This is a genomic window from Nocardia sp. NPDC058176 (genome assembly GCF_042883805.1).
GTDB lineage: Bacteria > Actinomycetota > Actinomycetes > Mycobacteriales > Mycobacteriaceae > Nocardia.
Map to the genome: position 1 here is coordinate 283140 of NZ_JBHVVA010000005.1, position 176320 is coordinate 459459.

General features: G+C 68.9%; 164 protein-coding genes, 4 tRNA genes and 1 riboswitch (1 of these 169 running past the window's edge). Of the genes, 91 read left to right on the forward strand and 77 right to left on the reverse strand.

Features of this window, described 5'->3' with window-relative positions:
- The 4 genes from ettA to ACFVVM_RS25675 form a co-directional block, all read right to left on the reverse strand.
- Nucleotides 1-28 carry the beginning of an energy-dependent translational throttle protein EttA gene (ettA, locus tag ACFVVM_RS25660; RefSeq protein WP_387623045.1) on the reverse strand. It extends 1649 nt beyond the left edge of the window, so the window shows 28 of its 1677 coding nt (coding positions 1-28); the start codon lies at nt 26-28; the stop codon falls past the left edge of the window.
- Between the two features lie 69 nt (nt 29-97).
- Nucleotides 98-664: a single-stranded DNA-binding protein gene (locus ACFVVM_RS25665; protein WP_387623048.1), complete on the reverse strand. Its 567-nt coding sequence runs from the start codon at nt 662-664 to the stop codon at nt 98-100.
- 121 nt (nt 665-785) lie between these two features.
- Nucleotides 786-1766: a serine/threonine dehydratase gene (locus ACFVVM_RS25670; RefSeq protein WP_387623051.1), complete on the reverse strand. Its 981-nt coding sequence runs from the start codon at nt 1764-1766 to the stop codon at nt 786-788.
- The gene (locus tag ACFVVM_RS25675) at nt 1763-3829 is read right to left on the reverse strand and encodes a cytochrome c oxidase assembly protein (RefSeq protein ID WP_387623054.1); all 2067 of its coding nucleotides are present in this window, start codon (nt 3827-3829) and stop codon (nt 1763-1765) included. The genes ACFVVM_RS25670 and ACFVVM_RS25675 overlap by 4 nt, the downstream gene beginning before the upstream one ends.
- 135 nt (nt 3830-3964) lie before the next feature.
- Here ACFVVM_RS25675 and ACFVVM_RS25680 point away from each other — a divergent pair.
- A tRNA-Arg gene (locus tag ACFVVM_RS25680) sits at nt 3965-4038 on the forward strand.
- Nucleotides 4039-4149: 111 nt separating this feature from the next.
- On the opposite strand, the gene ACFVVM_RS25685 is transcribed toward ACFVVM_RS25680, so the two are convergent.
- Nucleotides 4150-4869 (reverse strand): TetR/AcrR family transcriptional regulator C-terminal domain-containing protein, encoded by a 720-nt coding sequence (locus ACFVVM_RS25685; protein WP_387623057.1) that lies wholly within the window; start codon nt 4867-4869, stop codon nt 4150-4152.
- Nucleotides 4870-4911: 42 nt separating this feature from the next.
- On the opposite strand from ACFVVM_RS25685, the gene ACFVVM_RS25690 reads away from it, so the two are divergent.
- Complete coding sequence (locus ACFVVM_RS25690; protein ID WP_387623060.1) at nt 4912-6102, forward strand: serine hydrolase domain-containing protein; 1191 nt, start codon at nt 4912-4914, stop codon at nt 6100-6102.
- A gap of 76 nt (nt 6103-6178) precedes the next feature.
- Here ACFVVM_RS25690 and ACFVVM_RS25695 read toward each other — a convergent pair whose 3' ends face one another.
- Nucleotides 6179-6604, reverse strand: coding sequence for a Rid family hydrolase (locus ACFVVM_RS25695; RefSeq protein ID WP_387623063.1), 426 nt, complete (start codon nt 6602-6604; stop codon nt 6179-6181).
- Between the two features lie 100 nt (nt 6605-6704).
- Here ACFVVM_RS25695 and ACFVVM_RS25700 point away from each other — a divergent pair, with 100 nt between their 5' ends.
- The 4 genes from ACFVVM_RS25700 to ACFVVM_RS25715 all read left to right on the forward strand — a co-directional run bounded on the left by ACFVVM_RS25700 (nt 6705) and on the right by ACFVVM_RS25715 (nt 9518).
- Nucleotides 6705-7193, forward strand: coding sequence for a MarR family winged helix-turn-helix transcriptional regulator (locus tag ACFVVM_RS25700; RefSeq protein WP_387623066.1), 489 nt, complete (start codon nt 6705-6707; stop codon nt 7191-7193).
- Between the two features lie 33 nt (nt 7194-7226).
- Nucleotides 7227-7796, forward strand: coding sequence for a TetR/AcrR family transcriptional regulator (locus ACFVVM_RS25705; RefSeq protein ID WP_387623069.1), 570 nt, complete (start codon nt 7227-7229; stop codon nt 7794-7796).
- Nucleotides 7797-7868: 72 nt separating this feature from the next.
- Nucleotides 7869-8891: a medium chain dehydrogenase/reductase family protein gene (locus ACFVVM_RS25710; RefSeq protein WP_387623072.1), complete on the forward strand. Its 1023-nt coding sequence runs from the start codon at nt 7869-7871 to the stop codon at nt 8889-8891.
- A 27-nt stretch (nt 8892-8918) separates the two neighbouring features.
- On the forward strand, nt 8919-9518 hold the full coding sequence (locus ACFVVM_RS25715; protein WP_387623074.1) for an ABC transporter permease: 600 nt from the start codon (nt 8919-8921) through the stop codon (nt 9516-9518).
- Nucleotides 9519-9573: 55 nt separating this feature from the next.
- On the opposite strand, the gene ACFVVM_RS25720 is transcribed toward ACFVVM_RS25715, so the two are convergent.
- Nucleotides 9574-10131 (reverse strand): hypothetical protein, encoded by a 558-nt coding sequence (locus ACFVVM_RS25720; RefSeq protein ID WP_387623077.1) that lies wholly within the window; start codon nt 10129-10131, stop codon nt 9574-9576.
- A gap of 124 nt (nt 10132-10255) precedes the next feature.
- Nucleotides 10256-10576, reverse strand: coding sequence for a cupin domain-containing protein (locus ACFVVM_RS25725; RefSeq protein ID WP_387623080.1), 321 nt, complete (start codon nt 10574-10576; stop codon nt 10256-10258).
- A gap of 63 nt (nt 10577-10639) precedes the next feature.
- Between ACFVVM_RS25725 and ACFVVM_RS25730 the strand changes: the two genes are divergently transcribed.
- Nucleotides 10640-12049 (forward strand): PLP-dependent aminotransferase family protein, encoded by a 1410-nt coding sequence (locus ACFVVM_RS25730; RefSeq protein WP_387623083.1) that lies wholly within the window; start codon nt 10640-10642, stop codon nt 12047-12049.
- 36 nt (nt 12050-12085) lie between these two features.
- On the opposite strand, the gene ACFVVM_RS25735 is transcribed toward ACFVVM_RS25730, so the two are convergent.
- The gene (locus ACFVVM_RS25735) at nt 12086-13327 is read right to left on the reverse strand and encodes an enterochelin esterase domain-containing protein (protein ID WP_387623085.1); all 1242 of its coding nucleotides are present in this window, start codon (nt 13325-13327) and stop codon (nt 12086-12088) included.
- A gap of 343 nt (nt 13328-13670) precedes the next feature.
- Between ACFVVM_RS25735 and ACFVVM_RS25740 the strand changes: the two genes are divergently transcribed.
- From ACFVVM_RS25740 to ACFVVM_RS25750, 3 genes are read left to right on the forward strand one after another with little or no spacing between them, the layout of a single operon-like run.
- On the forward strand, nt 13671-14459 hold the full coding sequence (locus ACFVVM_RS25740; protein WP_387623088.1) for an ABC transporter permease: 789 nt from the start codon (nt 13671-13673) through the stop codon (nt 14457-14459).
- Nucleotides 14452-15285 (forward strand): ABC transporter permease, encoded by an 834-nt coding sequence (locus tag ACFVVM_RS25745; protein WP_387623091.1) that lies wholly within the window; start codon nt 14452-14454, stop codon nt 15283-15285. The genes ACFVVM_RS25740 and ACFVVM_RS25745 overlap by 8 nt, the downstream gene beginning before the upstream one ends.
- A gap of 2 nt (nt 15286-15287) precedes the next feature.
- On the forward strand, nt 15288-16280 hold the full coding sequence (locus ACFVVM_RS25750) for an ATP-binding cassette domain-containing protein (RefSeq protein WP_387623094.1): 993 nt from the start codon (nt 15288-15290) through the stop codon (nt 16278-16280).
- Between the two features lie 6 nt (nt 16281-16286).
- Here ACFVVM_RS25750 and ACFVVM_RS25755 read toward each other — a convergent pair whose 3' ends face one another.
- Nucleotides 16287-16607 carry a hypothetical protein gene (locus tag ACFVVM_RS25755; protein WP_387623097.1) on the reverse strand — a complete coding sequence of 107 codons (321 nt, stop codon included), beginning with the start codon at nt 16605-16607 and terminating at the stop codon, nt 16287-16289.
- A gap of 332 nt (nt 16608-16939) precedes the next feature.
- Here ACFVVM_RS25755 and ACFVVM_RS25760 point away from each other — a divergent pair, with 332 nt between their 5' ends.
- Nucleotides 16940-17494, forward strand: a complete 555-nt coding sequence (locus ACFVVM_RS25760) for a DUF4254 domain-containing protein (RefSeq protein ID WP_387623100.1) — start codon at nt 16940-16942, stop codon at nt 17492-17494.
- Here the strand turns inward: ACFVVM_RS25760 and ACFVVM_RS25765 are convergent, their stop codons facing one another.
- From ACFVVM_RS25765 to ACFVVM_RS25775, 3 genes are read right to left on the reverse strand one after another with little or no spacing between them, the layout of a single operon-like run.
- Nucleotides 17495-17824 (reverse strand): hypothetical protein, encoded by a 330-nt coding sequence (locus ACFVVM_RS25765; protein ID WP_387623102.1) that lies wholly within the window; start codon nt 17822-17824, stop codon nt 17495-17497. It abuts the gene before it with no gap.
- Nucleotides 17825-18973, reverse strand: coding sequence for a fatty acid desaturase family protein (locus ACFVVM_RS25770; RefSeq protein ID WP_387623105.1), 1149 nt, complete (start codon nt 18971-18973; stop codon nt 17825-17827).
- Between the two features lie 31 nt (nt 18974-19004).
- Nucleotides 19005-20096, reverse strand: coding sequence for a ferredoxin reductase (locus ACFVVM_RS25775; RefSeq protein ID WP_387623108.1), 1092 nt, complete (start codon nt 20094-20096; stop codon nt 19005-19007).
- Between the two features lie 146 nt (nt 20097-20242).
- Between ACFVVM_RS25775 and ACFVVM_RS25780 the strand changes: the two genes are divergently transcribed.
- Nucleotides 20243-20908, forward strand: a complete 666-nt coding sequence (locus ACFVVM_RS25780) for a TetR family transcriptional regulator (protein ID WP_387623111.1) — start codon at nt 20243-20245, stop codon at nt 20906-20908.
- A 186-nt stretch (nt 20909-21094) separates the two neighbouring features.
- On the opposite strand, the gene ACFVVM_RS25785 is transcribed toward ACFVVM_RS25780, so the two are convergent.
- A complete protein-coding gene (locus tag ACFVVM_RS25785) occupies nt 21095-22420 on the reverse strand; it encodes an MFS transporter (RefSeq protein ID WP_387623113.1) in 1326 nt (441 codons plus the stop codon).
- A gap of 118 nt (nt 22421-22538) precedes the next feature.
- Between ACFVVM_RS25785 and ACFVVM_RS25790 the strand changes: the two genes are divergently transcribed.
- Both ACFVVM_RS25790 and ACFVVM_RS25795 read left to right on the forward strand, forming a co-directional pair.
- Nucleotides 22539-23093 carry a PadR family transcriptional regulator gene (locus ACFVVM_RS25790; RefSeq protein ID WP_387623116.1) on the forward strand — a complete coding sequence of 185 codons (555 nt, stop codon included), beginning with the start codon at nt 22539-22541 and terminating at the stop codon, nt 23091-23093.
- A complete protein-coding gene (locus ACFVVM_RS25795; protein ID WP_387623119.1) occupies nt 23090-25120 on the forward strand; it encodes an FAD-dependent oxidoreductase in 2031 nt (676 codons plus the stop codon). Before ACFVVM_RS25790 ends, ACFVVM_RS25795 begins: the two co-directional genes overlap by 4 nt.
- An 89-nt stretch (nt 25121-25209) precedes the next feature.
- Here the strand turns inward: ACFVVM_RS25795 and ACFVVM_RS25800 are convergent, their stop codons facing one another.
- A complete protein-coding gene (locus ACFVVM_RS25800) occupies nt 25210-26415 on the reverse strand; it encodes a phosphotransferase enzyme family protein (protein ID WP_387623122.1) in 1206 nt (401 codons plus the stop codon).
- A gap of 141 nt (nt 26416-26556) precedes the next feature.
- On the opposite strand from ACFVVM_RS25800, the gene cmrA reads away from it, so the two are divergent.
- Nucleotides 26557-27360 carry a mycolate reductase gene (gene cmrA, locus ACFVVM_RS25805; protein WP_387623124.1) on the forward strand — a complete coding sequence of 268 codons (804 nt, stop codon included), beginning with the start codon at nt 26557-26559 and terminating at the stop codon, nt 27358-27360.
- On the opposite strand, the gene ACFVVM_RS25810 is transcribed toward cmrA, so the two are convergent.
- Nucleotides 27361-29028, reverse strand: coding sequence for a helicase HerA-like domain-containing protein (locus ACFVVM_RS25810; protein WP_387623126.1), 1668 nt, complete (start codon nt 29026-29028; stop codon nt 27361-27363).
- A gap of 198 nt (nt 29029-29226) precedes the next feature.
- Here ACFVVM_RS25810 and orn point away from each other — a divergent pair, with 198 nt between their 5' ends.
- The 3 genes from orn to ACFVVM_RS25825 all read left to right on the forward strand — a co-directional run bounded on the left by orn (nt 29227) and on the right by ACFVVM_RS25825 (nt 30507).
- A complete protein-coding gene (orn, locus tag ACFVVM_RS25815; RefSeq protein WP_387623129.1) occupies nt 29227-29865 on the forward strand; it encodes an oligoribonuclease in 639 nt (212 codons plus the stop codon).
- 55 nt (nt 29866-29920) lie between these two features.
- Nucleotides 29921-29993, forward strand: a tRNA-His gene (locus ACFVVM_RS25820).
- Between the two features lie 64 nt (nt 29994-30057).
- Nucleotides 30058-30507, forward strand: coding sequence for a hypothetical protein (locus ACFVVM_RS25825; RefSeq protein ID WP_387623132.1), 450 nt, complete (start codon nt 30058-30060; stop codon nt 30505-30507).
- Nucleotides 30508-30521: 14 nt separating this feature from the next.
- Here ACFVVM_RS25825 and ACFVVM_RS25830 read toward each other — a convergent pair whose 3' ends face one another.
- Entirely contained in the window at nt 30522-31049 is a 528-nt protein-coding gene (locus tag ACFVVM_RS25830) for a CGNR zinc finger domain-containing protein (RefSeq protein WP_387623135.1), read from the reverse strand.
- Nucleotides 31050-31074: 25 nt separating this feature from the next.
- Here ACFVVM_RS25830 and ACFVVM_RS25835 point away from each other — a divergent pair, with 25 nt between their 5' ends.
- Together ACFVVM_RS25835 and ACFVVM_RS25840 are read left to right on the forward strand one after the other, a co-directional pair.
- Entirely contained in the window at nt 31075-31251 is a 177-nt protein-coding gene (locus ACFVVM_RS25835; protein WP_387623138.1) for a hypothetical protein, read from the forward strand.
- Nucleotides 31252-31368: 117 nt separating this feature from the next.
- The gene (locus ACFVVM_RS25840; RefSeq protein ID WP_387623139.1) at nt 31369-31725 is read left to right on the forward strand and encodes a hypothetical protein; all 357 of its coding nucleotides are present in this window, start codon (nt 31369-31371) and stop codon (nt 31723-31725) included.
- A 71-nt stretch (nt 31726-31796) separates the two neighbouring features.
- Here the strand turns inward: ACFVVM_RS25840 and ACFVVM_RS25845 are convergent, their stop codons facing one another.
- On the reverse strand, nt 31797-33005 hold the full coding sequence (locus ACFVVM_RS25845; RefSeq protein ID WP_387623141.1) for an Ig-like domain-containing protein: 1209 nt from the start codon (nt 33003-33005) through the stop codon (nt 31797-31799).
- 307 nt (nt 33006-33312) lie between these two features.
- Between ACFVVM_RS25845 and ACFVVM_RS25850 the strand changes: the two genes are divergently transcribed.
- The 3 genes from ACFVVM_RS25850 to ACFVVM_RS25860 all read left to right on the forward strand — a co-directional run bounded on the left by ACFVVM_RS25850 (nt 33313) and on the right by ACFVVM_RS25860 (nt 35037).
- Nucleotides 33313-33385 (forward strand) — tRNA-Lys (locus ACFVVM_RS25850).
- Nucleotides 33386-33998: 613 nt separating this feature from the next.
- Nucleotides 33999-34616: a transglycosylase SLT domain-containing protein gene (locus ACFVVM_RS25855; RefSeq protein WP_387623144.1), complete on the forward strand. Its 618-nt coding sequence runs from the start codon at nt 33999-34001 to the stop codon at nt 34614-34616.
- A gap of 76 nt (nt 34617-34692) precedes the next feature.
- Nucleotides 34693-35037: a hypothetical protein gene (locus tag ACFVVM_RS25860; RefSeq protein ID WP_387623147.1), complete on the forward strand. Its 345-nt coding sequence runs from the start codon at nt 34693-34695 to the stop codon at nt 35035-35037.
- Nucleotides 35038-35058: 21 nt separating this feature from the next.
- On the opposite strand, the gene ACFVVM_RS25865 is transcribed toward ACFVVM_RS25860, so the two are convergent.
- Nucleotides 35059-35676, reverse strand: coding sequence for a LysE/ArgO family amino acid transporter (locus tag ACFVVM_RS25865; protein ID WP_387623150.1), 618 nt, complete (start codon nt 35674-35676; stop codon nt 35059-35061).
- 72 nt (nt 35677-35748) lie between these two features.
- Between ACFVVM_RS25865 and ACFVVM_RS25870 the strand changes: the two genes are divergently transcribed.
- Nucleotides 35749-36642, forward strand: coding sequence for a LysR family transcriptional regulator ArgP (locus tag ACFVVM_RS25870; protein WP_387623153.1), 894 nt, complete (start codon nt 35749-35751; stop codon nt 36640-36642).
- A 2-nt stretch (nt 36643-36644) separates the two neighbouring features.
- Here ACFVVM_RS25870 and ACFVVM_RS25875 read toward each other — a convergent pair whose 3' ends face one another.
- Nucleotides 36645-36986, reverse strand: a complete 342-nt coding sequence (locus tag ACFVVM_RS25875; protein ID WP_387623155.1) for a zinc ribbon domain-containing protein YjdM — start codon at nt 36984-36986, stop codon at nt 36645-36647.
- Between the two features lie 18 nt (nt 36987-37004).
- Nucleotides 37005-37808, reverse strand: a complete 804-nt coding sequence (locus ACFVVM_RS25880; protein WP_387623157.1) for an alpha/beta fold hydrolase — start codon at nt 37806-37808, stop codon at nt 37005-37007.
- Nucleotides 37809-37910: 102 nt separating this feature from the next.
- Here ACFVVM_RS25880 and ACFVVM_RS25885 point away from each other — a divergent pair, with 102 nt between their 5' ends.
- The 3 genes from ACFVVM_RS25885 (at nt 37911) to ACFVVM_RS25895 (ending at nt 41790) form a co-directional block, all read left to right on the forward strand.
- On the forward strand, nt 37911-38234 hold the full coding sequence (locus ACFVVM_RS25885; RefSeq protein ID WP_387623494.1) for an ArsR/SmtB family transcription factor: 324 nt from the start codon (nt 37911-37913) through the stop codon (nt 38232-38234).
- 92 nt (nt 38235-38326) lie between these two features.
- Complete coding sequence (locus ACFVVM_RS25890; protein WP_387623159.1) at nt 38327-40150, forward strand: phosphoenolpyruvate carboxykinase (GTP); 1824 nt, start codon at nt 38327-38329, stop codon at nt 40148-40150.
- A 2-nt stretch (nt 40151-40152) separates the two neighbouring features.
- A complete protein-coding gene (locus ACFVVM_RS25895; RefSeq protein ID WP_387623162.1) occupies nt 40153-41790 on the forward strand; it encodes a SulP family inorganic anion transporter in 1638 nt (545 codons plus the stop codon).
- A gap of 346 nt (nt 41791-42136) precedes the next feature.
- Here ACFVVM_RS25895 and ACFVVM_RS25900 read toward each other — a convergent pair whose 3' ends face one another.
- Together ACFVVM_RS25900 and ACFVVM_RS25905 are read right to left on the reverse strand one after the other, a co-directional pair.
- Nucleotides 42137-42961, reverse strand: coding sequence for a hypothetical protein (locus tag ACFVVM_RS25900; RefSeq protein ID WP_387623165.1), 825 nt, complete (start codon nt 42959-42961; stop codon nt 42137-42139).
- 138 nt (nt 42962-43099) lie between these two features.
- Entirely contained in the window at nt 43100-43582 is a 483-nt protein-coding gene (locus ACFVVM_RS25905; protein ID WP_387623166.1) for a MarR family winged helix-turn-helix transcriptional regulator, read from the reverse strand.
- A 60-nt stretch (nt 43583-43642) separates the two neighbouring features.
- On the opposite strand from ACFVVM_RS25905, the gene ACFVVM_RS25910 reads away from it, so the two are divergent.
- Nucleotides 43643-44620 carry a pirin family protein gene (locus tag ACFVVM_RS25910; RefSeq protein ID WP_387623169.1) on the forward strand — a complete coding sequence of 326 codons (978 nt, stop codon included), beginning with the start codon at nt 43643-43645 and terminating at the stop codon, nt 44618-44620.
- A 132-nt stretch (nt 44621-44752) separates the two neighbouring features.
- Nucleotides 44753-45049 carry an excalibur calcium-binding domain-containing protein gene (locus ACFVVM_RS25915; RefSeq protein ID WP_387623171.1) on the forward strand — a complete coding sequence of 99 codons (297 nt, stop codon included), beginning with the start codon at nt 44753-44755 and terminating at the stop codon, nt 45047-45049.
- Between the two features lie 76 nt (nt 45050-45125).
- Here the strand turns inward: ACFVVM_RS25915 and ACFVVM_RS25920 are convergent, their stop codons facing one another.
- On the reverse strand, nt 45126-45398 hold the full coding sequence (locus ACFVVM_RS25920) for a DUF3618 domain-containing protein (RefSeq protein WP_387623174.1): 273 nt from the start codon (nt 45396-45398) through the stop codon (nt 45126-45128).
- A 34-nt stretch (nt 45399-45432) separates the two neighbouring features.
- Between ACFVVM_RS25920 and bcp the strand changes: the two genes are divergently transcribed.
- Entirely contained in the window at nt 45433-45906 is a 474-nt protein-coding gene (gene bcp / locus ACFVVM_RS25925; RefSeq protein ID WP_387623176.1) for a thioredoxin-dependent thiol peroxidase, read from the forward strand.
- Here bcp and ACFVVM_RS25930 read toward each other — a convergent pair.
- On the reverse strand, nt 45903-46628 hold the full coding sequence (locus tag ACFVVM_RS25930; RefSeq protein WP_387623179.1) for a TetR/AcrR family transcriptional regulator: 726 nt from the start codon (nt 46626-46628) through the stop codon (nt 45903-45905). The genes bcp and ACFVVM_RS25930 overlap by 4 nt on opposite strands.
- Before the next feature lie 108 nt (nt 46629-46736).
- Between ACFVVM_RS25930 and ACFVVM_RS25935 the strand changes: the two genes are divergently transcribed.
- Both ACFVVM_RS25935 and ACFVVM_RS25940 read left to right on the forward strand, forming a co-directional pair.
- Nucleotides 46737-47693, forward strand: a complete 957-nt coding sequence (locus tag ACFVVM_RS25935) for an ATP-binding cassette domain-containing protein (protein WP_387623182.1) — start codon at nt 46737-46739, stop codon at nt 47691-47693.
- Nucleotides 47694-47713: 20 nt separating this feature from the next.
- Nucleotides 47714-48502, forward strand: coding sequence for an ABC transporter permease (locus ACFVVM_RS25940; RefSeq protein ID WP_387623185.1), 789 nt, complete (start codon nt 47714-47716; stop codon nt 48500-48502).
- Nucleotides 48503-48553: 51 nt separating this feature from the next.
- Here the strand turns inward: ACFVVM_RS25940 and ACFVVM_RS25945 are convergent, their stop codons facing one another.
- The gene (locus tag ACFVVM_RS25945) at nt 48554-49789 is read right to left on the reverse strand and encodes a hypothetical protein (RefSeq protein ID WP_387623188.1); all 1236 of its coding nucleotides are present in this window, start codon (nt 49787-49789) and stop codon (nt 48554-48556) included.
- 277 nt (nt 49790-50066) lie between these two features.
- Between ACFVVM_RS25945 and ACFVVM_RS25950 the strand changes: the two genes are divergently transcribed.
- The gene (locus tag ACFVVM_RS25950) at nt 50067-50684 is read left to right on the forward strand and encodes a TetR family transcriptional regulator (protein WP_387623496.1); all 618 of its coding nucleotides are present in this window, start codon (nt 50067-50069) and stop codon (nt 50682-50684) included.
- A 4-nt stretch (nt 50685-50688) separates the two neighbouring features.
- Here ACFVVM_RS25950 and ACFVVM_RS25955 read toward each other — a convergent pair whose 3' ends face one another.
- From ACFVVM_RS25955 to ACFVVM_RS25970, 4 genes are all read right to left on the reverse strand, one after another.
- Complete coding sequence (locus tag ACFVVM_RS25955; protein WP_387623191.1) at nt 50689-52431, reverse strand: amidohydrolase; 1743 nt, start codon at nt 52429-52431, stop codon at nt 50689-50691.
- A gap of 119 nt (nt 52432-52550) precedes the next feature.
- Nucleotides 52551-53606: an Lrp/AsnC family transcriptional regulator gene (locus tag ACFVVM_RS25960; protein ID WP_387623194.1), complete on the reverse strand. Its 1056-nt coding sequence runs from the start codon at nt 53604-53606 to the stop codon at nt 52551-52553.
- A gap of 132 nt (nt 53607-53738) precedes the next feature.
- Nucleotides 53739-54173, reverse strand: coding sequence for a holo-ACP synthase (locus ACFVVM_RS25965; RefSeq protein ID WP_387623196.1), 435 nt, complete (start codon nt 54171-54173; stop codon nt 53739-53741).
- 11 nt (nt 54174-54184) lie between these two features.
- Nucleotides 54185-63517, reverse strand: a complete 9333-nt coding sequence (locus ACFVVM_RS25970; protein ID WP_387623198.1) for a fatty acid synthase subunit beta domain-containing protein — start codon at nt 63515-63517, stop codon at nt 54185-54187.
- A 372-nt stretch (nt 63518-63889) separates the two neighbouring features.
- Here ACFVVM_RS25970 and ACFVVM_RS25975 point away from each other — a divergent pair.
- The 3 genes from ACFVVM_RS25975 (at nt 63890) to ACFVVM_RS25985 (ending at nt 66008) form a co-directional block, all read left to right on the forward strand.
- A tRNA-Leu gene (locus ACFVVM_RS25975) sits at nt 63890-63971 on the forward strand.
- 513 nt (nt 63972-64484) lie between these two features.
- A complete protein-coding gene (locus tag ACFVVM_RS25980; protein ID WP_387623201.1) occupies nt 64485-65270 on the forward strand; it encodes an ATP-grasp domain-containing protein in 786 nt (261 codons plus the stop codon).
- Between the two features lie 300 nt (nt 65271-65570).
- A complete protein-coding gene (locus ACFVVM_RS25985; protein WP_387623203.1) occupies nt 65571-66008 on the forward strand; it encodes a VOC family protein in 438 nt (145 codons plus the stop codon).
- A 163-nt stretch (nt 66009-66171) separates the two neighbouring features.
- Here the strand turns inward: ACFVVM_RS25985 and ACFVVM_RS25990 are convergent, their stop codons facing one another.
- Nucleotides 66172-66885 carry a winged helix-turn-helix transcriptional regulator gene (locus tag ACFVVM_RS25990; RefSeq protein ID WP_387623206.1) on the reverse strand — a complete coding sequence of 238 codons (714 nt, stop codon included), beginning with the start codon at nt 66883-66885 and terminating at the stop codon, nt 66172-66174.
- Between the two features lie 142 nt (nt 66886-67027).
- On the opposite strand from ACFVVM_RS25990, the gene ACFVVM_RS25995 reads away from it, so the two are divergent.
- Nucleotides 67028-67942 (forward strand): NAD(P)H-binding protein, encoded by a 915-nt coding sequence (locus ACFVVM_RS25995; protein ID WP_387623209.1) that lies wholly within the window; start codon nt 67028-67030, stop codon nt 67940-67942.
- Nucleotides 67943-68018: 76 nt separating this feature from the next.
- Here the strand turns inward: ACFVVM_RS25995 and ACFVVM_RS26000 are convergent, their stop codons facing one another.
- The 3 genes from ACFVVM_RS26000 to ACFVVM_RS26010 form a co-directional block, all read right to left on the reverse strand.
- A complete protein-coding gene (locus ACFVVM_RS26000; RefSeq protein ID WP_387623212.1) occupies nt 68019-69221 on the reverse strand; it encodes an esterase/lipase family protein in 1203 nt (400 codons plus the stop codon).
- Between the two features lie 262 nt (nt 69222-69483).
- Complete coding sequence (locus ACFVVM_RS26005; RefSeq protein WP_387623215.1) at nt 69484-71646, reverse strand: DUF6461 domain-containing protein; 2163 nt, start codon at nt 71644-71646, stop codon at nt 69484-69486.
- Nucleotides 71647-71727: 81 nt separating this feature from the next.
- Nucleotides 71728-73035, reverse strand: a complete 1308-nt coding sequence (locus ACFVVM_RS26010) for an APC family permease (RefSeq protein ID WP_387623218.1) — start codon at nt 73033-73035, stop codon at nt 71728-71730.
- Nucleotides 73036-73441: 406 nt separating this feature from the next.
- On the opposite strand from ACFVVM_RS26010, the gene ACFVVM_RS26015 reads away from it, so the two are divergent.
- On the forward strand, nt 73442-73822 hold the full coding sequence (locus ACFVVM_RS26015; protein ID WP_387623220.1) for a hypothetical protein: 381 nt from the start codon (nt 73442-73444) through the stop codon (nt 73820-73822).
- A 41-nt stretch (nt 73823-73863) separates the two neighbouring features.
- On the opposite strand, the gene ACFVVM_RS26020 is transcribed toward ACFVVM_RS26015, so the two are convergent.
- Complete coding sequence (locus ACFVVM_RS26020; RefSeq protein WP_387623223.1) at nt 73864-75321, reverse strand: serine hydrolase domain-containing protein; 1458 nt, start codon at nt 75319-75321, stop codon at nt 73864-73866.
- Nucleotides 75322-75517: 196 nt separating this feature from the next.
- On the opposite strand from ACFVVM_RS26020, the gene ACFVVM_RS26025 reads away from it, so the two are divergent.
- The 8 genes from ACFVVM_RS26025 to ACFVVM_RS26060 all read left to right on the forward strand — a co-directional run bounded on the left by ACFVVM_RS26025 (nt 75518) and on the right by ACFVVM_RS26060 (nt 82382).
- A complete protein-coding gene (locus tag ACFVVM_RS26025; RefSeq protein ID WP_387623226.1) occupies nt 75518-76201 on the forward strand; it encodes a cutinase family protein in 684 nt (227 codons plus the stop codon).
- Nucleotides 76202-76364: 163 nt separating this feature from the next.
- On the forward strand, nt 76365-76712 hold the full coding sequence (locus tag ACFVVM_RS26030) for a DUF418 domain-containing protein (protein ID WP_387623229.1): 348 nt from the start codon (nt 76365-76367) through the stop codon (nt 76710-76712).
- A 27-nt stretch (nt 76713-76739) separates the two neighbouring features.
- Entirely contained in the window at nt 76740-77921 is a 1182-nt protein-coding gene (locus ACFVVM_RS26035) for a lipid-transfer protein (protein WP_387623232.1), read from the forward strand.
- A gap of 2 nt (nt 77922-77923) precedes the next feature.
- Nucleotides 77924-78391 (forward strand): MaoC family dehydratase N-terminal domain-containing protein, encoded by a 468-nt coding sequence (locus ACFVVM_RS26040; RefSeq protein WP_387623234.1) that lies wholly within the window; start codon nt 77924-77926, stop codon nt 78389-78391.
- Nucleotides 78388-78801: a MaoC/PaaZ C-terminal domain-containing protein gene (locus tag ACFVVM_RS26045; protein WP_387623237.1), complete on the forward strand. Its 414-nt coding sequence runs from the start codon at nt 78388-78390 to the stop codon at nt 78799-78801. The genes ACFVVM_RS26040 and ACFVVM_RS26045 overlap by 4 nt, the downstream gene beginning before the upstream one ends.
- A gap of 15 nt (nt 78802-78816) precedes the next feature.
- Entirely contained in the window at nt 78817-79647 is an 831-nt protein-coding gene (locus ACFVVM_RS26050; RefSeq protein ID WP_387623239.1) for an SDR family NAD(P)-dependent oxidoreductase, read from the forward strand.
- On the forward strand, nt 79647-81194 hold the full coding sequence (locus ACFVVM_RS26055; RefSeq protein WP_387623242.1) for a long-chain-fatty-acid--CoA ligase: 1548 nt from the start codon (nt 79647-79649) through the stop codon (nt 81192-81194). Before ACFVVM_RS26050 ends, ACFVVM_RS26055 begins: the two co-directional genes overlap by 1 nt.
- Nucleotides 81195-81197: 3 nt before the next feature.
- Entirely contained in the window at nt 81198-82382 is a 1185-nt protein-coding gene (locus tag ACFVVM_RS26060) for a TetR/AcrR family transcriptional regulator (protein ID WP_387623245.1), read from the forward strand.
- 10 nt (nt 82383-82392) lie between these two features.
- On the opposite strand, the gene ACFVVM_RS26065 is transcribed toward ACFVVM_RS26060, so the two are convergent.
- From ACFVVM_RS26065 to ACFVVM_RS26115, 11 genes are all read right to left on the reverse strand, one after another.
- Nucleotides 82393-83019 (reverse strand): DUF4203 domain-containing protein, encoded by a 627-nt coding sequence (locus ACFVVM_RS26065; protein WP_387623247.1) that lies wholly within the window; start codon nt 83017-83019, stop codon nt 82393-82395.
- 90 nt (nt 83020-83109) lie between these two features.
- The gene (locus ACFVVM_RS26070; RefSeq protein WP_387623250.1) at nt 83110-84072 is read right to left on the reverse strand and encodes a DUF389 domain-containing protein; all 963 of its coding nucleotides are present in this window, start codon (nt 84070-84072) and stop codon (nt 83110-83112) included.
- Between the two features lies 1 nt (nt 84073).
- The gene (locus ACFVVM_RS26075) at nt 84074-85735 is read right to left on the reverse strand and encodes a SulP family inorganic anion transporter (protein ID WP_387623253.1); all 1662 of its coding nucleotides are present in this window, start codon (nt 85733-85735) and stop codon (nt 84074-84076) included.
- 24 nt (nt 85736-85759) lie between these two features.
- A complete protein-coding gene (locus ACFVVM_RS26080) occupies nt 85760-87655 on the reverse strand; it encodes an alkyl/aryl-sulfatase (RefSeq protein WP_387623255.1) in 1896 nt (631 codons plus the stop codon).
- A 116-nt stretch (nt 87656-87771) separates the two neighbouring features.
- A complete protein-coding gene (locus ACFVVM_RS26085) occupies nt 87772-88059 on the reverse strand; it encodes a hypothetical protein (protein ID WP_387623258.1) in 288 nt (95 codons plus the stop codon).
- Entirely contained in the window at nt 88052-88420 is a 369-nt protein-coding gene (locus ACFVVM_RS26090) for a hypothetical protein (RefSeq protein WP_387623260.1), read from the reverse strand. Before ACFVVM_RS26090 ends, ACFVVM_RS26085 begins: the two co-directional genes overlap by 8 nt.
- A gap of 277 nt (nt 88421-88697) precedes the next feature.
- Nucleotides 88698-89099, reverse strand: coding sequence for a nuclear transport factor 2 family protein (locus ACFVVM_RS26095; RefSeq protein WP_387623262.1), 402 nt, complete (start codon nt 89097-89099; stop codon nt 88698-88700).
- Nucleotides 89100-89192: 93 nt separating this feature from the next.
- Nucleotides 89193-90077, reverse strand: a complete 885-nt coding sequence (mmsB, locus tag ACFVVM_RS26100) for a 3-hydroxyisobutyrate dehydrogenase (protein ID WP_387623265.1) — start codon at nt 90075-90077, stop codon at nt 89193-89195.
- Complete coding sequence (locus ACFVVM_RS26105) at nt 90074-91144, reverse strand: enoyl-CoA hydratase/isomerase family protein (RefSeq protein WP_387623268.1); 1071 nt, start codon at nt 91142-91144, stop codon at nt 90074-90076. The genes mmsB and ACFVVM_RS26105 overlap by 4 nt, the downstream gene beginning before the upstream one ends.
- Nucleotides 91141-92280 carry an acyl-CoA dehydrogenase family protein gene (locus tag ACFVVM_RS26110; RefSeq protein ID WP_387623271.1) on the reverse strand — a complete coding sequence of 380 codons (1140 nt, stop codon included), beginning with the start codon at nt 92278-92280 and terminating at the stop codon, nt 91141-91143. Before ACFVVM_RS26110 ends, ACFVVM_RS26105 begins: the two co-directional genes overlap by 4 nt.
- Before the next feature lie 4 nt (nt 92281-92284).
- Nucleotides 92285-93784, reverse strand: coding sequence for a CoA-acylating methylmalonate-semialdehyde dehydrogenase (locus tag ACFVVM_RS26115; protein ID WP_387623274.1), 1500 nt, complete (start codon nt 93782-93784; stop codon nt 92285-92287).
- A gap of 222 nt (nt 93785-94006) precedes the next feature.
- On the opposite strand from ACFVVM_RS26115, the gene ACFVVM_RS26120 reads away from it, so the two are divergent.
- Nucleotides 94007-94717, forward strand: coding sequence for a hypothetical protein (locus tag ACFVVM_RS26120; protein ID WP_387623276.1), 711 nt, complete (start codon nt 94007-94009; stop codon nt 94715-94717).
- Between the two features lie 2 nt (nt 94718-94719).
- On the opposite strand, the gene ACFVVM_RS26125 is transcribed toward ACFVVM_RS26120, so the two are convergent.
- On the reverse strand, nt 94720-95736 hold the full coding sequence (locus tag ACFVVM_RS26125; protein ID WP_387623279.1) for a crotonase/enoyl-CoA hydratase family protein: 1017 nt from the start codon (nt 95734-95736) through the stop codon (nt 94720-94722).
- Nucleotides 95737-95852: 116 nt separating this feature from the next.
- Here ACFVVM_RS26125 and ACFVVM_RS26130 point away from each other — a divergent pair, with 116 nt between their 5' ends.
- Nucleotides 95853-96500 carry a TetR/AcrR family transcriptional regulator gene (locus ACFVVM_RS26130; protein ID WP_387623281.1) on the forward strand — a complete coding sequence of 216 codons (648 nt, stop codon included), beginning with the start codon at nt 95853-95855 and terminating at the stop codon, nt 96498-96500.
- Nucleotides 96501-96545: 45 nt separating this feature from the next.
- Here ACFVVM_RS26130 and ACFVVM_RS26135 read toward each other — a convergent pair whose 3' ends face one another.
- Nucleotides 96546-97214 carry a DNA alkylation repair protein gene (locus tag ACFVVM_RS26135; protein ID WP_387623284.1) on the reverse strand — a complete coding sequence of 223 codons (669 nt, stop codon included), beginning with the start codon at nt 97212-97214 and terminating at the stop codon, nt 96546-96548.
- A gap of 44 nt (nt 97215-97258) precedes the next feature.
- Entirely contained in the window at nt 97259-97924 is a 666-nt protein-coding gene (locus tag ACFVVM_RS26140; protein WP_387623287.1) for a hypothetical protein, read from the reverse strand.
- Nucleotides 97925-98020: 96 nt separating this feature from the next.
- Between ACFVVM_RS26140 and ACFVVM_RS26145 the strand changes: the two genes are divergently transcribed.
- Complete coding sequence (locus tag ACFVVM_RS26145; RefSeq protein ID WP_387623290.1) at nt 98021-98752, forward strand: hypothetical protein; 732 nt, start codon at nt 98021-98023, stop codon at nt 98750-98752.
- Nucleotides 98753-98758: 6 nt separating this feature from the next.
- On the opposite strand, the gene ACFVVM_RS26150 is transcribed toward ACFVVM_RS26145, so the two are convergent.
- Entirely contained in the window at nt 98759-99505 is a 747-nt protein-coding gene (locus ACFVVM_RS26150; RefSeq protein ID WP_387623499.1) for an alpha/beta fold hydrolase, read from the reverse strand.
- 308 nt (nt 99506-99813) lie between these two features.
- On the opposite strand from ACFVVM_RS26150, the gene ACFVVM_RS26155 reads away from it, so the two are divergent.
- Together ACFVVM_RS26155 and ACFVVM_RS26160 are read left to right on the forward strand one after the other, a co-directional pair.
- On the forward strand, nt 99814-100209 hold the full coding sequence (locus tag ACFVVM_RS26155; RefSeq protein WP_387623292.1) for a RidA family protein: 396 nt from the start codon (nt 99814-99816) through the stop codon (nt 100207-100209).
- A 135-nt stretch (nt 100210-100344) separates the two neighbouring features.
- Nucleotides 100345-102639, forward strand: a complete 2295-nt coding sequence (locus ACFVVM_RS26160; RefSeq protein WP_387623294.1) for an esterase-like activity of phytase family protein — start codon at nt 100345-100347, stop codon at nt 102637-102639.
- 202 nt (nt 102640-102841) lie between these two features.
- Here the strand turns inward: ACFVVM_RS26160 and ACFVVM_RS26165 are convergent, their stop codons facing one another.
- The 6 genes from ACFVVM_RS26165 to prpD all read right to left on the reverse strand — a co-directional run bounded on the left by ACFVVM_RS26165 (nt 102842) and on the right by prpD (nt 112807).
- Nucleotides 102842-104485, reverse strand: a complete 1644-nt coding sequence (locus ACFVVM_RS26165; RefSeq protein WP_387623297.1) for an ABC-F family ATP-binding cassette domain-containing protein — start codon at nt 104483-104485, stop codon at nt 102842-102844.
- A 300-nt stretch (nt 104486-104785) separates the two neighbouring features.
- Nucleotides 104786-105778 (reverse strand): methylenetetrahydrofolate reductase, encoded by a 993-nt coding sequence (locus tag ACFVVM_RS26170; protein WP_387623299.1) that lies wholly within the window; start codon nt 105776-105778, stop codon nt 104786-104788.
- Nucleotides 105775-109167 (reverse strand): pyruvate carboxylase, encoded by a 3393-nt coding sequence (locus ACFVVM_RS26175; RefSeq protein WP_387623302.1) that lies wholly within the window; start codon nt 109165-109167, stop codon nt 105775-105777. The genes ACFVVM_RS26170 and ACFVVM_RS26175 overlap by 4 nt, the downstream gene beginning before the upstream one ends.
- Nucleotides 109168-109266: 99 nt before the next feature.
- Nucleotides 109267-110391, reverse strand: coding sequence for a bifunctional 2-methylcitrate synthase/citrate synthase (locus ACFVVM_RS26180; protein WP_387623304.1), 1125 nt, complete (start codon nt 110389-110391; stop codon nt 109267-109269).
- Nucleotides 110391-111305, reverse strand: coding sequence for a methylisocitrate lyase (prpB, locus tag ACFVVM_RS26185; RefSeq protein WP_387623307.1), 915 nt, complete (start codon nt 111303-111305; stop codon nt 110391-110393). The genes ACFVVM_RS26180 and prpB overlap by 1 nt, the downstream gene beginning before the upstream one ends.
- Complete coding sequence (gene prpD / locus ACFVVM_RS26190) at nt 111305-112807, reverse strand: 2-methylcitrate dehydratase PrpD (protein ID WP_387623309.1); 1503 nt, start codon at nt 112805-112807, stop codon at nt 111305-111307. The genes prpB and prpD overlap by 1 nt, the downstream gene beginning before the upstream one ends.
- A 154-nt stretch (nt 112808-112961) precedes the next feature.
- Between prpD and ACFVVM_RS26195 the strand changes: the two genes are divergently transcribed.
- The 13 genes from ACFVVM_RS26195 to ACFVVM_RS26255 all read left to right on the forward strand — a co-directional run bounded on the left by ACFVVM_RS26195 (nt 112962) and on the right by ACFVVM_RS26255 (nt 131359).
- Complete coding sequence (locus tag ACFVVM_RS26195) at nt 112962-114401, forward strand: short-chain fatty acyl-CoA regulator family protein (protein ID WP_387623313.1); 1440 nt, start codon at nt 112962-112964, stop codon at nt 114399-114401.
- Between the two features lie 79 nt (nt 114402-114480).
- Nucleotides 114481-114927: a hypothetical protein gene (locus ACFVVM_RS26200; protein WP_387623502.1), complete on the forward strand. Its 447-nt coding sequence runs from the start codon at nt 114481-114483 to the stop codon at nt 114925-114927.
- A 40-nt stretch (nt 114928-114967) separates the two neighbouring features.
- A riboswitch (cobalamin riboswitch) is annotated at nt 114968-115199 on the forward strand.
- A 68-nt stretch (nt 115200-115267) separates the two neighbouring features.
- Nucleotides 115268-116563 carry a serine hydroxymethyltransferase gene (gene glyA / locus ACFVVM_RS26205; RefSeq protein ID WP_387623316.1) on the forward strand — a complete coding sequence of 432 codons (1296 nt, stop codon included), beginning with the start codon at nt 115268-115270 and terminating at the stop codon, nt 116561-116563.
- 127 nt (nt 116564-116690) lie between these two features.
- A complete protein-coding gene (locus tag ACFVVM_RS26210; RefSeq protein WP_387623318.1) occupies nt 116691-117395 on the forward strand; it encodes a TetR/AcrR family transcriptional regulator C-terminal domain-containing protein in 705 nt (234 codons plus the stop codon).
- A gap of 87 nt (nt 117396-117482) precedes the next feature.
- Nucleotides 117483-118682 (forward strand): fatty acid desaturase family protein, encoded by a 1200-nt coding sequence (locus ACFVVM_RS26215; protein WP_387623321.1) that lies wholly within the window; start codon nt 117483-117485, stop codon nt 118680-118682.
- Nucleotides 118683-118853: 171 nt separating this feature from the next.
- The gene (locus ACFVVM_RS26220) at nt 118854-119237 is read left to right on the forward strand and encodes a hypothetical protein (RefSeq protein ID WP_387623324.1); all 384 of its coding nucleotides are present in this window, start codon (nt 118854-118856) and stop codon (nt 119235-119237) included.
- Between the two features lie 357 nt (nt 119238-119594).
- Entirely contained in the window at nt 119595-120215 is a 621-nt protein-coding gene (locus ACFVVM_RS26225; protein ID WP_387623327.1) for a hypothetical protein, read from the forward strand.
- A complete protein-coding gene (locus ACFVVM_RS26230) occupies nt 120215-122086 on the forward strand; it encodes a flotillin family protein (RefSeq protein ID WP_387623330.1) in 1872 nt (623 codons plus the stop codon). Before ACFVVM_RS26225 ends, ACFVVM_RS26230 begins: the two co-directional genes overlap by 1 nt.
- Nucleotides 122083-127107: a DNA repair ATPase gene (locus tag ACFVVM_RS26235; RefSeq protein ID WP_387623332.1), complete on the forward strand. Its 5025-nt coding sequence runs from the start codon at nt 122083-122085 to the stop codon at nt 127105-127107. The genes ACFVVM_RS26230 and ACFVVM_RS26235 overlap by 4 nt, the downstream gene beginning before the upstream one ends.
- 81 nt (nt 127108-127188) lie before the next feature.
- On the forward strand, nt 127189-129312 hold the full coding sequence (locus ACFVVM_RS26240) for an acyltransferase family protein (RefSeq protein WP_387623335.1): 2124 nt from the start codon (nt 127189-127191) through the stop codon (nt 129310-129312).
- Between the two features lie 61 nt (nt 129313-129373).
- Nucleotides 129374-130249 (forward strand): alpha/beta hydrolase family protein, encoded by an 876-nt coding sequence (locus tag ACFVVM_RS26245; protein WP_387623337.1) that lies wholly within the window; start codon nt 129374-129376, stop codon nt 130247-130249.
- A gap of 94 nt (nt 130250-130343) precedes the next feature.
- Entirely contained in the window at nt 130344-130925 is a 582-nt protein-coding gene (locus tag ACFVVM_RS26250) for a TerD family protein (RefSeq protein ID WP_387623340.1), read from the forward strand.
- Between the two features lie 86 nt (nt 130926-131011).
- On the forward strand, nt 131012-131359 hold the full coding sequence (locus tag ACFVVM_RS26255) for a hypothetical protein (protein ID WP_387623342.1): 348 nt from the start codon (nt 131012-131014) through the stop codon (nt 131357-131359).
- Between the two features lie 4 nt (nt 131360-131363).
- Here the strand turns inward: ACFVVM_RS26255 and ACFVVM_RS26260 are convergent, their stop codons facing one another.
- Nucleotides 131364-132401 (reverse strand): beta-ketoacyl-ACP synthase III, encoded by a 1038-nt coding sequence (locus ACFVVM_RS26260; protein ID WP_387623344.1) that lies wholly within the window; start codon nt 132399-132401, stop codon nt 131364-131366.
- Between the two features lie 88 nt (nt 132402-132489).
- Here ACFVVM_RS26260 and ACFVVM_RS26265 point away from each other — a divergent pair, with 88 nt between their 5' ends.
- A complete protein-coding gene (locus ACFVVM_RS26265; RefSeq protein ID WP_387623347.1) occupies nt 132490-133071 on the forward strand; it encodes a TetR/AcrR family transcriptional regulator in 582 nt (193 codons plus the stop codon).
- Between the two features lies 1 nt (nt 133072).
- On the opposite strand, the gene ACFVVM_RS26270 is transcribed toward ACFVVM_RS26265, so the two are convergent.
- A complete protein-coding gene (locus tag ACFVVM_RS26270; RefSeq protein ID WP_387623350.1) occupies nt 133073-133957 on the reverse strand; it encodes an alpha/beta hydrolase fold domain-containing protein in 885 nt (294 codons plus the stop codon).
- Nucleotides 133958-134037: 80 nt separating this feature from the next.
- Nucleotides 134038-134580 (reverse strand): YaeQ family protein, encoded by a 543-nt coding sequence (locus ACFVVM_RS26275; RefSeq protein WP_387623353.1) that lies wholly within the window; start codon nt 134578-134580, stop codon nt 134038-134040.
- 85 nt (nt 134581-134665) lie between these two features.
- Here ACFVVM_RS26275 and ACFVVM_RS26280 point away from each other — a divergent pair, with 85 nt between their 5' ends.
- From ACFVVM_RS26280 to ACFVVM_RS26290, 3 genes are read left to right on the forward strand one after another with little or no spacing between them, the layout of a single operon-like run.
- A complete protein-coding gene (locus tag ACFVVM_RS26280) occupies nt 134666-135097 on the forward strand; it encodes a hypothetical protein (RefSeq protein WP_387623356.1) in 432 nt (143 codons plus the stop codon).
- Nucleotides 135098-135153: 56 nt separating this feature from the next.
- Complete coding sequence (locus tag ACFVVM_RS26285) at nt 135154-135678, forward strand: hypothetical protein (protein WP_387623358.1); 525 nt, start codon at nt 135154-135156, stop codon at nt 135676-135678.
- 14 nt (nt 135679-135692) lie between these two features.
- Nucleotides 135693-135905 carry a hypothetical protein gene (locus ACFVVM_RS26290; protein ID WP_387623360.1) on the forward strand — a complete coding sequence of 71 codons (213 nt, stop codon included), beginning with the start codon at nt 135693-135695 and terminating at the stop codon, nt 135903-135905.
- Here the strand turns inward: ACFVVM_RS26290 and ACFVVM_RS26295 are convergent.
- The 6 genes from ACFVVM_RS26295 to ACFVVM_RS26320 all read right to left on the reverse strand — a co-directional run bounded on the left by ACFVVM_RS26295 (nt 135902) and on the right by ACFVVM_RS26320 (nt 139801).
- Nucleotides 135902-136240 carry an MmcQ/YjbR family DNA-binding protein gene (locus ACFVVM_RS26295; protein WP_387623363.1) on the reverse strand — a complete coding sequence of 113 codons (339 nt, stop codon included), beginning with the start codon at nt 136238-136240 and terminating at the stop codon, nt 135902-135904. The two genes, ACFVVM_RS26290 and ACFVVM_RS26295, sit on opposite strands and share 4 nt — an antisense overlap.
- Nucleotides 136241-136277: 37 nt before the next feature.
- Nucleotides 136278-136748: a GNAT family N-acetyltransferase gene (locus tag ACFVVM_RS26300; protein WP_387623365.1), complete on the reverse strand. Its 471-nt coding sequence runs from the start codon at nt 136746-136748 to the stop codon at nt 136278-136280.
- Nucleotides 136749-136759: 11 nt separating this feature from the next.
- Nucleotides 136760-137650 carry a metal ABC transporter permease gene (locus ACFVVM_RS26305; RefSeq protein WP_387623368.1) on the reverse strand — a complete coding sequence of 297 codons (891 nt, stop codon included), beginning with the start codon at nt 137648-137650 and terminating at the stop codon, nt 136760-136762.
- Nucleotides 137647-138381 (reverse strand): metal ABC transporter ATP-binding protein, encoded by a 735-nt coding sequence (locus ACFVVM_RS26310; protein WP_387623371.1) that lies wholly within the window; start codon nt 138379-138381, stop codon nt 137647-137649. Before ACFVVM_RS26310 ends, ACFVVM_RS26305 begins: the two co-directional genes overlap by 4 nt.
- Nucleotides 138378-139322, reverse strand: coding sequence for a metal ABC transporter substrate-binding protein (locus ACFVVM_RS26315; RefSeq protein WP_387623373.1), 945 nt, complete (start codon nt 139320-139322; stop codon nt 138378-138380). The genes ACFVVM_RS26310 and ACFVVM_RS26315 overlap by 4 nt, the downstream gene beginning before the upstream one ends.
- A gap of 68 nt (nt 139323-139390) precedes the next feature.
- Nucleotides 139391-139801 (reverse strand): cupin domain-containing protein, encoded by a 411-nt coding sequence (locus tag ACFVVM_RS26320; RefSeq protein WP_387623376.1) that lies wholly within the window; start codon nt 139799-139801, stop codon nt 139391-139393.
- 37 nt (nt 139802-139838) lie between these two features.
- Here ACFVVM_RS26320 and ACFVVM_RS26325 point away from each other — a divergent pair, with 37 nt between their 5' ends.
- Together ACFVVM_RS26325 and ACFVVM_RS26330 are read left to right on the forward strand one after the other, a co-directional pair.
- The gene (locus ACFVVM_RS26325) at nt 139839-140297 is read left to right on the forward strand and encodes a MarR family winged helix-turn-helix transcriptional regulator (protein ID WP_387623378.1); all 459 of its coding nucleotides are present in this window, start codon (nt 139839-139841) and stop codon (nt 140295-140297) included.
- A gap of 201 nt (nt 140298-140498) precedes the next feature.
- The gene (locus ACFVVM_RS26330) at nt 140499-140729 is read left to right on the forward strand and encodes a hypothetical protein (RefSeq protein ID WP_387623381.1); all 231 of its coding nucleotides are present in this window, start codon (nt 140499-140501) and stop codon (nt 140727-140729) included.
- Here the strand turns inward: ACFVVM_RS26330 and ACFVVM_RS26335 are convergent, their stop codons facing one another.
- On the reverse strand, nt 140730-142154 hold the full coding sequence (locus ACFVVM_RS26335) for an amidase (RefSeq protein WP_387623384.1): 1425 nt from the start codon (nt 142152-142154) through the stop codon (nt 140730-140732).
- A gap of 138 nt (nt 142155-142292) precedes the next feature.
- Here ACFVVM_RS26335 and ACFVVM_RS26340 point away from each other — a divergent pair, with 138 nt between their 5' ends.
- The 13 genes from ACFVVM_RS26340 (at nt 142293) to ACFVVM_RS26400 (ending at nt 156142) form a co-directional block, all read left to right on the forward strand.
- Entirely contained in the window at nt 142293-143543 is a 1251-nt protein-coding gene (locus tag ACFVVM_RS26340) for an ATP-grasp domain-containing protein (RefSeq protein WP_387623386.1), read from the forward strand.
- Nucleotides 143540-144367 (forward strand): hypothetical protein, encoded by an 828-nt coding sequence (locus ACFVVM_RS26345; RefSeq protein WP_387623389.1) that lies wholly within the window; start codon nt 143540-143542, stop codon nt 144365-144367. The genes ACFVVM_RS26340 and ACFVVM_RS26345 overlap by 4 nt, the downstream gene beginning before the upstream one ends.
- Nucleotides 144364-145617: a PLP-dependent cysteine synthase family protein gene (locus ACFVVM_RS26350; RefSeq protein WP_387623392.1), complete on the forward strand. Its 1254-nt coding sequence runs from the start codon at nt 144364-144366 to the stop codon at nt 145615-145617. Before ACFVVM_RS26345 ends, ACFVVM_RS26350 begins: the two co-directional genes overlap by 4 nt.
- Nucleotides 145614-146714 carry a mandelate racemase/muconate lactonizing enzyme family protein gene (locus tag ACFVVM_RS26355; protein WP_387623395.1) on the forward strand — a complete coding sequence of 367 codons (1101 nt, stop codon included), beginning with the start codon at nt 145614-145616 and terminating at the stop codon, nt 146712-146714. The genes ACFVVM_RS26350 and ACFVVM_RS26355 overlap by 4 nt, the downstream gene beginning before the upstream one ends.
- 23 nt (nt 146715-146737) lie before the next feature.
- On the forward strand, nt 146738-148030 hold the full coding sequence (locus tag ACFVVM_RS26360) for an MFS transporter (RefSeq protein WP_387623398.1): 1293 nt from the start codon (nt 146738-146740) through the stop codon (nt 148028-148030).
- Nucleotides 148014-148850 carry a class I SAM-dependent methyltransferase gene (locus ACFVVM_RS26365; RefSeq protein WP_387623401.1) on the forward strand — a complete coding sequence of 279 codons (837 nt, stop codon included), beginning with the start codon at nt 148014-148016 and terminating at the stop codon, nt 148848-148850. Before ACFVVM_RS26360 ends, ACFVVM_RS26365 begins: the two co-directional genes overlap by 17 nt.
- Nucleotides 148847-150091 (forward strand): hypothetical protein, encoded by a 1245-nt coding sequence (locus ACFVVM_RS26370; protein WP_387623404.1) that lies wholly within the window; start codon nt 148847-148849, stop codon nt 150089-150091. The genes ACFVVM_RS26365 and ACFVVM_RS26370 overlap by 4 nt, the downstream gene beginning before the upstream one ends.
- Entirely contained in the window at nt 150088-151053 is a 966-nt protein-coding gene (locus ACFVVM_RS26375) for an ABC transporter ATP-binding protein (protein ID WP_387623406.1), read from the forward strand. Before ACFVVM_RS26370 ends, ACFVVM_RS26375 begins: the two co-directional genes overlap by 4 nt.
- Entirely contained in the window at nt 151050-152135 is a 1086-nt protein-coding gene (locus tag ACFVVM_RS26380; RefSeq protein ID WP_387623410.1) for a FecCD family ABC transporter permease, read from the forward strand. Before ACFVVM_RS26375 ends, ACFVVM_RS26380 begins: the two co-directional genes overlap by 4 nt.
- 33 nt (nt 152136-152168) lie before the next feature.
- A complete protein-coding gene (locus ACFVVM_RS26385; protein WP_387623413.1) occupies nt 152169-153143 on the forward strand; it encodes an ABC transporter substrate-binding protein in 975 nt (324 codons plus the stop codon).
- A complete protein-coding gene (locus tag ACFVVM_RS26390; protein WP_387623416.1) occupies nt 153140-153694 on the forward strand; it encodes a GNAT family N-acetyltransferase in 555 nt (184 codons plus the stop codon). The genes ACFVVM_RS26385 and ACFVVM_RS26390 overlap by 4 nt, the downstream gene beginning before the upstream one ends.
- A gap of 96 nt (nt 153695-153790) precedes the next feature.
- Nucleotides 153791-155275 (forward strand): AIM24 family protein, encoded by a 1485-nt coding sequence (locus ACFVVM_RS26395; RefSeq protein ID WP_387623419.1) that lies wholly within the window; start codon nt 153791-153793, stop codon nt 155273-155275.
- Nucleotides 155276-155557: 282 nt separating this feature from the next.
- Nucleotides 155558-156142, forward strand: a complete 585-nt coding sequence (locus ACFVVM_RS26400; protein ID WP_387623422.1) for a hypothetical protein — start codon at nt 155558-155560, stop codon at nt 156140-156142.
- A 95-nt stretch (nt 156143-156237) separates the two neighbouring features.
- Here ACFVVM_RS26400 and ACFVVM_RS26405 read toward each other — a convergent pair whose 3' ends face one another.
- From ACFVVM_RS26405 to ACFVVM_RS26415, 3 genes are all read right to left on the reverse strand, one after another.
- On the reverse strand, nt 156238-157584 hold the full coding sequence (locus ACFVVM_RS26405; protein ID WP_387623425.1) for a hypothetical protein: 1347 nt from the start codon (nt 157582-157584) through the stop codon (nt 156238-156240).
- Nucleotides 157585-157738: 154 nt separating this feature from the next.
- Nucleotides 157739-159010 (reverse strand): hypothetical protein, encoded by a 1272-nt coding sequence (locus ACFVVM_RS26410; protein ID WP_387623427.1) that lies wholly within the window; start codon nt 159008-159010, stop codon nt 157739-157741.
- Between the two features lie 75 nt (nt 159011-159085).
- Nucleotides 159086-160405 carry a hypothetical protein gene (locus ACFVVM_RS26415; RefSeq protein WP_387623429.1) on the reverse strand — a complete coding sequence of 440 codons (1320 nt, stop codon included), beginning with the start codon at nt 160403-160405 and terminating at the stop codon, nt 159086-159088.
- Between the two features lie 307 nt (nt 160406-160712).
- Here ACFVVM_RS26415 and ACFVVM_RS26420 point away from each other — a divergent pair, with 307 nt between their 5' ends.
- The gene (locus ACFVVM_RS26420; RefSeq protein WP_387623432.1) at nt 160713-161858 is read left to right on the forward strand and encodes an acyl-CoA dehydrogenase family protein; all 1146 of its coding nucleotides are present in this window, start codon (nt 160713-160715) and stop codon (nt 161856-161858) included.
- Nucleotides 161859-162017: 159 nt separating this feature from the next.
- A complete protein-coding gene (locus tag ACFVVM_RS26425) occupies nt 162018-162479 on the forward strand; it encodes a DUF4254 domain-containing protein (RefSeq protein WP_387623434.1) in 462 nt (153 codons plus the stop codon).
- On the opposite strand, the gene ACFVVM_RS26430 is transcribed toward ACFVVM_RS26425, so the two are convergent.
- Nucleotides 162476-163066 (reverse strand): DUF1707 domain-containing protein, encoded by a 591-nt coding sequence (locus ACFVVM_RS26430; RefSeq protein ID WP_387623437.1) that lies wholly within the window; start codon nt 163064-163066, stop codon nt 162476-162478. The genes ACFVVM_RS26425 and ACFVVM_RS26430 overlap by 4 nt on opposite strands.
- 317 nt (nt 163067-163383) lie before the next feature.
- On the opposite strand from ACFVVM_RS26430, the gene ACFVVM_RS26435 reads away from it, so the two are divergent.
- On the forward strand, nt 163384-163827 hold the full coding sequence (locus tag ACFVVM_RS26435; RefSeq protein ID WP_387623440.1) for a GNAT family N-acetyltransferase: 444 nt from the start codon (nt 163384-163386) through the stop codon (nt 163825-163827).
- Nucleotides 163828-163853: 26 nt separating this feature from the next.
- On the opposite strand, the gene ACFVVM_RS26440 is transcribed toward ACFVVM_RS26435, so the two are convergent.
- Nucleotides 163854-164180, reverse strand: coding sequence for an Rv3235 family protein (locus tag ACFVVM_RS26440; RefSeq protein ID WP_387623442.1), 327 nt, complete (start codon nt 164178-164180; stop codon nt 163854-163856).
- Between the two features lie 314 nt (nt 164181-164494).
- Nucleotides 164495-165337 carry a DUF72 domain-containing protein gene (locus tag ACFVVM_RS26445; RefSeq protein WP_387623444.1) on the reverse strand — a complete coding sequence of 281 codons (843 nt, stop codon included), beginning with the start codon at nt 165335-165337 and terminating at the stop codon, nt 164495-164497.
- Between the two features lie 105 nt (nt 165338-165442).
- Between ACFVVM_RS26445 and ACFVVM_RS26450 the strand changes: the two genes are divergently transcribed.
- The 4 genes from ACFVVM_RS26450 (at nt 165443) to ACFVVM_RS26465 (ending at nt 168719) form a co-directional block, all read left to right on the forward strand.
- Entirely contained in the window at nt 165443-166666 is a 1224-nt protein-coding gene (locus ACFVVM_RS26450) for an MFS transporter (RefSeq protein WP_387623447.1), read from the forward strand.
- Nucleotides 166663-166857 (forward strand): hypothetical protein, encoded by a 195-nt coding sequence (locus tag ACFVVM_RS26455; RefSeq protein WP_387623450.1) that lies wholly within the window; start codon nt 166663-166665, stop codon nt 166855-166857. The genes ACFVVM_RS26450 and ACFVVM_RS26455 overlap by 4 nt, the downstream gene beginning before the upstream one ends.
- 90 nt (nt 166858-166947) lie before the next feature.
- Nucleotides 166948-167490, forward strand: coding sequence for a YceI family protein (locus tag ACFVVM_RS26460; RefSeq protein ID WP_387623452.1), 543 nt, complete (start codon nt 166948-166950; stop codon nt 167488-167490).
- An 80-nt stretch (nt 167491-167570) separates the two neighbouring features.
- Nucleotides 167571-168719, forward strand: a complete 1149-nt coding sequence (locus ACFVVM_RS26465) for an LCP family protein (RefSeq protein WP_387623454.1) — start codon at nt 167571-167573, stop codon at nt 168717-168719.
- Between the two features lie 54 nt (nt 168720-168773).
- Here the strand turns inward: ACFVVM_RS26465 and fadD32 are convergent, their stop codons facing one another.
- Together fadD32 and ACFVVM_RS26475 are read right to left on the reverse strand one after the other, a co-directional pair.
- A complete protein-coding gene (gene fadD32, locus ACFVVM_RS26470; RefSeq protein ID WP_387623456.1) occupies nt 168774-170657 on the reverse strand; it encodes a long-chain-fatty-acid--AMP ligase FadD32 in 1884 nt (627 codons plus the stop codon).
- Nucleotides 170658-170742: 85 nt separating this feature from the next.
- Nucleotides 170743-171963, reverse strand: coding sequence for a KasA/KasB family beta-ketoacyl-ACP synthase (locus ACFVVM_RS26475; RefSeq protein WP_387623458.1), 1221 nt, complete (start codon nt 171961-171963; stop codon nt 170743-170745).
- A gap of 213 nt (nt 171964-172176) precedes the next feature.
- Here ACFVVM_RS26475 and ACFVVM_RS26480 point away from each other — a divergent pair, with 213 nt between their 5' ends.
- Entirely contained in the window at nt 172177-173169 is a 993-nt protein-coding gene (locus tag ACFVVM_RS26480; protein ID WP_387623460.1) for an acyl-ACP desaturase, read from the forward strand.
- A gap of 27 nt (nt 173170-173196) precedes the next feature.
- On the opposite strand, the gene ACFVVM_RS26485 is transcribed toward ACFVVM_RS26480, so the two are convergent.
- From ACFVVM_RS26485 to ACFVVM_RS26495, 3 genes are all read right to left on the reverse strand, one after another.
- Entirely contained in the window at nt 173197-174477 is a 1281-nt protein-coding gene (locus tag ACFVVM_RS26485) for a diguanylate cyclase domain-containing protein (protein WP_387623463.1), read from the reverse strand.
- 44 nt (nt 174478-174521) lie between these two features.
- Nucleotides 174522-175331, reverse strand: a complete 810-nt coding sequence (locus ACFVVM_RS26490) for an SAM-dependent methyltransferase (protein WP_387623466.1) — start codon at nt 175329-175331, stop codon at nt 174522-174524.
- Between the two features lie 97 nt (nt 175332-175428).
- Nucleotides 175429-176079, reverse strand: a complete 651-nt coding sequence (locus ACFVVM_RS26495) for a YdcF family protein (RefSeq protein WP_387623468.1) — start codon at nt 176077-176079, stop codon at nt 175429-175431.
- Nucleotides 176080-176320: the final 241 nt, after the last annotated feature.

The window sequence follows — 176320 nt, forward strand, 5'->3', positions numbered from 1 at the left end:
TGATCATCTGATAAATGAACTCAGCCATACGCGGAAGCCTATCGGTGGGGGAAACGGGGGTGAAATGCGGAAGGGGCGGATGCCGCGGAGACGACCCTCAGGCGTCGACCTGCTCGGTTGTCGTGGTGCTCGGCACCGCATCCGGCGATCGCGCCGGGAGGGAATCCGCCGCGGTCGTAGAGGCTACGGCAGTGAGTACGGGCGGCGCATACTCGGCCACGTCCTGCGCCGCCTCGGGCTGTGCAGCGCCGCGACGGTCGGAAATATTCCGGACCACTCCGTGCGGCGCCGTGCGCGGACCGTCCGAGCGGCGCACCACCGTCGCGGTGCATCGGCCCAGGTCGGGCCCGACCGCGACCGCGCGCATCTCCAGATCCCGGCGTTCGGCGCCGTCCTTGCCGCGATACTCGTGCGAGCGCAATTGCCCGTAGGCGATCACCGGATCGCCGCGGTGCAGCGACCGGTCGACCCCCGTCACCAGCCTGCGCCAGCAGCTCACGGTGAGGTAGAGATTTCCGTTGTCGATCCACTCCCCCGCACCGGGATCGAATCGGCGCGCGTTGCTCGCCATCCGGAAGGTCACCATCTGCTCGCCGTTGGCGAGATCACGCCGCACCGGATGCGTGACCACGGTTCCGACCACGGTTGTATGTGCCTCGAACATCTCTGACTCCCCCGCTCGGTGATCGCTGCTCTGACCACTCCACAATGACCTGGCGGAGCGGCCTTCGGGCAGCGCGAACGGGATCTGTGGATGGATTCGACGGTTGTGGATATCGCCTGTGTCAGAGAACGGGGAGCTCGGTGTTCGCCCCGCACAGCACGACGATCGGCCGCACGCCCGGTTCCGGAACGTACGCGCCGCTCTGCACCGCGGCCAGTGCCGCCGCCCCCTCCAGCTCGACCACGACCCGGAATTCGCGCCACAGATACGCGCGGGCCGCGGCGATCGCGTCGTCGGCGACCGACAGCGCGGGCATCCGCTGCCGCTGGGCGATGTCGAAGGCGATGTCGCCGATCCGGGTCGCGCACAGCAGTTCGGTGACCTGCGACTGCGCGCTGACGTCGACCGGCGCACCCGCGGCGAGCGCGGCCGAGAGCACCGGGGTGTGCTCGGACTCGATGCCGATGATCTGCCTGCGCCTGCCCAGCGCCGCGCCGAGCCCGGCGATCAGGCCACCGCCGCCGACCGCGACCAGCACCGGCGGCCGCCCGCGCACCTGTTCCTCCAGCTCGAGGCCGATCACCCCGGCACCCGCCACCACGGCGGGCATGTCGTAGGCGTGCAGGTGTTCGGCACCGCGTTCGGTGGCCAGGGTGAGCGCGCGCCGCTGCGCCTCGGAATAGCTGGTTCCGTGCCACAGCACCTCGGCACCGTGCGCCCACATCGCGGCCACCTTGGTGTGCGGCGCCGACTCGGGCACCACCACCGTGCACGCCTTGCCCAGCTGGGCGGCGGCCAGCGCCACCGCGATCCCGGCATTGCCGCCGGAGGCGACCACCACGTGATCGGCGCCCTCGTCGGCGGCGAGCAGGGCATTGAGCGCGCCGCGCACCTTGAAGGTGCCGCCGTGCTGCAGGAACTCCAGTTTCAGCGAGACCGGCACCGGCCCGTCCGGCCCGTCGACACTGGTGTGGAACACCGGCGTCTTGCGCACCCGACCGGCCAGCCGGCGCCGCGCCACCCGCACATCGCTGCGCAGCACACGCTGAGGTCTGGCGCGCTCGGTCGATTCCGCATCCACCGGCACACCGGGTCCGCTCACCGGCGCACCTCGCCGTCGCGACGCGCCAGCTCGGCGTACATCGCGTTGTAGGCGGTCAGGTCGGCGTCGTTGTCGCGGTCGGCGGCCCGGTCGGTGCGCTTGGCCAGCCGCCGGTCGCTACGCGACCACTGGATCAGCAGGGCCAGCATCACCACGACCAGCGGTACCTCACCGCTGGCCCAGGCGAAGCTGCCGCCGTTGCGCTGGTCGGCCAGCAGGTCGATGTTCCAGCCGAGGCCGAGCGTGCGATAGAACCAGCCGCCGAGGACCGTGGTCATCGACATCAGCGCGATGCCGAAGAACGCGTGGAACGGCAGCGTGCCGAACACCATCCCCAGCTTGGTCAGCGGCGCCACCTCGCGCGGCTTGGGATCGATCCCGATCACCACCCAGTAGAACAGGTAGCCGCTGAGCAGGAAGTGCGTGTTCATCATCAGGTGGGCGGCGTGCGAGTCGACATAGGCGTCGAAGATCCCGCCCAGGTACAGCGCGTAGAACCCGGCGACGAAGATCACCGAGGCCACCACCGGCTGGGTGAGGAACCGCGAGACCGGATTGTGCACGGCGGCCAGAATCCACTCGCGCGGACCCGGCACGCCCCCGCGACCGGCGGGCGGCAGGGCGCGCAGGGCCAACGTCACCGCGCCACCGAGCGCGAACAGGATCGGCGCCAACATCGACAGCGCCATGTGCGCGCCCATGTGCACACTGAACATGGCGGGCGAGTACCGGCCGACGCCCGAGGACGTGGCGAGCAACAACACCAGGCAGCCACTGAGCCAGGCGATGGTGCGACCCACCGGCCAGGCATCCCCGCGCTTGCGCAACCGGCGGACCCCGAGCAGGTACAGCACGGCGAGCACGATCGCCAAGGTGCCGAAGATCAGGTCGAAGCGCCAGTCGAACAGCAGCCGGCTCACGGTCGGCGGCCCGGCGAGGGTGTAGCCCAGTTCCACCTCGACCGGCGTCGGAATCGAGGTCGGCGGCGGTGGCGGGGTGCGGCCGAGACCCACGGCCAGGCCGATGGTGGCCGCGAACAGCAGCATCTCCACCCCGGCGAAGCGGATCAGCGCGCCGCGATCGCGTGGGTCGGCGGCGAGGGCGGGCAGCGCGGACCGTCGCTGCAGGTAGCCGAGGGCGCCGAGGATCAGCAGCGCGGCCGCCTTGGCCAGCACGAGCTTGCCGTAGGTGGTGGTGAACAGGTCCGAGAACGGCACCCGCACCCAGGCGTTGATCACGCCGCTGACCGCGATCACGGCGATCGAGACGGTCGCCGCGATCGAGAACCGCCGCGCCGCGACATCGGTGTCGGTGCCGTCGCGCAGCGCGTGTGCCAGCACCGCGACCAGGCCGCCCACCCATACCGCGGCCGAAACCATGTGCAGGATCAGCGAGTTGGTCGCCACGTCATGCGAGCCGCCGGAGGACGAATGCCCGGTCAATGCCAGCGGCATCATGGTGATCAGCGAGCCCGCCAGCAGCAGCGGCGTCCAGCCCCAGCGCAGCGCGAGCCGGCATCCGATCGCCACGATCAACGCCAACAGCGCGGTCGTGCGCCAGGCCCCGGCCCCCTCGACCTGATCGATCACCGGCCAGAGCACCTCGGGCCGCCACATGGCCGACACCGGCTGCCCGGTCGTATCCGACACGGTCAACGGCACCAGCAGCACCGCGCACCCCGCCCAGACCAGCGCGGCGTCACCGGCGCGGCGCACCGCCCGATACCCGCCCGCCTCGAGCAGCCCGCTGTCGCGCGGCGGCAGCAGGAACGCGGCGAACAACAGCGAGCCGACGGTCACCGCCGCCGCCAGATCGGCGACGGCGCGCAACGCGGGCAATCCATATGTTGTCAACGGCCCCGGATCGGGTATACCCAGCAGACTGAGCGCCTGCGCCGCCGACAACCCGACCACGAGAGCAGCCACCATCGCGGCCATCGCCCCCGCGACAACGCTGAGCAGACCGAACGACGAAGCGTTTCCCGCCGACGCAGTCCGACCCGATTCCACCGGTGGCGCGCCGTCGACGGCGGGTCCAGCGGAGGGGTCCTGCGATAACGACATGCCAACGAGGGTAGTTCGACGTGCCCGCGCCCGCCCCGATGGGGCGTCGCTCCCGATCCCAGATCCTGATCTGGTCGATCGCTATACTTTCCGAGCTGGACACCACGGCCGAGTTCGGCCAAGGTAAATGCGACTGCCTCCGTAGCTCAGTTGGATAGAGCAAGGGCCTTCTAATCCCTAGGTCGCAGGTTCGATTCCTGCCGGGGGCGCAAAACCGCCTCTGACCTGCAAAATCAGTGGGTCAGAGGCGGAGCGACCACCAAGCACAACGCTCGACCACCTAGGAACTCTGCCGATGGAATGCCCACATGGGCAGTACCTCACGCCGGATGTGCGAGAGAGTAGGCAAGGCCGGTGATGATCACGTGCAGGCCGTATTCGAAGCGGGCATCGACATCGGCGATTTGTTCCAGGGGTAGATCGACAGGGAGGCGTATCTCGGGTGCCTTCGCGAGGTTCTGTCGCACTCGGGCCGCGCCCTCCGCTGCGGTGAGCCCACTGTCCTGCGCGGTCTGTTGCCGGAGGACCTGTCCCATGGTGTAGGACATGACGACGTCGCCGCCCCAGGCCGCCCGGGTCGGCGGAAATCCGGCATCGATGAGCGGGGTCAGCGCGGCTTCGTTGAACGACAACACATTTCGCTCGCCGGTGAGGCTTCCGCTGAGGATGCGGGCGCTGTCGCGGTGGGCCAGCAGAGCTCGCCGCAGACTGTGTGCCAGAGCCGCCAGCTGTTGTCCCCAATCGCCCTCGTGCGGGAGTGCGGGATCGGCGAGCGCTTCCCCGATGATCCGCTCGACCATCGCGTCGAGCAGGTCCTGTTTGCTCGCGAATCTCCGATACAGGGCGGGTGCCTGCACTCCGGCTTCGTCGGCCAGGCGACGCATGGTCAGCCCTTCCAGTCCCACGGTTTCGACCAGCGACAACGCGACGGACACCATCGTTTCACCAGCGACCGCCTGCCCGGCCGGGCGTCCCGACTTGGTGACCCTACGCACTTGCCTTGACATGTTAACAACGTTATCACTACTCTCGGCGAGCAAATGGTAACAGCGTTAACAAGTTGGTTCGTGGAAGGACATTCGATGCCGTCGAGGCCAATTCGCGGTTCCGTCGGAGTGATTCTCGTCGCCGCCGCGCTCGTCGCGACCGCCTGCCAGGCCGACGAGTCCTCCGGGGAGCGCGCGGTATCCACGTCGAACGCGCCGCACACCGACGAGCGCGGCCCGGCGGCACTCACCCGAGCCTTGGAACAGGCTGTGGCAGAGGGAATTCCCGGGGCGCAAGCCGTGGTCACGGACAGGGGTGGGACATGGTCGGTATCAGCGGGTGCCGGTGACCGAGCCGCCGGAACACCGTTTCCGGACAACTCGCACTATCGGATCGGCAGCAATACCAAAACGTTCGTGTCGACGGTGGTCCTGCAGCTGGTCGCAGAGGGCAAGGTCGACCTGGACGCACCGATCGAGCGGTATCTGCCGGGCGTCGTACACGGGAACGGGAGTGACGGCACCCGCATCACCGTGCGAAACCTGTTGCAGCACACCAGCGGGATTCCGGACTACCTGATCGACGGCGATGCGCCCAAGCCAGGCCAGATCACGCCAACCGTGCACAATCGCTGGCAGCGATTCACCTCCGACGAAGAGCTCGCCATCGCACTGGCCCTGCCCGCCTACTTCGAGCCCGGTACGAAATTCCAGTACACGAACACGAACTTCCTGCTCGCCGGAATGATCGTGCAGAAGGTGACCGGGCGATCTGTCGCAGCGGAGATCACCGGCAGGATCATCGAGCCACTCGCCCTGCACGGCACGTCCTTTCCCGGTCCCGACGACACCGCCCTCCCCGACCCGCACCCGATCGCGTACGCCGACATGGACGGAACGCAGGTGGACATCACCCAGCAGAACACCACTTGGGCGGGCGCCGCAGGCGCCATGATCTCGACCGGGGCGGATATGAACACCTTCCTCACCGCCCTGCTCACCGGCGAACTCCTACCCCAGCCCGAGCTCGACGAACTGATGCGCACCATCCCCACCGACAAGCCGGACGCCGAATACGGACTCGGGATCAACCGGGTACGACTGTCGTGCGGCATCGACGCCTGGGGACACACCGGAGGCCTCCCCGGTTTTCGTACCCTCGTCCGCTATGCGCCGTCGAAAGACCGCGCTGTCACCATGGCATTCAACGAGTTGCCCGCCACCCCCGACGCCGCGGCCGCCACCCTCTCCGCCATGGACACTGCGCTGTGCGATAGCGGCGAGTAGTGTCCTACCGGGGCGCAAAACTGCCTCTGACCTGCGGATCAAGCAGGTCAGAGGCGGCATTTTCGTGCGGGGATGTTCAGTTTCCGGAATCGACGATGGCGGTGACGCGGATTTCCACGCGCATCGCGGCCAGGCCGAGGACTGTCACGCCGGTTTCGGTCCAGATCGGTGCGCGGCCGCCGAGGCGCAGGCGGAACTGTTCGGCCATCACCCTGTTGTGGTCGTCGCCGATGACGTCGTCTCCCGGGGCGACCTTGTGGTAGGAGTTCACGTGGATGACGTCCTTCCAGGTCGCGCCGACCGTGGCGAGCGTGCGCTCCACGTTGTCGAAAGCCCGGATGATCTCGTCTTCCAGCGAGTCGGGGATGACCAGATCGTCATCCACGCCGGCCTGGCCGGAGATCTCGACCCGGTCGTCGACGCGGACGGCCCCGCTGTAGCCGAGTGCCTCGTGCAGCTTCTCGCCGTAGCCCGGTGCGATGCCGAAAGTGACGGTGCTCATGGTGTTTCCATTCCTGTCGGTGGGGCGCGTTCCCCGTGGGATGACTTCACGTATGAACTGACATTGGATGGTATTTATTTCAACCGTAAAGTGATGACCCATGGGCGACACCGACGAACAAGACGACGATGGCGAACTGCGGTGGCTCGACGAGCAGGAGAAGGCCGCGTGGACAGGGCTGATCTCGCTCGTCCTGCTGCTGCCGGGCAAGCTGGAGTCACCGCTGCGCCGCGAGCACGGCCTCACCCTGTTCGAGTACCTCGTGCTCAGTCATCTCTCGGAAGCACCGGAGCGCAAGCTGCGGATGGGAGAGCTCGCCTTCCTCGCCAGCGGGTCGCTCTCGCGCCTGTCCAACGTCACCAAACGCTGTGAACAGCGCGGCTGGATCGTCCGGATGCCCGACCCGGCCGACGGCCGCTACACCGTCGCCGAACTCACCGACGCCGGCTTCGACATCGTGCACCGGGCGGCACCCACACACTTACGCGCGGTACGCCGCATCGTCCTCGACTCGCTCAACGCGAACGACCAGAAGGCTCTCGCCCGTATCGCACACAAGCTCCGCATCGTTCCCGACGATCTCGGTTGACCGATCGAAAAGAGTGAGTGTACAGTCACTCACATGAGCAAGAGCGGAGTCACCCTCTCCCGATCGGATCTTCGGCGCGATGCCGTCGTCGATGCCGCGATCATCGAGTTCGCCAGGACCGGTTATCACGGCACGCCGATCAGCACGGTGGCGACGGCGGCTCAGATCTCACCCGCGTATGTGTTCAAGCTGTTCCCCGGCAAGGTCGCGCTGTTCGTCGCCGCACTCGAGCGGTGCTTCGACCGGATCGTGGCGGCGATGTCGTCGGGCGCGGCCAGGTCGAGCGGTGAGAGTCCCGAGCAGATCCTCTACGACATGGGCGGGGCGTATGCCGAGCTCATCGGCGACAAGAGCCTGCTCATGCTGCAGGTCCACGCCCAATCGGTGGCGGACGTACCGGAGATCGGCGCCGCGCTGCGGGACGGCCTGGCCAGGGTGACCGACCTCGCCAAACAGCGATCGGGCGCCGCGGACGAGTACGTCCAGCGGTTCATCGCCTTCGGGCAGCTCTGCCATCTGATCACCACCCTCGGCCTCGACGGCAACGACAGCCCCTGGGCGCAGATCGTCACGGCGGGCATCCGCCACCCACAACCCCACTGACCCCTCGATGCCCCTCGCGGGGCATTTTTTCGACCCACAAAGTGATTGACCAGTCACACACTAGGAGTAGCCATGTCCACCACCGCCACCGAAATCGTCCTGCCCGGCCGCGTCGAACCCGACGGCCTGCTGGTCACCCAGCGCGAGCTGCCCGCCCCCGGCGCCGGGGAAGCACTCGTCCGGGTCGAGGCGAGCGGTGTCTCGTTCGCCGAGCAGCAGATGCGCCGCGGCAAGTACTACGACCAGCCCGCCTACCCCTTCGTGCCCGGTTACGACCTGGTCGGCACCGTCACCGCCGTCGGCGCCGAGGTCGACCCGGCGCTCGTCGGCACGCGGGTCGCCGCGCTGACCAAGATCGGTGGCTGGGCCAGCCACGCCGTGCTCGACGCGGCCGATCTGATCCCGGTGCCCGCGGCCCTCGATGCCGCCGAGGCGGAAACCTTCGTCGTCAACGGGATCACGGCCTGGCAGATGCTCTACCGGACCGCGAAGGTACGGCCGGGACAGACCGTGCTGGTGCACGGCGCCAACGGTGGGGTCGGCTCGACACTCGTGCAGTTGGCCCGTGCCAACGGAATTCGCGTCATCGGGACGGCCTCGGCGCGCAACGCCGACGCCGTGCGGGCGCTCGGCGCGACCTGGATCGACTACCGCGGCGAGGTGTCGAGCGAGGTCAGGGCGCTGGCACCCGATGGCGTCGACGCGGTCTTCGACCACATCGGCGGCCCGGGGATCAACGACTCGTTCGCACTGCTCGCACCGGGCGGCACGCTGGTCTCCTACGGAACCGCGGCCACCAAGAACGACGAGGGCAACTCGCGTCTGCCGGTGCTGAAGCTGCTCGGCCGGCTCCTGCTGTGGAATGCGTTGCCCAACAAGCGCAATGCGCACTTCTTCAATCTGTGGGCGGGCAAGCGCGACCGCGCCGGTTTCCGTGCCCGCGTCATCGAAGACCTGGGCAAGGTCTTCGATCTCGCCGCCCGCGGTGACCTGCGCGCCCAGGTCGCCGCCCGTATCCCGCTGACCGATGCCGCCCGCGCCATGGAACTCGCAGAGTCGCGCACCGTCGTCGGCAAAGTCGTCATCGTCGCCTGACCCCCGCCACCCACTAGGAGATCCGTGATGTCCCAGCACCTTTCCGCGACCGAGACCCGTTCGTCCGCCCTGCGAGTCCTGCTCGACAACCGCCCGTCCTACCTGAGTTTCGGGATGGCCTGGTTGCTCGGGCACGGCGCGTACGCCCTGTCCCACGGCGACAACCCCGTCCTCCGACTGCCGTCCGTCCTGCCGAGCGCACTGCTCATCGCCGGACTGCTGACCGCGATGATCATCACCACCATCGTCACCATGCGAGCCCAGCGCGGCGTCACCGGCAAGGACGCCGTCGTCGGCAATCTGCTCGCCGCATCCTGGCTGATTGGTTTCGGCGCACTGTTCTTCGTCATCACCGCACTGAGTTCGGCACTGGCACAGGACGATGTGAAAATGCTGCTGTGGCCGACCGGCTCCGGCCTCGTCGTCGGACTGCTCTACCTGGCCGGCGGCGCCGCCTACCGCGACGTCCTGCAATACGCCCTCGGCGCCTGGCTGGCCCTCACCTCCTCGGCCGCCCTGTTCCTCGACGGCGCGAGCCCCTACTGGGTCCTCGCCCTCGCGGGCGGCGGCAGCTACCTGGTCGCCGCCGCCCTAGAACCCCGCCGCCGCGCCCTCGCCGCAGTCTGAGCTCCGGCCCCGTCCCGTCACTCGGGGCGGGGCATCGGCATGCCCGCGGCCGCCGTCAGCCCACCGGCGGGGATATCGAGCGCCGCCGGAGGTAGTACGACACCGTGACGATGCCGAGGAGCGGGCCCCACAGCAGCATCGGCGCGTAGCACCACCCCAGCACACTGCGGTGCACGCCGGTGAGCGTGCCTTGATCGACCCGATCCCACAGCAGATACTGACTGACGGTGATCACGGTCATCAGCACAGCGCCGAAGGCCGCGGGGCCCACCGCCGCCCAGAGCGGGACCGGCTTGTTCCCGATGAACGGCAGCCGGCGCGGCCCGACCAGTCCCCACCGGCTGATCAGACCAAGGGTGGCCAGCGCGGCCAACTCCTGGAGGACGGTGATCATCGGAAGGACGAGATAGCCGATGCCCGGCAGGCCGTAGTCCACCCGCAGCACCTCGTCGCTGTATCCGACCGGCACACCGAAGGTCATGGCCAGCCGCCACAGCGCGGACGGTAGCGCGACCAGCGGAACAGCGTGTGCCGCCCACCGAATCCACCGGGGCGGAGGAGGTGTCGACAACACCGCCGCGCGTCGCTCACTCAGTTCGATGGTCAATGGCACCTGCCGATCCGCTCTCCAGCCGGACCGCCCACGCTACCGAAACCACGCCCGACACGAAACGCCGTCTGCCCAAGGCCTTACGACATGGAACTGGCCGCGAGCACCCGCGCCGCGAAGGTGTTCCTCAGTTGCCGTACTGCCTGGTTTCCGGTCGTTCGATCATGATTCCGTGCGCCGGTTCCTCGGCCACCGGCCGATGTTCGACACCGCGGGGGACAACGAAGAGGTCGCCGGGACCGAGCGTCACCGGCTCGCGGTCCCGCAACTCGATGCGGAAGGTGCCGTTCCAGCACAGGAACAGTTCGTCCTCGTCGTGGTGGTGCCAGGGGAACGCACCGTGGAAGCGGGCGATGCGCACCACGGCGTCGTTGGCCGTGGCCAGGTCCCGCGGTTGCCATGGTCCGGTCAGGTTGTCGACGACATCGGTGATGGAGATCTTGGTCATGCCTCCATCGTCACGACGAAGGGGACGTGGACCCAGAGCCAATCCGGGTAAATTGGTTTGCCTATGGAGCCAATTGAACTGGCCGACAGACTCGGTCGCTGGTCCGCCGACCGCGGGCCGATGTACCTGCTGCTCGCCGGGCGACTGCGGACGTTGATCGACGACGGCGAGCTGACGCCGGGCACGCTGTTGCCGCCGGATCGCAGGCTCGCGCAGGCACTCGCGGTGGGGCGAAGTACGGTCGTGGCCGCCTACGACCTGCTCGGTGCGGAAGGACGAGTGGTGCGGCGGCAGGGCAGCGGCACCCGGATCGCGGGTGCCGACGCGCACCAGGTCAGGGCGACCACCCACTCACCGGCCTTCCTGCAGCTGCTCGAGCCGGACGCCGATGTCATCGCGCTGGCCTGTGCCGCCCCGTCGGCACCGCCGCCCGAGGTGGTTCAGGCGTATCAGCACATCCTGCCCGAGCTCGCCGCGACCGACGGCGACATCGGGTATCGGCCGACCGGACATCCGTTGTTGCGCACCGCGATCGCCGATCGGTACCTGGCTCGCGGCGTGCCGACCGATCCGGCGCAGATCCTCGTCACCGGCGGCGGACAGCAGGCGCTGTCGCTGCTCGCCCGCGCGTTGCTGCGCCCCGGTGATCGAGTACTGGTGGAGGCGCCGACCTATCCCGGTGCGCTCGAGGCGTTTCGCGAGGTCGCCGCGCTACCGCGGACCGGCCCGGTCGGCCTCGGCACGGTGACCCCGGCCGCACTGGCCTACGTGGTCGCGACCAACCAGAACCCCACCGGCACAGTGCTTTCCGCACTGGCCCGGAGAAGACTGGTCGAATCGGCCCGAACAGCCGGGGTACCGCTGATCGATGACGAAGTGCTGGCCGAACTCGGCTTCCCCGGCACCGATCCGCCACCACCGCCGTTGGCCGCCTACGACGCGTCCGTGATCTCCATCGGTTCACTCAGCAAGATCGTCTGGGGCGGACTGCGGGTCGGCTGGGTGCGGGCGCCGATCCCGCTGATCGCCCGGTTGGCCCGGCTGCGCGCCGTGCACGATCTCGGCGGCAACATCCCCGCGCAGTTGGCGGCCGCCTGGATGCTGCGTGAGCTGGATTCGCTTCGTGACCGAATCACGCGTCAGCGCAAGGACAGTCACGATGTTCTCGTCGCCGAATTGGCCAGGCTCCTGCCCGAATGGGAGGTCCCCTCGGTGACCGGCGGTCAGACTCTGTGGATCCGGCTGCCCCACGGGGACGGCACCTCGTTCGCCCAGCGCGCCCTGCGCCATGGCGTCGCGATCCTGCCCGGCGCCGGGCTCGACGCCGCCGGCGGCAGCATCGACCACATCCGCATCAGCTTCGTGGCCGATCCCGGCACACTGGCGGAGGCCACGCGCCGCCTGGCCGCGGCATGGCGGAGCTACACACCGCCCGACCGGCCCGCGTCCGCGACACCACCACTGGCCGTCTGATCGGCGAGGTCGAGGTGGCCGGGCAGCACTCTTCGACTATCGGGCTGAATCCGCCGTGCCAGTCGTGTCGTTCAGCCAGCGCAGACCGTCAGCGATGCCACCGCGCCAGCACGCGTAGTCATGGCCACCGTTGAATTCGACGTGCGCCACCTCCGCACCGGCCGCCCGGAGACGCTCGACCAGCGGCCGGTGCAGGGGCACGAGCACCCATTCCTGCGCGCCGACCTCCACATAGGCCCTGGTACCACGCAGATCCGCGCCGAGGATCGCGGCGGGCACCTCGTCCTGCCACACCGAGGCCGACTGGCTGATCGCCTGTCCGATCACCGCCGGATACCGCGCGAGCGCCAGTAGCGCGCCCGCCCCGCCGAGGCTCTGCCCCACCACGGTGACATCCGCGCGATGCGGGCCGATCGGATACTCCCGCCGCGCCCACGGCAGCAGTTCGGTCGCGAGCCACCGGTCGACACCCCCGTCCGCGCCGAGCAGCTCCCAGCGCCGGTCGGTGCCGCCGGAGTCGATCAGGATCGCGTAGCAGGGCTCGATCAGACCGTCGTCGATGAGGTTGTCCAGCGTGGTCGGCACGTCCTGCGGGCCGGTCCACGCCTCGCCGTCGAAGAACACCACGACCGGGTAGGTGGCCCGCGCGGAGTCGGCGGGCCGGTAGATCCGAACAGCTCGGCCGCCGGGACCCTCCCGCCGGGTGAGCGTCCCGCGCGGAACTCCGGCGCGCGGCGCGAGCCATCGCTGAGCGGGCGCGTCCGGCAGCTCGACCACCGACAGCCGCGTGCCCGCCTGGTTCCGGCTGTCGAGCGGGTTGAGTGGATCGGCGGCGCCGGAGTCGAGCGCTCGGCGCAGCGCGAGGTGATCGTCCGCGTCGAGCCACGGCGCCCGCTGCCCGGCGCGCTGCACCAGGAACGCATAGGAGGCTCGCCAATCAGAGCCCATCCGATACGACAGGTGCCAGATGTCGGTGCCGGGAACGCGGCGCATCATGCTCGCGTCGAGGTCGCTCTCGTCGGTGATCCGGTTGACGAACAGCAGCACCGATTCCGCGTCGTCATCGCGCCACAGGAACGTCACCACCCGCTCCCCCGGCACCGCGTCGACCGGTTCGACGATCGGCGACACCGCCCCCGCCCAGAACCCGGCCGTCGCCGGGCCGACACCCTCGACCTCGATCCGGTGCGCCAACGCCGCGATCACGGGGCTCGACACCACCGGGGCCGGTTCCGGACGCGCGAACTTGGGCGGGGTGCGGCGGCTGGACGACGTCATCACTCTCCTCGGCGGGCGGGCGCCAATCTATGCCGCTGTGAAGTCAGCGGTCCAGGGCAGGTAATCTTGCCCCTCATGTGGATCATTCTCGCCATCTCCGTGGTCAGCTCGGTAGCCATCGCGATCTTGTTCGCCCTGGGGTTCCCCGAGCACTGAGCGGCGCCCGCTGACCGGTCTGTCGCGCCGGTCACCACGGACCAGTGATCCGTGCCGTTTTCGTCCTGATTCCAGGTGAGCGGCCTAGAGTTGACTGATTGTGCGGGGCAATGCGGAGGGGGTCGGAAGACTTGCCCTCGTGTGGCGTCGGCTGTCGTGCCGTCGGCGTGATCCGAGCACCGCCGGAGTGTATTGGAAGCTCGCGCGCGCCGGGTTCAAACGGCAGGCGCAGTACAAGCTGGCGATGTTCGCCGGACTGTTCACCAACTGTGTGTTCGGGTTCGTCCGCGCGGCGGTGCTGGTCGCCGCGGTCCGCGCGTCCACTGATTTCGGCGGCTACGACGAGGCGACCATCGGCGCCTACGTCTGGTTGTCGCAGGCACTGCTCGGGGCCACCCAGTTCATGGGTCCGCCACTCGATCTCGTCGAGCGAATCAAATCCGGTGATGTCGCGATCGACTTCCTGCGTCCGGTTGACGTCCAGCTCGGCTACCTCGCCACCGACATGGGCCGGGCCGCCTGTGTCTTCCTGCCCCGCGGCGTGCCGAGCATTATCATCGGCGCGGCCACCTTCGGCTTGTCGATGCCGTCGACACCCCTGGACTATCTGATCGGCCTGATCAGCGTGCTGCTCGCGGTGGCGCTGTCGTTCCTGTGCCTGTTCGCGGTGGCGCTGATCGGGTTCTGGGTGGTGGAGATTCGCGGGATCAGGGTGCTGTACCAGATCGTCGGCACGTTCCTCGCCGGGCTCTTCGTACCGGTCCACATGTTCCCCGACTGGCTGCGTGTCATCGCGAGAGCTACGCCGTTTCCTTCCATCCTGCAGGCCCCGATCGATACGCTGTCCGGGCGGGCCGGCGGCGTCGACGCTTTGCTCATCGTTGCGGCACAAGGCTTCTGGGTCCTGGTGATCGGACTGCTCGGCAGGGTGTTGCTGCGAGCGGGACAACGCAGGCTGGAGGTACAGGGTGGTTGAACCGGAGTCCGGGCGATTAGTGGCCGGGAACTGGTTCACCCCCTACCTCGCAGTATTGCGTTCGCGTGTGAAAGCACAGCGGGTGTACCGGCTTTCGTTCGCCACCGAGGTGTTCAGCGCCTTCCTGATCGGGCTGGTCGAATTCGCCGAGGTGTGGGTGATCTTCCACAATGTCGGTACACTCGGTGGCCTCGACGTGCACGCGGCACTGCTGCTGTTCGGCCTGTCCAACACCGCGTTCGCGCTGGCCCAGGTGCTGGTCGGGCACCTGGACTCACTCCCGATGATGATCAGGATGGGCACGCTCGACGCCTATCATCTGCGCCCGCAACCACTGCTGCTGCAACTGGTCACCAGTGACATCTCGCTGCGCAGGCTCGCGCGCGCCGCTGTCGCGGTGATCGTGCTGTCGATCGGGTTGTGGAGCAACGATATCGACTGGGGCATCGCGCCGGTTACCTTGATCGTGATCACCCTGCTCAGCGGAATCGCGCTGTTCTGTGGCCTTTTCGTATGCGCGGCGGGACTACAGTTCTTCTTGATCGACGGTGCCGAGCTCACCAACAGCTTCACCTACGGCGGGTCCTTCGCCGCGATGCAGCCGGCCTCGGTGTTCCCGACACCGCTGAAACTGTTGTTCGGGTTCGCGATTCCCGTCGCGTTCACGGCGTACGTGCCGACCATCGCCCTGCTCGGTCTGCCCGGACCGCCGTTGCTGCCGGCGTGGTCAGCGTGGCTGACGCCGGTCGCGGCGTTGTGGGTGTGGCTGCTGGCGCTGGCGGCATGGCGGATCGGTACGAGGCACTATCAGGGAGGAGGGGGATAGCGATGGACGAACTCAGCGCGTCGGAACCGATCATCGACATCGACGACCTCACCCGGCAGTTCACCGTCTACCGCAAGAATGCCGGCCGATGGCGCAGACATCGCACCACGATCACCGCGGTCGACCGGATGAGTTTCCGGATCGAACGCGGCTCCGCGGTCGGCTACATCGGCGCCAACGGCGCGGGCAAGTCGACCACGATCAAGATGCTCACCGGCATCCTGGTGCCGACCACCGGCAGCGTGCGCACCTGCGGTCTCGAACCGGTGCGCCAGCGCAGGGAGCTGGCCTCCCGGATCGGCGTGGTGTTCGGCCAGCGTTCGCAGCTGTGGTGGGATCTGCCGCTGCACGAGTCGTTTTCGATCCTGGCGGCGATCCACCGGCTCGATCCCGATGTCGCCGACAAGCGGACCCACGAGCTGGTCGAGCAGCTGGAGATGGCCGACACCCTGGACACGCCCGTGCGCCAGCTCTCGCTCGGGCAGCGGATGCGCGCGGAAGTGGCCGCCGCGCTGCTGCATTCACCGGAGCTGGTGATCCTGGACGAGCCGACGATCGGCCTCGACGTGCTGTCCAAGCAGCGCCTGCGCGAATTCCTGCGCGCCGAGCGCATCGAACGCGGCACGACGCTGCTGCTCACCACCCACGACATGGGCGACATCGAGCGGCTCTGCGACCGGGTGCTGGTCGTCGACCACGGGCGACTCGTCTACGACGGTTCACTGACCGGCCTCGGCGCCACCGTCGGTGCGCGCCGGGTACTCGTGGTCGACCTGGCCGCGCCCACACCGGATCTCGACGACCTGCCGTGCGGTGCGCAACTGCTGTCCAGCGATGCGGGCGGCATGCGGCAGCGGCTGGCCTTCGACGCCGAGCAGACCACGGCGGCGCAGCTGCTCGCCGCGGTCTCCGATCGCGCGCAGGTGCGTGACCTGTCGATCGAGGAGCCCGGCATCGAGGACGTGGTGCGCCGGATCTACGAGTCGGCGCGCTGAGCGGGTTCAGCTGGGCGCGTGCGGATTTCCGGAGTACATGCGCACCTCGCCGTTCTCGCCGAGGAAGGCGTTGACCAGCATGATCCGCTGGGCGAGCAGGTCGGCTTCGTCGGGGGCGCTGGTGGTGATCGAGATCTGCGGGATGGCGGACCAGTTGACCACGTAGCGCTCCGGTGGCCCGTCGTCGTCGGACAGGCGCGCGAGCCGGAACACCGAGACCGCCCGGCGCTCCATGAGGTCACGCACGACGTCGGCGATTCGCTGCGGGTCTTCCAGCGCGAACAGGAACCCGAACGTCAACTCGGGCGAGGACACATAGGCGGGCACGTTTATCGAGGTTAGTGCATACGGCGGCGACGCCGGAACACAGCGGGGAAATGATTGCCGTGAATGCGCCATGCGGTTACCGCGCGGACGTCACGGGGAGACATCACCGTAACGCTGCATAACAATTTCTGCCGACCGCCGGTTTCGTACACCATACTATTGCGCGGTGACGCCGGATCGCGCTTTCCTGAAAGGGTCCCGATCAATCCCCGGGTCGTCTTCCTCGCCGCAGCGTCGCGGATATTCGTCGACGCCCGGGCGGGGCTACGCCGGTGCCGGGGAGTGCACCTCCCCCGAATCCTCCTCGGCCCTGGCGTATCCAGAATCTGTCAGTGAGTGCTATCAGGGGCGTGCACATGACCATCGATCCCGGCCATCGTGTGGATGACACGCACCTGCCGCCACCCTCGGCCCTGCTCCGGGCCTTTCTCGAACCCGCCGACCCCGATCCGGCCCGGCATCGCGTGCTCGACGCCGCCAGCGGACTCGCCCGCTGCCACGACCGCAGGCGCAGAGCACTGGAGACGGCCCGCCAGCCCGGCGCGGCCAGCGGCCGGATCGCGGAATCGGGCCGCCTGATCGATGACATCGACGACGAGCGCACCGCGCTGATCGCCCGCATCGACGCCTGGGTCGCCACCAACATCGCCCACCGGTCGGGTGCCTCCCTGCACACCGAGACGCTGGGCGCGGTGATCGACCGGATGGCCGCGAAATGGGTCGCCGCCAAGCACGCGCTCGACGGCGACCCGATGACGACGACGGCACCACGGCAGCGGGAGGCTCGCGCCCATCTGCAGTGGTGCCGTCTTGCCGAGTTGACCGATGGTTACCGCGACCTGATCACCGATGTCGCCGAACGCCGCAGGCGGCTGCCGGTGTGGTGATCAGCGCTGCTCGGTGGTCGGGTCCGGTGCGGTGGCCTTCGGCTCGGTCACCGGCCAGGAATCGTCGTCGCGGGTGGTCGTCACGTCCTCGATGACGACATCCTCGACGACGGCCTCCTCGTAGTGGCGCCGCGCGTCCGCCGCGGCATCACGCCGAGCCGCCGCGGCCGCCTCGTTCATCTCGATCGCGTCGGTGATGAACTCGCCGATCTCCTTGGCGACCGCGCCGACGGTTCCGGTGATGATGGCGGCGATATTGCCGACCCGCTGGGCACCGGAGGACGTCAATTCCTGGACCAGATCCTTGTTGCTTTCGAATTTGCCGACCATTTACACGCCCACTTCGGTTGCCTTCCGATTACGCATAACGATAACACCGGGCTTGGGCGCCCTCTTCACGAAGCGATCCGGCACCGAGAGCGCGAAGATCTTGGCCCAGACCGAGCCGATCTGCTTGGAGAAACGACCGGTGTTGTAGGGCAGGCCGTACTTCTCGGCCAGCGCCTTCACCTCGGGCGCCATCTCCGGGTACCGGTTGGCCGGGATATCGGGGAACAGGTGGTGCTCGATCTGGTGCGACAGGTTGCCCGACATGATGTGGAACAGCCGCGAGCCCTTGATGTTGGCCGAGCCGAGCATCTGCCGGACATACCACTCGCCGCGGGTCTCGACCTCGGTCTCCTCCTTGGTGAAGGTCTGCACGCCCGCCGGGAAGTGCCCGCAGAAGATGATCGAGAAGGTCCACAGGTTGCGCACCAGGTTGGCGGCGGCGTTACCGGCCAGGGTGTGGAAGAACAGCGGGCCGGTCAGCGCCGGGAACACCACGTAGTCCTTGAGCACCTGCCTGCTCGCCTTGCGGGCCTGGCCCTTGAGCAGCGGCTTGAGATCGCTCCACTTGCGCTTGCCCTGGATGATGTTCTCGGCCTCGAGGTCGTGCAGCATCACGCCCCACTCGAACAGCACCATCAGCAGGAACGCGTACACCGGGTTGCCCAGGTAGTACGGATTCCACTTCTGGCCCTCGTCGATGCGCAGGATGCCGTAGCCGATGTCGCGGTCCATGTCGTGGACGTTGGTGTAGGTGTGGTGCATGTAGTTGTGCGAGTGCTTCCACTGGTCCGCCGGGCAGACGGTGTCCCAGTCGAATTCGCGGGAGTTGATGCCGCGCTCGCGCATCCAGTCGTACTGGCCGTGCATGACGTTGTGGCCGATCTCCATGTTGTCGAGGATCTTCGACACACCGAGCGCGGCGACGCCGGCCAGCCAGAACGGGGGCAGGAAGCCCAGGTACATCAGCCCGCGCCCGGCGATCTCGAGGCCGCGCTGGGTCTTGATGATCTTGTAGATGTAGTCGCGGTCGCGCTCGCCCAGATCGGCGTCGATGCGGGCGCGCAGCGCGTCGAGCGCCTGGCCGAGCTCCTCGACCTGCTCCGGGGTCAGGATGATCGGGCCGTCTTTGCCTTCAGTGAGAATCGTCATGGCTATCTCTCCCCTTGTTGGATTCGGTTGTCTAGAGGGCGATGTCGACGTCGCCGACCGCGGTGTTCACGCAGATCTGGATCTGCTTGTCGGGATCGGCATCCAGCTCGCCGGTGCGCAGATTGCGGGTGCACCCGGAGACCTTGGTGGCGGTGCAGGAGAAGCAGATCCCCATGCGGCAGCCGTATTCCGGGGTCAGGCCCACCGCTTCGGCCTGTTCGAGCAGCGGTGCTCCGGTGTTCTCGGCGGCGACGGCGCTGCCGGAGAAGGTGACGGTGCCGGTGGCCTCGGCCGGGTCGGCCGGGACGGTGGTGAGGGTGAACTCCTCGCTGTGCACCCGATCCTGCAGACCCTCGGCCTCGAAGATCGTCTGCACCGACTTCATCAGCGGCGGCGGACCACAGACGAAGGTCTGCGCGTCGGCGAACCAGGGCGCCACGCGCTCGAGCTCGTCGTAGTCGAAGAATCCGCTGCCGGTGGAGGTTTCGCCGTTCACCACGGTGCCGGGCTCCACCGGGTAGCGATACTCCACGCGGAAGTTGGGCCTGCGGTTGGCGATCGCGGCCAGTTCGGCGCGGTGCGGCACCATCTCGGGCTGGCGCGCGTAGTGCAGGAAGGTCACCTGGCCGGTGTGCCCCTCGGCGTCGAGGGTGCGCAGCATCGACAGCACCGGGGTGATGCCGCTGCCGCCACTGACCAGCAGCACCTTCTGTGGACGGCGCTCGGGCAGCGCGAACACACCGGAGGCGGGCGCCAGGTCCACGACCATGCCCGGCCTGGCGTGCTCGTGCAGGTAGTTCGACACCAGCCCGCCCGGATGCGCCTTGACGGTGAGCTGGATATAGCGGTCGCCGCGACTCTCCGGGTCGATCGGCGAGTAGCAGCGCGTGTGGCGAACGCCGTTGATCGACACACCGATCTGCACGTACTGACCGGCGGCGTGACCACGCCACTGGCGCGAAGCCCGCAGCGTGAGCGTCACCGAGCCCGGCACCGCGTGCGACACATGGGTGACCTCGGCGCGCAGTTCCCGCGCGGTCAGCGCGGGGCTGACGAGTTCCAGGTACCGGTCCAGCGGGTGCGGCGTCGTCAACGTCTGCACCAGATCGATCAGTCCCACCATGATGTGTTGCCCCTCTGCGGAAGTTCCGTCGGCGTGCGATCCACAATTTCAGTGCACGCCTGTACACTCACCAGTGTGCCGGATGGACCCGGCCCACTGTCAACCGGCAATAATGTGAGCCGGGCAACATGAGCAGGGAAGCGACTATGGTGAACGGATGTATGCTCACCGATGTGACTGAGCAGGCAGGAACCCGTAACGAGCGCAAAGCGCACACCCGGGCGGCCCTCCTCGAGGGCACCCTGGCGCTGGCCGCCGACCGCGGGTTCGCGGCGCTGAGCCTGCGCGAGATCGCGCGCTCGGCCGGGATCGTGCCGACCGCGTTCTACCGCCACTTCGCCTCACTCGACGACCTCGGCGCGACCCTGGTCGACGAGGGCGTCACGGCGCTACGGCTGGCGTTGCGCGAGGTCAGGCGCAAGCCGGACGCGCATCTGGCCGATACCGTCCGCTTCGTCTTCGACCAGGTCAGGGTCAAGCGCGCGCTGTTCGGCTTCCTCATCCGCGAACGTCACGGCGGATCGGCCGCACTGCGTCAGGCGATCGCGCTGGAGATGCAGTTGATCGTGCGCGAGATCGTCGCCGACCTGTCGCGGCTGCGCGCGCTCGACGCCTGGAGCACGACCGAGCTGGAGATCGCCGCGGACCTGCTGGTCAACACGGTCACCGACGGCATCGCCGCATTCGTGGCGTCGACACCGCGCGAGGAATCGGCGGTCGTCGAGCGGACCGTCATGCAGATGCGCCTGATCGCCCTCGGCATCGGCGGCTGGCACGCTGGTCCGCCTCCCCGAGATTCAGGCCAGACCTAGGCGCGTGCTGATCCGCGTGGGCGGCCGGCGGGTTGCTCGGTGGTTCGGTAGCCCGTGCCCGGTGAGTTACCCATGTGCGAGCGAGATCAGTTGTCGCGGTGGTCATCGTGGGGGGTTGACTCGAATCAGAGTACGGGTGTTCACACAAAATTGACGTCGTGGTGTCGGTGATATCGCACAGTTGCGTCACACTGTCTTCGCCGGTGCGCGGACCGGGAGCAGGACCAGCAGGCCGGCGACCAGGACGACCAGGAGGCCGCCGATACCCGCGCGGTCGCTGCTGAACAGCCAGACGAACAGGCCGAACAGGGCGGGTGCCAGGAACGAGACCGCGCGGCCGGTCGTGGTGTACAGCCCGAACAGCTGGCCCTCCCGTCCGGGCGGGGCGAGGCGTGCCAGGAACGAGCGGGCCGAGGACTGGGCCGGGCCGACGAAGACGGTGAGCGCGAGTCCGAAGATCCAGAACATCAGCGTGCCCGACACCACGAGCAGCATCGATCCGCACAGGATCATGCCGACCAGCGAGGCCACGATCACCCGCTTGGGCCCGAGCCGGTCGTCGAACCGCCCGGCTACGACGGCCGCCGCGCCCGCGACCACGTTGGCGGCGATGCCGAACAGCAGCACGTCGGCGGTGGCGAATCCGTACACCTGTACCGCGAGCACCCCGCCGAAGGTGAACACCCCGGCCAGCCCGTCGCGGAACACCGCGCTCGCGAGCAGGAACCACACGGTGTGCCGGTCGGTGTTCCACAGCTCGCGCACATCACGCCACAGCACCCGGTAGGAACCTAGGAATCCCACCCGCGCCGCGCCGGGATCGGCACCGGTGCGCGGCAGCTCCGGGACCGCGAACAGCACCGGCAGCGCGAACACCGTGAACCAGACGGCCGCGAGCACGATCGCCAGTCGCACATTGAGGCCCTGGTCGGTGGGTATGCCGAACAGGCCGCGGGTGTCGCCGTCACCGGCGAGGAACCCCACGTAGCAGATGAGCAGCAGCGCGATGCCGCCGAAATAGCCCATCGCCCAGCCGAATCCGGAGACCCGCCCGACCGTGGCCGGAGTCGAGACCTGCCGCAGCATGGCGTTGTAAGGCACGCTGGCCAGCTCGAAGACGGCCGCGGCGAAGGCCAGCAGCGCCAGGCCGAGCCACAGGTCGTGGTAGTCGTCGTGGACGAAGAACATCAGCGACATCGCGCCGACGACCAGCGCCGTCAACGTCGCCAAGGCCCGCTTGCGCGAACCGACGGCATCGAAGTACTGCCCGCAGACCGGTGCCGTGAGCGCGACGACCAGGCCCGCACCGGCCAGCGCCCAGCCCAGCCAGGCACTCGCCGAGATGGAACCCGGCAGGTCCTTGCCGACCGAATCGGTGAGATACACCGAGAACACGAAGGTCAGCGTGACGGCCTGGAATGCCGATGACCCCCAGTCCCACAGTCCCCATGCCACTACCTGGCCGCGTCCGGCCGCCTCACCGACGGTATCGGCCGCGTTCACCTCGGTCATGAGGCGAAGCGTATCGGCCATTCACGGTTCCGGCAGCGCACATCGACGTTTTTCGGTAAGCCAACCCTTCATATGAACCTGGTTGCATAGTACCGCCCGTCCCGGATACTCTCGTCACATGGCACTGGAGCACGCGCTGCTGGTCTCGCTCAGCGAACGGGCGGGGTCGGGCTATGAACTCGCTCGCCGGTTCGACAAGTCGATCGGCTACTTCTGGAGTGCCACCCATCAGCAGATCTACCGGGTCCTCAAGCGCATGGAGGACTCCGGCTGGGTGACCGCCGAATCGGTGAACCAGCAGGGCAAGCCCGACAAGAAGGTGTATTCGGTGGCGCGGGCCGGGCAGGCCGAACTGGCCCGCTGGCTCGCCGAACCCACCACCTCGGTGCCCTCCCGCGACGAACTCGGCGTGAAGATCCGCGGCGCCGCGCACGGCGACATCGACGCCATCTGCGCCGAAGTGGCCCGTCACCGCGCCCAGCACGCCCAGCGACTCGACGAGTTCCAGCTCAGCGAAAAGAAATTCTTCCCGGTACCGGACCAGCTCTCCGGCACCGAGCTGCACCAGTATCTGGTCCTGCGCGGAGGTATCCGCACGGAGTCCGGCTACGTCGAATGGTGCGACGAAGTACTGCAGGCCCTGCGACCGCGAAAAGGTGAACCCAGCCCATGAGTTCCTTTCCCCATCTGTTCGAGCCACTCGACCTCGGCCACACCACCCTGCGCAACCGAGTGGTCATGGGTTCCATGCACACCGGTCTCGAGGACCGCGCCTGGGACACCAACAAGCTGGCCGCCTACTTCGCCGAACGCGCCCGCGGCGGGGTCGGCCTGATCATCACCGGCGGCTACGCGCCCAACCGCACCGGCTGGCTGCTGCCCTTCGGCGGCAAGCTCACCACCAAGTCCGAGGCCTACCGGCACCGCACCATCACCAAGGCGGTGCACGCCGAGGGCGGCAAGATCGCCATCCAGATCCTGCACGCGGGCCGGTATTCCTATATGCCGACCAGTGTTTCGGCCTCGGCGATCAAGTCCGCGATCAACCCGTTCAAGCCACGCGCCCTTTCGTCCAAGGGTGTCGAGAACACCATCGACGACTACGCCCGCTGCGCGAAGCTGGCCAAGTTCGCCGGCTACGACGGCTGCGAGATCATGGGCGGTGAGGGCTATTTCATCAACCAGTTCCTCGCGCCCCGGGTGAACAAGCGCACCGACAAGTGGGGTGGCACGCCGGAGAACCGGCGCAGGCTGCCGGTGGAGATCGCCCGGCGCATCCGCGCGGCGGTCGGCCCCGATTTCATCATCGTGTTCCGGCTGTCGATGGCCGAGCTGGTGGAGAAGGGCCAGACCTTCGACGAGATCATCGCGCTGGCACAGGAATTGGAGGCGGTCGGTGTCGACATCCTCAACACCGACATCGGCTGGCACGAGGCGCGGGTGCCCACCATCGTCACCTCGGTGCCGCGCGCGGCGTTCGTGGAGTTCACCGCCAAGGTCGCCCGCAAGGTGTCCATCCCGGTGTGCGCGTCGAACCGGATCAACATGCCCGAGATCGCCGAGGAGATCCTCACCCGCGGTGACGCGGCGCTGATCTCGCTGGCCCGTCCGCTGCTGGCCGATCCCGAGTGGGCCAACAAGGCCAAGGGTGACCGCGCCGACGAGATCAACACCTGCATCGCCTGCAACCAGGCCTGCCTCGACCACGCCTTCGGCAACAAGAAGGTGTCGTGTCTGGTCAACCCGCGGGCGGGCAGCGAGACCACGCTGCAGCTGCTGCCGACCCGGCGGGCCAAGCGCTTCGCGGTGGTCGGCGCCGGTCCCGCCGGCCTCTCGGCGGCGGTGAGCCTGGGCGAGCGCGGCCATCACGTCGACCTGTTCGAGGCCGACGACAAGATCGGCGGCCAGTTCGACATCGCCCGCCGCATCCCCGGCAAGGAGGAGTTCGACGAGTCGATCCGCTACTTCCGCCGCCGGATCGAACTCACCGGCGTGGCCCTGCATCTCGAAAAGCGGGTCAGCGCCGAGGAATTGATCGCCGGTGGGTACGACTCGGTCATCCTGGCGACCGGCGTGCGCCCGCGCATCCCCAACATTCCCGGCATCGACCATCCGATGGTGCTCTCCTATGCCGAGCTGGTGAAGGAGGAGAAGCCGGTCGGCAAGAAGGTCGCGGTGATCGGCGCGGGCGGCATCGGCTACGACGTGAGCGAATACCTCACCGTCGAGGGCCATCCCACCCTCAAGCTCGACGAGTGGAAGGAGGAGTGGGGTGTCGACTCCGAGGACGAGCAGTCCCGCGGCCAGCTCAAGGCCCCCAAGCCCTCCCCCGCCGCCCGCGATGTCGTGCTGCTGCAACGCAAGTCGACCCCGTTCGGCAAGGACCTCGGCAAGACCTCCGGCTGGGTGCACCGCGCGGCGCTCAAGGCCAAGGGCGTCGAACAGGTCGGCGGCGTGAACTACGACCGCATCGACGACGCGGGCCTGCACATCAGCTTCGGCGAGAAGCACGAGAACCCCCGCGTCATCGAGGTCGACAACGTGATCGTCTGCGCGGGCCAGGAATCCGTGCGCGAACTCGAAGAGCCCCTGCGCGCCGCGGGCGTGGACCTGCACCTCATCGGCGGCGCCGACCTGGCCGCCGAACTCGACGCCAAGCGCGCCATCGCCCAGGGCACCCGCCTGGCAGCGTCCCTCTAACCCCCCGAACCCGGTCGTCCGACGCGACGGACGACCGCCGCACCGCCCCGTCCGCCGCTTCGCATCCGGTGGGCGGGGCGGTGTTCTGGCTAGCTCGTGGCCAGGTCGGCGACCAGGTCGCGCAGGTCTCGTCCGGCGGGGGTCTCGTACCAGCGCAGGTGGCCGAGCAGCCAGTCCTCGTAGGCGATTTCGGCGTTGCGTGGCTCGTCGGCGACGGTGCGGAAGTAGTCGATCTCGGAGAGTTCGTAGCCGATGTGGGCCAGCGGGAGGATCGCCGGGAGCAGCGTTTGTTCGGCGCGAGACAGCGACCGCTCGGCACGATAGCCCTGGATCAACGCGGTGACCTGGTCCTCCCGCACATTCGCAGGGCCGCCATCGCGCAGCGAAACCCAGTCCACCGCAGCACGTTCGATCGCGATGGCCAGGTCGAAGACCGCCGTCGTCCGGTCGGCGAGCCCGAAATCGATCACCGAACTCACCTCGTGCCCGTCCCAGAGCAGGTTGGTCGCGTGCCAGTCCCCATGTGTCCACAGCGGTTCGACGCCATCGAGATCAACGCGCAGATCAGGAATCTCGGCCCGCCAGTCGCGACCACCGAGGAACCGTGCCACCGCGGGCCGGTGCGCGATGTGCCATTCGAACGCGCTCACCACATCGTCGCCGTGCGAACTCGACACCAATGGCCGAGCCGACCGCGCGGGCGCGTCGAATCCCACTGCCGCCAAGTGCAATCGCGCCAACATCGTCCCCGCCCCCGTCGCATCACCGACATCGCGATAGGGCGACCAGGAGAAATCCTCCCGATACCGATCCTCCCCCACCCCCACCCGATGCACCTCGTAAATGAACCCACCGAATTCCGAGAGTCCGCCGCGTGAGGGTGCCCAGTCGCCTACCGCGGCTCGCACCTCCGGCACCGGAATCCCCCGAGTCCGCAGGTGCGCCATGAATCGGTACTCCTCGGCGAGTGCCGCCCGATCCCGCAGCCGCAGGGGCAGGCGCTTGACCACGAGCTGTTCACCGTCGGCCACGCGTACCCCCACCGTCGACGACAGTGGTCGCGGGCTGTGCCATTCGACCGCGGCAACCTCGACCCCGTCCCAGGTGGCGGCCACCGCGCGGGCGATCTCGTCCTCGGTGAGGGTGGGCCAGGTGGGTTCGACCAGTGGAGCATCGCCCATCCCGAACACGTGATCATCAGTCATGATGCGAGTCTGCTCGTCGACGGCGAGGGCGGGCCAGGTCGGCGCGGTCAGTGGATCGTCGCCCATGCCGAACACGCGATCGTCGCCCATGGCCGCGTCCGACCTCGTCGCGTCGCGCCACAGTGGGTGGTGCGGAGTGGCTGGACGGGTCCGGTGTCATGAGAACGCTCATGCTAGGCCCCGCGCGGTTCCAGGTGCGCCCGTGCCGGGACCGTCACCTAAGCTCGCCGTGTGAGCTTGCCCTCCCCCACTGCAGACAATCGTGCCGTCGTCACCGGCGCGTCCTCCGGCATCGGTACCGCGCTGGCCGCCGAGCTGGCCGGTCGCGGCTATTCGCTGATCCTGGTCGCCCGGCGCGGTGAGGTCCTGACCGAGCTGGCCCAGCGGCTGACGCTGGCGCACGGGATCACCGCCGAGGTGCGCGCGGTCGATCTGGCCGATCGGACGCAGCGGGCCAGCCTGGTCGACGAGCTCGCGGTGCGCGACATCGCCGTGCTGTGCAACAACGCGGGCATCGCGACCTTCGGCCCGGTGGCCGAGCTCGACTTCGCCTACGAGCGCGCGCAGATGGAGCTCAATGCCACCGCCGTGCACGATCTGACCTTGGCCGTGCTGCCGGGCATGATCGAGCGCAAAGCGGGCGGCATCCTGATCAGCGGCTCGGCCGCGGGCAACATGCCGATCCCGAACAACGCCACCTACGCGGCGTCGAAGGCCTTCGCCAACACCTTCTCCGAGTCGCTGCGCGGCGAGCTCAAGGGCAGCGGCGTCAACGTCACCCTGCTGGCGCCGGGCCCGGTGCGCACCGAGACCCCCGCCCCCGAGGACGAGTCCATCGTCGACCGGATGGTCCCCGATTTCCTCTGGGTCTCCTCCGAGTACACCGCCAAGGTCTCCATCGACGCGCTGGCCCGCAACAAGATGCGCATCGTCCCCGGCCTGATCTCCAAGGGCATGAGCGTGGCGGGCAACTACGGCCCGCGCTCGTTCACCGCACCGATCGCCGGGGCGTTCTACAAGAAGCTGGGCAGCTAGTCACCGCCGCTTCCGCGTCCCGAACAGACTCCGGCTGATCTCGCGCCCGGCCGCACTCGCCGCCGAGCGCAGGAAGCTCTTGACCGCCGGATTCTGCATGATCTGATCGGCCGCCGAAGGTTCCGGCCGCGACGGTGTGCGGCCGGGAGCCGGTGCGGATTCGGGCGCCGGGTCGGCGGCCGCCATCCGGGCCAGCAGCATCTCGTAGGCCGATTCCCGGTCGATGCTCTGACCGTATTTCCCCTGCAGCGCGCTCGACAGCGCCTTGGACTTGATCGCGTCGTCGCCGATGGTGTCCATCAGCGAGCGCGGCGGCGCGATCTTGGTCCAGGCCACCGGGGTCGGCGCGCCCTTCTCCGAGAGCACGGTGACGACCGCCTCACCGGTGCCCAGCGAGGTCAACGCCGACTCGAGGTCGTACACCGACGACTTCGGGTAGGTGCGCACCGTCTTCGACAGCGCCTTCTGGTCGTCGGGGGTGAAGGCGCGCAGCGCGTGCTGGACGCGGGCGCCGAGTTGGGAGAGCACCGGATTCGGGATGTCGGTGGGCAGCTGGGTGCAGAAGAACACCCCGACGCCCTTGGACCGGATCAGCTTCACCGTCTGCTCGACCTGCTGCAGGAAAGCCTTGGACGCCTCGGCGAACAGCAGGTGCGCCTCGTCGAAGATGAACACCAGCTTGGGCTTGTCGACATCGCCCACCTCGGGCAGCGTCTGGAACAGATCGGCGAGCACCCACATCAGGAAGGTGGAGAACAGCACCGGCCGCGCGGCCTGCTGACCGAGTTCGAACAGCGTGATCACGCCCTGCCCGCCCGCGGTGCGCAGCAGGTCGGCCGGATCGAGTTCCGGTTCGCCGAAGAAGGTGTCGCCGCCCTCGGCCTCCAGGTTCACCAGCGACCGCAGGATCACCCCGGCCGTCTGCGCCGACACCCCGCCGATGCCCTTGAGGTCTTCCTTGCCCTCCGGGCTGGTCAGGTGGGTGATCACCGCGCGCAGATCCTTCAGATCCAGCAGGGCGAGGCCGCGCTGATCGGCCCAGTGGAAGATGAGGCCGAGGGTGGATTCCTGGGTGTCGTTGAGGCCGAGCACCTTCGCCAGCAGGATCGGCCCGAACGAGGTGATCGTCGCCCGGATCGGCACCCCGATACCGCCGGTGCCGAGCGAGACGAATTCGGTAGGGAATCCGCTCGGCGCCCAGTCGGCGGCACCGGTCTCGGTGGCGCGGGCCCGGATCTTCTCGTTGTCCTGTCCCGGCTCGCTCAGTCCCGACAGGTCGCCTTTGATGTCGGCCATCACCACCGGAACCCCGGCCCGCGAGAGATGTTCGGCGATGCCCTGCAGCGTCTTGGTCTTTCCGGTTCCCGTGGCACCGGCGACGAGTCCGTGCCGGTTCATCATCCGCAGCGGAATGCGCACGCGGGCAGCGGGATCGGTCGTGCCGTCGACCATCACCGTGCCGAGTTCCAGGGCGGGACCGTCGAAGGCGTAGCCCGCCGCGATCTCGGCGGCCGCGCCCGAAGCCGCGGGGGTGTCGGCCGATTCGGTGCTCGCGGCGGCGGCTTCCTGTTCGGCGGCTTCGGCGGCCGCGGCCGCCTCGGCGGCGACCCGTGCCGCTTCCTCGGCCGCCTTGCGTGCCGCTGCCGCCTTTTCCTGAGGGGTGGTCATTCGCGCGTCCTCCGTCTGGTCACACTGCCGTACGCAAGAAAAGCTCGAAAACGTCTGGGGGAAAACCTCAGGCAAACTGTATCCCCGCCGGTCATCCGGGTGGCGACCATCCGGCGATGTCGGCGCGCAACCCGGCCGCCTCGCCCGCCCGACGCACCTGCCGCCCCGGCGTGCCGACACACCGTTAGGGTGACTCAGGTGTCCGACAAACTCTTGGTGTGGATGGATTGCGAGATGACGGGGCTCCGTCTCGACAGCGACAAGCTGATCGAGATCGCCGCGCTCGTAACCGACAGCGACCTCAACATTCTCGGTGACGGTGTCGACATCGTCATCCACGCCGACGACGCGGCGCTGGCGTGCATGCCGCCGGTCGTCGCCGACATGCACGCGAAATCCGGTCTGACCGAAGAGGTCCGGCGTTCGACCGTGACCCTGGAACAGGCTCAGGCCGAGGTGCTGGACTACCTCAAGCAATACGCGCCGACCGCGCGCACGGTGCCGCTGTGCGGTAACTCGATCGCCACCGATCGCGGTTTCATCGCCCGCGACATGCCGGAGCTCGACGCGCACCTGCACTACCGGATGGTCGACGTGAGCTCGATCAAGGAGCTGTGCCGCCGCTGGTACCCGCGCATCTACTTCGGCCAGCCGGAGAAGGGCCTGGCCCACCGCGCCCTGGCCGACATCAAGGAATCCATCCGCGAGCTCGAGTACTACCGCCGCACCGCGTTCGTCCCGCTGCCCGGCCCGTCCACCGCCGAGATCACCGCCGCCGCCGAATCGGTCACCGAGGCCGTGGATGTCACCGGATCGAGCCCCCGACCAGCGGATTAGGGTCTGACCCGGAAAACACGCTAGTATCTACGGCGCCGGTGATTCACCGGTGATGGTGACCGTAGTTCAGTTGGTAGAGCACCAGGTTGTGATCCTGGCTGTCGCGGGTTCGAGTCCCGTCGGTCACCCGAAGAGCCGCTGGCCGGGTCCTGAGCAATCAGGACCCGGCCAGCGGTCTATCCAGGGGGATACATGACGACACCACCGCGTACCACCGGCGTGGGCCCGGTCCAGCGCATCCTGTTCCTTGTCGGCGCGCTCGTCTTCGGCGCGGGCGCGCTCTTCGCCGCGGTCCAGCCGGTGAACGCGCTCGCGTATCTGGCCGGCCTCGGGGAATCGGTCACGATCGAGGTCACCGGGGGGTCCGTCGGATCGTTCGGCGGCAACGGCAGTCACCAGGGCACAGGCACGATCGTCGGCGACGGACGCACGGTGCAGCTGTGGGACGTCCGTAGCGGCGAGACCGTCGAGGCGCGCACCGTCCTGATCGATCTGAGCCTGACCGGCGCGCACGCCTATCGCGACGGCCTGCAGGCGAGCAAGGACTTCCTCTGGGTGATCGGCCTGCTCGTCCTCGGCGCGCCCGCGCTCATCTTCGGCCTGGCCGCGATCGCACCGGGTCGCCGACGGAATCGCGGATAGGTTCCCGCTCGATCTCACCCGGCCGTGGCGCGGCTCGCTCGATGTCGGCGCACGGCCGATCGGTTCGCGCAGGCCGGGCTGCAGAAGCGTTGCCGACCGTTGCGGGAGGTGTCGGCGTAGACCTGGGCGCAGCCATCGGCCGCGCAGGCGCCGAGGCGGTCCATGCCGAGGCCGGTCAGGTGCAGGGCGGTGCCGACCGTGATGAGGGCGGCGATCTGGCGGTCGGTCGCGACGCCGGGGTCGCGGAAGTGAAGGTGCCAGCCGTCGCCCGCGTGGTCGGTCAGCCGGGGTGCCGAGGCGTAGTCGGCCAGCAGCGCGTTGAGCAGCTCCGCGCGGCCGGGGCGGTCCGCGCACTCCACCACGCGCCGCCAGCGCGCCAGGAACGCCGTCACCGACGCCAGGTCGGCCTCGGTCGGCGGGCCGGGCAGGACGAGCCCCGCGGCCGCACAGCGTCGACCCAGGTCCGCCGCGCTCGCGCAGGGCTCGTTGAGCAGGCCGACCCCCAGCCGCACCGGCTCCCGTCCGTAATGGTTGTAATGCACAATGCCATTACAACAGACTCGAAGCATGAACAGCCACACCACGCACACCTGGCGGATCGAGTCGGCCCACCGGACCAGCGAGGGCCTCATCGCCTACCAGCGCTGCCGCTGCGGGGCCCGCCGGGTCGTCGTCGGCGACCTCGGCATCAGCATCACCGCCGCACTGGGCGGCCCGGGGTCCGGCCTTGCCGCCACCGCCTAGCCCGCACATGTCGGCTTCATGACGAAGCTCACGTTCGACCGCTACACTTTGGACCGCTGCCCAGATGTGGGGCAGATCTCGTCATTCGCGTCAGCGCTCGACCGGAAAGACCACTTGATGAAGCGTTCCACCGTCGTCACCGCCCTCGCGGCGGCCCTCGTGCTAGGCCCGGTCGCAGGCACCGCCGCAGCCGCCGAATCGCCCGGACTGCCCCTCACCGCGTTCACGACGGACGCCCCCGCCAACTCCGGCAAGGTGGGCCTGCCGAGCGAACTGCCCGAGTCCGGTTCGGCGCAGAGCGGCTCGACCACCGGCGTCGAGACCACCGGCTCCTCCGGCACCGGTTCGGCCGGCCTGCCCAACCTGGACCGGCTGCTGTTCGGCGGACGCATCCTGTGCGGGGCGCTCGGCAGCGCCCTCGCCGTCGCCGGCGAGGCGATGATGGACTGTCGCGACCTGCCGACCCCGGTCTGAACCGACCCGCACACGAGCGAAGGGCCACCGGAGACATCCGGTGGCCCTTCGTTTTTCGCTGTCGTCGCCGATCAGAGGGCGTCGGCGTTACCCGCCTTCCACTGCTCCCACGGGATGTTCCAGTCACCCAGTCCATCGACCCCGGACAGGGTGCCACCGACGGTGTTCTTCACGATCGTCGGGTCCCCGCGCTGGGCGTTCTCGTACACCCAGCGCGCGTTGGCCGGGCTCAGGTTCAAGCAGCCGTGGCTGGCGTTGGAGTAACCCTGCTGGCCGAGCGACCACGGCGCCGAGTGGAAGAAGATGCCGCTGTAGGAGATGCGCGTCGCGTAGTCGACCGGGGTGCGGTAGCCGTTCGGCGAGTCGACCGAGACACCGTAGGTCGAGGAGTCCATGACCATCTTGTCGAACCGGTCGCCGACGATGTAGATGCCGTTGTCGGTGGGCGTGCTGTCCTTGCCCATCGAGGTCGGCATCGTCATGACCACCTCACCGTTGCGCTCGACCACCACCTGCTTGGTGTTGTCGTCGGCGGTGAAGATCTGCGCGTGACCGATGGTGAAGTGCGAGGTGATGTTGTCCTGGCCGAACAGACCCTTGCCGAGGTCCTTGCCGTAGACGTTCACATCGATGCTCACCTTGGTGCCCGGTGCCCAGAAATGCTCGGGGCGCCAACGGACCTCACGGTTGTTGACCCAGTAGAACGCGCCTTCGACGGCGGGCTCGGTGGTGATCTTGATGGCTTCCTGGGCGGCGCGCCGGTCGGGGATGTTCTCGTCGAACTGGATCGCCACCGGCTGACCGATGCCGACCACGTCACCCTCACCGGGCAGCAGGTACGGCTTGGTCTGATTGTTCGGGGAGCTGGTGGTGAAGCTCAGCGTCGAGGAGTTCGCCCCGCCGAGGCCGATGGCCTTCGCGGTGAGCTGGTAGGTCTTGCCGTAGCCGAGCACCTCGGTGGTCGCCCAGGACCGGCCGTCGGCCGCCAGCGCGCCCGAGACCGTTCCGCCCTGCTGGTTGGTCAGCGCGACCTCGGTGAACTTGCCGTCCGCGACCTCGAAGGCCAGCGGCATGCCCGGCGAGACGCCGACCTGGCCGTCCTTGATCTCCGAGACCAGCTTCGGCTTCATGAGTTCGGTGATCGGGTTGCGATCGATCGCCACCTCGACCCCACTGCCCTCCGCCGCCGAGCAGGCGGACGCGCCCAGCGCGAACACCGCCAGCAGCACCACCGGAACAATCGTCCGCAGCGACCGAGGTCGCCCCCGCTTCTTACCCATGTCAACCCCGTTTCCGTACCGACGCCGTGCTGTAACAGTGCGCCGCAGATCCCACCGATCGGATCGCTCTAGCCATCCGCACGGCGGGGGCGTTCGAGATCGTCGACCGCCATTCTGCCAGCCCGCCCGGCCGCCACCAACGGGAAAGCCCCCGCGACACGACCAAGTCACAATCGTTAGATATGTCTGGAGCCCCCCGCCGTTAACAACGCGAACGGACTCGCATCCGCGCTGGTCAACGCCCGATTTCACTTTCTGGCCCAGAGCCTGTTAATGTTTGTTCCGCACCGCAGAGCGGAGCAAACACGCGCCATTAGCTCAATTGGCAGAGCAGCTGACTCTTAATCAGCGGGTTCGGGGTTCGAGTCCCTGATGGCGCACAGCAGACCGCATCCCGGCAGTTAACGCAACTGCCGGGATGCGGTCTTTTCGTCTCGGTGCCGCGCGTCGGCCAACAGTCACAGCGTCGTTATCCGACCGCCATGGACAATCGCGCTCAGCGCCACTCCAGTCCCGATCCGGACACCTTCTAGCTGCGCAAACACTCGCGAAACCTGATTTGGCCAAACTTTTTCTGTGACGCGCGCCACCGTAACGGCGGCGGCAAACCCCCTGCGTACATAACGATTCTGCAACTGCGGTGGGAACCGACCAAGATCGGCAGCGTTTGCCGTTCAGGTTTCGTTCACCTTGCGTTCACCTACCGTGACCATTCTGCAATCAGGTCAAAAACAGACCTGCGGTTTGGTCAGCAAGGTTCGAACCTTCGCGAGTACCGAACAGCGCGTGGTCTCCCCGCAGCCAGCTGTGGAGCACCGTGCGACGCGGCGGATCGCCATCGAGCGTCCGTACCCCGACAGCGTACGCACATTCCATACAGACAGAAACAACACATCGCCTGACCGGCGCCGCGCCGCTGCGCGCGCTGCGCGATCCACCGCGCCCCGACCCGGGCCCGGATCGCCAGACAGAGATGAAGGAACAGAAAAGCACATGATCGACAAAGACAAGCTCAGCACCGTTATCGGCCGTCGCTCGCGCCGCGAGGCGTTCACCGTGGCCGTCGCCGCGATCGGCCTGGTCGCCGTGGCCGCTTCCTCGGCCGTGTCCTTCGCCGACGATGGCGTGCCGGCGCGTGCCGCCACTGTCGTCGAGCAGGCGGACAGCATCGCCGCTGTCGGCGCCGCCCCTGCCATCGAGGCCCTTCCCGCCCCCGCGCCGGAGGCCGCCCCGGCCCCCGAGGCCGAGGCCATCCCGGCCCCGATGCCCGAGCCCGCGCCGAAGTCCTACGAGGACAACCTGCACGGCTGGATCAGCGAAGCGCTCGACATCATGGCCGCCAAGGGCATCCCCGGCAGCTACGAGGGCATCCACCGCAACATCATGCGCGAGTCGACCGGCAACCCCCAGGCGATCAACCTCTGGGACATCAATGCGATCAACGGCATCCCCTCCAAGGGCCTGCTCCAGGTGATCGACCCCACCTTCGCCGCCTACCACGTCGAGGGCACCCCCTTCGACGTGTGGAACCCGGTCTCCAACATCGTCGCGGCCTGCAACTACGCCGCGCACCGCTACGGCTCCATGGACAACGTCAACAGCGCGTACTGAGCCACCTGACGGGTCCGAACGCCCGCGCTCCGGTCATCGCCGACCGGAGCGCGGGCGTTCGTCGTAGAATCGGCCGGTGCCAGACAGCGCCGATCAGGCACCCGATCACGCGCATTCCGACGCGGCGACGGCCAGCCGGGTCGCCAAGGCCCGTCGACTGGCCGCCTACGCGTGGGCACGCGAGATCAGCGGGGCCGAACTGCTCGCCCTGCCCGCGTCGACGCTGCGCAAACTGGCCCGCGCGGCCGAGACCAACCCGCCGAGCACCGGCGAGACCTGGCAGGTCGTCGCGGACCTGCTCGATCAGAAGGACGCCTGGGCCGCCCGCAACCCCGGGCATGCCGCCGCGGTGCGCACGCACGCGGACGAGAAGCTGCTGTGGGTCAAACAACCCGTGAAGCCCTGGTCGGGAGAATCCTGACGGCGCATTCCCACGGCGGGATCAGGCGAACAGCAGGCCGAGTGCCAGCGCGAGCATGACCAGCGCGATCAAGGAGTCGAGCACGCGCCAGGCACCCGGACGGGCGAACAGCGGTCCCAGCCGACGGGCGCCGTAGCCGAGCGCGAGGAACCACGCCACGCTGGCCAGCATGGCCCCCGCGGCCAGGAACCAGCGGTCGGGCGCGGCGTAGGTGCTGGCGAAGGAGCCGAGCAGGACCACCGTGTCCAGATACACATGCGGGTTGAGCCAGGTCAGCGCCAGACAGGTCAGCACGGACGCGCCGAGGGCGACCGAAGCGCCCGCCTCGGCGATCAGCGTCGATGAACCCAACGCGCGGCGCGCGGCCAGCAGCGCATAGCCGAGCAGGAACGCCGCCCCGGCGTAGCGCGCGACGGTGAGCACGGCGGGAAACGACTCGACCACCGTGCCGAACCCCGCCACCCCGGCGGCGATCAGGACGATGTCCGACACCGCGCACACCGCGATGACGGGCAACACATGCTGACCACGCACGCCCTGGCGCAGGACGAAGGCGTTCTGCGCGCCGATCGCCACGATGAGCGAGAGCCCGAAACCCAATCCGGAGAGCGCGGCCAATGCCGCCGATGATGCCGTCACATCTGTCGACGCTAGAAGTCCGCCGAAGACAAGGCCAGCTAATTATTCTGCATAGTCATTAGAGTTGCTTATGTGGATCTCCAACTGGACCAACTGCGCGCGCTCGACGCCGTGCTCACCGAAGGCACGTTCGAGGCGGCGGCGCGGCGCTTGAGCGTGACCCCGTCGGCGATCAGTCAGCGGATCAAGGCACTGGAAGACGCCGCGGGCCGCATCCTGCTGCAACGATCGAAACCGGTGCGCGCCACCGAATCCGGGCTCGCCGTCCTGCGGCTCGCGCGCCAAGTCGCCCTGCTCGCCGGCGACACCGCGCGCGAACTCGGCGACGCCGACCGGCCCGCCGACCGACCGATCCGGATCCCGATCGCCGTCAACGCCGACTCGCTCGAATCATGGGTGCTGCCCGCACTCGCCCGCGTGCCCGCCGGGATCTACTTCGACCTGCACCGCGAGGACGAGGAACACACCACCCGCCTGCTGCGCGACGGCACGGTGATGGCGGCGATCACCGCGACGGCGACACCGGTGCGTGGCTGCAAGGTCGACGCGCTAGGGGCGATGCGCTACCGCCCGATGGCGACCCCGGACTTCGCCCGCACCTGGTTCCCGGACGGCCCGACCCCGGCCGCGTACACCGGCGCGCCGGTCGTGCATTTCGACCGCAAGGACGATCTGCAGTTCCGGCAGTTACGCCGCCGCACCCGTCGTCAGGTCGACCCGCCGAGCCACTACGTGCCCTCGTCGCACGGCTTCGCCGACGCGGTGCGCCTCGGCCTCGGGTGGGGCATGCTGCCCGATCTGCAGACCGAGAACGACCGTGCGGCAGGCACTCTGGTGAACATCGACGGCGATTCCCACATCGATGTCCCGCTGTACTGGCAGCAGTGGAAACTGCACTCCCCCGCCCTCAGCGCGGCCGCCACCGCGATCGCCGCCGTGGCCGCGACGGCACTGGCCGTCCAGTAGGTTCAGACCTTCTTCACCACACTGGATTTCAGCTGCATCGGCCCGATTCCGTCCACCTTGCAGTCGATGTCGTGATCCCCGACGCCCTGCACCAGCCGGATGTTGCGCACCTTGGTGCCCGCCTTGATCCCGGTGGGACTGCCCTTCACCTTGAGGGTCTTGACGACCGTGACCGTGTCACCGTCGGCGAGCACATTGCCGACAGCGTCACGGATCACGTCCTCGCCCGCCTCCTCGGCGACGGGCGTCCATTCGTTGGCACACTCGGGGCACACCAGCAGCGCACCGAGTTCATAGGTGTACTCGCTCGAGCACGCGGGACAGGGAGGCAGCGAATCGCTCATGGTCGTGGTCCTCGAAACCTAGGCGGCGGACAGGAATTCGATCAGCACGCGGTTGATCTCGTCGGGTCGTTCGAGATAGCCGTAGTGCCCGCAGCGTTCGATCTCGGTGTAGCGCGCGGTGGGGATCGACTCGGCGACCTCACGGCAGAAGCGCGGCGGCACCATCTGATCGTCGGCGAAGCCGACCACCAGGCTGGGCACGGTGATGGCGCCGTAGGCCGCGCGACGGTCCTGCGAACGGTCGAGCCCGAGCTGGGCCCGCGTGCCGGGAGTGCCCTTGCCCGAGGTGAATTCGAAGATGTCGAGCCATTCCTGCGCCTTGGCCGGATCGGCCAGGGTGTGCGGGGACAGGTTGAGCATCGCCTTGATCGCGGCCGCGTACTCCGGCGGCAGCTGGATACCCTTGTCGTACAGGGCCTGTTCACCCTTGTTGAGCGTGCTCGTCACCGGATGCGGGCGCGCGGTGGCGGCGAACATGACCGCCTTGCCGAGCAGGTCCGGCCGGGCCAGGGCGAGTTCGGCGACGATCCGCGAGCCCATCGAGGTGCCGACCACGTGCGCGGGTGCGCCGAGATGCTCGATGAGGGCGGCGGCGTCACCGACGAGCTGGGGCATGGTGATGCCCGCGGCCGACTCCGCCGACGGCGCGATCCCGCGATTGTCGACAGTGGCGACGCGGAATCCAGCCTTGACCAGGGCGGGCACCTGATAGGTGCGCCAGACGCGGCCGGGGCTTCCGCTGCCCATGACCAGCAGGACCAGCGGGCCCGATCCGGTCTCGTCGTAGCCGAGCTGAATGCCGTTGAGCGTGGCGATGGGCAATGTCTCTCCTGTTAGCTGTTTGCTAAAGTTAGAAATCACCATACCGGTCGCGCGGAAGGCGGGTCTCCCACGGTGCCAGGATTGAGCAGGCCGCTGTACCAGATGAAGGCCGACTTCTTCAAAACCCTCGGCCACCCCATCCGCATCCGGGTGCTGGAACTGCTCAGCGAGCGTGAACACGCGGTCTCGGAAATGCTTCCCGAGGTCGGTGTCGAGGCGGCGAACCTGTCTCAGCAGCTCGCGATCCTGCGCCGGGCCGGGTTGGTGACCGCACGCCGCGAGGGACTGTCGGTAACCTACGAACTCACCTCGCCGCGGGTCAAAGAGCTGCTGATCGTGGCTCGCGCGATCCTCACCGGCGTCGTCGCGGGACAGGCCGAACTGCTGGAGAACCCCGCCGAGCCGCCGGTCGCCCACACCGCCTGAGCACCGGCCGTCGAGCTGGCTCACCCACTCCTCGCCCATTAGTTGCATACTTTCTAAACTAGCCACCTAGCAAGTTGACAAGGAGAACATCCGTGACCGCGAGCTCCGCGCCGACGACGGTTCCCACCGCACACCCGGCCATCCTGGCCTGGGTCGACGAGATCGCCGACCTGACCGCACCCGAGCGCATCGTCTGGTGCGACGGGTCCCCCGAGGAATGGGACCGGCTGACCGGCGAACTCGTCGAGAAGGGCACCTTCGTCCGGCTCGACGGCAAACCGAACTCCTTCTGGTGCGTCTCCGACCCCGACGACGTCGCCCGGGTCGAGGACCGCACCTTCATCTGCTCGGAGAACGCCGCCGACGCGGGCCCGACCAACAACTGGGTCGACCCGGTCGACATGCGCACCCTGATGACCGAGCACTACCGCGGCGCGATGGCGGGGCGCACGCTCTACGTGATCGCCTTCTGCATGGGTCCGCTCGACGCGGCCGAGCCGAAGTTCGGTGTGCAGATCACCGATTCGCCGTACGTCGCCGTGTCGATGCAGATCATGACCCGCTCCGGTACGCAGGTATGGGACAAGCTCACCGCCGGCACCGAGTTCGTGCAGTGCCTGCACTCGGTCGGCGCACCACTGCACGAGGGTCAGGCCGATGTGCCGTGGCCGTGCGACCGCACCAAATACATCGCCCACTTCCCCGAATCGCGCACCATCTGGAGCTACGGCTCCGGCTACGGCGGCAACGCCCTGCTCGGCAAGAAGTGCTTCGCGCTGCGCATCGCCTCGGTCCTCGGTCGTGACGAGGGGTGGCTGGCCGAGCACATGCTGATCCTCAAACTCACCTCGCCGCAGGGCAAGACGCACTACGTGGCCGCAGCGTTCCCGTCCTCGTGCGGCAAGACCAACCTCGCGATGCTGGAACCGGCACTGCCCGGCTGGCAGGCCGAGACCATCGGCGACGACATCGCCTGGATGCGCTTCGGCGCCGACGGCAGGCTCTACGCGGTCAACCCCGAGGCCGGATTCTTCGGCGTCGCACCGGGCACCGGCGCGCGCACCAACCCCAACGCGATCGCCACCATCGACCGCGGCAATTCGATCTTCACCAATACCGCGCTCACCGACGACGGTGACGTGTGGTGGGAGGGCCTGACCAAGCAGCCACCCGCCCATCTGACCGACTGGCGCGGCAACGACTGGACTCCCGAATCGGGAACCCCTGCCGCACATCCGAATTCGCGCTACTGCACACCGATCGAGCAGTGCCCCTCGGTGGCGCCGGAGTGGAACGACCCCACCGGTGTGCCGATCTCGGCGATCTTCTTCGGCGGTCGCCGGGCGAGCACGGTGCCGCTGGTCGCCGAGACCTTCGACTGGGCGCACGGGGTGTTCACCGCTTCGGTGCTGTCCTCGGAGACCACCGCCGCGGCCGCGGGCGCGGTCGGCGTGGTGCGCCGCGATCCGATGGCGATGCTGCCGTTCCTCGGCTACCACGTGGGCGACTACTTCGCGCACTGGCTGAAGCTCGGCGCGCAGGCCGATACCGCGAAGCTGCCGAAGATCTTCCAGGTCAACTGGTTCCGCCGCGGCGAGGACGGCACCTTCCTGTGGCCCGGCTTCGGTGACAACGTGCGCGTGCTGAAGTGGGCCCTCGAACGCCTCGACGGCACCGCCGAGGCCGAGTGGACGCCGATCGGCTACGTCCCCACCGCCGAGGCGCTCGACCTGACCGGCCTCGACGACGCCGATCGCGTCCTGGTCGAGCAGGCGCTGGCCGTGGACACCGACGAGTGGGTCACCGAGACGCGGTCCATCGACGAGTGGTTCGCCGGCATCGGTGGCAACCGGCTACCGGAGGAGCTGCGCGAGCAGCTGGCCGCGTTGAAGCTGCGTCTGCTCGGTAACCGCTGACCATGCGGGCGCTGCTACCGACTTGGTCGGAGTGGAAGCCCGCCTTCCGGGCGCCGGGCACGGATCTGATGTCGGGGCTGATCGTGGCGCTGGTGGCCTTGCCACTGGCGCTGGGATTCGGCATCAGCTCCGGGCTCGGCGCCGCCGCCGGCCTGGCCACCGCGATCGTGGCCGGTGCGCTGGCCGCGGTGTTCGGCGGCTCGCGCTTCCAGGTGTCGGGCCCGACCGGCGCGATGACCGTGGTGCTGGTGCCGATCGTGGCCGAGCACGGCGCGGCCGGGGTGCTGACCGTGGGGTTGATGGCCGGGCTGATGCTGGTCGCGCTGGCCTTCGCCGGTGTCGGGCGCGCGGTGCGGTTCATGCCGGCCCCGGTGATCGAGGGGTTCACCGCCGGGATCGCGGTAGTGATTGCACTGCAACAGTTTCCGGGTGCGCTCGGGGTGGTCGGCGCCGAGGGCGAGAAGGTCTGGCAGTCGGCCTTCGACGCCGTGCGCCGGTTCGTCGAGGAACCGCACTTCACGGCGCCGGTGACGGCCCTGCTGGTGGCGGCGGTGATTCTGATCGGCGGTCGATGGCTGCCGAAACTGCCGTTCGCTTTGGTCGCGGTGGCCGTGGCGACCGTCGTGTCCCGGATTTTCACCCTGGATCTGGCCGTGATCGGCGAGATCCCGGTCGGGCTGCCCGCACCCTCGCTGGGTTTCGTCCAGCTCGACGAAGTGACCACCCTGCTGCTGCCCGCGCTGGCAGTCGCCGCGCTGGCCGCGCTCGAATCCCTGCTCTCGGCCACCGCCGCCGACGCCATGGCCGTCGGCACCCGACACAATCCCGATCGCGAGCTGTTCGGTCAGGGTCTGGCCAATATCGCCGCGCCCCTGTTCGGTGGCGTGCCCGCGACCGGCGCGATCGCGCGGACCGCGGTGAACGTGCGCTCCGGCGCGCGCACCCGGCTGGCCGCGCTCACCCACGCGGTGATCCTCGCCGGAATCGTCTATCTGGCAGCCGGTCTCGTCGCCGACATCCCGATCGCCGCCCTCGCCGGTGTACTCCTGGCGACCACCGTGCGCATGGTCGAAGCCGCCTCCCTGGCCGCCATCGCCCGCGCCTCCCGCGGCGACGCGATCGTCATGGTGATCACCTTCTTCGTCACCGTCGCCTTCGACCTGGTCACCGCCGTCGTCATCGGCATCGGCTTCGCCCTGGTCCTCGCGGTCCGCGCCATCGCCCGCGAGGCCACCCTCCAACAGGTCCCGCTCGACGAGAGCGACCACCTCGGCGAGGAACACGCCCTGCTGCGCGACCACATCGTCGCCTACCGCATCGACGGGCCGCTCTTCTTCGCCGCCGCCCACCGCTTCCTCCTCGAACTGGCCGAGGTCGCCGACGTCAAGGTGGTGATCCTGCGCATGTCGCGCATCACCGCTCTGGACACCACCGGCGCCCTGGTCCTCAAGGACGCCATCCACAAACTCGAACACCGCCACATCACGGTCCTGATGTCGGGCTTACGCGAGGACCACCGCCAACGCCTCACCACCATCGGCGCCCTGCCCGAGGACGGCGACGACAGCATCTTCCCCGACACGGGCGCGGCTATCGCCCATGCCCGACAGTTCCTGCCGGCGTCCCGAAAACACAACTGAGCCGACTGCGGCGCAGGTTCGCCGGTGCGACAAGACCTTTCGGTGCGGCTCGACTGACTGTGCCGCGACCGACCGGATTTTCCGCTGCGCGGACCACAAGATCGCCACGCAGCCAACGCCTCGGGTCGACAGTGATCGCGCCGCCCTGACAGCACGATCCGACAGAGGTGCCGCCTACCGGGCCAGTGACGTCACTGGTAGCTACGACGTGACGCCGGACAACAGCCGGCTCCGGTCGACAGCCGCGAGTCGGCCGACTGTGCTGCGGTGTGACTGGCGAAGCCACTCGACGCCGCAGCGCCGCGGCGCGACCAAGGAGCGACTCGACAGTCGAAGCGCTGCCGGCTCAGCTCGCGGCCGCGGCGAGGTAGGCGGTGTGGACCGCGACGATCGCCGGCGGCGGGAAGTCCGGGGAGCCGGAGCCGAGAGGGCCGACGGCGACCTGCCAGGTGCTCGACGAGGTGTCAATGGCGGTGCGGGCGTTCGCGGCCTGGAGGACCACGTCGCCGCCGCCGGTGCACGAGTAGGCACCGACCATGCCGTCGGCGCGACCACCCCACGCGCCGCCGACGCGGATGCGGCACTGGCGGCCGTCGGCGAGTTCGAGTGCCCATGGTTCAGGGGACTCGGTGCGGCCGATGCCGGTCAGCGGCGGGTCGGCGGAGTAGACGCGCAGGGTGCGCTGCCACGGATCGGTGGCGCACAGCAGGCGCAGGTTGTCGGGACTCGCCCAGCAGACGTCGGCCGCATCGGCGGAGGCACCGCAGTGGTAGATGCCCGCGGTATTCGCCGAGCGGCTGGGGTAGGAGCCGTCGCAGTTCAAGGTGCCGACAGGGTCGGGACTGGTGAGAGTGAAACCGTCGCTGGGCTGCCCGGCCGCGTCGACGGCGATCAGCGATACGACCGTCGTCGCCGGTGCCGGCTGCGGCACGTCGGGGCTGGGCGGCGCCGCGATCATGGGTGTAACCGGGCTTTTCGGCACCGCGGTCGCCGGCGAATCGGGTTCGGTGACCGGCGCTCCGGGACCGGCGGTCGCCGCGGCAGCCGTTTCCGGGGCGACCGGCCGAGTCGACGACGGCGGATCGGCGGACGGTGACATCTCCGAACACCCGGTGAGGACCAGGGCGAACGCCGCGCCGACGACACCGATGAACCGTGCGGTACCAACCATGCCGACCACCCCTGCCCTGGAACGCTACGACCCGCTCACCTGTGCATCGCCGTCTCGAACGAGGTCGTTAACTCAGCGAAGCGACTCGGGACCGGCCCATGGCGCGCAGAAGGCCGACGCGCACCCCCGGTACTCGCCTCAACCACGCAGATCGATCTTCCCCGGCGCGGCTGTCCGCCGGTCGGTCTCGGCGACGACCTTGTCCACCAGTGACCGGAGTGCGGCACTCTCCTCCGGACTCAGCCTGTCCACGAACAACTCTCGCACCAGCGCGACATGGTCCGGCGCGGCGCGTTCCAGGACCGCTCGTCCCGCCTCGGTCAGCGAGACGACGATGCCGCGCGCGTCGTCTTCGGAGGGCCGGCGGTCGACGAGGCCACGCGTCGCCATCCGCGCCAACTGCTTGGACAGCCGGGACTTGTCCCAGCACACCTCGGCGGCGAGTTCCTTGGCGCGCAAGCACCCGTTCGGCGCGGCCGAGAGCGGCACCATCAGCTCGTAGTCGGCCATCGACAGTCCGTGTTCGGCCAGTCCCGCGGACAGTGCCGCGTCCAGCCGCTGCCGCAGGCGGATGTAGGCCTGCCAGGTCTGCTGCTCGTCTTCGGACAACCATCGGGGCACGGGAATGATCCTAGTGCGCATTTGGTTGACATGGAAACCAAAGCAACGAGGAGGCGTCCGATGCCCGCAATCACCGTCGACGACATCATGGTTCTGCCGAGGCTGCCCCGGCCCGACGTCACCGAGACCCAGCGGCCAGTGCGCCAGATCGTCACCGCCAACCGTCAGCGCGAAGGCGCCGGGTTCGAGGTGACCCGCCCGTTCCCCAGCGTCGACCTGCGCTCGGCCGACCCGTTCATCCTGCTCGACCAGATGGGCCCGGTCGCCTACGAGCCCTACGAGGCCAAAGGTGCGCCGTGGCATCCGCATCGCGGCTTCGAGACCGTCACCTACATGCTCGACGGCACGATGGTCCACCACGACTCCCAGGGTGGCGGCGGCGTCATCGCCGAGGGCGACACCCAGTGGATGACCGCGGGCTCGGGCATGCTGCACGACGAGCTGCCCGAGGAGAAACTGGTGATCTCCGGCGGCACCTTCCACGGCATCCAGCTGTGGGTGAACCTGCCCCGCGCCAAGAAGTTCGCCACCCCGCAGTACCAGGACCTGCGCAGCAGCGAACTGACCCTGGTCAGCTCGCACGACGGCGGCGCGCTGGTGCGCCTGATCGCGGGCGAGGTCGGCGGCTTCAGCGGACCCGGTTCCACCCAGACCCCGATCGCCTACGCCCACGCCTCGCTCGTACCCGGCGCCCAGCTGGAAACCCCGTGGCCGCGAGACTTCACCGCCATGGCCTATGTCCTGTCCGGCAGCGGCACCGTCGGCACCGACCGCCGCCCGATCGGCGCGGGACAGCTCGTGGTCTTCGGCAAGGGCGACGCGATCACGCTGACCGCCGATACCGAACAGCACTCCAGCACCGGCGATCTCGAGGTACTCCTGCTCGGCGGCACACCGTTGCGCGAACCCGTCGTCCAGTACGGGCCGTTCGTGATGAACACCCGCGAGGAAATCATCCAGGCCATGGAAGACTTCCAAGCCGGACGCATGGGCACCATTCCGGCCGAACATCTGACCGGACGTCGCCTGGGCGAATAGCCGACCCGACGCCGGGTCCGATTGCTCCTCGCGCGCGGTTGACAACGGGCAGCCCCGTCACAACAGTGGACGTGGCTGCCCGGCCGATGTGTCCGGGCCAACATCCGAACCGCTGCAGACATAGAGGAATTCATGAACGTTCGCCGGATCACCATCGCCGTCGCGGCCGCAGGGCTCACCCTGCTCGCCGCCCCCGCCGCCCATGCCAACCCGGTGACGGGCTCCGCGGGCACCGGCTCGTCCAGCTTCGACTCGATCCTGGGTGCGACCGGTTCGGCGAACCTGGTTCAGTCGGGTTCCGCGGGCGGCGCGTTCTCCAGCTGCGACGACGCGCGCGCCGCGGGCCGCGCCCCGCTGTTCCGCGGCGAGCCGGGCTACTCCCCCCACCTGGACCCGGACGGCGACGGCCTGGCCTGCCCCACCCAGTAGGTACAGCGAATTCAGACAAGAACACCCGATGTGACTCGTTGCCACATCGGGTGTTTTTTGTGTCCGGCCTGCTGGTTCAGCGGCGGAAGATCTTGATCAGGACCAGGCCCGCCACGAGGGCACCCGCGCCGATCAGCGTGTATTTGACCTTGGGCTCGTTGAACTTGGCGACCACGATCGCCTTGGTGTCGTCCGCGATCCGCTGTGGATCGGCGCGCACCGCCAGTTCGTCGAGCGTGGTCGCCAACCGGGCACGCGCGATCTCGATCTCGCGTTCGATCCGGTCGGTGTCGTCCTTGGCCACCGTCACCTCCATATGTGTCTGCTGCTCGCGGACGAGTCTATCCATGCCCGTCGCGCACCCGGTCGGTTACCGTGCGAGGGTGACCGACAACCATCGCCTCTCCCCCGGAGACACCGCCCCCGATTTCACGCTGCCCGACGCCGACGGCAAGGACGTGTCGCTGTCGGACTATCGCGGCCGCAAGGTGATCGTCTACTTCTACCCGGCCGCCAGCACGCCCGGCTGCACCAAGCAGGCCTGCGACTTCCGCGACAATCTGGCCGAACTCGGCGGCGCGGGCCTCGAGGTCATCGGCATCTCACCGGACAAGCCCGCCAAGCTGGCCAAATTCCGCGACGCCGAGGCCCTGACCTTCCCGCTGCTGTCGGACCCCGAGCGCACCGTGCTCACCGAGTGGGGTGCCTTCGGCGAGAAGAAGATGTACGGCAAGACCGTCACCGGCGTGATCCGCTCGACCTTCCTGGTCGACGAGCAGGGCAAGATCGAACTCGCCCAGTACAACGTGCGCGCCACCGGGCACGTGGCGAAGTTGCGCCGCGATCTGTCGGTCTAGTCGCCGAAACCGGCGATGAAGACCTCGTAACCATCGAGTAGACGGGCCAGGCCGAAGGCGAAATCGGCCTGCTCCCAGTCGACGTCGTCATCGTCGAACGCCGAGGCGGACAGGGCGGCCGTGACCGCGGGGAAGCGCTGCGGGTCGAGCACCTGGGTCATCACCGAGACGAAGTCGCCGCCCTCGTCCTCCTGCAGGTCGCGCAGGAACCGCCGTTTGCCCACCACGAACATCGACATGTTCATCACCAGCTGGAACTTGACCGGGTCGGGCACGTCCACCTCGGCCAGGACCTGCAGCGCGGTTTCCAGCCACGCCATATTGTTCGGGCCCATCGGCGCGTGGCTCATCGGGATGTCCAGCCACCACGAATGACGGCCGATCCGCGCGAACTCGGCGAACGCCCACTGTTCCAGTCCCACCCGCCACGGCATTCCGGGCGCGATCTCGGGCGGCGGCCCGACCACCCGATCCATCAGCAGGTCGATCAGCGTGTCCTTGCTGTCGACGTAGCGATACAGCGACATCGCGGTGAACCCGAGTTGGCGCGCGACCCGGTTCATCGACAGCGCCGCGAACCCCTCCGCGTCGGCCACCTCGGTCGCAGCATCGAGGATCTGGTCGAGGGTGAGCCCTCGCTTGGGCCCGCGGCCACCGGATTCCTGCATGCCCCACATCAGCTGGACCGCTTTCGGCAGGTCCTCGTCACTGGACGTCGTCATCTTCCTCCTCCGCTCGCGTCGACTCTAGCGGGCCGCCCTCTTGCGCCAAAGAACTGTTTAACCTATAAACTAGGTTTACCACATAAACAGTTTTAGATCGGAGCTCTCATGGCACCCGTGCCCGCCCTCACCATCCAGCGATTGCGCAAGGTCTACGGGCCACACGTCGTCCTCGACGATCTCGACCTGGAGGTCGAGTCCGGCACCGTCTTCTCCCTGCTCGGCCCGAACGGCGCGGGCAAGACGACCCTCGTCCGCATCCTGGCCACCCTGATCCGACCCGACGGCGGCCAGGTACGCGTCCTCGGCCACGACCCCGTCCAGGCCGGTGACACCGTCCGCGGCCTGATCGGCGTGACCGGCCAGTACGCCGCCGTCGACACCATCCTCACCGGCACCGAGAACCTGCGCATGACCGGCCGATTGCTCCACCTCGGCGCGGCCGAGACCAGACGGCGCACCGCCGAACTGCTCGAGCGATTCGAGCTCGTCGACGCCGCCGATCGACCGGTCGCCGACTACTCCGGTGGCATGCGGCGGCGGCTGGATCTGGCCATGAGCCTGATGGGCAGGCCGCGCATCGTCTTCCTCGACGAGCCGACCACCGGGCTCGATCCGCGCAGCCGCCGCGACCTGTGGGCGGCGATCAGGGAACTCGCGGCCGACGGGACCAGCATCTTCCTCACCACCCAGTACCTGGAGGAGGCCGATCAGCTGGCCGACCGGATCGCCGTGCTCGACGGCGGGCGGATCGTCGCCGACGGCACCGCGGCCGAACTCAAACGGCTGGTCCCCGGCGGCCACATCCAGCTCAGCTTCGCCGACCATCGCCTGCTCACCGCCGCCGCGCGAGCCGTGGCCGACGAACCGGGCGCGCACATCGATGCCGATCAGCTGACCGTGCAACTCCCCGGCGACGGCAGCGCGGCCGAGATGAAGCAGGTGCTCGACCGCTTCGGCGATCTCGGCATCGCGATCGAGCAGCTCACCGTGCACACCCCCGACCTCGACGACGTCTTCTTCGCCCTGACCGGTCAACCCCGCAGCGCCGCCTCGGTCGCCTGAACCTGGAAACGAGACCCACCATGACCACTCTGTCCCCGGCCCTGCGAGCCGTGCGCACCGCACAGGACTCGGCCACCATGCTCGACCGCAACATCCGCCACACGCTGCGCAGCCCCGACACGATGATCATGACCATCGCGCTGCCGGTGATCATCCTGCTGATGTTCGTCTACGTCTTCGGCGGCGCCATGGACATCGGGCGCGGCGCCTACATCGACTACGTGGTGCCCGGAATCATCCTGCTGTGCGCGGGATTCGGCGCGTCGACCACCGCGGTCGCGCTGTCCACCGATGTCGCCGACGGCATCATCGACCGGTTCCGCACCATGGCCATCGCCCGCTCGGCGGTGCTCACCGGGCATGTCGTCGAGAGCGTGCTCCGCAATCTGATCACCTCCGGCATCGTGATCGGCGTGGCGTTGGTGATCGGCTTCCGTCCCACCACCGATCCGGTGCGCTGGCTCGGCGTGCTCGGCCTGCTGGCGATGTTCGTGTTCGCGCTGTCGTGGTTGTCCGCGGCGCTGGGCCTGCTGGCCCGGAACCCGCAGGCGGCCAACGGTTTCACCTTCGTGTTCATGTTCCTGCCCTACGTGAGCAGCGCGTTCGTTCCCGCCGAGTCGATGCCGACCGCGCTGCACGCCTTCGCCCGCAATCAGCCGGTGACCCCGGTCATCGAGACCATGCGCGGGCTGCTGATGGGCACGCCGATCGGCAACAGCGCGCTGCTCGCGGTGCTGTGGTGCGCCGGAATCGGCTTGGTCGGCTATCTGGCGGCGCGGATGCTGTTCCGGCACCGGACCAGCGCCTGAGCCACGGCGAACAGCGGGCCGCGCGGGATCACCGCGCGGCCCGTCCGTCGTTCAGTCGGCGGACTGCGACAGGCCACCCTCTGGCACGACCGCCTGCGCGGGCTGCATGCTCAGCGGAATGCCGGTGCCCGGCACCGACGGCGCCACCACGGGGGTCTCCGGCACGACGGGTGCGGGCTCGAGCGGCAGCGGTTCGTCCTGCGGCGCATCGCCGTACAGCTGGGTGGGGTAGTCCAGCGGGAAGCGGCTCGGGTCGACGAGCTGCGGGTTCGGCGACATGTTCTCGTACGGCGACACCTCGCCCGGCTCGGCCGCGGGGCTCACGTGCAGGCCGCTCCCGCCCCCGACGCCACCGGTCGAACCGGTCTGGGCCGAACCGGAATCCGCGGCCTCGCGCATGGTCGGCAGCGGCGCCGGACTCGCGGGCGCGGCACCGGGTTCGGAGGACACCGCGGTGTTGTCGACCACGGGTGTCCCGGTGTTCAGCACCGCGTACGAACCGCCCGCGACGAGTCCACCCGCCAGCACGCTCGCGGCCGCGGCGACGAGCGCGGTCCCGCGCTTACCGGCCCGGGGTGCGACGGCGACGGGCACGTCGATCGCGTCACCGAGCGCGACCAGCGCGGCACCCGCGGCCGGGGCGAACGGCGCCAACCGGCACGGCAGCACCGGAACACCGAACCCGCCGACCGCCTCGCGCACCGCGGGCGCGTCGGCGGAGGAGCCGATGAGCACCACGGCGCCGGGTCGCACCGAGGCGGCCTCGAACTGATCCCACGCCGCCGACACTCCGGTGCGCAACGCGTCGGGGGTGGGTGCGCCGGTCTGTCCGGCGGCGGCGAGCACGCGGTGGCGGCCCGGGTCGAGCAGCGTCATCGCCTGGTAGCCCGGAACCGCCTCGTAGACCAGCAGATTGTCGAACTCGTCGAGCCAGGTCATCGCCCCGGCGACGAACAGGTGCGCCGACTTGGCGGAGACCAGCGAGGCGGTGTGCCACGGGGTCTCGGCCAGGCCGGTGACGATCGCGCGACGCTCGGCGGCATCGCGGTAACTCACTGCCACCCCGGCGATCTCGTACTCGTCGTCGAGTTCGGCGGCCAGGGCGTCCAGCGCGGTGTGTACCGCCGCGGCCACCTCCGCCTTGCCGTCCCCGCCCGCACGCACGGTGCGCCGCAGGAGCATCCGATCGGTGAGGGTGCCGCCCGACGCCGCGAAGGCGACCGCGTGCACGGCACCCCGCTCGGTACTGACGCCGAGAGTTACCACAGATTCCGCTGCCACAGTCATGCCGAAAAACGCCCCCATCTCGTCGCGATAGGTCGATTACGGTGAGATTTCACCGCGAAGAAGCGTGCGGATGCACGCACGCTCATCTGATGATTCGTCACCGGTCACGGTGCGGATGGGTGGGATTTCGACCAGTTGTTGACACGCTGTCGGTATGGCCGTGTCACCGCTGTGTGTATACCGCTAGCCTGGATGGGTGGAAGTACACGCGCAGGCCCGGTCCCCGAAGAGCCGTCCGGACCCTGCGCTGGAATTGCAGGACGATCCGCAGGAGCTGATGCCGCGCAAGCGGCCCACCCAGGAGCGCAGCAAGCGCAAGTTCGACGCGCTGCTGCAGTCCTCCCGGGAACTGCTGGTCGAAGTGGGTTTCGAATCGTTCACCTGTGAAGAGGTCGCGCAGCGCGCCGAGGTGCCGATCGGCACCCTCTACCAGTTCTTCGCCAACAAGTACGTCATCGTCTGCGAGCTCAATCGCCAGGACCTGGTCGCGGTCTCGCGCGAGCTGGCCGACTTCCACGGCGAGGTCCCCTCGCTGGACTGGTTACGGCACATGAACCAGTTCGTCGACCACCTGGCCAACCTGTGGACCACCGACCCCTCGCGCCGCGAGGTGTGGCTGGCCATGCAGTCCACCCCGTCCACCCGGGCCACGGGCGCGCTGCACGAGAAGGAGTTCGCCGAGGTCGTCTCGCAGATGCTGCGACCACTGACCCCGCGCACCCCGCGCGCCCGGCGCACCATGATGGCCGAGGTGCTCGTGCACGTCGTCTACTCGATGCTGAATTTCTCGGTGCAGGACGAGCAGTCCAACGCCGACGCCGTCTCGGAGCTCAAGCGCCTGATGGTCGCGTACCTGCTTGTCGCGGAAAAGGAATCGCGCAGCGCCCAGGAGTAGCCCGTCAGCGGCTCCAGCTGTGCACGCCACCCACCCAGGTCTGTTCCACCTGGATGCCGGCGAGGTCGGTGCCGCGGGGATCTCGGTTCAGGACGGTGAAATCGGCGAGTCGGCCGGGGGTGAGCATCCCGCGATCGGAGAAGCCCAGTTGGCGAGCGGCTTCGCTGGTGTAGGCCGCCAGTGCCTCCTCGGCGGTGAGGCGTTGCGCCGGTCCGAGAACCGCGCCGGTGGCGGTGCGGCGCTGGACCGCGTCGCGCATGGTGGCCAGCGGGTCCAAGGGGGTCACCGGCGAGTCGTTGTGCAGGGTGACCGAGACGCCCGCGTCGATCAGGCTGCGTGCGGGATCGAGGCGGGCGGCGCGCTGCGGGCCGAGGAAGATGTCGCGGTGCCGGTCGCCCCAGACGTAGATGTGACGGCTGAACACCGAGGCGTGGATCCCGAGACCGGCCATCTCCTGGATCTGGTCCTCGCGCAGCACCTGGCAGTGCTGCATGAGCACGGGCAGTGGGACGCCGGTGCGCGTCCGCGCCGCGCGGGTGGCGGCGAGGACGGCGTCGGCGGCCGCGTCACCGTTGGCGTGCAGGGCCGCGGGCAGACCGCAGTCGAAGGCGGTGGTGATGAGCTCGGTCAGGTCCTCGACCGAGGTGCGCAGCTTTCCGCTGGGTCCGGCGGGTGCGCCCGCGGCGGGGAAACGGTGATAGGGCTCGGTCAGTGCTGCCGTCCAGCCCTGGATGGAACCGTCCGCGAAACCCTTCACCCCCATCGTCTGCAGCCACGGCGCTCGATTCGGCGCCTTGCCCACGGCATCACGAATACCGGAAACGTGCTCGCCGTCGATCCAGAGGCCAAGGCGCACACGCAGATACGGCACCTGGGCGAGGACGGAATAGGCCGTCAGCAGCAAGGGGCTGACGGCGGCGTCCCAGGCCGTGGTGACCCCGGCCGACAGGCAGCCGTCCGCAGCGGCGTCGACGACCCGCAGGACCGCGGCCGGATCGAAGGTCGGTATCGCCTTGTTCAAGGTCGTGGAAGCGGCGGACTCGAGGAGCAGCCCGTTCGGCGTGCCGTCGGCGGCCCGGCCGTACTCGCCGCCCGCGGGATCGGGGGTGTCGCGGGAGATTCCCAGCGCGGCCAGGCCCGCCGAGTTGACCATCGCCAGGTGCGCCGAGATGTGGAGCAGGAACAGCGGCCGGTCCGGCGCCACCGCGTCCAGTTCGGCCAGCGTCGGGAAGCGCTGTTCGCGAATCGCGGTGTCGTCGAACTTCATGCCGACCACCCAGGTCCAGTTCCCGCCGACCACCGGTTTCGCGGCCTGCTCGCGCAGCCGGGCGAGCACCTGCTCGATGGAGTCGACCGTGCCGAGCGGCGGTGCGGACAGGTCCGCGGTCAGGGTACTGATGCCGGTCAGCAGGAAGTGCCCGTGCGGATCGAGGAAGCCCGGAGCCAGCGTGCGCCCGCCGAGGTCGGTTTCCCGGCCGCCGCCGCGCTCGCGCAGGGCCGCGCGGATCTCGTCCACCGAGCCGACCCGGACGATGCGATCACCTTCGACGAGAACCGCCGCGGCGCTGGGGCGCTCAGCGTCCATGGTGACGACGGTGGCGTCGATCAGCGCCTGCCGAGCCGGGGCGGGCGTGGCCGGGCTCGCCTGCGCGGCACCGCTCACCGCGAGCGAACTCGTTCCCAGCGCACCCGCGAGCGCGGCGGTGAACTTCAGCGCGTCCCGTCGGGAGAGTTGCTTGCCGTGCATCCACGGAATCGACCGGCATTCGAGGCACACGGCGGCGCTCCTTTTTCCTGATGGGGCGAACGGCATCGCCGGGGGGACGGAGGATTCGGCAACGAGTCACGCGCCGCGGGTGTACGAGCTCAGCTGGGCGGACTCAGCGCGACGCGATCGACCGCGCGCCCGCTTTCGTCGAGCAGCCATCCCATGCGCTTCGGCGAGCGCAGGACGACCGCCCGATCGCGAATCTCCAGGACCGGAAACCGGTCGGCCAGCAGCTCTTCGAACGGTTCGATACCGGTGAGCCCGGGCAGCAACGCGTGCACCATGAGCCCGTGCCGTCCGGTGACGGCCACACACAACCGCACCTGTTCGAGCGCGGCCAGCGCCGCGCCGATGTCGGAGAGCCGGCCGTGTGGCGCGGCCATGCTGTAGATCACCAGCGTCGACAATCCGGCCAGCGCGTAGGCGAAGTCGCAGCGGAGCACGATGTCGCCCTCACGCCGCATGCGTTCCAGTCGCCGCCGCGCGGTGTGTTCGCTGACGCCGATCTGCGCGCCGAGCGCGGCGAAACCCTTCCGGGCGTCGGCGTGCAGTGCCGTCAGCAAGGCCTGGTCCACGGCGGAGAGCCGGTGCAGCCCGTTGACCACGAACGCGGTCCGGCTCGACGGCCGCGGGGTCGACAGCTGGGCTCGTTGCGCGGGTGGCAATGCCCGCATCCGCCAGTCCCCGCCCTCGCCGAACAGGGTGATACCCACCCGCATCCGCAGGGATTCGACGCCGTCGAGGCCACCGAGCCCTTCGCGAACCCACCGGCCCAGCGTCGTCAGGTCCGCGGCGCCCGCCGAGATCAGCAGATCGAATTCACCGGCGGTCTCGTCGACGCAGAACACCCAGGGCAGTTGCGCTGTCGCCGCGCTCACCGCGTCGACGGCGCGCGGTCGACAGCGCACTTCGATGTAGCCGACCGTGACGACGCGCGCCGAGGGGTAGGCCGTGAGCCAGGCCGCGTTGTCGGCACGCAACCGCTCCCAGCGGCGCGCGGCGGTGGTGGCATCGACCTCCAGTGCCGAGGCGACCCGCGACCACGGAGCCCGCGGTGCGGTTTGCAGCGCGTCGATGATGGACAGGTCCTGCTCGGAGATGACCGGCTCGGACAGCGCGGAGCCGTCCTGCCTGGTCACCGAACCGTCTGCCATGCTCTCGATCGTAGAGTTGTCGCACACTTCGATACGAAATCACCGGATACCGGCATCGATGACGTGACCTTTGCCGGAATCCATCACCCCATGGCCGGATGGGCACCTGTGGTTGAACGACCGGCGCCCCTGTCAGGTGCTGACGCGTCCCTCGATGAGGTCGGCGAGTTCGCCCGGGTCCTCCAGCACCACCATCGCCGCGGCGGTGTCGCCGTCGTGGGTCAGTGACAGGTGCACGCGGACCCGGGGCAGGAACTCCGCGGCCAGGCCGTGCAGTTTGATGCTCGGCCTGCCCCAGGCGTCGTTGACGACCTCGATCAGCGGATACGGGTTGTCGCCGATCTGGGGACTGCGCGCGAAACGCGAGGTCGCCCAGGCCTTGAGCACCGCCTCCTTCGCCGCCCAGCGGACGGCGTAGCTGCGGGCCGGGTCGGTGCCTTTGCTCTGGCAGTAGCGGCGTTCACCAGCGGTGAAGCTCTCCCTGAGCATGGTCGTACCCGGCCGTTGCAACTGTTCGGCGAACTCGGAGATGGTCACCAGGTCCAAGCCGATACCGAGAATCGTCACAAAGCGGCAGCCTACGACGCTTCGTTCGCGTGCGGAGCGGAACCGAGCTGTCCTGCGCCGCAACCCCATCCGTCGGCCCGGTAGCGACCGTCGCCGTCGAGCCTGGCGGTCGGCGAGAGCAGCACGTCGGCCTCGAGCTGACGGATCTGCTTGGTCGGCGTGCCCTCGGCACCGAGACGACGATCGGCCGGCTTCTCGTAGAGCGCCGCGCCGCCGCACATGGCCTCGGCGAAGCGCTGCCTGCCCGCGAGCTGACGCGCCTGCGCCCGCTCCTGGTACTCCGCGCGCGCCGCCGGGTCGATCGCGGCCAGGAACGCCTGCGGGTGGACCACCGCGAGCAGACCGGACACGTGCCCGAAGCCGAGCGAGGTCACCAGACCCGCCTTGAGCGCGAACTTCTCGCCGAAGCGCAGCGGCTCGCGCGCCCACACCAGGTGCGGGTAGTCGGCCATCTTCTCGTCGACGCAGTCCAGGCTCCGGTTCGGCGGGATCACCCCGTTCTCCAGCACCTGGCACAGGCCGATGAGCTGGAAGGCCGCCGCGCCGCCCTTCGCGTGGCCGGTCAGGCTCTTCTGCGAGACCACGAACAGCGGTGCGCCCTCGGTACGGCCCAGCGCGCCGGCGAGCCGCTCGTGCAGTTCCGACTCGTTGGGATCGTTGGCGGCGGTGGAGGTGTCGTGCTTGGAGATCACCGCGATGTCGTCGGCACCGACGCCGAGCTTGCGCAGTTCGGCCGCCAGTCGCGATTCGCTGCCACCGCGACCCGCGCCCAGCGCGCCGAGACCCGGTGCCGGGATGGAGGTGTGCACGCCGTCGGCGAAGGACTGGGCGAAGGCGAGCACGCCGAGCACCGGCAGGCCCATCTCCACCGCCACGTCACCGCGGGCCAGCAGCACGGTGCCGCCGCCCTGCGATTCCACGAAGCCGCCGCGGCGGCGATCGTTGGCGCGGGAGAAGTAGCGGTCGCTGATGCCCTTGGCGCGCATGGCCGCCGAGTCGGCGGTGGCCGACATGTCACCGAAGCCGACGATGCCCTCGATCCCGAGATCGTCGAAACCACCGGCGACCACGACCTCGGCCTTGCCGAGCCGGATCTTGTCGACGGCTTCCTCCACCGACACCGCGGCCGTGGCGCAGGCCGCGACCGGATGCACCATGGCGCCGTAGCTGCCGACGTAGGCCTGCACCACATGCGCGAGCGCCACGTTGGGCAGCGCCTCCTGCAGGATGTCGTTCGGGCGCGGTTCGCCGAGCAGGTTGTCGACGTAGAGCGAGCGCATCGAGGACATGCCGCCCATGCCGGTGCCCTGGGTGTTGGCCACCAGGCTCGGGTGCACCCAGCTCATCAGCTCGTCGGGGCTGAAGCCCGCGCTGACGAAGGCGTCGACCGTGCAGACGATGTTCCACAGCGCGACCCGGTCGATCGAGGCCGCCATGTCGGCGGAGACACCCCAGATCGTGGGGTCCCAGCCGGTGGGGATCTGGCCGCCGACCACGCGGGAGAGCTTGGCCTTGCGCGGCACCCGGATCTCGGTGCCCGCCTTGCGGGTGACGGTCCAGTCGCCGGCACCCTCGACCGGGGTGATCACCGTGTGCTCGGGGTCGGCGCTGTGGAAGGCGCGTGCCTCGGCCTCACCGGCGACGGTGAACGACAGGTCCTGGTCGAGGAAGACCGAGGTGAGCAGCGGGCCGGCGTTGTCGAGCATGGCGCCGTCGTCCTCGTAGCGGCGCACACCGCAGCGTTCGACGACGGTGTCGTGGTAGCGCTGCGCCACTTCGGCTTCCGGCACGAAGTCACCGGATTCGGTGTCGTACCAGCCCGGCTTGGGCTCGTTCTCCCAGCGGACCAGTCCGGTGGTCCAGGCCAGCTCGAGCACGCCCGCGGCGGAGAGCTGGTCTTCGACCTCCATCTCGAAGCGGGTGCGCGCGGAGCCGTACGGGCCGAGCTCACCGGCGCCGACGATGACGACCATGTCGCGCAGGTCGGCGGTGACCTCGCCCCATTCCGGCACAGGCAGTGCCGAACTCAGGGTCGGCGGTGCGGGCAGCGCGGCGATGGTCGCGGCGGTGGCCACTTCCTCTTCGCTCGCGGCAGCGGCTTCCTGGGCCTGCTTGGCCAGTGCGGGCAGGTCCAGCTTGGCGCGGGCGAGCCCGCCGGTGAGGTCGATCTGCTGCGGGCTGGTGACGGTGACCTGACGGGCGCGCGAGGTGCACCACTTGAGCAGCTCGTCGGCCATCTCGGTGGTCGACCAGGTGTGCACGCCCGCCGCCTCGACGGCCTCGACCATCGGGTCGTTGTGGCCCATCAGCCCGGTGCCGCGCACCCAGCCGATCAGCGCGTGCACCAGCGTGACCCGGGCGGCCCAGGACTTCTCGGCGCGCCACTTCGCGACCACGGCGTCGAGCGCGGCCTTGGCCTCGCCGTAGGCGCCGTCGCCGCCGAACAGGCCGCGGTTGGGCGAACCCGGCAGCACCACATGCAGTTTCGCGTCGACATCGTGATCGGCGCCGAGGGCGGACAGGCCGCCGATCAGCCGCTCGACCGACCACAGCAGGACCCGCATCTCCATTTCGGCGCGGGCACCGGCGTCGGCGAGATCACCGGCGACGCGCGGTGCCGCGAACGGCAGCAGCAGCGTCGGGGTCATCGCGTCCTTGACCTTGATCTTGGCGCCGCCCGCGTTGTCGACCTGTTCGGTGCCGACCCAGTCGATCAGGGCGTCCAGATCCTGGTAGGAGGCCATGTTCGCCGGGAGCACCCACAGCGCCGCGCCGTGACGGGCGTTGTCGCGGTAGAGCGAGCGGTAGAAGCGCAGCCGCTCGTCGTTGAGACCGGAGGTGGTCACCACCACGGTGGCACCGCCGGCGAGCAGCTTGCCGGTCACCGCCGCGGCGATGGAACCCTTGCTCGCGCCGGTGATCACGGCGACGTCGTCGGACCACAGGCCGGGCTCGGTGGTGTCGAGCGCGGCCTCGGCGATCCGGGCGTACATCCCGGCCAGCACCGAGCGGGCCTCGTGCATGGCCCGCTGACGCCACCAGTTGGCCTGTGCGGCAACGGCTTCCCCGGCACCGAGGTAGCCGGTGACCGGCTGCTCGGCGGTGGTGGCGTCGTCGCCGAGCCACATCTTCGCGAGGTCCTCGCGGGCGGTGGCCCAGCGGTCGTCGATGAGGACGGCCTTGCGGGCGTCGAACGCGGGGGCGACCAGTCGCGGCCAGTCGGCGCCGAGTTCGGCGGAGACGAGGTCGACGAGGGTGTCCGGCGTCGCCTCGGGCGCGCTCACCTGCTCGCTGAGGCCGAGCTGCTCGAGCACGACCCTGGCCGCGGTGGCGAGCACGCCGTCGCGTCCGGTGATCTGTTCGGTGAACTCGCCGAGGGCCGCCGCGTCCACGGTGCCGCCGGAGCCGCCACCGGTCGAGGGCAGCGAGACCGCGACCCCGCGACGAGCCGCGACCGACTGCACGGCCGCGTCGATGGCCGCGTCGACCGAGGCGGCGTCGGTGAGCGCGCCACCGGCGAGTCCGCCGAGGTCACCGCCGCGCACGCTGGCGCCTTCGCGGGTGCCGAGGGAGACCTCGGCGGTGACGTGGCTGGCCCAGCCGTCGCCGAGTTCCCAGACCTTCTTGACCCGGTCGGCGATGGCGGCGGGCCGCTTGCCGGAGGGGCCGAAGACCTTGCGCAGGTGGTCGCCGATGGCATCGGAGAGCACCGAGCCGAAGGGCTTGTAGGTGCGGGCCAGGCGCTCGACGGTGGCCGCGAGGGCGCCCATGTCGGCGTCGGCCGCGCCGTCGATGGCGCCGAGCGAGAGCTCCGCGCCGAGGTCGACGAGCAGCTGGTTGCGCCGCGACGAAACACCGTCGCAGAGGCCCTCGATGGTGTCGACCGGACCGATCTGGTCCATCCGCAGCTTGGTCCACAGCGCGATGAGCACGCGGGTGGCGTCGGCGGCGGTGAAGGCGATGTCGTCGGGGCGCGGTCCGCCGGTGGCGACCGGGGCGGCGGCGACGGGAGCCGCGGCAGCGGGTGCCGCCGTGGTCTCGGCGGGGGTCTCCTCGATGTCGTCGACCGGTGCGGGATCGGTGTCGGTGGCGTAGACGACCGTGGCGTCGCGCTCGACATTGACCACCTCGACCGTCGCCCCGCCGAAGCCGGGCAGCTTGAGGGTCTGCGAGGCCAGGTTCGCCACGGTGGGGGTGGCCCCGAGGCCGATCTCGACGAAGCGCTCCACGCCGAGGCCGCCGTGCGCGGGATCGGTGAACAGCAGGTCCTGGGTCTCGATCCAGCGCACCGGGCTGGCGAACTGCCAGGCCAGCAGCTCGATCAGCACCACGCGGCACAGTTCGGCGTCACGCTCGGCCCAGGCGTCGAACTCGGCCAGCACCGCGCGCAGCGGCTCGGAGGGCACGAGTTCGGCGATCTCGGTGAGGAATTCGCGCTCCAGCGAGAAGGGGCGCGGCACCAGGTTCGGGATGTAGCGGCCCACGAGCACCGCCGGGTCCACCTCGGTGGGCAGCAGCTGCTCGAGCTTGTGCCGGAACTCCGGGACGCCGTCGCGCAGCACCGAGGAGTGGAACGGCACGTCGATGCCGGGCACCAGGATGAACGCCCGCTTGCCACCGAATTCGGCACGGCGGCGGTCGATCTCGGTCTCCAGCGCCTCGAGCCCGGCGACCGTGCCCGCGATGGCGTACTGCGAGCCGCGCAGGTTCAGGTTCACGACCTCGAGGAATTCGCCGGTCTCCGCGCCGATGCCGGTGACGAAGTCGATGACCTCCGCGTCGGGCAGTCCGATCTGCGAGGGCCGGATGGCGGCCATCCGGTAGTCACTGCGGCCCTGCGCGTCACGCGGGACCAGCTCGTGCATGGCCGAACCACGCTGGAACACCACCTCGAGCACCGCTTCCAGCGGCAGCACACCGGCGACGGCGGCCAGCGCGTTGTACTCACCGACCGAGTGCCCGGCCAGCATCGCGCCCTCGACGAAGGCACCGGCTTCGCGCAGCTCGGCGACCTGGGCGACACCGAGGGTGGCCATGGCGACCTGGGTGAACTGGGTCAGGTGCAGCACGCCGTCGGGATGACGATGCTCGACGCCGCGCGCCTTGAGGTAGGTCGGGTTGTCGCGCACCACCGCCAGAATCGAGAAACCGAGGGCCTCGCGGGTGTGCGCGTCGGCACGCTCCCACACGCGCTTGGCCGCCTTCGAGCGGGTCAGCGCGTCGAGCCCCATCCCCTTGCGCTGGATGCCCTGGCCCGGGAAGGCGTACACGGTCTTCGGGGCGGCGGTGCGCCCGGTCGCGGTCATGACCAGGTCACCGTCGACGCGGCAGGAGACCTCGACGATCTCGCTGCCCGCGTCCACCGCGATCCGCTCCACCCGCACGTCCACGGTCGCGCCGGGGCGGACCATGCCGAGGAACCGGGTGGTCCAGGCGGTGAGAGTGCGTGCGGGAACGGAGCTTTCGGGATCCACCGCGACCACGGCGTGCTGGGCGGCGGCCGAGAGCCACATGCCGTGCACGATCGGGCTGCCCAGACCGGCCAGCTTGGCGGCGGCCTCGGAGGTGTGGATCGGGTTGTGGTCACCGGAGACCGCGGCGAAGGCGTGCATGGCGCGCGGGGCAGCCATGGTGACATCGCGACGACGGCGCCGCGGGGTGTCGGTGGCCTCGTCGGAGACCGCACCGGCCGCGCGCGGCGGATCGGTGAGCTCGGCGGCACCGTTGCGGCCGCGGATGGCGAAGCGCTCGACGAGCCGGGCCAGCGGGGTGGGGGCGAGGCCCTGATCGAGGATCAGGCCGACCGACACGGTCACCTCGACGACGCGGCCCATCTCGGTGTCGACGACCGCGCCACTCTCGGCGCGAACCACGAGAATGCTGGTCTCGGCGGGCAATTCGTTCAGCAGCTCGATCTGGTGGTCCAGGTGGACCAGGTCGAGCATGCCCTCGATCACCGAACCGCCGTGCGAAGCGCGGGCCGCACCGAGCACCGCGAACACCGCGGGCCAGCAGGCGCCGACCAGCACATCGGGCGCGGTACGGCCGAGGGTGCTCAGCGAATCGGGCAGACCGGAACCGGTGACCCCGGCGTGATCGGCCACCAGATCCGGCGTCCAGGCCAGATTGACGTGCGCCGCACCGGCTTTCACCTCGGGCAGCTCCTGCCCGGCGGCCACGCCGAGCAGCGCCGACATGGCGGCCTCGGCGTCGGCCTCGGTGATCACCGGAGCGCCACCGGAGTACACGCTGGTCGGCACGGTGATCCGGATCTGCACCGAATCCCGGCCGAGCAGCGGCACGGCCAGCTCCACGTAGCTGAATTCGGCTTCGGGGCCGCTGATCTCGGTGAGGGTGGCACCGGTGATCCGGTGCACCGCGCTCCCCTGCTCGACGATCCACTCGGTGACATCGCCGAGGCGGTGCACCGGGTTGACGGTGGTGCGTCCGGCCCACTGCACATCGGGGGCGGCGAGCACGGTGTCGATCGGACCGGTCACCAGCCCCGCGACCCGGCGCGCGTCCACCGGCGCCGGGACGACGCCCGCGCGGACCAGGCTGTAGGCGGTGTCCTGTTCGAAGCGGTCGAGCAGTTCGCCGACCGGCTCGTCGACCCGGGTGATGCCGGCGACCGCGACGGTGCCGGGGATGATGCACACCTGATCGGCCGAGTAGCGCGGATCATGGGCCTGCCACAGCGAATCCGAGCGCCACCAGCGTCGCACGTCGGCGTCGACGACGGGCACGAAGTTCACCGGCTTGCCGGGGGTCTTGCACAGCGAGACGAAGAACGGCACATCGGCCGGGTGCAGCACGGTGTCGGCGACGGCCGGGTAGTACTTCTTGAGCGTGCACAGCGCGTCGACCGGGTGCTCGAAGGCCTCGTCGTCGGGGAAGTAGGTGTGGATCTCGCCGCTGTCGGCGGGGTGCAGCCGGGATTCGGTGCGCCGCATCATCTCCGCGAATCGGTCGCGCCAGCTGATGTCGAGCCAGTCCGAGCGGGTGGCGTCGCGGATGGCGTCGCCGATGTCGCTGCCGCAGTCGAAGGAGATCGGCACGTCGCTGGAGACAGCAAGGGAGACATAGCGTTCCAGCCACTGCTGGTAGGTCATGGTGGCGACATCGCCAAAGTAGGGCTTGGCGGTGGCGTCGAGCGCGGCGATGATCTCCTCGCGGCGGGCCGCCACGGCCTCGGCGTCACCGGCGACCTCGTCGAGCAGGCGGCCGGTGCGCGAGGCGGCGTTGTCGATCTCGTGGATGTCGGCGCCGAGCTGGCTACGGCCCGAGGCCATGCCGCCGCTGGCGGTGCCCGCACCGACCCAGTCGGGGGTGCCGGGGGTGTCGACGAGCAGCTGCTTCACCTCGGGCGCGGTGGTCGCCTCGAGGGTGGCCATGGCGGCGGTGCCGACGAGCACACCGTCCAGCGGCATCTCCGGGTAGCCGTGCGCGGTGGACCAGGTGCCGGTCAGGTAGTCGGTGGCGCGCTCGGGGGTGCCGATGCCGCCGCCGACGCAGACCACCACGTTCGCGTGGCCGCGCAGCTGGGCGTAGGTGGCCAGCAGCAGGTCGTCGAGGTCTTCCCAGGAGTGGTGACCGCCGGCCTTGCCGCCCTCGATGTGCATGATCACCGGGTAGTCCGGGACCTCCTCGGCGATGCGCAGCACCGCGCGGATCTGGGCGACGGTGCCCGGCTTGAACGCGACGTGGCTGATGCCCGCCTCGGCGAGTTCGCCGATCAACGCGACGGCCTCGTCGAGCTCGGGGATGCCCGCGGTGACGATCACGCCGTCGATCGGCGCGCCCGCCGCGCGAGCCTTCTGCACCAGGCGCTTGCCGCCCAGCTGCAGCTTCCACAGGTAGGGGTCGAGGAACAGCGAGTTGAACTGCACCGCGCGGCCGGGCTGCAGCAGCTGACGCAGCTCGGCCACCCGGTCGGCGAAGATCTGCTCGGTCACCTGACCGCCACCGGCCAGCTCGGCCCAGTGGCCCGCATTGGCCGCGGCGGCAACGATTTTCGCGTCGACGGTGGTCGGCGTCATGCCCGCGAGCAGGATGGGCGAGCGACCGGTGAGCTTGGTGAAGGCGGTCTCGACGACGATCCGGCCGTTGGGCAGGCGCACCGGCTTCGGCGCGAAGGCCGACCACGGGGTGGACGGTTCGGGGGCCGCGCCCGGGGTGAGCAGGCTGCGCTGCCCGGCGCGGGTGGCGGCGGCGATCACGCCGACGCCGGTGCCCTTGAGCGAACCACCCGTCACGCGCGAGAGCAGGTCGCCGGGGCCGAGGTCGAGAATCCACTGCGCACCCGCGTCGACGACGCCGTCCACGGTGGCGACCCAGTCGATCGGATCGACCAGCACCTGCTGAGTGAGGGCGGCGGCGAAGTCGGCGTCGAGGTCGCACTGCCGGGCCCAGCCCGCGACCAGGTCGACGGTCTCGGCCAGCGCCGGATGATGGAACGCCACGTCGACGACGATGTCCTCGAAGACGGGCGCGAACACCGCGCCACCGCGCGCCTTGCTCTCCCGCTCCCTGGTCTGCTCGTCGTGCAGCTGGGCGCAACGCGTGCGCACCCGATCGATCTGCGCCGGGGCGCCCGAGAGCACAACACGCTTGCGGCCGTTGCGGATCGAGACCACGGCGGCGATCGCGGGATCCACGCCCTCGGCGACCTCGGCCACGATCGCGCGCAGCTGCTCGGGATCGACATTGGAGACCGCGACCATCGGCGAGCGCTCACCCACCGGCATCAGCCCGCGCCTGCGCGCGACAAGACCCGCGGCCGCGCCGACGAGCTGGGCGATGGCGAGCAGTTCGGCATCACGCGCACCGGCGGCCTCGACCGCGGCGGCGGCGAACAGGCCCTGCGAATGACCGACGACGGCGACCGGCGGATGTTCGACCAGGTCGAGCCCCTGCAGCCGCAGCGCCTTCGTGGCGGCGAGCTGAGCCAGCAGCACACCGGGCATCGACACCGGCGCCGACCGCAGCACCGAGTCGGCCGGGGCCGACGACGGCTCTTCGGGTTCGTCCAGCTCGCTCTCGAGCACCCAGCCCATCGGATCGAAGCCGCCGGGCCGGACCACCAGCAACTGTGTCGCAACCGGCTCGATGAGGGCGGCAGCCTCGTGCACGAGCGCGGTCAGCTCGGGCTCGAGCGCGCTGTCGCGGCCGATCTCCTCGAGCTCACGCAGCCACTGCGCACCCTGCCCACCGAACGCCAACGCGTATCCCGCCCCGTTGTGCAGCTGCTCGAGCAGCGACACCCGGACACCCGGCGCCTGCGCACGACCACCGTCTTTCGCGGTCGCCCCTCGGCCCATCTCGGTGCTCTCGTTGATCGTCAAGACGCTCGACTTCCTTCTCCTGGCGCTCCGCCCACCGACGGGCGCACACGTATCCGGCAGCCCCTCGGGCCTGTTGGGAGCCACGATCGCACAAAATCATGAGGAAAGCCTCACGTTTCCCGCCCCGACGTCAGCTACCCGCCGGTATTTATGCACACCCGTACCAAAATATTCTGAAACATGACCCCGCCTCATGTTTGAACGCGCAGGTGAGCGCCCACTGTCCGATTCCAAAACATGAGTGCCCCTCACATTGAGGGTTACCGAATCGTTATAACCCCAGGTCGTGTTACCGACCAGTACGCCACGCCGCCCCAACGCTTCGCCCAGCCGCTTCTGCCCGGTAGAGTTTGGACGGTCGTACACATCCAAGCGCGAGTGGCGAAATTGGCAGACGCGCCAGATTTAGGTTCTGGTGTCCACGGACGTAGGGGTTCAAGTCCCCTCTCGCGCACAGATTCCTGGCTTTCGGGCCAGATCAGGGCCTCGGAGTGTTCGAGTGCGCTCGCACACCCAGGAGCACCCACGTATGACCGTGGCCTGCGTAAACATGCTTCACAGGTGGCAGCTGTGCCACTTTTGATCAGCCGAGCACCGGGCAGGTCATGTTGCTGACACGGAGTGATCAGCGATGATCGAGCCTGACTCCACCGCTGACCGGGTTGAGGAAACGCATCTACGGCCCGCTATCGGTATTCGCCGTTCCCCGATCGGCTAACAAGAACCTTGTCGACGGGATGGCGACAGCTCGCACGAACCGAGCATCACGGGGCGGCACGGATGCCCGATCACAGGGCGCCGTGGCACGAGCTTTCGCCGGGCACCGCGGAAAGACCACTCGCACAGCCGGTACCTACGTCAAAGCCCATGTGCACGAAGTCACCCGAGGTTCGTAGCGGGCCACCACCAATTGCGCTCGTGGTCTATTCGGTCGCTGGACGCTACCGCTTGTCCTACTGTGCTGGCGGTGCCGACCTTGATCCTGTCCCCTCGCTTCACCGACGATTCCATCCTCGTACGGGCGGCAGCCGGACGTGCCGGCTGGCAGGTGCTGCGTTTGTCCGGATGGCGTATACCGCCGGACATGGTGACGGGACCGGCTGCCGTCTACGGCGAAATGCTGTTCGCCGAAGCCGTGGCCGGACAACTCGGCCTCGCACTTCTCGACGTGCCAGCGGATTGGCTACCCGGACTACCCTCGCGGTTCCTGCGTCGTGAACTGTGGGTGTCGACTCTGGCTGCGGCGCGGGCTCATCCGGGCCCCGTCTTTGTCAAACCTGCCGACGGACGGAAGGGCTTCGCCGGCCAGTTGTACCGCGCAGGTGCGGGACTCCCGTCCGACGCCGCGTGCCCGGATGACACACCGGTATACATGGCGGAGCCGGTGGCCTGGCAGGTGGAGATCCGCTGCTTCGTCCTGCACGGTCGCGTGCTGACATGCTCGCCCTACCTTCGTGAGGGGAACTACACAGAAGGCGATTGGTCGCTGACCGCCGAGGAGCGATCCGCCGCCGAGACGTGCGTCGAGCAATTGCTTGCCGTAGCACCCGCCCCACCAGCCGTGGTCATCGATGTCGGCCTCATCGAAGGACGCGGTTGGGCAGTCGTCGAAGCCAACAGCGCATTCGGAGCGGGCGTGTACGGATGTGACCCGGAGCGCGTTCTCGAGGTGCTCGCCCGCGCCTGCGTGCCCCGTCACGAACTCGGCGAGTCCGACGCCACCTGGGCGTTGCCGCCGGTCCGACTCGAATAGTCCCGACCGGGGGACCTGGGGTGGCGGCCAGCCGCGGTCGAACGTCCGATCACACCGATTCAGTGCGTTTCGTCCGGGCTCGACTGGCCTTCGTGGACTCTCATGTACTCACTCGCGCTTCCGTTGCACGCCATGGCATTCCATTCCACACTGGCCCTGCTCACTGTCGGCGCGGGTGCTATGACGGTGGCTACTTTCTTCGAAGAAGAGATATCACGGCCGCGAAGCTCTCGGGCTGCGGTGGCTCGACGATCACCGACTGCGGGCGCACGAGCACACCGACGACAGGCGAATCCTGCTGTGCTCGACCAGACAGTCGAGCTGAACGCACTTCTCTGCCGCATACCGCATACCGTCGGACCGGTGAAGATTCTCAAGACCTACGCCCGCCTGTTCGTCACCGATCTCGATCGAGCGCTTCCGGTCTACGAAAGGCTTGTCGGGGCTCCGGCGGATCTGCGCTTCCGGTTCGAACAAGCCGAGATCGCCGCCGTCGGCGACTTCCTCGTCGTCGCGGGCTCGGAGGATGCGGTCAGCGGGTATCGCGGCACCGTCGGGCCGGTGATCGTGGACGATCTCGACGCGGCGACGCAGTTCGTCACCGAGATCGGCGGTGAGATCACCAGCGGGCCGATCGTGTCGGCGACGGGCCGGGTGGTGTACGCGCGACACCCGGATGGTGCGCACGTCGAATACGTGGAATGGACAGCCGAGGTTCTGTCGCGCGTGCTTGGCTGACGGCGCTATGCGCTGCTGCCCGTGGCGGCGTTGGCCAGGCGGCCGACAGAACTGCTCGATCTCGCCACGTCTGTCCTCGACGGCCACTGATGGTGATCCGAGGGGTGGGCAGGCCATAACGTGAGGCAGTTCGATACGCGATCTCGGACGCCGCAACACGCTGTCAGATCGACGTATCGTCAGCGTTCTCGGTGCGGTCGGACTGTGCGCGCAAAGACCTCAGCTGGGTGTCCAGCAAGGTCAGGAGAGTCTGTAGCGGTTCGGGATCACCCTCGGCGACGATTCGTCCCTCGACGACCGCGTCGGCGAGGGTCAGGCGTCCGCCTGCGATCGCGGCGGTGGTGGCGGCGTCGGATCGTAGGATCGCGGCGGGGGGAACCTCGGTTGTGCCGGTAAGGATTTCGGCATGGCCGTCGGCGATGCGTAGGCGGGCGGTGGTGTCTTCTATGTGGAATTCGTACTCGGCGTTGATGTTTCGCAGCTGCTCGGGTTCGAACGAGTCGGCCAGGAAGACCAGTGCCCACTCGGCGCGGAAGCGCTCGGTCGGCGGTCGTTGCTCGCCCATGAAGTAGCGAGCTCCCCACAGCGCCAAGGGGATCACCGCATGCGCCAGCTCTCGTCCGCCGGCGGTGAGTTCGTAGGCCACCGCGTTCACGGGTGGGTCGAGGAGGCGGCGGCGCAGGAGTCCGTCGGATTCGAGCTGTCTGACCCGGGTGGCGAGCAGGCTCGTGCCGATGCCGTCCAGGGCACCTTCGAGGTCGGAGTAGCGCTTCGGGCCCGACATCAGCTCCCGCACGATCAGCAGCGTCCAGCGTTCTCCGACGACGTCGAGAGCGTGCGCGAGGCCGCAGTACTGCCCATAGGAACGTCGCACCATGCGGCCGAAACTACCACGCGAGGCATCGAATACTTGTCAAGACTTCATAATCATCTAGCTCACTTCAATTTCTTATGTTAGCTTGGATTCGAAGGTCTCACCGCGGCGACGACCAGCAGTTATGCGACAGATGGAGCTTTCGATGACGAGCAGACGGTCAGTGATGAAGGCGCTCGTCGTCGGCGCCAGCGGAGACAACGGTGGCCACCTGACGCGGCAGCTGGTGCAACAGGGCCACTGGGTCCGAGGACTGGTGCGCGACCCCGACCGCGCGATCACCGGCTTGCACGAGGTCGTGCGCGGCGATGTCGTCACCGGACACGGGCTCACCGAAGCTCTCACCGGAATCGATGTGGCCTTCTACTTCGTCCATGCCCTGGACGCCGCCGACAGAAATATCGACCGCCGCGACACCACCGCGGCGCGCCGGTTCGTGGAAGCCGCCACGGCCGCCGACCTGCCCCGTTGCATATTCCTCACCACCCTGGCGCCGCCCGATGGCGTTGATCCCCCTGCCTACCAACGCAATCGCCTCGCGGTCGAACAGATCCTGCTCGACGGGATCGCCGGGACCACCGTGGTGCGGGCCGGGATGGTGGCAGCGCCCGGTTCCCGAGGCATGCTGCCCTATTCGCGGCTGGTACAACGCTTTCCGGTCATTCCGCTGGGGCCGTGGCGGCACAACCGGGTCGCGGTCAGCGACCCCGACACGGTGGCCGCCGCGATGATCACCGCGGCAACCGACGAGAACCTGGCCGGCCGTATCCTCGATGCTCTGTCCTGCGGCGAACCCACCCACGCGGAGTTGATCCATGCCATCGCCCAGCAGCTGCGACGGCGCCGACTACTCGTCCCGATCCCGTTCCGGACGCCGCGACTGGACGCGGCGCTGGTGTCGATGGTCACCGGCCAGCGCCACAGCTTCAGCCGATACCTGCTGAGCGTCAACGAAAACGACTACACCACCGATCCGGAGCGATCCGCGCCGCTGAGTCATCTCGAATCCCGCGATCTCTCCTCGGTACTCGAGAACGCGCTGGCCGAGATGCGCCACTGACGAAGTCGGGTGCGCCGCGGCAAGCTGAACCGCGGCGCACCCGACCATCTCGTCACTGTGACACCAGGTGTCCGATCTACAGGGAACCACCACCGCCGATCAGCCAGGGGTTGAACTCGCACACCAGGTTCGGGCTGCCGACCGGGTCGAGGGCACGCAGCACGATCGACAGCGAGCGCGGGGAGTACATCATCGTCAGGTGGTCGGAGATGTCCTGTTCGCAACCCTCCTGCAAGGTGATGTTGTTGACCGTCGCCCCCGGGCCGGCCTTCAAGAAGGTCAGGTCATAGGGATTGGTGACCTCGTCGTAGCGGGTGCCGACCACGGTGTAGTCGACACCGGCGACGGTGTCACCGTTGGCATTCAAGGTGTTGACGAAGTCCGAACCGATGGTCTGCTGGATACCGGCATGGCCGACGAAGATCTCGATGAAACCCAGGATGTCGATGCCGGCATTGTTGACCATGCGGCCCAGCGCGCCGATTCCGTCGAGGCTGGTGCCATGATGAGTGGCACCGAAGGTGACCAGGTTCTTCACCTTGTCCGCACCACCGTCGAACTTGGTGTACCAGTTCGCCAGCGCACCGCCCTGGGAATGGGCGACGATATCGACCTCGTCGGTGCCGGTCGCGGCCAATACCTTGTCCACGAATGCCGCGACCTGCTTGGACGAATCCTGAATGTAGCCGGTGCCCATCACTCCGGGCAGGAACGAACCGAGACCGCCGCCCTCGACGATGTTCGATCGCCCGTAATTGAAGGTGAACGTGCAGTATCCGGCGTCCTTGATCGGCTGCCCCATGTAGGCGTAGCCGTTGTAGGCGTTCATCCAGGTGCCGTGCAGCAACACCACCGGACGGGGGTGCTCGGCGGTGGGCTTGCAGTTCCAGTCGTTGGCACCCGGCGGGGCCACGTCGCCGTTGGCCAGGCCGTAGGCGAACGCCGCCAGCCAGGAGGTCTGCGCCGGGCCGACGCCCGCGGTATCGGTCGAGGTGCCACCCGAGGAACCCGAGCTCGAACCCGAACCGCCGTAGCAGTCACCGGAGCCGTTCCCCGAACCCGCACCACTGCCGGAGGTACAGGCCGAACCGGTGCCCGCGCTACCGCTGGGACCGGCCACCTGACGACCCGAGGCGATCAGATCGGCCAGCGCTTGTTCGGTGGGGGCGGGTGGCGGACTGGCTGTCGCCCCCGACCCGGCGAGGGCGACAGCGAGTGCGCTGGCGCCCGTGATTATTGCCGCACATACAGAGCGTCGGCGGCCACGGGTTGTGGTCATGCGGTTTCTGCCTTTCCGGACAGGTCAAGGGAATTCGACTCGTAAGTCGCTCCGAAGGTAAGCCGCCGATTACCTCGGTTCATCGATACGAGTTCAGGTGTGGACAGCTCACCAAGGCATCGAACAAATCACCATGGCCGCACACAGGAAAATTTCCCCGAACCGTGCCCGGAACAGGTTGGGATATTTCACCAGAATTGTTGTGGCATAAAAATCACATAATTTCGGCGATATTTCTGTGGCCGATCAACGGCCCGCACCACTAGTCGGGCAGGCGGAAATCGGCGAGGGCACTTCGGGCTTCGTCGGCGAAGGCGGCGTAGGTCGGTCCCCAGACCCGGCCTGCGGCTTCGAGGGCACCGATCACCGCCGCCAGCGGGTCGGGATTGGTGGCATGGTGCATCGCCGACCACAACCCGTGGTTCGCGCGGTCGCCGAGCAACGATTCGCGTGCGCGCAGTTCGGCTTCCGGCGTCAGGGTTCGCGCTTCGAGGCTGGCGACCACATCGGGGTCATCGGACAGGCGCACGTGTTCGGCGACTCGGCGCACGGCCCACCACGCCATCGCGCGCTGCCGTTCGGCGGGCAGCTCGACCAGCAGATCGGTGTCGGCGTCCAAGGGGCCGTAGCCCTGCTGTACGCGGGATCCGTCGGGTCGGCGCAGCACCGGATAGAGCTCGCCGAGCAGCGGGATCACGGCGAAGCCGAGGCCGGCGGACTCCACCCGCGCGAGATCGTTCTCGGTGACGGCGATGCCGGTGAAACGTTCCACCGCGACAAGCCCTTTGGCGATCTGGTCCCGGTAGTCGTCGAAATCCAGATCGCGCAGGATCGGTTCGAGCACCGGGTCGGGAAACGGCTCCCCGAGTTCCCCGGCGGCGACGATCCGGCCATCGGCGGCGAACGACAACCGGGTCAGGCCGTTGATGTTCCAGTACATCGACGCGGCCCGGGTGCCCCGCGACAACGCGCGCAGCTCCGGCGCGTGGCTCCCCTGATAGCCGTTGTACTCGACCGCGAGCACGCCGTCCGCGACCGGCGCGACCGCGAGCCAGGGATCGCCGTGCTCCATCGCACGGCCCTCGAGCGTCGCCATCGCCTCGGGCGTGGCCGGGTCGCCACCGAAGGCGCGGACAACGGTGTCCGGATTCCGCGCGGCGACAACGGTGATCGTCGCGGCTTCGGCGAGCGCGGACTTCGCCACCCAGCGATAGGCGTCCTCGGGCTTGGCCTCGACACGCGGTTCGGCTTCGCCGCGCAGACGGTGACCGAGCAGATCGGTGCGTTTGTGCACCACGGTGTCGATGTCGGATGACTGCCACACCGTCAGCTTGTAGGACTCCTGGCCATCGGCATGGTCGCGGCCGGTGGCGTGTACCCGCACGCGGTAGGTGCCCGGCCACGGCGGCGTCTGCTCCGCGAGCGAACCGGCTGCGCCCTGGCCCGCGTGCTGCGGCGCACCGAGTACCGATGCCAAGCCGCGGGTCGCGGTCCAGGTGACGTCGACGACCTCGTCCCAGACGGACGTGTCGACCTGCGCCGGCGGGACTTCCAGCACCTCGACCTGCACATACACGATCGCGTCGGCGGTTCCGGTGCGCACCGCGATGCCCGGCCCGGCGACCGTCACCAGACCGTTGTCCCCGAATTCGGTGCCATCGGGAAACTCCGACTCGGTCAGCGCGAACCGATGGTCGCGGGCCCGCACGCTGCCCGCCGACCGGCGCGGATACAGATACTCGTTGCGGGCCTGCGCGATTCGCGCGGCTTCGTAGGCAGCGGGCATCGGGGCCGCGCGCAACAGTGGACACGCTGCGATCAGGCCTGCGCCGATCACCGTCGCCGGATCGTCGCCCTGGTCGAGTGTCCGCAGCACGATCGCCGCCACCGCGACACCCAGCGACAGGTAGGCCGCGCCGTGCGCTGCCGCCACGGTGGTCTCGTCGAGCACGGCGGTCGGATCGGACACGGCAGCCGAATCCAGTTGTGCGACAACGTCGGGATGCTCGCTCACCCGGGCGGACAGCTCGACGACCAAGGCCAGCGCACCGGGCCGGAAGGCCTCGAGTTCGCCGACCGCTGTCGTCGTCTCACCGCCGCCCGCGACGTACCCGAACATGACCGGCCTACCGTCGTCCCGCACGGGCAGCAGGGCGCCGACCTCGGGCATCCGCGGCACGGCGAGTTCGGCGACCAGCAATTCGAGCGCGCCGAGGATCCGTTCCGGCAGCAACTGCCCGAGCAGCGAAAGCTCGGCGCGAAGCCCCCGCTCGGCGACCGCATGAGCACCGAGTTCATCGCTCGTCAGCCGCAGGCGGCCCAGCGTCGCCGCGGGCGGCACCGGTATCCGTGCGCGCACCGACCGCATCGTCTCGACCACGGCCGACCCGAGCCCACCGACAACCGCATCCGGAATTTCCGTCATTGCCACTCGCTCCTTCATCGACCATCGCACGCACCCGCCGCGACTCCGGATGCCGGAGTCTCGCGAGACTACTGCGTCCCCTCAATCGGGTCGCCCAGCTGACGGCCGTGCGGCATCGCGGGTGCGGGAGTGGCGGCGGGCGAGGTATATCACCGCGCCGAGGACGACGACAGCTGAACCGGTCAGCACGGACGTCCACGGGAGCATGCAGGCGAGGGCCAGGCAGCCGAGCAGTCCGAGGGCCGGGATCACCCGGGCCGGCCTGCCCTCGGCCGGGGTGAGGGTCCAGGCGGCCGCGTTGGCGACGGCGTAATAGAGCAGGACGCCGAACGAGGAGAATCCGATCGCGGCACGCAGATCGGTGGTCGCGGCGGCGACGGCGACGATGACGCCGACCGTGATCTCGGCGCGGTGCGGTACCGCGAATCGGGGGTGAACCGCGGCGAGAGCATGGGGCAGATGACGGTCGCGCGCCATCGCCAAGGTCGTGCGGGAGACACCGAGGATCAAGGCGAGCAGCGAGCCGAGGGCGGCGACGACGGCACCGACCCGCACCACCGGTTCCAGCCAGCCGACCCCCGCCACCCGCACCACCTCCGTCAGCGGCGCGTTCGCCTCGGCCAACCCCCGCGCACCGAGCACCAGCAGGGCCGCGATCACGACCGCCGCGTACACCAGCACCGTGATGCCGAGTGCGAGCGGAATCGCCCGGCGGATGGTGCGCGCGGGGTCGCGCACTTCCTCACCCAGGGTGGCGATGCGCGCGTAGCCGGCGAAGGCGAAGAACAACAGCCCGGCCGCCTGCAACACTCCTGTCACTGTGACATCGGAACCGAATTCCAGCCGAGCGACATCGGCGGTTTCGGAGGTGACCGCCGCGACGACCACTCCGGTGAGCACCGCCAGCACGGCCGCGACGATGACCCGGGTCAACCACGCCGACTTCTGGATCCCTCGATAGTTCACCGCGGTCAGTGCGACGACCGCGGCCACCGCGACCGCGCGGGAGTACGCGGGCCACGCGTAGGCGCCGACGGTCAACGCCATCGCCGCACACGACGCGGTCTTGCCGATCACGAAGCACCACCCCGCCAGATACCCCCAGAACTCGCCGAGGCGTTCTCTGCCATACACATACGTGCCGCCCGACGCGGGGTATCGAGCGGCCAACCGCGCCGACGATGTGGCGTTGCAGTAGGCGACGACGGCCGCCACCGCGAGCCCGATCAGCAGTCCCGACCCCGCAGCCCGGGCCGCCGGCGCCAGGGCGGCGAAGATCCCGGCGCCGATCATCGCGCCGAGGCCGATCACGACCGCGTCGGTGAGGCCAAGGGTCCGACGCAGTTCATCGGGCACCCCGGACAGCCGATTCGAGTGATTCACGTTCATCTTTCGTTCATCGATCGGCGGTGGACAAAATAGATCCGCAACCGTTGAGATCGGCTTGATTTCTATTCAGCGCATATCGTTATTCGCCATGGGCATCACCCGCGCACAGCATATGCGAGCAGGGTGGCGCATGTGATGTGGACAACAAACCTCTTCGATAAGAGGAATTCGGAATGTATGCGGTTCGACAGAATTCCGCGCACGGGGGCCGCATCGGGGGCCATAATGTGCCACAGGTCACGTTTGGCTGACATAACAGCAGGTCGTAGGGTTGGCTGTTCCCATCTCCACACGAGGTGGTTTCCCAGTTGTTAATCATCGCGACCGCATCGAACCGGCCCGATCTGCTATGTATATCGCGCCGCCCATTCAGGTGCGGTGCAGAAAAACTTCAGGGAGATCACACATGCGCAAGATGCGTATCCTCGGCGTCACCGCTATCGCGGCAGGAATCATCCTGAGCGGCACCGGTTTCGCCGCCGCCGACGACACCACTCCGCCTGCGCCGGAATCGGGCTCGGCCGTCCTGGTCAAGGGCATCGAAGCCCTGCTGACCGGCTCCAGCGCCGCGCCGACCACCCCGGCCACCGTCGCCGAAGACGAGCCCGCCGCCTCCGGCTCGGCCGTGCTCCTCAAGGGCATCGAAGCGCTGCTCACCGGCTCCAGCGCGGCGCCGACCACCCCGGCGACCGTCGCCGAAGACGAGCCCGCCGCCTCCGGCTCGGCCGTCCTGCTCAAGGGCATCGAAGCGCTGCTCACCGGCTCGAGCGCCGCGCCGGCCGAGTAGGTCGTCCGCGGACTCACGCATAGGGGATCGCCGTCCTTCGGTCAGCCCTGGTCGACCCCAGCGAGTTCCCGCTGAGCCGCTGGGGTCGCGGTCGTCCGGCCCAGGATGCGACCTTGGGCCGAAGCCGTTGCCCCGGAAGCGATCAGGACCACGGGCCAGGCGATCAGTAGCAACGTCACGTCGGGGGCGCTCAGCCAGGCGAGCGGCAGCGCCGATATCCGTCCGCCGACCAGCAGAAGTGCCGCTGCCAGCGCTGTGCCGCCGAGTGCCAGTCCGGTCAGGATCAGCGCCGGTGCCAGGGTGCGGCTCGGTGTTCGTCGGCTGCGGGAGCGGCGTCGGTAGGACAGCACCGTCCACGCGATCGTCACGATCAGCGCGACAGCCAACCCGATGACGAGCACGCTGGCCATCGTGTACGCATTGCTCGGTCGGGCCTGACCACCCGCGAGCGCGGGGAGAGCCGCGCTGATCGGTGTGCCGACCATCGACAACTCGCCGTTGCGTGCCATCAGCACGACCATCGCGCGGCCGAGTTCCGGGAAGAAGGCGATGTCGGCGCGGTAGCCGAAGTTGTCGCCCTCGTGGTGCAGCACTGGGTGGGACTCGGATTCGCCGGTGTACCAACCCATCGCATAGCCGGTCGACACCGGATCGGGATCGCCGGGCAGGCGGATTCCGGGCGTGTGCAGGGCCGCCATCGACTCCGGCGACAGGACTCCCCGACCGTCACCCAGGTGAAATCTCGCGTACGACAGCAGGTCTCGGGCCGTGGAGATGATGTAGCCATCGGCCAGCGCGCCGGGGAACACACTCTGTGTCCGTGGCAGGGCGAGGCCGAAGAACGAGACGGTGCCGGGGATCAGGCCGGCGGCGCGGGCGGTCTCGGCGTCGAGGATCGTGCTCGACAGGCCGAGCGGAGTGAGCACTTCGTCGCTGAGGTATTCGGGGTAGGTCTTTCCCGAGACCCGCTCGAGCAACAATCCGAGGATCGCGTAGTTGATATTGGAGTATTGGAACGTCTCCCCCGGCAGTGCCGTCGGCTCGAAGTCGCGGGCCAGCGCGACCCGCTGGGCGAGGGTTCGCTCGGGATTCAGCAGGTCTCTGCCACCGTCCACCGTGCTCAGGCCGCTGGTGTGATGCAGCAGCTGGGCGACGGTGATCGCGGCGGTGGTGAACTCGGGAAGATAGGTCGTCACCGGCCGGTCCAGGTCGACGAGTCCGGCGTCCACCGCGCGCAGCACCCCCACCGCGGTGAACGACTTGCTCAGCGAGCCGATCACGAACGGCGTGTCCTGGTCGGCGTCACCGACCGCACCGGTGACGACCGTGTCGCCGTCGAGCACCGCGTAGGCCGCGTGGGGACTGCCGATTCGGTGCAACTGCTCGCCCATGGCGGCCGCGGCCGCGCGTGCCGGATTCTCGGCTTCCGCGTTCGCGACAGCGGCCGTCCCACACCAGCACAGCAGGACAAGCGCGGCCACGACGAGAACTCGCGACACCCTCGGTCCATCGGCTCTCGCCATCATTTCTCCACCCGGATCCATCGTCGTGAACACGTCCGATGGGAAGTCTGCGGGTGGCCCACACACACTGTCATCACCCCAGGGAGGGATCCTCATCTACACCCGGAACGCGCGGAGCCGACACACAGCTCGGATCCACGGAAAAGCGGTCGGACCGAACTACTTTTTCCGCATGAGGATTTCACGAATCCGCCGATCCGCGGTGTCGGCCGCTGTTTCCGTCGCCCTGACCATGGGCGTCGCGACGGGCACGGTGCTCGGTGCCGGGACCGCGTCCGCGACGGGCTGCGCTGACGTCCAGGTGGTTTCGGCTCGCGGTACCGATGAACCCGGCGGTTGGCTGGGCGGGCACCACCTCGGAGCCCTGGTCGGAAACCCGGTGTACACGGCGCTCGACATCGCGCTGCCAGGACCGACGGACGCGTACCGGGTGAACTACCCCGCCAACCGAGACCAACCCGTGTCGGTGCAAGCGGGCAACCGCGACCTGGTGGAGCACGTCGTGAACCAGGCCGCTGCCTGCCCGAACCAGCGTTTCGTCCTGGTGGGGTACTCCCAGGGCGCCAATGTGGTGGCCAATGCGATCGGCATCAGCAGCGAGGGCGCCAAGGTGGGCGGCCCGATCGTGGCGACCCTGCCTGCCCATCTGCACCCTCGGATCGCCGCGGTGCTGTTGTTCGGCAACCCGATTCGCGGTATCGGCAAGACGATCACCGGCCCCTTGGCCGATCGCACCTACGATGTCTGCAACACCAACGATCCCGTGTGCGATCCCGGCGGCACCGACTGGAACGCCCACCTCAACTACGCCTGGTACGCCATCGCCGCGGCCCATTTCGTCGCCGGTCGACTCTGAATTCCCCGGTCGCGGCGGGCGATCCGGCCAGCTCGACGAACCGGCGATCTCCGCGGCGACGCCGTTGAGGATGAGCTCGAGGCCGAAGGTGAAGTCGCTGCCACCCGGTGGGGGTATGGGGTCCGCGCGGCGGCCCGGCGATCGGTAGTTCCGGCATCCAGGGGTGCTCGGCGCAGACCGCGCGCAGGGCGTGCGCCCACTGTCGCAGTCCATCGCGGTATTCCTCGGGCGCATCGATCCGCGGCGCGGGACCGAGGGCCAGGAACCCACGTGGCGATACAACGCCAACAGTCCACGCACCGCCTGGATCCGCTCGGTGCTCGCCCCGGCGGGCCGGATCGCGCTGACCAACTACCTCGGCCAGTCCGCGATCGGGCTGCTGATCTTCACCGGCATCGGGCTGGGCGCGGCGGGCAGCCTGTCGCCTTTGGAGACGATGACGCTGACTGGGCGGTTGATCTCGCCAATTCGGACTATTGCGGATTCACTTAGCCTATGCTCTGCTATGTGAATCGCAATTAGCTTCGAGGAGGCAGTAGTGAGTCGAGTACTCGTCGCGGGTGTGGGGATGATTCCCTTCACGACACCGAGCCGCGCCCAGACCTATGACCTGATGGGCGAGCAAGCGGTCCGCCGTGCGCTCGCCGACGCGGGGGTGGACTACGCCGGGGCGCAGCAGGCGTATGTCGGCTACGTGTACGGCGATTCGACGGCGGGGCAGGCGGCGCTGTATCGGGTGGGCACCACCGGGATCCCGGTGGTCAATGTCAACAACAACTGTTCGACCGGGTCGTCGGCGCTGTTCCTGGCTCGGCAGGCGATCGAGCACGGCGTCGCCGACGTGGTGCTCGCGCTCGGGTTCGAGCAGATGGAACGTGGTGCGCTCGGGACGAAATGGGCCGACCGGCCCTCGCCGTTCGCGAGTTTCGACGAGGTCGTGCACGCGGTGCAGGGCACCGACGACGCCCCGTTCGCGGCCCAGTACTTCGGCGGCGCCGGCCGGGAGTACGCCGAGAAGTACGGGATGGATCCCGCGGTCTTCGCCCAGATCTCGGTGAAAGCGCGCCGCCACGCGGCCAATAATCCGTACGCGGTGTTCCGCGACCCGATCACGGTCGAGCAGGTACTCGACTCGCCGCGGATCTACGGCCCGCTGACCCGCCTGCAGTGCTGCCCACCGACCTGCGGCGCGGCGGCCGCGGTACTGGTCAGCGAGGACTACGCGCGCAAGCACGGCCTGCGCACCGATGTCGCGATCGCCGCGCAGGCGATGACGACCGACTTCGCCTCCACCTTCGCCGACGCGTCGATGACGAAGATCGTCGGCTACGACATGGCCAAGGCCGCCGCCGACCAGGTGTACGAGGCAGCGGGCGTGTCCCCCACCGACATTCGCGTCGTCGAACTGCACGACTGCTTCACCACCAACGAACTGCTCACCTACGAAGCGCTCGGCCTGACCCCGGAGGGCACCGCCGAGAAGTTCATCGCCGACGGCGACAACACCTACGGCGGTCGCGTGGTCACCAACCCCTCCGGCGGGCTGCTGTCGAAGGGGCACCCGCTCGGCGCGACCGGCCTGGCCCAGTGCGCGGAACTGGTGTGGCAGCTGCGCGGGCAGGCCGAGGCCAGGCAGGTCGACGGGGTGGATCTCGCGCTGCAGCACAACATCGGGCTCGGCGGCGCCGCCGTGGTCACGTTGTACGAGAAGGTGAGCTGACGATGACCGCCACCCTCGATCCCGCCGTCATCGGACGGCAACTCCCGTCCACCGAACTGACCATCGACGCGGGCAGGCTGAAGTTCTTCGCCAAGGCGATCGGCGAGACGAACCCGATCTACTTCGACGAGACCGCCGCACAGGCCGCCGGGCACGCGACCCTGCCGGTGCCGCCGACCTTCCTGTTCGCCATCGAACTGGAGAATCCCGACCCGTTCGCCTGGGCCGCCGATCTCGGCATCGACCTGCGATTCGTGCTGCATGGTGAGCAGCGGTTCACCTACCACTCAGTGGCGCACGCGGGCGATGTCGTCACCGCGGCGCCGCGCGTCACCGACGTCTACAGCAAGAAGGGCGGCGCCCTCCAGTTCATCGTGAAGGAGACGACGGTGACCAGGGCCGACGGCAGCGCGGTCGCCGATCTGACCTCCGTCATCGTCGTACGCAACCCGGGTGGAGCGAGCGCATGAGCACTGCGACAACAGGTATCACCGTCGGCACCGAACTGCCGCCGCTCGAGATCGGCTCGATCAGCCGCACGACGCTCGCCCTGTTCGCCGGTGCCTCCGGCGATCACAACCCGATGCACATCGACATCGACGTGGCCCGCTCGGCCGGGCTCGACGACGTGTTCGCGCACGGCATGCTCTCGATGGCCTACCTGGGCCGCCTGCTCACCGGGTGGGTCGCGCCCGCGGCGATCCGCTCCTACGGCGTGCGTTTCGCCGCCATCACGCCCGTGCTGGCCCGGCCCACCGCGCGCGGCATCGTCACCGCGATCGAGGAGGTCGACGGCGAGCGCCGCGCGACCGTCGATCTCACCGTCACCCTCGCCGACGGCACCGTCACCCTCACCGGCACCGCCGTCGTCGCCCTCTGAAAGGACGCACACACCATGGGAAAGCTCGACAACAAGGTCGCCATCGTCTCCGGTTCCGGGCGTGGCATCGGGCGTGAGATCGCGCTCAAACTCGCCGCCGAGGGCGCGGCCGTCGTGGTGAACGACCTCGACGCCGAACCGGCCAAGGAGACCGTCGCCGCGATCGAGGCACTCGGGGCACGCGCGGTCGCGGTGCCGGGCAGTGTCACCGCCGACGGGTTCGCCGAGGAGTTCGTCCAGGCCGCCGTGGACTCGTTCGGCGGGCTCGACATCATCGTCAACAATGCCGGTTTCACCTGGGATTCGGTGATCCAGAAGATGACCGACGAGCAGTGGGACGCCATCCTCGACGTGCACCTCAAGGCGCCGTTCAAGATCCTGCGCGCCGCGCAGCCGGTGATCGCGGGGCTGGTGAAGCAGGCCAAGGCGGACGGCGCACCGGTGCCGTGTCGCAAGGTCGTCAACATCTCCTCCCTCGCCGGGACCGGCGGCAATGCCGGCCAGGCCAACTACTCGGCCGCCAAGGCGGGCGTGATCGGCCTGACCAAGACCCTCGCCAAGGAATGGGGTCGCTACAACGTCACCGTGAACACCGTGGCCTTCGGCCTGATCAAGACCCGGCTCACCGAGGCACCGGCCGATTCCGGCGGCACGATCGATGTCGAGGGCAAGCAGATCAAGGTCGGTGTGAATCCGAACCTGCTGGCCGCCATGGAGCAGATGATCCCGCTCGGTCGCGGTGGCACACCGGCCGAGGCCGCGGGTGCGGTTTACCTGCTGTGCACGCCGGAATCGGACTACGTCAGCGCCCAGACCCTGGTCTGCGGCGGCGGATTCGACTTCTGATGTACCTCACCCAGTCCCTGCATCGGTCGCGGCAACAGGAGCCCGACCGCATTGCCACGATCTATCGCGATCGGGTCCGCACCGTGGCCGAATCCGTCGACCGGATCGCGCGGTTGGGCGGCGCGCTGCGGGCGCTCGGGGTGGCAGCGGGTGACCGCGTCGGCATTCTCGCGCTGAATTCGGATCGGTATCACGAGTACCTGTTCGGGGTGCCGTGGATCGGCGCGGTCGTCAACCCGGTCAACATCCGGTGGTCGCCCACCGAGATCGCCTACTCGCTGCGCGATTCCGGTACCAGGGTGCTGCTCGTCGACGACGCCTTCGCCGCCGCCGTCCCGGCGCTGCGCGCCCAGTTCCCGGAGCTGGCCACGGTGATCTTCCTCAGCGAGGCCGAAACACCGCCGGACACACTCGATTACGAGGAACTCCTGGCCGCCGCCGAACCGGTCCCGGACACCAGAACCGGCGGTGACGCGCTGCTCGGCGTCTTCTACACGGGCGGAACGACCGGCCATCCGAAGGGCGTGATGCTCAGCCACCACAACCTGGTGACCTCGGGACTCGGCTCGTTGGCGACCGGGCACGTCGTCGGCCGGGCGGGCCGGATGCTGCACGCGGCGCCGATGTTCCATCTGGCCGACATCGCGCTGTGGACCATCGGGAACCTGGCGGGCTCGACGCACGTGATCATCCCGATGTTCACGCCCGCGGACACACTGCGCGCCATCGCCGACCACGCCGTCACCGACGCGCTGCTGGTGCCGACGATGATCCAGATGCTGGTCGACGATCCCACCGCCGCGGACTTCGACCTGAGCAGCCTCGCACGCCTCCTCTACGGAGCATCCCCGATCTCGGAGGCACTGCTCACCCGGGCCCGGAGCCTGTTCCCGGCCACCGATTTCACCCAGGCCTACGGGATGACCGAACTGTCGCCGGTGGCCACCCTGCTCTCCCCCGCCGACCACGACCGGCCCGAAGTCCTGCGCTCGGGCGGTCGGGCGGCGCCGCATGCCGAGGTCCGCGTCGTCGACGCCGACGACAACGAGGTGCCCCGCGGGACCGTCGGCGAGATCGTCGTGCGGGGCGACAACGTCATGCTCGGGTACTGGCAGCGCCCGGCCGAGACCGCGGCGGCGATCCGCGACGGCTGGATGCACACCGGCGACGGCGGGTACATGGACGCCGAGGGGTATGTGTTCATCGTCGACCGGATGAAGGACATGATCATCACCGGCGGGGAGAACGTGTACTCGGCCGAGGTGGAGAACGTCCTCGCCGCCCATCCGGCGGTCGCGGCCTGCGCGGTCATCGGCGTCCCCGATTCGCGCTGGGGTGAACGGGTGCACGCGGTGCTCGTGGCGCAGCCGGGCGCGGCGGTCACCGAGGAGGAGCTGCGCGCGCACTGCAAGACCCTGATCGCCGGATACAAGGTGCCACGCAGTGTCGAGTTCGTCGAGGCGCTGCCGCTCTCGGGGGCGGGCAAGATTCTCAAGCGCGAGCTTCGCAAACCATACTGGGAGGATGCAGTCGACCAAGTTTCCTGATCGATGACGACCACCGATGAGCGACCGGCGCCGGGCACCCGCCCGGCGAACCGCCGTCAGCTCATCCTGGCGGCGGCGACCGACCTGTTCTATCGGGTCGGGTACGCCAACGTCGGCATGAGCGACATCGCCGCGGCGGTCGCCATCGGTCCGTCCGCGCTGTACCGCCATTTCCGCGGCAAGCAGGAGCTGCTGGCGGCGGTGACCGCCGAGTCGATCGCCGCGGTGGGCGCCACGCTCGACCGGCTCGACCGGCCGGGCGTGGCCGAGTTGTCCCAGGCCATCGCCCGGACCGCGGTCGAGCAGCGCCGGGCGGGGGTGATCTGGTGGCGGGAGGCGCGGTATCTCAGCGACGAATCGCACCGCGAGATCCGCTCCGCGCTGCACGAGAGCCGGACGCGCCTGGCGGATCTGATCGGCGCGGCGCGGCCGGAGGTGACGCGGCCCCAGCAGGAGTTCCTCGCGGTGTGCGCGCTCGGCATCGCGACCAGCATCTCGTTCCACACCGCGACGCTGCCCGGCAACCGGATGGTCACCACCCTCACCCGGCTCATCGAACCCGCCCTCACGGTGCCGATACCGGCGCGGATCGACGCGCGACCGTCCGGTGGGCAGCCGCGCAGGCCCGTGGTGTCGCGGCGCGACAGCGTGCTCGAGGCGGCGACCGAGTTGTTCGCCCGGCAGGGCTTCTCGAATGTCAGCATGGACGACATCGGCCAGGCGATCGGCATCGCCGGCCCCAGCCTCTACAACCATTTCGCCAACAAGGCCGAGATCCTCGTCGCGGCGCTGTCGCGGGGCAACGAATGGCTCCGGTTGGACCTGACCCGTGCGCTGTCGGGCGTCGACGACGCGGGCGCCACCCTGTCGCGGGTGTTCACCGGCTACGTGGCCTTCGCGTTCGAACAGCCCAACCTGGTGCACCTGTTGCTCACCGAAGGCGGCGAACTCCCCGAGCCGGAGCGCCACCGCCTGCGTACGGCCCAGCACGAGTACCTCGCCGAATGGATCCATCTGGCCCGCATCGCCGATCCGGCGGTGACCGAGATCGAAGCCAAGATCACCGTCCAGGCGGCGATCCAGCTGGTCAACGAGATCGCGATCGCACGGCGCGGGCGGGCGCTACCCGGCGCCGAACAGCTGCTGACCGCCATCGGCCGACACCTGCTCCTCGACACCGCCGACTGAGCGCCGCGGCCTACTTGGTCGGCCAGCCGCCGTTGCGCTTGCGCTGATCGATCTTGTCGTCGTCATCGCCGGCGAGGTGTTCGATGCCGAGGCGTTCGGCGAACAGGTGACGCTGGGTGATCCAGCCGAGGACCGACAGGCCGATCCAGGCCAGGGTGGCGGTGACCTGCTGCCAGCCGGGTTCGGGGGAACGCAGGAAGGCCAGGGAGTCGCTCATGCGGGCGACGCCGCTGAGCACCAGGCTGGCGCCGCCGATGGAGGTGAGCCACAGCAGGGCGCGGGCGCGGAACTTCTGGGCGAGGAACGCACCGGCCACGCAGACCGCGAGGGCCACGATCATGCTCAGTGCCCAGTTCTTGTCGCCGGGCTGGAGCACGGTGGCCAGTTTCGTGCCGATCATCGCGCCGGTGAGCCCGCCGATGAAATAGGACGCGAACCGGAAGACCAGCGAGGTCACCACCCACGACGACACCGCGCCGATCAGCCCGATCAGCAGCAGCCACCAGAACGTGGCGTTGAACAGGTCCGCGATCAACCACCCGAGTCCGAACCCGATCGCCAGGATCCCCAGGTGTACCGACCGCACGCCGTAGAAACACAGCAGTGCCCCGACCAGGGCCACGATGATGCCGTTCATGTGCGCTCCTTTTCGACCCGGGTGAGCCCGTACCGCGACGCTAGGGCTCGAGCGGGCGGAGCGCGTCACACCTTCCGGGTGAGATCGATGTCAGCGGTCCCGCTGCAACCGCGCGCCGACGGTGTGGACGATGACGACGTCCGGATTCCACGGCACGAGATCGTCCACCGCCCGCTGGAGCTCCTCGACCGGTGGGAGCTGTTCGGGACCGAGGACCGAGATCGTCGCGGTATCGCCCTGCAGGGTCACGTCGACGACCTGCGCGCCCGGTGCGTCGCGCAGCCAGTCGCGGGTCGCGTCGGCGATCTGTCCGGCCCACAGCGTCGACAGCGAGTTGAGCACCATCGGCACCGCCACCAGGATCAGTGCCGCACCCAACACCAGATAGGCCTTGGTCCGGCGACCGGCCGGTGCCTCGGCGTATCCCGCCACGACCAGCACGATCGTGGCGGTGAGGATCATCGCCACGACATTGGAGGCGAACAGGACGAAGGCACCCAGCGCGAGGGCGGGCGCCTGCGAACCCAGGCACACCCCGACCACACCCAGCGGCGGCACCAGCGAGATCGCGATCGCCACACCGGGCAGCACGTCACCGACATCGCGACGGGTGATCGCGACGGCCGCGACCAGGCCGGTGGCCAACGCGGCGGTCAGGTCCATCAGCTTCGGCGAGGTACGGCCGAGCACCTGCGCGTTCGACAGCACATTGACCGGATTCGGCAGCAGCTGCGCGAACAGGAATCCCAGCGCGACCACCACCACGATCCCGCACCCCACCAGCAGCAGACTGCGTGCCACCAGTGGTCCGCGGCCCGTCACCACCCCGAGCGCGATGCCGAGGATCGGCACCGACAGCGGCGCGACGATCATCGCGCCGATGACCGTGGCGGTGGAGTCCCCGATCACGCCGGAGATCGCGATCACGGCCGACAGCACCAGCATGATCCAGAACGCCGACCGTTTGGCGGTGACCGAACCGACCGACAGATCCAGCTTGTCGGTGAGCTCGTCGACCGTTCGCCGCTGGTCGGCGGGCACCAGGTACGCCATCTCAACTCCCGTGCTGTTGTCGGTCGACGCGGATCTCGGCGTCGGCGTAGGCGGCCAGGGTGGACTCGCCGAGGGTGCGGGTGGCCGGGAAGAACTCGATCCGCACGCCCATCCCGGCGAGCAGCTCGTCGCTCCACACCGCCCGGACATGGGGGTCGACACCGCTGAGGTACAGACGTCCGCCCACCGCGTCGAGGCGCCGGGCGTAGTCGGTGATGACATGCAGGAAGGTGGCGCTGACGCTCGTTCGCCCGCGCAGCCGCAGGATGACGACCGGATCGCGGGCGCCGGTCGGATCGGGCAGCTGGGTCTGCAGGGTGCGCGCGCCCGCGTAGAAGAGGCTGCCGTACACGTCGAGGATCACGATCTCGTCGTCGGTGAGCCGCGCGGGCAGCTTCGCCTCGACCAGGTGGCCGTCGTGGACCCGCAGCCGCACCACCCGCAGGTCCATGGCCTCCTGGTTCAGTTGCAGCAGCAGCGAGATGCCTACCCCCACCCCGACCGCGGCCGTCACCGGCAGCAGCAGTGTCGCCACGAAGGTGACGCCGAGCGCGGTCCGGGAGATGGTGCCGCTGCTCCAGATCGCGAGCACCCGATCGAGGTTCATCGAGCCGACCGCGGCCACGATCAGGATGGCGGCCAGGGTCGGCATCGGCACCTTCCCGACCAGCGCGGTGAGCGCGACGAGGATCACCAGGATCCACAGCCCCGACCACATCCCCGACCACCGGGTCCGCCCGCCCGCGGCGGTGTTGATCGCGGTCTGCCCGACCGAGCCGCCGACCGGCATCCCGCGCCACAGCGCCGAGCAGATGTTGCCGATGCCCTGCGCGGTGAAATCGCGGTCGACCCGCCCGCGGGAACCATCGGGATTGGGCGCCGATTCGGCGACGCCGGCACCCTGGACCAGCACGATGACGGTCACCGCCAGCGCACCCGTGATCAACGACGGCGACAGCACGCTGAAATCCGGCAGGTGCGGCAGCGGGAACCCGGTGGGGATGTCACCGGCGTCGGCGACCGTCGCCACCCCGTCCCAGCCGAACGCCAGCACCACCGCGGTCGGCACCACCAGGCCCGCCAGCGAGGACACCGTCTTGAACCTGGTCCGCGCCACGGCGACCATGAGCACGATCGCGAGCACGCCGACCACCGCTGATCGCCAGTCGATCTGGCGGGGATGCAGCACGACGTGCAGCGCCTTCATCCCCGCCACCGAGCCCTCCGATGGCGCGCCGAGCAGGCTCGGCAGCTGTCCGAAGACGATGTTGGCGGCGATTCCGAGCAGGAATCCGGTCATCACCGAATGCGAAACGAACCGGGTGTAGCGGCCCAGCCGCAGCGCCGCAGCGACGACCATCGCGACCCCGGCGAACAGGGTCAGCAGCACGAGCGCGGCCGAGCGGTCGGCGGGCGAGATCTCGCTCAGTGCCGAGCCCGCCGCCAGCGCGGACGCGCTCGTCGTGGTGACCACCATCAATCGCGTGCTGGTGGAGAACCCGCCGAAGAACCGCCCGGCCATGCTCGCGTACAGCCCCTGGACCGGGCTGACCCCGGCGAGCAGCCCGGAGGCCATCCCGTCGGGGACACCCGCGATCGCGCCGGGCACACCGGCCACGACGTCGGCCTTCGTCATGCGTTCGCCCGCGAATGGGTTACGCATGCCGGACTCCTTCGCCGCGCGAACTCAGGGGGTCACGATGGCGAAGTCCGGGTCGGGGGCGTCCAGGTAGCCGACCAGCTCCGCGAGGGCGGCCGCGTCGCCGTCCACCGACACCGTGCCCGCGCCGATCATCTCGCTCAGCGACCGGCCGCCCAGCAGGGCCGCGCGCAGATCCTGTTCCGAGAGCACGAAGGTCGCGTCCGGTGCGGGGAGGTCACCGTCGACGTCGAAGTGCACGAGCACCCCGTTGCGGAGCTGGGTGCGATGCACGACGGCGGTATCGGTGATCCGCCAGTCGATGGTGATCAGCGCCGACCACGCGCGCGGGCCGTCGACCCGCAGGGCGAGCGCGTCGAAGACCTGCTCCACCGACAGCGCCGCGGAAATGTCGGCCGACGCGGTGGCCAGCGGGGTGCCGATGTTGCCGTGGCGCAATTCGTAGGCGCCCATGAGGAAGAAGTTGCGCCAGGTGCCGTTCTCGGCGCCGTAGCCGAGCTGTTCGAGCGTGTCGGCCTGCCGCGCCTTCGCTTCGGCATTGTCCGGCTCGGCGAAGATCACATAGTTCAGCAGCTGCGCGGCCCAGCGGAAATCACCGTCGGCGTAGGACTTTCGCGCCTTGGCCAGCACCTCGTCGGCGCCGCCCATCGCCTCGACGTGCCGGATGGCCGACGCGACGGGCGGATGCTGCCACAGCGTGGCCGGGTTGCCGTCGAACCAGCCCATGTATCGCTGATAGATCGCCTTGACGTTGTGGCTGACCGACCCGTAGTAGCCGTGGGTGCCCCAGGAGTTCTCGATCGCGGGCGGCAGCTGGATTTCCTCGGCGAACTCGATGCCGGTGGTGCCCTTGTTGAGCGCCCGCAGGGTCTGGTCGTGCAGGTACGCGTAGAGATCGCGCTGGATCGACAGGTACTCGGTGAGCCGTTCGGTCCCCCAGGTGGGCCAGTGGTGGGAGGCGAAGACGACATCGATGCGCGCGGCGTAGCGATTGATCGCCTCGGTGAGGTACTTCGCCCACACGTGCGGGTCGCGGACCAGCGCACCGCGCAGGGTCAGCAGGTTGTGCAGGGTGTGGGTGGCGTTCTCGGCCATGCACAGGGCCCGCTGCTTCGGGAAGAAGAAATTCATCTCCGCGGGGGCCTCGGTGCCCGGCGTCATCTGGAACTCGATCTCGACGCCGTCGACGGTCACGGTCTGGCCGGTGTGGTCGATGAGCACGGTCGGCGAGATCAAGGTGGGCGTGCCGGTCGAGTTCGTCGGGCCGAGTCCGGCGCCGACCGCGCCCAGCGGCCCTCGCGGCAGCGCGGCGCCGTACATGTAGGCGGACCGGCGGGCCATCGCGGTTCCGGCGTAGACGTTCTCCTCGACCGCGTGCTCGGTGAACCCCACCGGCGCGATGATCGGGCAGCGACCCGCGGTGACGTCTTCGTCGGTGGTCACGCCCTTGACGCCGCCGAAGTGGTCGATGTGGCAGTGCGAATAGATCACCCCCGTCACCGGCCGGTCACCACGGTTCTCCCGGTACAGCGCGAGCCCGGCGGCCGCGGTCTCGGCCGAGATCAGCGGGTCGATCACGATCACGCCCTGCTCGCCCTCGACCAGCGTCATGTTCGACAGGTCGAGACCGCGGATCTGATAGATGCCGTCGGTGACCTCGTAGAGCCCCTGCATGGCGCACAGCTTCGACTGGCGCCACAGGCTCGGGTTCACCGTGGGCGGGCAGTCACCGTCGAGAAAGGCGAAAGCGTCACTGTCCCAGGCCACTTCACCGTCGGCTTTGTGCACGACACCCGGTGTGAGCGCGGCGACGAACCCCCGCTCGGCATCGGCGAAGTCCTGGGTGTCGCTGAACGGCAAGGCCTGCGCCAGGCTGTCGTTGGCGGCCGCGATAGCAGCTGACGCCTCCTGCTGAACGGTCATCGGATCCCTTCCCACGCGGATTGGAACGATTCGCGACGGCAGGTCTCGACCCGACCGACTGCCCCCGCAGCATCACATCGGCGCGGAACCGCGGCATCACCCGAACCGGGTGAACTTCATCCGGCCACCGGAGCGCACCCGCACCCGGCGCCCGCGCACGGAGACCGGTCCGAATCGGTGGCACATCCGGTTCGCCGGACCCGTGTGCGCGACCAGATCAGCCCGACCACGCCGATCCCGATCAAGGCGAACCCGAGCGGTTCCAGCCACGACACCGTCACCAGCACCGTCCCGCTGCCGAGCACCCCGGCCGCGATCAGGATCGGCGCCAGGCAGCAGCCGAGGCACAGCAGTCCACCCGCGCCGATCGACGCCAGCCAGCGCCGGGGGTTCCGGTCAGCCACGGCTGTCTCCTCCCTGGCGCGAATCAGCGGCCATCGCGGTGTCGACCCGGGCCGCGAAAGCATCGAGCACCTCGACATAGGTGACGGGGACATCCACCCGCATGACCGTCGCGGTATCGGTGGTGTCGAAGTCGAAGGTGAAGAACGAGCAGCAGCCGGACTCCCGTGCCGCGAGGTCACGCGCGGCTGCTTCGGCATCCTCGGCCAGGCGCAGGTCGAGCCGGGTCGGGGAAGTGCGGTGCGCGGTTCGTACGGACTCGGCGAAGAACCGGTCGAATTCGGCCACGCGGATCGGTCGCGCCACGGTGGGCAGGGTGCACGCATCCGGCACCCAGTCCTCCGAAACAGGCAATGTCGTCATGAATCGACGGTAAGTCTGTACCTGCGTACCGAATGCAAGCGCGAAAAACTTCGGCCATGGGTATTGACAGATCGAGAATCCGGAGAAGACTGGATGGATACCGGAACACCGGAAAAGGGCCACGCTGACGACCGAGACGTCGATCGCCTCCAGTGACAATTTTCCAGGATCTGGCTAAGCCCCCGGCAAGCCAGTCGAATACCGGAGCACCCAGCGACGACTGAGGCTCATGGCATCGATGGAGACTACCGGGGACTGTTCTGTGTGGGGGTCTTTCTCAGCCGAGCTTCGCCGCGGTGATCTGGGTCAGCAGGCATTGCCATCGCCCGTCGATCTCGGTGAACGCATCGGTGGTCCATTCGTCGGCGTCGAAGCGGGTGCCCTGGTAGTGGGCGGTGTTGGTGGCCCGCGTGGTCAGCAGGACCACCTCGCCGTAGCGGCGGATTCTGGCGTCGCCGACCCGTTGCATGGCAGAGTGCGTGAGGTCGCCGGACCGGACGAAGGCCAGGAACTGTTCGGCCGTGGTGACGCCGTTCTCGGAGACCATGACCCATTCGTCGGCCATGAACGCACCGATCCGGTCCGCGTCATTGGCGACGATCGCCGCCATCCATTCGTCGAGCACCGCCACGAGCTGGTCGTCGACCGATCGATCGGAAGTGGGACGTGTTGTTGTCATGAATCCGACGTTAGGCCGTATTACGCCGTCCGGTCTTGGACGAATGGAACGGCGGCCGGACACACGGATGTGTCCGGCCGCCGAATAGTCGAATTACTCGGAACGGTCCCGGATGGCGGTGATGATCGCGGAGAAATCCCGTCCGGCGTCGGTCTGATTGAACTGCTGATAAATGGCCGCGGCGAGTTCGCCGAGTTGACCGTCGATACCGTTGGCGCGCAAGGCGTTCGCGGCCAGGGTCAGGTCCTTCGACATGAGCGCGGTCGCGAAACCGGGCTGGTAGTCGTTGTTGGCCGGGCTGGCGGGCACCGGGCCGGGGACCGGACAGTAGCTGGTCAGTGCCCAGCTCTGGCCCGAGGCGGTGGAGACCACATCGAAGAACGACTGGTGACTCAGCCCGAGGCGTTCACCGAGCACCAGCGCTTCCGACAGGCCGATCATGGAGATCCCGAGCAGCATGTTGTTGCAGATCTTGGCGGCCTGCCCGACGCCGGCGCCACCGCAGTGCACCACCTTGCCGCCCAGTACGTTCAGCACCTCGGCGGCGTCGGCGAAGTCGTCCTCGGCACCGCCGACCATGAAGGTGAGGGTGCCCGCCGTCGCCCCGGCGACACCACCGGAGACCGGTGCGTCCAACGGGCGATGACCAGCCGAGACAGCCAGTGCCGCAGCGGCTTTGGCATCGGCGACGTCGATGGTGGAGCTGTCGATGAACAGTGTCCCCGGTGCGGCGGCGGGCAGCAGTTCGGCGTACACGTCGAGCACGAGCTTGCCGTTGGGCAGCATGGTGATCACCACGTCCCGGTCGGCAGCCGCCTCGGCGGCGGTGGCCACCACGGTCGCGCCGTCGGCCCGCGCCTGCTCCTGCGCGGCGGGCACGGGGTCGAAGGCGAGCACGTCATAGCCCGCCGTGACCAGGTTGGCCGCCATGGGCGCGCCCATGTGGCCGAGACCGAGGAAACCGATCTTCTTCGTCATCGCCGTACCTCCGGTGTCGTCGAACCCAGTTCCTTGGCGCCCAGTTCGGCGAAATAGGCCGCGACCTGCTCGTCGGTGACCTCGGCGAGGGTGGCGGGCCGCCACTGGGGATTGCGGTCCTTGTCGATCACCTGGGCGCGGATGCCCTCGACCAGGTCGTGCGAGGCGAGGGTGGCGATCGAGACCCGGTACTCCTGGTCGAGTACCGCTTCCAGACTCGGCAGCTCACGCGCGGCCCGCAGCGCCCGCAATGTGACCTTCAGCGAGACAGGCGATTTCGCGAGCAGGTCACCGGCGGCGTCGGCGGCCTTCGGCGCGCTGTCGGCTTGGAGCCGGGCGGCGATCTCCTCGACGGTGTCGGCGCTGTAGCAGGCGTCGATCCAGGTCTGCTGGGCGAGCAGGTCCGAGGCGGGTGCCGCCTGGGCGAACTTCGCGATGGCCTCGTCGACGTCGGCGGAGCGCAGCGCGTCGAGCAGTTCCGGGACGGCGTCGCTGGGCACGTAGTAGTCGGCGAAGCCGGCGGCGATGGCGTCACCCGCGGTCATCCGTGCGGTGGTCAGCGCGACGTGGGTACCGAGTTCACCCGGCGCGCGCGAGAGCAGATAGGTGCCACCGACATCGGGCACGAAACCGATGCCGACCTCGGGCATCCCGATCTTGGACCGCTCGGTCACGATGCGGTGGCTGCCGTGCGCGGACAGGCCGACCCCGCCACCCATCACGATGCCGTCCATGATCACCACATACGGCTTCGGGTAACTCCCGATCAGCGCGTTGAGCAGGTACTCGTCCCGCCAGAACCGCCCGGTCGGCGAATCGGCGCCCGCCGTACCGGTTTTCGCGTCGGCGTGGATCGCCACGATGTCACCACCCGCGCACAGCCCGCGCTCACCGGCGCCGGTGAGCACGACGGCGCGCACCGCGTCGTCGTCGGCCCAGGCCCGCAGTGCGTCGGTGATGGCCAGTGTCATCGAGTGATTCAGCGCGTTGATCGCCTTGGGACGATTCAGGGTGATCGAGCCCAACCCGTCGCGCAGCTCGATCAACACCTCGGGTTCGTCGGTCATGCCGCTCCTGTCAGCGCGCGGGCGACAACCACCCGCATGATTTCGTTGGTGCCCTCGAGGATCTGGTGCACCCGTAGATCGCGCACGATCTTCTCCAGACCGTACTCGTGCAGATAGCCGTAGCCACCGTGCAATTGCAGTGCCTTGTTGGCCACCTCGAACCCCACATCGGTGGCGAATCGCTTGGCCATCGCGCACAGGGCCACCTTGTCCGGCGCGCCCTCGTCCAGCGCCGCGGCGGCCCGCCACAGCAGTGTCCTGGCCGCTTCCAGCTCGGTCGCCATGTCGGCCAGGTCGAACCGCAGCGCGTCGTTGCGGATCAGGGATCGGCCGAACGCCTGGCGTTCGGTGAGGTAGGCGACGGTCTTCTCCAAGGCGGCCTGCGCGCCGCCGATCGAGCACGCCGCGATATTGAGCCGACCCGCGTTGAGGCCGTTCATCGCGATCGAGAATCCGTCACCCTCGGCGCCGAGCCGGTTGGCCACCGGGACCCGCGCGTCCTCCAGGATCACCTGCCGGGTGGGCTGTGCGTTCCAGCCCATCTTCTTCTCGTTCGGCCCCACCGACAGACCGGGGGTGTCGGCAGGCACGATCAGCGCCGAAATGCCGCGTGGCCCTTCGCCACCCGTGCGCACCATCATCACGTACACGTCATTGGCGCCCGCGCCGGAGATGAACTGCTTGGCACCGGTGAGCACGTAATCGTCACCGTCGCGCACGGCCTTGGTGGTCAAGGCCGCCGCATCCGAACCCACGCCCGGCTCGGTCAGCGCGTAACTGCCGAGCAGTTCCATCGACGCCATGCCGGGCACCCACCGGCGGCGCTGCTGATCGGTGCCGTACTCGTCGATCATCCAGGTCGCCATGTTGTGGATCGAGATGTAGGCCGCGACCGAGGGGCAGCCCGTGGCGAGCTGTTCGAAGATCCGGACCGCGTCGAGCCTGCGCAGATCGGAGCCACCGACATCGTCACCGACGCAGATGCCGCCGAACCCGACCGGTCCCGCCTTGCGCAGGACGTCGACCGGAAAGTGTTTGCGCTCATCCCATTCCAGCGCGTTCGGCGCGAGGAACTCGTCGGCGAACTGGCGCGCGGTCTCACCGATCGCGCGCTCGTCGTCGTTGAGGGTGAACATCGGGTCAGTCCATCGTCGGGATGACGAACGCGTTGGTCTCCTTCAGCCCCGCGGGCCAACGCTGCGTCACCGTCTTGGTCTTGGTGTAGAAGCGGATCGAATCCGGGCCGTGCTGATTCAGATCGCCGAAGCCCGAACGCTTCCAGCCACCGAAGGTGTAGTACGCGATCGGGACCGGGATCGGCACATTGATGCCGACCATGCCCACCTGCACCCTGGCCGCGAAATCCCGCGCGGTGTCACCGTCACGGGTGAAGATCGCGACGCCGTTGCCGTACTCGTGCTCGTCGGCCAGCCGCAGCGCCTCTTCGTAATCGGCGGCGCGGACCACGGTCACGACCGGACCGAAGATCTCCTCCTTGTAGACGCGCATGTCGGCGGTCACCCGATCGAACAGGGTCGCGCCGACGAAATAGCCGTCCTCGGCACCGTCGACGGTCAGACCGCGACCGTCCACGACCAGCTCGGCCCCCTCATCGACGCCGACCTGGACATAATCGGTGACCCGGTCCACGCCGTCCCGCCCGACCAGCGGACCGAAGTCGGCGCCGGGGTCATCGGAACGGCCCACATTGAGCTTGTGGACGCGCTCGGTCAGCTTGGCGACCAGCCGATCGGCGGTCTCCTCCCCCACCGGCACCGCCACCGAGATCGCCATGCAGCGCTCGCCTGCCGACCCGTAACCCGCGCCGATGAGCTGATCGGCGACATCGTCGAGATCGGCATCGGGCATGACGATCGCGTGGTTCTTCGCACCACCGAAACACTGCGCCCGCTTGCCGTTGGCGGTCGCGGTCTCGTAGATGTACTGCGCGATCGGGGTCGACCCCACGAACCCGACGGCCTTGATCCGCGGATCGTGCAGGATCGCGTCGACCGCTTCCTTGCCACCGTTGACCACGTTGAACACCCCCGGCGGCAGACCCGCCTCGAGGAACAACTCGGCCAGCCGCAACGGCACCGACGGATCACGCTCGGACGGCTTGAGCACGAACGCGTTGCCGCAGGCCAGCGCCGGGCCCGCCTTCCACAGCGGGATCATCGCCGGGAAGTTGAACGGCGTGATCCCGGCGACCACACCGAGCGGCTGACGCATGGAGTACACGTCGATACCCGTGCCCGCGCTCTCGCTGTACTCACCCTTGAGCAGGTGCGGGATGCCGATCGCGAACTCGATCACCTCGAGCCCGCGCTGGATGTCGCCCTTGGCGTCGGCGATGGTCTTGCCGTGCTCCGACGACAGCAACGCGGCCAGGCTGTCCATCTCGTCGTTGACCAGGCTCAGGAACTTCATCAGCACCCGCGCCCGCTTCTGCGGATTGAACGCCGCCCACACCAGCTGCGCCTCGGCCGCGTTGGCGATCACCGCCTCGACCTCGGCGGTACTCGCCAGCGGCACCCGGGCCTGCACCTGGCCGATATTGGGATCGAAGACATCACCGAACGCGCCCGAGGCGCCCTTGACGTGCTGACCACCGATGAAGTGAGTGAGTTCGCGAACCATGCCAGTCCTACTCCGTTGCTGTCGGTACGCCGAGCGCACAGGTGACAGGGAGACCAATAGTTGGATGTCCTATCAATTGGACATCCCGGACCCCGGCTTTGTCAATGCCCGACCGGCGTCATAGCCATCGCGTCGGCGAGCGAGGCCGGTCACAAGCGGTAGCGCCCGTCACGCCGACCGCGATGAGCCGTGCGACGGACTGAACTCGGGAAGGACTTTCAGATGGCAGGACGACACAGGGCAGTGAGCAAGCGTCGCAAGGCATTGCAGGGACTTCCCGTCGCGGTGGCGCTGCCCGCGGCGATCGCCTTCGGCGTCGGCCCTGGTGCCGCGCAGGCCGCGCAGGTGCAGACCGTCACGCAGACGCCCGATGCGCCCGAGGCCGGTGCGCCCGAGGCCATCGCGCCCGACCACGCGGTCATTCCGCCGGAGCACGCGATCGCCGCGACGGCGGCACCGATCTCCGATGGATTCGTCGCCTCGGCTGAATACTTTGCGGCACAGCCGATCTCCAGCCCCTGGGAGTCCGGCGCCGCCACCTCGGTAGCCCAGCCCGTCGCCTACTCGGCATCCGTCGACCCCTCGGTAGCCCAGCCGGTCGCCTACTCGGCGTCCAGCGCGCCCCTGGCCGCCCAGCCGGTGGCCGCCGCGGCGCCCATCGCGAGCCCGGAGGAGAACGCCACCTACCTCGGCTCGACAGCGGGCCAGGTCATCGGCGGCATCACCGGCGTCGCCCTCGGCGTCGCGGGCGGAACGGCCCTTGCCACCCCGCTGGCCCTGCCCACCGGTGGGCTGAGCGTGCCGGTCGGCGCGGTCGCCGGTGGCGTCGTCGGCGGCGTGGTCGGGACCTACGCCGGGTATTACGCCGGCGCGTTCCTCGGGACGGTGGTCGCCCAGCAGGCGCCGCACCTGATTCCCAACGTGCTGCCCTGATCTCAGCGTTCGAACTGAGCGCGTTTGTGGTCCCCGTAGGGGTCGTCGCGCTCCCGCACCGCCTCGCGGAACCCGACCGTCGCCGCGCGCGTCTGGAACGCGTAGCCCTCGCGGGTGTGGCGCGAGACGCCGTCGAAGACGGTGCTGATCATGGCCGAGTTGGCGACGCCCTGGGTGTTGAGCGCGGAGTTGAGCGCCAGCTTGGTCATCATCAACTGGTTGACCGGCATCCGGGCGATCCGGGCCACCAGTTCCTCGGTGCGTTCGTCGAGTTCCTCGGCCGGGCAGGACTCGACCGCGAGACCCCATTCGGCCGCCTGCGCGCCGCTGATGCAGTCACCGGTGAACAGCAGTCGTTTGGCGCGCTGGTCACCCAGTCGATGCGCCCACAGGCCCGCGGCCGGGACGCCCCAGGTGCGGGTGGGCGGGTAGCCGATCTTGGTGTCGTCGGCGCAGATGATCTGGTCGGCGTGCAGGGCGATGTCGGTGCCGCCCGCGATGGCGAAGCCGTGCAGTTTGGCGACGGTCGGTTTGTTCGCGTGCAGGAGGCTGGCGAATCCCTTGGTGAACCGGCTCATCATCGCGTAGTCGATCATCGGATCCCAGGTGCTGTGCGGAATGTGGTTGACCGCGTTGACAACCGGATCGAGCACCGTCCCGGCGACCTCGTCCGGGCCGTCCGCACCGCCGAAGCTCTGCTCGGCGAACAGGTCGAGATCGTAGCCGCCGCAGAACCCCTTGCCCCGTCCGGCGACCAGGATGACGTGCACGCGTGGATCGAGATCGGCGCGTTCGACCGCGTGCGCGAGGTCGCGCGGGGTGTGCGGGGTGATCGCGTTGCCCCGGTCCGGCCGGTTGAAGGTGATCCGTGCGATCCGGCCGTCACGCTCGTAGGTCAGCGTGGAGTACTCGTGGTCGAAATCGGGGTCAGGGCGGTGCCGCCACGGCGAATCGGGCCCCTCGGACCAGTTCTCGTACCACGCCGCGGGGCGGTCACCGGGATTGCTGCTGTTCGACACGATGGGTCCCTTCGGATCGGCCGGGAATGGACCGAGCATGACGGACCGGACGATTGACAGTCAATAGTGACTGTGAAATTCTCGGCCGCACGGTCGACCCACCAGAGAGGCCGCAAGTGACGGCACGCGAAGCACAGCGGCAGGCCACCAGGGCCCGCATCCTCGACACGGCGATCGACCTGCTGATCCGCCGCGGCTACCCGGCGCTGACCACCGTCGCGGTCCAGGACGCGGCCGGTCTCAGCCGCGGTGCGCTGCTGCACCACTTCCCCACGGTCGCCGACCTGACGAAGGCACTGGTCGAAACCCTCGTCCACCGCAACGAACTGGCCGCCCGCGCCGCCGCCGACCGCCTCGGCCCCGACACCGACCCGCTCGACCGAGCCCTGGCGGCCCTCTACGAATCCATGACCCGCCCCTCCGCCCAGGCCGAACTCGAACTCTGGGCCGCCGCCCGCACCGACCCCGAACTGTCCACCGCCCTCGAACGCGCCGAACGCGCCGCGGGCCGCGACCTGTTCCGCGTCGTCGACGACCTGTTCGGCCCCGACATCGTCGCCCACCCCCGCTACCCCACCATCCGCAACCTCACCATCACCGTCCTCCGCGGCACCGTCGCCTCCCGCGTCCTGCGCACCTCCGAAACCTCGGTCAACACCACCCTGCGCGAATGGGCCGACATCATCCGCCTGCTCCTCGCCGATGACGCGACGGCCGGCAGTGAAGAAAGACCCGAATCAGCAGGGCGAACCGCGAATTCGTGAGCTCACCCGGCTCGGTCGCTACCGAACCCAGCATCGGCACAGGTGTCAGGCGCCCTTGCGACGCACCATCTCCGCGATCCAGGTCGGGGCGAACGGGGACGTGCAGTTCGGTGGGGTCGGGTAGTCCTCGAGGACTTTCAGGCGTTCGCCGATGTCGATGGCGCGGGTGCGGTGGTCGGGGTGCTCGATGCCGATCTGGGCCAGGCAGTGGTTCATGGCCCATTGCAGGCGGTCGGGGGCGTCTTTCATTTGCGCCTCGATGAGGTCGAGCAGTGCGGTGAGGTCGAGGCCGTCGGGTTTCTTGGCGACGCGGTCGGTGGTCAGGGCCCAGCCTGCGCTGGCGACGACGGGGTCGGGGTCGGCGAACCAGGCCAGGCGCAGCTGTTCGACGTGTGGGTTCTTCTTGACCACGTAGTTCACGAGCCAGTCGTGCACCTTGGGTGTGCGGGAGTCGCGCAGCATGGCGTCGAGCTCGGTGGCGTCGAAGGCCTTCGGGCGAGAGATCAGGATCGAGAGGAGGCGGGCGGCGGTGTCCTCGGTTGCCCACAGTTCGCGCGCGAGTTCGGGCTGGATCTTCAACCGCTTGGCGACCGCGCGCAGGGCGGTGAGATTCACGCCGTGATCGTCGCCGTGCTTCTCGTTCACGGCGCGGATCTTCGGATCGTCGAGCGCGGCCAGCTCGGCCCTCACCTCGGCCACCGTCGTCTCGTTCACCTCGGCCTCCTGCTCGTGGTCATCGAAATCCTACTGCTGGGGTCTCAGACGAGGGCGGCGCGACGGCGGGCGTAGTCGACGACCTGCTCGGCGTAGGTCGATTCGTCCAGCTCGGCCAGGGCGGCGCGCAGACCCGTGATCGCCTCGTCGAGCTGGGTGGTCGGCCCGTGGTCGGCGAGCAGGACGACGATCGCCTCCGCGGTGCCGACGGTGGGGTTCGGATCGTCGAGCAACTCGTGGAGGTAGCCGTCGGGTTCGAGGAGGCGCAGGGCGCGGCGGGCATAGGCGTGGACGCGACGGGGGAGGTCGGCGCGGATGGTGTCGATGTCGGATTGCCGGGCGGGGTTGCCCGCTCGGGTCTGGTCGACCCGGAGGGACCAGGGGTCGGTCAGGTCGGCGGGCAGGGTGCGTTCGTCGATCAGGCCGGGGCCGGTGGCCTGCTCGAGCGGGGTGGGTGGCAGGCCGAGTGCGGTGTTGCGCCAGGTGGTGAATTCCCACCAGGCGGTGGGGGTGGCGGCCAGGCCGAGGCCGAAGCGCAGGACCTGGTGGCCGTCGGTCCAGGTGCGCACGGTCCTGGTGCGCCGGACCGAGGCGACACCACCCGGCGCGAGGTGCACCCAGGTGGCCTCGCCGCCGTCGAATCCATAGGGCTGCAGGAGTTTTCCCGCATCGCGCGTCAGGCGGCGTAGCGCCGAGTCCGGTCCGACCATGTCGACAGACTAGAGACAGGTACCGACATGATCGCGCGACCTGCGACGTGTCAAAAGCACTCGACGGAAACCCGGCGCTCGGGCACGGTGGAAGCCATGCCGCTGAAGATCTCGGTACTCGCCGATCGCCCCGACCTGCTCGATGCCTTCCACGCGATGGCGAGCCCGTGGCCGGAGTTCATGCGCCACGACCCGATGGGCTCGCTCTACTACTCGATGACCGACGACTTCGCCGACTACATCCTGGTGTGCCAGGACGAAGCGGGCGAAGTCGTCGCCCAGGCCTACTCGATCCCGTTCCTGCTCGATGCCGACGAACTGCCCGACGACGGCTGGGACGGGGCGATCCGGCGCGGCGTCCGCACGCGGATCGCCGGTGACGTGCCCGACACGGTGTCCGCGATCGAGATCGTCATCGACCCGAGCAGGCAGGGCACCGGCCTGAGCGCCGAGATCGTCGCCGCACTGCGGGACAACGCGGCCCGGCACGGCTTCGACGAACTCGTCGCCCCGGTCCGCCCCAACGGCAAGACCGACATCGAGCAGCCGATGGGCGTCTACGCCGGGCTGACCAGGTCGGACGGCCTCCCGGTCGACCCGTGGCTGCGGGTGCACGTCCGGGCGGGCGGCGTGATCGACAAGGTCGCGCCGCGGTCGATGGTCGTTCCGGGAACCCTGGCCGAATGGCGGGACTGGACCGGCCTGCCCTTCGACACCACCGGCCCGGTCCTGGTCCCGAAGGCCCTGACTCCGGTCCGGTGCGTGGTCGAGCACGACTCAGCCGTCTACGTGGAACCCAATGTCTGGATTCGGCATTCGACGCGCTGAGGAGGGTCAGCTCGTGGCCGCCGCGGTGATGACGGCGGCGACGGCCTCGGGCCGGGAGACCAGGGACGCGTGCGAGGCGGGGATCTCGGTGGTGGTCGCGCCGCTGCGTTCGGCCATGAAGCGCTGGGACGCGGGCGGGATCACCAGGTCTTCGCCGGAAACCAGGTACCAGCTGGGGAGCCGGGTCCAGGCGGCGGGGCCGGAGGGTTCGATGTTCGCCGCGACGGCGATGGAGCGCTGGTGGGCGATCATGTCGGCGGCGGTGGCATCGCTGACGTCCGGGGCGAACACCTCGTGGAAGGACGCCGGGTCGACGTAGCCGTCGAGGCTCTTGCCGTCGATGCCCTGCGGGTCGTCGACGACGGCCAGTTGCAGGACCGGTGGCAGCAGGCGGCTGCCGGGGAAGCGGATCGGGTCGAGCAACAGCTGGGCGGGTTCGCCCTGCGCGGGGGCGAACGCGGCGATGTAGACCAGGGCGGTCACGTCGGGGTCGTCGACATTGCTGATCACGGCGCCGCCGTAGGAGTGCCCGACCAGCACGATCGGGCCGTCGATGTCGGCGATCGCGCGTTCGACGGCGGCCGCGTCGTTGGCGGGTCCGCGCAGTGGATTGTCCGGCACGACAACGCGATAGCCGTCCGCGCGCAGGTTCGCGGCGACGCCGTCCCAGCTGGTGGTGTCGGCGAAGGCGCCGTGCACCAGCACCACGGTGGGGGTCGGCGCGGCCGACGCGGGCGCCACCGCGCCGAGCATCCCGGCACCCAACCCGATGGCGACGACCACCGCCCTGATCGTTCGGATCCTGCTCATGTGAGTTCCTCTCCTACCGCGTGAAAGCGCACCCGGCCGAGTCGAACGGATGCGGTGATCCCAGGTTCAGATGGAGTACTGCACGACACCGCGGCGATGCCCGCGATCGCCTGCGCACCAGTATCGTCCCCGCCCTGGTCGGGGCACCTGTGGCCCCTCCGCCCGCCATGGCCGACGACACCTTTGTCACACTCGGCGCCCGTCCGCCGTCTCCTCGATGCGAACCATTCGCGAAACGACAGGAGATCGACATGACAGTGGACATCAGCAACCCGGCCGAGCTGCACGATCCGACCGGATTCGGGTACAGCCACGTCGCCAGGGTGTCCGGCGAACTCGTGCTGATCGCGGGTCAGTACGACTCGGACGCCGAGGGGCACACCACCACCGAGGATTTCGCGGGCCAGGTGGCCAGGGCCTTCGAGAATCTGGGCACGGCCTTGCGCTCGGCGGGACTCGGATACGCCGATGTGGCCCAGTTGCGCACGTTCATCGTCGACCACGACCTGGACAAGCTGACCGTCCTCGGCACCAAGATCGCCGAGATCTGGGGCGACAAGCCACCGGCCCAGACCCTGCTCGGCGTCGCCTCGCTCGCCCTGCCCGGAATGAAGTTCGAGGTGGATGCCGTGGCGGTACACGGCTGATCGGCCGACGCGGCACCGCGCGTGCGCCGCGGGTTCATTCGACGGCTACCTGGCCGCTACCCGGCTCGGCCAGGATCGCCGGGTTCCCCACCTGTGGGGCGGAGTTCGTTCGCTAGGAGTTGAGTTTTGGCCGGAATGGGTAAGTGGCGTCTGGGTGCGGCGGTCGCGACGGTGGCGGTGCTCGCCGTCGCCTGCGGGACCGATGAGTCCAAGAGTGGTCCGGCAGCAGCGGCGGGATGGGAACGTGACGCGGCGACCAGCTACCACCGGCTCGCCACCTACCCGGTCTTCGAGAACCGGCCCGCCGAGGCCGACGCGGCGGCCCCGACCTCCGCGGAGATCTCGGCGGTCACCGAGGACGGCAAGACCCTGATCTACACCGACGCGATGGGTCAGCGGATCGGCTTCCTCGACCTGAGCGATCCGAAGAACCCGCGGGGCGCCGGCTCGCTGTCGCTGGCCCAGCCGGGCCACGCCGACGATCAGCCGACCTCGGTGGCCGTCGTCGGCGAGCACGTCCTGGTGGTCGTCGACAGCAGCGGCGGCGATTTCGTCGCACCGTCCGGACGCGTCGACGTGGTGCGGATCAGCGATCGCACCACCGTGCACAGCATCGATCTCGGCGGCCAGCCGGACTCGATCGCGGTCAGCGCCGACGGCAAGTACGCGGCCATCGCGATGGAGAACCAGCGCGACGAGACCTTCACCCCGGCCGGCGGTGAAGAAGGCGACCTGCCGCAGCCGCCGACGGGTTTCGTGCAGCTGATCGACCTGTCGGGCGCGGTGCCGCAGTGGGCCGCGACCCCGGTCCGCCTCGACGAGGCCGCCGCCCGCTCGGCGGGACTGACCGCGCCCGAAGACCTCGAGCCCGAGTACGTCAGCTTCAACTCCCGTGGCGAGGTCGCCCTCACCCTGCAGGAGAACAACGGCATCGCGATCATCGACGCCGCGACCGCCACCGTGCGCACGATCTTCTCCGCGGGCACCACCTCCGTCGACGGCATCGACACCGAGAAGGACGGCCTGATCGATCCGACCGGTTCGATCGAGGATGTGCCGCGCGAGCCGGACGCGATCGGCTGGATCGGCGACGACTACGTGGTCACCGCGAACGAGGGCGACTGGCGCGGTGGCACCCGCGGCTGGACCATCTTCGACGCGAAGACCGGCACGGTCGTCTGGGACGCGGGCAACTCCTTCGAACAGCTCGCGTCGCGGGTCGGCCTGTTCAACGACGGGCGCGCCGACAAGAAGGGCACCGAGCCGGAGGGCCTCGCCGTCACCGAACTGGACGGCAAGCCGGTGGTGCTCGTCGGCTCCGAGCGCAGCAATTTCGTCGCGGTGTACGACGTGTCCGAGGTGACCGCGCCGAAGTTCCGCCAGGTGCTGGCGACCGGAGTGGGGCCGGAGGGCATTCTGCCGATCCCGTCGCGCAATCTGCTCGCGGTGTCCTCGGAGACCGACGACGCCGAAACCGGTGTGCGCGGCACGGTCTCGATGTTCGGTTTCGGCACCGAATTCGCCGAGTCCGCGACGCCGGAGTTCCCGTCGATCGTGTCCGCCGACGTCGATGGCGCGCCGATCGGCTGGGGTGCGCTCGGTGCGCTCAGCGCCGACCCGGCCGATGCCGATCGGCTGTTCACCGCCTCGGACATCGCCTACGGCCCGGCCCGCATTCTCGGCGTCGACGTCTCGGTCGTCCCCGCGGTGATCGACCGTCAGATCCCGGTCACCGAGAACGGCAAGCCGGTGACTCTCGACATCGAAGGTCTCACCGCCCGCGCCGACGGCGGCTTCTACCTCGCCGTCGAGGGCAAGGACGGCCCCGGCAACGAGCTGATCCGGGTCTCCGCCGACGGTGCGATCGAGGAGCGGATCGCACTGCCCGCCGAGATCGCCGCGGGCCTGGGCGCGCAGGGGCTGGAAGGCGTCGCGGTGCAGGGCTCCGGTGACACCGAAGTCGTGTGGGTGGCGCTGCAACGCGAGCTGAAGGGTGACCCGAAGGGCGTCACCCGCATCGGTAAGTACGAGCCCGCGTCGGGCGAGTGGCAGTGGTACGGCTACCAGCTCGAGACCACCGACGCCGCCGGTGACTGGATCGGTATCTCCGAGATCGTGGTCGACGGTGATTCGCTGCTGCTGATCGAACGCGACAAGCTCAGCGGTCCCGCCGCCGTGCTGAAGTCGGTCACCAGCGTGCGGATCCCGACGGACGCGGGCGTCACCGGCACCGCCGCGCCGAGCGTGCTCGCCAAGACCCAGGTCCGCGACCTGCTCCCCGAACTGCGCGCGACCAACGGCTGGGTGCAGGAGAAGGTCGAGGGCCTGACGGTCGCGGGCAATGGCCAGCTCTACGCCGTCACCGACAACGACGGTCTCGACGACGCCACGGGTGAGACGGTGTTCCTGCGCCTTGGCACCCTGAACTGATCCCGTAGGCGGCGGCGGTGCGGCACAACGAATTCCGCACCGCCGCTGCTCAACCGGAACAGTCCGGCCGACCGGGGAACCTGACGTGGGCGTCTTCGGTGACGGCGATCCGATCCACGGGGTGCCGACGCCGAGCGTGCACTGTCAGTGCGATCGGTCGAGTTCGCGACCGCCGTGGATGACAGTGCGCGCTCGGCGTGCGCTACGCGGTCGACCCGGTTCGTACCCCCAGTTCGAGCCGTGGCCAGTCCCGCAGGTCACGCCCCAGTTGCCGGTCGTGGGTGGCCACGATGACCGCCGCCGCGGTGGCGTGCAGGGCCTCGGTGAGCTCGTCGACCAGGGTGATGGAAAGGTGGTTGGTCGGCTCGTCGAGAAGCAGGGCGTGTGGGCGGGCGGCCAGGGCGCAGGCGAGGTCGAGGCGGCGTTGCTGGCCCATGGACAGGTCACCGATCGGCTTGTTCGCCTCGCGCGAGGACAGCAGGCCGAGTGTGGACAACCCGACGACGTCACCCTCGGCGAGCAGCCCGGCGGTGACCAGGTCGGCGAGGTGGGTGTCGTAGACCTCGCGGGCCCGGCGGCGCAGTGGCCAGCGGGATTCCTGCTGTAGCAGGTGGATTCGCGCCTTGCGGGCGCGATGCAACTGTCCGGTCGTCGGCTCGAGCGCGCCGGTCAGCACGCTCAGCAGAGTCGATTTGCCCGCACCGTTGGCCCCGCTGATCACCAGGCGATCGCCCGAGTCCAGCGACAACTCGACCGGTTCGGCCAATCGCCCTGTCACCGTGACGTTCTCGGCGCGCACCACCGTCACCCCGGCCCGTGCGGGCAGCTCCGGCATGGTGAACCGCTGCGGCGGTGTGGGTGCGGTGAGGCGGTGCCGTTCCAGTTCGTCCTGGCGGCGGTGCACGGCCCGCGCCACCGAGCCCGCCCGAGTCGCGCGGGAGTGCTTGCCGGTGCCCTTGTCCGGTCGCCAGCCGGTGACCAGGCGGTTCTGGGCCGCCGACAGGTCCTGGGCCAGGCGGGTGCGTTCGCTCTGCTGCTGGTCGTATTCCTCGGCCCAGCGCGCGTGTTCGGCGGCGCGGCCGTCGCCGTATCCGGCGTAGCCGCCGCCGTAGACGCGGGGTCGGCCGTCCCGGGTGGGATCGAGGTCGAGGAACGACTGTGCGACATCGGTGAGCAGGGCGCGGTCGTGACTCACCACCACGACACCGCCCGCGAAGGCGCGCAGCCGGGCGGTGAGGAAGTCCAGTGCGGCCCGGTCGAGGTGGTTGGTCGGCTCGTCGAGCAGTAGGAAATCGTCCCCGGCGGCCAGCAGCACCGCCAACCGCACCCGGTAGCGCTGCCCCACCGAGAGGGTGGACAGCGGCCGGTCGCGGTCGGTGACGGCGCCGAGTCCGTCGAGGGCGATGTCGACGCGACGATCGGCGTCCCAGGCGTCGAGCAGTTGGGCCAGGTCGAGCGCTTCGCTGTAGTCCTCGTCAGCGCCCGGACTGCCGTCGGCGAGCGCCGCGGTGGCCTCGTCGAGCCGGCACATGGCGGCGCGGGCGGCGGCCAGGTGCTCGTCGATGACCGCGCCGACGGTGCGGTCGTCGTGGTCGGGCATTTCCTGGGTGGCCAGCGCCAGCGTGCCGACGCGCCCGACCGTGCCGTCGTCGGGGGTGAGCAGTCCGGCGAGCACGTGCAGCAGCGTGGACTTGCCGCGCCCGTTCTCGCCGACGATCGCCCACCGCGATCCGGGCGAGACCGTCAGGTCGACGCCGTCGAGCACGGTGCGTTCGCCGCGCTGGACGCGGATGTTGGAACAGGTCAGTTGTGCCCGCGCACGGGCAGGCCGAATTCGGTTGGTCATGTCTTCCTCCGGGCACGCCACACCCACAACCGGGTAGGGGAATGCGCCCTGGTCGATGAACGCGCGCCGAGCGCGCGACGGAACATCGAAGGGGGCCGTCAACCATCCGCCGACGCGGATGCGGGCCCGGAATCTCAGAGGAAGAACAGCATTTGCATGCCCCCACGCTAACAACGACGCAACGCGCCGTCGAGCGAATTACCCGTCCGCGCGGGTTGGACGGTTGATCACCACGCTCTCAGGTGAGTATCGGCCGAGAACGCACGTCACCGGCGCCTGGTGATCAGTGGTCCAGGTGAGTCAGGCGACGGCGGGGGTGGCGGCGTGGGTGGCGTAGCCGAGGTTGCTGAGGACTTCGCTGGTGGCCTTGGCGAAGTTGAGGGTGATGAAGTGCAGGCAGGGGGCGCCCTCGTCGATGAGGCGCTGAGCGATCTCGGTGGCGATCTCGATGCCGACGGCGCGGACGGCGGCGCGGTCTTCCTCGGGGCCGGTGCCCGCGGCCTTCTCCAGCCGGGTCATCACCGATCTCGGCAGGGCGCGGCCGCAGAGTTCCTCGGCGCGCTGGACGGTGCGCAGGGAGGTGATGGGCATGAGTTCGGGGATGATCGGCTTGGCGCCCTCGACCGGGTCCATGGCGATGACGCGGTCGCGCAGGCGCAGGTAGTGCTCCACCTCGAAGAACATCTGGGTGATCGAATACTCCGCGCCCGCACGCAGTTTCGCGGCGAGGTGGCGGGTGTCGTGGTCGAGGTCGGGTGAGCGGTGGTGCCCCTGGGGGAACGAGGCCACGCCTACGTGGAAATCGCCGAGGTCGCGCACGATCCGGACCAGCTCGTCGGCATATTCGACACCGCTCGGGTGCTTGCGCCACTCACCGAGCGGGTCGCCCGGCGGGTCACCGCGCAGGACGAGCAGGTTACGGATGCCCGAGTCGGCGTAGGAGCCGACCAGAGAACGCAGTTCGGCGAGGCTGTGGCCGACGGCGGTGAGGTGGGCGACCGGGAGCAGGGTGGTCTCGGTCGCCAACTCGCCGGTGATGCGGACGGTGCGGTCCTTGGTGGAGCCGCCGGCGCCGTAGGTCATGGAGACGAAGGCGGGGTGCATGCGTTCGAACTCGCGCACCGTGCGCCACAGTCTGGCCTCGCCCTTGGCATCGCGGGGCGGGTTGCATTCGACCGAGAAGGGCACGTCGCGGCCCGGGTGGGCGCGCAGGCTCTGCGCGACCGAGGGGGTGCGGGAGATGAATGATGTCGGTCGCGGGCCGGTCGTTTCGGGTCGTTCATCACCGGTCATCGGCTCTCCCCCAGTTCCACTAGTAGGTCGCCGCCCTCGACCTGCTGCACCTTCGCCGTGGCGACCCGTACGACGATACCGGCGCGCGGCGCGGTGATGGCCGCTTCCATCTTCATCGCCTCGATCGTGCCCACCGTGTCACCCACTGCGACCGAATCTCCTTCGGCGACAGCGAGAGTCACCACTCCGGCGAACGGTGCGGCGATATGACCCGCATTGTTCTTGTCGGCCTTCTCCGCGACCGGAACCTCCGAAGCGATCGAACGATCACGCACCGCGATCGGCCGCAACTGACCGTTCATGATGCACATGACCGTGCGCATACCCTTCTCATCCGGCTCGGAAATCGCTTCCAGACCGATGAGCAGGGTGACGCCCTTCTCCAACTGAACGCGGTGTTCTTCGCCGCGACGCAAACCGTAGAAGAACTGATTCTCCGACAGACCCGTCGTGTCGCCGTACTTCTCCCGATGAGTACGGAACTCCGCAGTCGGGCCCGGGAACAGCAGACGATTCAACGTGTCACGACGCTCCTCAGAGGAACCGTCCAGACCGGCCTGATCCGCCGGAGACAGCGGGGTATCGGGCTTGGGCTCGTTCCGCCCCGCCAGTGCCTTGCTACGGAACGGTTCCGGCCAACCACCGGCCGGAGTCCCGAGTTCACCACGCAGGAAACCGATCACCGAATCGGGAATGTCATAACGGCCCGGGTCGGCGGCGAAGTCCTCGATATCGACCCCACTGCCCACCAAGGCCAAAGCCAAGTCACCGACAACCTTCGACGAAGGCGTCACCTTGATGAGACGGCCCAGAAGCCGATCGGCAGCAGCGTATTTCGCCTCGACATCCTCGAACCGATCCCCCAACCCGAGGGCAATGGCCTGCTGCCGAAGATTCGACAACTGACCACCCGGAATCTCATGGGTGTACACCCGACCGGTCGGCGCGGGCAGACCGGATTCGAACGGCGCGTAGACCTTTCGCAAAGCCTCCCAATACGGCTCCAGATCGCACACGTTCTGCAAATTCAGACCTGTGTCCTGCTCACTGTGCGCGGCAGCGGCGACAATGGCCGACAGCGCAGGCTGACTCGTCGTCCCCGCCATCGCGGCACTCGCCCCATCGACAGCATCCGCGCCCGCCTGCCACGCGGCCAGATACGTCGCCAGCTGTCCACCGGGAGTGTCATGGGTGTGCACGTGAACCGGCAGATCGAAGTTACTCCGCAGCGCGGTAACCAGTTTCGCCGCAGCCGGCGCACGCAGCAGACCCGCCATGTCCTTGATCGCGAGTACATGCGCACCCGCGTCGACGATCTGCTCCGCCAACTTCAAGTAGTAATCCAGCGTGTACAGCGACTCGTTCGGATCGAGCAGATCCCCGGTATAACTCAGCGCCACCTCGGCGACAGCCGTGCCGGTCTCCCGCACCGCCTCGATCGCCGGCCGCATCTGCTCGACATTGTTGAGCGCATCGAAGATCCGGAAGATATCGATACCGGTCGCGGTCGCCTCGGAAACGAAAGCGCGCGTGACCTGTTCCGGATACGGCGTGTAGCCGACCGTATTGCGCCCCCGCAGCAGCATCTGCAAGCAGATGTTCGGCACCGCTTCACGCAGCGCGGCCAACCGCTCCCACGGATCCTCGTGCAGGAACCGCAGCGCCACATCGTAAGTCGCGCCGCCCCATGCCTCGATCGACAACAACTCCGGCGTCAACCGGGCCACATGCCCCGCCACACCGAGCAGACCATTGGTCCGCACCCGCGTCGCCAACAGCGACTGGTGCGCGTCACGGAAGGTCGTGTCGGTGACCGCTAGCGCCTTCTGCTCCCGCAGCGCACGCGCGAAACCCTCCGGTCCGAGCGCCAGCAGCCGCTGCCGCGACCCGGGCACCGGCGGCACCGTCAGGTCGAGCGCGGGCAGCTTGTCCTGCGGGTACACCGTCGTCGGCCGGTCGCCATGCGGCTTGTTGACCGTCACATCCGCCAGATACTCGAGAATCTTCGACGCGCGATCGGCCGAGACCCGCTGCGTCACCAGGCCCGGCCGCTCATCGATGAACGACGTGTCGACCCGACCGGCCCGAAAATCGGGATCATCAAGGACCGCCTGCAGGAACGGGATGTTCGTCGCCAGTCCGCGAATACGGAATTCCGTGACGGCCCGCTGGGCGCGTGCCACCGCCGCCGGGAAATCCTTGCCCCGGCTGGTGAGTTTGACCAGCAGCGAATCGAAATGCGCCCCGATCTCCGCGCCGACGGTCGCCCCGCCGTCGAGCCGGATGCCCGCACCACCCGGCGTCCGATACGCGGTGATCCGGCCGGTATCGGGCCGGAATCCATTGGCGGGGTCCTCGGTGGTGATCCGGCACTGCAGGGCCGCACCGCGAATCGTCACCGTCTCCTGACTCAATCCCAGATCTGCCAGGGACTCCCCCGCCGCGATCCGCAACTGTGACTGCACCAGGTCCACATCGGTGATCTCCTCGGTCACCGTGTGTTCCACCTGAATGCGCGGATTCATCTCGATGAAGACATGATTGCCACGCTCGTCGAGCAGGAACTCCACGGTGCCCGCGTTGATGTAACCGATCTGACGAGCGAAAGCCACCGCATCCGCGCAGATCCGTTCCCGCAGTGCGGGATCCAGATTCGGCGCGGGCGCCAGCTCGATCACCTTCTGATGGCGGCGCTGCAGCGAGCAGTCCCGCTCGAACAGATGCATGACATTGCCGTATTGATCGGCCAGGATCTGCACCTCGATATGACGCGGATTCACCACCGCCTGCTCGAGAAACACGGTGGGATCACCGAAGGCCGACTCCGCCTCCCGCGAGGCCGCCTCGATCGACTCACGCAACAGTTCGGGCGTAGCGACCCGGCGCATACCGCGCCCACCACCACCGGCGACGGCCTTGACGAAGATCGGGTACTCGAGCTCGGCCGAGGCCGCGAGCAGTTCCTCGATATCGGCCGAGGGTTCACTGGACTTCAACACCGGCAGCCCGGCAGCGCGCGCCGCCTCGATCGCGGTCGCCTTGTTACCCGCCATCTCGAGCACCTCGGCGGTGGGCCCGACGAAGGTGATGCCCTCGCGAGCACAGGCCGCCGCGAGATCCGGATTCTCCGACAGGAACCCGTATCCCGGATAGATCGCGTCCGCCCCCGCGGATTTCGCCGCCTCGACGATCGCCTCGATGGACAGATACGCGCGGACCGGATGACCCTCCACCCCGATCTGATAGGACTGATCGGCCTTGTGCCGGTGCGGGGAATTGCGGTCCTCGTACGGGAACACCGCCGCCGTACTCGCGCCGAGTTCGTACGCGGCGCGGAAGGCACGGATGGCGATCTCGCCACGATTGGCTACCAGGATTCGGGAGAACATATCGACCTTGTCGAGTCGGGGCGTCAGCGAGGGTGCGCCGGGAACGAAGCGGCGGCCCGCACGGTTGGTGCGGACCGCCGATGACTGGAGAGCTGCGAGCTAGGCCACGACCGCGCGCTGCGGCACCCCGACGTATTCGCTCAGGGGACGGATCAGCGCATTGGATTCACCCTGTTCGATGATGTGCGCGGTCCAGCCGGTGATCCGGCTCATCACGAAGATCGGGGTGAACACCTCGATGTCGAAGCCGAGCAGGTAGTAGGCCGGGCCGGTCGGGAAATCGAGGTTGGGTTTGATGCCGGTGGCCTCGTCCATGGTGCGTTCGAGGATCTCGTACATCCGCACCCACTTGTCACCGTCGGTGGCGGCGGCGATGTCGAGGAACGCCTGCTTCATCGTCGGCACCCGGGAGTCACCGTTCTTGTAGACCCGGTGGCCGAAGCCCATCACCTTTTCCTTGTGCGCCAGCTTGTTCCGCAACCACTGCTCGGCCAGGGCGGGATCGCCGATCTCGAGCATGTCGTGCATGACGGCCTCGTTGGCGCCGCCGTGCAGCGGGCCCTTCAACGCGCCGATGGCGGCGGTGACCGCGCTGTAGATGTCGGACAGCGTCGAGGTGACGACCCTGGCCGCGAAAGTCGAGGCGTTGAAGCTGTGCTCGGCGTAGAGGATCAGCGAGACCTCGAACGCCTTCACCAGTTCCCGCGAGGGAATGGTGCCGAAGCACATGTTCAGGAAGTTCTCCGCGTACCCGAGGTGCGAATGCGGCGCGATCGGGTCCAGACCCTGACGACGACGGTGGTCGGCGGCCACGATCGTCGGCAACACGGCCAGCATCCGAAGGGACTTGGCGCGGTTGGCCTTCGCCGAGTTGTCGTCCTCGGCCGGGTCCTCGGCACCGAGGTAGCTGATCGCGGTGCGGACGATGTCCATCGGGTGGCAGTTGTCCGGCATCTTGGCCACCAGCGACAGCAGCGAGCGATCCGCCCGGCGGGAGGCCCGCTCCTGCTGGCAGAACCGTTCCAGCTCACGGTGATCGGGCAGCTCGCCGTTCCAGAGCAGGTAGGCCACCTGCTCGAAGCTGCAGTGCGCCGCCAGATCCTGCACGGCGTAGCCGCGATAGGTCAGCGAGTTGGTCTCCGGAACCACCTTGGAGATCGCGGTGGTGTCGACGACGACCCCGGCGAGGCCCTTGTAGATGGTCGGTACGGCGATGTCCGTCATCACTGATCCCTTCCCAGCGCGAAATTGAAGATGTCGGAATCGAATTCGTTGTAGCGCTCGTACTGCAGCAACTCGTAGAGACGGCTGCGATGCTGCATCCGGTCGAGCAGACCGGCCTGGGTGCCCTGCTCGAAGATCTCGCGCAGCCCGGCTTCGGCGGCGAACATCGCCAGCCGCAGGGTGGAGACCGGGTAGATCACCGCGTTGTAGCCGATGGATTCCAGGGTCTCGGCCGGAATCAGTTCGGACTTGCCGAATTCGGTCATGTTCGCCAGCAGCGGGGTCGAGACCGCGGCCCGGAACTTCTCGAATTCGGCTGCCTCGGAGAGCGCTTCGGTGAAGATCAGGTCCGCACCCGCCTCGGCGTAGGCCTGCGCCCGTTCGATCGCCGCGTCGATGCCCTCGATCCCGGCGGCGTCGGTGCGCGCGCAGATGACGAAGTTCGGATCGCGCCGCGCCGCCACCGCCGCCCGCAGCCTGCGCACCATCTCCCCGGTGGGGACGACGGCCTTGCCGTCGAGGTGGCCGCAGCGCTTCGGATTCACCTGGTCCTCGAAGTGCGCGCCGGCGATCCCGGCGTCCTCGAGGAAGGTGACCGTGCGGGCCGCGCTCATCGGCTCACCGAAACCGGTGTCGGCGTCGATGAGCACCGGCAGGTCGGTGACCCGCGCGATCTGCTGACCGCGCCCGGTGACCTCGCTCAACGTGGTGAGACCGATGTCGGGCAGGGCCAGATCGGCCGAGACCACCGCGCCCGAGACATACACGCCCTCGAAGCCGATCTCCTGGATCAGCTTGGCCACCAGCGGGTTGAACGCGCCGGGGAACCGCTGGATGCGGTCGGACGCGAGTCCGGCCCGGAACGCGGCACGCTTGTCGGCGGCCGAGGTCGCCGAAGCCAGCAGGCCGGTCATCAGAACAGGCCCTTGGGCAGCTGCGGGGTGCGGGCGAGCACCTCGTCGGAGACGGTGAAATTCAGCTGACCCAGCTCCTCAGCGGACAGCTCGGGGGTGCGCTGGGCGACCTCGAGGAAGCGGTCCTGCTCGGCCGGTTCGATGACGCCATCGGCCAGGGTGCGGAACTTGGCGATGTACTGCTCGCGGGCGAACGGGCGCGCGCCGAGCGGGTGCGCGTCGGCCACGGCCAGCTCGTCGACGATCACCTCGCCGCTCTTGAGCGTGACCTCGGCGCGGGCGCCGAAGGCCTTCTCGTTCGGGTCGGTCGAGTGGTAGCGGCGGGTCCACTCCGGGTCCTCGGCGGTGGAGATCTTGTTCCACAGCTCGATGGTGTCCGGGCGCTGGGCGCGCTCGGGGGCGTAGGAGCGCTCGTGGTGCCAGGTGCCGTCCTGCAGGGCGACCGCGAAGATGTACATGATCGAGTGATCGAGGGTCTCGCGAGAAGCCTTGGGGTCGAACTTCTGCGGGTCGTTCGAGCCGGTGCCGATCACGTAGTGCGTGTGGTGGCTGGTGTGCAGCACGACGGTCGCGATCTGGTCCAGATCGCCGATCCGCTCGCGCAGGCGGAACGCCAGGTCGATCGGGGCCTGGCTCTGGTACTCGGCCGAGTGCTCCTTGGTGTAGGTGTCGAGGATGCCGCGCTTGGCCTCGCCGGGGCCGGGCAGCGGCACCGAGTACTCCACCTTCGGACCGCCGAGCAGCCAGGCGATGACACCGTCCTCGCCCTCCCAGATCGGCGACGGCGCGCCCTCACCACGCAGCGCGCGGTCGACCGCTTCCACCGCCATCTTCCCGGCGAAGGCGGGGGCGTAGGCCTTCCAGCTCGAGATCTCGCCCTTGCGGGACTGGCGGGTGGCCGTCGTGGTGTGCAGGGCCTGGCCGATGGCCTGGTAGATGGTCTCGGTGTCGAGGCCGAGCAGGGTGCCGATGCCTGCCGCGGCCGAGGGGCCGAGGTGGGCGACGTGGTCGATCTTGTGCTCGTGCAGGCAGATCGCGCGGACCAGGTCGACCTGGATCTCGTAGCCGGCGGCCAGACCGCGGATCAGATCGCGACCGTCGCGACCGGTGTGCTGGGCGACCGCGAGGATCGACGGGATGTTGTCGCCCGGGTGCGAGTACTCGGCGGCCAGGAAGGTGTCGTGGAAGTCGAGCTCACGCACGGCGACACCGTTGGCCAGGGCCGCCCACTCCGGCGAGAACCGGCCGGGCACGCCGAACACGGCGGCGCCGGGGCCGTACGGGTGGGCCTGGGCCTGGGCGCGGGCGTTGGCCACCGGGCGGCGGGTGATCGAGGCCGCCGCCACCGACGCGTTGTCGATGATCCGGTTGACGATCATCTCCTCGGTCTCCGCGGCCACCGCGACCGGATCGGCGGCAACCTCGGCGATCCGCCACGCGAGATGTTCTTCCCGGGGGAAATCCTCGGCGGAGCGGTGCGTGCGGACAAGGTGGTTCTTCACGGTCGAGGCCTCCCAGAGCGGTTGTTGATGCGCTTGTATTCGCACGTTACACACGCCCTGATCACCGCGAAATACACCGCAAATGCCAAATGTTGTGGACGGAATTCAGCAAATTTGTGGAAGTTGTGAAAAGCGATGCTGATACATTGGCGGCATGCAGAAGATGTACGCAGGCGCTCGGCTGCGCACGCTGCGCGAACAACGGCAGCTGTCCCAATCGGGGATGGCGAAGGTCCTCGGGCTATCGGTGAGTTACGTCAACCAGCTCGAGAACGACCAGCGCCCGCTCACCGTCCCGGTGCTGCTGCGCCTGAACGCCACCTTCGACCTGGACATGGGATTCTTCGCCGCCGACACCGACGCCCGGCTGCTGGCCGACCTGCAGGACGTGTTCGCCGAGGACCCGGAAGCGGCCTCGATCACCAATGCCGAGCTCGAGGATCTGCTGTCCCGCGTGCCCGGCGCGGCCCGGCTGCTGGTGAGCCTGCACCGGCGCCTGCGCGGCGCGACCCAGCAGGTCGAACAGTTCTCCGCCGACATCGAGGGCTCGGCCGTCGAACCCGGCACCGCGATGCCGTACGAGGACGTCCGCGACTTCTTCTACGACCGGCGCAATCACATCCCCGAACTCGACCGGGCGGCCGAGCAGATGTTCGTCGACAATCGGCTCACCGTCGGCGGACTCGATCTGCAATTGACCCGGCTGCTGCACGAGCGCCACGGCATCAGCGTCACCATCCGCTCGGACATGCCGACCGATCCCGGCCCGAAACGGATCTACGATCCCGCCGCGCGGCACATCATCCTGGCGCGCAGGCTCTCCCCCGGCCAGCGCGCCTTCCAGCTCGCCACCCAGTTGGCTTTCCTCACCCACGCCGACACCATCAACGCGCTCGCCGCCTCGGTGGAGACGATGCCCGCCGAATCCCGTGATCTGTTGCGCGTCGGCCTCGCCAACTATTTCGCGGGCGCGTTGATCCTGCCGTACACGCGATTTCGCAATGCGGCCGAGGAATTGCGCTATGACATCGATCTGCTCTCGGCCATGTTCGAGGTGGGTTTCGAAACCGTCTGCCACCGGCTGTCCACCCTGCAGCGGCCCAATCTGCGCGGGGTGCCGTTCTTCTTCGTCCGCACCGATCGAGCGGGCAATATCTCGAAACGCCAGTCGGCCACCGCATTTCATTTCTCCCGGGTCGGTGGCAGCTGCCCGCTGTGGGTGGTGCACGAGGCCTTCACCACGCCGGGCCGGATCCGCACGCAGATCGCCGAGATGCCCGACGGCCGCAAGTACCTGTGGCTGGCCCGCACCACCGACGAGAGCGCGCCCGGATACCTTTCCGCCAAAAGGGATTTCGCCATCGGACTGGGGTGCGACCTGGCCTATGCCGAGAAGCTGGTCTACTCCCACGGCCTGCCGATCCACGACGAGGCCACCGCGGTCCCGATCGGCGCGGGCTGCAAGATCTGCGAACGCCACGAGTGCGCGCAGCGCGCCTTCCCGCAACTGGGCCGCGCGATCCGGGTCGACCAGAACCGCGCGGCCAACATCCCGTACACGCCGGTCGACCGCGCGGCACGGGCCTCGCGGTAGCTGCCTGCGGCGCACCGCGTAGCGGCGATCGCGATCGCGGCGTGGGAGGGCATTGCCGGACGCGGTGGCCTCCGGCATCATCGACCTCGTGACCAAGGTGAGCCTGACCACCGAGCTGCCGATCTCCGCCGAGCTGGCCCGCTCGCTCGCCGCCAAACCCGAACTGTTCGCCTACGTCGTCCGGCCGTACCTGCGGGTGCCGGGGATGAGCATTCCCGAGCACATCGAACCGGGCGCACTGGGTTCGGCCCGGCTCTGGCTGTTCGGGATCGTCCCGCTGTGGACCCACCGTCTGCGGATCGTCTCGCTCGACGAGTTCGAGATCTACACCAACGAGCACGGCGGCCCGCTGCGCGTCTGGAATCACCGGCTGACGTTCGCACCCCTCGGCCCGAACAGTTGCCGCTACACCGACGAGATCGAGATCGAGGACGGCCTGCACGGCCTCGCGACCCGCGCCTTCATCCACCTGATGTTCCGCCACCGGCACCGCCGCTGGCGGGCGCTGGCCCGGGTCCTCGCCTGAGACCGGGCTCTCCGCTCGCCGAGCTGCCCATCTATGCTGTTCGCGCAGCTGGTTCGCTGGTGACGACGTTTACGGGAGCCCCCGATCCGTCACGAGCGTCGAAAGAGGGAACCCGGTGGGAATCCGGGACTGTCCCGCAGCGGTGAACAGGAACGACCGCCGTCATCGGCACTGGACGCGCACGTCCGGGAAGCGACGGCCAGTAGGTCGACCCGAGGATTCCGGGTCGATGCCCGTGAGTCCGAAGACCTGCCCGCTGTGCCGGATACGCCGTATCCGGCGGCCGTCGCCTCGCGGATCTGGCGGCGATCATCCTTGCTAGCCAACGGAGTTCGAACCTGTGGTTGTTTCCAGCACCTCTGTCAATGATCTGTCCCTCGACGAGCTTGATCCCGAGTTGGCCGCCGCGATGGCAGGCGAACTCGCCCGCGAACGCGACACCCTCGAAATGATCGCCTCGGAGAACTTCGTCCCCCGCGCGGTCCTGCAAGCCCAAGGCTCGGTCCTGACCAACAAATACGCCGAGGGCTACCCCGGACGCCGCTACTACGGTGGCTGCGAAGCCGTCGACGTCGTCGAAACCCTGGCCCGTGACCGCGCCAAAGAACTCTTCGGCGCCGAATTCGCCAACGTCCAACCCCACTCCGGCGCCCAAGCCAACGCCGCCGTACTCATGGCGTTGATGAACCCCGGCGAAACGTTGTTGGGTCTCGACCTCGCCCACGGTGGGCATTTGACCCACGGCATGCGGTTGAACTTCTCGGGCAAGCTCTACGACGTCCACTCCTACGGAGTGTCCAAAGAAGACCACCGCATCGACATGGACGAAGTCCGTGACATCGCGATCAAAGCCAAACCGAAGGTCATCGTGGCCGGTTGGTCGGCCTACCCGCGTCATCAGGACTTCGCGCGCTTCCGGGAGATCGCCGACGAGGTCGGGGCCTACCTGTGGGTCGACATGGCCCACTTCGCCGGCCTGGTCGCCGTGGGCCTGCATCCTTCCCCGGTCCCGTATGCCGATGTCGTGTCCTCCACCGTCCACAAAACGTTGGGTGGCCCGCGCTCCGGGTTGATTCTGGCCAAGCAGGAATTCGCCAAGAAGCTCAACAGTGCGGTGTTCCCCGGGCAGCAGGGCGGGCCGCTCATGCATGTGATCGCGGCCAAGGCCGCGGCGTTCAAGATCGCCGCGACCGACGAATTCACCGACCGCCAGCAACGGACCCTCGCCGGTGCCCGGATCCTGGCCGAACGCCTCACCGGCGCCGATGTCGCCGACAAGGGTGTTTCGGTGTTGACCGGCGGCACCGACGTCCACCTCGTCCTGGTCGATCTGCGTAACTCCGAACTCGACGGCCAGCAGGGCGAGGACTTGCTCCACGAGGTCGGGATCACGGTCAACCGCAACGCGGTCCCGTTCGACCCCCGTCCCCCGATGGTCACCTCCGGTCTGCGGATCGGCACCGCCGCCCTGGCCACCCGCGGCTTCGGTGACAGCGAGTTCACCGAGGTCGCCGACATCATCGCCGCGACCCTGGCAGGCACTTCCGATACCGAAACCCTGCGGGGTCGGGTCTCGAAGCTGGCGCAGAGTGTCCCGTTGTATCAAGGCCTGGAGGACTGGAACCTCCTCGGCTGACCATCCACCCCGAGGCCGATGGCCCGGTCCACCCCCAAGGCCCGGACCATCGGCACACCGGACCAACCGCCTTGTCAACGCTGTAGGCCTACACTGATCACCAGTCGACGCAGACGGAGGTGCCCCGATGGCCGAAAGTTCGACAGACCGGCCAGAACCACGCTTCGGACGCCCCAGCGGACCCGTGACCAGGGAATCGGTGCTCGCCGCCGCGCTCACGATCGTCGACCGTGACGGTGTCGACGCGCTGTCGATGCGGCGGCTCGCCGAGGCGGTCGGGCGCGATCCGATGGTGATCTACCGGCACCTGCCGAACAAGGCCGCCGTGCTCGACGGCGTGGCCGAACTCGTCTTCGAACAGCTGACCGTCGACGCCGACGATCCCGACTGGATCGCCCAGCTGCGCGCGGTCGCCCGCGCGTTCCGCGCGATGGCCCTCGCGCACCCCAATGTCGTTCCGCTGCTGGTGACCCGGCCGCTGTCCACCCCGCTCGGGATGCGGCCGCCCGCGGTGGTCCGCCCGCTCGAAGGCGTCCTGCGCCTGCTCACCACGGCGGGCTTCACCGGCGCCGACGCGCTGCACGTCTACCGCGCGCTGTTCGGCTTCCTCTACGGCCACGTGCTCAACGAACTGCAGGAGATCGTCGAGCGGCCCGAGGAATCCGACGAGGTCCTGCGCCTGGGCCTGCACCGGCTGCCGATCGGCGAATTCCCGCTGTTGCGCGCGCTGGCCCCGACCCTGGCCGCCTACGACGGCGCCGCCGAACTCGAACGCGGCCTCGACATCCTGCTCACCGGCCTCACCGCCACCCTGCCCGATCCCACGCGCTAGCCCGCCCCCAGCGGCCTCTATGCCGTCTATCTACAGCGTAGACTAACGGCGTAGCAGCACAGCTACGCCCAGCTGAGGATTTGCCGCATGGCCATCACCGAAGTCGCGGTCTACGCGCACCTGACCGACGCCGATGTCGACGCGCTCGGCGCGGAACTCGACGCGATCCGCCGCGAGATCGAGGACCGGCGCGGCACCACCGACGCCACCTACATCCGCCGCACCATCGCCTTCCAGCGGATACTCGACGCGAGCGCCCGGCTGGTGCTCGTCTGCACCCGATCACGACTGGGCTGGCTGGTCGGCACCACCGCGCTGGCCGCAGCCAAGAGCATCGAGAACATGGAGATCGGGCACAACGTGTCGCACGGCCAGTGGGATTGGATGAACGATCCCGAAATCCATTCGCGCACTTGGGAATGGGACATGGCCGGGGTCTCGTCGCAGTGGCGCTATTCACACAACTACCGCCATCACGTGTTCACCAATGTGGTCGGCATGGACGACGACGTCGGCTTCGGCGTGCTGCGGGTGACCCGCGATCAGCGCTGGAGTCCGCGCCGGCTCATCCAGCCGCTGCACAATCTGCTCCTCGCGGCCACCTTCGAATGGGGCATCGCCCTGCACGGGCTGTATTCCGAACAGGAACGCGCGGCGACCCCGGCCGGGAAGAAAGCGCACACCAGGGCGCTGCTCCGCAAGATCGGCAGGCAGACCGCCAAGGACTACCTGCTCTTCCCCCTGCTCAGCGGCCGCCGGTGGCGCCGCACGCTCACCGGCACCGTCGCGGCCAACACCCTGCGCAACCTGTGGGCGTACGTGGTGATCTTCTGCGGCCACTTCCCCGACGGCGCGGAGAAATTCACCCCGGAGGCGATCGAGGACGAGACGCACGCGCAGTGGTATCTGCGCCAGATGCTCGGCACCGCGAACTTCGACGCCGGTCCGGTCCTCGCCTTCCTCAGCGGTCACCTCTCGCATCAGATCGAACATCACCTGTTCCCCGATCTGCCCAGCAATCACTACGCCGAGATCGCGGTGCGCGTGCGCGCGCTCTGCGACAAGTACGACCTGCCCTACACCACCGGTCCGCTCCCCCGCCAATACCTGCTGACGCTGCGCACCATCCACAAGCTGGCCCTGCCCGACGCCTTCCTCACCGCCACCAGCGACGACGCACCCGAGACCGCCTCGGAGCGCAAATTCGCCGTCGGCGCCGAATCCGGCAGTGTCCGAGGTGGATTGCGCACCGCACTGCGCGCGGCCCGCCGGACCGAGGCCGCCTGAGCCGTCCCGATCGAGCGATTCACGCGCCGGGTGTTTGCTGTGTTGTCTATATTCAGACCGTTAGCCGAAGAACCGAATCGAATCCACTGGTGAACAGATGGCAGGACGATCATTCACCAAGGCGCTGATCATTTGCCGATCACCGGCAGCGAGCACGAGAAGGGTTGACCTATGAGGCGTTTCCCGTTCATCGTCGCGATCGCAGCAGTGGCGCTACTCGGCGCCGGATGCTCCGACGACTCCCCGACGGCGCCGGCGACCACCACGACCACCACCGCGCCGGAAACCACCGAGACCGCGCCGCACGAGCAGCACACGACCCCGAACGAGCAGCCGATCCCGGTACCGCCGACCACGGTGTCGATGATGCCGAACCCGAACGGTGACGGCAGCCAGGTTCCCTGCGAGGGCACCATCTGCACCAACCCCAATCACGGCGCTGGCCCCGATCCCGAGGAGAACGGCGGGCACGAAATGCCGAACCCGAACGGTGACGGCAGCGAGGTTCCGTGCGAGGGCACCATCTGTACGAATCCGAATCACGGCGGTAATTGATGATCGCTACCACGGACTGAACTTCGGAAAATTCTGAGACGAAACAGTATTCGTGTATAGTGGGACGGATCGACCTCAGGTCGATTCGTCCCACATGTCTGTGATTGCGCACACCATCCGGTCTGATTCACGGCGCATCCGCGCACGTCATCGGGTATCCTGCAGCTGAATTCACTTGCACGATCCGGGCTTCCGGTCGGCAATCAACGAATTCATTCATTTCGGGGTCGCCAGACGTGGGGAGATTTGTCGTGCAATTCATGGGGCGCATTCGCGATGCCATTCACCGTTCGCGAAAAGACGGCCGACACGGCGGATCTCGCACGTTCGGAATGTCGGTGACCACCTCGCCGCCGCATGGGTGAGTTCCTCGCCGCCGTCGTGTCCTTTCCGACGGCACTGTTCAGTTTCGCGTTGCTCGTCGTCATCGGATACTGGCTGGTGGTGCTCGTGGGGGGCACCGAGGTCGACGCGTTCGACGGCGGCGAATCCGGGTCGACGGTCGGCGGTTTCGACGCACTGGGCCTGAGCGGTGTACCCGTCACGGTCGCGGTGACCGGGCTGGTCGCCCTGTCCTGGTTCGCCAGCCTGGTCGGCACCGTCGCGATCGGCGCGCTCGGCCTGGCCGGAATCGCCGCGATCGTCGCCGGGTGCGCGGTCCTGCTCGTGGCCGTCGTCGCCGCCGTGGCAGGCACCCGGCTCGTGGTGATCCCGCTGCGGCGCTTCTTCCGGCACGGTCCCGCACCGTCACTACAAGACTTCGTCGGCCGGATGTGCGTGGTGCGCACCGGTCGCGTCGACGAGGAATTCGGCCAGGCCGAACTCACCGCCGACGACGGCTCATCGGCCGTCATCCAGGTCCGGCAGAGCGCACTGCATGCCGCGACCGCTCCCCTGACCCAAGGGGATTCCGCTGTCGTCTACGACTACGACCCGGCCACCGGAACGTTCTGGGTGGCCGCTCTGGAGGGGAACTGATGTCCACCATCGCCATCGGATTCGGCGTGCTCGTCGCCGTGATCCTGCTGTCCGTACTCGCCGTGCTGTTCCTGGTGAGCCGACTGTTCAAGAAGGTCAGCCAGGGCCGCGCGCTGATCATCTCGAAGATGCGCAAGGTCGATGTGACCTTCACCGGCGCCGTCGTGCTCCCGGTCCTGCACAAGGCCGAGTTCATGGACATCTCGGTGAAGACCATCGAGATCGCCCGCGTCGGCCGCGACGGGCTGATCTGCCGCGACAACATCCGCGCCGACATCAGGATCACCTTCTTCGTGCGGGTCAACAAGACCGTCGAGGACGTCATCAAGGTGGCCCAGGCCATCGGCACCGAACGCGCCAGCGATCAGGCCACGCTGCAGGAACTGTTCAGCGCCAAGTTCTCCGAGGCGCTCAAGACCGTCGGCAAGCACCTGGACTTCGTCGACCTCTACACCCACCGCAACGAGTTCCGTGACCGGATCATGGCCGTCATCGGCACCGACCTCAACGGCTACAGCCTCGAAGACGCCGCCATCGACTACCTCGAGCAGACCCCGCTGATCCAGCTCGACGCGCAGAACATCCTCGACGCGCAGGGCATCCGCAAGATCACCGAGCTCACCGCCATCGAGCACGTGCGCACCAACGAGTTCCGCCGCCACGAGGAGAAGGAGATCACCCGCCAGAACGTGGAGGCGCGCGAGGCCGTGCTCGAGCTCGAGCGCCAGCAGGCCGACGCCGAGAACCGGCAGCGCCGCGAGGTCGAGACCCTGCGCGCCCGGGAGGAAGCCGAGATCCTGCGGGTGCAGGCCGAGGAGCGGCTCAAGGCGCAGACCGCCTTCATGCGCACCGAGGAAGCCCTCGGCATCCAGGCGCAGAACAAGGATCGCGAGATCGCCGTCGCGGAGAAGAACCGCGAGCGGGTGATCGCGATCGAGTCCGAGCGCATCGAGAAGGACCGGCTGCTCGAGGTCGCCGACCGGGACCGCGCGGTCTCGCTGGCGCACATGTCCAACGAGCGCGAGGTCGAGGTCGAGCGCCGCACCGTGGCCGAGGTGGTGCGCGAGCGCGTCGCGGTCGACAAGACCGTCGCCGAGCAGGAAGAGCAGATCAACCGGCTGCGCGCGACCGAGGCCGCCGAGCGCGACCGCCAGGCCATCATCATCCGCGCCGAGGCCGAGGCCCAGGAGCACCTGGTCAAGGACATCAAGGCCGCCGAGGCGGCCGAGGCTGCCTCGAAGTTCCTCGCCAAGGAGTCGATCACGCTGGCCGAGGCCGAGGTCGAGGCGGCGGAGCTGAAGGCCAAGGCCAAGATCCGGCTCGCCGAAGCCACCCAGGCCGAAGCGGCCGCCGAGGGGCTGGGCCAGGCGCAGGTGCGCGAGCGCGAGGCCGACGCGATCGAGAAGGTCGGCCGGGCCGAGGCCGCGGTGCTGCGCGAGAAGAACCTCGCCGAGGCCGACGGGTTGCGCGACAAGCTCAAGGGCGAGGCCGAGGGCCTGCACGACAAGGCCGCGGCCATGGCCGTGCTCGACGACGCGACCCGCGAGCACGAGGAATTCCGGCTGCGCCTGGAGCTGCAGAAGGAGATCGAGCTGGCGACCGTGCAGGCGCACCGCGATGTGGCCCAGGCCCAGGCCGACGTGCTGGCCACCGGTCTCGGCAACGCCAAGATCGACATCGTCGGCGGCGAGTCGATGTTCCTCGACCGCCTGGTCGGCTCGATCGGGCTCGGCAAGGGCCTGGACAAGCTGCTGCACTCCGACACCGGGACCGCGGCCACCGCGGTCGTCGGCTCGCTGCTGGCCCGTAACGGCGCCGAGGCGAACAAGGCCGAGGAAGCCGCCGCGCTCGACCTGCTGCTGGACAAGTGAGCGCGCCGCACCCGCGGCACCAGGACACGACAGCCGGGGCTGACACGTCAGCCCCGGCCCCGGGTGCCGTCCTCGACGGCGGCACCTACGAGGTGCTGCGCACTCGCCTGCACGAGCAGGCGAGCGAATTGGCCAGGCGCTGTGAGGAACTCAACGACCGCAGGGTCGCCGACTTCGGCGGGATCGAACTCTCGCTGATCGGCACCGAACACATCCGCACCGAGCACAATTGCGTGCCCCGCGACATCGTCGCCATCGGTGACGGGCGAATGCTGTTCGGCTACAACGTCTTCCTCGGCCTGAAGCCGGAGACCGAGATCGGCGACGTGTTCGCCGCGCACCGGTTCCACCGCGACGGCGGCGAATTCGGCTTCACCGCCGCCGAACCGGACGGGCTGCTCGACGATCCGCGATTCCGGCGCGATTTCGCCGAGCTCTACCGGTACTACACCCAGACCCGCCTGCTGCAGCTGCGCAGGCTCGACGGGCGGATGCTGGCGGTCTTCCAGACCGGCCAGCGCACCGACGACATCAAGGTGCTGCGCTGGGGGGTCGATTCCGCGGGCGCGGTCGACTACCTCGACAGCCGCGGCGAGCGCGATCACGTGTTCCCGTCTCCGCACGAGTTCGCCTGGACCGAGACCACCCGCGACGACCAGGTGGCGGGTCGTCATCCGCACCTGTCGATCCTGGGCAAGGTGTTCGTCGAGACCATCGGCGGCACGCTCACCGTGAAGGTGGAGAACAACACCGAGACCGGGACCGGCATCTACGCCGAACCGGTCGACGAGCCGCTGCAGAGCCTGGCCGACGCCGATGTGCACTACGCCGAGGTGGGCGCGCTGATCCTGCTGCGCATCCGCCCGTACAACGAAACCGACTGGCGCCACCTGGTTTTCAACACCAGGACCCGGACGGTGGTGCGCCTGGACGGGATCGGCCTGTCCTGCCGGCTGCTGCCCGAGGACCAAGGCATCGTCTTCCCCGGCGGGTACTACCTCGAGACCGGCGTGCACAAGACCTTCGACACCGCCGTCGACGACCTGGAATACGAGCGCACCGTGCGTGCCCCCAACGGCGAGGACGTGCTCTACGTCTTCCACGCCCGCGCCGAGGGCCGCTCGTTGCTGCTGCCCTACAACATGATTCGCAAGCAGGTGGCCACGCCGATCACCTGCCACGGCTACTCGCTGTTCGACGACGGCACGATGGTGGTGTTCCGCGCGCTGTCGGAGGAACCGACGCGGGTGCACACCATGCAGGTGTGGCAGACGCCGTTCGTCTCCGACACCCACGCGGCCCGCCAGCAGCCGGGCACCGGACCGCTGGCCAGGATCGGCAACGCCGAACTGGTTCGCGCGCTGGCGGACTGCCTGTCGGTGACCCGCATGGTCGAGGACATGGCCGAGACCACCGATGTGTTCGAGGCGATCATCGCCGCCTGCGTGCGCACGGCCGATCTGCACCACTGGCTCGGCGAGGCCGAATTCGGTGGGCTCGCCGAGTCGTTGACGGCGGTGCGCGGCACCGCCGAACAGGTCGTCGACGAGTTCGAGAAGGTCACCGCCCGCACCGAGGAGGCGCTGGCCGCGGTCGCGGCGGCGGGCGAACACATCGCCGGACTCGTCCGGGCCAGGACCGCGCACACCACAGCCCGGGGCTGGGTCGAGGAACTCACCGCGCTGCACCGCGCCGCGGGCCGGGTGGAGACCCTGCGCGAGATGCGCTACACCGACACCGACCGGCTCGACGAACTCGCGACCACCGTCGCCGAGGCACTGGCCGACACCGGTCGCCGGTGCGTCGAATTCCTCGCCGCGCCGGAGGCTTTCGACGACTACCTCACCGACATCGAGCAGATTCTCGAGCGCGCGCGGGACATCGCGACGGTGGCCGAGGCCGAACCGATCCGCGCCAACCTCACCGCGCAGACCGACGACCTGCAGACCGTCATCGAGGTCGTCACCGGGCTCGACGTCGGCGACGCGACCCTGCGCACCGGCATCCTGGAACGCATCGCCACCGTGCTGGCCGCGGTCAACCGCGCCCGCGCGACCCTGGAGGCCCGCCGCACCGACCTCGCCGCCGCCGAGGGCCGCGACGAGTTCGCCGCCGAATACGCCCTGCTCGGGCAAGCCGTCACCAGCGCGCTGGCGATGGCCGACACCCCGGCGGCCTGCGACGACCACGTGGCCAAGCTGCTGTTGACCGTGGAGAGCCTGGAAACCAGGTTCGGCGCGTTCGACGACTTCGCCGAGCGCATCGCCGCCACCCGCGACGACATCTACGAGGCCTTCGCCACCCGGCGCCAGACCCTGCTCGACGAGCGGTCCCAGCGTGCCCGGCGGCTGCTCGATTCCGCCCAGCGCATGCTGTCGAGCATCGAGCGACGCAGCAGCGCGCTGACCTCGCTCGAGGAGATCAACGCCTACTTCGCCGCCGATCCGATGGTGGTCCGCCTGCGGGCGACCACCGCCGAACTGCGCACCGCCGGCGAGGTGGTCTCGGCCGAGGAACTCGACGGCCGGATCAAGGTGGTCCGGCAGGAGGCGGGCCGGGTCCTGCGCGACCGCCGCGATCTCTACGCCGACGGCGGCGAGACGATCCGGCTCGGCAGGCACCGGTTCGCGGTCACCACCGCCGAGTGGGACCTGGCGCTGGTGCCGCACGAGGGCTCGCTGGTCTACAGCATCAGCGGCACCGACTACCGGGCGCCGCTGCCCGCGGGCGAGTTCGACGCCGACAGCGCGGCGCTGTGGTCGCAGCTGCTGGTCTCGGAGACCCCGCGGATGTACCGGGCCGAGCACCTGGCGACCTCGATCCTGGCCGAGGCCGAGGCCACGACCGGGCCGACCCCGCTGCACGAGGCCGTGGCGGCGAACGAGCTCGACGCGCAGGTGCGCGCGATCGCCCGGCAGCGCTACGACGAGGGCTACCAGCTCGGCGTGCACGACCACGACGCCACCGCGATCCTCACCGCGCTGCTGACCCTGCACCACGGCGCGGGACTGCTGCGCTACCGCCCCGGCGACCGCGCGGCCGCGCAACTGTGGTGGCATTTCGGCGCGGCCGACTGGCAGCCGCACGACCCGGCGCAGCGCGCGCGGTGGACCACCCGGATCACCTCGACCGCCCGCGCGGCGAGCATCTTCGGCGACCCCACCGCGCGGACCGCGGTGATCGCGGAGCTCACCGCCGCGATCGACGCCTTCGCCGTGCACCTCGGCCTCGCCGACGTCGATCCACAGCTCGCCGGGGCGTATCTGTTCCACGAGATCGCCACCGAACCCGCCGGCTTCACCACCGCGGCGGGCGCGCGTGCCCTGCTCGACGCGTTCCGGCGCAGGCTCGTCGCCGCCGATCCCGACGCCTACACCGCGTTCACCCAGGACGTGCGGGCCCTCGACACCGACCTGCCCCAGCGCACCGAACTCGTCACCACCTGGCTGCGCGCCTTCGTCGACACCACCGGCGACAGCGCACAGCTGGAATACCTGCCCGAGGCCGTGGCGATCGAGCTGTGCGGCCCCGAGACGGACCGGTACGAGTGCGCCGCGGAGCTCACCGCCACCGTCGACGGCCTGCTCGGCGAACACCAGCGGATCACCGGCGGCCGGTTGACGCTCGCACTGGCCGAGACCACCGCGCGCGGACACCGCTTCCGCACCGACGAGGTTCCGGCCTTCCGCAAGCACCTGCGCCGGCGCAACGAGCTGCTCGCCACCCAACGCGAACGGCTGCGCCTGGACGACTTCAAGCCGTCGGTGATGAGTGGTTTCGTCCGCAACCGGCTGCTCGACGAGGTCTACCTGCCGCTGATCGGCGACAACCTGGCCCGCCAGCTCGGTACGCCGGGCGAATCCGACAATGCCGTCCAGTCCGGTCTGCTGTTGCTCATCTCGCCGCCGGGCTACGGCAAGACGACGCTGATGGAGTACGTGGCGGCCCGGCTCGGGCTGATCTTCGTCAAGGTCGACGGACCGGCGCTGGGCAATGCTGTGCATTCGCTGGACCCGGCGGCGGCGCCGAACGCCACCGCGCGTCAAGAGGTCGAGAAGATCAACTTCGCGCTGGAACTCGGCAACAATGTGCTGCTCTATCTCGACGACATCCAGCACACCTCGCCCGAGTTGCTGCAGAAGTTCATCTCACTGTGCGACGCCCAGCGCCGGATCGAGGGCGTCTGGGACGGGCAGGCCCGCACATTTGATTTGCGTGGCAAACGTTTCGCGGTCTGCATGGCGGGTAACCCGTACACCGAGCAAGGCAAACGCTTCCGCATTCCGGACATGCTCGCCAACCGCGCCGATGTGTGGAACCTCGGTGACGTGCTGTCCGGGCGTGAGGAGCTGTTCGGGCTCAGCTATATCGAGAACGCCCTGACCACGAACCCCGTGCTCGCGCCACTGTCGGCGCGCGAACGGGGCGACCTAGAGATTTTGCTGCGCCTGGCGCGCGGTGAGGAGTCCGTCCAGTCCGATCAGCTCACCCATCCCTACTCGGCCGCCGAGTTGTCCGACATCACGGCGGTCCTGCGCATGGTGTTGCGTGTCCGCGGTGTCGTCCTCGCGGTGAACAAGGCCTATATCGCCTCGGCCGCCACGGCGGACAACTCCCGGACCAAACCACCGTTCCAGCTCCAGGGTTCCTACCGCGACATGAACGCGCTCACCGGGCGTCTCGTGTCGGTGCTGAACGACGACGAACTGGAAGCATTGATCGACGATCACTATCGTGGCGAGGCCCAGACCCTCGCCGCGGGTGCGGAAGCGAACCTGCTCGCACTCGCCGAACTACGCGACCGGCTCACCCCGGAGCAGGCCCAGCGATGGGCCGACGTCAAGGCCGCCTACCTGCGCGAACAAGCACTCGGCGGCCGCGATGACGATCCACTGATTCGCGCGGTGGGCGGTCTCGGACTGCTCGCCGATCGGGTCGGCGGCGTCGAGGCGGCCATCAGGGCCACCGAGACGAGAATCATACCGACCGCTGCTGAATGGACCTCGGAGTCCGCACCGTGATAGGAGAGTTGTCATGTTCTCGACACCTCTCGTATGCCGGAACTCCGGTTCACTTCGTTCCGGCGTACCCGGGGGCTCGTCGTGTCCGAGCCACTGAACTCGACGCTCTGGACTCCACCGCGCAGCACCCCCACGGTCCGCCGTGGACAGCGGACCGCTCCGGTCTATCGCACTGATCTCGACGGGTTACGCGGACTCGCGATCGGGCTCGTCGTGGTCTTCCACGTCTGGTTCGGTCGCGTGTCCGGCGGTGTCGACGTCTTTCTCGTCCTCTCCGGCTTCTTCTTCACCGGATTGCTGCTGCGCCGGGCCGAGGGACAGGACACCGCGTGGGCCTCCTCGGTGGGGCGCCGAACCGTGCGGCGGCTGGTCCCCGCGATGGCGGTGGTCGCGGCGGCCGTGGTCGTCGCCACGATCATCTGGTTGCCCTACACGCAGTGGTCCTCGATCTCCGCGCAGACCCTGGCCTCGCTGTTCTACCTGCAGAACTGGGAACTCGCGCTGACCTGGTCGGACTACCTGGCCGCCGATCCCTCGGTGAGCCCGTTGCAGCACCTGTGGTCGATGTCGGTGCAGGGCCAGTTCTATCTGGTGGCGCTGCTGGTGATCGCCGGGCTGGCCTGGCTGTGTGTCAAGACCTCCCAACACACGCTCGTGCGCCCGCTCGTCGGCGCGGTGGTGGTCGGCTTCGGGATCGTCTCGTTCCTCTACGCCGCCAACGGCACCGCGACCCAGCAGGGCTGGAACTACTACGACAGCTTCGCGCGCGGATGGGAGCTGCTGGCCGGTGCCCTGCTCGCCGTCGTCGCGCCCTACCTGCGCACGCCCCGGCTGCTGCGCGCGCCACTGGCGCTGCTCGGGATCCTCGGCGTCGTGGCGTGCGGCTGGCTGATCGTCGACGGCGCCAACCTGTTCCCCGGGCCGTGGGCCCTTGTCCCCGTCTGCGCCACCGCGGCGGTGATCCTGTCGGCCACCGGGCTCCAGCCCGACGACTGGTCGCAGCCGAACCGGCTGCTCGCCCACCCGGTGATGCGCTGGCTCGGTGACATCGCCTACCCGCTGTACCTGTGGCACTGGCCCATCCTGATCTTCTTCCTCGCCGAACGCGGGAATCCGCACGCCGGCCTGGTCGGCGGCAGCGCGGTGATCGCGCTCTCGCTCGTGCTGGCCTGGCTGACCCACCGCTGGATAGAGGAGCCGCTGCGCGTGCGCGCCCGCACCTCCGGCGACAGCACCCGCCGCGCCGCCGTGCTGCCGCGCCGCCTGGCCACCACCACGGTGGTGCTGCTGCTGGTCGCGGTCGTCGGCACGACCGCGGCCTGGCAGTACGCCGTGGCCAGGGTGAATCCGCCGGAGGCGGTCGGCGCCCTCGACCACGACCGCTACCCCGGCGCCGAGGCGCTGGCCTCCGGCCTCTACACGCCGCCCGCGCCGATGCGGCCCAGCGTCTTCGAGGCGGGCTCGGACATGCCGCCGCCGACCCAGGACGGCTGCATCGCCGACTGGGACACCGCCGACGTCATCACCTGCACCTATGGCGACCCCGAGGCCGACCGCACGCTCGCCCTGGTCGGCAGCTCACACGCCGAGCACTGGCTGCCCGCGCTCGAGGTGCTCGCCGACCAGCACGCGTTCCGCATCGAGGTGTACCTGAAGATGGGGTGCCCGCTGACGCTGGCCGACGACACCATGTACAAGGGCGAGTCGATCCCGGACTGCCGGGACTGGTCGGCCCAGGTGATCGACCGGCTCGGCGTCGACCGGCCCGACTGGGTCTTCACCACCGGCACCCGTCCCCGCGACGACGGCGGCGACGAGACCCCCGACGAGTACCTCGACGTCTGGTCGGCGCTGTCGGCACGCGGGCTCAATGTGATCGCCGTCCGTGACACGCCGTGGCTGCGGCGCGGAACGGTGCGCTACAACGCCGCGGACTGCCTGGCCGCCGGCGGTGACCGGCTCAGCTGCGGCATGCGCAGGGAGGACGCGCTGAACCCGGTCAACCCGCAGCTGGAACCGGCGGCGCGCTTCCCGAGCATCTTTCCGGTCGACATGACCGACGCGGTGTGCGAGCCTTCCGTGTGTTCGGTGGCCGAGGGCAATATCCTCATTTACCACGACGAGCACCACCTCACCGCCAGCTACTCCCGTTCACTGGCCGGACCGCTCGGACGCGAGCTCCAGCCACTGCTCGGATGGTGGTGATCTCGATCACCTGAGCCGAGAGAAGGGCCGCGCCGTGACAGCTCGACAACGCTGTGCGATCGTGGCCGTTCTCGTGGCCGTCATGATGACGCTCGGAGCCAGGGTCACCGATCTGGCCACCCCGGCCGAACTGACCGCGGCGACCGACTCCTCGATCCCCCAGTCGCCCCTGCGCATCCCCTACGGCGACAGCTCCGACACCTTCGGCGACCTCTACCTGCCGTCGACCTCGAACACCCGGCTGCCCGTGGTCGTGCTGATCCACGGCGGCGGCTGGACGCAGAGCCGCACCCTGGCCCAGTTCGACGCGCACGCGCGCGGGCTCGCGGCCGAGGGTGTGGCGGTGTGGAACATCGAATACCGCCGGGTGCACGGCCAGGGCGGCTGGCCGACGACCCTCACCGATGTCGCGGACGCCATCGACGCGCTGAGCGCGGTCGCGCCGCGGGTGGGCAACCTGCTCGACCTGCAGCGCGTGCACGTGGCCGGGCACTCGGCGGGCGGTCAGCTGGCCGCGTGGGCGGCCGGTCACCGGCCGCCGCCGGACCACCATCAGCACAGCGGGGTGCGGATCCGCAGCCTCACGCTCATGGCGGCCGTGCTGGATCTGGACTTCGCCGTCACCAACGGGCGCGACCGGTTCGTCACCGATCTGCTCGGCGGCAGGCCCAGCCAGGTGCCGGAGCGGTATCGCTACGCCTCCCCGATCCACCACCTGCCGGTCGAGACCGAGATCACCGCCCTGCACGGCGACCGGGATCGGGTGGTGGCCCCGGCGCAGAGCCGTCGCTATGTCGACGCGGTGCACGCCACCGGCGCCTCCGCCGAGCTGCGGATCCTGCCCGACACCGGGCACGGCGAATTCGCCGACGCGCGGTCGGGCGCCTGGCAGGCCGCCCGCGCCGCCATCCTCGATCACGTGCGCACCATCGACTGAATTCCGAATACCGGGACCCGCAAGCACTCTCGGCGCCGTCACCGTGAATCCCACTGTCCAGCAGCACACTCCGCGCAGCCGGTAGCCTGAAACGGTGATAACTCTCAAAAAGGACGACGAAGCCGCCGATCTGACCGGGATCACCAAGATGAGCGTCGGGGTGAGCTGGGATCCCTCGGCCGGGGCCAGCGGTGGACTGCTCGGGATCGCGCGCCGCAAGAAGGGCGTCGACCTGGACCTGATTGCGATCCTGGTGCAGGGTGGCGATCCGGTGCGTTTCGCCGGACTCGATTCCCTCGACCCGCTCGGCAACGGCTCGGTGCTGCACAGCGGTGACGAGCAGACCGGCGCGGCCAGCGGCGACGACGAGACCGTGCACGTCACCTTCGCCAACGTGCCCGCCGGCATCGACTCGATCGTGTTCGTCGCCGCCGCGTTCAAGAAGGGCACGTCGTTCATCAAGGCCAACAACGTCTCGTTCAAGATCTACGACGCCACCGGCGGTGACACCCAGCCGGTCGCCGACATCTGGCCCTCGCTGCTCGGTGCCGAGAACGCCAACGCGATCGCCAGGGCGTTCCGCAACGGCGGATCGTGGCAGCTCGAGGTGCTCGACCGCAAGGGCAAGATCAAGCAGGGTGACATGCAGGCGCTGCTGCGGTTCGCGATCGAGTAGCCCGCTCGGGGGCTCGGTGGACGAAGTTCGTCAAGGGCACGCGATTTCGGTGTTCCCTGAATAGTTGCTGCGCTACGGTTTCCAGCATGGACGACATCGAGTTGGATTTGCCGAGCGTCGCTTCTTCCCACAACGCCGGACGAATTCTTGACATCGGCGCAGTCGGACTGCGCAATCCACTACCCGTCGACGGCGAACAGACCCACGCCTACGTGGCCTGCGTCGACGGGACCACCCTGCGGCTGCCGGATTCGCTGCAGAACTGGGCGATGCAGACCCTCGCGGCGAACTTCGACCTCCGCGCCACCGGCCTGCCCTCCCTGTTCCCCTGCCGCTTCGAATTCGGCATCCGCGACGGGGTCGCCTACGCCGTGCCGGTCACCGATCAGGCCGCGCACCGCACCCCGGCGGCGGCCGGTCAGCCGGCCGCCTAGGAATTCACCCGATCGGGGGCAGGTGCACGACCTGGCCCGCGTAGGCCAGTCCCGCGCCGAAGCCGAGCAGCAGGGCGGTGTCGCCGGGACGGGCCGCGCCGGAGCGCAGCAGCTGTTCCATCGCCATCGGGATCGAGGCGGCACTGGTGTTGCCGGTGTCGACGATGTCGCGCGCGATGGCGACCTTCTCGGGCAGATGCAGGGTGCGCACCAGGGCATCGGTGATGCGGATGTTGGCCTGGTGCGGGACGAAGGCGTCCAGCTCGTCGGCGCCGACGCCCGCGCGATCCAGCGCGTCGCGGCATGCCTTCTCCAGGAAGGTGACGGCCCAGCGGAAGACCTCGGTGCCGTTCATCCTGATGTAGGGGCGCACCGACGTGCCGCCGGTGGCCTCCGCGGCGGCGACCTCGGCGAAGTACTCCAGGAAGTCCTTGTCCTGCTTGATCGCCGAGGTGCGGCTACCGTCCGAGCCCCAGGCGACCGGGCCGATCCCCTCCTGCTCGGCCGCGCCGACCAGCACCGCGCCCGCGCCGTCGGCGAAGATGAACGCGCAGCTGCGGTCGCTGGTGTCGAGCAGATCCGACAACCGCTCCACGCCGATCACGAGCACGTGGCGCGCCTGTCCCGCGCGGACCAGATTCGCCGCGTCGGCCAGCGCGTAGCAGAAGCCCGCGCATCCCGCGGAGATGTCGTAGGCGGCGGTGTCGTGCATGCCGAGTTCGGTGGCCACCACCGCGCCGGCCGACGGGCCGAGCACCATCTGCGAGGACGTCGCGAGCACGACCGCGTCGACCTGTTCGGCGCCCACCCCGGCCGCGGCCAGCGCGTCGCGGGCCGCGGCGACGCTCATCGAGACGATGGTCTCGTCGGGTTCGGCCCAGTGCCGGGCCGCGATGCCCGAGCGGGTCCGGATCCACTCGTCCGAGGAGTCGATCCGGTCGACGATCTCGGCGTTGGGCACGACGCGACGCGGACGGTAGACGCCGAGACCGAGAATTCCCGTGTGTGTGACCGGAACAGCGGTGGCGATAGGGGTGGGCATGGCATCCTCTCCATATGAACCGATCGGTTCATCCAGAACAGGTCTAGCATGGACCGATCGGTTCAATCAAGGGTTTGGAGGAGATCGCATGGCAGCCGGACCACGCGCCCGACTGATCGAACACACCATCAGTACCGTCCAGCAGCACGGCGTGCACGCGGCCGCGCTGAGTGAACTGCTCAGGCGCAGCAACACCTCACGCAATTCGCTGTACCAGCACTTCCCTTCCGGCAAGGGCGAACTGGTGCAGACGGCGGCGCGAATCGTCTCGCGACTGGTGTACTCACACATCAGCGCCATGGCCGACGCGCTGCAGACCGCGCCGTCGGCGCGCCAGTGGCTCACCGACCTGCTCGCCTTCTGGCGCGTGCCGCTGGAGAAGTCCGATTACAGCGCGGGCTCGTTCATGATGGCCGCGGCGCTGGACGAGCTCGATCCGGCGGTGCAGTCGATCGCGGGCCAGGCCTTCGCCGAATGGACCGCGCGGCTGGCCGACGGGATCGTCGCGACCGGCATCGAGCGGGCCACCGCCGTCTCACTGGCCGGGTTCCTGCTCACCACCATCGAGGGCACCATCGTGCACAGCCGGGCACTCAAGTCGCCGCATCCGTTCGACCAGGCGGTCACGCAGCTGACCATCCTGCTCGACCACCACCTCTCCCAGCGCTGAGCTACAGGTGCGCGCGCAGGGTCGAGACGATCGTGCGCCGGGCGGACGCGCCCTCCCGGCTCGGAGTCAGCGGGTAGACGTGGACCAGGCCCTCGCGTTCCTCGTAGTCGACCTCGACGCCGGCGGCGCGCGCCTTGTCCACCAGCAGGCGGGTGTCCGGGTTGAGGATGTCGTAGGTGCCGCTGAACACGGTGATCGGGCCGAGACCGGTGAAGTCGCCGAACAGCGGGCTCACCATCGGGTCCTTCATCGGGAGCTCGCCGCTCCACAGCTCGCCGAAGACCAGGCCGCCCGCGCGGCCGAGCCAGGGGTCAAGCGGGAGGACGTCGTCGATCTGCGGGTTCTCCAGGGTGAGGTCGAGGGCGGGCGAGATCAGCACTGTGCGTGGCACTTTCAGCTGCGCGGTGTCGCGCAGGTGCAGGGCGGTCGACAGGGCGATCTGGCCGCCCGCGGAATCACCGGCCAGGAAGGTGGTGCCGTATCGGTCGGTGCTGTCGGTGACGATCTCGGCGAAGCGCGGAATCACCTGCGCGGCAGTGCCGTTCGGCAGCAGTGGGTAGATGGGCACCGTCACCGTGAGATCCAGCTCGGCGGCCAGTCGCGCGGCCAGATGCCAGTGCTGCGAGGCGATTTCGCCCACCCAGCCGCCGCCGTGCGCGTACACCAGTCCGCCGCGCGACGATCCACTCTTCGGGGTGAGGGTGTAGATCGGCCAGCCGCGCTCGTGCGCCACCGTGACCTCGACACCGCGCAGCGCGCTCGGCGGGCCGTAGGGCAGCGGACGCAGACCGCGCTCGCGCACGTGCGCCCTGGCGCGGTCGGCGTCGATGTAGTTCCGGTTGCGGCGGGTGATTCGCAGGAATCCCGGAATCACGAATCTGCTCATCACACCGGGCACCGCGACCTCCTCGACTGCGCGACCGACCGGCACTGTCGGCGCAGGCCCAAAGGTACTCCGGTCCGGGGTCAGCCCAGCGGTTGTTCGGTGATGTCGGTGCGCAGCGAGGTGCCGTTGAGGTCGAGGTAGACCACACCCTCGGTGATCGACAGGGTGGCGGTGTTGCGCCGGTCGATCAGGGCCGCGGCCTCGTCGATGAACGCGCGGTCGAAGCTGTAGAGCGGGATCGACGCGGCGTTGTGGATCTTCTTGCCCGCGTACTGGGCGAGCACCTTGGCCGGATCACGGTGGGTGTAGAGCGCGGCCCGACCGGCGAGTTTGCTGCCGCGGTGGATGCGGTCGGCATCGGGTGCGCCCACCTCGATCCACGCGGTGGTGCGCCCGGTCAGATCACGGATCTGCACGGCGGGTTCGTCGGTGGCCGAGATGCCGCCGTCGCTGAAGACGATGCCCTCCTCGTACTGCAGGCAGTAGGCGAGGATGCGGGTGAGCATGTACTCGGCCGTCTCGGAGGGGTGGCGAGCGACCCGCAGCTCGAGATCCTCATAGACGCCGCGGTCGACATCGGCCAGCTGAACGGCGAAATGGTGCAGAGTTGCGCTGAGTGCCATAGGACTGCCGAGCCTACCGGGCAGTACCCGCGCGATCTCGCGCGCACCGCTTGCGCTCCCCCGTCCGGAGGGTCAGCATCTCCCCATGCGAATCACCCACGTTTCAGCTCTGGCGGCCGTCTTCCTCACCCTGGGCACGGCATCCGCTGCGGCAGAACCGAATCCGGCCGACACCCCGCGCCAGGCCATCGCCCGCGCCTACCTCGACGCCCTGGTCTCCCACGACGCGAGCGCGGTCCCCTTCGCCCCCGACGCCACCCGCGTCGAGGTCGGCTTCCAAACCGGCTTCTCCGGCCCCCAACTCACCGCCGACCTCGAACACGGCCTCCAATACCGCGTCATCCAGGGCTACCGCGAACTCACCATGACCGAATCCGGCGACACCGTCACCACCACCTACCTCCTCGACACCGGCATCGCAGGCCACCGCCTCACCACCGTCGAGATCGTCGAAACCTTCGTCATCCCGGACAACGAGATCCAAACCATCGAAGCCACCATCACCCCGGTCCTGTAACCGACTGATAGCCAATTGATTCGACTGCCGCGGGAGGGCGCGCCTACTGTGCCCGCGTGGTCTACAGCCCCTCTCCCGCGCTGATCAAATGGAACACCGACCGCGCGGCCGCGCTCGACAGCATGGTCGCCGTGCACGGCAAGGTGGTCGACGGCAAGGTGGGGCGCCAGTACGCCACCGGACACCTCAACCGGGCCCTGTTCGTTGTGCTGGCCAGCGAGTTCCAGGGCTACTGCCGCGACCTCCACGACGAAGCGGCCTGGGTGATGACCGACGGGCTCGAACCTCTCGGCGATCCCCGGATCCCGATCCTGCGCAATGCTCTGGTCCGCGGGCGCAGGCTCGACGGCGGCAACGCCCAGCCTGCCGCACTCGGCTCCGATTTCAGCAGCATCGGCATGGATTTCTGGCCGGCGGTGGAGGCGATGTACCCGACGAAAAGGGCACAGTGGCGCGCGTTCCTGGAGAACATGACCCTGGCCACCTTCAAGAAGTGGCGGACCACCCTGAAAGGGTTTGTTGCTGGTATGGACAAGGTCGTCGAGGCATACTTGCAGGACACGGCAGGAAAGAGTTGGTGAGAGAGGTGACCGCGATGGCGACCGCACCCAAGCGCGCACGGGCGAAGAGCGCCCGCCGCAAGTCGGTCCACTTCAAGGCCGGTGACCGTGTCCGCGTCACCTACGGAGCACGCGAGGTCAAGGGCACGGTCGTGCGCATCGACAACGGCCGTGCCAACGTCGACATGGATTTCGCCGACGAGCACGTTCCCGGCCTGTTCCACGAAAGCGAACTGCGTAGCGCCTAGTCCGGCTTTTCGAGCAAGGCTCGGGGCGCGGCCAGGCGCCAGGAGTCGGTGATGATGGCGTCGAGTTCCTCGCGGTCGTCGAGGGCGGCGAGGCGGACGCGGACCCACGGGTTGCCCGCCTCGTGCGTGGCGATCCAGAACTTGCCGGGTTCGGCGAGGACCAGCTCGTCGCGATCGAGGATCGGGCAGCGCACCGCCATCGAGGTCTCGTCCTCGGGGAGGGTGAGGAACAACCTGCCCGCGACCTTGAAAATCGGCATGCCCCAGGCGAATTCCTCGGTGGTCTCCGGGAGTGCCGCGACGACGGCACGGACGTCGTCACCGGTGAAAGTCATGGCGCGGATCATGCCAGGGTCCACCGACAGGCGGCGCTCAGCCGCCGGTGACGTTCTTGGTGTACTCGACCTTGTCCGGGCCCTCGCCCACCAGCCGATCCCCGAGGACCCAACCGCACGCTTCGTAGAACGACATGGCCCTGGTGTTGCCGGGAAAGGTCTCCAGCCGGATGGTCGCGTACCGGGCGAGGAGTACTTCTTCCGCGTGCCTGAGCAGCAGACGGCCCAGCCCACGCCGATGATCATCGGGGTCGATCATCATCAGGTCGACCGTGGGACCGTCGAGAATCGAGAACCCGGCGATCCGGCCGTCCAGGTCGAGGCAGTACACGCCGCCACCCGCCAGGTGGCTCGCCACGTGCTCGTCCGAAGCCCCACTGCCGATGAACCAGTCCACCGCCTCGTTGCCGAGGAACCCTCGATAACAGGTGTCGATCGTGCGACGCGCGAGAGCCTGGAGATCGCCCAGGTCTTCCCCGGTCGCGGGGCGGATCGTGGTAGCAGCCATGACAGAGCAAACTACCCGCGAGGCTGACTCGCGACCGAGGCCGTCGTCGCGCGGGCGCGGGCGGTGGTGATGCGGCGGCCGATGATGCCGTGGCGGGGGGCGAACAGGTAGACGAGGGTGAAGGCGATGCCCTGGGTGACCACGACCATGCCGCCGGCGGCGGTGTCGAGGTGGTAGCTGATGTAGAGGCCGGTGACCGCGCACAGGACCGAGATCGCGGGGGCGATGAGCAGCATGCGGGAGAAGCGGTCGGTGAGCAGGTAGGCGGTGGCGCCGGGGATGATCAGCATCGCGACGACCAGCACCACGCCGACCGCCTGCAGGGCGACCACCGAGGTGAGGGCGAGCAGGGCCAGCAGGGCCGTGCCGAGGACCCGGGGATTGAGACCGATGGCGTGGGCGTGGGTGGCGTCGAAGGCGTAGAGGGTGAAGTCGCGGCGTTTGAGGACCAGCGCCGCCAGCACGATCGCGGCCAGGATCATGATCTGGACCATCTCGCCCCGGCTCACCCCGAGCAGGTTGCCGAAAACGATGTGGTTCAAGTCGGTTTGGCTCGGTGTCACCGACACCAGGACCAGACCGAAGGCGAACAGCGTGGTGAACACGATGCCGATCGCGGCGTCCTCCTTCACCCGGCTGGTGTCACGAACCACCCCGATCAGGGCCACGGCGAGGAACCCGAAGATCACCGCCCCCACCGCGAACGGCCAGCCCACGATGTAGGCGAGCACCACTCCCGGCAGCACCGCGTGCGAGACGGCGTCACCCATCAGCGACCAGCCGATCAGCACCAACCAGCACGACAGCACCGCGCACACCACGGCCGCGGTCACCGTGGTCGCCAGCGCCCGCACCATGAATTCGTAGCGCAGCGGGTCGAGGAAGAACTCTTCGAGGCTCATCGGTCTCCGTCCACATCGAGCCCGAAGGCCTTGGCCAGATTCTCGGGCCGCAACACCACTTCGGGGTCGCCGTGCTCGAGCACCCTGCGGTTCAACAGCACGGCCTCGTCAGCCAGCTGGGGCAGCGCGTGCAGATCGTGGGTGGAGACCAGGATGGTGGCACCGTCGGCGGCGAGTTCGCGCAGCAGCGCCGTGATGGTGGCCTCGGAGCGCTTGTCGACTCCGGCGAACGGCTCGTCGAGCAGCAGGATCGTGGCCTCCTGCGCGATGCCGCGCGCCACGAAGGCCCGCTTCTTCTGCCCACCGGAGAGCTGCCCGATCTGACGATCGGCGAGGTCGGTGAGCTCGACCCTGGCCAGCGCCGCGTCGACGGCGGCGCGATCGGCCCTGCTCGCCCGGCGGGTGAAGCCCATCTTCCCGTAGCGCCCGGTCAGCACCACATCGCGCACCGACAGCGGGAAAGTCCAGTCCACATCCTCGGATTGCGGCACGTAACCGAGGCTGCCCGCCTTGCGCGCCGCGGTGGGGCCACCCCCGTTGATCAGCACGCGGCCACGATCGGGCGTGATCAGCCCCATGACGGTCTTGAACAGCGTCGACTTGCCCGAGCCGTTCATGCCGATCAGCCCGCACACCCGCCCCGACTTCAGGGTCAGCTCGACGTTGTCGAGCGCGAGCACCTCGCCGTAATGGACTGTCAAGTCCTGGATCTCGACGACCGGCGCGCTCATCGCGGGGCTCCGGCGAGCGCGGTGGCGATGGTGGTGGCGTCGTGGCGGATCAGGTCGAGGTAGGTGGGGACGGGCCCGTCGGCTTCCGAGAGCGAGTCGACGTAGAGCACCCCGCCGAACCGGGCGCTGGTGGCCTCGACCACCCGCTGCATCGGCGCGTCGGAGACGGTCGACTCGCAGAACACGGCGGGCACGCTCCGCTGGCGCACGAAGTCGATGACCGAGCCGATCTGCTGCGGGGTGGCCTGCTGCTCGGCGTTGACCGCCCAGATGTACTTCTCGGTGAGCCCGGCGTCGCGTGCGAGGTAGGAGAACGCGCCTTCGCAGGTCACCAGGGCACGCTGATCGGCGGGCAGCACGCTCACCGCCGAGACCAGGTCGTCGCGAACCGCGCCGAGCTGGGTCTTGTAGGCGTCGGCGTTGGCGCGGTACGCCTCGGCGTTGTCGGGGTCGAGGTCGCTGAACGCACTGACCATGTTGTCGACGTAGATCTGCGCGTTCACCGGCGACATCCAGGCGTGCGGGTTGGGCTTGCCCCGGTAGGCGTCCTCCCCGATGTCCATCGGGGTGATGCCCTCGGAGACCACCGCGTGCGGCACATCCAGATCGGCGACGAACTGGGCGAACCAGGCTTCCAGGTTCAGCCCGTTGTCCAGGATCAGATCGGCCTTGGCGGCCTTCTTGATATCGCCCGGAGTCGGCTCGTAGCCGTGGATCTCGGCGCCGACCTTGGTGATCGACTCGACCCGCAGATGCTCGCCGGCGACATTGCGCGCCATGTCGGCGAGCACCGTGAAGGTGGTGAGCACCACCTTGCGATCGTCGTCCTGCGCGGCGACCCCACCACAGGCGGTGAGCGCGAACGCCAGGACACTCAGAACACACGCCGCGAGCACCCGGCGCCTGCTGGACGCGGATGACCGATGGAACCCAACCTTCATCCCGGAATTATATTGTTAGGCGAGCCGAACTTACAAGTTCAATGCTCGGAAACAGGGGCCGGGACGGCTCAGGATGCCCAAGGCGGAACAAAAGTGGTCCCATCGGGCAGTTCGGCGCCGAATCCGGCGCGAACGGCGACGAGCAGAACGGCGTGCTCGGCGGCCGCGTTGGTGAGCGCGATCATCGAATCCGCCGGAGCCACCGCCGCGTCACCCGGCCGCAGCGCCGTGGATTCGCCGTCGATGGTGATCGTCACCTCGCCCGCGAGCAAGACGAAGGCTTCTTCCCCCAGGATGCGGTGCGGCACCCCGGTCGATTCGGCCGCGACCTCGGTCTGCCAGACGCACAGCTCCGCACTGCCGGTGCCCGGACGGATCAGCGAGGTGAACCGAGCGTTGTGCACTTCGTGCACCTGCGCGTCGGCGGAGCGGATGACAGGCATGGACGCCTCCTTCAGATAGTCAATCTGCTTGTCCATATAGTCAAGTAGATTGACTACTGTGTCAAGTGCCAGAATGACGCCCGTGCCGAAGAATCCGCCGTCCGGCGACCTCCCGCTCCTCCTGCTGGCGGCAGCGGCGGAGGTGAGCCAGGCGATTCAGGCCGGGGTGAGCGCGGCCGGATTCACCGATGTGCGGCCCGCGCACGGCTTCGCCTTCGTGCGCATGGCCCCTGAGGGCGCCACCATCGGCGAGATCGCCGAGCATCTCGGTGTCACCAAACAGGCGGCCAGCCAATTGGTCGACGAGCTGGTCACCAAGGGCTATGCCGACCGCAATCCCCATCCGCGCGATGCCCGCGCCCGCCTGATCACCCTCACCGACCGCGGCCGGGCATGCACACAGGCCGCCGACACCGCGCTGACCGAGTTCGCCCAGCGCTGGACCGACACTCTCGGCGCCGCCACCGTCGCCGACATCGGCGCCGCGTTGACCCAGGTCGTCGTTCCCGGCCGGGTCCGCCCGAGCTGGTGACCGTAACCATTCGGCCCGACCGCACGATGCGTTCGACGGGTGCCCGTTAATCCGAATTATTGGATTTTCAAAACCTACGCGCGGTGGCGCGGTGCGCGGCATCTCGGGATCGAGCGGTGACGCGCCACCGCGACACCCGCGCCGACGGCCGGGCAACACCCTCGTCACACCACCGTTCACCGATTCTCCAGAGGTCAACCCATGTCTTTGCTAGCCGCCGTCGCCACGGTCGACACCGTCACCCGCCACAAGTACGAACGGTTGCAGTACACCGGATCGGCGGGTGTGGTCGCCTCGCTCGAGGACGCGCGCCTGGTCGACCGCTGGCGCACCGAGTACCCCGGCTGGGACGGCGAGCACTGGACGTTCGAGGCGGGCACCACCAGCCCCGGGCGGCTGCGCCCGATCAATGTCGCGACGCGCCAGAACTGATCAGGCGGCGCCCGCGGCGGCCGGCCGGTCGACGATCCGTGGGAACGGGCTCGCGCCTTCGAGCTGGTAGGCCAGGTCGAGCAGGGTCCGTTCGTCACCCCGGCGCGCCGCGAGTTGCACCGAACCGGGCAGCCCGGCGGGCAGCAGACCGTGCGGCACCGAGATGCCCGGTCCGCCGCCGACATTGTTGAGCGGCGTGAAGCCCACATAGTCGACCAGTTTCGCGAACAGCGCGTCGAAGGGCTGGCCCGGTGCCAGCTCGCCGATGCGCGGCGCCGGATGCGAGAGCACGGGGGTGAGCAGCACGTCGACCTCGGCGAAATGCTTGTCGTAGGTGGCGGTGCCGCCACGCAGGCGCCAGGCGGCCGCGGCCGAGCCGAGCGGATTGCGCTTGGCCAGCCCGATCAGGCCGGTGGTGAACGGGTCGAGTTTGCGTGCATCGAAGTGCTCGCGATGCCCCAGCCGGAACGACAGCGCCATCGCCGCGGCCATCACGGCCCAGTACTGCTTGAAATCCTCGATGAAGCGCGGGTCCACGTTCAGTCGCGTCTCGATGATCTCGTGCCCGAGACCGCCGAGCACCGTGGCCGCGGATTCGAGGATCGCGGCATTGTCCGGATGCACCGGACGACCGAGGACATCGGCGGTGATCAGCCCGATCCGCAACCGCCGCGCGCTGGGCCCTTCGACCAGCCCGACCGGCGCGAGCTTCGGGTTCGCCCCGAACTGTTCCACGGCGGCCAGGTAGTGCGCGGTATCGCGCACCGACCGGGTGACCACGCCCTCGGAGACCAGGTGCACCGGCAGCTTGCGCGCGCCGGGCTGGTCGAGCAGCCGGTTGCGGGTGGTCTTCAGCCCGACCAGGCCGTTGGCCGCGGCCGGGATCCGGATCGACCCACCACCGTCGTTGGCGTGCGCGATCGGCACGACACCGGCCGCGACGAGTGCCGCCGAGCCGCCCGAGGACGCACCCGCCGAGTACTCCGGGTTCCACGGATTGCGGGTCGGCGCGCGATGGGTGAACTCGGTGCTCGCGGTGAGCCCGAACTCCGGCAGCGTCGACTTGCCGAGCACGATCACGCCCGAGTGCAGGAACTGCGCGCCGGGCCCGCCGGTCGCGGTGGCCGCGTGCGGGGTGAACGCGGCCGAACCGTGGCAGCTGGGCAGGCCGGCGATATCGGTGTTGTCCTTGACGAACGCGGGCACCCCGGCGAACACGCCCGCGGTCTCCGGCGCCGAGGTCGCCCGGTCGAAACAGCTGAGCTGGACCGCGTCCAGGCTCGGGTCGACCCGGCGGGTGCGCGCGATCGCGGCCTCGATCACCTCGGCCCGGCTCACCTCCCCCGCCCGTAGTGCGGCGGCGACGCCGACGGCGTCGAGCGTACCGAGTGCGTCGTCGGTGAATCCATGGACCGCAGAGCTCATAACCGCAGGGTAATCCGTCCCGGCGGCCCTTCGCAGCGGTAACGAACATCCACACCGAACCCACACAGACCGCTCAGCCTATCGACAAAGTAACGATAATGGTTATCATTAGCATCTTGTTCGAGGCGTGGAGGTCATGTGGCACATCTGCTGATGGTGGAGAGCTGGGTCGGCTCGATGAGCACCCTGCTCCCGGCGGGAATCAAGGACAGCGGACACGAATTCAGCTTTCTGACCAGGGATCTCGGGCACTACCTGCGCGCGGGGACACCCAGCCCGCACCCGCTGCTCGGCGCGGCCAATGTGTTCACCGCCGACACCAACGACGAGTCGACCCTGCTGCCGCATGTGCGAAAACTGCACGCGCTCTTCGGTTTCGACGGCGTGCTCAGCTCGTGTGACTACTACCTGCCGACGGTCGCCGCGATCGCCGCCGATCTCGGGTTGCCGGGGCCGGGTCGCACGGCCGTTGCCGATGCCTGTAGCAAGCATCGGACGAGGGAGATCTGTCAGGCCGCCGGGGTCGCCGGTCCAGCCTTCGCGGTGGCCGCCGAGTGGGATGAGATCCGATCCGCGGCAGCCGAACTCGGCTATCCGCTGGTGGTGAAGCCGGTCGACCTGTGCGGGGGCATGTTCGTCAGCCGGGTCGACGACGACGCACAGCTGCGCGCCGCCGTCGACCGGATCGCCGGGTTCCCCGTGAACGCGCGTGGCCAGCGGCGTTCACCGGAGATCCTGCTCGAGGAGTGCGTGGACGGCCCGGAATTCAGCGTGGAGACGGTGACCGCCGCCGGGCGGACCACGGTGATCGGTGTGACCGACAAGCGGATCACCGGCGCTCCGGCCTTCATCGAGGCGGGACACATGTTCCCGGCCGCGCTGTCACCCGCGGACGAGTCCGCCGTCACCGACCTGGCCGTCGCCGCGATCACCGCACTCGGTCTCGACGCGACCGTCGCGCACACCGAGGTCAAACTCGGCGCGAAGGGTCCACGGCTGATCGAGGTGAATCCGCGGCCCGCGGGCAACCGGATCACCGAACTGGTGCGGCGCGTCACCGGAATCGACCTCGCCGCGGTGCATGCGGAGGTCGCGGCGGGTCGCACACCGGATCTGACGCCGCAGAGCACCGGTGTCGCCGGCGCGGCGATCGCTTTCGCCGTCCCCGAGCAGTCGGGTGTGCTGACCCGGGTCGATGGCCCGGCCGAGGACGTCAGGATCGTCGAGCAGAAACTCGCGGCTCCCGGCACCGAGGTCCGTCCCGCAACAGACAACAGCGGCTACCTCGCACACATCATGGTCGCTGATCGAACACCCGGCACCGCAGGCGATCTGGCGCAGAAGATCATCGACGACCTGCGCTTCGAATTCGCGGACGGTCCCGCATGATCGACTCCGCACTGCGCCCCGACTCGGTCGCCGAACTCACCGCCTGGGCGAGCACGGGCCGCCTCGGCCCGGAGGCGAGCACCCTGCGCGCGTCGACGGCATTCCGCACCACCTACGGCACCCAGCACGCCGGCCGCAATCGGGCCTACCGCAACGAGGTGCTCAGCATCCGGATCGGCGCGGCCGTCGGCTCCTGTGGACTCGAACCCGGCACGGCCACCGGCGAACTCGTCGACGACTGTGTCGCGGCGACCGTGGCCGAGCTGCTCGATCATCCGGTGCCCGCCGTGCGCATCGCCGCTCTCGACGCCTATCTGATGCACGTCCGGCCGCATCCCCACGCGGGTGGCAGGCCGGGGACGGAGGTCGTGATCGACGGTCCGACCTCGCTGACGAAGTCGCGCCGCCGGGCGAGCGCCGTCGTCGACCTGTTGCCCGCCGGGGTCGGCAAGGTGCTCGTCGTCGGGGTGGTGGGATCGCTGCTCGCGGAACTGCGCGCTCGCGCCATCGCGTATCTCCCGTGCGATCTGGCCGGTGGGGTCACCGAGTGGGGCGAGCCGGTGTTCGAGTCGGTCGAGTCGGCGCCGTCGGACTTCGACGCTCTGCTGGTCACCGGGATGACGCTGGGCAACAACACTTTCGACGAGCTCCGCGCCACCGCACGCCATCGCGACCTGCCGATGGTCTTGTTCGCCCAGACCGGTAGCGCCGTATTGCCCTGGTTTCTCGGCGCCGGCGTGCACGCCGTCTCGGCCGAGCCGTATCCGTTCTTCTCCCTCGATGGCGGCGCGAGCACCGTGGTGACCTACCGGGAGCTGCCATGACGGCGGATCTCGGTCAGCCCGCCCTGCTCGAGCTGATCGGCCGCACGCCGGTCGCCCGGGTGCGGGCCGGAAACAGCTGGTACACGGCCAAACTCGAATCGGTGAGCGTCGGCGGGATGAAGGCGCGCGCCGCGGTCTCGATGCTGGCGGCCGCGGCGGCACGGGGCGATCTCCGGCCCGGCGCCACGATCATCGAATCCACCAGCGGCACCCTGGGATTGGGGCTGGCGCTGGCAGGCAAGGCGCTCGGCCATCCGGTTCGGCTCGTCGTCGACGACGAGCTGGAACCCGATCTGCGCGGCCTGTTCTCGGCCTACGGGATCGAACTCGAGGTGGTCACCGAACCGCATCCCACCGGCGGCTGGCAGCAGGCCAGACTCGACCGCCTCGCCGAACTCCTCGCCGCCACACCGGGCGCGTACTGGCCCGACCAGTACGACAACCCCGACAACGCGAGCGGCTACCGCGCGATGGGCGAGGAGATCCTCGACCAGGTCGACACCGTCGATGTGCTGGTGGCCTCGATCGGCTCCGGCGGCCACTGCGCCGGACTCACCCGGGTCCTGCGCGAACGCTGGCCGCACCTGCGGGTGATCGGCGTCGACGCGGTCGGCTCCCGCATCTTCGGCCAACCCGACCGGCGCCGCCTCATGCGCGGCCTCGGCAGCAGCATCCTCCCGCGCAATGTGGCCTACCCCGATTTCGACGAGGTGCACTGGGTCGACGCCACCGAAGCGGTCGCCTCCTGCCGCCGCCTCGCCGCCACCACCGGCCTGGCAGGCGGCTGGAGCACCGGCGCCACGGCCCTGGTCGCCGGCTGGGTCGCCGAACACGAACCCGACACCCGAGTCCTCACCGTCTTCCCCGACGGCCCCCACCGATACCTGCGCACCATCTACAACGACGACTGGTGTCACCACCACGGCCTGCTCACCACCCCAGCGCCGACCCCCGCACTGATTTCCGCGCCGAACAGCGAAATCGCCCACGGATGGGCACGCTGCACCATCGTCAGCGACCCCGCCGCCGATCGTGGCCCGGCACCGGCGAACTCCCGTGCGCACTCAGCCACCCGCGAACTCGGCACCGGGCACGCGGCAGTCTCTCCCAGCGTCTCCGCCACACACGAACCCGCCTCCGTTGGCGCGGTGATCCGCGGCAACACAGCTCTCGACGATGCCGGGACCTCGCGCGATTCTCAGGACAACGGGGCGACAGGCCGCGAGACGGCGAACGGGGTGACGTCGTGAAGTTGTCCTGGACGACGGCTCGGCTGGAACTGGCCAGTCCGCTGCGCATTTCGCGAGCGACGATGTCCGGCCGGGACGCGGTGTGGGTGGAGCTGGCCGTCGACGGACACACCGGATTCGGCGAGGTCGTGTCCAGCGAGCGGTTCGGACTGGACACCGCGATCATCGAGGAAACCCTCACCGACATCGCCGCTCGCACAGCGAAATACTCCGAGCCCGAACAGCTTCGAGCGCATCTCGCCCTGCTGCGCCTGGACTTCACCCACGCGCTGCCTGTCGTCGCCGCACTCGACAGCGCGGTGCACGACCTGCTCACCCGTCGAGCCGGTGTCACGATGGGCACCTATCTCAAGCTGCCACAGTGGGATTCGGTGCGCACGGCGTACACCATCGGCCTCATGCCGGTCGAGCAAGCCGCCGAGACCGCGCGACGACTCGCTGCCGACGGGTTCGGTGTACTGAAGATCAAGGCGGGCGCACCGGACCCCGACGAAGACATCGCCCGCGTGCGCGCGATTCGTGCCGCCGCACCGACCGCCGACCTGCTGCTCGATCCGAACGGCGCGTGGACCGCCGACACCGCGATCCGCGTCCTGCGCGCGCTGGCTGACATCGGCCTCGGCGCAGTGGAACAGCCGGTGCCAGCGGGCAATCCGGCCGAATTGGGCGCGGTGGCCCGCGCGGTGCCGATGCCGATCATCGCCGACGAGGACGCGGGCACCATCGCCGACCTGCGCCTGCTGCCACCCGACATCGCGGGCATCAACATCAAACTCGCCGAATGCGGCGGCCTCGATGCCGCCCGCGCCATGCTCACCTGGGCCACCCACCACGGCAAATCGGTCCTGCTCGGCTGCCAGGCCAGCAGCTCCCTCGGCATCGCCCCCGCCCTCCACCTGGCCGGCGCCGCCCGCTGGATCGACCTCGACGGCCATCTCCTGCTCGCCGACGACCCGTGGACCGGTCTGGGCGGCACCGACGGCATTCTGCACCGACCGAGCGCACCCGGACTCGGCGTCCATCCGACGCCGGTCGCGGCCGGACCGGCCGACCGCGCACCCGAGTCCGCGCGGCGCGATCCCGAGGCACCCGAGTGAACGGGATCGACACCTTCCGCGCCATGCCCTTGTCCGTACGGCTGCTGCTGACCAACCAGCTCATCGGCAATATCGGCTTCTTCCTGCTCATTCCGTTCCTCGCCGACTATCTGCTCGAGGATCTCGCCCTGTCCGCGGCCGTCGTCGGTGTGGTGCTCGGCGTGCGCAACCTCAGCCAGCAGGGGCTGTTCCTGATCGGCGGTTCGGCCGCCGACCGGCTCGGGGCACGCGGCGTGATCGTCGTCGGTATCGCCATCAGGGCCGTGGGATTCCTGCTGTTCGCCGTCGGCGGTTCGCTGCCGGTGGTGTTGCTCGCCTCGGTCCTCACCGGTTTCGCCGGTGCCCTGTTCAATCCGGCCGTTCGCGCCTATATCGCCCGGGACAGCGGTGACCGTTCGGCACAGGCGTTCGCGCTGTTCAACGTGTTCGGCAACGCAGGCTCGGCGATCGGGCCGGTGCTCGGCACCGTGCTGGTGGCGGCGGGATTCCGGATCAGCGCGCTGGTCGCCGCGGCGGTCTTCGCGGCGCTGGCGGTAGCGCAATGGGCGCTGCTGCCCGCCGCGAGGGTCGCACCACACCAGGGCACGGTGCGTGCCGATTTCGCGATCGTGTTCGGCGACCGCAGGTTCTGGGCCTTCGCCCTGGCGCTGATGCCGATGTTCGCCCTGCAGAGCCAGATCTACTTCATCTTCACCCTGCAAGCCCAAGACAGTGCCGCGCCGGGACATGGTCCGGCCGCGGTGGCCGCGTTGTTCGTCGTCGAGACGATCGCGGTGGTGACCTTGCAGGTCCGGGTCACCGGGGTGCTGGCCCGCCGACCCCGGCGCGGGCCCGCGATGGCGGCGGGCATGGCCATCATGGGCGCGGCATTCCTCGTGCCACCGGCCGCCACCGGCATCGTGCGGATCACCGGCACCGGCCCCGCCGATACCGCGCTGCGGATCGCGCCGGTGATCCTCGCCGCCATCCTGCTCGCGATCGGTGTGACGGCGGTGCAGCCCTTCGTCAACGAGGCGATCGGCCGCTTCGCCGGTACCCGGCTGACGGGCACCTACTTCGGCGCGTTCTACCTGGCTTCGGGCCTGTTCACCGTCGTGGCGACCTCGGTGACCGGCGCCGTCCTCGACCGCGCGGGCGGATCGCTGACCTGGCCACCCGCGCTCGTCTGCGCGGGCGCGGGCGTCCTCTCGGCCGCCGCGATCGTGGCACTGCACCGCTACGGCGCGCTCCCCGGCCCCGTAACCCCCACTCCCCCTTCCATTCCCGCCACAGCGCGCTCGGCGAAAGGCGATGGCACCGATGACGACATCCGCTAGCGACCCGGTCCGGTCCAGTGAGAACCTGCTCACCGACAACCCGGCCCTCTACGAACGCACCTTCCCCGGCACCGGCGACCGCAACGCCCGATTCGTCCACGACCTGGTCACCCGCTTCGCCGACCGCGCCGATTCGCCCAGCCTGCTCGACATCGGCTGCGGCACCGGACGCGACGCCGCCCGCCTCGCCGAACTCGGCTACGCCGTCCGCGCCGTCGACATCGCACCGCGCATGGTGACCTACGCGCGCAACCGGAACCCCGGCCTCACGGTCGAGGTGGGCGACGCGCGCACCGTCCGCACCGAGGCCCCGGTCGACGTGCTCACCTGCCTCGGCAGCACCCTGCTGCACCTGCACGACACCGGTGATCTCGTCGCGGCACTGCGCAATTTCCATCGCTGTCTGCGCCCCGGTGGTCTGGCCGTATTCGAGATGCGCAATGGCGCCTTCCTGCTCACCGACCGAGGGCGGCGCGAGCTGCTCGACGAGGAACTGGTCGCTCGGATCGATTGGGAGGGCGTCGAATACACCTCACGCACCACACTGCGCCTCGATCTACCCGCCCAATTGCTGCGCAGGCAGCGGACCTGGACCTGGTCGGGTTGCGCGGAACCGGTCGTCCAGCACACCGCCTGGCGGCTGCTCTTCCCGCAGGAACTCCGATTCCTGTTGGAGCTGAGTGGCTTCGAGGTGGTCACGATGTTCGACGCGCCGGGTCCGCTCACCGAGCCCGCCTGGCCCGCCGACGGCCGGATCCACGAGGACCTCACCGGCGACCGGCTGCACGTGCTCGCCCGCCGCGCGGACGCGACCCGATGACGCGCCGCCCCCGCATCGGCGTCGGCAGCGCGTTCGGCAGCTGTGGCGAACTCCTGCAGGGCGTCACCGCCGAACACGACCGCCACTTCCTGGTCACCCTGCCCATCCGCAGCGGCTCGGTCGCACTCTTCGAGCCACTCGACGAGCCCATATCCGTTGTTCCACAGCACAAGTCGAAGGCGTTGCGGCTCGCGGCGGCGATGGTGGAGCGCTCAGCGGTGCTGCGCGGCGGACGACTCACCGTGCTCAGCGACCTCCCCGAGGGCAAGGGCCTGGCCAGCTCCACCGCCGACCTCGTCGCCACCGCCCGCGCCATCGCCGACGCCGAACGCCGCACCCTGCACACGAACGAGATCGAGGCCGACCTGCGCACCATCGAACCCTCCGACGGCGTCATGCACGCCGGTTCGGTCGCCTACTTCCACCGCGACGCCCGCCTGCTCGCCCGCCTCGGCCACCTCCCCGCCTTCACCATCGTCACCGGCGACGAAGGCGGGCTGATCGACACCGTCGAATTCAACCGGCACACAAGACCGTTCAGCCGGTATGCCAAGCAGGAATACAGCGCGCTGTTGACCGAACTCGGCTCCGCGATCGCCGCAGGCGACGTCTGCCGAATCGGCGCGGTCGCCACCCGAAGCGCCCAGCTGAACGCCACCGCCCGCCACCGCCCCCACCTGGACACGACCATCACCGCAGCACACGACCTCGGCGCACTCGGCGTAGTCGTGGCCCACAGCGGCACGACCACCGGCATCCTCCTCGACGACGCCGACCCCGCCTACCAGACGACAATGACTGCCGCACAAGAGCTCTGCCTCACCTTCGCGGAGTCGGTCACCGTGCACCACACCTGGCACCCCGGCCCACCCGACGGCCCCGATCCGTCCTCGGACCGCGCCGACCATTCCCGACATGCCACGCCGAGCGCCGGTCACCTGGCCGAACGCCCCCGCGGTGCGACCGTGCGGAATTCCACCCGCTCACACATCGGCCACCCCTCGGGCGTCCGCGCCCAGACGGACCACGTCACGCGGGGCGACGGCCGACCAGACGACGCCATCCCGGTGGCGGCCGGCTCGCGCGTCGATGCTCACCCGAGCCACCGCGCCGAAGATTCCGCCCATCCGCGCCCCGATGATCGGTTGGGTCACCGTCTCGACCGAGCCACTGCCGACCGGATCGACGTGGAATCGGACGAGAATGCCCTCTCGACGTCGCCGAAGGTGTGGGTCCGATGATCACCGTGGAGCAGATCCGGTTCGGGTATGACGGCCAGATCACGCTGGACGACATCAGCTTTCAGGTCGAAGCGGGCAGCACTGTCGGGCTGATCGGGCCCAACGGATCGGGGAAGTCGACCCTGCTGCGGTTGATGTATCGGGCTCTGCAGGCCAAGTCCGGGTCGATCGCGATCGACGGAACCCCCGTCGCCGCACTGCGGGGTCGTGAACTGGCAGCGCGGCTGGCCGTCGTCGCACAGGAATCACCCCCGGATACTCCGGTGACGGTGGCCGAGATCGTGTTGCTCGGGCGCTCACCGTGGGTCGGTGCGTACCAGGGATATTCGCGAGCCGACCGGATCGCGGCCGCCGCGGCGCTGACCCATGTCGGCGCCAGAGACCTCGCCGACCGCCGCTACGCGACCCTCTCCGGCGGCGAACGCCAACGCGTCCTCATCGCACGCGCCCTGGCCCAGAACGCCGATCACCTGCTCCTGGACGAACCCACCAACCACCTCGACATCCGCTACCAGCACGAATTGCTCAGCCTGGTCAGGGATCTCACCGACACCACCACCATCGTCGTCCTGCACGACCTGAACCTCGCCGCCCGCTACTGCGATCGCCTCGTCCTGCTCGAACACGGCCGCATCGCCGCCGCGGGCACCGTCGACCAGGTCCTCACCCCGGCGACCCTCGAACCGGTCTACGGCATCACCGTCCACCGCACCACCGCCTTCGGCGCCCCCCAACTGCTGTTCGGCCCGGCCGCGGAGCAGCCACACGAAACCCTGTCCACCACAGCAGATCCCAGCGCCGCCACGCACCACACCACCGCTGGGTCACCCGTCACCTCCCGCCACCAACCCTCCGGTCAGACCTCCCATCCCGCGCACACCACCGACCGTTCCGCGCCACCCGGCAACACCCGGTCAGCCTCGACACCGGGCCATGCATCACGAAAGGCCACCAGCCGATGACAGCGCTCCTCGACGAAGCTGTCGTCGACGACCTCGACCACGCCCGCCACCGAAGCCGCAACCTGCTCTGGATCGGCGGACTCGGCGCCGCGCTCGGCGCCGCCCTGCTCCTCGCCGCCGGGCTCGGCCCCGTCTCGGTCCCGCCGGGCACCGTCGCCAGGATCATCGGCCACCACACCATCGGCCACCCCGCCACCGCGGACTGGACCGTCGCACAGGATTCCATCGTCTGGCTCGTGCGGGTCCCACGCGTCCTGCTCGGCGCCCTCGTCGGTGCGGCACTGGCGATCAGCGGCGCGGTGCTGCAGACCATCGTGCGCAATGTGCTGGCCGATCCGCACATTCTCGGCGTCACCTCGGGAGCGTCCACCGGTGCCGCGGTGTACCTGCTGTTCGGCGTCACCGCCGCGACCACCGCGACCGCGCTGGCGGCCAGCGCCTTCATCGGCGCCCTGTGCGCCACCGCGCTGCTGTTCCTCATCGCGCGGATCAACGGCCAGCTCACCTCGCTGCGCCTGCTGCTCGGCGGCGTCACCATCGGCTACATCTTCTCGGCGGCCACCAGCTTCCTGATCTTCGCCTCCGACCGGCCCGAAGGCGCGCGGACCGTGCTGTTCTGGCTGCTCGGTTCGCTCGGCTCGGCCGCGTGGTCCTCGGTGGGGACCACGGTGCTCGTCGTCGCCGCGGCCACCGCCGCGGTCCTGCTGATGGCGCCGCGCCTGGACGCGCTCGCCGCGGGCGACGACACCGCGCGCACGCTCGGCATCGCACCGAATCGGGTGCGGCTGTGGGCGCTGGTCGTCGTCGCGCTGGCGGTGGGCGCGGTCGTCGCCGTGGCGGGGGCGATCGGGTTCGTCGGGTTGATCGTGCCGCACATCGCCCGGCTGTGTGTCGGTGGCACGCATCGGCAGCTGCTGGTGGTCAGCGCGCTGATCGGCGCGCTGTTCCTGGTCGTCGCCGATGTCGCCGCGCGCACCGTCTTCGCCCCGCGCGAGTTGCCCATCGGCATCGTCACCGCCGCTGTCGGCGCGCCGCTGCTGCTGGTCCTGATCCGGCGCTTCCGGCCGGCGACCAGCTCCTGAATTCTCCGCTCCACGAAAGGAATACCGATCACCGTGTCCACAGGTGTCCCCACTCTCTCCCGCGCCCGCGTCCCCGCGGTCGCACTCCTCGCCGCGGCGACCATCGCCGGTTGCGCCCCGGCCGCCACGACCGCGACGACGGCCGATGGCTTCCCGCTGACGATCTCGAGCTGCGGCCGCGACGTCACCTTCGACGCGCCACCGCAGCGCGTCGTGACCGTCGGCTCCATCGGCGCACCCCTGATCGCCGCCGCGGGCGCCGCCGATCGCCTCACCACCAGAACCTTCGAGACCGCGCCCTTCCCCGGCCAGTACGCCGACGCGCTGTCCGGCGTCGAAATCACCGCCCCCTCCGGCGAACTCGCACGCGAGGAGATCATCAACCGCTCCCCCGACCTGGTGGTGAGCTTCGAGGGCGCCGCGGTGACCCCCGAAGACCTCGCCCAGGTGAACATCCCGCTGCTGATCACTCGCGGCTACTGCCAGGACGCCGCCGGGTCGTTCGAGGACGTCTTCGCCGACATCGCGCTCTACGGACAGCTTTTCGGCACGAGCGCCGCCGCCGAGGCCGAAGTGGCCGCACTGCAACAGCGGGTCACCGCCGTCACCGACCGCCACCGCGACACCGCGACCCGCATCCCCGCCGCGGCGCTGATCATCTCCCGCGACGGCGCCAAGCTCAACGCCTACGGCGGCAAGAGCACCGTCGACGTCCAGATGAACATCCTCGGCCTGGACAACATCTACGGCGACACCGCCAAGCGCAGCTTCGAAGCCAACACCGAGACGCTGATCGCCAGGGACCCGGAGGTGATCATCCTGCTCACCCAGGGTGACCAGACGCCCGAATCGGCCCGCGCCGCCCTGCGGCAACGTCCCGAACTGGCCGGACTGCGCGCGATCGAATCCGATCGAATCATCGTGGCGCCCTTCGGTTACACCGGCCCCGGCCCGGTCGCCGTCGAGGGTCTGGAAGTGCTCGACCGCGAGCTGGGCGCGCTGCGATGAGCACCGCGACCACCACCGGCTACGTCGTGCGGCCCGCGGGTCCCGCCGATGTCCCCGGTGCCCGCAGCGTCATGCTCGACACCTTCTACCAGGTGTTCGGCATCGGCTATCTGCCCGAATACCACCAGGACGTCATCGATCCCGACACCGCGTATCTGCGCCACCCGCGCAATCGGCTCTGGGTCGCCGAGCGCGACGGTGTCATCGTGGCGACCACCGCGATCCGGGCCCAGGGGCCCGCGCACCCGCCGCATCCGGCCGAACTCGCCCAGCGCTATCCCGATGACACCACCGCACAGCTGTTCCGGGTCTATGTCCGCCCCGAACACCACCGGCGCGGACTGGCCAGCCGACTGGTCGAGGCGGCCATCGAGCACGTGCGCACGACGCCCGCCTTCGAGCGGCTGTACCTGCACACCGACGCGCGCACCCCCGGCGCGCTGGAATTCTGGCGCACCGTCGGACAGATCGTGCACGACGCGCGCGGCCCACACGAGGGGTTCCAGACCGTGCACCTCGAGATCCCGCTCGATCGCGAACAGGTGCGCTGAGGGGTGCCGCTGGCGCGGTGACGACGGACACGGCACTATCGAGTCCGTGGAACGATTGCCCCTCGGACGAACCACCCCGGCTGCGGGTGTTCCGTCGTGACCGCGCTGGCACCCGGTGAGAACCGGCCCGCGCCCGGCGACCAGTTGACCGTCACCGTGGCCAGTTCGGCGCCGGTCGACGTGTCGGCCCTGCTGCTCAACTCCGCGGGTGCGGTCCGGTCCGACGCCGACTTCGTGTTCTTCAACCAGCCCGTCGGTCCCGGCGTCACCTACCGGCACGGCAACGGCGGACCCGATGTCGTGCAGGTGCAGACCTCCGCCCTGCCCGCCGATGTCGACCGGGTGGTGGTCGCGGCCAGCCTCGACGGTCGCGGACCCGCCACCTTCGCCGGCGTCGGCCAGCTCACCGCCACCATCGGATCCGGTTCGGCGGCACTGACTTTCCCCATCGCCGGACTCACCACCGAGAGCGCCGTCGTCTGCGTGGAGATCTACCGGCGCGGCGGCGCGTGGAAGGTCCGCGCCATCGGCCAGGGCTACGACGACGGCCTGGCAGGCATCGCTTCGGCCTTCGGCGTCAACCTCGACGACGAACCGGAACCCCCTGTCGCCCAGGGCAATCCATCAGCTCCCCACGTCCCTCCGCCGGGCCAATTCCCATCCGCTTCCGCCCCGGCGTATCCGAGCAACCCGGCGCCCTACCCGAGCGCGCAGCCCGGGAACCCCGGCTACGGACCGGGCGCCGGAGGCCAACCGAGCCATGCTGCTCCGGTGCCGGGACAGTCCCCACCCAACCCCGCGCCTCCTCCGGGCAACGCGCAGCATTCGTTCTCTTCCCAGCAAGGAGCTCAGCCCGTGCACAGCGATCTGTTCGACCCCAAGCACGCCGAGGTCAACGGCCTCGGGATCCAGAAGCAGGGCAGCAAGATGGTCCGGGTCGGGCTCAACGGCGAGGTCATGGCCCGCGCGGGCTCGATGGTCGCCTACCAGGGCGAGCTGGAGTTCAAAGCGCTCGGCTCCGGCGGAATCGGCCGCGCCATCCGCCAGCAGCTCACCGGGGAGGGCGTGCCGCTGATGAAGGTGAGCGGCCGCGGCGACCTGTTCCTGGCCAACAGCGCCGCCGACGTCCACCTGATCGACCTCGACGGCACCGACGGCCTCACCATCAACGGCGCCAACGTCCTCGCCTTCGAACCGAGCCTGCAGTACACCGTCGCCCGCGTCCAGGGCGCCGCCGCCTACGCCTCCAGCGCGGGCCTGTTCAACTGCGTGTTCACCGGCCGCGGCCGCATCGCCATCACCACCCACGGCGTCCCCGTCGTCCTCACCGTCGACCAGGCCACCTACGCCGACCCCAACGCGGCCGTCGCCTGGTCGTCGAGCCTGCAGACCGGCATCAAGCGCAACGACTCCTTCGGCCTCGGCCGCCTCATCGGCCGCAGCACCGGCGAAGCGAGCACCCTGTCCTTCTCCGGCCGCGGCTTCGTCATCGTCCAGCCCTCCGAAATGCCCCCGGGCGGCTTCATCGGCGGCGCGGGCGGCGGCCAGCAGGCAGGCCATTCCGGCGGAATCTTCGGCTGAGAACGCGCGCTCCGTTAGTCGATGCCGACATAACGATTCGGACGGCGCATCGCCATCGGCCGAGAGCCCACAGTGGATACTCGGGCGGGCGATGCGCGCGGGAGACCATGGCGTCCCGGGCACCGCAGCCATCGAGGCCGTGAGCACACAGGCCACGACAAGCCGCTTCTCCGCCGAGCCACGGCGCTCGGCTGCTCGCGGCTGCGCACCCGGTTTCGGCGGGGCGAAACCGGCACCTTGCTGATCGCGCGCACCTGCGCGCACTGCTGGAAGAGGCATCCCATGAGAGCCCGATCCATCGTCATCACCGCCGCCGCAGTCGGCGGAGTTCTGGTATCCACCCAGGCGTACTCGACCATCGACCACACGCCATCGACGGCACCCCGGTCCGACGGCATAGTGCTGATGCAGAACACCAGCGAACTCGGCACCAGGAACAGCCCCGTCCCGCTCGGTCAGGCGCAAGCCGTCGGCGCGGACTGGGAGGTCACCGTTGTCGGCGTCGACACCAATGCCACATCGAAGGTACTGGCGGAGAACCAGTTCAACGATCCCCCTGCCGAGGGCAGACAATTCGTCATCGTTCGTGCGGCGGCGAAATACGTCGGCGGCGACACCGGCACTCCGTGGCCCGACCTCGAATTCAGGTACTACGGCTCGTCCGGGAACACATACTCCACCTACAACGACTCGTGCGGCGTGATCCCCGACCCGCTGAGGGACGTAGGTGAGCTGTATCCGGGCGCCACCGGAACCGGCAACCAGTGCTTCGCCGTCCCCGCCGACCAGATCGCCGGTGGCGCGGTCATCGTCGACGCCGGCTCGTCCTACGACGGCAGCACCCGGCAATTCTTCGCGATCGGCTGAGAAAGCCCCGCCGCGCCGCCTGCGATGTCACCAGCCCCGCAGCGGATTCATCATCCGCTCTGACGGTAGGGCAGCCCGCCACGCGGTCGCGGCGCTCAGAGCGCCCGGCCGGCCCTGGTCCGACGCCATGCGGTGAGCACACCGCAGCCGAGGATCAGGGCGGTCGCGGCGACCGTCGGACCGACCCGATGTGGTGTGACGGTGAAGACATCATCGACGAACACCGGCCACGCCGTCTCCGAGCGCCCGACCGACGTGCGGATGACGGTCAGATCCGCCGCGACGGTGGCAGTCAGATCCGCCTGCCCGGACGGGACGACACCCTCGGCCACCCGCACCCAAGTGCCGGGCAAGGCCGGGCCGGGCTCTGGTTCTGGAACGAACCACCCGTCAACGGCATCGAGCAGAGCGAGGACCGGAAGCACCGCGGCCGTCATGACAGTCGGCAGCGGTGCGGGCAGACAGCTACCGAGCGCGAACCCGACTGCGGCGGGAAACACGACAAGGTAGGCAGCTTCGGTCACCCCCAAGGTGTCGGTCAGCGCCGGGAGAACGCCCGTCACCGTCACCACCGCGAGCATGCCCACACCGAGTGTCGGCCGCTGCCAACGCATCCCGGCGGCCGCCCCCGCCGCGAGCAATACCACCTGCAGTGACAACCACCGAGCATCGGCCTCGAACACCGTCGTCGGATCCGCCGCGACCGCCACTGCCACCGCGAGCACCGTCGCCACCCCAACCGCCGCGGGACCGGATACCCGCAGACAGACGACCGCGAGCACGACCACCAGCAGCGCCACCGCCACCACCACCGAATGCGTCACCGCCAGCAGCACCCCCACCCCGAGCGGCAGCCCGACACCCAGCGCCACCCCGCGCCGCGGCAGTTCGCTCTCGACCCGTTCGAACCGCAACAGCCATGCCGCGACGAGCAACGCGACGACGGCCGCCAACAGCAGAGGCCAGGTCACCGTGCCATCGGTGCCCCCTTGCACGGCCACCTCGAACGACAGATACCCGGCCTGTAGCAGCAGATTGTCCACCCGCACCCCGAACACCAACGCGACTACGACCCCGGCCGCGAACCCCACCTGACCACCAGGCCGAAGAACAGCCGCGGCACCGAGCAACCCCACTCCGAGACTCATCAGAATCGCCTGCTCCCGAAAAGTCCCCGGCGACCCCATCGCCGACACCGTCCCCAGCAGCCCGGCACCGACCAGCCCCGCCCCAGCAGCCACCGGATATCGCGGATTCCCGCGCGCCAGCACCGCCGAGACCACCACCGCGATCACCACCGACTCCACGACAGCGGTCACCACCGGCTGCCCCGTCCACGTCGTCTCGACCCCGGACCCGGCCCCCGCATGAGCGAGGTAATAGCCCACCACCAACCCGGCGAACAGCCCGAGCCCACCCACCGACACCGAACGCGCGTTCACCGAGCTCTCCTCTCCCCGTATTCCGGAAGCACCCTAGCCACGGCCTACGACAACAACTTCGCGCGGACGAGTCATCGAGGTCGAGCGGCACCTGCCGAGTGTGGTGCCGAGCGGCCTCGCCATGGCCGAGCGGATCCGCGACCGAGCGCTGTCGCTAGCGCCCCTCGCCGTCGACAACAGGGTCCGCGACGGGTCGTCGCCGCCAGCGCACCATGGCCGCACAGCCGAGGGCTGTCACAGTTGCCGCGAGGAAGGTCGACTCCTGCCCGATCGCCACGGTGTAGGAGTCGGCTTCCTCCGCAAGCCAGCCGAATTCCGGTTCACCGTAGTCGGCCGTCAGGACTCGGCGCTCGAACGAATGGGCGAGCACCGGCACCACCGACAGCCCGATCACAGTCACCGACGTGGCGGGCAGGCTCGCGCCGACGACGAAACCGATCGCCGTCGGCGCGGCGAACCGGAACGCGAACTCGGCGATCGTGTTGCTGTCGAGCAGTACGGGTGCCAGCCCACTCACCGTCACCATCGCACACACCACGACTCCGACCACGGGTGCTCGGTACATCGCCCCGACGGATGCGCCGAGCACCATCAACCCGATCTGCACCCACACTCCGACCCGATCGGGCCCGGCACCGATCGAGGGATCGACCGCGATCACCGCCGCGACGGCGAGCATCGCCAGCACGTACACCCCGTCCGGACGCGGCAGCCACCAGCCGAGTCCGGCCAACCCCACCACCGCGACAACGGCCACCGTCACCGACGGATTGCCGGGCAGCTCACCCACGGCGAGCACCAACGCACCCGCGCCGAGCGGAACGCCGACGCCGAGCGCCAGCGCACGCCGCGACGGGACCGGCTCGACCCGCTCCTGCCCGATGACGAACCCCGCGGCGAGCAACGCGAGCACAGCGGCGACGAGCAACGGCCAACTGTCCGGGAGGTCCGGGACGGTGCGCGTCGACAGGTAATCGCCATAGCGGCGCGGTATTTCGACACTGTGATCGATCCGGAACCCGTACAGCACCGCGATCAACGCCCCGACCACGAACCAGCGCTGCCCTTCCGGCCTGATCACCGCCGTCGCGATGAGCAGTCCGGCGCCGACACCACCCAGGATCGACTGTTCCGACGAGGTTCCCGAAGTATGCATCGCGGCGACGGCGACAACCATCGCGAGCCCGGCGACCCCGACCCCCACCGCGACCAGATACTGCGCCCGGAGCCTCCCCAGCACCACCACCACGACCACCGCGACCAGTGCCGCGGCGACCGCCGACCACACCGGACCCGACCCGAACCAGCTCGCCCGACCCCCACTGCTGACGACGGCGAAATTCGTTCGCGTATGCCCGATCACGTACCCGCTGAGATACCCGCACAGCGCACCGACCGAAGCTGCCACGATCGCACGCCCGTTCATTCGCAGCACAATAGCTGCTGATTCACGCCGAAAAACGACGAATCAGCAGCTCAGCGAGGTTGCCGCCGCTCGGGGCTAGGAACCGGCGCGCTCCTTGCGGGCCTGTCGACGCGCCTCCCGCATCTCGGCGAGCTCCTGCTCGAGGCTCTCGGCGATGCGGAACTGGCCGGTGTCGTAGATGTTGACCGGTTCGACCGCCTCGTAGCCGAAGTTGGCTTCGGCGAAGGCCTTTTCGACGCGCGCCTCGATATCGGAGATGGTGCTCTTGCGCGCGGCCGGAACCGAATCGGCGGGCTTGGTCGCCTCGGCGGGCTCGGCGGGAGCCTTCGGCGCCTCGGGAGCGGGCGCGGGTGCCTGAACCGCGACCTTCTTGGCGGCCTTGTCCCCCGACGGCTTGCCGATGCCGAAACGCCTGCGCTTCTCGGTGGGTCGGCCGTTGCCGTTGGCGACCGGTTCGGTCGGCGTCCACACGGGTTCCCTGGTCACCGGCACGGTCGGAGCGGTCTCGACTGCGGCGGCCTCGGTGGCAGCGGCAAACGCCTCGGCCCGCGCCGCCCCGGACATCGGCGGCTGATAGGTCAGCCGTACCCCCTCGGTGGCCTGACGGTTGAGGATGTTCTCGGCCGGATCGGGCATGTCCCTGACCTGGCTGGTGGCCCGGGTGATGGCAAGACCGTAGCGGGCGCTGACCGCGTCGTGGATCAGCAGCGCGACACCGATCATCACCGGCGCGACCGCGTGCACCGCGGCGTCGTACCAACGGCCGTCGCGCACATAGGGATAGGTGTTGAGGGTGACGGTGAGCCCGAGCAACGCGAGCTCGGCGAGCGCGACCTGGCGCCGGTTGTCGATGACGCCCCACTCGGCGACCTTGTTGGTGCCGACCATGATGATGATCAGACACACGCTGATCATCGCCTCGAGCAGGTAGCTGAACCAGAACAGCGGGTCACTCGGCCCACCGGGGGCGATGTTCTGCTGGACGTTCACCGCCGACCAGAGCATGCCGGCGCCGACGACGCCCGCCAGCGCCTTGAGCGACCACGACCGGTGCCGGTACAGCGAAGCCAGCTTCGCGTGCGGGCTCGATTCGCGCCGCTGGGCGGCCATCGCCTTTCTGGCGAGCAGCAGATCTCGCATGTCGGCCTTCTCGATTGCTTCGGTGGTCTGTCGGGACCGGTCGGAGGCCGAGGCCATCGCCTGGGTGTGCTTCCAGCGCTGTTCGCGATCCTGTTCCCGGATGCGTTCGGCCAGTTCGCGTTCGGCGCGCAGCTCGTCTTCCGACAGGGCGTCGGTGAGGGCGGGATCGAATTGGTAGGCGAGGCGCCCGCGCGCCCGTTCGACGCGCTGGGCGAGCTGACTGACGTCGTCCTCGAGCGGAGACTCGACGGTCATGCCAGACCACCGCCCCGGAATCGCGAAGGCAGACAGGTGAGCACACGTGTGAACGGCACACGCCATTCTTAGTCCATACACCCTCAGGTGTGAAACCGATGCTCCGACACCGCACCCCATACACGGCGCGCCGTGGGCGACACGCGCATCCGGCACGACCCCCGCCGCGTCCACCATTTTTCCCCATCGGTGCGCAAACGTTGCCGAAACGCCGACTATTGCCACCTCGCCAATAGTGGTCCACACTGTATCCGTAACCACCGGTCACGCCTGCGGCCGGTGCTGTGCCGAGCCGTAAGGAGACTCGATGGCCGCCATTCGGTCCAGTTGGATGAACGAGGACCTGGACGCGCTGCGCGACCTCGCGCGCGCCTTCATGGCCAAGGAACTCGCGCCCAATATCGACAAGTACCGCGAGCAGCACCACGTCGACCGCGACCTGTGGAACAAGGCGGGCGAGCTGGGCCTGCTGTGCCTGTCGATCCCGGAGGAGTACGGCGGCGGTGGCGGCACCTTCGCCCACGAGGCCGTGCTCATGGAGGAACAGGCCCGCGTGGTCGACACCTCCTGGGGCGTGAGCCTGCACAACGGCATCGTCGCGCACTACCTGCTCTCCTACGGCACCGAGGAGCAGAAGCAGCAGTGGCTGCCCAAGATGGCCAGCGGCGAGGTCGTCGGCGCGATCGCGATGACCGAGCCCGGCACCGGCTCCGACCTGCAGGCCGTCAAGGCCAAGGCCATCCGGGACGGCGACGAGTACGTCATCAACGGCTCCAAGACCTTCATCACCAACGGCGCGCAGGCCGACCTGATCATCCTGGTCGCCAAGACCGACCCCACCCAGGGCGCCTCCGGTGTCTCGCTGGTGCTGGTCGAGGCCGATCGCGCCGGGTTCCGGCGCGGCCGCGTGCTGGACAAGATCGGGCAGAAGGGCCAGGACACCTCCGAGCTGTTCTTCGAGGACGTGCGCGTCCCGGTGACCAACCTGCTCGGCACCCAGGAGGGCCAGGGCTTCATCCAGCTCATGCAGCAGCTCCCGCAGGAGCGGCTGATCGTGTCGCTGGGCGCGGTCGCGGGCATGGAGGTCGCCCTCGATCACACCCTGCGCTACACCAAGGAGCGCGAGGCGTTCGGCCGTCCGGTGTTCGGTTTCCAGAACACCAAGTTCAAGCTGGCCGAGGTCGCCACCGAATCCCGCATCGCGCGCGTGTTCATCGACGACTGCGTCGAGAAGCACATCCGCGGCGAGCTCGACATCCCCACCGTCGCCATGGCCAAGTGGTGGACCACCGACCGCGCGATGCAGATCGCCGACACCTGTCTGCAGCTGTTCGGCGGCTACGGCTACATGAACGAGTACCCGATCGCGCGGATGTGGGTCGACAACCGCGTCCAGCTGATCTACGCGGGCACCAACGAGATCATGAAGGAGATCATCGCCCGCAGTCTGTGACGACCGGCGCGCGCGGATGATCTTCCCGGCCGCGAACAGCCATCCGGCGGATGCGCTGTTCGCGGCCGGTTTTCGTACCGACCTATCCGATCCCGCCGCCGACACGAATGCCCTTCGGAAGCGGCGGGCAACACGGGCGACGAGGACGGTGCGGCGACAGTGGACACGGACGGCGACGCGTCATCGGGCACCGGTCCTGACCCGGCCCTACCGGCCCGCGAGCCGATGATGCAGGCGGTGTGCGGCGTCACCGGTGACAGCGATCCCGTCCTGCTGGCCGCGCACGAACTGGCCACCCTGCACGAGCGGCGCGAGCAGCTCGTCCCCGGCGACACCAGCGAGATCGACTGGGAGCGTGCCCGTCTGGTCTGCGAGATCGACCGCTGGGTGGCGATCCGTTCGCCCCGGCCCGCCACCACGGCCCCCATGCACACCGAGAGCATCGGCGCCGTCGTCGACCGGATGGCCCACTTCGCCGCCCTCACCTACCGCGCCCTGGCCTGCGGTGCCGAACCCCAGCTCCACGCCGCCCAGCTCCGACTCCACGAATTGGCCTGCGGCTACGACGATCTCGTCAACGAGGTGTCCACCGGCACCCGGCGCCTCCCCGACGCCGACTAGCCTGCGCCCTTGTCGCCTTCGAGCTCCCTGATCCGTTTCGCGGCCTCCGCGAGCCGCTTCTTCCGGGCCTTGGTCTCGGATTCCTTCAGCTCCTCGTACAGTTCCTCGTCGGAATCACTGAACCGCAGGATCATTCGCGGAATGCTCAAGGTGATGATCAGCGACGGCCACAGGATCCAGGCGTAGTCCCACCCGACGATCACCTGCAGCACGAGAAAACTGATCAGGGTGGTACCGAGGATGATCCAGTCGATGGATTCGATCCGATCGCCCCTGGCCCGCAGCGCCGAGAGTTCGGCGGCCGCGGTCGGGGTCGCCGAGTCACCACCCGCCACCACGGCACCCTCCCCGAACGGAACCTTCGCCAACTGCCCGTTCACCCGCGTGAGCGGCACCCCACCCGGCAGTCCCCGAAACGACTCGTCGAGCGCCCGCACCGTCCTGGCCGTGGCCACCGCCCCCGAGCGCTCATAGAACTCGGCACTGTCCAATCGCCCATCCGCGAAATGCTTCCCGAGCGCATCCAGCGCATGCATCCGCTCGCTGTCACTCAACAGCAGCCCGTCGGGGTCAGGAGTCGCGGTCATGGAATCGACCTTTCGCACCGGCACTCACGTCGCCCCCAGTCTAGCCTCGCCCCACCGATCGAATCACCGTTCCCCAACCCCCCCACCAAGCCACCACCACCCGTTGCCCCGAATACCAACCGGTGCGCCACCCGATACGGCCACGGAACCCAGCGCACCAGCTCCACCCGCGCGCCCGGTAATCAACACCCACCCTCCCCCAAGGTCCGGGCCGCGGCACACGGTCCCCGCTGATCGGGCAGCGGGGACCGTTTCCATTCCTCGACACCGACGGCGCGGACCGAATTCCCTCTCGCCCCGTCGATTACGTTGGGCGCATGGGTGGAATCCAGATCTCGGCCGCGCACCACGCCACGACCGAACTCGCACAGGCGGTGACGGCGCTGATGCGTCAACTGTCGACGACCGCCGCACCCGTCACCGTCGAGGCGCTCGCCGAACTCATCGAGTCCGAATCCACCACACTGCTCATCGCTTCCGCCGAGGAGCGCGTCGTCGGCATGCTCAGCCTCGTCACCTACGGCATCCCGACCGGCCTGCGTGCCCGAATCGAGGACGTCGTGGTCGACGAATCCATGCGCGGCAAAGGAGTCGCGTTCGATCTCACCAACACTGCTGTCGAACTCGCCCATCGAGCCGGCGCGCGGACCGTCGACCTCACCTCCAGGCCCTCCCGCGAGTCCGCGAACCGGCTCTACCAGCGCGCGGGTTTCCACGCACGCGACTCCCTCACCTATCGCCGGACTCTCACCAACCGCTGAGCCCCGAACCGCGCAGCCCGGTTGAGTCAGTACAGGCGCACCGCGACCAAAGTCCATTTGTCCTTGACCATTTCGATTCGGCCTGCGACAGCGAAGGTCCTGGGTCCGCGCTGGTAGGAGGCGAAGATCTCGGCGGAGCCAGGTTCGGCGGCGGTCAGGTGAACCCGCGCCAGGGCGGCCGTGCCGAGAGTCCGGCCGGGCGCGAGGTCCTGCGTGAGCATGGTGCGCACGGCGGCGAGAACACGCTGGTCGGCCACCGCACGCAACTGGGTGACCGGCCTGCGCCGATCGACGACCTCGAGCACCAGCCGAAGAACGTATTCGGCGAATTTTGTTGTGCCGGCACTCTTCACCGATTCAGAAGGCGCCTCCGGTGCACAGGCGCCCCGAACCGCTCTGCGCACACCGAGCGGTGCACTGCCGGTCGCCTGGCGCCGGATGGAACTGGTAGCCCGGTGCGGTGCACGCACTTCCGCGCGACGGTCGACAGCCAGACGCTCGAGTGGCGGTTCGCAGTGCGGCGCAGGCCGCAACGTCGTGTGTTCCGTAGACATGGCTCGTCCCCTTCGAGATTGCCCACCCACTCCCCAGTGGTGGCGCACAGCATGCCATGGACCTATGACAACCGTCCGGGGAATCGATGTGGCTGACCGCGCGGTGTCCGGTGTCAGAACAGGGTCATCGGTTCGTCGGGGACGGGGGCGGGTTGGGGTGGGAGCTCGGGGAGGAGGGTGCGGACCTCGTCGTGGAAGCGGCGGGCCAGGGGGCGGGCGGCGGCGTTGTCGGGGGTGTGGATGAAGACGGTGGGTGAGCGGCCTTCGCGGAGCCAGCCGGCGACCGTCTCGACCCAGGGCTGCCAGCCGTCGACGGTGCGCTGTTCGTCGGCGCGGCCGTGATAGCGCACGATCGGGTACTCGGTCAGGGCGCGGGTCCGGCGGGGCACGCGGGGCTTCTTCGCGCGGGCCTCGTATTCGGAGGGATCACCGGGCGGGCCGTCGAACAGGACGGTGGTGTCGAAGGGCACCCATTCGGCGCCGATCCGACCGAGCACCCGTTCCAGCTGCACCGCGACCCGCTCGTCGGTGAAGAACGCGGGATGCCGCACCTCCACCGCACACCGCAACCCACTCGGCAACGAACGCTGGAACCGCGCGAGCGCCCCGAGCTCGCTCGGCCCGAAGGACGCGGGCAGCTGGATCCACAGCGCGTGCACGCGCGACCCCAGCGGCGCCATCACGTCGAGAAAGGCCGCGAGCTCACCCTCGGCGTCGACCAGCCTGCGCTCATGGGTGACGGCCCTCGGTGGCTTGAGCACGAACCGGAAATCCGGCGCGGTCTGCTCGACCCACGACCGCACGGTCGACGCGGACGGCGTCGCGTAGAACGTGGTGTTGCCCTCCACGGCACCGCAGTGCCCGGCATAGGCCCGCAGTCGCTCGCCGGGTGCAGGCAACCGCTGCTGCCACTGCGGATGCGTCCACATGGCACACCCCATCCGCAGCTCCCGCACAGGCCGACGGTAGTACAGCAACCGCCCGCGCCTAAAATGAGACCGGTTGCCACCATTTCGCCCCGTGAGCGTGCCCCGGTGCGCGCACCACGGAAAGGGCCTGTGATGGCGATTCTCACCACCGAGCGGCCCCGTGCCGCCCTCGCCACCCGCGCCTGGCTCGGCGTGTCCGCCGCCATGGTCGCCATCGCGTGGGGCGGCAACGAGTTCACCCCGCTGCTGGTCATGTACAAGGCCAACGGCCTGCCGCTCACCGCGGTCGACCTGCTGCTGTTCTACTACGTCCTCGGCATCGTGCCCGCCCTGCTCATCGGCGGCCCGCTCTCGGACCGCTTCGGCCGCCGCCCGCTCATGCTGCCCGCCCCGCTGATCGCCGCGGCCGGTTCGCTGCTGCTCGCGGTGGGCGCTGCCTCGGTGCCGATGCTGGCCGCGGGCCGGATGCTGTGCGGTGTCGCGCTCGGACTCGCGATGGCGGTCGGCGGCAGCTGGCTCAAGGAACTGTCCCAACCACCGTTCGCCGCGAGCGCCGCTCCCGGCGCGGGCGCGCGCCGCTCGGCGATGAGCCTGACCGCGGGCTTCGCGCTCGGCGCGGGTGTGGCCGGGACGCTCGCCCAGTGGGGACCGCTGCCCGATTCCACCGCCTACCTCGTCAACGCAGCGCTGTGTCTCGCGACGGCGTTCTGGCTGGCCAGGACCCCGGAAACGGTGACCCGTCAGCCGAAGCCGGGCCGCCTGCGCGATGACATGAAGATCCCCGCCGCCGGGCATCGACGGTTCCTGCGCGTCGCGGTGCCGATCGCGCTGTGGCTGTTCACCGCCAACGCCACCGCCTACGCCGTGCTGCCAACGCTCATGCTCCCGCGCGTGCAACAGGCTCCGATCGCCTTCTCCGCACTGGTCACCATGGTGACGCTGGGCTGCGGTTTCACCATCCAATCGGTGGCCCGCCGCATCGACAAGCCCGGTACCGCCCGCGCCGGAGTGATCGCCCTGATCCTGCTGACAATCGGCATGGTGCTCGCCGCGTGGACCGCGGCCACCCTGAGCGTCTGGGTGACGCTGCTGACCGCCGTCGTCCTCGGCAGCGGCTACGGCATCGGCCTGGTCGCCGGCCTGCAGCAGATCGAACGCATCGCCGGTCCGGGCGATCTGGCCGGACTCAACGCGGTGTTCTACTCGGTGAGCTACCTCGGCTTCGGCGTGCCCGCGGTGCTGTCGTCGCTACACGGCGGCCTCGGCTTCGGGTATCCGGCCATGTACCTGGTCACCGCGCTGATCGCCGCGGCCTGCCTTGCCCTGGTCGCGGCGAACTACCGTGAACGGCTGTGAGTACCGACCCGATCGAAATCCTGCGCCGCTGGCAGGACTCCGGCGCGACCTGGCGGGTGCTGTGGCGCCGCGCCGACACGGTCACCATCGGACTGTTCGAATGCACGGGCGGTCAGGAGGTCGACCGATTCACCTCGACCGATCCGGCCCTGCTGCGATTCCTCGGCGAACGCACCAGCAGCGAGGACTGACCAGCGGGCCGTGGCGGGTCTAGGCTGATCGACGTCATCGCTTCACACCCGTCGGCCGCCAGCGGCCGGTTCGCTCAGTGAGGAGAGATCATGTCGGCACCCACCAAGGGTCTGTCCGCGGGAACCTGGGTCATCGACCCGGCCCACTCCACCCTGCAGTTCTCCGTGCGCCACCTGATGGTGAGCAAGGTGCGCGGCCGCTTCACCGATTTCACCGGCACGCTCGTCGTACACCCCGACGGCTCGGCCGACGCGGAAGTCCAGATCAAGGTCGACTCGGTCACCACCGACAACGAGCAGCGCGACGGCCACCTGCGCACCGCCGACTTCTTCGACGCCGAGAACCATCCCGTCGCCACCTTCGAGGCCACCGGCTTCCGCCCGCTGAGCAACGATTTCAGCCTGACCGGCGATTTCACCATCCGCGGCAACTCCCACCCGGTCACCCTCGAGGTCGAATTCCTCGGTTCCGGCCCCGGCATGGGCGCCCCGGTCGCCGGTTTCAGCGCCACCGCCACCATCAACCGCCGCGATTTCGGCATCACCACCGACATCCCGATGGCCGACGGCGGCGCCGTGGTCGGCGACAAGATCACCCTCTCGCTCGATGTCGAGGTGGGGCTGCAGAGCTGAGCCGGCACACAGCGCTGAGCCACGGACCACAGCGCGTCGGCAGGCAGGCGCCGGTCCGGCCACGGCGCCGCCACGGCGCGGTGCTGCGCCGCGTCGGCCTGATCCTGACCAGGATGGCGGTGGCGGTCATCGCCCTTGCCGTGCTCACCGGCACCGGTCTGGCCTGGTCGGCCAAGCAGGAATTCGATTCCGGCGTCACCCATTCCACCGCGCTCGAGCCCGACGCGCCACGCTCGCGCGGCGGTGCCGTCAACATCCTGCTGATCGGCCTCGACACCCGCAAGGATCTCGACGGCAACGACCTGCCCGCCGAGATCCTGCGCGAACTGCACGCCGGCGACGGCACCGAGGGCGGCTACAACGCCAATACGCTGATCCTGCTGCACATTCCGGCCGAGCTGGACAAGGTCGTCGCGTTCTCCATCCCGCGCGACAACTACGTGCCCGCCATCGGCATTCCCGGATACTCCCAGATCAAGATCAAGGAGGCCTACGGCCTGAAGAAGGCCGCGGTCCAGGCACGGCTGATCGAGCGCGGCGAGACCGATCCGGTGGTGCTGGAACGCCGTGGCCGCGAGGCCGGTCGCGCCTCGATCGTCACCACCGTGCGTGATCTCGTCGGGGTGCCGATCGATCGGTTCGCCGAGATCTCCCTGGCCGGTTTCCACGATCTGGCGAGCGCGGTCGGCGGCGTCGAGGTGTGCCTCGAGGCCGCCGTCGACGACAGCGCGTATTCCGGTGCCGTCTTCCCCGCGGGCCCACAGCATCTCGACAGCGCCCAGGCGCTGGCCTTCGTGCGCCAACGCCACGGCCTGCCCGACGGCGACCTCGACCGCACCCGTCGCCAGCAGGCCTTCCTCGCCGCGGTCGCCAAGTCACTCGACGAATCCGGCACACTCACCAACCTGAGCAAGCTCTCGGCGCTGATGGACGCGGCGCACCGCAATGTGGTGCTGTCCGACGGCTGGAATCTGTTCGACTTCATCCGCGATCTCGGCGCGGCCGGATCGGTGCCGGTCGAGTTCCGCACCCTGCCGGTGGTGCGCTTCGACGTGATCGACGGCCAGGACGTGAACATCATCGACCCGGCCGCGATCAAGCAGGAGGTCCGCACGGCATTCGGGCAGAATCTGCCCGCGACAACCGAGCCCGCGACCGAACAACCGCAGCTGGAGAACCGGGCTCCGATGTCGACCACCAGCGACGGCCCGATCCCCTGCGTGCACTGACGAGAACGGTTCGGCCGCCGGAAACCTCCAGCGGCCGAACCGTTCTCGCCGAACTCAGCCCTCCGGCGCGTCCGGGTAGTCCTGCTGGCGGTACCCGCCCCGCAGCGTGCCGTCCAGATACGCGGCCTTGCATGCCCGCCGGGCGATCTTGCCGCTCGACGTGCGCGGAATGGACCCGGCGGGCACGAGCAGCAGGTCACGCACCGTGACGCCGTGCCGACGCGCGATCGCCGCCCGCACCGTGTCCACGATCGGCCCCGGCTCGAGCTTCGCCGCACCCGTGCCACGCTCGGCCACCACCACCAGCTGCTCGGCCATGTCGTCGGTACAGCCGCTGGCCGCCAGCACGGGCGCGGGCAACTGCCCCGCCTGCACCGAGAACGCCGCGACGAACCCGGGCCGCAGCGCGGTGCTCGCCTCCTGCGCGGAGTACTCGAGATCCTGCGGGTAGTGGTTGCGACCGTCGACGATCACCAGATCCTTGACCCGGCCGGTGATGAACAGCTCCCCGTCGTGATAGGCGCCGAAATCGCCGGTGCGCATCCACTTCGCGTCATCGGGTGCGCCCTCGGTGCGGCTGCCGACGGGGTTGCGGGCGCTCACCCGGTTGTGGAAGGTCTCCTCGGTCTCCGCCGCGCGACCCCAGTAACCGATACCCATGTTGTCGCCGTGCAGCCAGATCTCGCCGACCTCGCCCTCGCGACGCTCGACGCCGGTGTCCGGATCGACGACCACCGCCCACTGCGACCGCGCCACATACCCGCACGAGACCTGCGCGACCGCGTTCGCCGCGTGCTCGTCGACCTCGACCATCCGGCCCTCGTTCAACTCCCCGCGATCGACGTAGACCACCCGCGCCTCGTCATCGCGCTTGGTCGCCGAGACGAACAGCGTGGCCTCGGCCATCCCGTAGCAGGGCTTGATCGCGGTCTTGGACAACCCGTACGGCGCGAACGCCTCGTTGAACTTGCGCATCGAGGCCACCGACACCGGCTCGCTGCCGTTGATCAGCCCGATCACATTCGACAGATCCAGCGATTCGTCCTGTTTGGGCAGCCCGCGCACCGCGGCGTGCTCGAACGCGAAGTTCGGTGCCGCCGAATAGATCTCGGCGCCATCGGCCTGTGCGGCCAGCTCCTTGATCCAGCGCGAGGGCCTGCGCACGAACGCGCTCGGCGACATGATGGTGATGAACTTGCCGCCGATGGTCGGCAGGATCACCGTGAGCAGCCCCATGTCGTGGAACAGCGGCAGCCAGGTGACCCCGCGCGCGTTCTCGGTGATGCCGATGGCATCGATCATCTGCAGCAGATTCGTGCCGACCGAACGGTGCGTGATCTCCACGCCGGCGGGCACCCTGGTCGATCCCGAGGTGTACTGCAGATACGCCACGCTGTCGATGTTGATGTCGGGCCTGCGCCACCGCGTTCCGACGGTGTCCGGAATCGCCTCGACCGCAATGATTCTCGGCCGCTGTCCAGCTGGCTGTTCGCGGAAGAAGTTGCGCACCCCCGCCGCCGCGCTGCCGACGGTGAGCACCGCGGCCGGATCACAGTCGCCGAGCACCGCGTGCAGCCGGTCGCTGTGACCCTGCTCCTCCGGATCGAACAGTGGCACAGCCACATTCCCCGCGTACACCGCCGCGAACAGCGCGACGACATAGTCGAGTCCCTGTGGCGCGAGCACCGCGACCCGGTCGCCGGGCTTGGTCACCTGCTGCAGGCGTGCGGCCACCGCGCGCAGCCGGACTCCGAATTCGCGCCAGGTCAGTTCCTGGTATTCCCCCTCACGTTCCCGCGAATAGTCGATGAAGCGATAGGCCAGGTCGTCGCCATTGGCCTCGCTGTGTTTGTCGACGAAGTCGATCAAGGTCTGGTCACCGGGAATCCGGATCGCGCCCTGTTCGTCCACATAGTCGTCGAAAGTCTCGCCGATCATTCCCTATCCTTTTCAACGCACAATGCCTCGCCGAGAGGCTGATCTCGTGCAATGACCTAGTAGGCGCCGCCGAAGGCGATCGTCGTCAATACCGACCGAAGGCGATGGCCACGTTGTGCCCGCCGAATCCGAAGGAGTTGTTCACCGCGTAGTCGATGCGGCCGCGGCGGGCCTGCCCGGAGACGACGTCGAGATCGATCTCGGGGTCCTGGTTTTCCAGGTTCAGGGTGGGCGGAACGATGCTGTCGCGCACGCTGAGCACGGTCAGCACCGATTCGAGCGCGCCGACCGCGCCGATCGAATGCCCGAGCGCCGATTTCGGCGCGTACACCGAGGCGTGCGAACCGATCGCCTTGGCGATGGCGTTGGCCTCGGCGGTGTCGCCGATCGGGGTCGCGGTGGCGTGGGCGTTGATGTGGCCGACGTCGGTGCGGTCGATCCCGCCGGTCTGGATCGCCCGCGTCATGGCCCGTGCCGCGCCGGTGCCCTCGGGATCCGGTGCGACGAGATGGAATCCGTCGGAGGTGACGCCCGCGCCGAGCAGCCGCGCGTGGATCGTCGCGCCGCGCGCCTTGGCGTGCTCCTCGGTCTCGATCACCATCATCGCGCCCGCCTCGCCGAAGACGAAGCCGTCGCGGTCGGCGTCGAACGGCCGCGAGGCCGCCTTGGGATCGGAGTTGCGCGTGCTCATGGCCCGCATCTGGGTGAACGCCGCGATCGGCACCGCCTGGATCGAGCCCTCGACGCCGCCGGTCACCACCATGTCGGCGTCACCCATCATGATCATCCGCCAGGCGTTGGCGATCGCCTCCGAACCCGACGAGCAGGCCGAGACCGGCGTGGAAACCCCTGCACGCGCGCCCAATTCGATCCCGACACAGGCGGCGGGACCATTGGGCATGATCGCCTGCACGGTCAGCGGCGACACCTTGCGGTACCCACCGTTGCTGAGCTTGTCGCGGGCGTAGATCAGGGATTCGGCGCCGCCGAGCCCGGTACCGATCGAGACGCCGAGCCGGTCGCGGTCGACCTCGGGACTACCCGCGTTGCGCCAGACCTCGCGGCCGAGCACCACGGCCATCTGCTCGACATAGGACAGCCTGCGCGCCTCTTCGCGAGTGAGCGACGCTGCCGGGGAGACCTTCAGGTGCCCGCCGATCCGCACCGGCAGGTCGAAATCATCGATGAAGGAATCCTCCAGAACGTCGATCCCGCTCTCGCCGTTGAGCAGACCCTTCCAGGTCGAGTCGACGTCGCCCGCGATCGACGTGGTCGCCGCCAGGCTCGTGACCACGATGTCCGTCATAAATTTCGCTCACTCTCTCTAGCTATGCCACGACTGGATCGGGAACCGCTGATGGAGCTGAACTGGTGGAGCGTATATGCACTCGGCGCGAGACGCGCAATGCGCCGGGGCTATTGTCGGTGGGTCGCGATCGACCTGAGCACCGGCGACGACGGGCAACACTACCGGACCGACGCAACTCTCGCTTTTCACCGACAGGAAAGGGCAACGAGCGTGGCCAGGAACCTGACCCAACTGGAACTGCTCATCGAACTCGAAGGCATCGCCGCGAGCAACGTCGATCGACACCTGGCGATGGCCAAGGACTGGCATCCACACGACTACGTGCCGTGGGAGAAAGGCCGCAATTTCGCCGCCATGGGCGGAATCGATTGGGACCCAGAGCAATCCGCGCTCAGCGAGCTGGCCAAGGCCGCGATGGTCACCAATCTGCTCACCGAGGACAACCTGCCGTCCTATCACCGCGAGATCGCCGAGAACTTCTCCCAGGACGGCGCCTGGGGCACCTGGGTCGGTCGCTGGACCGCCGAGGAGAACCGGCACGGCATCGTGATGCGCGATTACCTGGTCGTCACCCGCGGCGTCGATCCCGTCGCGCTGGAGCAGGCCAGGATGATCCACATGACCAACGGCTATTCGGCGATGGCGGTGGTGGACGAGAAGTCACGCGGTCGCGACATCGAGATCGCCTCCGGCGCCGGTTTCCTGTACTCGGTCGCCTATGTGACCTTCCAGGAGCTGGCCACCCGCGTCAGCCATCGCAACACCGGCCGCGTCTGCGACGACCCGATCGCCGACCGGATGCTGGCCCGCATCGCCGCCGACGAGAACCTGCACATGATCTTCTACCGCAACCTGTGCGCGGCCGCGCTCGACCTCGCGCCCGATCAGACCATCGAGGCGATCAGCACGATCGTGCAGGGCTTCCAGATGCCGGGCGCCGGGATGCCGGGCTGGCGCCGCAATGGCGTGCTGATGGCCAAGCACGGCATCTACGACCTGCGCCAGCACCTCGAGGAGGTCCTGCTGCCGGTGCTGCGCAAGTGGAACATCTTCGAGCGCACCGACTTCACCGCGCGGGGCGAGCGGGCACGCGAGGAGCTCGCGGCCTTCCTCGACCGGCTGCGCGAGGACGTCGTGCGCTTCGAGGAGCAGCGCGACCGGTCACTGGCCCGCGCGGCCGCCCGCGAACGCCAACCCGTCTGAGCGCCGGGTCGCGCTCCGGCCGCCTCGTCAACGGGCCGGATCGCGACGCGCGTCGTTCTTGTTCCGGTACATCGCCGCGTCGGCGGCATGCACCAATTCGTCTGCGGTAGCGGGCAATTCCTCGAAGAACGCCACCCCGATGCTCACCCCGACCGCAAGCGTGTGCCCGTCCATCTCGAGCGGTGCGGTGAGCGCGGCCATCAGCTCGTCGGCCAGGTCGACCAGTTGTGCTTCCCCCGAACAGTTCTCGACCAGTACCAGGAACTCGTCCCCGCCGATGCGGGCGGCCAGCGCGCCCGTGGGCCGAACCGCCTCGAGCATCCGGTCGGCGACCACCCGCAGTACCCGGTCACCGACCGCGTGTCCCCACAGGTCGTTGATCTCCTTGAAGCCGTCCAGATCCAGGTAGCAGACGCCGATCGGCGGTTCGACGGTCGTCAGCCGGTTGAACAGGTGCGGGCGGTTCGGTAGTCCGGTGAGCGCGTCGTGGTTGGCGTCGTGCCAGAGCTGGTCGGCGAGCTGTTTGCGCTCGGTGACGTCGACCGCGACGCCGATCAGGAACTGGATGCTGCCCTCGGCATCGCGCACCGCCGACATCGACAGGTCGATCGCGGTGATCCGGCCGTCGGCGCGCAGATGTTCCGTCTCGGTCCGGAAGCTCTCGGATTCCCCGGCGACCATCCGCTGCAACTGCTCGAACGCGTAGTTGAGATTCTGTGGGCCGAGGATGTCGGCGACCGTACGACCAGGCATGGTGTCCGGGGTCTGGCCGAGCATCTCGGCCATCGTGGCATTGCAGTTGACCACCCGGCCGGTCATGTCGACGGTGCCGATGCCAACCAGCGCGCCATCGAACACCGCCTCGAAACGGGCCTCCGACAGCGCCCGGCGACTCTCGGCATCGCTGGCCGCGGCCAACGTCGCGGCGAGGGTCGCCTCCTGCTCAGCCAGCGCGGCCGAGCGCAGCGCGGCGGTGAAGCCGGCCGCGAAATCTGCGGCCAGCCCGACAGCTCGACCCCGGATCTCCGGCAGCGCCGGATCGGCCGGTCCATCGGCGGCCGCGACCACGAGGTCCTCGCAGATCACCCGCACCGTGCGGCTGACCGCCGCCGGATCACGGTAGTTGACAGCCACCAGCATGCGGGCGGCCTGACGCGCGACATCGGGATCCTCGCCGCCGCGAGCGGCATCGATCAGACCCGTGCACAGCGCGGCGAGCATCTCCTCGATCTGGGTGCGGGTGAGAGTGGGAGCTACGACGCCGTCGAGGGCTGCGGCCCACCGCTGCGCCAGCTCCCACGACCCCACTACTCATCCACCCTGTCATCCGATCGCACCGCCGTGCCCGCGGCTCAGTCCCTACGGCCTACCCCGGCCAGACCGAGCGAGCGGCCCGGCTGCTCGTGTTGATCCCGATCCGACTCCGGCCGCCACAGCGGCAGCTCGACGACGCCGGGAGTGATCACATCCCATCCCTGGAACAGCTCGACGATCGCGTCCTTGGGCCGGAACTGGATACCGACCCTGCTCTCTTTCGCCGAGTGCGTCCCCAGCTTACCGGCGTCCTCCGGCCGCAGCTCGGAGGTCAGATGTGAAATGGCCACGAAACTGCCCGGCGCGACGGCTTCCCGCAGCGCGGCCACCTTGCCCACCGGATCATCGGCATCGGCCACCAGGTGCAGCACCGCGATCAACAGCAGACCGACCGGCTCGTCGAGATCGATCAGCCCGGTCGCGCGGACCGCGTCGAGCAACTCGCCGGACTCGCGCAGATCGGCCTCGATCGCGCCCGCCCGTTCCCGGCCGAGCAGGATGGTCCGGGAATGGGCGACGGCGACCGGATCGATGTCGACGTAGAGCACGCGCGCCGCCGGGGCGATCTCGTGCACGATCTCGTGCACATTGCCCGCGGTGGGAATGCCCGACCCGATGTCGAGGAACTGCCGGATCCCGGCGTCGAGCATGAAACGCACCGCCCGGCGCAGGAAGGCCCGGTTGCTCAGGGCGAGGCGCGGCAGATCGGGGACCATCGAGATCGCCGCCTCGGCGGCCTTCCGGTCCACCGCGAAGTTGTGCGAGCCGCCCAGCAGCGCGTCATACATCCGAGCGGGGCTCGGCTGCTGCATGTCGACGCCGTCCGGTGCCCACGCAGGCCTGTCCATCGCAATCCCCTGTCCATCGATCCGCCGGCGCCGTCCATGCCCGCTGTGGCGCCAGGGGAATCGTAGACGGCGCCACCGACATCGGCGTGGCTACCGGCTATCTGTCCGTACCGAACGGTTTCGCCCACAGCGGCGCGACATCCGGTGTCATGGTCGCGACCACCGGAACGCCGGCGTCGAGGAAGTTCTCCAGCGCTCTGCGCATGTGATCGGCCGAGGTGATGAGCACGGCCTTGTGCACGCCGAGCGCCTCCATCATCCGCGCCGAGAACTTGGCGTTCTGCACGGTCGAGCCTGCCTCGGTCTCGGCGTGGATCCGATCCCGCGCGAGCCCGCGGACCATGAGCCAGTCCGCCATCACCTGCGCCTCGGTGATCCCGTTGCGGGGGTTGCCGCCGGTGACGATGACCGGGGAGGCGGGCGACATGAACGCCTGGACCAGGGCCGCGTGCAGCCGGTTGCTCAGCTCCGCGCGCATCGTGCCATCGGGCAACAGCCCGTAGCCGAGCACGACGATCGCCGTCTCGGGTCCGTAGGTGTCGGGAAGGCTGATACCGGCAATGCCCGCAACGGATTTCGCCGCACCGAGCAGTCCGGTGGTGACCTGGTCGGAGACGCCGGCCAGCGGCTCGGGTGCCGGTGCCGCGGCGGCCGGGCCGCCGGTGGCGATCGCACCGATCAGAGCGGCGGGCAGCGCCAGGGCCACCGCGCCACGACGCAGAGTGTTGTGAGTGAAGAGCCAGTCCATGATGACCTCCCGAAGCGACGTCGCATCATGGTGACGGAAACCGGCCCCACCCACCCTCGTTTTGTGAAATGTCGCCAGTTCGGACTGCGAACCCGCAGGTAGACCCCGGAAACGACGAAAGCCCCCCAGCATCAGCTGGGGGGCTTTCGTGAAGGATGTTCCGGCGGTGTCCTACTCTCCCACACCCTGTCGAGTGCAGTACCATCGGCGCAGGTGGCCTTAGCTTCCGGGTTCGGAATGG

Bases quoted from the DNA above. Each gene is read 5' to 3' on its own strand.
- ACFVVM_RS26120 (WP_387623276.1), top strand. From the start codon at position 94,007: ATGGCAGGACGACACAGGGCAGTGAGCAAGCGTCGCAAGGCATTGCAG.
- ACFVVM_RS26055 (WP_387623242.1), top strand. From the start codon at position 79,647: ATGTACCTCACCCAGTCCCTGCATCGGTCGCGGCAACAGGAGCCCGAC.
- ACFVVM_RS25750 (WP_387623094.1), top strand. From the start codon at position 15,288: ATGGACGAACTCAGCGCGTCGGAACCGATCATCGACATCGACGACCTC.
- ACFVVM_RS25780 (WP_387623111.1), top strand. From the start codon at position 20,243: ATGGTGAACGGATGTATGCTCACCGATGTGACTGAGCAGGCAGGAACC.
- ACFVVM_RS25960 (WP_387623194.1), bottom strand. From the start codon at position 53,606: ATGGCAGACGGTTCGGTGACCAGGCAGGACGGCTCCGCGCTGTCCGAG.
- ACFVVM_RS26320 (WP_387623376.1), bottom strand. From the start codon at position 139,801: ATGGACAAGCAGATTGACTATCTGAAGGAGGCGTCCATGCCTGTCATC.
- ACFVVM_RS26370 (WP_387623404.1), top strand. From the start codon at position 148,847: ATGACGCGCCGCCCCCGCATCGGCGTCGGCAGCGCGTTCGGCAGCTGT.
- ACFVVM_RS25715 (WP_387623074.1), top strand. From the start codon at position 8,919: ATGTCCCAGCACCTTTCCGCGACCGAGACCCGTTCGTCCGCCCTGCGA.
- ACFVVM_RS26330 (WP_387623381.1), top strand. From the start codon at position 140,499: ATGTCTTTGCTAGCCGCCGTCGCCACGGTCGACACCGTCACCCGCCAC.
- ACFVVM_RS26210 (WP_387623318.1), top strand. From the start codon at position 116,691: ATGGCCGAAAGTTCGACAGACCGGCCAGAACCACGCTTCGGACGCCCC.
- ACFVVM_RS26070 (WP_387623250.1), bottom strand. From the start codon at position 84,072: ATGGCGTACCTGGTGCCCGCCGACCAGCGGCGAACGGTCGACGAGCTC.
- ACFVVM_RS25915 (WP_387623171.1), top strand. From the start codon at position 44,753: ATGAACGTTCGCCGGATCACCATCGCCGTCGCGGCCGCAGGGCTCACC.
- ACFVVM_RS25800 (WP_387623122.1), bottom strand. From the start codon at position 26,415: ATGGGCGACGATCGCGTGTTCGGCATGGGCGACGATCCACTGACCGCG.
- ACFVVM_RS26000 (WP_387623212.1), bottom strand. From the start codon at position 69,221: ATGACCACAACCCGTGGCCGCCGACGCTCTGTATGTGCGGCAATAATC.
- ACFVVM_RS26095 (WP_387623262.1), bottom strand. From the start codon at position 89,099: ATGACAACAACACGTCCCACTTCCGATCGATCGGTCGACGACCAGCTC.
- ACFVVM_RS25855 (WP_387623144.1), top strand. From the start codon at position 33,999: ATGATCGACAAAGACAAGCTCAGCACCGTTATCGGCCGTCGCTCGCGC.
- ACFVVM_RS26375 (WP_387623406.1), top strand. From the start codon at position 150,088: ATGATCACCGTGGAGCAGATCCGGTTCGGGTATGACGGCCAGATCACG.
- ACFVVM_RS26450 (WP_387623447.1), top strand. From the start codon at position 165,443: ATGGCGATTCTCACCACCGAGCGGCCCCGTGCCGCCCTCGCCACCCGC.
- ACFVVM_RS25795 (WP_387623119.1), top strand. From the start codon at position 23,090: ATGAGTTCCTTTCCCCATCTGTTCGAGCCACTCGACCTCGGCCACACC.
- ACFVVM_RS26105 (WP_387623268.1), bottom strand. From the start codon at position 91,144: ATGACCGACGAACCCGAGGTGTTGATCGAGCTGCGCGACGGGTTGGGC.
- ACFVVM_RS26025 (WP_387623226.1), top strand. From the start codon at position 75,518: ATGAGGATTTCACGAATCCGCCGATCCGCGGTGTCGGCCGCTGTTTCC.
- ACFVVM_RS26050 (WP_387623239.1), top strand. From the start codon at position 78,817: ATGGGAAAGCTCGACAACAAGGTCGCCATCGTCTCCGGTTCCGGGCGT.
- ACFVVM_RS25955 (WP_387623191.1), bottom strand. From the start codon at position 52,431: ATGCACGGCAAGCAACTCTCCCGACGGGACGCGCTGAAGTTCACCGCC.
- ACFVVM_RS25725 (WP_387623080.1), bottom strand. From the start codon at position 10,576: ATGACCAAGATCTCCATCACCGATGTCGTCGACAACCTGACCGGACCA.
- ACFVVM_RS26325 (WP_387623378.1), top strand. From the start codon at position 139,839: ATGACGCCCGTGCCGAAGAATCCGCCGTCCGGCGACCTCCCGCTCCTC.
- ACFVVM_RS25770 (WP_387623105.1), bottom strand. From the start codon at position 18,973: ATGACGATTCTCACTGAAGGCAAAGACGGCCCGATCATCCTGACCCCG.
- ACFVVM_RS25710 (WP_387623072.1), top strand. From the start codon at position 7,869: ATGTCCACCACCGCCACCGAAATCGTCCTGCCCGGCCGCGTCGAACCC.
- ACFVVM_RS26040 (WP_387623234.1), top strand. From the start codon at position 77,924: ATGACCGCCACCCTCGATCCCGCCGTCATCGGACGGCAACTCCCGTCC.
- ACFVVM_RS26180 (WP_387623304.1), bottom strand. From the start codon at position 110,391: ATGACGGACATCGCCGTACCGACCATCTACAAGGGCCTCGCCGGGGTC.
- ACFVVM_RS26065 (WP_387623247.1), bottom strand. From the start codon at position 83,019: ATGAACGGCATCATCGTGGCCCTGGTCGGGGCACTGCTGTGTTTCTAC.
- mmsB (WP_387623265.1), bottom strand. From the start codon at position 90,077: ATGACGAAGAAGATCGGTTTCCTCGGTCTCGGCCACATGGGCGCGCCC.
- ACFVVM_RS25665 (WP_387623048.1), bottom strand. From the start codon at position 664: ATGTTCGAGGCACATACAACCGTGGTCGGAACCGTGGTCACGCATCCG.
- ACFVVM_RS25885 (WP_387623494.1), top strand. From the start codon at position 37,911: ATGAAGGCCGACTTCTTCAAAACCCTCGGCCACCCCATCCGCATCCGG.
- ACFVVM_RS25895 (WP_387623162.1), top strand. From the start codon at position 40,153: ATGCGGGCGCTGCTACCGACTTGGTCGGAGTGGAAGCCCGCCTTCCGG.
- ACFVVM_RS26160 (WP_387623294.1), top strand. From the start codon at position 100,345: ATGGGTAAGTGGCGTCTGGGTGCGGCGGTCGCGACGGTGGCGGTGCTC.
- ACFVVM_RS25775 (WP_387623108.1), bottom strand. From the start codon at position 20,096: ATGGTGGGACTGATCGATCTGGTGCAGACGTTGACGACGCCGCACCCG.
- ACFVVM_RS25920 (WP_387623174.1), bottom strand. From the start codon at position 45,398: ATGGATAGACTCGTCCGCGAGCAGCAGACACATATGGAGGTGACGGTG.
- ACFVVM_RS26090 (WP_387623260.1), bottom strand. From the start codon at position 88,420: ATGACGACATTGCCTGTTTCGGAGGACTGGGTGCCGGATGCGTGCACC.
- ACFVVM_RS25785 (WP_387623113.1), bottom strand. From the start codon at position 22,420: ATGACCGAGGTGAACGCGGCCGATACCGTCGGTGAGGCGGCCGGACGC.
- ACFVVM_RS25990 (WP_387623206.1), bottom strand. From the start codon at position 66,885: ATGGTGCGACGTTCCTATGGGCAGTACTGCGGCCTCGCGCACGCTCTC.
- ACFVVM_RS26230 (WP_387623330.1), top strand. From the start codon at position 120,215: ATGTCCACCATCGCCATCGGATTCGGCGTGCTCGTCGCCGTGATCCTG.
- ACFVVM_RS25730 (WP_387623083.1), top strand. From the start codon at position 10,640: ATGGAGCCAATTGAACTGGCCGACAGACTCGGTCGCTGGTCCGCCGAC.
- ACFVVM_RS26490 (WP_387623466.1), bottom strand. From the start codon at position 175,331: ATGGACAGGCCTGCGTGGGCACCGGACGGCGTCGACATGCAGCAGCCG.
- ACFVVM_RS26015 (WP_387623220.1), top strand. From the start codon at position 73,442: ATGCGCAAGATGCGTATCCTCGGCGTCACCGCTATCGCGGCAGGAATC.
- ACFVVM_RS26335 (WP_387623384.1), bottom strand. From the start codon at position 142,154: ATGAGCTCTGCGGTCCATGGATTCACCGACGACGCACTCGGTACGCTC.
- ACFVVM_RS25940 (WP_387623185.1), top strand. From the start codon at position 47,714: ATGACCACTCTGTCCCCGGCCCTGCGAGCCGTGCGCACCGCACAGGAC.
- ACFVVM_RS26005 (WP_387623215.1), bottom strand. From the start codon at position 71,646: ATGACGGAAATTCCGGATGCGGTTGTCGGTGGGCTCGGGTCGGCCGTG.
- ACFVVM_RS26110 (WP_387623271.1), bottom strand. From the start codon at position 92,280: ATGTTCACCCTCAACGACGACGAGCGCGCGATCGGTGAGACCGCGCGC.
- ACFVVM_RS25845 (WP_387623141.1), bottom strand. From the start codon at position 33,005: ATGGGTAAGAAGCGGGGGCGACCTCGGTCGCTGCGGACGATTGTTCCG.
- ACFVVM_RS26280 (WP_387623356.1), top strand. From the start codon at position 134,666: ATGCGAATCACCCACGTTTCAGCTCTGGCGGCCGTCTTCCTCACCCTG.
- ACFVVM_RS26435 (WP_387623440.1), top strand. From the start codon at position 163,384: ATGGGTGGAATCCAGATCTCGGCCGCGCACCACGCCACGACCGAACTC.
- ACFVVM_RS25995 (WP_387623209.1), top strand. From the start codon at position 67,028: ATGACGAGCAGACGGTCAGTGATGAAGGCGCTCGTCGTCGGCGCCAGC.
- ACFVVM_RS26175 (WP_387623302.1), bottom strand. From the start codon at position 109,167: ATGTTCTCCCGAATCCTGGTAGCCAATCGTGGCGAGATCGCCATCCGT.
- ACFVVM_RS26150 (WP_387623499.1), bottom strand. From the start codon at position 99,505: ATGCTCGGCGCGGTGGCGCCCGCGTCGGCCGCGCCGACCCCCACCGTG.
- ACFVVM_RS25705 (WP_387623069.1), top strand. From the start codon at position 7,227: ATGAGCAAGAGCGGAGTCACCCTCTCCCGATCGGATCTTCGGCGCGAT.
- ACFVVM_RS26460 (WP_387623452.1), top strand. From the start codon at position 166,948: ATGTCGGCACCCACCAAGGGTCTGTCCGCGGGAACCTGGGTCATCGAC.
- ACFVVM_RS26390 (WP_387623416.1), top strand. From the start codon at position 153,140: ATGAGCACCGCGACCACCACCGGCTACGTCGTGCGGCCCGCGGGTCCC.
- ACFVVM_RS26475 (WP_387623458.1), bottom strand. From the start codon at position 171,963: ATGACGGACATCGTGGTCACGAGCCTGGCGGCGACCACGTCGATCGCG.
- ACFVVM_RS25835 (WP_387623138.1), top strand. From the start codon at position 31,075: ATGAACAGCCACACCACGCACACCTGGCGGATCGAGTCGGCCCACCGG.
- ACFVVM_RS25825 (WP_387623132.1), top strand. From the start codon at position 30,058: ATGACGACACCACCGCGTACCACCGGCGTGGGCCCGGTCCAGCGCATC.
- ACFVVM_RS26430 (WP_387623437.1), bottom strand. From the start codon at position 163,066: ATGACCGCGACTCCTGACCCCGACGGGCTGCTGTTGAGTGACAGCGAG.
- ACFVVM_RS26300 (WP_387623365.1), bottom strand. From the start codon at position 136,748: ATGGCTGCTACCACGATCCGCCCCGCGACCGGGGAAGACCTGGGCGAT.
- ACFVVM_RS25695 (WP_387623063.1), bottom strand. From the start codon at position 6,604: ATGAGCACCGTCACTTTCGGCATCGCACCGGGCTACGGCGAGAAGCTG.
- ACFVVM_RS25690 (WP_387623060.1), top strand. From the start codon at position 4,912: ATGCCGTCGAGGCCAATTCGCGGTTCCGTCGGAGTGATTCTCGTCGCC.
- ACFVVM_RS26275 (WP_387623353.1), bottom strand. From the start codon at position 134,580: ATGGCACTCAGCGCAACTCTGCACCATTTCGCCGTTCAGCTGGCCGAT.
- ACFVVM_RS26215 (WP_387623321.1), top strand. From the start codon at position 117,483: ATGGCCATCACCGAAGTCGCGGTCTACGCGCACCTGACCGACGCCGAT.
- ACFVVM_RS26080 (WP_387623255.1), bottom strand. From the start codon at position 87,655: ATGACCGTTCAGCAGGAGGCGTCAGCTGCTATCGCGGCCGCCAACGAC.
- ACFVVM_RS25950 (WP_387623496.1), top strand. From the start codon at position 50,067: ATGCCGCGCAAGCGGCCCACCCAGGAGCGCAGCAAGCGCAAGTTCGAC.
- ACFVVM_RS26400 (WP_387623422.1), top strand. From the start codon at position 155,558: ATGAGAGCCCGATCCATCGTCATCACCGCCGCCGCAGTCGGCGGAGTT.
- ACFVVM_RS25790 (WP_387623116.1), top strand. From the start codon at position 22,539: ATGGCACTGGAGCACGCGCTGCTGGTCTCGCTCAGCGAACGGGCGGGG.
- ACFVVM_RS26310 (WP_387623371.1), bottom strand. From the start codon at position 138,381: ATGAGCGCGCCGGTCGTCGAGATCCAGGACTTGACAGTCCATTACGGC.
- ACFVVM_RS26195 (WP_387623313.1), top strand. From the start codon at position 112,962: ATGCAGAAGATGTACGCAGGCGCTCGGCTGCGCACGCTGCGCGAACAA.
- ACFVVM_RS25935 (WP_387623182.1), top strand. From the start codon at position 46,737: ATGGCACCCGTGCCCGCCCTCACCATCCAGCGATTGCGCAAGGTCTAC.
- ACFVVM_RS25810 (WP_387623126.1), bottom strand. From the start codon at position 29,028: ATGACCACCCCTCAGGAAAAGGCGGCAGCGGCACGCAAGGCGGCCGAG.
- ACFVVM_RS26350 (WP_387623392.1), top strand. From the start codon at position 144,364: ATGACGGCGGATCTCGGTCAGCCCGCCCTGCTCGAGCTGATCGGCCGC.
- ACFVVM_RS26260 (WP_387623344.1), bottom strand. From the start codon at position 132,401: ATGCCCACCCCTATCGCCACCGCTGTTCCGGTCACACACACGGGAATT.
- ACFVVM_RS25700 (WP_387623066.1), top strand. From the start codon at position 6,705: ATGGGCGACACCGACGAACAAGACGACGATGGCGAACTGCGGTGGCTC.
- ACFVVM_RS25930 (WP_387623179.1), bottom strand. From the start codon at position 46,628: ATGACGACGTCCAGTGACGAGGACCTGCCGAAAGCGGTCCAGCTGATG.
- ACFVVM_RS26115 (WP_387623274.1), bottom strand. From the start codon at position 93,784: ATGGTTCGCGAACTCACTCACTTCATCGGTGGTCAGCACGTCAAGGGC.
- prpB (WP_387623307.1), bottom strand. From the start codon at position 111,305: ATGACCGGCCTGCTGGCTTCGGCGACCTCGGCCGCCGACAAGCGTGCC.
- ACFVVM_RS25765 (WP_387623102.1), bottom strand. From the start codon at position 17,824: ATGGTCGGCAAATTCGAAAGCAACAAGGATCTGGTCCAGGAATTGACG.
- ACFVVM_RS26345 (WP_387623389.1), top strand. From the start codon at position 143,540: ATGATCGACTCCGCACTGCGCCCCGACTCGGTCGCCGAACTCACCGCC.
- ACFVVM_RS26225 (WP_387623327.1), top strand. From the start codon at position 119,595: ATGGGTGAGTTCCTCGCCGCCGTCGTGTCCTTTCCGACGGCACTGTTC.
- ACFVVM_RS26380 (WP_387623410.1), top strand. From the start codon at position 151,050: ATGACAGCGCTCCTCGACGAAGCTGTCGTCGACGACCTCGACCACGCC.
- ACFVVM_RS25910 (WP_387623169.1), top strand. From the start codon at position 43,643: ATGCCCGCAATCACCGTCGACGACATCATGGTTCTGCCGAGGCTGCCC.
- ACFVVM_RS26410 (WP_387623427.1), bottom strand. From the start codon at position 159,010: ATGAACGGGCGTGCGATCGTGGCAGCTTCGGTCGGTGCGCTGTGCGGG.
- ACFVVM_RS26415 (WP_387623429.1), bottom strand. From the start codon at position 160,405: ATGACCGTCGAGTCTCCGCTCGAGGACGACGTCAGTCAGCTCGCCCAG.
- ACFVVM_RS25875 (WP_387623155.1), bottom strand. From the start codon at position 36,986: ATGAGCGATTCGCTGCCTCCCTGTCCCGCGTGCTCGAGCGAGTACACC.
- ACFVVM_RS25900 (WP_387623165.1), bottom strand. From the start codon at position 42,961: ATGGTTGGTACCGCACGGTTCATCGGTGTCGTCGGCGCGGCGTTCGCC.
- ACFVVM_RS25735 (WP_387623085.1), bottom strand. From the start codon at position 13,327: ATGACGTCGTCCAGCCGCCGCACCCCGCCCAAGTTCGCGCGTCCGGAA.
- ACFVVM_RS26255 (WP_387623342.1), top strand. From the start codon at position 131,012: ATGGACGACATCGAGTTGGATTTGCCGAGCGTCGCTTCTTCCCACAAC.
- ACFVVM_RS26315 (WP_387623373.1), bottom strand. From the start codon at position 139,322: ATGAAGGTTGGGTTCCATCGGTCATCCGCGTCCAGCAGGCGCCGGGTG.
- ACFVVM_RS26010 (WP_387623218.1), bottom strand. From the start codon at position 73,035: ATGAACGTGAATCACTCGAATCGGCTGTCCGGGGTGCCCGATGAACTG.
- ACFVVM_RS26305 (WP_387623368.1), bottom strand. From the start codon at position 137,650: ATGAGCCTCGAAGAGTTCTTCCTCGACCCGCTGCGCTACGAATTCATG.
- ACFVVM_RS25675 (WP_387623054.1), bottom strand. From the start codon at position 3,829: ATGTCGTTATCGCAGGACCCCTCCGCTGGACCCGCCGTCGACGGCGCG.
- ACFVVM_RS26165 (WP_387623297.1), bottom strand. From the start codon at position 104,485: ATGACCAACCGAATTCGGCCTGCCCGTGCGCGGGCACAACTGACCTGT.
- ACFVVM_RS25945 (WP_387623188.1), bottom strand. From the start codon at position 49,789: ATGACTGTGGCAGCGGAATCTGTGGTAACTCTCGGCGTCAGTACCGAG.
- ACFVVM_RS25840 (WP_387623139.1), top strand. From the start codon at position 31,369: ATGAAGCGTTCCACCGTCGTCACCGCCCTCGCGGCGGCCCTCGTGCTA.
- ACFVVM_RS26290 (WP_387623360.1), top strand. From the start codon at position 135,693: ATGGCGACCGCACCCAAGCGCGCACGGGCGAAGAGCGCCCGCCGCAAG.
- fadD32 (WP_387623456.1), bottom strand. From the start codon at position 170,657: ATGATCGGCGAGACTTTCGACGACTATGTGGACGAACAGGGCGCGATC.
- ACFVVM_RS26060 (WP_387623245.1), top strand. From the start codon at position 81,198: ATGACGACCACCGATGAGCGACCGGCGCCGGGCACCCGCCCGGCGAAC.
- ACFVVM_RS26365 (WP_387623401.1), top strand. From the start codon at position 148,014: ATGACGACATCCGCTAGCGACCCGGTCCGGTCCAGTGAGAACCTGCTC.
- ACFVVM_RS26145 (WP_387623290.1), top strand. From the start codon at position 98,021: ATGCCGCTGAAGATCTCGGTACTCGCCGATCGCCCCGACCTGCTCGAT.
- ACFVVM_RS26220 (WP_387623324.1), top strand. From the start codon at position 118,854: ATGAGGCGTTTCCCGTTCATCGTCGCGATCGCAGCAGTGGCGCTACTC.
- ACFVVM_RS26140 (WP_387623287.1), bottom strand. From the start codon at position 97,924: ATGGTCGGACCGGACTCGGCGCTACGCCGCCTGACGCGCGATGCGGGA.
- ACFVVM_RS26295 (WP_387623363.1), bottom strand. From the start codon at position 136,240: ATGACTTTCACCGGTGACGACGTCCGTGCCGTCGTCGCGGCACTCCCG.
- ACFVVM_RS26045 (WP_387623237.1), top strand. From the start codon at position 78,388: ATGAGCACTGCGACAACAGGTATCACCGTCGGCACCGAACTGCCGCCG.
- ACFVVM_RS26270 (WP_387623350.1), bottom strand. From the start codon at position 133,957: ATGAGCAGATTCGTGATTCCGGGATTCCTGCGAATCACCCGCCGCAAC.
- ACFVVM_RS26155 (WP_387623292.1), top strand. From the start codon at position 99,814: ATGACAGTGGACATCAGCAACCCGGCCGAGCTGCACGATCCGACCGGA.
- ACFVVM_RS26265 (WP_387623347.1), top strand. From the start codon at position 132,490: ATGGCAGCCGGACCACGCGCCCGACTGATCGAACACACCATCAGTACC.
- ACFVVM_RS26170 (WP_387623299.1), bottom strand. From the start codon at position 105,778: ATGACCGGTGATGAACGACCCGAAACGACCGGCCCGCGACCGACATCA.
- ACFVVM_RS26075 (WP_387623253.1), bottom strand. From the start codon at position 85,735: ATGCGTAACCCATTCGCGGGCGAACGCATGACGAAGGCCGACGTCGTG.
- ACFVVM_RS26495 (WP_387623468.1), bottom strand. From the start codon at position 176,079: ATGGACTGGCTCTTCACTCACAACACTCTGCGTCGTGGCGCGGTGGCC.
- ACFVVM_RS26360 (WP_387623398.1), top strand. From the start codon at position 146,738: ATGCCCTTGTCCGTACGGCTGCTGCTGACCAACCAGCTCATCGGCAAT.
- ACFVVM_RS26420 (WP_387623432.1), top strand. From the start codon at position 160,713: ATGGCCGCCATTCGGTCCAGTTGGATGAACGAGGACCTGGACGCGCTG.